The organism is Pseudomonas sp. NFACC24-1 (assembly GCF_900115235.1).
GTDB classification, from domain to species: domain Bacteria; phylum Pseudomonadota; class Gammaproteobacteria; order Pseudomonadales; family Pseudomonadaceae; genus Aquipseudomonas; species Aquipseudomonas fluorescens_AA.
This window is the reverse complement of record NZ_FOVS01000001.1, coordinates 183469-412405: the sequence shown is the minus strand read 5'-3', so window position 1 is coordinate 412405 and position 228937 is coordinate 183469. Positions and strand designations below refer to the sequence as shown.

Annotated in this window: 201 protein-coding genes, 1 other RNA gene and 1 pseudogene (1 of these 203 cut by a window edge); 95 read left to right on the top strand and 108 right to left on the bottom strand. The window is 61.5% G+C overall.

Features of this window, described 5'->3' with window-relative positions; genetic code table 11:
- The 4 genes from BM317_RS01900 to BM317_RS01885 all read right to left on the bottom strand — a co-directional run.
- Positions 1–1788, bottom strand: partial view of an acetyl/propionyl/methylcrotonyl-CoA carboxylase subunit alpha gene (locus BM317_RS01900; protein WP_092472900.1) — the 5' portion only. 183 nt of this gene lie to the left of the window's left edge; 1788 of the gene's 1971 nt are visible here — the first part of the coding sequence; it begins with the start codon at positions 1786–1788; its stop codon lies beyond the left edge, outside the window.
- 121 nt (positions 1789–1909) lie between these two features.
- Positions 1910–3067, bottom strand: a complete 1158-nt coding sequence (gene atuD, locus BM317_RS01895) for a citronellyl-CoA dehydrogenase (protein WP_092166799.1) — start codon at positions 3065–3067, stop codon at positions 1910–1912.
- Positions 3068–3093: 26 nt separating this feature from the next.
- Entirely contained in the window at positions 3094–4710 is a 1617-nt protein-coding gene (gene atuC / locus BM317_RS01890; protein WP_092472898.1) for a geranyl-CoA carboxylase subunit beta, read from the bottom strand.
- Positions 4711–4936: 226 nt separating this feature from the next.
- On the bottom strand, positions 4937–6727 hold the full coding sequence (locus BM317_RS01885; protein WP_092166787.1) for an acyclic terpene utilization AtuA family protein: 1791 nt from the start codon (positions 6725–6727) through the stop codon (positions 4937–4939).
- Between the two features lie 181 nt (positions 6728–6908).
- On the opposite strand from BM317_RS01885, the gene BM317_RS01880 reads away from it, so the two are divergent.
- The 3 genes from BM317_RS01880 to BM317_RS01870 all read left to right on the top strand — a co-directional run bounded on the left by BM317_RS01880 (position 6909) and on the right by BM317_RS01870 (position 9511).
- Positions 6909–7535: a TetR/AcrR family transcriptional regulator gene (locus BM317_RS01880; protein ID WP_092166786.1), complete on the top strand. Its 627-nt coding sequence runs from the start codon at positions 6909–6911 to the stop codon at positions 7533–7535.
- 115 nt (positions 7536–7650) lie between these two features.
- Complete coding sequence (locus BM317_RS01875; RefSeq protein WP_170842288.1) at positions 7651–8427, top strand: substrate-binding periplasmic protein; 777 nt, start codon at positions 7651–7653, stop codon at positions 8425–8427.
- A 70-nt stretch (positions 8428–8497) separates the two neighbouring features.
- Entirely contained in the window at positions 8498–9511 is a 1014-nt protein-coding gene (locus BM317_RS01870; RefSeq protein WP_060738506.1) for a GNAT family N-acetyltransferase, read from the top strand.
- Positions 9512–9620: 109 nt separating this feature from the next.
- Here the strand turns inward: BM317_RS01870 and BM317_RS01865 are convergent, their stop codons facing one another.
- A complete protein-coding gene (locus BM317_RS01865) occupies positions 9621–10169 on the bottom strand; it encodes an RNA polymerase factor sigma-70 (protein WP_024619408.1) in 549 nt (182 codons plus the stop codon).
- A 281-nt stretch (positions 10170–10450) separates the two neighbouring features.
- Between BM317_RS01865 and BM317_RS01860 the strand changes: the two genes are divergently transcribed.
- Positions 10451–23437 (top strand): non-ribosomal peptide synthetase, encoded by a 12987-nt coding sequence (locus BM317_RS01860; RefSeq protein ID WP_092472896.1) that lies wholly within the window; start codon positions 10451–10453, stop codon positions 23435–23437.
- 197 nt (positions 23438–23634) lie between these two features.
- Positions 23635–24447, top strand: a complete 813-nt coding sequence (locus BM317_RS01855) for an alpha/beta fold hydrolase (RefSeq protein ID WP_092166783.1) — start codon at positions 23635–23637, stop codon at positions 24445–24447.
- A 152-nt stretch (positions 24448–24599) separates the two neighbouring features.
- Here the strand turns inward: BM317_RS01855 and dsbG are convergent, their stop codons facing one another.
- From dsbG to dsbD, 3 genes are read right to left on the bottom strand one after another with little or no spacing between them, the layout of a single operon-like run.
- On the bottom strand, positions 24600–25367 hold the full coding sequence (gene dsbG / locus BM317_RS01850) for a thiol:disulfide interchange protein DsbG (RefSeq protein ID WP_092472894.1): 768 nt from the start codon (positions 25365–25367) through the stop codon (positions 24600–24602).
- Positions 25343–26212, bottom strand: a complete 870-nt coding sequence (locus BM317_RS01845; RefSeq protein ID WP_092472892.1) for a TlpA family protein disulfide reductase — start codon at positions 26210–26212, stop codon at positions 25343–25345. Before BM317_RS01845 ends, dsbG begins: the two co-directional genes overlap by 25 nt.
- On the bottom strand, positions 26212–27939 hold the full coding sequence (gene dsbD / locus BM317_RS01840) for a protein-disulfide reductase DsbD (RefSeq protein ID WP_092472890.1): 1728 nt from the start codon (positions 27937–27939) through the stop codon (positions 26212–26214). Before dsbD ends, BM317_RS01845 begins: the two co-directional genes overlap by 1 nt.
- 175 nt (positions 27940–28114) lie before the next feature.
- On the opposite strand from dsbD, the gene BM317_RS01835 reads away from it, so the two are divergent.
- The 5 genes from BM317_RS01835 to BM317_RS01815 all read left to right on the top strand — a co-directional run bounded on the left by BM317_RS01835 (position 28115) and on the right by BM317_RS01815 (position 32759).
- On the top strand, positions 28115–28795 hold the full coding sequence (locus tag BM317_RS01835) for a response regulator (RefSeq protein WP_092166779.1): 681 nt from the start codon (positions 28115–28117) through the stop codon (positions 28793–28795).
- Positions 28792–30123, top strand: a complete 1332-nt coding sequence (locus BM317_RS01830; protein WP_092472888.1) for an ATP-binding protein — start codon at positions 28792–28794, stop codon at positions 30121–30123. Before BM317_RS01835 ends, BM317_RS01830 begins: the two co-directional genes overlap by 4 nt.
- A gap of 292 nt (positions 30124–30415) precedes the next feature.
- Positions 30416–30937 carry a GNAT family N-acetyltransferase gene (locus tag BM317_RS01825; protein ID WP_092472886.1) on the top strand — a complete coding sequence of 174 codons (522 nt, stop codon included), beginning with the start codon at positions 30416–30418 and terminating at the stop codon, positions 30935–30937.
- 97 nt (positions 30938–31034) lie between these two features.
- Positions 31035–32447 (top strand): aspartate aminotransferase family protein, encoded by a 1413-nt coding sequence (locus BM317_RS01820; protein WP_092472884.1) that lies wholly within the window; start codon positions 31035–31037, stop codon positions 32445–32447.
- A gap of 84 nt (positions 32448–32531) precedes the next feature.
- Entirely contained in the window at positions 32532–32759 is a 228-nt protein-coding gene (locus BM317_RS01815) for an MbtH family protein (RefSeq protein WP_092166770.1), read from the top strand.
- A 191-nt stretch (positions 32760–32950) separates the two neighbouring features.
- Here the strand turns inward: BM317_RS01815 and BM317_RS01810 are convergent, their stop codons facing one another.
- A complete protein-coding gene (locus BM317_RS01810; RefSeq protein WP_092472883.1) occupies positions 32951–33847 on the bottom strand; it encodes a LysR family transcriptional regulator in 897 nt (298 codons plus the stop codon).
- 103 nt (positions 33848–33950) lie between these two features.
- Between BM317_RS01810 and BM317_RS01805 the strand changes: the two genes are divergently transcribed.
- Entirely contained in the window at positions 33951–34796 is an 846-nt protein-coding gene (locus BM317_RS01805; protein ID WP_092472881.1) for a type 1 glutamine amidotransferase domain-containing protein, read from the top strand.
- 130 nt (positions 34797–34926) lie between these two features.
- Here BM317_RS01805 and BM317_RS01800 read toward each other — a convergent pair whose 3' ends face one another.
- Entirely contained in the window at positions 34927–35745 is an 819-nt protein-coding gene (locus tag BM317_RS01800; RefSeq protein ID WP_072407939.1) for a posphoenolpyruvate synthetase regulatory kinase/phosphorylase PpsR, read from the bottom strand.
- 192 nt (positions 35746–35937) lie between these two features.
- Between BM317_RS01800 and ppsA the strand changes: the two genes are divergently transcribed.
- From ppsA to BM317_RS01755, 8 genes are all read left to right on the top strand, one after another.
- Positions 35938–38313 (top strand): phosphoenolpyruvate synthase, encoded by a 2376-nt coding sequence (gene ppsA, locus BM317_RS01790; RefSeq protein WP_092472879.1) that lies wholly within the window; start codon positions 35938–35940, stop codon positions 38311–38313.
- Positions 38314–38471: 158 nt separating this feature from the next.
- Positions 38472–39461, top strand: coding sequence for an alpha/beta fold hydrolase (locus BM317_RS01785; RefSeq protein ID WP_092472877.1), 990 nt, complete (start codon positions 38472–38474; stop codon positions 39459–39461).
- A gap of 126 nt (positions 39462–39587) precedes the next feature.
- Entirely contained in the window at positions 39588–40079 is a 492-nt protein-coding gene (rraA, locus tag BM317_RS01780) for a ribonuclease E activity regulator RraA (protein ID WP_092166765.1), read from the top strand.
- Between the two features lie 25 nt (positions 40080–40104).
- Positions 40105–41100: a zinc transporter ZntB gene (locus tag BM317_RS01775; protein WP_092166764.1), complete on the top strand. Its 996-nt coding sequence runs from the start codon at positions 40105–40107 to the stop codon at positions 41098–41100.
- Between the two features lie 64 nt (positions 41101–41164).
- A complete protein-coding gene (locus BM317_RS01770) occupies positions 41165–41410 on the top strand; it encodes a hypothetical protein (RefSeq protein ID WP_014337331.1) in 246 nt (81 codons plus the stop codon).
- 2 nt (positions 41411–41412) lie between these two features.
- Positions 41413–42237 carry a mechanosensitive ion channel family protein gene (locus BM317_RS01765; RefSeq protein WP_003199523.1) on the top strand — a complete coding sequence of 275 codons (825 nt, stop codon included), beginning with the start codon at positions 41413–41415 and terminating at the stop codon, positions 42235–42237.
- Positions 42238–42328: 91 nt separating this feature from the next.
- Positions 42329–42919, top strand: a complete 591-nt coding sequence (sigX, locus tag BM317_RS01760) for an RNA polymerase sigma factor SigX (RefSeq protein WP_003183614.1) — start codon at positions 42329–42331, stop codon at positions 42917–42919.
- A gap of 107 nt (positions 42920–43026) precedes the next feature.
- Positions 43027–44061 (top strand): OmpA family protein, encoded by a 1035-nt coding sequence (locus tag BM317_RS01755; protein WP_092166763.1) that lies wholly within the window; start codon positions 43027–43029, stop codon positions 44059–44061.
- A gap of 216 nt (positions 44062–44277) precedes the next feature.
- Here the strand turns inward: BM317_RS01755 and cobA are convergent, their stop codons facing one another.
- The 8 genes from cobA to BM317_RS01710 all read right to left on the bottom strand — a co-directional run bounded on the left by cobA (position 44278) and on the right by BM317_RS01710 (position 56099).
- Positions 44278–45033 carry a uroporphyrinogen-III C-methyltransferase gene (gene cobA / locus BM317_RS01750; RefSeq protein WP_092472875.1) on the bottom strand — a complete coding sequence of 252 codons (756 nt, stop codon included), beginning with the start codon at positions 45031–45033 and terminating at the stop codon, positions 44278–44280.
- A gap of 10 nt (positions 45034–45043) precedes the next feature.
- The gene (locus BM317_RS01745) at positions 45044–47761 is read right to left on the bottom strand and encodes a nitrate reductase (RefSeq protein ID WP_092472873.1); all 2718 of its coding nucleotides are present in this window, start codon (positions 47759–47761) and stop codon (positions 45044–45046) included.
- On the bottom strand, positions 47761–48078 hold the full coding sequence (gene nirD / locus BM317_RS01740; protein ID WP_018605256.1) for a nitrite reductase small subunit NirD: 318 nt from the start codon (positions 48076–48078) through the stop codon (positions 47761–47763). The genes BM317_RS01745 and nirD overlap by 1 nt, the downstream gene beginning before the upstream one ends.
- Positions 48075–50528 carry a nitrite reductase large subunit NirB gene (gene nirB / locus BM317_RS01735; protein WP_092472871.1) on the bottom strand — a complete coding sequence of 818 codons (2454 nt, stop codon included), beginning with the start codon at positions 50526–50528 and terminating at the stop codon, positions 48075–48077. Before nirB ends, nirD begins: the two co-directional genes overlap by 4 nt.
- A gap of 427 nt (positions 50529–50955) precedes the next feature.
- Positions 50956–52626, bottom strand: a complete 1671-nt coding sequence (locus tag BM317_RS01730) for a bifunctional protein-serine/threonine kinase/phosphatase (protein ID WP_092472869.1) — start codon at positions 52624–52626, stop codon at positions 50956–50958.
- Positions 52627–52635: 9 nt separating this feature from the next.
- Entirely contained in the window at positions 52636–53847 is a 1212-nt protein-coding gene (locus BM317_RS01725; protein ID WP_092166748.1) for a nitrate/nitrite transporter, read from the bottom strand.
- A gap of 450 nt (positions 53848–54297) precedes the next feature.
- Positions 54298–54873, bottom strand: coding sequence for an ANTAR domain-containing response regulator (locus BM317_RS01715; protein ID WP_060738484.1), 576 nt, complete (start codon positions 54871–54873; stop codon positions 54298–54300).
- Between the two features lie 14 nt (positions 54874–54887).
- Positions 54888–56099, bottom strand: coding sequence for a CmpA/NrtA family ABC transporter substrate-binding protein (locus BM317_RS01710; RefSeq protein ID WP_092166744.1), 1212 nt, complete (start codon positions 56097–56099; stop codon positions 54888–54890).
- Positions 56100–56344: 245 nt separating this feature from the next.
- On the opposite strand from BM317_RS01710, the gene BM317_RS01705 reads away from it, so the two are divergent.
- From BM317_RS01705 to BM317_RS01625, 17 genes are all read left to right on the top strand, one after another.
- Positions 56345–57082 (top strand): helix-turn-helix domain-containing protein, encoded by a 738-nt coding sequence (locus BM317_RS01705; protein WP_092472865.1) that lies wholly within the window; start codon positions 56345–56347, stop codon positions 57080–57082.
- Between the two features lie 4 nt (positions 57083–57086).
- Positions 57087–58742, top strand: coding sequence for a type III secretion system outer membrane ring subunit SctC (gene sctC / locus BM317_RS01700; RefSeq protein WP_092472863.1), 1656 nt, complete (start codon positions 57087–57089; stop codon positions 58740–58742).
- Entirely contained in the window at positions 58739–59845 is a 1107-nt protein-coding gene (gene sctW, locus BM317_RS01695; protein WP_092472861.1) for a type III secretion system gatekeeper subunit SctW, read from the top strand. Before sctC ends, sctW begins: the two co-directional genes overlap by 4 nt.
- A gap of 23 nt (positions 59846–59868) precedes the next feature.
- On the top strand, positions 59869–61920 hold the full coding sequence (locus BM317_RS01690; protein WP_092472859.1) for an EscV/YscV/HrcV family type III secretion system export apparatus protein: 2052 nt from the start codon (positions 59869–59871) through the stop codon (positions 61918–61920).
- A gap of 66 nt (positions 61921–61986) precedes the next feature.
- A complete protein-coding gene (sctN, locus tag BM317_RS01685) occupies positions 61987–63273 on the top strand; it encodes a type III secretion system ATPase SctN (protein ID WP_092472858.1) in 1287 nt (428 codons plus the stop codon).
- Positions 63257–63712, top strand: coding sequence for a type III secretion protein (locus BM317_RS01680; protein ID WP_092472856.1), 456 nt, complete (start codon positions 63257–63259; stop codon positions 63710–63712). The genes sctN and BM317_RS01680 overlap by 17 nt, the downstream gene beginning before the upstream one ends.
- Positions 63709–64578, top strand: coding sequence for a SpaN/EivJ family type III secretion system needle length determinant (locus BM317_RS01675; RefSeq protein WP_092472854.1), 870 nt, complete (start codon positions 63709–63711; stop codon positions 64576–64578). Before BM317_RS01680 ends, BM317_RS01675 begins: the two co-directional genes overlap by 4 nt.
- A complete protein-coding gene (locus BM317_RS01670) occupies positions 64575–65498 on the top strand; it encodes a FliM/FliN family flagellar motor switch protein (protein ID WP_092472852.1) in 924 nt (307 codons plus the stop codon). The genes BM317_RS01675 and BM317_RS01670 overlap by 4 nt, the downstream gene beginning before the upstream one ends.
- Positions 65491–66150 carry an EscR/YscR/HrcR family type III secretion system export apparatus protein gene (locus BM317_RS01665; protein ID WP_092166724.1) on the top strand — a complete coding sequence of 220 codons (660 nt, stop codon included), beginning with the start codon at positions 65491–65493 and terminating at the stop codon, positions 66148–66150. Before BM317_RS01670 ends, BM317_RS01665 begins: the two co-directional genes overlap by 8 nt.
- Positions 66151–66158: 8 nt before the next feature.
- Complete coding sequence (locus BM317_RS01660; RefSeq protein WP_092472850.1) at positions 66159–66413, top strand: EscS/YscS/HrcS family type III secretion system export apparatus protein; 255 nt, start codon at positions 66159–66161, stop codon at positions 66411–66413.
- A gap of 3 nt (positions 66414–66416) precedes the next feature.
- The gene (gene sctT / locus BM317_RS01655; RefSeq protein WP_092472848.1) at positions 66417–67220 is read left to right on the top strand and encodes a type III secretion system export apparatus subunit SctT; all 804 of its coding nucleotides are present in this window, start codon (positions 66417–66419) and stop codon (positions 67218–67220) included.
- Positions 67195–68229 (top strand): EscU/YscU/HrcU family type III secretion system export apparatus switch protein, encoded by a 1035-nt coding sequence (locus tag BM317_RS01650; protein ID WP_092472846.1) that lies wholly within the window; start codon positions 67195–67197, stop codon positions 68227–68229. Before sctT ends, BM317_RS01650 begins: the two co-directional genes overlap by 26 nt.
- Positions 68230–68502: 273 nt before the next feature.
- Positions 68503–68985 (top strand): type III secretion system translocator chaperone SicA, encoded by a 483-nt coding sequence (gene sicA / locus BM317_RS01645; RefSeq protein WP_092166718.1) that lies wholly within the window; start codon positions 68503–68505, stop codon positions 68983–68985.
- A 2-nt stretch (positions 68986–68987) separates the two neighbouring features.
- Positions 68988–70757 carry a type III secretion system translocon subunit SseC family protein gene (sctE, locus tag BM317_RS01640; RefSeq protein WP_092472844.1) on the top strand — a complete coding sequence of 590 codons (1770 nt, stop codon included), beginning with the start codon at positions 68988–68990 and terminating at the stop codon, positions 70755–70757.
- Positions 70758–70782: 25 nt separating this feature from the next.
- On the top strand, positions 70783–71883 hold the full coding sequence (locus BM317_RS01635; protein WP_139236000.1) for an IpaC/SipC family type III secretion system effector: 1101 nt from the start codon (positions 70783–70785) through the stop codon (positions 71881–71883).
- A 14-nt stretch (positions 71884–71897) separates the two neighbouring features.
- Complete coding sequence (locus BM317_RS01630) at positions 71898–73001, top strand: IpaD/SipD/SspD family type III secretion system needle tip protein (RefSeq protein WP_092472840.1); 1104 nt, start codon at positions 71898–71900, stop codon at positions 72999–73001.
- Positions 73002–73024: 23 nt separating this feature from the next.
- Complete coding sequence (locus BM317_RS01625) at positions 73025–73282, top strand: acyl carrier protein (protein WP_139235999.1); 258 nt, start codon at positions 73025–73027, stop codon at positions 73280–73282.
- 406 nt (positions 73283–73688) lie between these two features.
- Here the strand turns inward: BM317_RS01625 and BM317_RS01620 are convergent, their stop codons facing one another.
- On the bottom strand, positions 73689–75266 hold the full coding sequence (locus BM317_RS01620) for a hypothetical protein (RefSeq protein WP_092472836.1): 1578 nt from the start codon (positions 75264–75266) through the stop codon (positions 73689–73691).
- Between the two features lie 493 nt (positions 75267–75759).
- Between BM317_RS01620 and BM317_RS01615 the strand changes: the two genes are divergently transcribed.
- The 9 genes from BM317_RS01615 to BM317_RS01575 all read left to right on the top strand — a co-directional run bounded on the left by BM317_RS01615 (position 75760) and on the right by BM317_RS01575 (position 81865).
- Positions 75760–76941 carry a winged helix-turn-helix domain-containing protein gene (locus tag BM317_RS01615; protein ID WP_256574015.1) on the top strand — a complete coding sequence of 394 codons (1182 nt, stop codon included), beginning with the start codon at positions 75760–75762 and terminating at the stop codon, positions 76939–76941.
- Between the two features lie 56 nt (positions 76942–76997).
- A complete protein-coding gene (locus BM317_RS01610) occupies positions 76998–77432 on the top strand; it encodes a transglycosylase SLT domain-containing protein (protein WP_256574014.1) in 435 nt (144 codons plus the stop codon).
- 253 nt (positions 77433–77685) lie between these two features.
- Complete coding sequence (locus tag BM317_RS01605; protein ID WP_092472834.1) at positions 77686–78861, top strand: PrgH/EprH family type III secretion apparatus protein; 1176 nt, start codon at positions 77686–77688, stop codon at positions 78859–78861.
- 7 nt (positions 78862–78868) lie between these two features.
- Positions 78869–79129, top strand: a complete 261-nt coding sequence (gene sctF, locus BM317_RS01600; protein ID WP_092166693.1) for a type III secretion system needle filament subunit SctF — start codon at positions 78869–78871, stop codon at positions 79127–79129.
- A gap of 60 nt (positions 79130–79189) precedes the next feature.
- Positions 79190–79495, top strand: coding sequence for a type III secretion system inner rod subunit SctI (gene sctI, locus BM317_RS01595; RefSeq protein WP_092166692.1), 306 nt, complete (start codon positions 79190–79192; stop codon positions 79493–79495).
- Entirely contained in the window at positions 79492–80199 is a 708-nt protein-coding gene (locus BM317_RS01590; RefSeq protein ID WP_092472832.1) for an EscJ/YscJ/HrcJ family type III secretion inner membrane ring protein, read from the top strand. The genes sctI and BM317_RS01590 overlap by 4 nt, the downstream gene beginning before the upstream one ends.
- Entirely contained in the window at positions 80199–80765 is a 567-nt protein-coding gene (locus BM317_RS01585) for a secretion system protein (RefSeq protein ID WP_092472830.1), read from the top strand. Before BM317_RS01590 ends, BM317_RS01585 begins: the two co-directional genes overlap by 1 nt.
- Positions 80737–81438: an oxygen-regulated invasion protein OrgB gene (locus tag BM317_RS01580; RefSeq protein ID WP_092472828.1), complete on the top strand. Its 702-nt coding sequence runs from the start codon at positions 80737–80739 to the stop codon at positions 81436–81438. The genes BM317_RS01585 and BM317_RS01580 overlap by 29 nt, the downstream gene beginning before the upstream one ends.
- Complete coding sequence (locus BM317_RS01575; RefSeq protein WP_092472826.1) at positions 81428–81865, top strand: hypothetical protein; 438 nt, start codon at positions 81428–81430, stop codon at positions 81863–81865. Before BM317_RS01580 ends, BM317_RS01575 begins: the two co-directional genes overlap by 11 nt.
- A 193-nt stretch (positions 81866–82058) precedes the next feature.
- On the opposite strand, the gene BM317_RS01570 is transcribed toward BM317_RS01575, so the two are convergent.
- Positions 82059–83543: a hypothetical protein gene (locus BM317_RS01570; RefSeq protein WP_256574013.1), complete on the bottom strand. Its 1485-nt coding sequence runs from the start codon at positions 83541–83543 to the stop codon at positions 82059–82061.
- Positions 83544–83755: 212 nt separating this feature from the next.
- Here BM317_RS01570 and BM317_RS01565 point away from each other — a divergent pair, with 212 nt between their 5' ends.
- On the top strand, positions 83756–84775 hold the full coding sequence (locus BM317_RS01565; protein ID WP_060738457.1) for a quinone-dependent dihydroorotate dehydrogenase: 1020 nt from the start codon (positions 83756–83758) through the stop codon (positions 84773–84775).
- Between the two features lie 339 nt (positions 84776–85114).
- Here BM317_RS01565 and BM317_RS01560 read toward each other — a convergent pair whose 3' ends face one another.
- The gene (locus tag BM317_RS01560; RefSeq protein ID WP_003223300.1) at positions 85115–85330 is read right to left on the bottom strand and encodes a ribosome modulation factor; all 216 of its coding nucleotides are present in this window, start codon (positions 85328–85330) and stop codon (positions 85115–85117) included.
- A gap of 531 nt (positions 85331–85861) precedes the next feature.
- On the opposite strand from BM317_RS01560, the gene rlmKL reads away from it, so the two are divergent.
- Both rlmKL and BM317_RS01550 read left to right on the top strand, forming a co-directional pair.
- Positions 85862–88132, top strand: coding sequence for a bifunctional 23S rRNA (guanine(2069)-N(7))-methyltransferase RlmK/23S rRNA (guanine(2445)-N(2))-methyltransferase RlmL (gene rlmKL / locus BM317_RS01555; protein ID WP_092472824.1), 2271 nt, complete (start codon positions 85862–85864; stop codon positions 88130–88132).
- A gap of 142 nt (positions 88133–88274) precedes the next feature.
- The gene (locus BM317_RS01550) at positions 88275–90659 is read left to right on the top strand and encodes a sensor domain-containing diguanylate cyclase (protein WP_092472822.1); all 2385 of its coding nucleotides are present in this window, start codon (positions 88275–88277) and stop codon (positions 90657–90659) included.
- A 184-nt stretch (positions 90660–90843) separates the two neighbouring features.
- Here BM317_RS01550 and dacB read toward each other — a convergent pair whose 3' ends face one another.
- Complete coding sequence (gene dacB / locus BM317_RS01545; protein ID WP_060738454.1) at positions 90844–92310, bottom strand: D-alanyl-D-alanine carboxypeptidase/D-alanyl-D-alanine endopeptidase; 1467 nt, start codon at positions 92308–92310, stop codon at positions 90844–90846.
- Between the two features lie 232 nt (positions 92311–92542).
- Here dacB and BM317_RS01540 point away from each other — a divergent pair, with 232 nt between their 5' ends.
- Positions 92543–92887, top strand: a complete 345-nt coding sequence (locus BM317_RS01540) for a YggL family protein (protein ID WP_060738453.1) — start codon at positions 92543–92545, stop codon at positions 92885–92887.
- A 117-nt stretch (positions 92888–93004) separates the two neighbouring features.
- On the opposite strand, the gene BM317_RS01535 is transcribed toward BM317_RS01540, so the two are convergent.
- Entirely contained in the window at positions 93005–94195 is a 1191-nt protein-coding gene (locus BM317_RS01535) for a benzoate/H(+) symporter BenE family transporter (RefSeq protein WP_092472821.1), read from the bottom strand.
- A 261-nt stretch (positions 94196–94456) separates the two neighbouring features.
- Between BM317_RS01535 and BM317_RS01530 the strand changes: the two genes are divergently transcribed.
- Complete coding sequence (locus tag BM317_RS01530; protein ID WP_003183531.1) at positions 94457–95221, top strand: GntR family transcriptional regulator; 765 nt, start codon at positions 94457–94459, stop codon at positions 95219–95221.
- 140 nt (positions 95222–95361) lie between these two features.
- On the opposite strand, the gene guaD is transcribed toward BM317_RS01530, so the two are convergent.
- From guaD to xdhA, 4 genes are all read right to left on the bottom strand, one after another.
- Positions 95362–96666: a guanine deaminase gene (gene guaD, locus BM317_RS01525; protein WP_092166682.1), complete on the bottom strand. Its 1305-nt coding sequence runs from the start codon at positions 96664–96666 to the stop codon at positions 95362–95364.
- A gap of 19 nt (positions 96667–96685) precedes the next feature.
- Entirely contained in the window at positions 96686–97528 is an 843-nt protein-coding gene (gene xdhC / locus BM317_RS01520) for a xanthine dehydrogenase accessory protein XdhC (protein ID WP_092472819.1), read from the bottom strand.
- A 128-nt stretch (positions 97529–97656) separates the two neighbouring features.
- Positions 97657–100050 (bottom strand): xanthine dehydrogenase molybdopterin binding subunit, encoded by a 2394-nt coding sequence (gene xdhB, locus BM317_RS01515; RefSeq protein ID WP_092472818.1) that lies wholly within the window; start codon positions 100048–100050, stop codon positions 97657–97659.
- Entirely contained in the window at positions 100043–101497 is a 1455-nt protein-coding gene (xdhA, locus tag BM317_RS01510; protein WP_092472816.1) for a xanthine dehydrogenase small subunit, read from the bottom strand. Before xdhA ends, xdhB begins: the two co-directional genes overlap by 8 nt.
- A gap of 370 nt (positions 101498–101867) precedes the next feature.
- Between xdhA and BM317_RS01505 the strand changes: the two genes are divergently transcribed.
- From BM317_RS01505 to ffs, 6 genes are all read left to right on the top strand, one after another.
- Positions 101868–102527: a GntR family transcriptional regulator gene (locus BM317_RS01505; RefSeq protein WP_092166678.1), complete on the top strand. Its 660-nt coding sequence runs from the start codon at positions 101868–101870 to the stop codon at positions 102525–102527.
- A 1-nt stretch (position 102528) separates the two neighbouring features.
- Positions 102529–106017 carry a chromosome segregation protein SMC gene (smc, locus tag BM317_RS01500; RefSeq protein WP_092472814.1) on the top strand — a complete coding sequence of 1163 codons (3489 nt, stop codon included), beginning with the start codon at positions 102529–102531 and terminating at the stop codon, positions 106015–106017.
- Between the two features lie 258 nt (positions 106018–106275).
- Positions 106276–107121 (top strand): cell division protein ZipA, encoded by an 846-nt coding sequence (gene zipA / locus BM317_RS01495; RefSeq protein WP_092472812.1) that lies wholly within the window; start codon positions 106276–106278, stop codon positions 107119–107121.
- A 187-nt stretch (positions 107122–107308) separates the two neighbouring features.
- Positions 107309–109672 (top strand): NAD-dependent DNA ligase LigA, encoded by a 2364-nt coding sequence (ligA, locus tag BM317_RS01490; protein WP_092472810.1) that lies wholly within the window; start codon positions 107309–107311, stop codon positions 109670–109672.
- A gap of 100 nt (positions 109673–109772) precedes the next feature.
- Positions 109773–110933 carry a zinc-binding metallopeptidase family protein gene (locus tag BM317_RS01485; protein WP_092166669.1) on the top strand — a complete coding sequence of 387 codons (1161 nt, stop codon included), beginning with the start codon at positions 109773–109775 and terminating at the stop codon, positions 110931–110933.
- 247 nt (positions 110934–111180) lie between these two features.
- Positions 111181–111277, top strand: an RNA gene (gene ffs, locus BM317_RS01480) — signal recognition particle sRNA small type.
- A 181-nt stretch (positions 111278–111458) separates the two neighbouring features.
- On the opposite strand, the gene BM317_RS01475 is transcribed toward ffs, so the two are convergent.
- Positions 111459–111965 (bottom strand): DUF4823 domain-containing protein, encoded by a 507-nt coding sequence (locus tag BM317_RS01475; RefSeq protein ID WP_092472809.1) that lies wholly within the window; start codon positions 111963–111965, stop codon positions 111459–111461.
- 199 nt (positions 111966–112164) lie between these two features.
- The gene (locus BM317_RS01470; RefSeq protein ID WP_053120652.1) at positions 112165–112479 is read right to left on the bottom strand and encodes a helix-turn-helix domain-containing protein; all 315 of its coding nucleotides are present in this window, start codon (positions 112477–112479) and stop codon (positions 112165–112167) included.
- Positions 112480–112817: 338 nt separating this feature from the next.
- Between BM317_RS01470 and BM317_RS01465 the strand changes: the two genes are divergently transcribed.
- Positions 112818–114566 (top strand): putative bifunctional diguanylate cyclase/phosphodiesterase, encoded by a 1749-nt coding sequence (locus BM317_RS01465; RefSeq protein ID WP_092166667.1) that lies wholly within the window; start codon positions 112818–112820, stop codon positions 114564–114566.
- On the opposite strand, the gene BM317_RS01460 is transcribed toward BM317_RS01465, so the two are convergent.
- Positions 114512–115282 (bottom strand): substrate-binding periplasmic protein, encoded by a 771-nt coding sequence (locus tag BM317_RS01460; RefSeq protein ID WP_092166666.1) that lies wholly within the window; start codon positions 115280–115282, stop codon positions 114512–114514. The genes BM317_RS01465 and BM317_RS01460 overlap by 55 nt on opposite strands.
- Before the next feature lie 142 nt (positions 115283–115424).
- Between BM317_RS01460 and dnaX the strand changes: the two genes are divergently transcribed.
- The 4 genes from dnaX to recR all read left to right on the top strand — a co-directional run bounded on the left by dnaX (position 115425) and on the right by recR (position 119897).
- The gene (gene dnaX, locus BM317_RS01455) at positions 115425–117500 is read left to right on the top strand and encodes a DNA polymerase III subunit gamma/tau (protein WP_092166665.1); all 2076 of its coding nucleotides are present in this window, start codon (positions 115425–115427) and stop codon (positions 117498–117500) included.
- 64 nt (positions 117501–117564) lie between these two features.
- The gene (locus BM317_RS01450; RefSeq protein ID WP_003183512.1) at positions 117565–117903 is read left to right on the top strand and encodes a YbaB/EbfC family nucleoid-associated protein; all 339 of its coding nucleotides are present in this window, start codon (positions 117565–117567) and stop codon (positions 117901–117903) included.
- 290 nt (positions 117904–118193) lie between these two features.
- The gene (locus tag BM317_RS01445; RefSeq protein ID WP_092166657.1) at positions 118194–119228 is read left to right on the top strand and encodes an NADP-dependent oxidoreductase; all 1035 of its coding nucleotides are present in this window, start codon (positions 118194–118196) and stop codon (positions 119226–119228) included.
- A gap of 66 nt (positions 119229–119294) precedes the next feature.
- Positions 119295–119897 (top strand): recombination mediator RecR, encoded by a 603-nt coding sequence (recR, locus tag BM317_RS01440; RefSeq protein ID WP_060743061.1) that lies wholly within the window; start codon positions 119295–119297, stop codon positions 119895–119897.
- A 125-nt stretch (positions 119898–120022) separates the two neighbouring features.
- Here recR and BM317_RS01435 read toward each other — a convergent pair whose 3' ends face one another.
- The 18 genes from BM317_RS01435 to ccoN (BM317_RS01350) form a co-directional block, all read right to left on the bottom strand.
- The gene (locus BM317_RS01435; protein ID WP_003183509.1) at positions 120023–120571 is read right to left on the bottom strand and encodes an adenine phosphoribosyltransferase; all 549 of its coding nucleotides are present in this window, start codon (positions 120569–120571) and stop codon (positions 120023–120025) included.
- A gap of 76 nt (positions 120572–120647) precedes the next feature.
- The gene (gene fnr / locus BM317_RS01430; protein ID WP_092166655.1) at positions 120648–121382 is read right to left on the bottom strand and encodes a fumarate/nitrate reduction transcriptional regulator Fnr; all 735 of its coding nucleotides are present in this window, start codon (positions 121380–121382) and stop codon (positions 120648–120650) included.
- Between the two features lie 94 nt (positions 121383–121476).
- A complete protein-coding gene (gene hemN, locus BM317_RS01425; protein ID WP_092166653.1) occupies positions 121477–122859 on the bottom strand; it encodes an oxygen-independent coproporphyrinogen III oxidase in 1383 nt (460 codons plus the stop codon).
- Positions 122860–123080: 221 nt separating this feature from the next.
- Entirely contained in the window at positions 123081–123764 is a 684-nt protein-coding gene (locus BM317_RS01420) for a sulfite exporter TauE/SafE family protein (protein WP_092166651.1), read from the bottom strand.
- On the bottom strand, positions 123757–123975 hold the full coding sequence (gene ccoS / locus BM317_RS01415; RefSeq protein WP_092166649.1) for a cbb3-type cytochrome oxidase assembly protein CcoS: 219 nt from the start codon (positions 123973–123975) through the stop codon (positions 123757–123759). The genes BM317_RS01420 and ccoS overlap by 8 nt, the downstream gene beginning before the upstream one ends.
- A gap of 24 nt (positions 123976–123999) precedes the next feature.
- Positions 124000–126450, bottom strand: coding sequence for a heavy metal translocating P-type ATPase (locus tag BM317_RS01410; RefSeq protein WP_092166647.1), 2451 nt, complete (start codon positions 126448–126450; stop codon positions 124000–124002).
- A gap of 156 nt (positions 126451–126606) precedes the next feature.
- A complete protein-coding gene (locus tag BM317_RS01405; RefSeq protein ID WP_014339383.1) occupies positions 126607–127146 on the bottom strand; it encodes a FixH family protein in 540 nt (179 codons plus the stop codon).
- 11 nt (positions 127147–127157) lie between these two features.
- Entirely contained in the window at positions 127158–128573 is a 1416-nt protein-coding gene (gene ccoG, locus BM317_RS01400) for a cytochrome c oxidase accessory protein CcoG (protein ID WP_092166644.1), read from the bottom strand.
- Positions 128574–128778: 205 nt separating this feature from the next.
- A complete protein-coding gene (locus BM317_RS01395) occupies positions 128779–129201 on the bottom strand; it encodes a type II toxin-antitoxin system VapC family toxin (protein WP_092472807.1) in 423 nt (140 codons plus the stop codon).
- On the bottom strand, positions 129201–129455 hold the full coding sequence (locus tag BM317_RS01390) for a type II toxin-antitoxin system Phd/YefM family antitoxin (protein WP_060738429.1): 255 nt from the start codon (positions 129453–129455) through the stop codon (positions 129201–129203). Before BM317_RS01390 ends, BM317_RS01395 begins: the two co-directional genes overlap by 1 nt.
- A gap of 149 nt (positions 129456–129604) precedes the next feature.
- Positions 129605–130588 (bottom strand): cytochrome-c oxidase, cbb3-type subunit III, encoded by a 984-nt coding sequence (ccoP, locus tag BM317_RS01385; RefSeq protein ID WP_092472805.1) that lies wholly within the window; start codon positions 130586–130588, stop codon positions 129605–129607.
- A complete protein-coding gene (locus tag BM317_RS01380; RefSeq protein WP_092472803.1) occupies positions 130585–130770 on the bottom strand; it encodes a cbb3-type cytochrome oxidase subunit 3 in 186 nt (61 codons plus the stop codon). The genes ccoP (BM317_RS01385) and BM317_RS01380 overlap by 4 nt, the downstream gene beginning before the upstream one ends.
- A gap of 5 nt (positions 130771–130775) precedes the next feature.
- Positions 130776–131384: a cytochrome-c oxidase, cbb3-type subunit II gene (gene ccoO / locus BM317_RS01375; protein ID WP_053120680.1), complete on the bottom strand. Its 609-nt coding sequence runs from the start codon at positions 131382–131384 to the stop codon at positions 130776–130778.
- Positions 131384–132826: a cytochrome-c oxidase, cbb3-type subunit I gene (gene ccoN / locus BM317_RS01370; protein WP_030140905.1), complete on the bottom strand. Its 1443-nt coding sequence runs from the start codon at positions 132824–132826 to the stop codon at positions 131384–131386. The genes ccoO (BM317_RS01375) and ccoN (BM317_RS01370) overlap by 1 nt, the downstream gene beginning before the upstream one ends.
- 497 nt (positions 132827–133323) lie before the next feature.
- Positions 133324–134280, bottom strand: a complete 957-nt coding sequence (gene ccoP, locus BM317_RS01365) for a cytochrome-c oxidase, cbb3-type subunit III (RefSeq protein ID WP_092166638.1) — start codon at positions 134278–134280, stop codon at positions 133324–133326.
- Positions 134277–134477 (bottom strand): cbb3-type cytochrome oxidase subunit 3, encoded by a 201-nt coding sequence (locus tag BM317_RS01360; protein ID WP_060743060.1) that lies wholly within the window; start codon positions 134475–134477, stop codon positions 134277–134279. Before BM317_RS01360 ends, ccoP (BM317_RS01365) begins: the two co-directional genes overlap by 4 nt.
- 5 nt (positions 134478–134482) lie before the next feature.
- Complete coding sequence (gene ccoO / locus BM317_RS01355; RefSeq protein ID WP_053120686.1) at positions 134483–135091, bottom strand: cytochrome-c oxidase, cbb3-type subunit II; 609 nt, start codon at positions 135089–135091, stop codon at positions 134483–134485.
- 10 nt (positions 135092–135101) lie between these two features.
- A complete protein-coding gene (gene ccoN, locus BM317_RS01350; RefSeq protein WP_003199614.1) occupies positions 135102–136526 on the bottom strand; it encodes a cytochrome-c oxidase, cbb3-type subunit I in 1425 nt (474 codons plus the stop codon).
- Between the two features lie 96 nt (positions 136527–136622).
- Between ccoN (BM317_RS01350) and BM317_RS01345 the strand changes: the two genes are divergently transcribed.
- The gene (locus BM317_RS01345) at positions 136623–137309 is read left to right on the top strand and encodes an alpha/beta family hydrolase (RefSeq protein WP_092166636.1); all 687 of its coding nucleotides are present in this window, start codon (positions 136623–136625) and stop codon (positions 137307–137309) included.
- 168 nt (positions 137310–137477) lie between these two features.
- Here the strand turns inward: BM317_RS01345 and BM317_RS01340 are convergent, their stop codons facing one another.
- The 3 genes from BM317_RS01340 to acnA all read right to left on the bottom strand — a co-directional run bounded on the left by BM317_RS01340 (position 137478) and on the right by acnA (position 142944).
- Positions 137478–139043 (bottom strand): methyl-accepting chemotaxis protein, encoded by a 1566-nt coding sequence (locus BM317_RS01340; protein WP_092166633.1) that lies wholly within the window; start codon positions 139041–139043, stop codon positions 137478–137480.
- A 77-nt stretch (positions 139044–139120) separates the two neighbouring features.
- Entirely contained in the window at positions 139121–139909 is a 789-nt protein-coding gene (locus BM317_RS01335; protein ID WP_092166631.1) for a CPBP family intramembrane glutamic endopeptidase, read from the bottom strand.
- Between the two features lie 293 nt (positions 139910–140202).
- The gene (gene acnA, locus BM317_RS01330; RefSeq protein WP_092166628.1) at positions 140203–142944 is read right to left on the bottom strand and encodes an aconitate hydratase AcnA; all 2742 of its coding nucleotides are present in this window, start codon (positions 142942–142944) and stop codon (positions 140203–140205) included.
- Positions 142945–143117: 173 nt separating this feature from the next.
- Here acnA and rlmM point away from each other — a divergent pair, with 173 nt between their 5' ends.
- Both rlmM and tusA read left to right on the top strand, forming a co-directional pair.
- Positions 143118–144191, top strand: coding sequence for a 23S rRNA (cytidine(2498)-2'-O)-methyltransferase RlmM (gene rlmM / locus BM317_RS01325; protein WP_092166626.1), 1074 nt, complete (start codon positions 143118–143120; stop codon positions 144189–144191).
- 91 nt (positions 144192–144282) lie between these two features.
- Positions 144283–144534: a sulfurtransferase TusA gene (tusA, locus tag BM317_RS01320; protein WP_003183455.1), complete on the top strand. Its 252-nt coding sequence runs from the start codon at positions 144283–144285 to the stop codon at positions 144532–144534.
- Here the strand turns inward: tusA and BM317_RS01315 are convergent.
- Positions 144531–145934 carry an MATE family efflux transporter gene (locus BM317_RS01315; RefSeq protein WP_072407836.1) on the bottom strand — a complete coding sequence of 468 codons (1404 nt, stop codon included), beginning with the start codon at positions 145932–145934 and terminating at the stop codon, positions 144531–144533. The genes tusA and BM317_RS01315 overlap by 4 nt on opposite strands.
- Positions 145935–146221: 287 nt before the next feature.
- Here BM317_RS01315 and pdxB point away from each other — a divergent pair, with 287 nt between their 5' ends.
- A complete protein-coding gene (pdxB, locus tag BM317_RS01310; RefSeq protein ID WP_092166625.1) occupies positions 146222–147364 on the top strand; it encodes a 4-phosphoerythronate dehydrogenase PdxB in 1143 nt (380 codons plus the stop codon).
- 228 nt (positions 147365–147592) lie between these two features.
- Here the strand turns inward: pdxB and BM317_RS01305 are convergent, their stop codons facing one another.
- Positions 147593–147772, bottom strand: coding sequence for a PA1571 family protein (locus BM317_RS01305; RefSeq protein ID WP_003199629.1), 180 nt, complete (start codon positions 147770–147772; stop codon positions 147593–147595).
- A gap of 258 nt (positions 147773–148030) precedes the next feature.
- Here BM317_RS01305 and BM317_RS01300 point away from each other — a divergent pair, with 258 nt between their 5' ends.
- The gene (locus BM317_RS01300; protein WP_092166624.1) at positions 148031–149803 is read left to right on the top strand and encodes an ABC transporter transmembrane domain-containing protein; all 1773 of its coding nucleotides are present in this window, start codon (positions 148031–148033) and stop codon (positions 149801–149803) included.
- A 156-nt stretch (positions 149804–149959) separates the two neighbouring features.
- Here BM317_RS01300 and BM317_RS01295 read toward each other — a convergent pair whose 3' ends face one another.
- The gene (locus BM317_RS01295) at positions 149960–151888 is read right to left on the bottom strand and encodes a transglycosylase SLT domain-containing protein (protein WP_092472801.1); all 1929 of its coding nucleotides are present in this window, start codon (positions 151886–151888) and stop codon (positions 149960–149962) included.
- 214 nt (positions 151889–152102) lie between these two features.
- Here BM317_RS01295 and BM317_RS01290 point away from each other — a divergent pair, with 214 nt between their 5' ends.
- Entirely contained in the window at positions 152103–154019 is a 1917-nt protein-coding gene (locus BM317_RS01290) for an ATP-binding cassette domain-containing protein (protein ID WP_092472799.1), read from the top strand.
- A gap of 168 nt (positions 154020–154187) precedes the next feature.
- Here BM317_RS01290 and BM317_RS01285 read toward each other — a convergent pair whose 3' ends face one another.
- Complete coding sequence (locus tag BM317_RS01285; RefSeq protein WP_060738415.1) at positions 154188–154628, bottom strand: universal stress protein; 441 nt, start codon at positions 154626–154628, stop codon at positions 154188–154190.
- 101 nt (positions 154629–154729) lie between these two features.
- Here BM317_RS01285 and BM317_RS01280 point away from each other — a divergent pair, with 101 nt between their 5' ends.
- The 7 genes from BM317_RS01280 (at position 154730) to BM317_RS01250 (ending at position 163286) form a co-directional block, all read left to right on the top strand.
- On the top strand, positions 154730–155167 hold the full coding sequence (locus tag BM317_RS01280; RefSeq protein ID WP_092166621.1) for a hypothetical protein: 438 nt from the start codon (positions 154730–154732) through the stop codon (positions 155165–155167).
- Positions 155168–155757: 590 nt separating this feature from the next.
- Entirely contained in the window at positions 155758–157905 is a 2148-nt protein-coding gene (fadB, locus tag BM317_RS01275; protein WP_092166618.1) for a fatty acid oxidation complex subunit alpha FadB, read from the top strand.
- Between the two features lie 30 nt (positions 157906–157935).
- Positions 157936–159111: an acetyl-CoA C-acyltransferase FadA gene (gene fadA / locus BM317_RS01270; RefSeq protein WP_060738412.1), complete on the top strand. Its 1176-nt coding sequence runs from the start codon at positions 157936–157938 to the stop codon at positions 159109–159111.
- Positions 159112–159220: 109 nt separating this feature from the next.
- Positions 159221–159457, top strand: a complete 237-nt coding sequence (locus BM317_RS01265) for a DUF1653 domain-containing protein (protein WP_092166615.1) — start codon at positions 159221–159223, stop codon at positions 159455–159457.
- 115 nt (positions 159458–159572) lie between these two features.
- Positions 159573–162185, top strand: coding sequence for a type I DNA topoisomerase (topA, locus tag BM317_RS01260; protein ID WP_092472797.1), 2613 nt, complete (start codon positions 159573–159575; stop codon positions 162183–162185).
- A 236-nt stretch (positions 162186–162421) separates the two neighbouring features.
- Positions 162422–162946, top strand: coding sequence for a DUF6586 family protein (locus tag BM317_RS01255; RefSeq protein WP_092166610.1), 525 nt, complete (start codon positions 162422–162424; stop codon positions 162944–162946).
- Positions 162947–163052: 106 nt separating this feature from the next.
- Positions 163053–163286 (top strand): hypothetical protein, encoded by a 234-nt coding sequence (locus BM317_RS01250; RefSeq protein WP_003183419.1) that lies wholly within the window; start codon positions 163053–163055, stop codon positions 163284–163286.
- A 71-nt stretch (positions 163287–163357) separates the two neighbouring features.
- On the opposite strand, the gene sulA is transcribed toward BM317_RS01250, so the two are convergent.
- Both sulA and lexA read right to left on the bottom strand, forming a co-directional pair.
- On the bottom strand, positions 163358–163831 hold the full coding sequence (sulA, locus tag BM317_RS01245; protein WP_092166607.1) for an SOS-induced cell division inhibitor SulA: 474 nt from the start codon (positions 163829–163831) through the stop codon (positions 163358–163360).
- Between the two features lie 10 nt (positions 163832–163841).
- Positions 163842–164450, bottom strand: a complete 609-nt coding sequence (gene lexA / locus BM317_RS01240; protein ID WP_003199651.1) for a transcriptional repressor LexA — start codon at positions 164448–164450, stop codon at positions 163842–163844.
- Positions 164451–164691: 241 nt separating this feature from the next.
- On the opposite strand from lexA, the gene BM317_RS01235 reads away from it, so the two are divergent.
- Positions 164692–165399 carry a TetR/AcrR family transcriptional regulator gene (locus BM317_RS01235; protein ID WP_013692622.1) on the top strand — a complete coding sequence of 236 codons (708 nt, stop codon included), beginning with the start codon at positions 164692–164694 and terminating at the stop codon, positions 165397–165399.
- 183 nt (positions 165400–165582) lie between these two features.
- The gene (gene nagZ / locus BM317_RS01230; protein ID WP_170842287.1) at positions 165583–166581 is read left to right on the top strand and encodes a beta-N-acetylhexosaminidase; all 999 of its coding nucleotides are present in this window, start codon (positions 165583–165585) and stop codon (positions 166579–166581) included.
- A gap of 94 nt (positions 166582–166675) precedes the next feature.
- Here nagZ and BM317_RS01225 read toward each other — a convergent pair whose 3' ends face one another.
- From BM317_RS01225 to mfd, 3 genes are read right to left on the bottom strand one after another with little or no spacing between them, the layout of a single operon-like run.
- Positions 166676–169369, bottom strand: a complete 2694-nt coding sequence (locus tag BM317_RS01225) for a DEAD/DEAH box helicase (RefSeq protein ID WP_092472795.1) — start codon at positions 169367–169369, stop codon at positions 166676–166678.
- Between the two features lie 11 nt (positions 169370–169380).
- Entirely contained in the window at positions 169381–169947 is a 567-nt protein-coding gene (locus BM317_RS01220) for a CsiV family protein (RefSeq protein ID WP_092166600.1), read from the bottom strand.
- A 10-nt stretch (positions 169948–169957) separates the two neighbouring features.
- A complete protein-coding gene (gene mfd / locus BM317_RS01215; protein WP_092472793.1) occupies positions 169958–173407 on the bottom strand; it encodes a transcription-repair coupling factor in 3450 nt (1149 codons plus the stop codon).
- A 168-nt stretch (positions 173408–173575) separates the two neighbouring features.
- On the opposite strand from mfd, the gene BM317_RS01210 reads away from it, so the two are divergent.
- Positions 173576–175039, top strand: a complete 1464-nt coding sequence (locus BM317_RS01210) for a glyceraldehyde-3-phosphate dehydrogenase (RefSeq protein ID WP_060738403.1) — start codon at positions 173576–173578, stop codon at positions 175037–175039.
- 170 nt (positions 175040–175209) lie between these two features.
- Here BM317_RS01210 and BM317_RS01205 read toward each other — a convergent pair whose 3' ends face one another.
- Complete coding sequence (locus BM317_RS01205) at positions 175210–176508, bottom strand: MFS transporter (protein WP_092166595.1); 1299 nt, start codon at positions 176506–176508, stop codon at positions 175210–175212.
- 225 nt (positions 176509–176733) lie between these two features.
- Between BM317_RS01205 and BM317_RS01200 the strand changes: the two genes are divergently transcribed.
- Together BM317_RS01200 and sthA are read left to right on the top strand one after the other, a co-directional pair.
- The gene (locus BM317_RS01200) at positions 176734–177723 is read left to right on the top strand and encodes an FAD:protein FMN transferase (protein ID WP_092166592.1); all 990 of its coding nucleotides are present in this window, start codon (positions 176734–176736) and stop codon (positions 177721–177723) included.
- Positions 177724–177934: 211 nt separating this feature from the next.
- Entirely contained in the window at positions 177935–179329 is a 1395-nt protein-coding gene (gene sthA, locus BM317_RS01195) for a Si-specific NAD(P)(+) transhydrogenase (protein WP_003183399.1), read from the top strand.
- 42 nt (positions 179330–179371) lie between these two features.
- Here the strand turns inward: sthA and BM317_RS01190 are convergent, their stop codons facing one another.
- Positions 179372–180094, bottom strand: a complete 723-nt coding sequence (locus tag BM317_RS01190) for a glycerophosphodiester phosphodiesterase (RefSeq protein WP_092166589.1) — start codon at positions 180092–180094, stop codon at positions 179372–179374.
- Positions 180091–180687 carry a PilZ domain-containing protein gene (locus BM317_RS01185; protein ID WP_092166587.1) on the bottom strand — a complete coding sequence of 199 codons (597 nt, stop codon included), beginning with the start codon at positions 180685–180687 and terminating at the stop codon, positions 180091–180093. The genes BM317_RS01190 and BM317_RS01185 overlap by 4 nt, the downstream gene beginning before the upstream one ends.
- A 94-nt stretch (positions 180688–180781) precedes the next feature.
- On the opposite strand from BM317_RS01185, the gene BM317_RS01180 reads away from it, so the two are divergent.
- The 3 genes from BM317_RS01180 (at position 180782) to BM317_RS01170 (ending at position 184031) form a co-directional block, all read left to right on the top strand.
- A complete protein-coding gene (locus tag BM317_RS01180; RefSeq protein ID WP_092472791.1) occupies positions 180782–182032 on the top strand; it encodes a lipoprotein-releasing ABC transporter permease subunit in 1251 nt (416 codons plus the stop codon).
- 7 nt (positions 182033–182039) lie between these two features.
- Positions 182040–182723 (top strand): lipoprotein-releasing ABC transporter ATP-binding protein LolD, encoded by a 684-nt coding sequence (gene lolD, locus BM317_RS01175; RefSeq protein WP_162843734.1) that lies wholly within the window; start codon positions 182040–182042, stop codon positions 182721–182723.
- A gap of 63 nt (positions 182724–182786) precedes the next feature.
- On the top strand, positions 182787–184031 hold the full coding sequence (locus BM317_RS01170; RefSeq protein WP_092166575.1) for a lipoprotein-releasing ABC transporter permease subunit: 1245 nt from the start codon (positions 182787–182789) through the stop codon (positions 184029–184031).
- 168 nt (positions 184032–184199) lie between these two features.
- Here the strand turns inward: BM317_RS01170 and BM317_RS01165 are convergent, their stop codons facing one another.
- Positions 184200–185558 carry a heavy metal sensor histidine kinase gene (locus BM317_RS01165; protein ID WP_092472789.1) on the bottom strand — a complete coding sequence of 453 codons (1359 nt, stop codon included), beginning with the start codon at positions 185556–185558 and terminating at the stop codon, positions 184200–184202.
- Positions 185555–186235, bottom strand: coding sequence for a heavy metal response regulator transcription factor (locus BM317_RS01160; protein ID WP_092166573.1), 681 nt, complete (start codon positions 186233–186235; stop codon positions 185555–185557). The genes BM317_RS01165 and BM317_RS01160 overlap by 4 nt, the downstream gene beginning before the upstream one ends.
- Before the next feature lie 152 nt (positions 186236–186387).
- On the opposite strand from BM317_RS01160, the gene BM317_RS01155 reads away from it, so the two are divergent.
- Positions 186388–186909, top strand: a complete 522-nt coding sequence (locus BM317_RS01155) for a copper-resistant cuproprotein CopI (RefSeq protein ID WP_092472787.1) — start codon at positions 186388–186390, stop codon at positions 186907–186909.
- A 61-nt stretch (positions 186910–186970) separates the two neighbouring features.
- A complete protein-coding gene (queF, locus tag BM317_RS01150) occupies positions 186971–187801 on the top strand; it encodes an NADPH-dependent 7-cyano-7-deazaguanine reductase QueF (RefSeq protein WP_013692631.1) in 831 nt (276 codons plus the stop codon).
- Positions 187802–187985: 184 nt separating this feature from the next.
- Here queF and BM317_RS01145 read toward each other — a convergent pair whose 3' ends face one another.
- The gene (locus BM317_RS01145) at positions 187986–188249 is read right to left on the bottom strand and encodes a DUF4404 family protein (RefSeq protein WP_060738392.1); all 264 of its coding nucleotides are present in this window, start codon (positions 188247–188249) and stop codon (positions 187986–187988) included.
- A gap of 109 nt (positions 188250–188358) precedes the next feature.
- A complete protein-coding gene (locus BM317_RS01140; RefSeq protein ID WP_092472785.1) occupies positions 188359–188979 on the bottom strand; it encodes an HAD superfamily inactivated hydrolase PcrP in 621 nt (206 codons plus the stop codon).
- A gap of 201 nt (positions 188980–189180) precedes the next feature.
- Here BM317_RS01140 and BM317_RS01135 point away from each other — a divergent pair, with 201 nt between their 5' ends.
- The 3 genes from BM317_RS01135 (at position 189181) to rssC (ending at position 191880) form a co-directional block, all read left to right on the top strand.
- Positions 189181–189870, top strand: coding sequence for an MlaA family lipoprotein (locus BM317_RS01135; RefSeq protein ID WP_092166570.1), 690 nt, complete (start codon positions 189181–189183; stop codon positions 189868–189870).
- 346 nt (positions 189871–190216) lie between these two features.
- Positions 190217–191398 carry a two-component system response regulator RssB gene (gene rssB, locus BM317_RS01130; protein ID WP_060738389.1) on the top strand — a complete coding sequence of 394 codons (1182 nt, stop codon included), beginning with the start codon at positions 190217–190219 and terminating at the stop codon, positions 191396–191398.
- A complete protein-coding gene (rssC, locus tag BM317_RS01125; protein ID WP_025212773.1) occupies positions 191398–191880 on the top strand; it encodes an anti-sigma factor antagonist RssC in 483 nt (160 codons plus the stop codon). The genes rssB and rssC overlap by 1 nt, the downstream gene beginning before the upstream one ends.
- Before the next feature lie 193 nt (positions 191881–192073).
- Here the strand turns inward: rssC and tal are convergent, their stop codons facing one another.
- Both tal and dusA read right to left on the bottom strand, forming a co-directional pair.
- Entirely contained in the window at positions 192074–193000 is a 927-nt protein-coding gene (gene tal / locus BM317_RS01120; RefSeq protein ID WP_092166569.1) for a transaldolase, read from the bottom strand.
- 177 nt (positions 193001–193177) lie between these two features.
- Positions 193178–194197, bottom strand: coding sequence for a tRNA dihydrouridine(20/20a) synthase DusA (gene dusA, locus BM317_RS01115; RefSeq protein WP_092472783.1), 1020 nt, complete (start codon positions 194195–194197; stop codon positions 193178–193180).
- Positions 194198–194289: 92 nt separating this feature from the next.
- Between dusA and BM317_RS01110 the strand changes: the two genes are divergently transcribed.
- Positions 194290–195441, top strand: coding sequence for a site-specific integrase (locus BM317_RS01110; RefSeq protein WP_092472781.1), 1152 nt, complete (start codon positions 194290–194292; stop codon positions 195439–195441).
- On the opposite strand, the gene BM317_RS01105 is transcribed toward BM317_RS01110, so the two are convergent.
- From BM317_RS01105 to BM317_RS01045, 12 genes are all read right to left on the bottom strand, one after another.
- Positions 195416–195691 (bottom strand): pyocin activator PrtN family protein, encoded by a 276-nt coding sequence (locus BM317_RS01105; RefSeq protein ID WP_024778225.1) that lies wholly within the window; start codon positions 195689–195691, stop codon positions 195416–195418. The two genes, BM317_RS01110 and BM317_RS01105, sit on opposite strands and share 26 nt — an antisense overlap.
- A gap of 256 nt (positions 195692–195947) precedes the next feature.
- The gene (locus BM317_RS01095; RefSeq protein WP_092472778.1) at positions 195948–196493 is read right to left on the bottom strand and encodes a DUF2786 domain-containing protein; all 546 of its coding nucleotides are present in this window, start codon (positions 196491–196493) and stop codon (positions 195948–195950) included.
- Positions 196494–196555: 62 nt separating this feature from the next.
- Positions 196556–196768 carry a hypothetical protein gene (locus BM317_RS30950; RefSeq protein ID WP_088021787.1) on the bottom strand — a complete coding sequence of 71 codons (213 nt, stop codon included), beginning with the start codon at positions 196766–196768 and terminating at the stop codon, positions 196556–196558.
- A 2-nt stretch (positions 196769–196770) separates the two neighbouring features.
- A complete protein-coding gene (locus BM317_RS01085) occupies positions 196771–197034 on the bottom strand; it encodes a hypothetical protein (protein ID WP_092472776.1) in 264 nt (87 codons plus the stop codon).
- 57 nt (positions 197035–197091) lie between these two features.
- On the bottom strand, positions 197092–197286 hold the full coding sequence (locus tag BM317_RS01080) for a hypothetical protein (protein ID WP_256574011.1): 195 nt from the start codon (positions 197284–197286) through the stop codon (positions 197092–197094).
- Between the two features lie 8 nt (positions 197287–197294).
- Positions 197295–197633, bottom strand: a complete 339-nt coding sequence (locus BM317_RS01075; protein WP_092472772.1) for a DUF7673 family protein — start codon at positions 197631–197633, stop codon at positions 197295–197297.
- A 56-nt stretch (positions 197634–197689) separates the two neighbouring features.
- Entirely contained in the window at positions 197690–200542 is a 2853-nt protein-coding gene (locus BM317_RS01070) for a toprim domain-containing protein (protein WP_092472770.1), read from the bottom strand.
- 5 nt (positions 200543–200547) lie between these two features.
- The gene (locus BM317_RS01065) at positions 200548–200781 is read right to left on the bottom strand and encodes a hypothetical protein (RefSeq protein ID WP_003183349.1); all 234 of its coding nucleotides are present in this window, start codon (positions 200779–200781) and stop codon (positions 200548–200550) included.
- A gap of 75 nt (positions 200782–200856) precedes the next feature.
- On the bottom strand, positions 200857–201228 hold the full coding sequence (locus BM317_RS01060; RefSeq protein ID WP_092472767.1) for a hypothetical protein: 372 nt from the start codon (positions 201226–201228) through the stop codon (positions 200857–200859).
- Complete coding sequence (locus tag BM317_RS01055) at positions 201225–201515, bottom strand: Ogr/Delta-like zinc finger protein (protein WP_003183346.1); 291 nt, start codon at positions 201513–201515, stop codon at positions 201225–201227. Before BM317_RS01055 ends, BM317_RS01060 begins: the two co-directional genes overlap by 4 nt.
- Positions 201512–201985 carry a YmfL family putative regulatory protein gene (locus BM317_RS01050; RefSeq protein ID WP_033034377.1) on the bottom strand — a complete coding sequence of 158 codons (474 nt, stop codon included), beginning with the start codon at positions 201983–201985 and terminating at the stop codon, positions 201512–201514. The genes BM317_RS01055 and BM317_RS01050 overlap by 4 nt, the downstream gene beginning before the upstream one ends.
- 40 nt (positions 201986–202025) lie before the next feature.
- Positions 202026–202274, bottom strand: a complete 249-nt coding sequence (locus BM317_RS01045; RefSeq protein ID WP_024778235.1) for a helix-turn-helix domain-containing protein — start codon at positions 202272–202274, stop codon at positions 202026–202028.
- A 101-nt stretch (positions 202275–202375) separates the two neighbouring features.
- Between BM317_RS01045 and BM317_RS01040 the strand changes: the two genes are divergently transcribed.
- The 4 genes from BM317_RS01040 to BM317_RS01025 all read left to right on the top strand — a co-directional run bounded on the left by BM317_RS01040 (position 202376) and on the right by BM317_RS01025 (position 204845).
- The gene (locus BM317_RS01040; protein ID WP_256574010.1) at positions 202376–202783 is read left to right on the top strand and encodes a helix-turn-helix domain-containing protein; all 408 of its coding nucleotides are present in this window, start codon (positions 202376–202378) and stop codon (positions 202781–202783) included.
- Between the two features lie 123 nt (positions 202784–202906).
- Positions 202907–203347, top strand: coding sequence for a hypothetical protein (locus BM317_RS01035; RefSeq protein ID WP_092472763.1), 441 nt, complete (start codon positions 202907–202909; stop codon positions 203345–203347).
- Positions 203348–203379: 32 nt separating this feature from the next.
- Positions 203380–204309, top strand: coding sequence for a hypothetical protein (locus BM317_RS01030; RefSeq protein ID WP_092472761.1), 930 nt, complete (start codon positions 203380–203382; stop codon positions 204307–204309).
- Positions 204306–204845: a hypothetical protein gene (locus BM317_RS01025; protein ID WP_139235998.1), complete on the top strand. Its 540-nt coding sequence runs from the start codon at positions 204306–204308 to the stop codon at positions 204843–204845. The genes BM317_RS01030 and BM317_RS01025 overlap by 4 nt, the downstream gene beginning before the upstream one ends.
- A 17-nt stretch (positions 204846–204862) precedes the next feature.
- Here BM317_RS01025 and BM317_RS01020 read toward each other — a convergent pair whose 3' ends face one another.
- From BM317_RS01020 to BM317_RS00960, 13 genes are all read right to left on the bottom strand, one after another.
- Positions 204863–206116, bottom strand: a complete 1254-nt coding sequence (locus tag BM317_RS01020) for a phage late control D family protein (protein WP_092472757.1) — start codon at positions 206114–206116, stop codon at positions 204863–204865.
- On the bottom strand, positions 206113–206553 hold the full coding sequence (locus tag BM317_RS01015) for a phage tail protein (protein WP_092472755.1): 441 nt from the start codon (positions 206551–206553) through the stop codon (positions 206113–206115). Before BM317_RS01015 ends, BM317_RS01020 begins: the two co-directional genes overlap by 4 nt.
- Positions 206554–206558: 5 nt before the next feature.
- Entirely contained in the window at positions 206559–209504 is a 2946-nt protein-coding gene (locus BM317_RS01010; RefSeq protein WP_092472753.1) for a phage tail tape measure protein, read from the bottom strand.
- Positions 209494–209613: a GpE family phage tail protein gene (locus tag BM317_RS01005; protein ID WP_003183333.1), complete on the bottom strand. Its 120-nt coding sequence runs from the start codon at positions 209611–209613 to the stop codon at positions 209494–209496. Before BM317_RS01005 ends, BM317_RS01010 begins: the two co-directional genes overlap by 11 nt.
- Before the next feature lie 8 nt (positions 209614–209621).
- Positions 209622–209951: a phage tail assembly protein gene (locus BM317_RS01000; RefSeq protein ID WP_060738370.1), complete on the bottom strand. Its 330-nt coding sequence runs from the start codon at positions 209949–209951 to the stop codon at positions 209622–209624.
- Between the two features lie 50 nt (positions 209952–210001).
- A complete protein-coding gene (locus BM317_RS00995; RefSeq protein WP_060738369.1) occupies positions 210002–210517 on the bottom strand; it encodes a phage major tail tube protein in 516 nt (171 codons plus the stop codon).
- Between the two features lie 56 nt (positions 210518–210573).
- Positions 210574–211743, bottom strand: coding sequence for a phage tail sheath protein (locus BM317_RS00990; RefSeq protein WP_092472751.1), 1170 nt, complete (start codon positions 211741–211743; stop codon positions 210574–210576).
- Positions 211744–211859: 116 nt separating this feature from the next.
- Entirely contained in the window at positions 211860–212288 is a 429-nt protein-coding gene (locus BM317_RS00985) for a phage tail assembly chaperone (protein WP_060738367.1), read from the bottom strand.
- Positions 212289–212290: 2 nt separating this feature from the next.
- Positions 212291–213676: a phage tail protein gene (locus BM317_RS30945; protein ID WP_256574009.1), complete on the bottom strand. Its 1386-nt coding sequence runs from the start codon at positions 213674–213676 to the stop codon at positions 212291–212293.
- Positions 213673–214290: a phage tail protein I gene (locus BM317_RS00975; RefSeq protein WP_092472936.1), complete on the bottom strand. Its 618-nt coding sequence runs from the start codon at positions 214288–214290 to the stop codon at positions 213673–213675. The genes BM317_RS30945 and BM317_RS00975 overlap by 4 nt, the downstream gene beginning before the upstream one ends.
- Positions 214290–215201, bottom strand: a complete 912-nt coding sequence (locus BM317_RS00970; protein WP_060738365.1) for a baseplate J/gp47 family protein — start codon at positions 215199–215201, stop codon at positions 214290–214292. Before BM317_RS00970 ends, BM317_RS00975 begins: the two co-directional genes overlap by 1 nt.
- Complete coding sequence (locus BM317_RS00965) at positions 215198–215542, bottom strand: GPW/gp25 family protein (RefSeq protein WP_092166531.1); 345 nt, start codon at positions 215540–215542, stop codon at positions 215198–215200. The genes BM317_RS00970 and BM317_RS00965 overlap by 4 nt, the downstream gene beginning before the upstream one ends.
- Positions 215539–216111 (bottom strand): phage baseplate assembly protein V, encoded by a 573-nt coding sequence (locus BM317_RS00960; RefSeq protein WP_092472749.1) that lies wholly within the window; start codon positions 216109–216111, stop codon positions 215539–215541. Before BM317_RS00960 ends, BM317_RS00965 begins: the two co-directional genes overlap by 4 nt.
- 104 nt (positions 216112–216215) lie before the next feature.
- On the opposite strand from BM317_RS00960, the gene BM317_RS00955 reads away from it, so the two are divergent.
- Positions 216216–216773: an AbiV family abortive infection protein gene (locus BM317_RS00955; protein WP_092472747.1), complete on the top strand. Its 558-nt coding sequence runs from the start codon at positions 216216–216218 to the stop codon at positions 216771–216773.
- A gap of 29 nt (positions 216774–216802) precedes the next feature.
- Here the strand turns inward: BM317_RS00955 and BM317_RS00950 are convergent, their stop codons facing one another.
- The 12 genes and pseudogenes from BM317_RS00950 to BM317_RS00900 form a co-directional block, all read right to left on the bottom strand.
- A complete protein-coding gene (locus BM317_RS00950; RefSeq protein WP_092472745.1) occupies positions 216803–217258 on the bottom strand; it encodes a phage virion morphogenesis protein in 456 nt (151 codons plus the stop codon).
- Complete coding sequence (locus BM317_RS00945; RefSeq protein ID WP_092472743.1) at positions 217255–217731, bottom strand: phage tail protein; 477 nt, start codon at positions 217729–217731, stop codon at positions 217255–217257. The genes BM317_RS00950 and BM317_RS00945 overlap by 4 nt, the downstream gene beginning before the upstream one ends.
- Positions 217728–217916: pseudogene (gene lysC / locus BM317_RS30850) on the bottom strand (Rz1-like lysis system protein LysC); the annotation flags it as partial. The gene BM317_RS00945 and the pseudogene lysC, both read right to left, overlap by 4 nt.
- Positions 217828–218271: an Rz-like lysis system protein LysB gene (gene lysB, locus BM317_RS30940; RefSeq protein WP_092472741.1), complete on the bottom strand. Its 444-nt coding sequence runs from the start codon at positions 218269–218271 to the stop codon at positions 217828–217830. The pseudogene lysC and the gene lysB, both read right to left, overlap by 89 nt.
- On the bottom strand, positions 218268–218474 hold the full coding sequence (locus BM317_RS00935) for a hypothetical protein (protein ID WP_092472739.1): 207 nt from the start codon (positions 218472–218474) through the stop codon (positions 218268–218270). Before BM317_RS00935 ends, lysB begins: the two co-directional genes overlap by 4 nt.
- Complete coding sequence (locus BM317_RS00930) at positions 218471–219313, bottom strand: N-acetylmuramidase domain-containing protein (RefSeq protein WP_092472737.1); 843 nt, start codon at positions 219311–219313, stop codon at positions 218471–218473. Before BM317_RS00930 ends, BM317_RS00935 begins: the two co-directional genes overlap by 4 nt.
- Complete coding sequence (locus tag BM317_RS00925) at positions 219310–219633, bottom strand: phage holin, lambda family (RefSeq protein ID WP_003183304.1); 324 nt, start codon at positions 219631–219633, stop codon at positions 219310–219312. The genes BM317_RS00930 and BM317_RS00925 overlap by 4 nt, the downstream gene beginning before the upstream one ends.
- Before the next feature lie 45 nt (positions 219634–219678).
- A complete protein-coding gene (locus tag BM317_RS00920) occupies positions 219679–219891 on the bottom strand; it encodes a tail protein X (protein ID WP_092472735.1) in 213 nt (70 codons plus the stop codon).
- Entirely contained in the window at positions 219891–220352 is a 462-nt protein-coding gene (locus BM317_RS00915; RefSeq protein ID WP_060738359.1) for a head completion/stabilization protein, read from the bottom strand. The genes BM317_RS00920 and BM317_RS00915 overlap by 1 nt, the downstream gene beginning before the upstream one ends.
- Before the next feature lie 104 nt (positions 220353–220456).
- On the bottom strand, positions 220457–221155 hold the full coding sequence (locus BM317_RS00910) for a phage terminase small subunit (protein ID WP_092472733.1): 699 nt from the start codon (positions 221153–221155) through the stop codon (positions 220457–220459).
- Positions 221156–221165: 10 nt separating this feature from the next.
- Entirely contained in the window at positions 221166–222173 is a 1008-nt protein-coding gene (locus BM317_RS00905) for a phage major capsid protein, P2 family (RefSeq protein ID WP_092472731.1), read from the bottom strand.
- 44 nt (positions 222174–222217) lie between these two features.
- Positions 222218–223048 carry a GPO family capsid scaffolding protein gene (locus BM317_RS00900; RefSeq protein WP_092472729.1) on the bottom strand — a complete coding sequence of 277 codons (831 nt, stop codon included), beginning with the start codon at positions 223046–223048 and terminating at the stop codon, positions 222218–222220.
- A 167-nt stretch (positions 223049–223215) separates the two neighbouring features.
- Between BM317_RS00900 and BM317_RS00895 the strand changes: the two genes are divergently transcribed.
- The gene (locus BM317_RS00895; protein ID WP_092472934.1) at positions 223216–224976 is read left to right on the top strand and encodes a terminase ATPase subunit family protein; all 1761 of its coding nucleotides are present in this window, start codon (positions 223216–223218) and stop codon (positions 224974–224976) included.
- The gene (locus BM317_RS00890; RefSeq protein WP_092472727.1) at positions 224973–225998 is read left to right on the top strand and encodes a phage portal protein; all 1026 of its coding nucleotides are present in this window, start codon (positions 224973–224975) and stop codon (positions 225996–225998) included. The genes BM317_RS00895 and BM317_RS00890 overlap by 4 nt, the downstream gene beginning before the upstream one ends.
- 86 nt (positions 225999–226084) lie before the next feature.
- On the opposite strand, the gene BM317_RS00885 is transcribed toward BM317_RS00890, so the two are convergent.
- The gene (locus tag BM317_RS00885; RefSeq protein WP_092472725.1) at positions 226085–226873 is read right to left on the bottom strand and encodes a winged helix DNA-binding protein; all 789 of its coding nucleotides are present in this window, start codon (positions 226871–226873) and stop codon (positions 226085–226087) included.
- 44 nt (positions 226874–226917) lie between these two features.
- On the bottom strand, positions 226918–227835 hold the full coding sequence (locus BM317_RS00880) for a restriction endonuclease (RefSeq protein ID WP_092472723.1): 918 nt from the start codon (positions 227833–227835) through the stop codon (positions 226918–226920).
- Between the last annotated feature and the right edge of the window lie 1102 nt (positions 227836–228937).

Genomic DNA, 228937 nt, shown 5'->3' with positions numbered 1-228937 from the left:
GACAATGGCACCGTCCATGGGCGCCAGGAGCGTACTGGCACCGGCACTGGCCTTGCTGGCGACAGGGGCCAGGGTCCGGTCTTGCAAGTGCAGGCCGCCGGGGCGGGTGGACAGCCAGAGATCGTGGCCTTCGAGGCGCCAGGCGTGGCGCTGGCGAATCCCGTCGATGACCAGCGTTGCGCCCTGCGCATCAACGTCGAGCAGCCTCAGTTCGACCAGGCGCCCGTCACTGCGGATGTTCAGTGTCCCGTCGGTTTCGGTTTCAAGGCTCAGCACCCAGTCACGTTCCCCGACGCCGATCCGATAAGTCAGCGCCGTGCCGATGCTGCTGCGCCATCCGCCCAGGCCGGGTGCATGCCGTGCCTGCGATGCCTGATAAAACGCCGCGGTGGCGATGGCCAGTTGTTCGGCCGAGGGCTCAAGGGGCAGAAGCGCCGCATGATTGGCAAAATGCTGGCCGATGAAGCCGGTGTTGAAGTCACCGTCGATGAACCCTGGATGCGCCAGCAAGCTGGCGAGCAAGCGCTGGTTGCTCTGGACCCCAAGCAGCACGCATTCCTCCACCGCTCGCAACAGTTTGCGGCGTGCTTCGTCACGGGTGGCGCCGTGGACGATGAGTTTGCCCAGCATCGAATCGTAGAACGGCGTGATGGCCTGGCCCTGCAGCAGGCCATGGTCGACTCGCACACCGTCGCGGATGGGGGGCTCCCAGCCAACCAAGCGCCCGGTCTGGGGCAGGAAATCCGCCGCTGGATCCTCGGCGTACAACCGCACTTGCAGGGCATGGCCGCTGAGCGTCACCTGCTCCTGGCGCAGGGGCAGCGGCCTGCCGGCGGCGACGTCCAATTGCCAGGCCACCAGGTCCAGGCCGGTGATCAACTCGGTGACCGGGTGTTCGACCTGCAGGCGCGTGTTCATCTCCAGGAAGTAAAACCGACCGTCCGCCGCGAGCAGGAATTCCACGGTCCCGGCACCGACGTAATTCACTGCGCGCCCCGCCGTGAGTGCCGCCTCGCCCATGGCCCGGCGCAGGTCGGCGGTCATGACCGGGCAGGGCGCTTCCTCGATGATTTTCTGGTGACGCCGCTGGATCGAACAGTCCCGTTCGCCCAGGTGGATCAACTGGCCGTGGTGGTCGCCGAAGATCTGCACTTCCACATGCCGCGGATCGATCAAGGCTTGTTCGAGGATCAACTCGTCGCTGCCGAAGCCGTGCAGGGCTTCCGAGCGTGCGCTGCGCAACTGCTCCAGCAGCCCCTCGGCGCGCTGGACCAGGCGCATGCCGCGGCCGCCGCCACCGGCACTGGCCTTGATCATCAGCGGGTAGCCGATGTGCCCGGCTTCGCGTTGCAGCGTGTCGTCGTCCTGGGCGGCGCCCTGGTAACCGGCAATGCAGGGAACACCGGCTTGGATCATGGCGATTTTTGCGCGACGCTTGCTGCCCATCAGCTCGATGGCCTCGGGGCTGGGGCCGATGAAAACCAGGCCGGCCTGCGCGCAGGCGTGGGCGAACCCTGCATTTTCCGAAAGGAAGCCGTAGCCGGGGTGGATCGCATCGGCGCCGCTGCGCCGGGCCGCCTCGAGAATGGCCAAGGGGTCGAGATAGGACTGCTGCACCGGGGCCGGTCCGATCAGCACGGCTTCATCGGCCATGCGTACGTGCAGCGCATCGGCGTCGGCCTCGCTGAACACCGCCACCGTGCGATAACCCAGGGCCTGGGCGGTGCGCTGGATGCGACAGGCGATTTCGCCGCGGTTGGCGATGAGGATTTTGCTGAAGGCGGGCATGGGGGCATTCCTGGGGTGTGGTGTTTGTTCGGGCCTCATCGCGAGCGAGCTCGCTCCCACAGTGAGTGGTGAAAATGTGGGAGCGAGCTTGCTCGCGATAGCGGCCTGTCAGGCAAACCGCTCACTTGTTCTTCCCCGGCAAAATGCCCATGAGCTTGCAGATGATGCCCAGCATGATTTCGTCCGCGCCGGCACCGATGGACACCAGCCGTACGTCGCGATAGGCGCGGGCGACCGGGTTGTCCCACATGAAGCCCATGCCGCCCCAGTATTGCAGGCAACTGTCGGTGGTTTCCCGGGCCAGGCGTCCGGCCTTGAGCTTGGCCATCGAGGCCAGTCGCGTGACGTCCTGGCCGTGGATGTACTGCTCGGTGGCCTGGTAGACCAGCGCCCGCAGGCATTCGATTTCGCTGGCCAGTTCCGCCAGGCGGAAGTGGATCACCTGGTTGTCGATCAGGGCCGTGCCGAAGGTCTTGCGCTCCTTGCAGTACTCGATGGTGCTGTCGATGCAATGCTCCAGGCCCTTGAGCATGTTGGCTGCGCCGAACAGGCGTTCTTCCTGGAATTGCAGCATCTGCATCATGAACCCGGCACCTTCCTGGCCGATGCGATTGCGTTGTGGCACCCGCACGTCGTCGAAAAACACCTGGGCGGTTTCCGAGCTGCGCATGCCGAGTTTGTCCAGGTGCTGGCCGAGGCTGATGCCGGCGCTGCGCATCGGCACCATGATCAGCGATTTGTTGACGTGGGGCTTGTCGTCCGAGGTATTCGCCAACAGGCAGATGAAGTCAGCGCTCGGCGCATTGGTGATCCACATCTTGCTGCCATTGATGACGTAGTCGTCGCCGTCCTTGCGCGCCGTGGTCTTGAGGCCGGCGACATCGGAGCCGGCACCGACTTCCGAGACGCCGATGCAGCCCACTTGTTCGCCGCGAATGGCCGGGCGCAGGAACGCTTCACGCAACTCGTCGGAGCCGAAACGGGCCAGGGCCGGGGTGCACATGTCGGTCTGCACGCCGATGGACATCGGCACGCCGCCGCAATGAATAGTGCCGAATTCCTCGGCCGCGACGATCGAATAGCTGTAGTCCAGGCCCATGCCGCCGAAGGCCTGCGGCTTGGAAATACCCAGCAGGCCCAGCTCGCCGGCCTTGCGGAAAATCTCGTGGATGGGGAAACGCCCGGCCCGTTCCCATTCGTCGACGTAGGGATTGATGTCGTGGTCGACAAACTGGCGGACGGTGCGCCGCAGTGCTTCGTGTTCCTGGGTGAAGATCATTTTTATTGTTCTCCTGGAGGTTGCGCTCAGAAGCGGGCCACGCCGAAGCTGTTGGCTTGCAAGGGGCGCTGCTCGGCCTCATGACAGATGTCCAGCAGCACGCCCAGCAAAGTGCGAGTGTCGCGCGGGTCGATGAGCCCGTCGTCCCACAGGCTGGCGCTGCCGTAGAGGGCGGTGGATTGGCTGTCGAGTTGCTGCGCGGTGGTTTGCTCGAGCAGGTCCAGCATCTTCGGGTCGGGGCTCAGGCCGTTCTTGAGTTGCGTGGCCTCGGTGACCATCCGCAGGACCTTGCCGGCCTGGGCGCCGCCCATCACGGCGGTGTGGCTGTTGGGCCAGGCGAAGATGAAGCGCGGGTCAAGCCCGCGGCCGCACATGGCGTAGTTGCCGGCACCATAGGAGCCGCCCACCACGACGGTCAGCTTGGGCACCCGGGCATTGGCCACGGCCTGGATCATCTTGGCGCCATGCTTGATCACCCCTTGTCGCTCCGACTCGGTGCCGACCATGAACCCGGTGGTGTTGTGCAAGAACAGCAGCGGCGTGCGGCTCTGATCACACAACTGGATGAATTGCGCGGCCTTGGCCGCGCCCTGTGGCGTGATGGGGCCGTTGTTGCCGATCAGGCCGCAGGCATGGCCGCGGATGTGCAGGTGGCCGCAAATCGTCTGGGTGTCGAATTCGCTTTTGAAGGCCAGGAAATACGAGCCGTCGGCGATGCGGGCGATGATTTCCACCACGTCATAGGGCTTCTTCGGGTCGTCGGGCACCAGTCCCAATAATTCCTCGGTGGGGTAGAGCGGCTCCGTCCAGGTCCGTTCGGGCTGTGGCGGCAATTGTGCATTCCAGGGCAGCAAATCGAGGATTTCCCGGGCCAGGCGTATGCCATCGGCGTCGTTCTCCGCCAGGTATTCGGCAGTGCCGGCCACCTGCACGTGCATCAGCGCACCACCCAGTTCCTCTTCGCTGGCCACTTCGCCGGTCGCGGCCTTGAGCAACGGCGGCCCGGCCAGGAACAGCCGCGCCTTGTCGCGCACCACCACCACGTAATCCGACAAACCCGGCTGATAGGCGCCACCGGCCGTGGCCGAGCCATGCACGACGGTGATCTGCGGCAGGCCCATGGCCGACATGCGTGCCTGATTGGCGAAGCAGCGCGCGCCTTCGACGAAAATCTGCGCCGCGTAATTGAGATTGGCGCCGCCACTTTCGGCGAGGGTGATGACCGGCAGTTTGTTTTCCATGGCGATCTGTTGCAGGCGCAGGGTCTTGTGCAAACCGCTGGGGGAAATGGTGCCGCCCTTGATCGCGCTGTTGTTGGCCACCACCAGTGCCCGCACCCCGGACACATAGCCGATCCCGGCGATCAGGCCGCCGCCGGCCTGGCTACCGTCCTTGTCGTCATGGAGTTTGTAGCCGGCCAGGCTCGCCAGCTCGAGGAACGGCGCGCCGGGGTCCAGCAGCAGGTTCAGGCGCTGGCGTGGCAACAGTTGGCCGCGCTGGTCGAACTTGTCCTGGGCCTGGGCGGCTTTCGCCAGCACGGCCCGTTCGAGTTGGCGCAGTTGTTCGACACCGGCCAGCATCGCCGCGTGGTTGCGTGCGAAGTCAGCGCTGTGGGGATCCAGGTGCGATTCGATGACCGGCATGCAGACTCCTCGTGTTGGAACGGATTGGCGTAGAACCCTGTGGCGAGGGGATTTATCCCCGTTGGGCTGCGAAGCGGCCCCAAAATACGTGCGACCTGGTGTGTCAGGCAAAAATGAGTTGACTGCTTTGGGGCTGCTGCGCAGCCCAGCGGGGATAAATCCCCTCGCCACAGGTTCAATTCAACAGGTTGGTCATTTGTTCGACTGACTAGCATGGCGACCGCCCTTAGTTGACCTCATCGGCAATGTGTTGCGGCACCGGTATCTGAATCTCCAGCAACTGCTGGGCGAACGCCTTGCCCTGGGGATCGATGCGCAGGCTGGCGACACCGCCGCCACCGAGGGCGTTTTCCAACAGGAAATTCAAACTGTGGGTGCCCGGCAGGTACCAGCGTTCGACCCGGCCCAGCAGCGGGTCGAACACGTGGCTCATCCAGTCGACCATCACCTCCGGGGTCAGCGCCTCGGCGATCCAGGGCAGGTATTCGGGTTCCCGGGCGATCACACCAATGTTGCTGTGGTTGCCCTTGTCGCCGGAGCGCGCCACCGCCAGTTTGATCAGCGGCACGCTGGCGTCGGCCCGGCCCTGGGGTTTGGGCGGGGCCGGGGCGACCGGCAGATCGGTGGTGTGCAGCGGTTCGAAAGCGGGCAGGGAGCAAGGGTGGTGCTGGCCGTCGAGTTCGATGGCGAGCCGGCAGGTGGTTTTGTCGATCAGGAACGAGAACAGGCGAATCAACGGCGACACCGTCGGCCGGCCACCGACCAGGCCGGTCAGCCCCGGCGCCATGCCAGTGGCGGCCTGGGCGATTTCCCTGGAAAACAGCACCAGCGGCTGTTTATCCGGGTGCCGTACCGCCAGCTTGATCACCACCTCACGGCTGTCCCGGCGTCGGCCGTGCTGGCCATAGGTGGCTTCGCTGCCCAGCAGTTCGACGTTCACTTCGCTGTAGGGCGCCCAGCCACGCTGTTGCAACAGCTGCGAGGTCTTGGCGACGATCGACTGGCTGACCCGTTCAGCCTTGGCCACCGCATCGATGCCGGCGATCAGGCAGGTGGCGGTGCAGCGCCAGCCGTCCAGCCAGGTGGCGCAGACCTTGTACCGGTCGCCGGGCGGCAGGCCCCTGGCCCCGTAGACGCGCACGGCGTGCTTGCCCTGCTGGATCAACCTGACCTGGCTGAAATCGCAGATCACGTCGGGCAGCAGGTAGCCTTGCGGGTCGCCGATTTCGTAGAGCAACTGCTCGCCGACGGTCAGCGGCGTAACCAGCCCGCCGCTGCCTTCGGTCTTGGTGACAATGAACTGGCCATCGGCGCTGACTTCGACGATGGGAAAGCCGATGTGCTCGTAATCCGGCACTGCCTGCCAGTCGGTAAAATTACCGCCCGTGCACTGGGCGCCACACTCGATGAGATGGCCCGCGAGCGCGGCCTGGGCCAACCTGTCGTAGTCGTCCCAGGCCCAGCCGAACTCATGCACCAGGGCGGCGCTGACCACGGCACTGTCCACCACGCGGCCGGTGATCACCACATCGGCGCCCAGGCGCAGCGCCTCGACGATGCCGGGCGCGCCGAGGTAGGCGTTGATGGACACACACGCGGGAGGCAGGGGCTCGCCGCTGAACATCTCGCCGATGCCCTGGGCGGCGAGCCGTTCGTGTTGCGGTTGCAGGTCATCCCCCAGCAGCACGGCAATCTTCAACGCTACGCCGGCCTGGTCGCAGGCTGCTTGCAAAGCCCTTGCACAGGCCTGGGGATTGACCCCGCCGGCGTTGCTGATGACGCGGATCCCATCATCGTGCAAACGCTGAAGCAGCGGGGTGAGGACCTCGATGAAGTCCGTGGCATAGCCGCTCGAAGCGTCTTTCAGGCGCGCCCCGGCCATGATCGACATCGTGACTTCGGCCAGATAGTCGAACACCAGGTAATCCAGCGCACCGCCCTCGACCAGTTGCGCCGCCGCAGTGCAGGTATCGCCCCAAAAGGCGCTGGCGCAACCGATTCGGATCGTTTTGGGCATGGCGTTCCCTCCGGCAAAGGTGGCTCGAGACTACCAAGCAAGCGCTTGGTTTGTAAACGGCTGCCGGTTCTTCTGGCCGAGCGCTTGCTTGGTTGCTTCGCTCGGCTTAAATTGCCCGCGCCACCGATGGTTTGCTGTGCTGTGGCGGCGCGTTGGTTGATCGACTGTAGGAGAAGAATGGGTGGACGAGCAAAAAGCCCTGGGCGTGATGCGTGAGCTGGTCGACAACGGGCAACTGACCGACCCGGACAGTGCGCGCGGCAAACTGCTCCAGACCGCCGCCCATCTGTTTCGCAACAAGGGCTTCGAGCGCACCACGGTGCGCGACCTGGCCAGTGCCGTGGGCATTCAGTCGGGCAGCATCTTTCACCATTTCAAGAGCAAGGACGACATCCTGCGGGCAGTGATGGAAGAAACCATCCGCTACAACACCGCCTTGATGCGTGCGGCCCTGGCCGAGGCCGACAGCGTGCGCGAGCAGGTGCTGGCGCTGATTCGCTGCGAATTGCAGTCGATCATGGGCGGCACTGGCGAGGCCATGGCGGTGCTGGTCTATGAATGGCGTTCGCTCTCGCCGGACGGACAGCGGCATGTGCTGGCCCTGCGTGATACTTATGAAGACTTGTGGCTCAAGGTCCTGGGCCGGGCCAAGGAGGCCGGGTATATTCGCGGGGACGTGTCCATTACCCGGCGGTTCCTCACAGGGGCGTTATCCTGGACCACCACCTGGTTTCGCGCCGAAGGCAGCCTGAGCCTTGATGAGCTGGCCGAGCAGGCCCTGGTCCTGGTGCTTGAAGAAAAACAATAATCGAGCGGCGCTTTAAATGGCCGCATGGCTGGCTAAGCGGCTGAAACCGCCTAGCTTGATTGTAGTGATGGGGACTTTTGGGGAGTGGGTTATCTTGACGTTTTCGCCGATGGGGATGACCTCCCGTGTGCTGCTGGCCACTCTGGCCGTTTTCCTGGCGTTACCGATCGAGGCAGCGCAACTGGTGCGAATTGGTGCGGCACATTTTCCACCCTATACCGTTCGTCCCGAGAACGGTGCCGACACCGGCCTGTTGCCGCAGATGGTGGAGGCCTTGAACCAGTCGCAAAGCGACTATCAGTTCGTCCTGGTGCCCACGTCGATCCCGCGCCGGTTCAATGATTTCAAGCAGGGCCGGGTCGACATGGCGATTTTCGAGAACCCCGAATGGGGTTGGCAGGATGTGCCGCACACGTCCGTGGACATGGGCCTGGAAGATGCGGAAGTCTTCGTCGCCCAGCGCCAGCCGGAGCGCCAGCAAGGTTATTTCGCCGACCTCAGGGGCAAACGCCTGGCGCTGTTCAGCGGTTATCACTACGCCTTTGCCGAATTCAACGCCGACCCCAAGTTTCTCGCCGGTCAATACAACGCCACGCTGACGTATTCCCACGACAGCAATCTGCTGATGGTGCTGCGCGGGCGGGCGGACATCGCTCTGGTGACCCGTTCGTACCTCAACGACTACGTGTTGCGCAATCCCGAAGTCGGCCCGCAACTGCTGGTGTCTGACCGCATCGATCAGCTTTACCACCATTACGCGCTGATCCGGCCACAGGCGCCCATTTCCAGTGAAGCGTTTGCACAGTTGCTGCAAACCCTGCGGGATAACGGTCAGATGCTGAAGATTTTCCAGCCCTACCAGATCCAACTGGTCTCCACGCATGCCCATTGAAGGCGACCCTAAATTTCCCGCCCCGGCTCACGTCACACGTTGACTACCGACGAATACGCGAGCCGCTCCCATGTCCAACCTCAACCACCCGACGACGCTGCCCTTGCCCGGTGGCCGTCGTCTCGGCGCCGATGAAACCGAACGCCACCTGAGCCTGATGCTCGAAGGCGCGCCGCTGATCCGGCTGCGCCTTGTGCGCGGTCCCGAGTTGCATGTGCATTTGCAGGAAATCAACGACCGCCCGGTGGGACCGGCGCTGTGGGCGGCCTGCTATTGGCTGTTTGCCCGCGATCCCGAGTGTCAGCACCTGACCTGGCACCTTGACGAGCGTCCCGGCGAAGCCTTGCTCAGCGGATTATTGACGGTCACGGAGCGTGCCGGTGAATACCGTTGCGAGCGCACGATGTTCTGGCAATTGCCGCAGCCCTGGCTGGGGGAGTCGTTCAGCGGCAGTTACCCGCAACAGATGGTCATCACCGATGGCCGCCGCCATCCACGCCGGCCCATGAAACCGCGTGGCGAAGTGTATCGGCGTTTCGATGCGCGACTGGGGGCCTGGGTGTCCTTGCGCACCCTGGAAATCGAGCAGGACCTGGAGCGTTTCAACCGCTGGCAGAACAGCCCGCGAGTGGCGAGCTTCTGGCAGGAGGAGGGCAGCCTGGAACAGCATCGCGAGTACCTGGGCAAGCTGCAGGCCGATCCCCGGGTCTTGACCCTGATCGGTTGCTTCGATGACCAGCCGTTCGCTTACTTCGAAGCCTATTGGGCCAAGGAGGATCGGATCGCGCCGTTCTATGAAGCCGACCACTATGATCGCGGTATCCACATGCTGGTGGGCGAAGAGCAGCACCGCGGGCCGCACAAGGTGGCGAGCTGGTTGTCGGCGCTGGTGCATTACCTGTTCCTGGACGATCCGCGCACCCAGCGCGTGGTCGCCGAACCCCGGGCCGACAATGCGCGGATGATCGGGCACTTGCACAACCAGTGCTTCCATTGTGAAAAGGAATTCGATTTCCCCCACAAGCGCGCGGCGCTGATGATCCTGGGGCGTGAGCGGTTTTTTGATCGGTGTGGGTTGATGTAAGGCCTTATGGCCTCATCGCGAGCAAGCTCGCTCCCACAGTTTTGGGATCACTGAAGATCCACTGTGGGAGCGAGCTTGCTCGCGATAAGGCCGGCAAAACCACCACAAGTCAGCGCCGGGCGAAAGTATCCCCCCGAACCCCCGACACCTTGCGGCAATGCACCAGTGCGTCGCGGATCATGAAGTTCACCAGGGTCGGCGAGACCCCCAGTTCCTTGGCGATGTCCTTTTGTGGCACGCCGTGCAGGCGGTACATTTCGAAGGCATAGCGGGTGCGGCTGGGCAGTTCGGTCAGTGCGTCGGCGATGTGCTCCAGCGTGGAGAAGTTGATATGGGAGGTTTCTGGCGAAGCACCCTGGATCACCACGTTCAACCCTTCCTCCTCCGGCCCCGAGTATTTCTGTTCCAGCGCCTGCTTGCGGTAGTGGTCGATCGCCAGGTTGCGCACGATCTGGAACAGATAACTGAGCTGCGCCTTGAACGAGGAGGTGATCTGTGGTGCCGATTGCAGCCGGAAAAAGGCGTCCTGCACCACATCTTCCGCGCGGGACCGGCAACCGGTAATGCGCGCCGCGATCTTGACCAGGATCAGTCGGTTATCGACGAACGCCTGGAGTAACGGTGAGTCGCACCTGCTTGTGGATACTTGTTCCGTCATGGAATTCACCTTGCTGCAAAAAGTTAGCGGGACGTCCGGATGCCGGACCCGTCCTACACATCGAGCGCCAAATTAGGCTTAATGATAATGATTGTCAATTGAGAAGAAGAATTATTGATGTAATAAAGTCCAGCCTCGGCGCCGCGACCCATTGCCGCGGTGCCTGGCCGCCGGCTGCTTCGCTGCATGCCTCGGTGAGTCGGCTGCCCGACTAATTATTTGCCGCGGCTATCCGTTCCATGGGGGACAACTTGCAAGCCGAATTCAGGCAGGAAACCCCCATGACCGACGCGTTCGAACTCCCCAGCACCCTGGCTCATGCCCTCCAGCGCCGCGCCGCGTTGACGCCGGACCGGGTGGCCCTGCGCTTCCTTGCCGACACCCCTGGGCAGGGTGTGGTGTTGAGTTATCGCGACCTGGACCTGCGCGCCCGGACCATCGCCGGCGCCTTGCAGGCCGAAGCGGCGCTGGGTGATCGCGCCGTGCTGTTGTTCCCCAGTGGTCCGGATTACGTCGCGGCGTTTTTTGGCTGCCTCTACGCCGGGGTGATTGCGGTGCCGGCCTATCCGCCGGAGTCCGCCCGTCGCCACCATCAGGAGCGCCTGCTGTCGATCATCGCCGACGCCGAACCGCGCCTGCTGCTCACCAGCAGCGATCTGCGCGAACCGTTGCAAGCCATCGAGTCGGCGCCGCCGGTGTTGTGCGTCGATACCCTCGACCCGGCCCACGCCGGGCAATGGCGGATGCCGACGCTGCAGGACGATGACATTGCCTTCCTGCAATACACCTCCGGTTCCACCGCGCTGCCCAAGGGTGTGCAGGTCAGCCACGGCAACCTGGTGGCCAACGAACTGCTGATCCGCCATGGCTTCGGCATCGACCTGAACCCCGACGACGTCATCGTCAGCTGGCTGCCGCTGTACCACGACATGGGTCTGATCGGCGGTCTGTTGCAGCCGGTGTTCAGCGGCGTTCCCTGCGTATTGATGTCCCCGGCTTATTTCCTGGCCCGACCCCTGCGTTGGCTCGAAGCGATCAGCGAGTACGGCGGCACCATCAGCGGCGGTCCGGATTTCGCCTATCGGTTGTGCAGCGAACGGGTCAGTGATTCGGTCCTTGAACGTCTCGACCTGAGCGGCTGGCGCGTGGCCTATTCCGGCTCCGAGCCGATCCGCCTCGACACCCTGGAGCGTTTTGCCGAGAAGTTCGCCCCGTGCGGCTTCACGCCGGACAATTTCATGGCCTCCTATGGCCTGGCCGAAGCGACCTTGTTCGTCGCCGGCACGCCGCGCCGCCACGGCATTCCTTCGTTGCGAGTGGATGACGCGGCGTTGGCGCAAAACCGGGCCGAGCCGGGGCAGGGCAGCGCGGTGATGAGTTGCGGTGTCAGCCAGCCCGGGCACGCGGTGCTGATCGTCGAACCCACCACGTTGCAGCCGTTGGCCGACAATCAGGTCGGTGAAGTCTGGGCCGCCGGACCGAGCATCGCCCTGGGTTACTGGCGCAACCCTGAAGCCAGCGCCAAAACCTTTGTCCAGCACGACGGCCAGACCTGGCTGCGCACCGGCGACTTGGGTTTCCGGCGCGGCGGCGAACTGTTCATCACCGGTCGCCTCAAAGACCTGTTGATCGTGCGCGGGCACAATCTCTATCCCCAGGACATCGAGCAAACCATCGAGCGCGAAGTGGAGGTGGTGCGCAAGGGCCGGGTGGCGGCGTTCGCGGTCAACGACAACGGCGAGGAGGGCATCGGCATCGCCGCGGAAATCAGCCGCAGCGTGCAGAAAATCCTGCCACCGGAAGCCTTGATCAACGCCATTCGCCAGGCCGTGGCCGAGGCCTGCCAGCAAGCCCCGAGCGTGGTGGTGCTGCTCAATCCCGGCGCGCTGCCCAAGACCTCCAGCGGCAAATTGCAACGCTCGGCCTGCCGCATCCGGTTGGCCGACGGCAGTTTGGACAGTTACGCACAGTTCCCGTCAACGGCAGCAGACGTGGCTGATGAACCCGCCCCGTCCTCCGAGTTGCAAGCCCTCATCGGTCAGGTCTGGCGGGAGCAGTTGCAGGTCGAGCAAGTCCGGGCCGACGATCATTTCTTCCTGCTGGGCGGCAACTCCATCGCCGCCACTCAGGTGATCGCACGCCTGAGCGAAACCCTCGGGCTGGCGCTCAACCTGCGCCTGCTGTTCGAAGCGCCGACCCTGGCTGCGTTCGCGGCGGCGGTGGCGAACCAGCAGCAGGATGGCGGCCAGGCCCAGGGCGCGATCAGCCCATTGTCGCGCCATGCGCCACTGCCGCAATCCCTGGCGCAGAACCGTTTGTGGATCACCTGGCAGCTCGACCCGGCGAGCCGTGCCTACAACATTCCCGGCGCCTTGCACCTGCGCGGCGAGCTGGACGAAGACGCGCTGCGGGCCAGTTTCCAGCAACTGATCGAGCGTCACGAGTCCTTGCGCACGCGGTTCCTGGAGCGGAATGGGGTGGCCTTGCAACAGGTCGATCCGGCCGGTGAATTCAAGCTACAGGTGATCGATCTCAGTGACGAACCTGCCAACCGGCGCGAAGCCCGGGCGCGGCAGGTTCGAGAAGACGAAGCGGCCACGCTGTTCGATCTGGAGAAGGGGCCGCTGCTGCGGGTCACCCTGTTGCGCCTCGACGAGGACGACCATCAACTGCTGGTGACGCTGCACCACATCATCGCCGACGGCTGGTCGATGAATGTATTGATCGAAGAATTCTCCCGCATGTACGCCGCCGCGTCCCAAGGCCAGGTTGCTGAACTGGCGCCATTGCCTTTGCAATACGCCGACTACGGCAGTTGGCAACGCCAGTGGCTCGCCCAGGGCGAGGCCGAGCGCCAACTGAGCTACTGGAAGCAACAACTGGGCGCTGAACAATCGGCCCTGGTGCTGGGCACGGATCATCCACGCAGCGCTCAACGCCAGCGTAGCGCCGCGCGGCACAGCCTGCGTCTGGACAAGGACCTCGGCGAGGCCCTGCGCCACATGGCCCAGGCCCATGACGCGACGCCGTTCATGCTGTTGCTGGCAGCCTTCCAGGCGCTGTTGCAGCGTTACACCGGGCAATCCGACATCCGCGTCGGTGTGCCCAACGCCAATCGTCCGCGCCTGGACACCCAGGGGTTGATCGGCTTCTTCATCAACACCCAGGTGCTGCGCGGGCAGGTCGATTCCCGTCAACCGTTCGCCGCGTTGCTGGCCCAGGCCCGGGAAGCCACGCTCGGGGCCCAGGCCCACCAGGACCTGCCATTCGAGCAACTGCTCGAAGCGTTTCCCGAGGCGCGCGAGCAAGGTCTGTTCCAGGTGATGTTCAACCACCAGCAGCGTGACCTGAGTGCCTTGCGCCGTCTGCCGGGGCTGCTGGCCGAGGAGTTGCCGTGGCACAGCCGCGAAGCCAAGTTCGACCTGCAATTGCACAGCGAAGAAGATCGCAACGGTCGGTTGACCCTGTCGTTCGACTACGCCGACGAACTGTTCGAGGCGGCGACCATCGAGCGGTTGGCAGCGCATTACTGCAATCTGTTACGGGCGGTCTGTGCCGATCCGCAGCTAGCCATCGGCGATGTACCGTTATTGACCGCCGATGAACACAGCCAACAGCAGCAGTGGAGCGCGGCCCCGTGTGCGTCGGCCAGCCAATGGCTGCCGGAGCTGTTGAACGAGCAGGCCCGCCGCACGCCGCAACGGATCGCCCTGCGCTGGGACGGTGGTCAACTCGATTATGCCGAGCTGCACGCCCAGGCCAACCGCCTGGCCCATTACCTGCGGGACAAGGGCGTGGGCCCGGACGTGTGCGTGGCGATTGCCGCCGAGCGTTCGCCACAGTTGCTCATCGGTGTGCTGGCCATCATCAAGGCCGGCGGTGCCTATGTGCCGCTGGATGCGGACTACCCGGCCGAACGCCTGGCCTACATGCTCGACGACAGCGGCGTCGACCTGCTGCTGACCCAGACCGCGTTGCTGGAGCGTTTGCCAGCCTGCGACGGCGTCAGTGTCATCGCCATGGACGCCTTGCACCTGGAGCAATGGCCGAGCAACCCGCCGGGCCTGCACCTGCACGGCGATCACCTGGCCTACGTGATCTACACATCCGGCTCCACCGGCCAGCCCAAAGGCGTCGGCAACACCCACGCGGCCCTGGCCGAGCGCCTGCAATGGATGCAAGCGACCTATGGGCTGGATGCCACCGATGTGCTGATGCAAAAGGCCCCCATCAGTTTCGACGTGTCGGTCTGGGAGTGCTTCTGGCCGCTGATCACCGGCAGTCAACTGGTCCTGGCCGGGCCCGGCGAGCACCGTGACCCGCACCGCATCGCCCAGTTGGTGCAGCAGTTTGACGTCACCACGCTGCACTTTGTGCCGCCGTTGCTCAGCCTGTTTGTCGAAGAGCCGCTGAGCGCCCGCTGCACCAGCCTGCGCCGGCTGTTCTGCGGCGGCGAAGCCTTGCCGGCCGAGTTGCGCAACCGGGTGCTGGCGCAACTGCCGTCGGCGCAATTGCACAACCGCTACGGCCCGACCGAAACCGCGATCAACGTCACCCACTGGCATTGCACCGAAGCTGATGGCGAGCGCTCGCCCATCGGCCGTCCCCTGGGCAATGTGCTGTGCCGGGTGCTCGATAGCGACCTCAATCCCGTGCCGGTCGGTGTGCCGGGCGAGCTGTGCATTGGCGGTCTGGGCCTGGCCCGGGGTTACCTCGGGCGTCCCGGCCTGAGCGCTGAGCGTTTCGTCGCCGACCCGATGGGGCCGGCCGGTGCGCGGTTGTACCGCACCGGCGACCGGGCGCGTTGGGGCGCCGACGGCGTGATCGAATACCTCGGTCGCCTCGACCAGCAGGTCAAGCTGCGCGGCTTCCGGGTCGAACCGCAGGAAATCGAAGCGCGCCTGCTGGCCCAGGAGGGCGTCGCCCAAGTGGCGGTGCTGGTGCGCGACACCTCGGCCGGCCCGCAGTTGATCGGTTATTACACCGCGCCGGAGGTCGCCCACGGCCAGGACGAATTGAACACCCGGCTCAAGGCCGCCCTGGCCGCCGAACTGCCGGACTACATGGTGCCAGCCCAACTGCTGCGCCTGGACGCCATGCCCTTGAGCCCGAGCGGCAAGCTCGATCGCCGCGCCTTGCCTGAACCGCAATGGCAGGTGCGTGAGCATGTCGAGCCGGTCAGCGCCCTCCAACAGCAAATCGCCGGCATCTGGCGCGACGTGCTGGGACTGGCGCGCATCGGCCTGCGGGACGATTTTTTTGCCCTCGGCGGTCATTCGCTGCTGGCGACCCAGATCATTTCCCGCACTCGCCAGGCCTGTGACGTGGAACTGCCGTTACGGGCGCTGTTCGAGGCGAGCGAACTGGGGGCTTTCACCGAACAAGTGCGCTTGATCCAGGCCAGCGGCCAGACCAACCGCCAGCCGCCCATCGAGAAGGTCGACCGCAGCCAACCGGTGCCGCTGTCGTATTCCCAGCAGCGCATGTGGTTCCTCTGGCAGATGGAGCCGGACAGCCCGGCCTACAACGTCGGCGGCATGGCGCGGTTGCGCGGGGTGCTGGATGTCGGGCGCTTCGAGGCGGCCTTGCAGGCGTTGATCCTGCGCCACGAAACCCTGCGCACCACGTTCCCGAGCGTCGACGGCGTGGCCTGCCAACAGGTGCACAGCGAGACGGGCCTGCGCATGGATTGGAAGGACTTCTCGATGCTGGCCGCTGACATTCGTCAGCAGCGGGTGCAGCAACTGGCCGACAGCGAGGCCCACAAGCCCTTCGACCTGGAAACCGGGCCGTTGCTGCGGGCCTGCCTGGTCAAGACCGCCGAGCATGAGCATTACTTTGTGCTGACGCTGCACCACATCGTCACCGAAGGCTGGGCGATGGACATTTTCGCCCGTGAACTGAGCGCACTGTACGAAGCCTTTGTCGACGACCGTGAATCCCCGCTGGAGCCGTTGCCGGTGCAGTACCTGGACTACAGCGTCTGGCAGCGCCAGTGGCTGGAGTCCGGCGAACGCCAACGGCAGCTGGACTACTGGACCGCGCAACTGGGCCGCGAGCATCCGCTGCTGGAGCTGCCCGGCGACCGTCCGCGTCCGTCGGTGCAGAGCCATCGCGGTGAACTGTTCCGTTTCGATCTCAGTGATGAGCTGGCGGCGCGGGTCCGCGCCTTCAATGCGCAACAGGGCCTGACCTTGTTCATGACCATGACCGCCGCCCTGGCCGTGCTGCTCTACCGCTACAGCGGCCAGACCGACCTGCGCATCGGCGCGCCGGTGGCCAACCGCATCCGCCCGGAAAGCGAAGGGCTGATCGGGGCGTTCCTCAACACCCAAGTGCTGCGTTGCCAGCTCGACGGACAGATGTCGGTGGGCGAACTGTTCGAACAGGTGCGTCACACTGTGATCGAAGGGCAGTCCCATCAGGACTTGCCGTTCGATCATCTGGTGGAAGCTCTGCAACCGCCGCGCAGTGCGGCCTACAACCCGTTGTTCCAAGTGATGTGCAACGTGCAGCGCTGGGAGTTTCAGCAGAGCCGCACCCTGGCCGGCATGACCGTCGAATACCTGGTTAACGACGCCCGGGCCACCAAGTTCGACCTCAACCTGGAAGTCACCGACCTGGATCAGCGCCTGGGTTGCTGCCTGACCTACAGCACCGACCTGTTCGACGAACCGCGCATCGCGCGCATGGCCGGGCACTGGCGCAATCTGCTGCAAGCGCTGCTGGACGATCCGGCCCGACGTCTGAGCGAACTGCCGTTGCTGGACACCCGCGAGCAGCAACAACTGCTCGACAGCCTGGGCGTCGAGCCCGGTGAGCATCGCCTGGACCAATGCATTCACCCACTGTTCGCCGAACAGGCCCGGGCGCGTCCCGACGCGCCGGCCCTGACCTTCGCCGGGCAGACCCTGACGTATGCGCAACTGGACAGCCGAGCCAATCGCCTGGCCTGGCGCCTGCGCGAGGCAGGCGTCGGGCCGCAGGTGCGGGTGGGCCTGGCCCTGGAGCGCTCGCTGGAAATGGTCATTGGCCTGCTGGCGATTCTCAAGGCCGGCGGTGCCTACGTGCCGCTGGATCCGGAATACCCGCTGGATCGCCTGCACTACATGATCGAAGACAGTGGCATCAGCCTGCTGCTCAGCGACCGGGCGATGCTCCAGGCTCTCAGTGCATTGTCCGACGGCGTGGGCTGCTGGTGCCTGGAAGATGATTCGCCGGCCTTGGCGCAGTACCCGGATCACGCGCTGCCGCTGATCAACCTGCCGCAACACCAGGCCTACCTGATCTACACCTCCGGTTCCACCGGCAAGCCCAAGGGCGTGGTGGTGTCCCACGGTGAAATCGCCATGCATTGCCAAGCGGTGATCCAGCGCTTTGGCATGCGCCCGGACGACTGCGAGCTGCATTTCTATTCCATCAACTTCGACGCGGCCACCGAACGCCTGTTGGTGCCGTTGCTCAGTGGTGCCCACGTGGTGTTGCGGGCCCAGGGCCAGTGGGACGCCGAGGAAATCTGCGGGCTGATTCGCCAGCACCGCATCAACATCCTGGGGTTCACCCCCAGCTACGGCAGCCAGTTGGCGCAGTGGTTGGCCACCCAGGGCCAGACCTTGCCGGTGCGCATGTGCATCACCGGCGGCGAAGCCCTGACGGGCGAGCATTTGCAGCGCATTCGCGCGGCATTCAGCCCGAGCCTGTTTTTCAATGCCTATGGCCCGACTGAAACCGTGGTCATGCCCCTGGCGAGCCTGGCCCCCGAGCAATTGGAGGAGGGCGCGGCCAGTGTGCCGATTGGCAGCGTGATCGGTGCCCGGGTGGCCTACATCCTCGACGCCGACCTGGCGTTGGTGCCGCCGGGTGCCACGGGCGAGTTGTATGTGGGCGGCGCCGGTCTGGCCCAGGGGTATCACCAGCGTCCGGGGATGACCGCCGAGCGTTTTGTCGCCGACCCGTTCGCCACCGAGGGCGGACGCCTCTATCGCACCGGCGACCTGGTGCGCCAGCGCGCCGACGGGCTGGTGGAGTACCTGGGACGGATCGACCATCAGGTGAAGATCCGTGGTTTCCGCATCGAACTGGGGGAAATCGAAACCCGCCTGCTGGAACATGAGGCGGTGCGCGAGGCCGTGGTCCTGGCCCTCGACACGCCTGGCGGCAAGCAGCTGGCCGGCTACCTGGTGAGCGACATCGCCAGCCAGGACGACGAGCGACAAGCGGCCCTGCGCGACGCCTTGAAAAACCACCTCAAGGCCCAGTTGCCGGACTACATGGTGCCCACGCACCTGATCCTGCTGGCGAGCATGCCGCTGACCGCCAACGGCAAGCTCGACCGCCGCGCCTTGCCGCTGCCCGATCCTGAACTCAATCGCCAACATTACGTGGCGCCGAGCAATGCCCTGGAACAGACCTTGGCGGCGATCTGGTGCGACGTGCTGAACGTGGCGCAGGTGGGCCTCAACGATAATTTCTTCGAGCTGGGCGGTGATTCGATCCTGTCCATCCAGGTGGTCAGCCGTGCCCGGCAACAGGGCATTCATTTCACGCCCCGGGACTTGTTCCAGCACCAGACCGTACAGACCCTGGCCGCCGTTGCCACGCGCAGCCAGCAAGTGCATGCCGAGCAGGGCCTGTTGCAGGGCGAGTCCGAGTTGACGCCGATCCAGCACTGGTTTTTCGATCGCCCGATCCCCAACCGCCATCACTGGAACCAGGCGTTGCTGCTGGAGCCGACCACGACCCTGGACCCGCAACGGCTGGAGCTGGCGCTGCGTAGCGTCTTCCAGCACCACGATGCCTTGCGCCTGGGCTTCGACGAAAGCGCCGGACATTGGCGCGCCGAGCACCAGTCGCCGGCTGACGCTGTGCTGCTGCAGCAGGTCTGCGTGGACACTGCCCAGGCGTGCGAAGCGTTGTTTGCCGAGGCGCAGAGCCGTTTCAATCTAGCCACCGGGCCGTTGCTGCGTGCCGTACTGGCGCAGTTGCCGGATGGCCGGCAACGGTTGTTGATCGTCATTCATCACCTGGTGGTGGACGGTGTGTCGTGGCGGGTGCTGATGGACGATTTGCAAACCGTCTACCGCCAGCTCGTCGCCGGGCAGGCGGCGCAACTGCCGGCCAAGACCAGCCCGTTGCGCGACTGGGCCGCGCGTTTGCAGGCCTACGCCGGCAGCGAGTCCCTGCGCGAGGAACTGGGTTGGTGGCAAGCGCAACTGAGCGGTGCGCCAGTGCAACTGCCGTGCGCGAATCCTGACGGCGGGCTGCAGGAGCGTCACGGGCAAACCGTCAGCGTGCGCCTGGACGCCGAGCGTACCCGGCAACTGCTGCAACAGGCGCCAAGCGCCTACCGCACCCAGGTCAATGACCTGCTGCTCACGGCGTTGGCCCGGGTGCTGTGCCGTTGGAGCGGCCATGATTCGGCCTTGGTCCAGCTCGAAGGCCACGGCCGCGAAGCGCTGTTCGACGACCTCGACCTGACCCGCACCGTCGGCTGGTTCACCAGCGTCTATCCCGTGCGCCTGAGTCCAGCGCTTGAAGATTTCAGCGTATCGATCAAGGCCATCAAGGAGCAACTGCGCGCGGTGCCCCACAAGGGCCTCGGTTATGGCGTGCTGCGCTACCTGGCGGACGCGACGACTCGCGAGGCGATGGCCGGCCTGCCGCACGCGGCGATCACCTTCAACTACCTGGGTCAGCTCGACCAGACCCTGGGTCAGGAGGCGCTGTTCCAGCCGCTGGATGCGCCCCTGGGGGCCATCCACGATCCCGATGCGCCGCTACCCAATGCACTGAGCGTCGACAGCCAGGTCAGCGGTGGTGAGCTGGTGCTGCGCTGGACCTTCAGTGCCCAGCGCCATGAGCGCGAGGCCATCGCCGCCCTGGCCGAGGCTTACCTCGATGAGTTGCAACGCCTCATCGAACACTGCCTGACGGACGAGGCGGGCGGGCTGACGCCATCGGACTTCCCCCTGGCGAAGCTGACCCAGGGCCAGCTCGACAGCCTGCCCGTGCCGGCCACACAGATCGACGACGTCTACCCGTTGACGCCCATGCAGGAAGGCATGCTGTTACATACCCTGCTGGAGCCGGGCACCGGCCTGTACTACATGCAGGATCGCTACCGCATCAACAGCGAACTGGACCCGCAGCGTTTTGCCCAGGCCTGGCAGGCGGTCATCGCCCGTCACGAAGCCTTGCGCGCGTCGTTCTGCTGGAACGTCGGCGAAGACATGCTGCAAATCATCCACAAGCCCGGCCGCACGCCGGTGGATTACCTCGACTGGTCCGAGGTGCCTGAAGACGTCCAGGAAGCCCAGCTCCAGGCCCTGCTCAAGAATGAACGCGAGGCCGGTTTCGATCTATTGAACCAGGCGCCATTCCATCTGCGGCTGATTCGGGTCGGCGCGGCACGCTACTGGTTCATGATGAGCAACCACCACATCCTCATCGATGCCTGGTGCCGTTCGCTGCTGATGAACGACTTCTTCGAGATCTACACCGCCCTGGGCGAGCAGCGCGAGCCGCAGTTGGCTGTGCCGCCGCGCTATCGCGACTACATCGGTTGGCTGCAACACCAGAGCCTGGACGCAGCCCGGCAGTGGTGGAAGCACAACCTGCAAGGCTTCGAGCGGACCACGCCGATCCCTGGCGACCGGCCGTTCCTGCGCGAGCACGCCGGTGACAGCGGCGGCATGATCGTCGGCGACTGCTACACCCGTCTCGATGCCCGGGACGGCGCACGGCTGCGGGAACTGGCCCAGGCCCATCAACTGACGGTCAACACCTTCGCCCAGGCGGCGTGGGCCCTGGTCCTGCGCCGGGTCAGCGGCGACCGCGACGTGCTGTTCGGCGTCACCGTGGCCGGGCGCCCGGTGGAACTGCCGCAGATGCAACGCACCGTCGGGCTGTTCATCAACAGTATCGCTTTGCGCGTGCAGATGCCCGAGGACCATCAGCGCTGTAGCGTACGGCAATGGCTCAGCGATTTGCTGGACAGCAACATGCAACTGCGCGAGTACGAATACCTGCCGCTGGTGAGCATCCAGGAGGTCAGCGAACTGCCCAAGGGCCAACCGCTGTTCGACAGCCTGTTCGTGTTCGAGAACGCGCCGGTGGAAGTCTCGGTGCTGGACCGTGCCCAAAGCCTCAATGCCACCTCCGACTCGGGCCGCACCCACACCAACTTCCCGCTGACGGCGGTCTGCTACCCGGGGGATGACCTGGGGCTGCACCTTTCCTACGACCAGCGTTACTTCGATGAAGCCACCGTCCAGGGTTTGCTGAGTGAGTTCAAGCGGCTGCTGCTGGCGCTGATGGAAGGCTTGCACGGTGACATGAGCGAGTTGCCGCTGATCGGTGCCCAAGAGCAGGACTTCCTGATCGAAGGCTGCAACCAGAGCGAGCATGGCTATCCGCTGGAGCAGAGCTACGTCGAGCTGTTCGAGGCGCGGGTCGCGGTTCATCCGCAACGTCTTGCGGTCAGTTGCCTGGACACGGCCTACAGCTACGCCGAGTTGAATGCGCGCAGCAACCGCCTCGGCCACGCGCTGATCGCGGCCGGGGTCGGTCTGGATCAGCCGGTGGCGTTGCTGGCTGAACGGGATGCGCAACTGCTGGGCATGATCATCGGCAGCTTCAAGGCTGGTGCCGGCTACTTGCCGCTGGATCCCGGCCTTCCGAGCCAGCGCCTGAGCCGCATCATCGAATTGAGCCGCACGCCTTTGCTGGTCTGTACCCAGGCCTGCCAGGCCCAGGCCCAGGCGTTGCTGGACGAGTTCGCCTGTTCTGGACGGCCGAAGCTGCTGGTGTGGGAAACCGTCCAGGCCGGCGACTTTGCGCCGCAAAACCCTGGCGTCTACAGCGGGCCGGACAACCTCGCCTACGTGATCTACACCTCCGGCTCCACCGGCCTGCCCAAAGGCGTGATGGTGGAACAGCGGGGCATGCTCAACAACCAGCTGAGCAAAGTGCCGTACCTGACGCTGAGCGAGGCGGATGTCATCGCCCAGACGGCGTCCCAAAGCTTCGATATTTCGGTCTGGCAATTCCTGGCCGCGCCGTTGTTCGGCGCCCGGGTCGACATCGTGCCCAACGCCATCGCCCACGACCCTCAAGGGCTGCTGGAGCATGTGCAGCAGCAGGGCATCACCGTGCTGGAAAGTGTGCCGTCGCTGATCCAGGGCATGCTCGCCCAGGAGCGTATCGGTCTGGACGGCCTGCGCTGGATGCTGCCCACTGGCGAGGCGATGCCGCCGGAGCTGGCCCATCAATGGTTGCTGCGCTATCCGGACATTGGCCTGGTGAATGCCTACGGGCCGGCGGAATGCTCCGATGACGTGGCGTTCTTCCGGGTCGACCAGGCGTCGACCCGTGGCACTTACCTGCCGATTGGTACGCCCACCGACAACAACCGTTTGTACCTGCTCGACGGCGCGCTGGACCTGGTGCCGCTGGGGGCGGTGGGTGAGTTGTGCGTGGCGGGCACCGGGGTCGGACGCGGGTATGTCAGCGATCCGTTGCGCACCGCCCCGGTTTTTGTGCCGAACCCGTTCGGGGCACCGGGAGAGCGGCTGTACCGCACCGGCGACCTGGCGCGGCGGCGCAGCGACGGGGTGTTGGAATACGTCGGACGCATCGACCATCAGGTGAAGATTCGTGGCTACCGCATCGAACTGGGGGAAATCGAAGCGCGCTTGCATGAACAGCCGGAAGTGCGCGATGGGGCGGTGGGCGTGCAGGAGGGCGCCAATGGCAAGCATCTGGTGGGCTACCTCGTGGCCACCGACTCGGCACTCAAACCCGCCGAACGCCTGGAGCGCATCAAGCAGCGCCTGCGGGCCGAACTGCCGGAATACATGGTGCCGCTGCACTGGCTGTGGCTCGATCGCCTGCCCCTCAACGCCAATGGCAAGCTCGACCGCAAGGCCTTGCCGGCCTTGGAGATTGGCCAGCTGCAAAGGCAGGACTATCAGGCGCCCGGTAATGAACTGGAGCAGACCCTGGCAGACATCTGGGCCCAGGTGCTGAAAGTCGAGCGGGTGGGGGTACGGGACAACTTCTTCGAACTGGGCGGTCATTCCTTGCTGGCGACGCAAATCGCCTCGCGGGTGCAAAAGGCCCTGCAACGCAACGTGCCGCTGCGGGCGATGTTCGAGTGCAGCACGGTGCTGGAACTGGCCGACTACATCGAGGGGCTGGCGGCCAGTGAAATCACCGAGGAGAAGGTGGATCGGTTGAATGATTTGATGGCGGAATTGGAAGGGCTGTAGTTTTGCGGCGTCTATGAAGACCTCTTCGCGAGCAAGCTCGCTCCCACAGGGTTTTGTGAACGACGCAAATCCCATGTGGGAGCGAGCTTGCTCGCGATGGCGGCTGCACAAACAGCGCAAAACCCAAGGTTGACGCCTCGCGCTTCGCGGCTCAGTCTTCCCAAGTTTTTTTCCAGACTCAAACAAGGAGGTCACCCATGCCCTTTGCAACGATCGACGGACAACCGCTTCACTACCTGGACCAAGGCCAGGGCCCGGTAGTACTGCTGGGCGGCAGCTACCTGTGGGACCACAGCATGTGGGCGCCGCAGATCGAGGTGTTGTCCAGGCATTACCGGGTGATCGCTCCGGACCTTTGGGGCCATGGCCAGTCGGGGCAGATGCCGGAAGGTATGAGTTCGCTGAACGATCTGGCCCGCCAGATGATGGAGCTGCTGGATTATTTGAGCATCGACTGCTTCCACCTGGTGGGGCTTTCGGTGGGCGGGATGTGGGGGACGCGGCTGGCGCTGGCGGCACCCACGCGGATCCAGTCGCTGGTGCTGATGGACACTTACGTGGGCGTCGAGCCGGAACAGACCCGTCAGTACTACTTCTCACTGTTCGACAAGATCGAAGCCAGCGGCAGCGTCCCCGAGCCGTTGCTGGACATCATCGTGCCGATCTTCTTCCGGCCGGGTATCGACCCGCAATCGGCGCTCTACCAGCAGTTTCGCGCCACATTGGCCGCGCTGCCAAGCGATCGCCTGCGCGCCAGCATCGTGCCGCTGGGGCGGATCATTTTCGGTCGGGACGACATCCTGCCGCGCCTGCATGCGCTGGATGCCAAGGGCACAGTGGTGATGTGCGGCGACCAGGACAAACCGCGTCCGCCGTCCGAGTCGCTGGAAATGGCCGAACTGATCGGTTGCCCCCATGTGTCGATTCCGGAGGCGGGGCATATTTCCAATCTGGAGAATCCGGAATTCGTGACCGGGGCGTTGCTGGAGTTCCTGACGCGCAAGCACTGAAATTGTGGCGAGGGGATTTATCCCCGTTGGGCTGCGAAGCAGCCCTGAAACCTGACACCTCGGTGAGCCTGACAAACCAAGTCGACAGCATTGGGGCCGCTTCGCGCCCCAGCGGGGATAAATCCCCTCGCCACAGGTGTTTGTCCAGGGCTTTACTTCGGCCCGAGAATTTTCACCAGCTTGTCCGGCGACGGCGCGCCTTGCTGCTGTTGCAGGTCGCCTTTGTCATCCAGATAGAAAATCGCCGGGGTGGCGGACAATTCCAGTTCGTCCATCAACTGCTGGTTGGCGTCCAGTTTGGCCTGGATGGCGGGCGGTATGTCCTTGAGCGGTTTGAGCGGGCTGCCCTTGCCGGCCTTTTCATGCTCGGCCAGGGCTTTTTCCGGGTCCTTGGCGGCCAGCAAGGCGGCGGATTTACCTGGGCTGTCCTCGCGGATGATGCCCACCATGATGTGGCGCAACTGCACCTTGCCGGCCTTGACCCAAGGTCGGGCCTGTTCCCAGAACATGTTGCAGTACGGGCAGTTCGGGTCGCTGAACAGGTACACCGTGCGCGGTGCGTCCTTGTTGCCGTCGGCGATCCAGTTGCTCGCTTCCATCTTCGCCCAGATGGCCTTGGCCATCGGTGCATAGACCAGTTTTTGCAGCGGCTCGGCGCTAAGGTCCTTGCCCTCGGCGTCGTACAGGTTGCCCAGCAGGACGTGCTGCCCATCCGGGGTCAGGTACAGCGCCATGCCGCGGTTCTGGTATTGCGCCGCGTAACCGCGCAGCCCGTCCGGGGCCTCGAAAGTGCCGATGATTTTCGCGCCCTTGGCTTCGATCTTCTTGATGGCCGCAGGCAATTCTTCGGCCTGCAGCAGCGGAGCCTGCGACAGTGCGGCGGCGACGGCCAGGGTCAGCAGGTGGCGGAGGCGGGGCATGGCGGTTTCCTTGTGGCGGAGTGGGGCGTCGTGGACGAATCCGGCGTTTCGAAGTTTTCCAGGGCGCGGGCCAGGCTCGCCTCTGACAATTCACCCAGGTGGCTGCCCAGCAGGCGACCGTCAGCACTGTAGAACAGGGTGGTCGGCAGGGCCATGGAGCCCACGGCCTGGCCGAGGCGGCCGCTGCCATCGAACAAAACGTTGGTCAGGCTCAGGCCCTGGGTGGCCAGGTAGGTGCTGACGCTTTGCATGCTTTCGGCCTGGTTGACGAACAGGAAGGTCAGGTCCGGACGCTGTTGCTGGGCTTCTTCGAGCACCGGCATTTCACGTCGGCAGGGCGGGCACCAGGTGGCCCAGAGGTTGATCACCAAGGGCCCGCCCTGGTAGTCGGTGAGTTTCACGGTCTGACCGTCGGCGGTGCGCAGGCTGATGTCCGGCAGCCGGGTGCCCTGTTCATAAATCGTCAGCGACAGGCTCGCCACCAGCCAGAACAGCAAGCCGCTGCCGACGCCGAAGCCCAACGGACGGCGCAGGGCGGGGCGGCGCCGGGCCCACAACAAGGCGCCCATCAGCAGCGCCAGGATCCCCGGCCAGGCGAGGAAACCGCCGTCCCGCAGGTCGACGATCTGCCACGGGTCGTCCCGGTAATGTTGCCAGTAGGCGACGACGAAGCCGATCCGTGCGGCCAAAAGCCCCAGTAGAAACAGCACGAACAGCACCGACTCAGGGTTCTCGCCACCGCGCCTGGTCACCCGCCAGCCGACGAAGGTCGCCAGGGCCAGGGCGCTGATCAGCAACAGATGGTTAAGGGCGATGGCGAAGGTGCCCAGGGTGAACGTCAGCATCAGCGCGCGTCCCGGGTGAGGTTCCAGCGCTCCAGGAACGCCTTGGCGTCGACTTCCCCGGTGATCCGCTGGCCGCGGCGCTCTTCACCGTCGGTGCCGATCCACAGCAGGCTCGGCGGCCCCGGTACCTGGTAACGGCTCAGCAACGCGCGGCTGGCGGGGCTGTCGGCGGTGACGTCGAGGCGCAGCAGGCGCACGCCTTGCAGGGCGTCCAGCACCTCGGCGCGGCCGAATACCTGTTTTTCCATGATCTTGCAGGAGACGCACCAGTCGGCGTAATAGTCCAGCAGCACCCACTGGCCCTGGGCCTTGGCGGCGTCCAGTTCCCGTTGCAGGGCGGCGGGCTCGCTGACGGTGACGAATGTGTCGTGGGCTTTGACGGTCACGCTGCCCTCGCTGCCGGCGTAGACCTTCAGGGGTTGGAAGAGATCATCGCCACCGCCCGCTGCGCCAATCACCAGCAGGCTGCCCCACAGGCCGAACAGCACCGAAGCGCTGCCGCAGAGGTAGGCCATGCGGCCGAAGCCTTCGGTCTGGCGCCAGGCGCTGTAGGCGGCGATCAACAGCAGCACGCCCCACAGTCCGATCCACAGCGAGCTGTCGATGATCGGGCGAATCATCAGCAGCGCGGTGCCCAGGAACAGGAAGCCGAACACGCCCTTGAGCAGGTTCATCCAGGCCCCGGGCTTGGGCAGGAAGCGGTTGCCCACGGTCACCAGGAGCAGCAGTGGCAGGCCCATGCCGATGCCCATGGTGAACAGGATCAACCCGCCGTGCAGCGCATTGCCGCTCTGGGCGATATACAGCAGGGCGCCGGCCAGCGGGGCGGTCATGCACGGGCCTACCAACAGGCCGGACAGGGCGCCGAGCACGCCGGCGCCCACCAGGCTGCCACCGCGTCGCTGGCGTCCGGCGTTTTCCAGGCGGTCACGCAGCGCCGCCGGCAATTGCAATTCGAAGAAGCCGAACATCGGCAGCGCCAGCAACACGAATACGGCCGCGAAGCTGCCCAGCAGCCACGGTTGCTGCAGCAGCGCCTGGAGGTTGGCCCCCAGCAGCGCGGCGAGCACGCCCATGGCCGCATACACCAGGGCCATACTGATCACGTAGCTGCCGGCCAAGGCCAGGCCGCGTCTCGGCCCGGCGCCGCTGCCCACCACCAGCCCGGCCAGGATCGGCAGCATCGGCAGCGAACAAGGGGTGAACGCCAGCAGCAGGCCCAGGCCGAAGAACACCAACAGGCTCCAGCCCAAGGCTCGTTGCTGCAGGCCGCTGGCCAGGGTCTGGTCCGGCGCCTCGCCGGTAACCGCTGCCGGTGCGCTGCCGCCCAGGTCAATCACCTGGGTCTGGGGTGGATAGCACAGGCCGGCGTCGGCACAGCCCTGGAAACCCACCTTGATCTTGCCCGTGGCACCGGCGGGGATCTTCAGTTCCAACGCCTGGCGATAGACTTGCTGGTCGCCGAAAAACTCGTCGCTGTGGGCCTCGCCCTCCGGCAACTTGGGTTTCTGCGCCTCGGCCAGGCCATCGAACTTGAGCCGCTGCTTATACAGGTAGTACCCATCGGCGATCTGCCAGAACAGCTGCGTTTCACCGGAGTCCAGGCGTTCGGAGGTCAACACGAACGCCTTTTCCACCGGCAGGAAATCGGGTTTGGTTTCGAAGGGATTGGCGGCCTGGGCCAGGCCCGAGATCAGAAACAGCCACAGCAAAAACAATCGACGCATGGATAAAGCCTTAGAACGAAGCGAGTGGAAAACACAATGGCGACTGGCGATTAACCGTCGATTAACCCGGCGGCGACCGGCAGGCCGTAATGATCGCCCATGTTTGCCGTACTCGTCGCATAATGTCGGCTTAATCGGCCGGCGGCCTAATGTACCTTTTTCCACGGGGCTTACCATGCGCGTACTGGTCTGCGAAGACGATGAGTTGATTGCCAGCGGGATCGTTGCCGGCCTCACGGCGCAGGGCCTGACGGTCGAGCACGTGGCCACCGCATCGGCAGCGCGGGCGATGGTCGGCGTGGCGGAGTTCGATGTCATGGTGCTGGACCTGGGATTGCCCGATGAGGACGGTCTCAAGCTGCTGCGGCAACTGCGCCAGCAGGGGCTGGAGACGCCGGTTTTGATCCTCACCGCCCGTGACTCGGTGACCGACCGGGTCGATGGCTTGCAGGCCGGGGCTGACGACTATCTGCTCAAACCCTTCGATCTGCGCGAGCTTGCGGCGCGCCTGCACACGTTGCTGCGGCGCGTGGCGGGGCGCAGCGTCAACCTGATCGAGCACGGTCGCCTGACCTACGACCCCAGCAGCCGGGAAACCACCCTGGACGGCCAGCCGGTGGATCTGTCCCGGCGCGAACAATCGCTGTTGCAGGCGCTCTTGCACAGTCGCGGCCGGGTGCTGTCCACCGAGCAACTCAAGGACAGCGTCTACGGGTTCAACGACGAGCTGGAAAGCAATGCCCTCAACGTCCATATCCACCACCTGCGGCGCAAGCTGGGCAATGGCATTGTCGAGACCGTGCGCGGCCTGGGCTATCGCCTGGGGCCGGCCGACGGCGGGGAATCTTCCAAGTGATGAGCCTGCGACTGCGCCTGAGCCTGACTCTTGGCGCGGCCTTCGCCCTGATCTGGGCCCTGGCCGCGGCGTGGATGCTCAGCGACCTGCGCAACCAGATGATGTTCTCCCTCGACCAGCGTCTGGTGGCCTCGGCGCGCATGGTCGCCGGGCTGCTGGAACAGTTGCCAGCACTGCCCAGCAAGGGCGAGGGCACGCATTTCAGCGCTGAGCAATTGAGTATTCCCGGCGGCATGGCCTGTCAGGTCAGCTCCTTGCGCGGCGAGATTCTGGCCCGCAGCCACGGCACCCCGGAACAGGCCCTGGAAGCCGAGAAAATGGGCTTCCATGACCAGATGATCGACGGTGCGCCCTGGCGCAGCTTCACCCTGGCCCGGGGGGATCTGCGCATCACCACCGCCGACCGCCAGATTGAACGCGAAGCCTTGAACATGTCGATCCTGCTGGCGGCCTCGGTGCCGGTGGGCGTGGCGTTGCTCGGCTGCCTGTGCTTGCTTTGGCTGGGCATCGGCCAGGGCCTGGCGCCGCTCAATCGCATGCGTGATGCGCTGATGCGGCGCAATGCCGATTCCCTGGAGCCCTTGCAGATCCATCCGCTGCCCAGCGAGTTGCGACCGTTGCTGGAGACCCAGAACCAGCTGTTCCAGCGTATCGGCAAGACCATCGAGCGTGAGCGACGGTTGACCGGCGACGCTGCCCACGAGCTGCGCAGCCCGCTGACCGCCATCAAGACGCACCTGCAAGTGGCGCGCATGACCGAGGGCGCCGCCCGCGACCAATCCCTGGCCCGGGCCGAGGAGGGCGCCGACCGCATGCATCGCACACTCGAACAGTTGCTGCTGCTGGCTCGGGTCGAAGGCAGCCTGTCGTTCGACGATGGCGTTCACTGCAACGCCGAGCAGGTTGCGCGACTGGCGATCCAGGACGCGGCCAGCAGTGAGTCACGGCGAATCAAATTGCACTTGGCCCCAGGGCTGTCCGACGCGCCGGTGCAAATGCCGGCGGTGCTCTCCATCGCCGCCTTGCGCAACTTGCTGGACAACGCCCTGCGCCATACCCCGGACGACACCGACGTGGAATTGAGCCTGGAAATGATCGGCCAGCGCGTGCGTTTCCAGGTCCGCGACCATGGCCCCGGCATCGCCGCCGACGACATCCAGCACTTGACCCAACGCTTCTGGCGCAACGGCCAGAGCACCGGCTGCGGGCTGGGGCTGGCGATCGTCCAGGCCATCGTCCAGCGTTGCGGTTGCGGCCTGCATTTCGACAGCCGCCCGGATGGATTGCGGGTCGAATTGACCATGCCGGTGCAGGTAGTGGTCGGCTAAGTGGATGAACCTGTGGCGAGGGGATTTATCCCCGCTGGACTGCGCAGCAGTCCCAAAAGCTGCGAACCCGTTGTGTCAGGTTGATTGAGTTGTCTTATCGAGGGGGCTGCTGCGCAGCCCAGCGGGGATAAATCCCCTCGCCACACAGGTTCAGGCAAGTTCTAAGGACAGCGTTGTGCTCCCATACCAGGGATCTGTGTACATCTGCTGTAACGACCTGCCATTGGCGCCCCGGCCTTATCCGGGTCTATGTTTTTTTCAGCTCGACTCAAGGACTGAGGAAAACCGCGCCATGGACACCTTCATCGAAATTTGCACGGCCACGCCCAGCGATGCCGGCATCATCAGCCGGATCGCCGAACGCTCCATCCGGGTCGGGTGTGCCGCCGAACACCGCAACGACCCCACTGTCGTCGACGCCTGGGTACGCAACAACACCCTCGCGCATATCCGCCCCTGGCTGGTCGACCCTCGCTTGCGCCTGACCCTGGCTCGTTTGCAGGGGCGGCCGGCGGGTGTCGCCATGGCCTCGGCCAGTGGCCGGATCGCCTTCTGCTACGTACAGCCGGAGTCCTTCCGCCGCGGTGTCGGCCAGGCGCTGGTGCGGGACATCGAGGCCTGGCTGCGCGGGCGCGGGGTGGCCCGGGTGCGCCTCAACAGTACCCGTAGCAGCCAGGCGTTCTATCGACACCTGGGGTTCGAGCAAAGTGCTGACGCCTTCGCCATCGGCGAGGTCAAGGCCATAGCGATGCACAAGCCACTGATCGCGCCACAGGAGAAAGTGTTGCCCGCGAGTAAATCCCTCCGTGGCTGATGCGTTTCCACAACAGGAAACCTGCATGTGCGCCCCGACCGGATGCGCACCTGCCCGGTGTGTCGTTTTGGGTCACTACGTACTGCGGGGTCGAGAGATGTCAGTCGCCAACAGCCTTATCGAAGCACAGCCGGCCCGGGTCAGCCCCGTGCCGGCCGAGACGCTCTACCAGTTCAATGAGTCGCCGCTGCTGGCTCGCCAGAGTCGGCAGGAGTCCAATGCCCGCAGCTATCCACGGCGCATCCCCCTGGCGCTCAAGCGCGCCAAGGGGTTGTATGTCGAGGACGTCGAGGGCCGCACCTTCATCGATTGCCTGGCCGGCGCCGGCACGCTGGCGCTGGGGCATAACCACCCGGTGGTGATCGACGCGATCCAGCAGGTGCTGGCCGACGAGCTGCCGTTGCACACCCTGGACCTGACCACGCCGGTCAAGGACCGCTTCGTCCAGGACCTGTTCGGCCTGTTGCCGGTGGAGCTGGCCGCCGAGGCGAAGATCCAGTTCTGCGGCCCCACCGGTACCGACGCGGTGGAAGCCGCCCTCAAGCTGGTGCGTACCGCGACCGGACGCAGCACCGTGCTGTCGTTCCAGGGCGGTTATCACGGCATGAGCCAGGGGGCATTGAGCCTGATGGGCAGCCTGGGGCCGAAGAAACCCTTGGGCGCCTTGCTCAGCAGCGGCGTGCAGTTCATGCCATACCCCTACGATTATCGCTGCCCGTTCGGGCTGGGCGGTGTCGAGGGCGTGAAGGCCAACCTGCATTACCTGGAAAACCTGCTGAACGACCCGGAGGCCGGCGTGCAATTGCCGGCGGCGGTCATCGTCGAAGTGGTGCAGGGCGAGGGCGGAGTCATTCCCGCCGACCTGGACTGGCTGCGCGGCTTGCGGCGGATCACCGAGCAGGCAGGGGTGGCGTTGATCGTCGACGAAATCCAGAGCGGCTTCGGCCGTACCGGCAAAATGTTTGCCTTCGAGCATGCCGGAATCATCCCGGACGTGGTGGTGTTGTCCAAGGCCATTGGCGGCAGCCTGCCGCTGGCGGTGGTGGTTTACCGAGACTGGCTCGACACCTGGTTGCCGGGCGCTCACGCCGGGACCTTCCGTGGCAATCAGATGGCCATGGCCGCCGGCTCCGCGGTCATGCGCTACCTGCGTGAACACGACCTGCCGGCCCACGCCGCCGCCATGGGCGAACGCCTGAGCGAGCACCTGCGCATCCTGCAGCGGGACTACCCGCAACTGGGCGATATCCGCGGTCGCGGGCTGATGCTCGGTGTCGAGTTGGTGGACCCGGCGGGCAAGCCGGACGCCCTGGGCCATCCGCCGGTGCATGCCCAGCTGGCGCCACGGCTGCAACGCGAATGCCTCAGGCGCGGGCTGATCCTGGAGTTGGGCGGTCGCCAGGGCGGCGTGGTGCGGTTCCTGCCACCGTTGATCATCACCCGGGCCGAAATCGACCGGGTCGCCGAGATTTTCGGGCGAGCCCTGCATGCGGCGGTCACCGAGAGCTAATTTTCAGCCGGCCCCGTACGTTCCTTTCATATCCTGGCTGCGCATATGACGCAGCGAACCTCGAGCAAAGATGGAGAGACACCCATGACTTCAGTATTCGACCGCGAGGACATCGTCTTTCAGGTCGTGGTCAACCACGAAGAACAGTATTCGATCTGGCCAGACTACAAGGCCGTCCCCGAGGGCTGGCGTACCGTCGGTAAAAGCGGCTTCAAGAAGGAGTGCCTGGCCTACATCGAAGAAGTCTGGACCGACATGCGCCCGCTGAGCCTGCGCAAGAAAATGGACGAGCAGGCGGCTGCGGCCCACTGAGTGTAGAGCCTGTGGCAGCAAGAAAGCTTTCCACAGGAAGGCTGCGGGAGAATGCAAATCCTGCAGTCACATCAGAACCCCTGTGGGAGCGAGCTTGCTCGCGATAGCGGTGGATCGGCAACATTAATGCCGGCTGACACTCCGCAATCGCGAGCAAGCTCGCTCCCACAGAGGCCGGCCGGCGTTACCAACTATTGCTCGATCAAAAAATCAATCAACGCCCGCGCCGCCGCCGGCAATTGCCGATGGGGCGGGTAGATGATTGAAAAGGGTCGGCTGCGCCCGTCAAAGTCCTCCAGCAAAGCCACCAGTTCCCCACGCTCGATTCGCTCCCGGACAATGAATTCATAGGTCTGGCAGATCCCCATCCCGGCCTGTGCCAGGGACACGATGCCCAATACATCATCGGACACTTGCACATTGCCCACCGGCAGCCATTCCCGGTCTTCATGATTGTCGCGAAACAGCCAGGGTGCGATGCGTCCGCTGCTGGGCATTACGAAGGGCAGGCAGGCGTGGGCAGCCAGTTCATCGACGTGCCGGGGCATCCCGGCGCGTTCCAGGTAATGCGGCGCGGCCACCAGGCACAGGCGGGCGTCTTCGAGCTTGCGTCCGACCAGGCCGCTGTCCGGCAGCGGCCCAAGGCGGATCGCCAGGTCATACCCCTCGGCCACCAGATCGACATTGCGGTTGGTGATACTCAGCTCGACCCGAACTTGCGGGTAAGCCTCGGCGAAACGCGACAGCAGCGATGGCAGACGGTAATGGCCGTAGGTGGTCGGCACGCTCAAGCGCACACGACCGGTCAAGACACCGTCCTGGCCCTGGATTCGCCGCTCGGCGTCGTCAATCAGGGCAAAGGCCGAGCGCGACTGCTCCAGGTACAAGGTGCCGGCGTCGGTCAGGTTCAGCCGCCGGGTCGTGCGTCGCAACAGTTGCACGCCGAGCCGGGCTTCGAGGCGGGAGATGGCGCGGCTCAGGACCGAAGGCGTAGTGCCCAGCGCCACGGCACCGGCGCTGAGCGTGCCTTTTTCCACGACCGTGACGAAGGCTTCCACGTCGGCCAGGTAATCGAATCGACGGGCCATTGTTGCCTCCAGGGGCCAAGTGATGTTCCGGTGCGCCAGTTTATCGCCGGTGAACGCATCAATACAGTGAGCGCATCTTTTATCGAAACAGCCTGGAGTCATCATGAAAAAGCTCACGACCTTGGCAACGTCTGTTGTTCTGGCGGGTATTGGCGTCGCGGCCCATGCCGATAACGTGCTGGTGGTCCTGTCGGATTCCGATCATCTGGATCTGAACAACGGCAAGGTTTTCTCCACCGGGTTTTACTTCAACGAATTGCTGCAACCGGTGAAGCTGTTGCTGGATGCCGGTCACCACGTGACGTTCGCCACCCCGCAGGGCAAGGCGCCGACGCTGGACCGGTCCTCGGTGGACAAGATGTACTTCAATAATGATCCGGCGCAGCTGCAGCGCTACCAGACGTTGCTGGCGCAACTGAACATCACTTCGGCCACGGACTCACCGGTGATCAGCCTGGCCCGTGTCGAGCAGATCGGTCTGGAGAAGTACGATGCCCTGTACATTCCCGGCGGGCATGCGCCCATGCAGGATTTGCTCACGAGCGCACCGCTGGGGCGGGTGTTGACCCACTTTCATGACAAGGGCAAGACCACCGCGCTGGTTTGCCACGGGCCGATCGCGTTGCTGTCGACATTGCCTGATGCCCAAGGATTCGTTGGCCAGTTGGCTACCAAAGGCCAGGCCTCGGCGCCGTCGAATTGGATCTACGCCGGGTACAAAATGACAGTGATCAGCAATCAGGAAGAAGAACTGGCCAAGGGGCTGTTGGGTGATGGGAGCATGAAATTCTACCCACAGACCGCGTTGCAGCAGGCTGGTGGGCAGTACAGCAGCAACACCTCGCCGTGGACGTCCCATGTAGTGACGGATCGGGAGCTGATTACCGGCCAGAACCCGGCGTCGGCGCTGGCGGTGGGGCAGGCGTTGGTTGAGCGGTTGAAACCATAGGCCGGAAGACTTCCTATCCCTGTGGGAGCGAGCTTGCTCGCGATTGCGGCGGGTCAGCAAGATCAATGTTGGCTGACACTCCGTCATCGGAGCAAGCTCGCTCCCACAGGTTTTCCGGCACACCGTCTGGTTATTTGAACCGCCGCTCCACCCCTTTCTCCACCAGGATCTTCGCCGAAATCTCTTCCACGGAAAAATGCGTGGAGTTGATATGGGGAATGTTCTCCCGCCGGAACAGGTTTTCCACCTCGCGCACTTCGAACTCGCACTGGGCGTAGCTTGAGTAACGGCTGTTGGGCTTGCGCTCGTTGCGGATCGCCGTGAGGCGGTCCGGGTCGATGGTCAGGCCGAACAGCTTGTGCTGGTGGGCGCGCAGGGCGCTGGGCAGTTGCAGGCGCTCCATGTCGTCTTCGGTCAGCGGATAGTTGGCCGCGCGGATGCCGAATTGCATCGCCATGTACAGGCACGTCGGTGTCTTACCACAACGCGACACGCCCACTAGGATCAGGTCGGCCTTGTCGTAATAATGCGTGCGGGCGCCGTCATCGTTGTCCAGCGCGAAGTTCACCGCCTCGATCCGCTCCATGTAGTTGGAGTTGTGGCCAATGGAATGGGACTTGCCGACCGAGTAGGAGGAATGCTCGCTCAGTTCCTGTTCCAGGGGCGCCAGGAAGGTGGAAAAAATGTCGATCATGAAACCATTGGACGTTGCGAGAATCTCACGGATGTCCTGATTGACGATGGTATCGAAGATGATCGGGCGAAAACCGTCGGTTTCGGCGGCTTTATTGATTTGCTGTACCATGGCCCGCGCCTTGTCGACGCTGTCTATGTACGGACGTGTCATCTTGGCGAAGGTAATGTTTTCGAACTGTGCCAACAGGCTCTGGCCTAGCGTTTCGGCCGTGATGCCGGTGCCGTCGGAGATAAAGAAAGCAGATCGTTTCATTTGCGCCTTGGGCCTTAAGCTAGTGAGCTAGTGAGCTAGTGACGATTCTTGGATATGATAGGCGCGATTTGCCGGCCGCCAGTGGCCCGCATTCTCACTTATTTTCCAGGTCCAGGCCATATCGCTGGCAAGCGCTCCCCTGGAGCCGCCGGTGCCTTGAGCTTTTCCAACACAGTTAGTGGAGAGATCACCTTGGTAGAGTACGTAGTTTCCCTCGATAAGCTCGGCGTCCATGATGTGGAGCATGTGGGGGGCAAGAACGCATCCCTGGGCGAGATGATCAGCAACCTCGCCGGTGCCGGCGTATCGGTGCCAGGTGGCTTCGCCACGACCGCCCAGGCTTATCGTGATTTCCTGGAACTGAGCGGCCTGAACAAGCAGATCCACGATGCGCTCGATGCCCTGGACGTCGATGACGTCAACGCCTTGGCCAAGACCGGTGCCCAGATCCGTCAATGGATCATGGAAGCCGAGTTCCCCGAGAAACTGAACGCCGAGATCCGCACCGCTTTCGCCAAGCTGTCCGAAGGCAATCCCGATATCGCCGTCGCCGTGCGTTCCTCGGCCACCGCCGAAGACCTGCCGGATGCCTCCTTCGCGGGCCAGCAGGAAACCTTCCTGAACATCCGTGGTGTGGAAAACGTCATCCGTGCCGCCAAGGAAGTCTTCGCCTCCCTTTTCAACGACCGTGCCATTTCCTACCGCGTGCACCAGGGCTTCGACCACAAGCTGGTCGCCCTGTCCGCCGGTGTGCAGCGCATGGTCCGCTCCGAAACCGGCACCGCCGGCGTGATGTTTACCCTCGACACCGAGTCCGGCTTCCGTGACGTGGTGTTCATCACCGGCGCCTACGGCCTGGGTGAAACCGTCGTGCAGGGCGCGGTGAACCCGGATGAGTTCTACGTTCACAAGGGCACGCTGCAAGCCGGTCGTCCGGCCATCCTGCGCCGCAACCTGGGCAGCAAGGCCATCAAGATGATCTACGGCGACGAAGCCAAGGCCGGTCGCTCGGTGAAGACCGTCGATGTGGACAAGGCCGAGCGCGCGCGTTTCTGCCTGAGCGACGCCGAGGTCAGCGAGTTGGCCAAGCAGGCGATGATCATCGAGCAGCACTACAAGTGCCCGATGGACATCGAGTGGGCCAAGGACGGTGACGACGGCAAGCTGTATATCGTGCAGGCCCGTCCGGAAACCGTGAAAAGCCGCACCCAGGCCAACGTCATGGAGCGCTACCTGCTCAAGGAAACCGGCACCGTGCTGGTGGAAGGCCGGGCCATTGGCCAGCGCATCGGCGCGGGCAAGGTGCGGATCATCAAGGACGTCTCGGAGATGGACAAGGTCCAGGCCGGCGACGTACTGGTCTCCGACATGACTGACCCGGACTGGGAACCGGTGATGAAGCGCGCCAGCGCCATCGTCACCAACCGCGGCGGGCGTACCTGCCACGCGGCGATCATCGCCCGTGAACTGGGGATCCCGGCCGTGGTCGGTTGCGGCAACGCGACCCAACTGCTCAAGGACGGCCTGGGCGTGACCGTTTCCTGCGCCGAAGGCGACACCGGCTATATCTTCGAGGGCGAACTGGGCTTCGACATCAAGAAGAACTCCGTGGACGCCATGCCGGAGCTGCCGTTCAAGATCATGATGAACGTCGGCAACCCGGACCGTGCCTTCGACTTCGCACAGTTGCCGAACGCCGGTGTGGGCCTGGCCCGCCTGGAGTTCATCATCAACCGCATGATCGGCGTGCACCCCAAGGCCCTGCTGAACTACGACGGCCTGCCCCAGGACATCAAGGACAGCGTCGACAAGCGCATTGCCGGCTACAACGATCCGGTCGGTTTCTACGTCGAGAAGCTGGTGGAAGGCATCAGCACCCTGGCGGCGGCGTTCTGGCCGAAAAAGGTCATCGTGCGCCTGTCGGACTTCAAGTCCAACGAATACGCCAACCTGATCGGCGGCAAGCTCTACGAGCCGGAAGAAGAGAACCCGATGCTGGGCTTCCGTGGTGCGTCGCGCTACATCAGCGAATCGTTCCGCGACTGCTTTGAACTCGAGTGCCGCGCCCTCAAGCGCGTGCGCAACGAGATGGGCCTGACCAACGTCGAGATCATGGTGCCGTTCGTGCGGACCCTGGGCGAAGCGAGCCAGGTCGTCGACCTGCTGGCGGAAAACGGCCTGGCCCGTGGCGACAATGGCCTGCGCGTGATCATGATGTGCGAACTGCCGTCCAATGCCATCCTGGCTGAAGAGTTCCTCGAGTTCTTCGACGGTTTCTCCATCGGTTCCAACGACCTGACCCAGCTGACTTTGGGCCTGGACCGCGATTCCGGGATCATCGCCCACCTGTTCGACGAGCGGAACCCGGCGGTCAAGAAGCTGCTGGCCAATGCCATCGCCGCCTGCAACAAGGCTGGCAAGTACATCGGCATCTGCGGCCAGGGTCCTTCGGACCACCCGGACCTGGCCAAGTGGCTGATGGAACAGGGCATCGAAAGCGTTTCGTTGAACCCCGACTCGGTGCTGGAAACCTGGTTCTTCCTGGCTGAGGGGCAGGCTGCGGTCTGATCGAGTGAAGAGGCCTCACCGGTAATGTAAGCCGGGTAACCTTTGTGGGAGCGAGCTTGCTCGCGATAGCGGCGTGTCAGCCAAGATTTTTTTTGCTGATCCAACGCAATCGCGAGCAAGCTCGCTCCCACAGTCGTCTTTTTTTGTGCAAGAGCATTATGCAAAGCAGCAGCAATCTATTTCCTGTCGCCCTGATCAGCGCCGAGCGGCGCGGTGATCTGAGCGAAGATGTCTATCGCTTGAAACCCGGCAACAGCCCGGACTACAGCGTCGAACTGGCCGTGACCCGGCTGGGCATGGCCGATGCCGGCCAGACCCGCGGCGTCCCGGTGATCCTGTTGCACGGCAGTTTTTCCAACCGGCGCTTCTGGTATTCACCCAAGGGCCTGGGCCTGGGGGCGTACCTGGCACGCCAGGGGTTCGATGTCTGGATCCCCGAGATGCGCGGCCATGGGCTCTCCCAGCGCAACCAGGGCTATCGCCACAATCGAGTGGCCGACTACGCCCGCTACGACTTGCCGGCCATTGGCGCCTTCGTGCGTGAGCAGAGCGGGCAGGTTCCTCACTGGATCGGTCATTCCCTGGGGGGAATTACCCTGGCAGCAGCCTTGGGCGGCCACTACCTGGGCGAGCCTGCCGTGGCGTCGGCGGCATTTTTCGGCACCCAGGTCAGCCGCACCTACTGGCCGCTGAAAATTCCGCCGGTGGAATGGAGCGGTCGCTTCATTCTCAAGCGCTTTGCCCAATTGTCCGGCTCGAGGCTCAAGCGTGGCCCAGAGGACGAGCCCATCGGCCTGGCCCTGGAAAGCATGCGTTGGTACGGTTTGTTCGGGCGTTTCGGCGATGCCGAGAAGAACTGGTGGGCCGGGTTGGCCGATGTCCAGTTACCTGTACTGGCGGTGAGTGCCGCGGGTGATCACCAGGACCCGACCTGGGCTTGCCGCAAACTTTTCGATCAGATCGGCTCCGCGTGCAAGCAGTTTGTCTGCCTGGGCCGGGGACAGGGGTTCACTGACGATTTCGGCCATGTCGAGATGCTGGTCAGCAAGGCCGCTCACCTTGAGGTCTGGCCGTTGGTGGCGCGTTGGCTCGAGGATCAACAGGCCCCCTTGCTGGCAGAACAGCCCCAGTTGGCCGAGGCGGTTTGAGGCGAAGGCTCTGACAAGGGCATTTCGCTCTGTTCGGCTTGCGGCTAAGATATGACGCTTCAAGCAGTTCCAGTCACAAACGGTTGCTCATTCAGTCTGACGTTCCAACCTTTCAGGAGTTGTTCGATGAACCATTACCTTACGCCCGACCTGTGCGACGCCTACCCGGAACTGGTGCAGGTGTTGGAACCGATGTTCAGCAATTTCGGTGGCCGCGATTCCTTCGGCGGCGAAATCGTGACCATCAAGTGCTTCGAGGACAACTCGCGGGTCAAGGAGCAGGTTGAACTCAAGGGCAACGGCAAGGTGCTGGTGGTCGACGGCGGCGGTTCCCTGCGCCGGGCACTGCTGGGGGACATGCTGGCGGAAAAAGCCGCGAAAAATGGCTGGGAAGGGCTGGTGATCTACGGTTGCATCCGCGACGTCGACGTTATCGCCCAGACCGACCTCGGGGTCCAGGCCCTGGCCAGCCATCCGATGAAGACCGACAAGCGCGGCATCGGCGATCTCAATGTGGCGGTGACCTTTGCCGGCGTGACGTTCCGCCCGGGCGAGTATGTCTATGCCGACAACAACGGCGTGATCGTTTCGCCAAGCCCGCTGAAAATGCCTGAATGAAGCGCCACAGCCATAAGGGATGAGGATGTTCGAGGAAGAAAACGCGCAATGGGGGCTGGTGCATGCCCTGGTGCTGGACGGTAAAGGCGGCGCGCGTTCCATAGCCCGGACCGAACTCGACGATTTGCAGCTGCAGGCCCACGAAAGCCTGTGGCTGCACTGGGATCGCAGTCATCCGCAAACCCACACCTGGCTGCGCAAATCCAGCGGTCTGAGCGAATTCAACTGCGACCTGCTGCTCGAAGAGAACACCCGGCCGCGCTTGTTGCCGTTGCCCAACGCCGAACTGCTGCTGTTCCTGCGGGGGATCAACCTCAACCCGGGTGCCGAGCCGGAAGACATGGTGTCGGTCCGGATCTTCGCGTCCGCCCAGCGGGTGATCTCCCTGCGCCTGCGTCCGTTGCGCGCCACCGATGAACTGTTGGCGCAACTGGCCGAGGGCAAGGGGCCGAAAACGGCCTCTGAACTCATCCTTTATATGGCGCAATACCTCACCAACAAGGTGCAGGACCTGGTCACTTGCCTGTCCGAAATCGTCGATGGCGAGGAAGAAAAGCTTGATACTGACGAACGGTATACCCCCGAGCACGACGCCATTTTGCACATCCGTCGCAGGGCCGCCGGACTCAAGCGATTCCTGGCGCCGCAGCGGGACATTTTCGGCCAGATGACGCGGCTCAAGCTGCCCTGGTTTTTTGATGACGACGGCGACTATTGGAACGAATTGAACAACAGCCTGACCCGTTACCTCGAGGAGCTGGAATTGACTCGAGAGCGCGTAGGGCTTGTGCTGGAGGCCGAGGACCGGCGCCTTTCGGTACGCATGAACCGCACCATGTACCGCTTCGGCATCGTCACCGGGATTTTCCTGCCAATGAGTTTTCTCACCGGCCTTTTGGGTATCAACGTCGGCGGCATTCCGTTTTCCGAAAGCCCCTACGGTTTTATGTTCGCGTGCCTGCTGATGATCTGCGTGGCACTGGGGCAGTGGTGGTTGTTCCGCCGTTTGCGCTGGGTATGACAGGGGTTTCATGTGACCCGACGAAATTTGATCGCGTCTTCCACAGACATCACGAGAGGTGCGTATGCACGATCCGTTTGAACAGTCTTTGCGCGACATGCTCAAGGCTTCGCCGTCCAGCCGGGACGACGATGCATGCCTGGGACGTGTACTGAAAACCGCCAACCGCCAGGTCGGCGCGGGCGATCTGTTCAGCCTGCTGGGCCGCTGGTTGCCCGCGCTGATGATCGCCTTGAATAACGGATCGGCCCATGTCTCGCCGGTTTCCCGCCGTAAACCTGTTACTCGCACCGCTGATAAGGCTGATTGAATATGGAACTTGATCTCTGGACCCAGAGCCTCGTCACGGCAATGACTGCGTTGTGGACCAAGGTAGCCAACTTCATCCCGAACCTCTTCGGGGCGCTGGTGGTGCTGTTGCTGGGTTTTGTCGTGGCCAAGCTGCTGGACACGCTGCTGTCCAAGCTGCTCGCCAAGCTGGGCCTCGATCGCCTGATGGGCGGCACCGGCCTGACCAAATTGCTGTCCCGTGGCGGCATCCAGGTGCCGATCTCGACCCTGGTCGGCAAGATCGTCTATTGGTTCGTATTGCTGATTTTTTTGGTTTCCGCAGCAGAATCCCTTGGCCTTGAGCGAGTTTCAGCTACGCTCGATATGCTTGCATTGTATTTGCCGAAGGTTTTTGGTGCCGCGCTGGTGTTGCTGGTGGGTGTCCTGCTGGCACAACTGGCCAATGGGCTGGTACGCGGTGCGGCCGAAGGCGTCGGGCTGGACTATGCCGCTGGCGTGGGGCGTATCGCCCAGGGCCTGGTGATTATCATCAGTATTTCGGTGGCGATCAGTCAGTTGGAGGTCAAGACCGACCTGCTCAACCACGTGATCGTGATCGTATTGATTACCGTTGGTCTGGCGGTTGCGCTGGCAATGGGATTGGGAAGCCGGGAAATCGCCGGTCAGATTCTTGCGGGAATCTATGTGCGTGAATTGTATGAGGTTGGGCAACAAGTGCGTGTTGGCGAGGTCGAAGGCCAGATCGAGGAGATCGGCACGGTGAAAACCACATTGCTGACCGAGGAGGGCGAGTTGGTGTCGCTTTCCAATCGGATCCTGCTGGAACAGCATGTGAGTAGCCGCTAACCCGGCAAATCCTGCTAATGTATGCCGCCGCGAAATGCCTGCTAGCACAGGCTGCGGCGCACATTGACCTAGACTGTCGGCCCGACTTGTTTTGAACAAACCCCAATCGCTATCCACGCGCTACGACCCCCGTGATCTCTCCGATGAGGAGTTGGTCGCGCGCGCGCATACGGAGCTGTTCCACGTAACACGCGCCTATGAAGAGTTGATGCGTCGCTACCAGAGAACTTTATTTAACGTTTGTGCGCGTTATCTCGGGAACGATCGTGATGCTGACGATGTCTGTCAGGAGGTGATGTTGAAGGTGCTGTATGGCCTGAAGAACTTCGAGGGGAAATCGAAGTTCAAGACCTGGCTCTACAGCATCACGTACAACGAATGCATCACGCAGTATCGCAAGGAACGGCGAAAGCGTCGCTTGATGGACGCGTTGAGCCTGGATCCTCTCGAGGAAGCGTCGGAAGATAAGGCGCCCAAGCCCGAGGAAAAGGGTGGGCTCGATCGCTGGCTGGTCTATGTAAACCCGATCGACCGGGAGATTCTGGTGCTACGATTTGTCGCAGAGCTGGAATTCCAGGAGATCGCAGACATCATGCACATGGGTTTGAGCGCGACAAAAATGCGTTACAAGCGCGCTCTCGACAAATTGCGTGAGAAATTTGCGGGCATTGCTGAAACTTAGTTCGGCGCAAATATCTCTTACGCGTAGGCAAGTTCTGATAGACTTGCCGCCGAGTTGTCCCCCGGTTTGCGGGACTGCTTCACAATCACCAGATGGGGATTTAACGGATGAAACTGAAAAACACCTTGGGCTTTGCCATTGGTTCTTTGATTGCTGCCACTTCGTTCGGCGCTCTGGCACAAGGCCAAGGCGCAGTTGAAATCGAAGGCTTCGCCAAGAAAGAACAATTCGACAGCGCTCGTAACTTCAAGAACAACGGCAACCTGTTCGGCGGTTCGGTTGGTTACTTTCTGACCGACGACGTTGAACTGCGTCTGGCCTACGACGAAGTGCACAACGCACGTACCGACGACGGCACTAACGTCAAGGGCGCCAACACCGCTCTGGACGCCCTGTACCACTTCAACAACCCAGGCGACATGCTGCGTCCTTATGTTTCGGCCGGTTTCTCCGACCAGAGCATCGACCAGAATGGCAGCAACGGTCGTAACCGTTCTACCTTCGCCAACGTTGGTGGCGGCGCCAAGCTGTATTTCACCGAGAATTTCTACGCCCGTGCCGGCGTTGAAGCTCAGTACAACATCGACCAGGGCGACACCGAGTGGGCGCCAAGCGTCGGTATCGGTGTGAACTTCGGTGGCGGCTCCAAGCCTGCTGCTGCTCCAGTTCCAGCTCCGGCTGAAGTCTGCTCCGACAGCGACAACGACGGCGTGTGCGACAACGTCGACAAGTGCCCTGACACCCCAGCCAACGTAACCGTTGACGCTGATGGCTGCCCAGCAGTTGCCGAAGTCGTTCGTGTTGAGCTGGACGTCAAGTTCGACTTCGACAAGTCGGTCGTCAAGCCTAACAGCTACGGCGACATCAAGAACCTGGCTGACTTCATGAAGCAGTACCCATCCACCACCACCACTGTTGAAGGTCACACTGACTCCGTCGGTCCTGACGCTTACAACCAGAAACTGTCCGAGCGTCGTGCAAACGCCGTTAAGCAAGTTCTGACCAACCAGTACGGTGTTGAATCGTCCCGCGTTCAGTCTGTTGGCTACGGCGAAACCCGCCCAGTTGCCGACAACGCCACTGAAGCTGGTCGTGCAGTTAACCGTCGCGTAGAAGCGCAGGTTGAAGCTCAAGCTAAGTAATTAGCCCACAGCTTTGGAAAAGCCCGGCCTAGGCCGGGCTTTTCTTTGCCTGGGATTTATGAAAATGAGGGGGGCGTTGCCGCAAGACAGTTGGTTAAACACAAAACCTGTGGGAGCGAGCTTGCTCGCGATAGCGGTGTGTCAGCCAGTATTGATGCTGCTGACCCGACGCTATCGCGAGCAAGCTCGCTCCCACATTAGGTTGGGTGATGTTTGTTACAGCGCCGAAGCCTGAACCCACGCAGGCTGTGATGCGGTGAGTTCGGCAGCACCGGCCACCGCGCCAATCACCAGGATCGCCGGGCTCTTGAGCTGGAAGGCGCAGGCATCGGCTTCCATCGAGGCCAGGTCGCTGCGGCAATCACGCTGGTGGGGCAGGGAGGCGTTTTCGATCATGGCCACGGGCGTGTTCGCCGCCAGGCCACCGGCCAGCAACTGCTCGCGGATCTCGCTCAGCTTCGCCACGCCCATGTACACCACCAGCGTCGTGCCGCTTTGGGCCAGGGCTTGCCAGTTCAGGTGGCTGCCGTCCTGGGTGTGGGCCGTGACGAGGGTCACGCCCCGGGCAATCCCGCGCAGGGTCAGTGGAATATCGCACTGGGTCGCCCCCGCGAGGCCGGCGGTGATGCCGTTGACCAGCTCCACCTCGACGCCATGCTCGCGCAACCACTGCGCCTCTTCGCCGCCACGGCCGAAGATGCACGGGTCACCGCCCTTGAGGCGCACCACGCATTTGCCCTGGCGGGCATAACGCAGCATCAGCCGATGAATGAAGGCCTGGGGGGTGGAGCGGCAGCCGCCGCGCTTGCCCACGGCAATGATGCGCGCAGCGGGGCAGTGTTCCAGCACCGCGGCATTGACCAGGTCGTCAATCAACACCACGTCGGCCTCGCCCAAGGCGCGTACGGCTTTGAGGGTCAGCAATTCAGGGTCACCGGGACCTGCACCCACCAGCCAGACTTTTGCGTTCATAGTGTTTTCCTCACGAGATAGCCGCCAGCGGTTGCGCAGTGGCAACCAGCAGGCGTTTGATTTCCGGTACGCAGGAACCGCATTGCGTGCCACAGCCCAATTCCTGTTTAAGCCCCTGCAAGTCCAAGCCCCGTTCAATGCCTGCGCAGATCGCACGCTGGCTGACGTTCATGCAGTTGCACAGCGTTTTGCTGCCACCCGTTGCGGCGCCGACATTGCCCGGCGGCGCGCTCAAAGGCGCCAGCAGCCAGCGCCGCAGTTGTTCATCGGCACGGCCTTCGAGCCAGAGGTTCTGCAGCCAGTGCCGAGCCAGGGTTTCGCCGGCCAGGCGAATGGCGGTGATGCGGCCGCTTTCGATGCGCACTCGTTTGCCGATGGCGCGACGCGGGTCGTCATAGGCCAGCACGGGCCCGTCGATCAGGTCCAATTGCTCGTCGATGGCCTGGAGCAGTTGCTGCTCGGGCGCGACGGCGCTGGCAGCGCGAATCAGCAACGCGGGACGCTCACGGCCGGTCAGGCTCAGGCTGACGTAGGAAAACGCCTCACACAGGGGACGCAGCGCCTCCAGATGCTGTTGAACATCGCCTTCGATCAAGGCAAAAAGCTGCCAAGGCAGGTTCACCGGTTCCAGGCGCACGCCGCTGTGCTTGAGTTCCGGTTGTTTCGACAAGGGGTCGAAAGCCGGTTGAGTCAGGGTATTCACACCGCCCTTGAGGAATCGATCACCCCAGTGCATGGGCAGGAACGCTTGGCCGGGGCGCACACTGTCGTCGCTGTCCACCGCCACGATCACGCTGCCGCGACGGCTCTTGAGGTTGACCAGATCGCCCGTTTGCAGGCGATGCCGCTGCAGTTCATCGGGATGCAGGCTGAGTACGGCTTCGTTCACATGACCAAACAGCTGCGCGGCGGTACCGGTACGGCTCATGCCGTGCCACTGGTCACGCAAGCGGCCCGTGTTGAGGGTCAATGGGTAGCGGGCGTCACGCAGTTCCTGGGCGGCGCGATAGGGATCGGCTACGAAACGCGCTCGGCCACTGTCGGTCGGGAAAATCCCGTCCACGTACAGACGCGTCGTCCCGACCGTGGCGCCATCCGGGAAGGGCCATTGCTGAGGGCCGAGCCGGTCGATCAGGGCATGGCTGATGCCGGACAAGTCCAGGTCGCGGCCACGGGTCAGCTGCTTGTATTCATCGAACAGTTGGGCCGGGGTATCGAAGGCGAACAGGCTGGGTTGGCCTGGGCGCAGACGTTTTTCCAGGCGTTGTGCGAAATCCACTGTGATTGCCCAGTCCGGCCGTGCTTCACCCGGTGCGCCGATGGCCCGACGGACGTGGGAAATACGCCGTTCGGAGTTGGTCACCGAGCCTTCTTTCTCGCCCCAGCTGGCTGCCGGCAGCAGCAGGTCGGCAAAGGCGGCGGTCTCGGTGGTCCGGAAGGCTTCCTGCAATACCACGAACGGACAGGCTTGCAGGGCCTCGCGTACCGCTGTCTGGTCCGGCATCGACTGGGCCGGGTTGGTGCAGGCGATCCACAAGGCCTTGATCTTGCCGCTGCGCACCTGCTCGAACAGCTCGATGGCGCTCAAGCCAGTGGTGGCGGGCAATTGCTCGACGCCCCAGTAACGGGCGACGTCGGCGCGGTGCTCCGGGTTGGCCGCTTCGCGGTGGCCCGGCAACAGGTTCGACAGGCTGCCGGTTTCCCGTCCGCCCATGGCATTGGGTTGGCCGGTCAGCGAGAAGGGCCCAGCACCCGGCCGGCCGATTTGCCCGGTGGCCAGGTGCAGGTTGATCAGTGCGCTGTTCTTGGCGCTGCCAGCGGTGGACTGGTTCAGGCCCATGCACCACAACGACAGGAAGCTTGGCGAGGTGCCGACCCATTCGGCGCACTGGTGCAGTTGTTCGACGCTGATGCCGCACAACTGGGCGACCATCGCCGGGGTGTAGTCGCGTACCAGGTTCTTCAAGTCCGCCAAACCTTCGGTATGGGCCTTGATGAAGTCGCGGTCGACCCAGTCTTCCCACAGCAGCAGGTGCAAAATCCCATGGAACAAGGCGACATCGGTGCCCGGCAGGATCGCCAGGTGCAGGTCCGCCAGGTCGCAGGTGTCGGTGCGCCGGGGATCGATGACGATGATTTTCATCTGCGGCCGGCGGGATTTGGCCTCTTCGAGGCGGCGAAAGAGGATGGGATGGGCGTAGGCCATGTTACTGCCGACGATCATCACGCAGTCGCTCAGTTCCAGGTCTTCGTAGCTGCAGGGCGGGGCGTCGGCGCCGAGGCTGCGCTTGTAGCCCACCACGGCAGAGGACATGCACAGCCGGGAATTGCTGTCGATGTTGTTGGTGCCCACCAGCGCCCGGGCGAGTTTATTGAAGGCGTAGTAATCCTCGGTCAGCAATTGGCCGGAGATATAGAACGCCACGCTGTCGGGGCCGTGCTCGGCGATGGTCGCCGCGAAGACACTGGCGGCGTGATCCAGGGCGCTGTCCCAGTCGGTGCGTGCCCGGGCCAGGCCTTTGCCCAGGCGCAGTTCCGGGTACAGGGCGCGGGCGGCGAGGTCGCCGGTCAGGTGCAGGGTGGACCCCTTGCTGCACAGTTTGCCGAAGTTGGCCGGGTGGGCAGGATCGCCGCTGACGCCGAGGATGCGCTCGCCGTCATGCTCGATCAGCACGCCGCAACCGACCCCGCAGTAACAGCAGGTCGAGGCAGTGATCTGGCGGTTCATCAGCTTGCGTCCCGCAGGGCCAACTGCACCCGGCCGTTTTCCACCCGGGCCGAATGATGATGGGCGCAGCCCACGTCGGGGGCCTGGGCCTGGCCGCTTTCCAGGTCGATCTGCCAGTTGTGCAGCGGGCAGGCCACGCGTTTGCCATAGACCAAGCCTTGGGACAGCGGGCCGCCCTTGTGGGGGCAACGGTCATCCAGGGCGAACACTTCATCGTCGCTGGTGCGGAAAATCGCGATATCGCCTTTGGGGCCATTGATGATGCGCGAACCGAGGATATTGATCTCTTCCAGTGCGCAGATATCCAACCAGTTCATGCCGGCACCTCCAGGTTTTTCACAGGGATGACCTCGAACTCTTTCTTCAACTGAGGCTGTTCCAGGCGTTGCTTCCAAGGGTCCTGCTCCAGCGACAGGGAAAACTTCAGGCGTTCGTGGAGGGCCTTGCGCCGATCGGGGTCTTCCAGCACGGCTTTCTTGATGTGCTCCATGCCAACCCGCTGCATGTAGTGCACAGTACGTTCGAGGTAGAAGGCTTCCTCGCGGTACAGCTGCAGGAAGGCGCCGTTGTATTCACGCACTTCCTCAGCGGTCTTGAGCTTGACGAAAAACTCGGCGACCTCGGTCTTGATCCCGCCGTTGCCACCGATGTACATCTCCCAGCCGGAGTCGACGCCGATAATGCCGACGTCCTTGATCCCGGCTTCCGAGCAGTTGCGTGGGCAACCGGAGACGGCCAGCTTCACCTTGTGGGGCGACCACATGTTGAACAGGTCGTGTTCCAGCTCGATGCCCAGTTGGGTCGAGTTCTGCGTGCCGAAGCGGCAGAACTCACTGCCCACGCAGGTCTTCACGGTGCGGATGGATTTGCCGTAGGCGTGGCCGGACGGCATGTCGAGGTCTTTCCAGACGCCGGGCAGGTCCTGCTTCTTGATCCCCAGCAAATCGATGCGCTGCCCGCCAGTGACCTTGACCATGGGTACGTTGTACTTGTCGGCCACGTCGGCGATGCGCCGCAGCTCGGAGGGGTTGGTCACGCCGCCCCACATCCGCGGGACGACCGAGTAGGTACCGTCTTTCTGGATGTTGGCGTGGGCGCGTTCGTTGATCAGGCGCGACTGCGGGTCGTCCTGGGCTTCGCCGGGCCAGGTGGAGATCAGGTAGTAGTTCAGCGCCGGGCGGCAGGTGGCGCAGCCGTTCGGGGTGCGCCAGTTCAGGTAGCTCATGGCCCCGGCGATGGTCAGCAGGTGCTGGTCGCGGATCGCCTGGCGGATCTGGCCGTGGTTGAGGTCGCTGCAACCGCAGATGGCTTTTTCGCTTTTCGGTTTGACGTCCGCCGCGCCACCCACGGTGTTGATCAGGATCTGCTCCACCAGGCCGGCGCAGGAACCGCAGGAGCTGGCGGCCTTGGTGTGTTTTTTCACGTCATCGACGCTGAACAGCCCGTGTTCCTGGATCGCCTTGACGATGGCGCCCTTGCACACGCCGTTGCAGCCGCAGACTTCGGCGCTGTCGGCCATGCTCATCGCCTTGTCCTGGCCTTGGTGGCCGACGTCGCCCAAAGCGTTCTCGCCGAACATCAGGTGATCGCGGATTTCGCCGATGGCGTGGTTTTCACGGATCTGGCGGAAATACCAACCGCCGTCCGCGGTATCGCCGTACAGGCAGGCACCGACCAGCACGTCGTCCTTGATCACCAGTTTTTTGTAGACGCCACCGATGGGGTCGGAAAGGGTGATGGTCTCGGTGCCTTCGCCGCCCATGAAGTCGCCGGCGGAGAACAGGTCGATGCCGGTGACTTTCAACTTGGTCGACGTGACCGAGCCCTTGTAAGTGGCGAAGCCCAGTTGGGCGAGGTGGTTGGCGCAGACCTTGGCCTGTTCGAACAGCGGTGCGACCAAACCGTAGGCGGTGCCGCGGTGGTTGGCGCATTCACCGATGGCGTAGATGCGCGGGTCGTAGGTTTGCATCGTGTCGTTGACCAGGATCCCACGGTTGCACGGGATGCCGGATTTTTCCGCCAGCGCGGTGTTGGGGCGGATGCCGGCGGCCATCACCACCAGGTCGGCGGGGATGATGTCGCCATTCTTGAACTGGACCGAGCCGACCCGGCCATTGCCGGCGTCGTGCAAGGCCTGGGTCTGCTCGCTGAGGCGGAATTTCAGGCCCCGGTTTTCCAGGGCGGTCTGCAGCAGTTGGCCGCTGGTCTTGTCCAGTTGCCGTTCCAGCAGCCATTCGCCCAGGTGCACCACGGTCACGTCCATGCCCCGCAGCTTCAAACCGTTGGCGGCTTCCAGGCCGAGCAGGCCGCCGCCGATGACCACGGCGTGCTTGTGGGTCTTGGCGGTGTCGATCATTGCCTGGGTGTCGGCGATGTCGCGGTAGCCGATCACGCCGTCCAGGGTGTTGCCGGGAATCGGCAGGATGAACGGGGTGGAGCCGGTGGCGATGAGCAGGCGGTCGTATTCGGCTTCGCTGCCGTCTTCGGCGATGACCCGGCGCTTGACCCGGTCGATTTCCACCACTTTGCGGTTGAGCAGCAGCTTGATGTTGTTGTCCAGGTACCAGCTCAGGTCGTTGAGCACGATCTCTTCGAACGTCTGCTCACCGGCCAGCACCGGCGAGAGCAGGATGCGGTTGTAGTTGGTGTGGGGCTCGGCACCGAACACCGTGATGTCGTACAGCTCGTTGCTCAGCTTGAGCAGTTCCTCGAGGGTTCGAACCCCGGCCATGCCGTTGCCGATCATTACCAGTTTGAGTTTTTTCATCAGGGTTCTCCGCAAGCCAGGTCCGTTTCGTCACGGCGATCGGACTGGCTCGGCAATTTTTACGAAAACAAAAAAAGGCGTCCCGCTAGCAAGCTAGCGAGGACGCCTTTGTCCTGGTCCCGTTCTCTCGGGAAGCACCGCCTTCATCGTTGGAGGCGTTGCTTTATGTATGGTGAGAGAGGTTATGCAGTGGTTGTGCCAAGTGGCTGGAAGGCGCGGGTTTATTGAGGGGGCAGGTGGATGAATGGAGTTGAAGAGGGATTTATTGCACCGAATCAAAGCGGGTTGCCCGGTAATGGAGCGTCTTTCAGGAGCAGTTGTATGGACGATCAGGCCTCCATCGCGAGCAAGCTCGCTCCCACACTGGATCTGCGGTGGATGCAAAACCTGTGGGAGCGAGCTTGCTCGCGATAGGCGCGACCGGATCTCAGCTGTGAAACACCAAAAACAGCAGCACAACATTCACCACCAACGACACCAGCGCCAACGTCCGCCAGACCTTCAGCGGTTCGCGCTCCAGCAATGGCCTGGGCCTTACGCTCAAGCTACGGCGCTCGCCCTGTTCCAGCAGCAACAGCCATTCCTCGGCGGTTTCAAAGCGCTGGCCCGGGTCCGCCGCGACGGCGCGTTCCAGGCTTTGCCCAAGCCATTCGGGCAGGTCCGGCCGATAGCGGCTGGCACTGACCGGCACACCGAAACGCGGGCGCTGGAAGGCTTCGATCTCGCCGTAGGGATAATGCCCGGTCAGCAGGAAATACACGGTCACGCCGACGGCATACAAATCCTGTTGCGCCGTGGGCGCGGTGCCGCCGAAGGCTTCCGGGGCGATGTAGCTGGGGGTGCCGGGCAGCACGTTGGCCTGGTCTTCGGACAGGCCCGGGCAATACGCCAACCCAAAGTCCAGCAAGCGCAATTCCCCGTCGTCGCCCAGATGCAGGTTTTCCGGCTTGATGTCGCGGTGGTAGATCTGCCTTCGATGCAACAGGCCCACGGCCCGCACCAGCCGTTGCGCCAGGTCCAGCCATTGCGCCAGGGGCAGCGGCCCGCCCTGGTTGAACAGCGCGGCCAGGGTCGCACCCGGGTATTCCCGCATCACATAGTACAAATGCTGCCGCTGGGGTACGCCATGGACCTCGGGAAACTGCCGCCCGGCGACCCGCTTGAGAAACCATTCCTCCGAGAGCAAGGCCTGTCCGGCCCGGGTATCGTCCCGTAGCTGCACGGGCAGGGTTTTCAGTAGCCAGGGTTGGCCTTGGCCGTCATGTACCCGGTAGAGCAACGATTGCTGGCTGTGGCCAAGCAGGCTTTCGATCTGCCAGCCCTCGAAGACTTGGCCCGATTTCAGCGCAGGCGGCAGGGGCCATTGCTGCAACTGGATCAGGGCATCGCCGATGCTGGCTTCGCCCAGTGCATCGACCCGCACCAGTAAGGCGCTGGCGTTGTCCTGGCTACCGGCCAGGTGCGCGGCATTGACCAGCGTCTGCGCGGCCAGGTCCAGGTCCGGCTGGTCGCGCAGGATGCCGGCGATGGCCGTGTCCCCGAGGACCGCCCAAACGCCGTCGCTGAGCAATACGAAGGTTTCGTCGGTGCGCAGTTCACCGTCGAGAAAGTCGAGGATCAGGTGTTGATCCAGGCCCAGAGCGCGCTTGAGCACATGTTGCATGCCCCGCTGTTCCCAGACGTGATCCTCGCTGACCCGTTGCAGGTGGTCGGCGTGCCAGCGGTAGACCCGGCAATCGCCGACATGCGCGAGGGTGAAGCGCCGGCCTCGCAGGACCAGCGCACTGACGGTGGTGAGCAGCGGTTGCCCGCCACCGTTGGCCTGCAGCCAGCGATTCTGTGCCAGTAGCAACCGGTCCAGTGCCTGGGCCACGCCCCAGGTTTGCGGCGTGGAGTAGTAGTCCAGGGCCAGGGCCTGCAAGGTCGAACGGGCGGCGAGCCCGCCATCGGCGCATTGGCTCACGCCGTCGGCGATGGCGAACAGGTAACCCTTGCTGGCGGCCAGGGCCGGGGCGGGGGTGACCAGGCGCAGGGCGTCCTGGTTTTCCTCCCGCGGGCCGATGGCACTGGCTTCGGCGAAGCTCAATTGCAGGCTCATGGTTGCAGGTTATACCCGAGCAGCGGTGACGGCGGCCGAACCCCAAGTGGTTCTCCAGCGACGCTTGACGCCGTGCAGGCCGAACCAGGCCAGGACACCGAGGCTGGCGAACATCCACAGGGCCAGTTGATAGCTGCCGGTGCTCTGCTTGATCGCGCCCATGCCGGCCGCCAGGGCGAAGCCACCGATGCCGCCGGCCATGCCGATCAGCCCGGTCATCACGCCGATTTCGCGACGGAAGCGTTGGGGCACCAGTTGGAACACCGCGCCGTTGCCCGCCCCCAAACCGAGCATGGTGCAGACGAACAGGGCCAGGGCCGCATAGGAACTTGGCAGGTTGAAGCCCACCGCCGCGATGCAGACTGCCGCTACGGTGTACATGCCCAGCAAGGTGCGGATGCCGCCGAAACGGTCCGCCAGGGCACCGCCCAAGGGCCGCATCAGGCTGCCACCGAAGACGCAGGCGGCGGTGTAATAGCCAGCGGTGACCGGGCTCAGGCCATATTGGTCGTTGAAGTAGCCGGGCAGGGCGCTGGCCAGGCCGATGAAACCGCCAAAGGTCACGCTATAGAAGAACATGAACCACCAGCTGTCACGATCGCCCAGGGCCTTGAGGTAGTCGGCCATGGATTTGGCTTTCGGCCGCTCGGGGGCGTTCTTGGCCAGCCAGGCGAAGAGGACCAGGGTCAGCACCAGGGGGATCAGCGCGAAGCCGAACACGTTGGTCCAGCCGAAGGCCACCGCCATCACCGGAGCGATCAACGCCGCGAGCACGGTGCCCGAGTTACCGGCGCCAGCGATGCCCATGGCCTTGCCCTGATGTTGTGGCGGATACCACTGGGACGCCAATGGCAGGGCCACGGCGAACGACGCGCCAGCCACGCCCAGGAACAAGCCGAGCAGCAGGGCTTGTTCGTAGCTGTGGATACCCAGTTTCCAGGCGCAGAACAGCGCACCGATCACAATCACCTGGCCGACCATGCCGGCGGTCTTCGGCGAAATCCGATCGGCCAGCAGGCCCATGAACAGCCGCAGTACGGCACCGGCCAGGATCGGCGTCGCCACCATCAGGCCGCGTTGTTGGGTGGTCAGGTGCAGGTCGGCGGAGATCTGCACCGCCAGTGGGCCGAGCAGGTACCAGACCATGAAACTCAGGTCGAAATAAAGGAAGGCCGCGAACAGTGTCGGGGTGTGGCCGGATTTCCAGAAGCTTGAATTCATCGCGCACCTCAGCTGTAAAAGTCTCGAGAAATGAGTCAGTGCTTAGAGCAGTGCGCCGTCTGTGGTCGCACCACCGGCTCCGAAGAGCCAAAACAAAAAACGCCGCAACCCGGATCGCCAGAGAGGCAAGGAGGGTGTGCGACGTCTTTGTCGTAGGTGGGGCAACCGCCGTTGGTTACCTGTGGGATTGCTTAAGCGAGATCTGTGCCAACAGTAGGGATTGGCGTGAGGGCTATCGCGAGCAAGCTCGCTCCCACAGTAGATTTTCAGGGGCCCTGAAACCTGTGGGAGCGGGCTTGCTCGCGAAGACGGTGGGTCAGTTGACATTAATGCTGGATGGTAAACCGCTTTCGCGAGCAAGCCCGCTCCCACAATGGAACTTCAGTGGCTACAGAACCTTGTGGGAGCGAGCTTGCTCGCGATGGCGCCAAGCCAGGCGCTACAAGGCTTTCAGCCGAGCAGCTCGTTCATGGCAATGATCTGCTCCGCCACCTGGATCAGCTTCTGCTGGCGGCTCATGGCCTGGCGGCGCATCAAGGTGTAGGCCTGTTCTTCGTTGCAGTCCTTCATCTTCATCAGCATGCCCTTGGCCAGTTCGATGCGCTTGCGTTCGGCCAGTTGCTGGTCCCGGGCCAGGAGTTGGGCGCGCAGGGCCTGGTCGCTTTCGAAGCGGGCCATGGCCACGTCGAGGATCGGTTGCAGGCGCGCGGCGTGGATGCCTTCGACGATGTAGGCACTGACGCCCGACTTGATCGCCTGGCGCATCACATTGGGGTCGTGCTCGTCGGTAAACATGACGATCGGTCGTGGTTGGTCGCGACTGACCAGCACCACTTGCTCCATCACATCGCGTCCGGGTGACTCGGTATCGATCAGGATCACATCCGGACGCACCGTTTCGACGCGCGCCGGCAGGTCTATGGTCAGGCCGGATTCGTCGATCACTTCGAAGCCGGCTTCAATCAGGGCGGCCTTGAGGCGGCCGACTTTTTTCGCGGTGTCGTTGATCAGCAGGATACGCAGCATGGTCGTGGCTCCTGTCAGCGGCTGGCGAGAAGGGGAGCCGCATCGCTCAAGGCGTGCAGTTTGAAGCTGCGGGCGTACCCGGCCGGGTCCGAGCCGTCCCAGGTGATGCCGTCGATCAGTTGGCTGCTGCGCATGTCCTGGCCCGGGGACGCGATGCCCAGTGCGCCAGCGGCTTCACGGTACAGCTTGAGCTGCTGGACATCTTTGGCCACGGCCAGGTAATCCGGGTCTTCGCGCAGCAGGCCCCAGCGACGGAACTGGGTCATGAACCACATGCCGTCGGACAGGTATGGCAGGTTCACCTCGCCATTGCCGTGGAAGCGCATGGCGTGGGGATCCTGCCAACTGTTGCCCAAGCCATCGGCGTAGATCCCCAGCAAGCGGGGCTCGATGCAGTCCAGCGGGGCGTCGAGGTATTCGGGTGCACTCAACAGTTGCGCGGTGCTGCGACGGTTTTCGCTGTTTTGTTCGATGAAGCGGCTGGCTTCGAGGATCGCCATCACCAAGGCCCGGGCGGTATTGGGGTATTGCTCGACGAACGCCCGGGTGCAGCCCAGGACTTTTTCCGGATGGTCGGGCCAGATGGTCTGGGTGGTTGCCAGGGTAAAACCGAGGTTCTGTTTCACCGCGCTGGCGCACCAGGGTTCGCCGACACAAAAGCCGTCGATGCGCCCGGCTTGCAGGTGCGCAATCATTTGCGGCGGCGGCACCACCACGCTGTCGACGTCCGACAAGGGGTGGATGCCCTGGGCGGCGAGCCAGTAATAGAGCCACATGGCGTGGGTGCCGGTGGGGAAGGTCTGGGCGAAGGTCAGTTTCGGGCGAGTTTGGTGCACGTGCCGTTCCAGTGCCTCAGGACTGGTCACGCCCTGGGCCTGCAAGCCATGGGACAGGTTGATGCTCTGGCCGTTCTGGTTAAGCCCCATCAGCACCGCCATGTCGGTCGGTGCGACCCCGCCGATGCCCAGGTGCACGGCGTAGACCAGGCCATACAGGCTGTGGGCGGCATCGATTTCACCGCTGACCAGTTTGTCCCGCAGGTTGGCCCAGGATGCCTGGCGCTTGAGGTTCAGGGTCAGGCCGTAGGGTTGGGCGAAGCCCTGGGTGGCGGCGACCACCACCGGGGCGCAGTCGCTCAGGGCCATGAAACCGAGGTTGACCGCGCTCTTTTCCGGGGCATCGCTGCCATTGACCCAGGCCAGGGGGTTGGCTGGAACTTCATTCATCGCGCTTCACCTTTACACATAAAAAACGCGCCGTGTCCGAGCCAAATGCCAGAGCCGGGCCGAAGACGCCGCCGTTGTCCCTTCAATCAGTCTGGCACTCATTTGGCCATCGGCATGGGCGCCGATGAACAGTAATGGTGCAAGGCATATGCCAGCCCGGCCCTCATCACCTTTCCATCAAGATTCCCGGCGTCGGGTCTTTCATCCTGTCGTTCCTTCCAACGCCACGTCGCAAAGGAGACGGTATGCAGGACCCATCAATTCGCGCCACGGCCTTGCCTGATCTGGGGGAACGCGTGCTGCACCTGCGCGTGGCCCAGGCTCCGGTTCAGTTGAGCGCTGCGCGGTTGGGCCGCAGCCACTGCCTGCCCGTCGGTTGGGAGGGGGTGTTGGTACAGAGCGATTCCCTGCGCTTCAGTGGCGGCAAGCTGCAGATCACGCCGGTGTGCGAAGCGACGCTGGTCAAGCTGCAGGCGTTCCTGGATATGAGCGATGCCCTGGTGGATGTCGGGCAACGGCTGGACGCGCTGCCATGGGCCTTGTTGCCGGTGGCCGGCGAAACCGTCCGCTCGCCCCAACGGCTCGAACGCTGGTACATCGGGCAAGCGATGGACGGCACCGAGGCCTATCACGCTGTCGCTCGCCTGTTGCGTCATCACGAGAGCTACGGGCTCGTGCGGTTTTTGCTGGAGCAAGGCACCCGTAGTGAAAAACTGACCACCCTGGCGCAGCGTTATGGCGTCTCGGTCTCGCATTTTCGCCGGCTCTGCCACCAGGCCCTGGGCAGCGCGGCCAAGCCGGCCTTGCGCGGTTGGCGCACGGCCCAGGCGTTGCTGAACATGAGCCTTGGAGACGGCTCGCTGACCGATGTCGCGCTGGAGTTCGGCTTTGCCTCTTCGTCACATTTCTCCAAGGAGATTCGCGAGCTGGTGGGTTTTACCCCCAGCAGCCTGGCCGATATCACCTACCTGCCAGGCAAGTGAGTCGATGATCCCTCGTTCGTTATCCCGGGTCCTGTTATCCCTCTGCTTGAACGGTGCGTGCCTGTTCGCCCCCGTTGCCGCGGCCGCCAATGTCTATACCTTCGAGGCCCGGGAACAGAGCGCACGCACGTTTTTCAGCGAGTTGTCCGGGTCCTTGGGCAAGCCGGTCATCGTCAGCAAGGCCGCAGCGGCCAAGCGCATTGGCGGGACGTTCGATCTGCGCACGCCGCAACGGACGTTCGAGCGAGTCAGCGCGCAGATGGGGTTGATCTGGTACAGCGATGGCCAGGCGATCTACCTGTATGACGCCTCGGAAATCAAGAGCGCGATGATGTCGTTGCAGACCTTGACCGTCGCCAAGCTCCAGGCGTTCCTCGGGCGTTCGGGCTTGCACGATGGGCGTTATCCGTTGCGCCACGACGGGCTGCGGACGTTCCATGTGTCGGGTCCGCCGATGTATGTCGACCTGGTAGTGCAGGCGGCCGGGTTGATGGATAACCAGCGCTCGGAACTGTTGCTGGGCAAGCAGCAGATTGGCGTCATCCATGTGCGCAACACCTTCGTCAGCGACCGCCAATATGAGCTGCGCGACGACAAGGTGACCATCCCCGGGCTGGCCACCGTGATCGAAGCGTTGCTGCGCGGCGAGCAGCAACAGGTCGAGCCGTCGGTGGCGCAAACCCCCGGACCGCGGCCGCGGGGGACGATGCCGGTGTTTCCCCTCGAAGGCCTGGCGAACACCTCTTCGGACCAGGACCCGACGGCCCCACGCATCATTGCGCGCGAGGTGGCCGCCGGCAACATTCGGGTGGTGGCCTACCCGGATACCAACAGCCTGCTGGTCAAGGGGCTGCCGGAGCAGGTGCGCTTCATCGAGAACCTGGTCAACGCCCTCGACACGCCGAAACGCCACGTCGAGTTGTCGCTGTGGATCATCGACCTGCACAAGGATGAGCTCAACCAGTTGGGCATCAACTGGCAGGGCGCGGTGAAGTCAGGCGGGCAGTTCAGCGCCTCGCTCAACGCCGGCTCGGCCACCACCCTCGACGGCGCCTCGTTCGTGACCCAGGTCATGGCGCTGGAACGTACCCACCGGGCGAACGTGGTCTCGCGACCGGTGATCCTGACGCAGGAAAACGTGCCGGCGATCTTCGACAACAACCGCACGTTCTACGCCCCACTGGTGGGGGAGCGCAGCGTCGATCTGCAGCACATCACCTACGGCACCCTGGTCAACGTGCTGCCGCGTTTCGCCCAGGCCGACGAGATCGAGATGTCGCTCAATATCGAGGACGGCAACGAAGTCGAGAATCCCGGCCGGGGTGAGCAGCCCAGTGCGTTGCCGACGGTCGGGCGTACCCGCATCAGTACCGTGGCGCGGGTGCCCCAGGGCAAGAGCCTGTTGGTGGGCGGCTTCACCCGTGACGATCACGGCGAGCAGATCGGCCGCGTGCCGGTGCTGGGGTCGATTCCGTGGATCGGCCGTTTGTTCAGCTATCGCCAGGGCCGCTCGGCCAACACGGTGCGGGTGTTTCTGATCCAGCCCAAGGAGATCCGCGACGCCCTTGAATCCACCACGGTGGAGTTGGGCATGCCATTGCTGACCCCTGAGCAACACGAGCGTGTGCGGCGAATGTACTTCCGGATGTCCGAGCAATGATCCTGCCACCGGTTTCCATGGGCGGTCGGGCGGCCCAGGCCCGGTTGAATGCCGAGAAGGCCGCCGAGCATCCACAACCGCAAGTCGACGCCGAGGCGACGCTGGACGACAGCGCAACGGCGGCCGTGGCGCAGCGCATCGTGCAGATCAGCGACGAGTTGTCGGCGGCGCTGACGCAGTTCCGTGCCCGACGGTTGTTCGAACTCAAGTCCGAGACCCTGACCGATACCTTCGAGCGCGTGCTGGAGGACGACACCGTGCCCAAGGCCCGCCAGGTGCTGGGTCTGGCGCGGCTGGCGGACAAGCCCGTGGCCTGGTTGCTGCAGATGGCGCGCCGCCTGTTCCCCGATGACAGCGACCTGGCGCTGGTGCTGCGGGCGTTGTTGCGCCGCCGCAACCTGGAAACCCACACCCGCCAACGCCTCGAAACACTCTTGCAGACGGTGGTTGCCCAAGGTTCCCCCAAGCGCATGAACGCCGGGATCAACGCCGCGCTCAAGGCCAGGATGTTCGGCAAGAGCATGGCCGTCAGGGCCGGGCTGTTGCGCGAGACCTACCGGGATTTTCTCGAGTCCGACGAAGGCCCGCTCGGTTGCTACCAGGACTGGATCGCCTTGTATGGCCCGGCACAGCGCATGAATGTGCTGGCCTTCATCGAAGCCGCGTTGCTCACCGACATCAGCGCCCAGGACCCCAGTTGCTCGCGCCTCGAGTTCGGCCAACTGTTGACCCGGGTGACCGACCTGAAGCGCCTGCGTTCGGCCGATGGGCTGTTTATCGGCGCCGTGCTCGGCGATGCACTGATCTGTCGGCACAACCCCCATGAGGCCGAATGGCTGGTGTTCCTGCTCGGCGTGTTGACCTACCCCGACGACCTCGACCAGCTGTTGCTCGGGGCGTTGGGCGAGCCGGTGCTGCTCAGTGCCCACCGCGAGCGTTCGACGTTGCTGCAAACCCTGCGGCGGCTCAGCCTGCAATTGCCGCCGCCGCTGTTTGCCGATGAAGAGGCGCCACAACGCCTGGCCATTCAGTTCACCCGCCTGGCCGACATCGCCTATGCCCACGAATGCATCGAACAGCGCCAGTGCGGCGGTCAACCATGATCTTGTCGCGGAGCCAGGCCTGAATGCTCAATGTATTCCTGCGAAGTGTCGGCGCGCGTCCGGAGCTGCTGATCCTGACATTGATGGTGATGATCATCGCCATGCTGATCATCCCCCTGCCGACGGTGCTGGTGGATTTTCTCATCGGCCTGAACATCGTCATCTCGTTGTTGGTGTTCATGGGCTCGTTCTACATCGAGCGCATCCTCAGTTATTCGACGTTCCCGGCGCTGCTGCTGTTGACGACCTTGTTTCGCCTGGCCCTGTCGATCAGCACCAGCCGGCTGATTCTCAACCAGGCCGACGCCGGCGAGATCATCGCTTCCTTCGGTGACTTCGTGATCGGCGAAAGCCTGGTGGTGGGTTTCGTGATTTTTTCCATCGTCACCATTGTCCAGTTCATCGTGATTACCAAAGGCTCGGAGCGGGTGGCCGAAGTGGCGGCGCGCTTCTCCCTGGACGGCATGCCCGGCAAGCAAATGAGTATCGACGGCGACCTCAAGGCCGGCGCCATCGATGCGGCCCAGGCGCGGGAAAAACGCAGCGTGCTGGAGCGTGAAAGCCAGTTGTACGGTTCTTTCGACGGCGCGATGAAATTCATCAAGGGCGATGCCATCGCCGGCATCATCATTATCTTCGTCAACTTCATCGGCGGCATGGCCATCGGCGTCGGGCAACTGGGCATGGACCTGTCCACGGCCCTGTCGACCTACACCCTGTTGACCATCGGCGATGGCCTGGTCGCCCAGATCCCGGCGCTGCTGATCGCCATCGGCGCCGGCTTCATTGTCACCCGCGTCAATGGCGACGACAGCAACCTGGGGCGCAACATGCTCACCCAGATGCTGGGCAACCCATTCGTCCTGGGCGTCACCGCGTTGCTGGCGGTGGGCGTGGGTTTGCTGCCCGGTTTTCCACTGCTGACGTTTCTCTCGATCGCCGCGGTGCTGGGGCTGGTGGTGTTCGTGCGCCATCGCCGCGCCTCGCGCCCGGCTGGATCGGGGGAAAGCCGCAGCGAACCTGCCGAGGCCGGCGCGGGACCGGGAGAGTCGGGATTGATCGATGACGTCGACAACGTTGCGACCGAAACCATTGCCCTGATGCTGCTGGTGCCCCCGGCACGCCTGCAAGCGTTGGAGAAGGAGCGTTGGGCGGCGCGCTTTCGCAGCCAGTTTTTCGTCGATTACGGGCTGCGCATTCCCGAACCGCGGCTGCGGGCCAGCGAGGCGCTGCCGGTCCATCAAGTGGCGGTGCTGATCAATGAAGTGCGCGCCGAGCAGTTCGATATTCATTTCGAGCACTGGCGCCTGCTGGATTATTCCCCCGAGTTGGAACCGTTGGGCTTTGCCCTGGTGCGCGGCACCGACAGCAATCGCCTGGGCGGCGTCTGGGTTACGGCCGCCGACCGCGAGCGGGTGCAGCAGTTGGGTTATCACCTGCGGCCCGCCGACGAAGAATGTTATCGCTGCCTGGTCACGTTGCTGGCGCGCAACATCCAGGAGTTTTTCGGCGTGCAGGAAACCAAGCAGTTGCTCGACGAAATGGAAGCGCGGTACCCCGACCTGCTCAAGGAAGTCTATCGCCACGTCACGGTGCAGAAGATCGCCGAGGTGCTGCAACGCTTGATCGGTGAGCGCATCTCCGTGCGCAACATGAAGCTCATCCTCGAGTCCCTCGCCCATTGGGCCTCCCGGGAAAAAGATGTGCTGGCGCTGGTGGAGCACGTTCGCGGCGCGATGGCCCGCTACATCAGCAACAAGTTCGCCCAGGGCAACGACCTGCGGGTCTTGCTGTTGTCGGCGGAGTTCGAGGACGTGGTCCGCCGGGGTATCCGGCAAACCTCGGGCGGCAATTTCCTCAACCTGGAGCCGGCCGACTCGGAAGAGCTGATGGACCGTCTCAGTGTCGGCCTGGACAGCGTGCACATCGCCCACAAGGACATGGTGCTGCTGTGTTCGGTCGACGTGCGGCGCTACATCAAGAAACTGATCGAGGGACGTTTCCGGGAGCTGGACGTCATGTCGTTCGGCGAGGTTTCCGAGAATGTCTCGGTCAATGTCATCAAGACGCTTTGAGGAGATCTGCCCCATGTCGCACGCCTTTTTGCAGGCTGTTGAAACGCTGGATGAGCAGCCGTGACGATGCATGTCCACCTGGAAAGACGGGCGGCCCACCCCTTGCGTTTGAGCGGGCCATTGATCGAAGCGGCGCTGAGTGAGGTGGTGGTCGGCGAAATCTGTGAAGTGCGCCGGCATTGGCGTTCGCCCCAGGTCGCAGCCAGGGCGCAGGTCATCGGCTTCAAGCCCGGCGCGGTGCTGCTCAGTTTGCTGGGCGAGGCGAAAGGCTTGTCCCGGGAGTCGATGATCGTGCCCACCGGCTCGACTTTGCAGTTGACGTGCAGTGACGCCTTGCTCGGCAGCGTGGTTGATCCCCAGGGCGTTATCGTCGAGCGCCTGGCGCCGTCGACAGCGGTCGCCCAGCGCGATTGTGCGGTGGATGCCGACCCTCCGTCGTACCAGCAGCGGCGCCCGGTGGTGGAGCCGCTGCGCACCGGTATTCGTGTCATCGACGGCTTGCTGACCTGCGGCGTCGGCCAGCGTATCGGTATTTTCGCCGCCGCCGGTTCCGGCAAGACCACCTTGATCAACATGCTGATCGAACACACGGACGCGGAGGTTTTTGTCATTGGCCTGATTGGCGAACGTGGGCGTGAAGTCACCGAGTTCATCGAGCATCTGCGCCAGTCGCCCAAGCATGCCCGTTGCGTGGTGGTGTTCGCCACGTCGGATTTTTCCTCGGTGGATCGCTGCAACTCGGCGCTGCAGGCCACCACCATCGCCGAGTATTTTCGCGACCAGGGCCGGCGCGTGGTGCTGTTGCTGGATTCGTTGACCCGCTACGCCCGTGCGCGCCGCGACCTGGCCTTGGCCGCCGGTGAAGCACCGGCGCGGCGGGGTTATCCGGCCTCGGTGTTCGATGCCTTGCCGCGCCTGCTGGAACGTCCGGGCGTGACGGCGTCGGGCAGCATCACGGCCTGGTACACCGTGCTGCTGGAAAGTGACGACGAGCCGGATCCGATCGCCGAGGAGATTCGCTCCATTCTCGACGGCCACGTCTACCTGAGCCGGGCCTTGGCCGCCAAGGGGCATTACCCGGCCATCGATGTCTTGCGCAGCGTCAGTCGGGTGGCGACGCAGGTCACCACGCCAGAGGTCCGGCAATTGGCGGCCGCGACTCGCGACACCCTGGCGCGCCTTGAACAGCTGCAGGTGTTTCTCGACATGGGCGAGTACAGCCCGGGCGCGGACGCGGCCAATGACCACGCACTGCAACGTCGCGAAGCCCTCGACCAATGGTTGCGCCAGCCGACGGATCAATCCAGTGAGCCAGATGAAACCCTGCGGAGCCTGCATGAAATCATTGCTTGATCGACGACGCCTGCTGGCCTTCAGTCTGTTCCGTCGGCAACGCGGCGAGCAGGCCGTGTTGCGTGTCCAGCGTCAATTGCAGTCGCTGCGCCAGGAACAGTCCGCTTTCGAGGAACAAGAGGCGGCGCTGCAACGTTTGTTGAGCAGCCATCAAGCCAATGATTGTGTGCTGGATCACGGCCAGTTGTTGGCGCTGTTGCGCACCCAGGCGGTCATCCGGCGACGCATCGATCTGCTGCGTGTCGAGCGTGATCGCGTGGATCAGCAGTACCGGCAGGTCGAGCAACAGTTGCAGGCGCAGCGCGAGCAACTGCGTGGGCTGCAACGCAGACACGACAAGTATGCGCGGGGCGTTCAACAGCTGTTGCGTGGGCAGCGGCTTGAGGCGGTGCGCCGCGAAGAGCGAGAGCTGGAAGAGATGATCGGAGTGCGGCGATGAACGAGGTCTTTGCAGTGCCCACGGGGCCGGTCCAGGCCCTGGAACCCGTCGACGAAGCTCCGCTGGATGAGTTGCTGGACCAGCTCGTCCCGGTGCCAGAGGATGAACTGCCACAAGGTGTGCTGGACCTGATGACAGCGCTGATCCTGCCGCGGCGCCCCCTGATGGAAGCTGCCCTGACGCTGGCTGGGCAGGCGATGAAAGTGGGACAGGATATGCTGGCGGTTGAGCGCGATGAAGCCGGGCCGGTTGTCCGGGGTACGGAGGGGACCGAGCCCGCTGGCAGGCGATGGGTTGCTCGGGACACTCTGGCTTTTCCACAGGCAGGCGCGCCGTTCGGCAAGTTGACCCAACCAGGTTTGACGCAGCACCTGGAGCTTGTGGCCTCTGGCGTCGATAAAGCTGCGGTGTCGGCATCGATTGAGCCGCTGGTGGTGGAGCCGTTCACGGCACCCCGTCTCGACGAACAACCGTTGCCCCAGGTGCCGATGAGCGCTCAAGGCCCGCGCCAGACGCCGGCCGTTGCCCCACCGCCCCTCCCTTCACCGGCGCTGCCGCCGGCGCCGCCAATGCTTGAGGTCATGGTCGAGGCGCTGCCGGACACGGGCCGGGGCGTGCTGCAAGTACCGTTCAATAAAGGCGCTGCCAGCGGACAGATAACGATTACCCGGGTGCCCGAAGAACCCACTCGGAACCTGACGCTCAACCCCAGCAATACCCTGGTGTTCGAGCAACTCAAGGCGCCTTTCGAGCTGGCCCGGGAACCGGCCTGGCGGCTGGCCGACAGTGGCGGCGAGCAGTCGCGCCAGGGCTCGCATCAGGCGCCGGATGAGGAGCAGGACGAGCAGGCCGGGGAGCCGGCATGAGCGCGTTGCCGCTACGACGGGTCGAGCCGTTGGCCCATGCCCAGGCCCAGGCGCTTCAACGTTGGCGACGGGCCGGTCGTGGTACGGGGTTGAGCCAGGTGCCAGGGCATGACGGCTATTTGCGATTTTGCGCCCACGGCGACGGCGGCCACTGGCAAGGGTTGGTCGCGGCCCATGACTGGCTGTATCGCGCGCTTCCACAGTTGCAATCGTTACTGAAGGTGGAAACGTCGTTGATGAACATCGTCGAGCTGTTTCGGGCGTTGCCACGCCCCTTGCTGCTGGAGATGGAGGAGCTGCAGTACCGGGCGCTGTCCGACATCGAAGGCGTCGCCCCGGCGCAATTGCCCAGCCGCGAGCTGCCCTGGCTCGAAACCCCGCGGGGGCGCCTGTGGTTGCTGCAACTGCCGCCGACAGCCGTTGCCAGCGAGGGCTTGGGCGTCGATTCATGGCTGGACGATTTGCCGTTGCGCCTGGAGTTGATGCTCGGCATCAGCCACCTGAGCCGTGCCAGCCGGATGCGCCTGGAAGAGGGCGATGTCGTGCGCATCGTCCAGCATTCTCAGCGCTGTTGTCTGGCCGAGTACTGCCTTGGCACTTTCACATTTACCCAGGAGGGTCTACACATGCAACCGAGCGTGACCGATGCCAACGCGGATAACCCGCCAGAAACCGACGCGACGATCGACCTGGCAGCGCTCCCGGTGCGCCTGGAGTTCCTGCTCCCCTGTCATGAAACCGACCTGGCCACGTTGTCGCGCATCATCGACGGACAACTGATCCCGTTGACCGAGGACGCGTCGCGGCACATCGAGGTGCGGGCCAACGGCAAGCCGGTGGCCCGCGGGGAGCTGGTGCAGTTGGACGGTCAGTTGGGTGTCGAATTGCTCCAGGTCTATCGGGCCAGCGCCGATGAATGATGTCTCGCTGATCGCGCTGCTGGCGTTCGCGTCGCTGCTGCCGTTCCTGGTGGCGGCGGGTACTTGCTATCTCAAGTTCTCCATCGTGTTCGTCATCGTGCGCAACGCGTTGGGCTTGCAGCAGGTGCCATCGAACATGGCGCTCAATGCGATTGCCCTGATGCTGGCAATTTTCGTCATGACACCGGTCATGAAGCAGGGCCATGACTACTACAAGCGCGAGGCGGTGGCCTTTACCGATGTCGAGTCGGTGGTGAACTTCGCCGAGAACGGCCTGGGCAGTTACAAGGATTACCTGCGCAGGTACACCGACCCGGAGCTGGCGCAGTTTTTCGAGCGGGCCCAGGCGCTCCAGGATGAAACCGACACGGGCCTGCCTGCCGATGAAGAACTTGTGCCCTCGCTGTTTGCGCTGCTGCCGGCCTATGCCCTGAGTGAAATCAAGAGTGCCTTCAAGATTGGCTTCTACCTGTATTTACCCTTCGTGATCGTCGACCTGGTGATCTCCAGCATCCTGCTGGCGCTGGGCATGATGATGATGAGCCCGGTGATCATTTCCGTGCCGATCAAACTGGTGCTGTTCGTCGCGCTGGACGGTTGGGCGCTGCTGTCGACCGGGCTGGTCAAGCAATACCTGACCTTGCTGGCCTAGGTGCACCGATGAACGATCTGGTCTATGCCGGCAACAAAACCCTGTACCTGATCCTGCTGATGGTGGCCTGGCCGATCATCGTCGCCACCGTGGTCGGCCTGGTGGTCGGGTTGATCCAGACCGTGACCCAGTTGCAGGAGCAGACGCTGCCGTTTGGTTTCAAGCTGGTGGCGGTGGCTGCGTGCCTGTTTTTGCTCTCGGGCTGGTACGGCGAGACCCTGTTGGATTTCAGTCGTGAAGTTATCCGTCTGGCGTTGAGCTAGCCGATGTCGGTGGCGTTGTTTTTCGACCTGTATGGCTGGTTCGCCGCAGCGGTCCTGGGTGTGGCGCGCCTGGCACCGATTTTTTTCATGTTGCCGTTTCTCAACAGCGGCGTGCTCACCGGTGCCCCGCGTCAGGCGGTGATTGTGCTGGTGGCGCTGGGGTTCTGGCGTTATATCGGTGTGCCTACACCCGCCCTCGACAGCCTGGCGTTCCTCGGCCTGGTGCTGCGCGAGGCGAGCATCGGCGTGCTGTTGGGGGTGTTGTTGTGTTGGCCGTTCTGGCTGCTGCATGCCATGGGCAACCTGATCGACAACCAGCGCGGCGCCATGCTCAGCAGTACGGTGGATCCGGCGAACGGTGTCGACACCTCGGAGCTGGCGAATTTCCTGCAGTTGTTCGCGGCGGCGGTGTTCCTCGAAGGTGGCGGCATGCTGTTGATGCTCGAAACCGTCGCGCAGAGCTACCGCATTTGTGCGCCGGCCAACGACTGTGCGATGCATTTGCCGGCCATCCACGCACTACTGGATCTGCTGGTGAGCAAGACGCTGGTGATCAGTGCGCCGGTGGTGGCGACCTTGCTGGTCAGCGAGGCGCTGCTGGGTTTGCTCTCGCGCTATGCGCCGCAGATGAACGCTTTCTCCGTGTCGTTGACGGTCAAGAGCCTGGTGGCGTTGGTGGTGCTGATGCTGTACTTCGGCGTGCATCTGCCGGACGAAGTCTTGCGCATGGGCACGATGGCCGATGGGCTGGCGCAGTCTCTGGGCGGCGGGGAGGGCGGCCATGTCATCCAGCGCCTCGAAGACTGAAAAGCCCACCGCCAAGCGCTTGCGCGATGCCGCGCGCAAAGGGCAGACGTTCAAGGCCAAGGACCTGGTCATCACCTGCCTGACCCTCTGCGGCATCAGCTACATGGTTTTCAACAGCTCGTTGGTCGAGGTCATGGAGGTCTACCGGCGGATCGTCGCCAGCGATTTTGACGCTGACCTGCAAGCCTACTCGGTGATGCTGGTGCTGGTAGGGCTCAAGGCGTTGTTGCCGTTGCTGCTGGTGTGCGTGCTGACCAGTGCGCTGCCGGCGCTGTTGCAAAGCGGTTTTGCGTTGGCCAGCGAAGCGTTGAAACTGAATTTCGGTGCATTGAACCCGATCAATGGCTTCAAAAAACTGTTCAGCCTGCGCACGGTCAAGGACACGTTCAAGGCGCTGTTGTACCTGGGCTGCTTCGTCATGGCGCTGTGGATCGTCTGGGCCACGCAACGGCAATTGCTGTTCGCCCAGCTCTTCGCCCAGGCACCGGATCTGCTCGCGATCTGGGGGCATCTGTTGCTGGTGCTGGTGCTGGCGTTCCTGGCCTGCATCCTGTTGGTCGTGGTACTCGATGCCCTCAGCGAGTACTGGTTGTTCATGAAAGACCAGATGATGGACAAGGACTCGGTCAAGCGTGAGCACAAGGAGCAGGACGGCAACCCGCAGATCAAGGGACGCCGTCGCGACCTGCACATGGAGCTGCTATCGGAGCAGGTCAAATCCGACGTGCGCAGCTCGCGCATGATCATCGCCAACCCGACCCACATTGCCATCGGCGTGTATTTCCGCCCGGAAATCACTGTGCTGCCGTTCATCTCCGTGATGGAAACCAACCAACGTGCCCTGGCCGTCCGGGCGTACGCCAAGGAGGTCGGTGTGCCGGTGATCAACGACATCGCCCTGGCCCGACGGATCTTCCAGACCCACCAGCGCTACAGCTTCCTCCAGGTTCAGGAGATCGAGGAGGTGCTGCGCCTGTTGATCTGGCTGGAGCAGGTCGAACAGGCCTGAGGCCGACGCTTCTTCGAGACAATTCCTATCAACTATGCCGTACACCTGTGGCGAGGGGATTTATCCCCGCTCGAGTGCGCAGCGCTCGCCGCTTTTTTTGGGGCTGCTTCGCAGCCCAGCGGGGATAAATCCCCTCGCCACATGCCGCAGGACAGCCTTGCCAGTCCAGGGGCGAACCCCACGCGGATGAGCGCAATTTGGCAGCGTGACCTATCGGTGTTTTGGCCCAATGCACCGGTCAGCGACGCTGACGTTTTTTCAGGAGTGTGGCTGATGAGTCGCAACAACAAACAAGACGAGCAGGTGGCCCTGGACGTCGTCGACGCGGTGCTCGGTGGCGCGGCGTTGAAAGACGTGCAAGGCCTCAGTGACGAGCACATGGACAGTCTCTATGCCTTCGCCTTCCAGTTCTATGAACAGGGGCGGCTGGACGATGCCGAGAAGTTCTTTCACTTCCTGTGCATCTACGACTTCTACAACAGCCATTACTGGATGGGACTGGCGGCGGTGCACCAGCTCAAGCAAAACCACCAAAAGGCAATCGACCTGTATGCCATCGCGTTCGCCCAAGGCAAGGAGGACTACCGGCCAATGCTGTACGCCGGCCAGTGTCATCTGGCCCTGGGCAAGGTTGGCAAGGCCCGATTGTGTTTCGAGTACGTGCTCGAGCAGGCCGCGCAAGAAGATCTGCGCGAGCAGGCCAAGGTCTACCTCGACACCCTGGCCAACATGGAACTGCATGGTTCGGAGGACTGAACATGACTGACATTGCAAGCACCCGTAGCGCTCTATTCCCAGGGGGGATGAGCCGCACCGAAGCCTTTGAAAAATATGGCCCGGCTGCCAGCAAGGCCGCCAGGACCACGGATTATCAGGAAGCCGGTCGCAAAGCACTGGCGGACCTGATGTCAGTGAAGTACGAGGGGCACGATGGCCCGTTCGCCGCCGGAACTGGCCGCCCCGTGTTGCACGCGCCGCCGCCGCGAGCCGATGGCAACAAACAGGAAACCAATGGCGACCTGTTCACGCTGTTGATGGCGATGATCAGCGAGCTGATCGGTGAGGTCGACGTCAACAAACTGAAAAACCGTCTGGCGATGCTGCAGAGCATGGCCAGCGCCAGGCAGCAGGGCCAGGCCAACCTGTCGGCGGAGTACGCCGCTGCTGTCCAGGCGCTGGCCGATGCCGAGGGCCAGGTCGGGAACAGTCAGGAACAGCTCGACCAGCTGCGCGAACGCGTCCTGCATTTCCAGGGGCTGCTGGCCGACAGTGAGGCGCGACTGGCGCAGCTTGATCCCGAGTCGCCTGAGTACGCCCAGGAGCTGGCCCGCCGTGAGCAACTCCAGGGCGAGGTGGCGAGCCACACCCAGGCTTTCGACACGGCCGTGGATGCGCACTTGAAGCTGATCGAGGTCGCCAATGCCTTCGCCAGGACGTTGAGCGGGGTCGTCGCCAGAGTGGTGGTTTCCAGCGTCAGTGATCCGGCCAACAAGGAAACTGACGAGAAAGCCCTTAGCAGCAGTGCCCTGGCATTGCTCAATCGCTTGAAGATCATCGAGTTGCTCGGTGAGGCGGCGCAGAACAAGGAGGAGCTCAGCCAGGAGCTGTTCCAGGAGATGCAGTCCAGACTTCAGGAGCACATGAAGCGTGAATCGGATAAATACCTGGAACAGGTCCGCAAGGCCGAGGCCCTACAGAAAACCATGGGCTGCATCGGCAAGATCGTAGGCGCAGTATTGTCCGTCGTCGCCATCGTTGCCGGGGTCCTGACCGGCTGCGTGCCGCTGATCGTGGCAGGGGTGGTTGGCATTGCGATCATGTCTGCCGATGCGATAGTCGAGAAGGAAACCGGCAAGTCGTTCACGGCCGAAGCCATGAAACCGGTGACGATCGTCATGCAAGAAGCCATCAAGCGGTTCTCCGAGATCTACACCCAGCTGCTGATAGACGTGGGGGTCGACGAGGAAAAGGCCAAGGAAATCGGGCAGGTCGGCGGCATGATCCAGGGCGTTGTCTCGACGCTGGCGGCAGTCGCCCTGGTGGCCGTCGCCGGGGCGCAGGTGGCCGGGCCGGCGGCCAGCGCCGTCGCCTCGAAACTGGCCTCGGTGGCCTCCCAGGCCACTCCTGCCGCGATGCAAGCCATGAGGCAGGTGGCGACGTCGGTCGGCAAGACCCTGACGCAAATGCTCACGCAACTGCGCGGGTTCATCACCAACGGCGCCGATGCAGCCAAGCTGGCCGGTTACGCCGCGAAGCTGGAAATCGCCCAGGCCGTCACCGAATTCGGTCATGTCGCCGCGCAAGGCGTAATGCAAATCAAAAGCGGCCACCACCAGGCCCAGGCGGCCGTGCACCTGGCGGATGTGCGCGTGCGCATGGCGATCAGCGAGGAAATCAGCGCCTACCTCACTCAGGTGGTCGAGAACTACGGCCAGGCGATGCAGGAACGAACCCGCCAGATCGAACAGGTATTCGCCGATCTGCAACGCAGCCATTCCGCCAGCCTGCAAATGGCTCGGCGTATTTGAAACCCACTGGTAACAGGTATCTATGATGATCTCTATTCATGCTCCAACCCTCAGCGGTGTGCTTAAACAAGATTCAGTCGACGACGCGAGGCTGAGCGAGCGGACCGCCCAGCAACAGCTCTCCAGCGATCTTGAAGGCAGTTTCTTTTCGAACCCGGTGGTGCTCAACCGGATCGTCGCAACGCAGATACTGCGTAGCGACCCTTTCACGGCACCCTCGGCGGCTCAGCTCAAGGATGCAATCGATGCCTACCAGCCCACTCAATCGGATTGGGAGGACTTGGGCGTTGCTTTGACGCTGCTCAACGATGAAGTACGCAACGACCTGATATTCGACCCGGGTGCCTGGGAAAAACACGCCAACGTACTGGTGGCCGCGATCATTGCGCTGAACGTAGCCCGCGTGACCAACGCGCAACTGCGCGGCCATTTCACGGTCATGGCTTCCGAGGCGGCCAAGGCCCAGGGCGCGGCGATTATCGAGTCAGGCCAGGCAGCGTTGTACAGCGCCATCACTGGGGCAGTCGTCTCCGGGGCCGTTGCCGGGTTCGCCATGGTCAAGACCTTGCACGGTCATAGCCTCAAGCATGCGGATATCAATCTGCACAAACGCAACGCGATGGAGGCCGGCAACCTTGAGCGCGATCTCAAGCGTGATCGCTATCGTGACGACTGGGATCCGCAAACCCACTACAAGATCAACACGTTCGATGATTTCGGCCGCATCAAGACGGTCGATTTCCAACCCAAGGGCTCGTCACTGCCGACGGAGCAACAGGCTTGGTTCGACGCTGAAATCCTCAAGGCCCAGAAAGTCGGCCAGACCTCCGACTGGCTGAGCCAGATGGGCAGCAAAGGCATCGAAAAGAAGCTGGAAATAGGCCGCGCCCTCAGCGCCATGTCGATGAACCTGGGCCAAGTGCTGTCGAAGCTCGTTGGCTTGAGCGAGCACACCGCCCGTGAGAAGGACGTTCTGCAACAAAGCGCACAGAACAGCCAGAAAGCCCTGAGCGACGAAGTCAGCCAGAAGGACGCAGCCGAAGCGGCGTTGCTGCAAAAACTGATGGAGATCGTGATGCAGCTGTTCCAGTCCCGTGCCGCCATCATTCAAAGCCTGACGGCTTGAGAGGATCTGACCTGATGATCATTCACGGTTCCACATCCACCCACCCGCAACCCGTCGACCTGTGTACTGCGAGCCCTGCACCGACACCGCCTGAAATGCCGGCTGCCAATCCAGTCGTCGCAAACCCTGCGGCGTCTTTGGAGCGCTCGCTCAAGACCCTCGATCGTCATCTGGAGCGTGCGCTGATCTGCTCGCAGGAAATCACCCGGGCCGCCGACCGACTGGCGGCCGAAGGGCCGGAGAAAGGCGCCCTGGCGAACTTCGTCGAACAGACCCACGCCAAGCGTATTCGCGCCGAAATGTGGACCCTGCAATTGCGCCAATGCTGCGCCGTAATAGCCCACACCCTGGAAACGGCGCCGCTGAATGAAACACAGCGCCAGCAACTCGATGACCAACAAAGCGAAATATTGCGCAGCCTCAAGCAGTCCATCGAGCAGAGCGCACCGCCGGAAATCGCCGAGGCCTTGGATGCCACGATTAATTCCTCGAACGACTTCTTTGAAAAGCTCCTGGAACTGATCGACCTGATCAAGAACGGCTACCTGGCCGGCTACGAACACATCATCTCGGCCTACTCGGACTTCTTCTCCGACTTCAACACCGAAATCACCGCGATGATGAAGGATTGGGTCGAAGGGGTTAACGACGGTAAAGAGGTCGAGTTAAGTGCAGGCCCGTTGCGCGAGGCACTGGAAAAACTGATTGCAAAATATTCCCTGCCCAACCCTGCCGCCATGCTCTTTCCGGCACCCCCCGATACCGGAGCGAGCAAGGAAGAGGCGGAAAAATGGCTCAAGGCGCTGGGCCTGCCTGACAGTTGCCTTCAGCAGAATCCCAAGCCGAACGGTCCCTGGTGTGTGGTCATCGATCTCGGGCCTTTGAATGTGATGCACAACGGGCTGAAGGATTATGGCGACAAGGTAAAGCTCGATACGGCCGCATTCAACGCCTGGCAAACCGGCTTCAACGCCCAGGAGGAACTTCTGAAAAACAGATTGCAGTCCTTCACGCAGAAGTATTCGAACGCCAACGCTTATCACGATAACTTCAATAAGACTTTGTCGGCGCATTTGAATCAGTTTGGGGATATGTTGCGGGCGATGTTGAATTTTTAATGCTCCTGAATAAGCGGTGACCAATGAATTCGTCAGTGACTGAAAGATGTGTCGAAACAGAAGTGATAAGGCTGCTGTCCGGTTACTTTTCGACGGTGCCGAGGAGCCTCAGTGGTAATTCGCGGTTAGTCGAGGATCTGAATTTTGATTCGGTGGATCTAGTGGAAGTAGTCATGCTTGTTGAAGGAGTATTTAAGGTTGAATTGTCTGCGGATGAAATAGAGCGATGGAGGTTTGTGAGCGATATTGTTGGATTGGTAATGGCAAAAGAAAAAGACTAAATTTAATTTTGGTAGTTTGGTTGAGCTGTGGTGAAATAACTGTTTATGGTCTTGTGAGGGGGGTAAAGCTTTCCGTATGTTCTGGTCAATTCTATGAGTGTTTGACTGTGTTAGTAAGTGCGAATGCTGGTGCGCGCCTCTTTAGTTGACTTGTCTTGCGGATTAATAAAAATAAGTACATAGAAGAGCTGATAAGATTGCATATCTGTTTGCCATGTTGACACTCAAAAAACGAAAAGCGTAAGAGTTGTTTCTAAGTTATTGTTGCAGTTGTTTGTTGTGTCAAGCCACGTGAGGACGGCGACGCCTCACGTGGCTGTTTTGTCTTAGTAATAAGGCATTCAAGCCTATAGAGAGTATTTAGCTAGCAGTCTGTCTGCGGTTGATGCCAATCTGGAGCCCTAGGTCAGGCGCGAGCATTTGCAGATCTCGAAAGTTTTCTAGTCGTTCCCTGTTCTTGGTGGCGCCAATCTATTATCTGCTTTTCGGATGCGTGAAATTCGATATTGGACCCAGAAAATTCCAAGTCAGGATGCTGCTGTTGCAATGACTTTAAAACTTCCCCATGGCTTTGATGGAATAGCACGAGCTGCTCGGAGCCTTCCGGGCAGTAACGCTCCGTGGCGTCCGCCATTCGCTTGTATAGATCAGACTGATTAACCACAGCGAGATTGCTAGGAACATAAGGGCGATTAGCGGCGACCGCTTCAGCGATTGGGAATGTTTCCGAAAAAGTATGGTATCCGCCAAAGTTCATGAAAGCTGCTATACCTAATCCAGCAGGCAGTACCAGCTCTGCGTTGCCATAAATTCGCTGCGGGTTCAATGTGGAAAGTGCTAACAAAATATCACAAGTGCCACCTGAATGTGCACCGGCGGAGGGTAAACCTTTTAAATTGCTTTCCATTGCAAATGTGCCGAAAAGCTGCCAGCGATTGATACCTGTGCCGTGTAACATCGCATACTGGTCCAACATCTCTGCTATGCCTAGCTCGGCATAGGCCTCCGGAACATTTTCCATGTCTAGTTCTGACATCGTAAACGGTCTGGTGAGATCTGCTATGGGCGCATTTTCACGGGCGATTGCATTAATATTCTGATTACGATCACCTAGTGCTGCGCGCAAGGCCGCCTGTTCAGCGCTATCAGGGTCAACCGTATTCTGCACAACTTGACCAAAACCTAATCCAAATTTGGCAGCGTCTTCATAAACGCCATTGACACGTCGTAGTTCTCCGTCTAATTCGACCATTGGCATACGTTCGCTGCGGGCCCGACTAAGCGGACTGTCAAAGGTAGGTGTACGGGTTTTACTAGAAAACTCTTTAAATCTATCGAAGAAGTCGTCTGCCTGAACATCGAAAGCAGCCTCGCGCAGCAAGGCGACGCACGCTGCAATGTTGGCTTCCTTATGTTTCGCATATAGTTCAGGATGACCTTGATTTTCCACCGGATTCATTAATTGCCAAACTGTAGTACCAAAAGCACTTAGGGCTCGGATCTTGGTCAATAATTCAACGTGGCTTTGTTTGCCTGATCCGTCGAGTCTACCCTGTAATGGTGTGCTCAGAGTCTCCACAAGCCATGGGTGAAATGCTTGATCGGAAGTCATCTGCCGACCAATTTGATCTGATTGTGTTGATAAGGGCTGAATGGAATCATTTAATAAACTCCGTAGAGTTTGTTCCTTTCCTTGAAAATACACGAGGGTTTCTCCGGCGCGACTCTGTTCGCTTAAACCTCGCTGCAAAAGTATCGCTAGTTCCTTCGCATGTTCGTCGAACACATCACCTATTTTACCTGGCTGGCCCAGCAACGACATACTGGCACCAGCCTCAAAGAATTTACTGTTGCTAATGGCCTGCTTTTGCGCATCTGAAAGAGTTACTCCCTCTGGACTGCTCCTCGCGACACTTTCCGGTTTACCATTTGCATCCATGCCATAGATTGCATTCAGCGATGCGCCCGATCTGGAAATGAACATGTTGTATCCTCTTGAGAATGTTTTTACATACTGAAATAAACGCTTGGTTCGCGCATTCAAAAAAAGCTCATTGCTGTCTCGGTATTCACATCTTTCTCTTTGACATTATCAGTCTGATGTTATGCTTTTTTGAAGCATGAATAGCCGACGCTTAGTGGTGATGGGGTTCCAGCTGAAGCAGGTCCTGAGAAATGAAAATGTCGTCAAAGGGGGAAGCGGTGAAGCAAGATTATTAAATAAATCTGTTGGAGAATTTTCCTACATTTGTTGTTGTGTTTTCTTCAGTAAACTAGGTGATTGCCCTACGGAATCCCCCCACACATCTTCCTATAGTCACGCAGCTCGTCATCCCGAGCCTGTCTACCCGACAGGCTCGATCGCGCTTCAGTAACTTTCTATAGAGAAGTTTCAAAGTATGGACAGTGCAACTGATCAACCGCTGGTCGAGTCATTCATTTTTGACCACTGGCTATTGCAAAGCGATGGAACGCTGATGCGAGATGGACAAGGAGTTCATGTTCCCCCCAAAGAGCTGCACGTACTGCGCCTGTTGTTGAAGTCGGCGGGTACGGTCGTCAGCAAGGATTATCTGCTGGACCATGTCTGGCCTCGGATGGATGCCGCAGAGGAGTCGCTGACGCGCTGTATCTACGCCTTGCGCAAGTTGCTCAAGGACAACAAGGACTACATTGCGACCGTCTACGGCCAGGGCTATCGGTTCACCGGGCCGGTGGTCGAGCTCGACGGGGCGAGCCAGGGGCAGGCGGTGGGGCCTTCGCTGGCGGTGTTGCCCTTTCGCCACTTGGACGAGACGGCGGCGCTGGATCTGCAGGATGTGCTCATCCGTCAGTTGAGCACAGCGTTCGGCGAGGCCTTGCATGTGATGCCCTCTGGGGTGATGGCGGCCTGTGGGGCTTCGCACGATGTGCGTTCGCTGGCCGGGCGGTTGTCGGCGGATTATTGCTTGAGCGGGCGGTTCATCGGTGTCGGCGGGCAGCGCCATTGGTCGGTCGAGTTGATCCGTGGCAGCGATCAGGCCCTGCTGCATGGGCAGACGCTGGATGCCAGCGACACCGGGGAGGCGCTTGGCGTCTTGACCTGTATGGTCGCCCAGCGCGTACCCGGCTTGCGTCCGGTGGGGGAGCGCTGTGGGTCTTATGCGGCGGCGGTGGCGTATCTCAATGGCTTGTGCAGCGTGCAGCAGCACACCGCGCAAAGCCTGCGCGATGCCGCTGTGCTGTTCAGGCAATGCCTGAAACTCGATGCTGGCTACGCGCCGCCCTGGTGCGGCCTGGCGGATGTGTGGTTAGGGCAGTTGCTGATGGGTCAAGGGGATCAGGGGCACGTCATCGAAGAGGCTCACTCGGCGGTTTCCAATGCCTTGGCGCTGGACCCGGGCAGCATCCCGGCATTGACGCGCCTGGCATTGCTCACCAGTTTGCGCGGCTGCGAGCAGGCGGCCGAGGTGCTGTTCCGTCGCTGCCTGTGGTCGGCCGATCAGGTTGACGTGCTGTATTTTCAGGCCTGGCATCACTGGTTCTGGCGACGCAACGAGCAGGCGGCGCAGTTGATCGACCAGTGTCTGCGGCATGACCCCGGTTGTGTCCGGGCGCAGATCCTGCGAGTGCGCATTCATGAACAGCTGACGTGGATCAGCGAGCGGCGCCTGGCATGAAGCGGCGCGGGAACAAATGGCTATGCTTGCCGATGTGCCTTGGCTTGGGGCTGGGCATGACCCAGGCGCACGCCTGGTGCTGGAGCGAGGCAGGGCGGTTGCACGCCATCGAACCCGAGTTGCTGCAAGCGATTGCGGCAGTCGAGTCGGGCATGCTGCCGGATGCCGTCCACCACAACAGCAATGGCACCCGCGATATCGGCCTGATGCAGATCAACAGTATCCACCTGCCTCGATTGAAGGCCCAGGGCATTACCGAGCAGCGCCTGTTGCAGGAGCCTTGCCTGTCGGTGGAAGTCGGTGCGCAGGTACTGGCCGGATTCATCGCACGCTACGGCTATAACTGGACGGCGGTCGGCGCCTACAACGCCGGCAACTCACCCCATCGCCAGGTCGCGCGATTGCGCTATGCGCGCAAGGTCTGGCGGCGCTATCGAGTGCTGACCCAGGGCCAGCCAGAGCGATCATTGGTCGATGTGTCGGATCGATGAGCTGAACCGCAGCCCTCTCAAAATCACTTAACAGGTGGCCCTATTGTGTCGCCAGGTGCTGGGGCCGTTTCGCGCCCCGGCGGGAGCAAGCTCCCCCGCCACAATGTGCATGCCGCAGGGGCGTGATACTTCGTGAAACGATCGGTACGGGAATCTGATCCCCTGCAAGGCGCAACCGGCAGATTTCGATCAGGAAGCCTGTTTTCGGGGTGCCTACCATGGCGGCTCATTCCATTGCCCTGGAGCTTGGACGGTGACAGTCCCGACGGCCACCACGCTACAGCCTTGCGTTCTGCGGATACTCAATGGTCCGTTGCAAGGCTGTGAATTCCCGCTTGGCGAAGGCCCGACCCTGTTCGTGGTCGGGCCTGTGGATTGGCTCGGGAATGGCGCGCCTGGGGCCAGCGTTCCCGAGGAAGCCATTTTCGTTCCTCTGGAGGCGGGCGGCTGCAATTTCGAGGTGCTGGCCGACCAGGCCACGGCAGACGGCTTGCCGGTGCGGTTGCTCGGCGATTCAGTCGCGGTACGCCACTGCGGGTTTCAGACCCGGGTGCAGATCGGTGCCTTGCACATCGCCTTGCGCCCCGAGGATCAAGCTTGGCGTGCCGAGTGTCTCGACCCATCCCCCTTGTCGCCAACCGTTGCCACTGCGTTCATCGATGGCCGTGGTCACTGGTTGCGCTGGGCTGGCTGCGGGCTGGCGTTGGCGGCGTTGGTCGTAGTGGTCGGTTTCTGGACCATGCCGGGGACCGCGCCTGAAACCGATGTCCGTGCGTTGATTGGCGGCGCCAGTGCGCAGGTCCAGGTGCTGCCGGGGCGTGATCGTTCGGTCTACGTGTTCGTGGCTTCCGAGCGTGATGCCGGTTGGAGCCGACAGGTGCTGGCGCGCCACGGCACCCTGGACGGCAGGGTGTTGGTGAAGGATCAGGAACGCCGCCGACTGGAGCAGGTGTTGATCGACCACGATCCGCAATTGGCCTGGCATTTCCTCGACCTCAGGGATCCAGCGTTGCCGCGTCTGCTACTCAGCGGGCAGCGCAACCTGCTGACGCCCGACCGGCAGGCAAGCCTGATTGATACGTTGCGCGCGGCGGCGCCTTATGCCCGTGACGTCCTGCTGCAAGAACAGGATGACCAACTGCTGGTCGGTCTTGCACAGGCCGGTTTGCAGCGTCTTGCACTGGCTTTCAATCGGGTCGAGCACGAGGACGGCGTCACGTTCGCCGTCGTGGGCAACCTGCAGGATTCCGAACTGGCCGCCGCTCGCCAGTATGTCGACAGTTTTTACCGGCAATGGGGTGATCGCTACGTGCATTTCACTGTCGCGCTCAAGGACGACTCGCTCAAGGGCAATTCGTTTCAAACCGGCCCCCAGGGCTACGTCAAGACGGGGTCCTCGTCCTGGCATTTTCTAAATCAGACAGAGTAGGTGACGCATGGCTGGTATCGGACTCCCCATCACATTTCCCGATGATTTTCTCGGCGAGCAGGCGCAGGCATTTGAAGTCGGCGCGCAGAAGCTCAAGGAGGCCCTGGACATTGCACTGGATAAGCTCAAAACCGATGCTTCGGACCCGGGGCTACTGGCGGCTTATCAGACGGCGTTTTCGTCGTACACGGTTTTCCGCAACGCCCAGACCAACACGATCAAGGGTTTCAAGGATATCGACATGGCGATCATCCAGGCGGCTCGTTGACGCGGGTTCCTTTTGACCGGCCATCGCCCGAGGCGATGGCCCTTTTCATGAGTGCATCGTATGTCTACCAATTTTTCTCCTGCCCTTGTCCACGGTGCGAGCCTCGTTGAACTGGACGGTCCCCAGGAAGGCCCAGTCGTTTCCCTTGAAGCGCGGTTGATCGGGGCGTTTGCCGCTTCGGCCGTGGACAGCGGGCGCGAGGTTGCGGCCATCAACCAGTTGCTGCAGCGTCCGGACATCGGCAACCCCGAGGTATTGGCGCAACTGCAGGAGCTGACGGGGCAATACAACGTGGATATCAATTTGCTCAACGTGCTGGTGCGCAAGGCGGTCGGTACGGCAGAAACCCTGTTGCGTGCGTCATGAGGCCGGTTGTCTTGCTGCTGTTGTCGTGTCTGCTGCTGTCGGGCTGTCGCCAGCCGACTCTGCTGGAAGGGCTGGACCAGCACCAGGCCAATGAAGTGCTGTCGGTCCTGCAACGCAACAACATCACGGCGGTGAAAATCGACACCGGCAAAGCCGGCTACGCGGTGAAGATTGACCCGTTGGATTTTTCCGCCGCCGTCGACCTGCTCAATCTCTATTCGCTACCGTCCCGGCCCCGCCTGCAGGTGGCCGAGATGTTCCCCAGCGACGCCCTGGTGGCCTCGCCCCGTGCGGAAAAAGCCCGGTTGTACTCGGCGTTGGAGCAGCGTATCGAACAGTCGCTGGCGATGCTCGAAGGTGTGGTTTCAGCCCGGGTTCATGTCAGTTACGACCTGGATGCGGGCGAAGGCGGGCGCAAGCCACCGCCTGTTCATCTCGCGGCGATGGTGGTGCATGAGCGGGATGTCGAACCGCAGTTGCTCATCACCGACATCAAGCGCTTTCTCAAGAACAGTTTTGCCGCCGTGGAATACGAGAACGTTTCGGTGGTGCTATCCAGGCGCTCCCAGACCCAGCATGTGGCACCAACCGCGGTCGTCCCCCGGGGGCCATCGAGTTGGCCGTGGCTGCTGGCTGCGGCAAGTGGATTGTTGTTGGCTGGCGGCGCCTGGGCTTATCGACAGGCCATGGGCAGGGCGGCGTGATGTCGGAGATTGACCGCTTGCAAGGGATTCTCGCCGAGCCCCTGGGGTATCTGCACCCTCAGCGCCTGGTGCTGCCGGCGGGATTCGACGGGCCCCAGGCGCGCAGCGTGCTCAACCGGATCGTGCTCGAGGGCCTGCAGTTGCAAGGGCCGTGGCCGCCGATAACGTTGAGTGGCGTGGCGAAACAATGGGTTCGTCATTGGTGGCAATTGCCCTACATCGCCTTGCTGCTGGGTGCCTATCGCCTGCGGTTCGGTCTGGCCCGGGGCGCGGCGTTGGCGTGCCTGCCCATGTCGGTCCGACGATTCGCCAGCTACAACCTGGGCCTTCGAGGCGACCTCGCACTCCAGTGCCCCGCCGTTTCAATGGAGCAGGTCGAAGCGGCCGGTCTCAATGCCCTGTGGAGCTGGCACGAACAGGTCCCCGTCCCGTTGCTCGAACGCCTGGCCTTGCAATTCTCCGTGCCCGTCGTGCAATTGCAGCGGCACTGGCCGCTCATGCAACCCGATCCAACCCTTTTCTTTTTGGCGGTGCAGCATGCTCGACTCCATCCGCTCCCTGACTGACCTGCCTGTGGGCGAAGACGTGCGCCTGGCTCGCGAAGACATCGTCGCCGCCCGTCGTCGCCATGCCTTGCAACTCGAAGCCCGGCGTCGGGCGCGTGAGTGCATCGAGCAGGCCCAGCGCGATGCGCAAGCGATGCATGCCGAGGCATTCCAACGGGGCTATGCCGAAGGCATTCTGCGCGCCACCGGGCATCTGGCCGAAGGCTTGCGGAACGGGCAATCGCTGGGTCTGCAATTGCGCAACGCGCTGGCCCAGGCCGCTCGGGACCTGCTCGCCCAAGCCCTGGAGCAACCCCAGTGGCTGGATGAAATGCTCCAGCGTTGGCTTACCGCGCAACCGGGCGAGACTGGCGCGGTACTGCATCTGCTATTGCCGCAGCATTGCCGGGAACGCGGCTATGAATGGCGCGAACGCCTGCGCCCGTTGTGGACCGGCGACCTGCTCGTGCACTACCACCCGCACAACCGCTACGTGCTGCGGCTTGGCGATCAACTGCTGGAGTTCGACGTCGAAGCCACCCGGCAACGCCTGGAGCCCCGCTTGATGGCGCGCATTGCGCAGTTGCCGGAGACGGTTCGCGTCCTGGACCAAAGGGCGACCCAGGCGCTTGAAGCGTTGTGCTCAAGCTTCACCGGGCAGGCAGCCGAGGCGATGCACGACCATGAAGATTGAATCGTCGATTGCTCCAATCGCCTTTGAGCGCGGCGCGGATGCTGCGGTGCAGAGCCTGGAGTCGCGCCTGTTGGCGGCCCATCAGGGGACGAGCCAAGGCAAACGTCCGGACCCTGAGTTCGAGCATCTGTATCAGGTGCTGCTGGCGATGGAAGGGCAGGGTGAGAAGGCCATCCATGAATTCCTCCGTGCACTGCGGGGAGCGGACGGAGAAACGGCGGCCTATCCCACCGCCCAGGCGCTGATGGCGGTCACGCTGCAGGTGCTGGTTCGGTTGAAGGAACAGGGGTTGGAAAAGTCGCAGCTTTACCGGGAGGTCAGCGGTGCCAATGGCCTGGCGTTTGCGGTGGACCTGTTTGTTAAAGGGTTTATGCGGGATGTGTTTGAGCCTATGGGGGATGAGGCTTGGGAGATGAGTGAGTGGTAGGTGGGATGCACTTGAGGAATATCGCCCGTGGCGAGGGAGCTTGCTCCCGCTGGGCTGCGTAGCAGCCCCAAAATAGGGCCGCTACGCGCTGGTGCGCCAGCCCGGCCCAGCGGGAGCAAGCTCCCTTGCCACGGTTGGCATCGGCTTGATTGACCAGCGTCAATTGAGATGCAAGCCTTTGGCAGCAGGCAACTTATCCAGCTTTAGGATCAGTGCGTGCGTTGACGTAGGCCGTGCCGGGGCGTACGGCGAACACAACGGCGGCGACACAGACATTGGCGATATGGTTAACCGTTTCTTTGGAAATCGGCAGCTTCGAAAGGTGACGGGACGTTCCGATGACCACAGCCATGATCATTTGGCCCACGGAGGTTCTTATCGCATCGGTGGACAGGAGTTGATTCGCTGCCTGCTCGGCGGTGGGAATTCGGAAGGAGGTGGGAGCGACCCGAAAACCATTTTCCGAGGGTTCTGCTTGTAACGCGTGCACCGCTTCGCCCATGAATACTTGGCCGAAGACGTCAGCCAGGCCGTTGAGGACGGCCCGCCATAGGTCATGTCCCAGCATTGGGGCCAGGGAGTCGACCATTTGGTTGACACGGTCTTCGACTGAAAGATCTGCAGATAGGGTACTGGCCTGTTGTTCCACCCAGGCCGAAAGTTGCGAGGCCAGGCCCTGTTCTTCAGGTGGTGATGACTGGTTACCCTGGGCCATGACATACCCGGGGCCGGAGTTTGGCGCGAGGTAGTTCATGCCGGTGAAGGACAGGAACTGGAGAATGCCATTGATCAGGCCAGCGGCTGCCGTACCGCCAGGGCTGGCTTTTGCATTGTCACCGGTAGGGCAGAATAGGGCCACCAGATCCTGGGCAACCGTGTAGAACGCCATTGGCGAGCCAAAGGAAGCCAAGGCAGAGAGCGCGGCGGGCGCGGTGGCGGCGACGGCGAAGGTCATGACCCATAATGCGAGCGTAAGGAGACGCGCCAGGCGCGTGTCCTGATTTGCGGTGCCGTTGTACTCGTCCCTGATCGCACCGAGGACATTTAGCAGTGGTCCGAACATCTGGACGACTGTGCCGATCACGCTGCGTGCCAGTGGGGAGGTGCCGTTGGATTGGAGCAGTTTTTCCAGGGCGAACCCGACCAGTTGTCTGATCACCGTGAGAGTGCCGGTGACTAGGCCGGAGCGCAGGCCGGAAATGGTCAGGTTGCTGGCCCAGCGTCCAAGATTGCCTTCGAATTCGTTGCGGCTCAGCTTGCCCAGCTGTTCGCCGAGGTATTCGAGAACCAGCTGGCCTCGGTGTAGGAACGAGTCGGGAGAGTCTTTGAGGTCTGGCAGGCCGGGAATGGTCACAGCGATTGTTGACGTATCGGCGCCGTCAGTCTCACCCTCCACCAATAGTAGGAATTCCCTGGCAAATCTCTCAATTTGAGTATCCTCGTTACGCTGCCGCTCATTAATGATTTCATGGAGTGCTTTGTCGACGCTCATCAGGGCGAACTTCAAGTCTGGCGCTGAAAGCTCGGTTCGCTGCTCGGCCGGAATATCTTCATTGAGCATTTCAATGATGATGTGGGACGAGCCATCAGTAGTGATGGAGGTGTCCGTTTCATCGCTGCGGATGGATTCATTTGAAAGGGGCCGAGGTATTGCTGATCCAAGGGACAAAACAGTCATTGAGTGATCCTCCGTAGAAAGGGCTAGCGGGTTGCTGCCGTGCAACTACGTGATCTTTTGAATGTTTTCTGCGGCCTCGACTATCAAATAACGCTCCTGGCTACGCGGCGCATCAAAGCTCAGGCGCAGGGTCGATGCCAGGTCCCTCGCCGCTGGCCCTCCTGCCCGGTATAATCCCCGCCACTTTTTATTGCCCAGAGTCAAACCCACCCATGTACACCCTGGCCCGTCAGCTGCTGTTCAAACTTTCCCCGGAAACCTCCCACGATCTGTCCCTGGACCTGATCGGCGCGGGCGGACGTTTGGGCCTCAACGGTTTGCTGTGCAAGGCGCCGGCGAAGTTGCCGGTGACGGTCATGGGCCTGGCGTTTCCCAACCCGGTCGGGTTGGCGGCGGGCCTGGACAAGAATGGCGCGGCCATCGACGGCTTCGCCCAGTTGGGTTTCGGTTTCGTCGAAATCGGCACCGTTACCCCACGACCACAGCCGGGCAACCCCAAGCCACGGATCTTCCGCCTGCCGCAAGCCGAGGCGATCATCAACCGCATGGGTTTCAATAACCTGGGTGTGGACAACCTGTTAGCCCGCGTCGCTGCGGCCAAATACCAGGGCGTGCTGGGGATCAATATCGGCAAGAACTTCGACACGCCAGTGGAGCGCGCCGTCGACGATTACCTGATCTGCCTGGACAAGGTCTACGCCCACGCCAGCTATGTCACCGTCAACGTCAGCTCGCCGAACACCCCTGGGCTGCGCAGCCTGCAATTCGGCGATTCCCTCAAGCAATTGCTGGCCGACCTGGCCCGGCGTCGCGCGGAACTGGCGTTGACCCATGGCCGGCATGTGCCACTGGCGATCAAGATCGCCCCGGACATGACCGACGAGGAGACCACCCAGGTGGCCCAGGCCCTGATCGAGACGGGCATGGACGCGGTGATCGCCACCAACACGACCCTGGGGCGCGAAGGTGTCGAAGGGCTGGAACACGGTGACGAGGCGGGTGGTTTGTCTGGTGCGCCGGTGCGTGACAAGAGCACCCACACCGTGAAGGTGCTGGCCGCTGAATTGGCGGGGCGCTTGCCGATCATCGCGGCGGGCGGGATTACCGAAGGCAAGCATGCCGCCGAGAAGATCACCGCTGGGGCGAGCCTGGTGCAGATCTATTCGGGGTTCATCTATAAAGGGCCGGCGCTGATCCGTGAGTCGGTGGATGCGATTGCGGCGTTGGGTTGATCAGCCGCGCCTGTAAGGGAGTGCAGGTACCCCTGTGGCGAGGGGATTTATCCCCGCTGGCTGCGTAGCAGCCCCTAGGAACTGCCTCGGTATATCAGGTTATTGGGTGAGCATTTTTGGGGCTGCTTCGCAGCCCGGCGGGGATAAATCCCCTCGCCACAAGAATGTTTGCAGCTTGAGTCCTGCACTAATCACCCCCCGATTTTCACGAAACCCCAAGCATTAAAAAGGGCTCCTCGAAGGAGCCCCCTGGGCCGTAGCCCGCCGTCCGGATGGGACGTGCGTGGTTAAATCGATATGGGTGTCAAATTGTCGAGTTCTTGAGTATTAAGCCCTGTGTCAGCCGACGGCGTGAAGTTCGTTGAGTCTGTGGATACCCGCAGTGCCGGTCATACCGTCCCAGTTGTCGCCGCGTCCTTCTCGCCAGCCATTGATCCAGGCTTGACGTACCGACGGTAGAGTAAAGGGGCAAAGCTCACGGGATTTACCACCAACGCCATATTGGTAACCACGTAAAAATGCTCTTTCCAACGGATCACGCTTAAGTCTTCTCATAGGGTGTTGCCCTCACTTGTTGACTGTTACTTAGCGTCGACCTCTATCGAGGCCGGGGCAGAATCATTCTGCCGTTGGTGGCTCGTTGCCGGCGTGACGAGCCGAGGTGTTGACGCCGTTGCGACGTCAACCTGTGTTGAGTTCTAACCAAAGCGTCACAGGGATGGAATGATCGTTTTGTCATAAGCACGTAACAATAAAGATGTTAGGGCGATAAGTAACTTCATGTTCGTAGACCGCTTTTGAGCAAGACCCCTGTATGATCGGCCCTGCGCCAAAGGGGACTGGCTTTGCTTGAATGAGAATGTCCCCCTGTTGCACTCGGGTACTATTCGACGAAAGGGTCGAGTTTTCACAATTTGTTGCACAGAATTTTTTACCTGCCTTCGCATCAAAGCTCTTTTAACCTGAGCGGCGAGGGCGGCACGGCACACTTTCGTGCCACGCGGGTGCTCTTGAGAAAAGCACCTGACTGAACCCGGCCCGGCAATGCGTTGCCCGGCCCACTTAGCCAAAGGCTCTGGAAATCCCATGTCCGATCGTTTCGAACTCTTCCTCACCTGCCCCAAGGGCCTCGAAGGCCTGTTGATCGAGGAAGCCGTCGGGCTTGGCCTTGAAGAGGCGCGCGAGCACACCTCGGCCGTGCGCGGCATGGCCGACATGGAAACGGCCTATCGCCTGTGCCTGTGGTCGCGCCTGGCCAACCGCGTGTTGCTGGTGCTCAAGCGCTTCCCGATGAAGGACGCCGAAGACCTGTACCACGGTGTGCTGGATGTCGACTGGCAAGACCATATGCTGGCCGATGGCACCCTGGCGGTGGAGTTCAGCGGCCATGGCTCGGGCATCGACAACACTCACTTCGGCGCCTTGAAGGTCAAGGACGCCATCGTCGACAAGCTGCGCACCCCGACGGGCGAGCGGCCGTCCATCGACAAGCTCAACCCGGACCTGCGCATCCACCTGCGCCTGGACCGCGGCGAAGCGATCCTTTCCCTCGACCTTTCCGGCCACAGCCTGCACCAGCGCGGTTATCGCCTGCAGCAAGGCGCCGCGCCGCTGAAGGAAAACCTCGCCGCCGCGATCCTGATCCGCGCCGGTTGGCCGCGCATTGCCGCTGAAGGCGGCGCGTTGGCCGACCCGATGTGCGGTGTCGGCACGTTCCTGGTGGAAGCAGGCATGATCGCCGTCGATATGGCGCCGAATCTGCGTCGCCAGCAGTGGGGCTTCACCGCCTGGCTCGGCCATGTGCCGGCGTTGTGGAAAAAGCTCCATGAAGAGGCCACCGCTCGTGCTGAGACCGGGTTGGCCAAGCCACCGTTGTGGATCCGTGGCTACGAAGCCGACCCACGGCTGATCCAGCCGGGCCGCAACAACGTCGAGCGTGCGGGCCTGAGCGAGTGGATCAAGATCTATCAGGGCGAAGTCGCCACCTTCGAACCGCGTCCGGACCAGAACCAGAAAGGCCTGGTGATCTGCAACCCGCCGTACGGTGAGCGTCTGGGCGACGAAGCCAGCCTGCTTTACCTCTACCAGAACCTTGGCGAGCGTCTGCGCCAGGCCTGCCTGAACTGGGAGGCGGCGGTGTTCACCGGCGCCCCGGACCTGGGTAAGCGCATGGGCATTCGCAGCCACAAGCAGTATTCGTTCTGGAACGGCGCCTTGCCGTGCAAGCTGCTGCTGATCAAGGTCCTGCCGGATCAGTTCGTCACCGGCGAGCGTCGCACCCCGGAGCAACGCCAGGCCGAGCGCGAACAGGCCGCCTACGATCAGGCCCCTGAAGTCCCGCAAGAGCGCCAGTACAACAAGAACGGCAACCCGATCAAGCCGGCCCCGGCACCGGCCCCTGTGGTCGAGCAGGCGCGGTTGAGCGAAGGCGGGCAGATGTTCGCCAATCGCCTGCAAAAGAACCTCAAGTTGCTGAGTAAATGGGCCAAGCGTGAAGGTGTGGACTGCTACCGGGTCTACGATGCCGACATGCCGGAATATTCCATGGCCATCGACCTGTACCATGACTGGGTTCACGTCCAGGAGTACGTCGCGCCGAAGTCCATCGACCCGGAAAAGGCCTCGGCCCGCTTGTTCGACGCCCTGGCGGCCATTCCCCAGGCACTGAACGTCGACAAGAGCCGTGTGGTGATCAAGCGCCGCGAGCGTCAGAGCGGCACCAAGCAGTACGAACGCCAGAGCGCCCAGGGCAAGTTCACCGAGGTCAACGAAGGCGGCGTGAAGCTGCTGGTCAACCTCACCGACTACCTGGACACCGGGCTGTTTCTGGATCATCGGCCGATGCGCCTGCGGATCCAGAAAGAAGCGGCCGGCAAGCGCTTCCTCAACCTGTTCTGCTACACCGCCACCGCCAGCGTCCACGCTGCCAAGGGTGGTGCTCGGAGCACCACCAGTGTCGACCTGTCGAAAACCTATCTGGACTGGGCGCGGCGCAACCTGTCGCTCAATGGTTTTTCCGACAAGAACCGCCTGGAACAGGGTGACGTGATGGCCTGGCTGGAAGCCAGTCGTGACGAGTACGACCTGATCTTCATCGACCCGCCGACCTTCTCCAACTCCAAGCGCATGGAAGGCGTGTTCGATGTGCAGCGCGACCACGTCCAGTTGCTGGACCTGGCCATGGCGCGCCTGGCGCCTGGCGGTGTGCTGTATTTCTCCAACAACTTCCGCAAGTTCCAGCTCGAGGACAACCTCGGCGAGCGCTACGCGGTGGAAGAGATCACCGCCAAGACCATTGATCCGGATTTTGCCCGCAACGGCAAGATCCACCGTGCCTGGAAGATCATGGCACGTTGATCGAAGTCTGATTGGATCCATGAAGCCTTGTACTTCAAGGCTTCCAGCCGCATTTGAGACTGGCTAAAGTGATGGCTAATAGCTATAACTTAGGCTGTGTCCAGGGCTGTGCCTATGCCTGGCTCCATTCTGAGTTGCGTTTATGGCTTTGCATCAGGTGCGCCCCAGGATCCTGGGCTTTATCAGCGAAGATGTGTCGGCCTGGCTGGTGGCTTTTCTGGTGCTGCTGGCCGGCACCTTCTTGACCGGCTTGCTGAGCTGGGCGATGACAAACCTGTTCAATCAGCAGTTGCGCCAGCGCTTCGAGTTGCAAGCCGAGGAGCGCTTCAGCCGCATCGAAGAACGCTTCCAGGACGAGGAAGAACGTCTCGATGGCTTGCGGCGGTTCTTTGTCAATTCGGCAGGGGTTTCCAACGCGGAATTTCACGGCTACGTCGAACCGCTGTTGCGGCGCACCCTGGCCTTCGCCTGGGCGCCACGGATATCTGGGCACCTGCGACAATCCTTCGAACAAGAGACGCGAGGCCGGGGGGACGACACCTTTGCCATCCGCGAGGTCGACGATGGCGGCGGCCTGCGGCGTGCCGCCGAGCGGGACGAGTATGTGCCGGTGTTGTACCTCCAGAGCCAGCCGCTCTCAATGTCCCCCCTGGGGTTCGATCTGCTTTCCCATCCATTGCGTCGGGCCGCGCTTGAGCGGGCGGGTTTGCTTGGTACGGTGGTGGTCTCGCAGCCGTTGGACCTGATGGGGGTCGGACCGGACTTCGCCCGGGGCGTGTTGCTGGTGGCGCCGGTCACCCGAGCGGCGGCCAAGGAACCGTTCGGTTACGTGGTGGCGGGTATCAACATGCGTCAGCTGGTGGGCGATGGCTTGCCGACCGCTGGTCATGACAACCTTTCGATGCGTGTTCTGGACCAGTCCACGGACGACCGGGGGGAAGTGCTGTTCGATTCCCTCGACGCGCCGGGTGACAGTGGTTTGTCGCAGACCCGCCTGTTACGCCTGGCTGATCGCGACTACCGCGTGGAGTTGCGGCCCAGCCGGGTGTTCCTGTCGACCAATCGCTCTTCGGTCACGGGCACGGTGGTACTCGGCGGCTTGCTCAGCCTGTTGCTCAGCGCCTTGCTCTATGTGCTGGTCAGCCAGCGGCAGCGGGCCTTGAAGCTGGTGGAGCAACGCACCCGTGAACTGCGCGCCCGGGAGCAGGAGCTACGCGGCACTCATGGCCAATTGCGCGGCGTGCTGGATGCCGCGACCCAGGTCGCGATCATCGCCACTGACCTGCGCGGAGTCATCACCACTTTCAATGTCGGCGCCGAACAGATGCTCGGTTACCCGAGTTGCGAGGTGTTGCAAAGCATGACCCTGGAGAGCCTGCATGTGCCGCGGGAACTCCAGGCCCGGGCCGCCCAGCTCGGCGCGCGTTTCGGCAAACCGATTCCCACCTGCCATGCGATGCTGCTCGAGGGCGGTGAAGAGGGGGGGCAACAGGCGCGGGAGTGGACCCTGGTACGCCGCGATGGCAGCCACCTGACCGTGAACATGCTCGCCACACCCATGCTCGATGAGCAGGGGCTGTGGGTCGGGCACCTGGCAATCTGCATCGACGTCACCGAACGCAAGCGCGTCCACGAAGCGCTGGCGGCCCGTGACTTGTTGTTGAAAAAGCTCAGCGCCCATGTGCCCGGGGGGATCTATCAGTTCAGGATGGACTTCAATGGTCGCTTCAGCGTGATCTATGCCAGCGACGGCATCCGCGACATCTATGAGTTGGAGCCCGATGTATTGGTGCAGAACGCCGAGGCGATTTTCTCGCGTATCCACCCCTTGGACAGTGCGCGCGTCCGCGCTTCGATCCGTGCTTCGGCCCACACCTTGAGCCCGTGGCGTGAAGAGTACCGGGTGCAATTGCCTTTGCGCGGCCTGCGTTGGGTGCGCGGCGAGGCTACGCCCGAGGAGCTGCCTGGCGGCGGGGTGTTGTGGCACGGCTACATCTCGGATATTTCCGACCTCAAGCGCGTGGAAGAAGAACTGCGGGCGTTGTCCGTGACCGACGCCCTGACCGGCATTCGCAATCGCCGCTATTTCCAGGAGCGCCTGACCTCGGAGATGGCGCGGGTCGAGCGCGGTTCCGGTGGGCTGGCGGTCATCATGCTCGACATCGACCACTTCAAGCGCATCAATGACCAACATGGCCATGCGGTGGGCGATCGGGTATTGCAGGCAGTCTGCCAGCGCATCGCCCAACGGATGCGTCGCACCGATGTGTTCTGCCGGTTGGGTGGGGAAGAGTTCGTGGTGCTGTGCCCGGACACTGACAGCGACAGCGCCTATTCCCTGGCCCTGGAGCTATGGGAAGGCTTGCGGGCTGCGCCCATCGAGGATGTGGGGGTGATCACTGCCAGTTTCGGCATCGCCACTTGGCGCGCCGGGGAGGGCGCCGATGCGTTGCTGCTCAGGGCCGACTCGGGTGTGTACGCGGCCAAGCAGGCCGGGCGGGATCGGGTCGAGACGCAGCTGGGTTAGCCGTTTTGGCGGGGTGTATCGGGCAAAATGTGGGAGCTGGCTTGCTCTCACACTTGACCTTCAGTGGACACAAATCCCCTGTGGGAGCGAGCTTGCTCGCGATAGCGCCAGGTCAGTCACATCCCTATCAACTGGCCGACCGAATCGCGAGCAAGCTCGCTCCCACATTGGGCTGTGCGCTGGGTCAGAGCACCGAAGCCGTCTGCGGCAGTTTCGGCTGGCGGTACAGGTCCAGCAGCACCTGGTCCAGCACCGACGAAGCGCCCCATGGCTTCGGATCGTTGAGGATCGCCACCACCGCCCAAGTGTTGCCATTGATGTCGCGGCTGTAGCCGGCGATGGCGCGGACGGTGTTCAGGGTCCCGGTCTTGACGTGGGCCTCGCCCGCCATGGCAGTGGTCTTCAGGCGTTTGCGCATGGTGCCGTCGGTGCCGGCAATCGGCATCGAGCTGATGAACTCCGCCGAATACGGGCTGCGCCAGGCGGCTTGCAGCATTGCCGCCATTTCCCGGGCGCTGACCCGTTCGGCGCGGGACAGGCCGGAGCCGTTCTCCATCACCAGGTGCGGCGCGGTGATGCCTTTCTTGGCCAGCCACTGGCGCACCACCCGTTGCGCCGCCTTGGCGTCATCACCATCGGCTTCGTTACGGAACTGCGCGCCGAGGCTCAGGAACAACTGCTGGGCCATGGTGTTGTTACTGTATTTGTTGATGTCGCGGATGATCTCCGCCAGGTCCGGGGAGAACGCCCGGGCCAGCACCTTGGCGTTGCTCGGGGTCGCGGCCAGGCGGTCCTTGCCCTGGATGCTGCCGCCCAGTTCCTTCCAGATCGCCCGCACGGCACCAGCGGTGTAGGTGGCATGGTCCAGCAGCGACAGATAGGTCTGGGAGCTGCAACCGTCACCGAGCTGGCCGCCAACGGTCACCGTCACGCTGCCGTCCGCCTGTGGCACCGGGTTGTAGCGCACGCCGCCGGCGCATTGCTTGGAATTGACCGCCTTGACCTGGTTTTCGATGCGAATGCTGGCAATCGGCGGTTCCACCGACACCAGCACCCGGCCGCCGTCATTGCGCGCGACGAAGCGCAGGGCCTTGAGGTTGACCAGCAGGGAGTCGGGCTTGACCAGGAACGGCTTGTTTTCGTCGTTGCCGTCGTCGTTGAACTCGGGCAGTTGCGGCTGGATGAAGAAGCTGCGGTCCAGGACCAGGTCGCCGGTGATCTGCTGCACGCCGTTGGCGCGCAGGTCGCGCATCAGCAGCCAGAGTTTTTCCATGTTCAGCTTGGGATCGCCGCCGCCCTTGAGGTACAGGTTGCCGTTGAGAATCCCGCCGCTGAGGGTGCCGTCGGTGTAGAACTCGGTTTTCCACTGGTGATTGGGGCCGAGCATTTCCAAGGCCGCGTAGGTGGTCACCAGTTTCATGGTGGAAGCGGGGTTGACCGAAACGTCGGCGTTGTACAGGGTCGGAGTGCCGGGGCCATTGAGCGGCACCATCACCAGGGACAGGGCGTCATCCTGCAGTTTGCTGGCCTTGAGGGCCTTTTGCACATTGGGCGACAGGGCAGTGTTGATCGTGGCGGCGTGGGCGGTGACAGGGAGGGCCAGGGGAAGAAGAAGGCTGGCCAGAAGCAGTGGACGCAAAGATTTGATCATTTGAAATAGAACCCTGCGGGCGAGGGGGGAAAAAACGAGGACATGAAAATGAACGTCCTCAACGGTCATGAAAGTGTCGGCATTATGCCCCAAGCCGCAACGGCTTGGGCCGTGCCTGAGCCCTTCGGCTGCTATTTTTTACCGACGGTAGGCCGATACGCCCGATCAGTCGGGCAATCGACGCATCAAACTGGTAAAGTGCCGGCCGTTATTACTTATGAGGATTGTTCCAATGGCGACTAACCGTTCCCAGCGTCTGCGCAAAAAACTGTGCGTGGATGAATTTCAAGAGCTGGGTTTCGAACTGAACCTGGATTTCAAAGAAGATCTGGCCGATGAGGCTATTGACGCTTTCCTCGACGCTTTCCTGAAAGAAGCCATGGAAGCCAACGGCCTGGGCTACGTCGGCGGCGACGACTACGGTCTGGTTTGCCTGCAGAAGCGTGGCTCGGTCACCGAAGCGCAGCGCGCTGCCGTTGAAGCCTGGCTCAAGGCCCGTCCTGAGCTGACCAGCGTGGAAGTCAGCCCGCTGATGGACGTCTGGTACCCGGAAAAGCCGATCAATCCGGTCGCTTGATGGTCTGAATCGGCAGCCCGTTCTTCGGGTTGCCGATCAAAAAGATCGCAGCCTTCGGCAGCTCCTACAGGATGTACGCATTCCAATGTAGGAGCTGCCGAAGGCTGCGATCTTTTTTTAGGCGCTACGCCAGTTCAGAATCACCAGGGTCAACACCCCCGCCACAATCCCCCAGAACGCCGAACCGATGGAGAACAGCGTCAGCCCCGACGCCGTGACCATGAAGGTGATCAGCGCTGCTTCCCGTTCCTTCACTTCGCTCATGGCGACGCTCAAGCCATTGATGATCGAGCCGAACAGCGCCAAGGCCGCGATGGACAGCACCAGTTCCTTGGGCAGCGCCGCGAACAATGCGGCCAGCGTCGCGCCGAACACCCCGGCAATCCCGTAGAAAACCCCGCACCAGACCGCCGCCGTGTAGCGCTTGCTGCGATCTTCGTGGGCGTGGGGGCCGGTGCAGATGGCTGCGCTGATGGCGGCCAGGTTGATGCCATGGGAGCCGAACGGCGCCAGCAGCAGCGAGGCAATGCCGGTGCTGGTGATCAGTGGCGAGGCCGGCACGTTGTAGCCGTCGGCCCGCAGCACGGCGATGCCGGGCATGTTCTGCGAGGTCATCGCCACCACGAACAACGGAATGCCAATGCTGATGGTGGCCGCCAGGGAGAAGTGCGGCGTGGTCCACACCGGCGTTGCGATTTCCAGGGCAAAGCCGCTGAAGTCCAGCAGCCCCAGCAGGCCCGACAGTGCCGTGCCGATCACCAATGCCGCCAATACCGCGTAGCGAGGCGACAGGCGCTTGACGATCAAGTAGGTGAAAAACATCCCCAGCACCAGGCCGGTGCGATGCTGGGTGGCGACGAAGATCTCGCTGCCGATCTTGAACAGGATGCCCGCCAGCAACGCCGCCGCCAGCGAGGCCGGAATGCGCTTGACCAGGCGCTCGAAACTGCCGGTCAGGCCGCAGATCGTTACCAGGACTGCGCAGGTAATATAGGCGCCGATGGCCTCGCCATAACTCACGCCGCCCAGGCTGGTGATCAACAGCGCCGCGCCAGGGGTCGACCAGGCGATGGTGATCGGCGTGCGATAACGCAGCGACAGTCCGATGGAGCACACGGCCATGCCAATGGAAATCGCCCAGATCCACGAGGAAATCTGCCCGCTGGTCAGCCCCGCTGCCTGTCCGGCCTGGAACATCAGCACTAGGGAACTGGTGTAGCCGGTCATCATCGCGATGAACCCGGCGACGATGGCCGAAGGTGAGGTATCGGCTAATGGACGAAGTGGCTTGGTCGTGACTTCGGTCATGGTGGGTGATGTTCCTTGTTATAGGTTATGCGTGTGGGAGCAAGCCTTGCTCCCACAGGTGTCACAGAATGGTGGGTTTAAGCCTAAACTCAACCCAACTGCCGATTGCAATACAGCCATGCCCGCAAACAGCCGTACAGTCGTGTTGCCATCAGAGGTTGTGTACAATCGAGCTGTTTTTTACGTGATACTTGCCAGCGACCCGCTGTGCCGTATTACAGTCACGGTCAATTCGCCGCAGTTCTCCCGACTCGAGTGCCCATGAACGAACAGTTGCAGCCCCTCAAGAAACAACCGCGAGCTGGTAAAGCCGGCCGCAGCGGAACCCAGGACGATATTGTCTATGCGCATATCTTCGAGGCCATCCTCGAACAACGCCTGGCGCCCGGTACCAAGTTGAGCGAAGAGGCGCTGGGGGAGATTTTCGGGGTCAGCCGCACGATCATCCGCCGGGCATTGTCACGCCTGGCCCACGAAGGCGTGGTGTTGCTGCGGCCCAATCGCGGTGCCGTCGTGGCGAGCCCGAGTGTCGAGGAGGCCCGCCAGGTGTTCATGGCCCGGCGCCTGGTGGAGCGGGCGATCACCGAACTGGCGGTGCAGCATGCTACGGCCGAACAACTGGCTGAGCTGCGGCAGATGGTCAGCGATGAGCGCGACAGTTTTTCCCGTGGCGACCGCGGCGCCGGCATCCGTTTGTCTGGCGAGTTCCACCTCAAGCTGGCCGAAGCGGCGAAGAACGCCCCGCTGATCAGTTTCCAGCGCAGCCTCGTGTCCCAGACGTCGCTGATCATCGCCCAGTACGAAAGCGGCAACCGCTCCCACTGTTCCTACGACGAACACACTCAGTTGATCGACGCCATCGAGGCGCGCGATGCGACGTTGGCGGTGGACCTGATGATGCATCACATGGACCACATCGACAGCAAACTCAACCTCGACGAAGAAAGCGCGTCGGATGACTTGCATGCGGTGTTCTCGCATTTGTTGCAGAGCAAGAAACCGGGGCGGTCGACCGCTAAGCTTTGATGGGTTGAATCAGCCTGATCGTTCCCACGCTCTGCGTGGGAACGCAGCCCGGGACGCTCCGCGTCCCAAAAGCCGAACGCAGAGCGTCCGTTGAGGCATTCCCACGCAGAGCGTGGGAACGATCAACAGCCAATAAAAATCTACCGCTGATGCACCAACCTGCCGGCCGCATAAGTCTGCGCCACTGTCCGGTCATCCCCCAGCGTCATCAACACGAACAACCGCTCGGCAATGTCCTTGGCCTGCTTCAGGCGATAGCTCAGCAGCGGCGTGGCGTTGTAGTCCAAAACCAGGAAATCCGCGTCCGTCCCCGGCTGCAACGTGCCGATCTTGTCCTCCAGGCGCAGGGCCCGGGCGCCGCCGAGGGTGGCCAGGTACAGCGACTTGAACGGGCTCAGCCGCGCGCCCTGCAACTGCATCACCTTGTAGGCTTCGTTCAGGGTGTGCAGCAGCGAAAAACTGGTGCCGCCACCGACGTCTGTGCCCAACCCTACGTTCACCTTGTGCTTCTCGGCCATCGGCAGGTTGAACAGGCCGCTGCCGAGGAAAAAGTTCGAGGTCGGGCAGAAGGCGATGGCCGAGCCGGTCTCGGCCAGGCGCGCGCATTCGTCGTCGCACAGGTGCACGCCGTGGGCGAACACCGAGCGCTCGCCGAGCAGCTGGTAGTGATCGTATACGTCCAGGTAACCCTTGCGCTCCGGGAACAGTTCCTTGACCCATTGCACTTCCTGCAGGTTCTCACTGATGTGGGTCTGCATGTACAAGTCGGGGTATTCCCCCAGCAATTGACCGGCCAGGGCCAGTTGTTCCGGGGTGCTGGTGGGCGCAAAGCGTGGGGTCACGGCGTAGTGCAGGCGACCCTTGCCGTGCCAGCGCTCGATCAGCGCCTTGCTCTGGGTGTAACTGGATTCGGCGGTGTCGGTCAGGTAGTCCGGGGCGTTGCGGTCCATCATCACCTTGCCGGCGATCATCCGCAGGTCGAGCTTCTGGGCTACTTCGAAAAACGCGTTCACCGACTGCGGATGCACGCTGCCGAACACCAGCGCGGTGGTGGTGCCGTTGCGCAGCAATTCCTTGACGAAAATATCCGCCACCGCGTCGGCGTGGGCCTTGTCGGCGAACTGGCTTTCGCAGGGGAAGGTGTAGGTGTTGAGCCAGTCCAACAGTTGCTCGCCATAGGCGCCGACCATGCCGGTTTGCGGCAGGTGGATGTGGGTGTCGATCAAACCTGGGGTGATCAGCGCGTCCGGGTAATGGGCGATTTCGATATCCGCCGCCAGGGTCGGCAGCAGGTCATGGGCGTGGCCGATGGCGCTGATCTGGCCGTTCTCCACTACCAGCAAACCGTCTTCGAAATATTCGTAGGACGCTTCGATACCTACTTCGGCCGGATCGGCGAGGCTGTGGAGCAGGGCGGCGCGGTAGGCTTTGCGTGTCAGGGGCATGGGAATTCTCAAGGAGTGTTCAACGGTTCGCCTGGCTGCGGCGCGAGGCCGGCAGCAGCTTGGCAATCGGTTCGGCGCGCACGGTGTGCTGGCCGAAATCGGCGTTATAGGTGGCGATGATTTCGCCGGCGATGGAGATGGCGATTTCCACAGGCAACTTGCCTTTGACTTCGCCGATGCCCATCGGGCAACGCATGCGTTGCAAGGTGGTGCTGTTGAAACCACGATCGCGCAGGCGATGTTCGAACTTGACCCGTTTGGTCTTCGAGCCGATCAGGCCGAAGTAGGCGAAGTCGTTGCGCTTGAGGATCGCGGCGCTCAGTTCCAGGTCGAGCTGATGGTTGTGGGTCATGACGATGCAGTAGCTGCCGGCGGGCAATTCGTCGACTTCATCCAGGGGCTCTTCGGTGACGATCTTGCGTACGCCGTGGGGCAAGTGTTCGGGGAATTCCGCCTCCCGCGAATCGATCCAGCGTACCTTGCAGGGCAGGCTCGCCAGTAGTGGCACCAGGGCGCGGCCGACATGGCCGGCGCCGAATACGGCGATCTGCGCCTGGACCTGGCCCATGGGTTCGAACAGCAACACGGTAACGCCGCCACAACACTGGCCCAGGCTCGCACCGAGGCTGAAGCGCTCCAGATGGGTATTCTGTTGGCCGCTGGCGAGCATGTTCCGGGCGATCTCCATGGCTTTGTATTCCAGGTGCCCGCCACCGATGGTGTCGAAGATCTGGCTGGCGCTGATGACCATTTTCGAACCGGCGTTACGCGGCGTGGAGCCGAGTTCCTCGATGATCGTCACCAGAACGCAGGGTTCGCCGCGGGTTTGCAGGTCGGCGAGGGCGCTGATCCAGTTGTACATAATTCACCTCGACTGATCGTTCCCACGCTCTGCGTGGGAATGCATCTTTGGACGCTCTGCGTCCGCTCTTCAAACTTCGACGCAGAGCGTCGGGGGCTGCATTCCCACGCAGAGCGTGGGAACGATCATCAAACGGCTTCGGACTCAGCTTCCTCAGCTTTCACGGCCTTCAACCCCCGCATCTGCTCACACCCCCACAACACCCGCTCCGGTGTCGCCGGTGCATCGATTTTCGGTTGATGCCGGTAATCCCCCAGGCTCGCCACGGCGTCCTTGATGGCGCACCACGCGGCGATGCCGAGCATGAACGGTGGTTCGCCCACGGCCTTGGAATGGAACACCGTGTCTTCAGGATTCTTGCGGTTTTCCACCAGCTTGACCCGCAGGTCCAGGGGCATGTCGGCCACGGCGGGAATCTTGTAGCTGGCCGGGCCATTGGTCATCAGCTTGCCCTTGTCGTTCCACACCAGTTCTTCCATGGTCAGCCAGCCCATGCCCTGGATGAAACCACCCTCGACCTGGCCGATGTCGATGGCCGGGTTCAGCGAGGCGCCGACGTCGTGGAGGATGTCGGTGCGCAACATCTTGTACTCGCCGGTGAGGGTATCGACGATCACTTCGGCACAGGCCGCGCCATAGGCGTAGTAGTAGAACGGCCGGCCACGGGCCTGGCTGCGGTCGTAGTAGATTTTCGGGGTCTTGTAGAAGCCGGTGCTCGACAGCGAGACCTGGGCGAAATACGCCTGCTGCACCAGCGCCTCGAAGCTCAGGATGTGATCGCGCACCCGCACATGGCCGTTGTGGAATGCCACGTCTTCTTCGCTGACCTTGTACTGCCGCGCGGCGAACTCCACCAGGCGTCGCTTGATGGTTTCGGCGGCATTCTGCGCGGCCTTGCCGTTCAGGTCGGCGCCGCTGGAGGCCGCGGTGGGCGAGGTGTTCGGCACTTTGTCGGTGTTGGTCGCGGTGATCTGCACGCGGTCCATTTCCACCTGGAACACCTCGGCCACCACCTGGGCGACCTTGGTGTTCAGGCCCTGGCCCATTTCGGTGCCGCCATGGTTGAGGTGGATGCTGCCGTCGGTATAGACGTGGATCAAGGCGCCGGCCTGGTTGAGGAAACTGGCGGTGAACGAAATGCCGAATTTCACCGGGGTCAGCGCCAGGCCTTTTTTCAGGATCGGGCTGTTGGCGTTGTAGCGGCGGATCGCCTCGCGGCGCTCGGCGTACTGGCTGCTTTCTTCAAGCTCGGCGGTCATTTCCTCGAGCATGTTGTGCTCGACGGTCTGGTAGTAGTGGGTGACGTTGCGTTCGGTCTTGCCATAGTAGTTGGCCTTGCGCACCGCCAGCGGATCCAGACCCAGGTGCCGGGCGATGGCATCCATCACCTCTTCGATGGCGACCATGCCTTGGGGCCCGCCGAAACCACGGTAGGCGGTGTTCGACGCGGTGTTGGTCTTGCAGCGGTGGCCGTTGATGGTGGCATCGCCCAGGTAGTAGGCGTTGTCGGCATGGAACATCGCCCGGTCGACGATGGAGGCCGACAGGTCCGGCGAGCAACCGCAGTTGCCGGCCAGTTCCAGGGCGATGCCGTGCAAGCGCCCGCTGCTGTCGAAGCCCACGTCGTATTCGATGTAGAAGGGGTGGCGCTTGCCGGTCATCAGCATGTCTTCGACCCGGGGCAGGCGCATCTTGGTCGGCTGCCCGGTGAGGTGCGCGACGACCGCGCACAGGCACGCCGGGCTGGCGGCCTGGGTTTCCTTGCCGCCAAAGCCGCCGCCCATGCGGCGCATGTCCACCACGACTTTGTTCATCGGCACGCCCAGCACTTCGGCCACCAGCTTCTGCACTTCGGTGGGGTTCTGGGTCGAGCAGTAGACGATCATGCCGCCGTCCTCGGTGGGCATCACCGAGGAAATCTGGGTTTCCAGGTAAAAGTGTTCCTGGCCGCCGATGTGCAGCGACCCCTGGAGGCGATGTTCGGCGCTCGCCAGAGCCGTGGCCGAATCGCCACGCTGGTGGGTGTGGCTGTCGAGTACGAAATGCCGCTTGCGCAGGGCTTCGACCACATCCAGCACCGGTTTCAGGTCTTCGTATTCGACGATGGCCGCCATCGCCGCCTTGCGGGCGGTTTCCAGGTCTTTGGCGGCGACGGCGAGCACCGGTTGGCCGACGAACTGCACGTCATCGATGGCCAGCAGCGGGTCGCCGGGCAGCAGCGGGCCGATGTCCTTCAGCCCCGGAATGTCGGCATGGGTAATGGCGATGCGCACGCCTTCGAAGGCGTAGCAGGGCGCGGTATCGATGCGGATGATCCGGGCGTGGGCGCGGTCCGACAGCCGGGCGTAGACGTGCAACTGGTTCGGGAATTCCAGGCGGTCATCAATGTACTGCGCTTCGCCGGACACATGCTTGGCGGCGCTGTCATGCTTGACGCTGCGGCCTACGCCAGTGGTCAGGTCGCGGGCGAACAGCTCGGCCAGTTCGGCTTGGGTCTTCTCTACGGTGTGGTGGTTAGACATAAGCGGTCACCCGAGTCTCGATGTGCGGCGTTTGCAGTTCGATGAAGTATTTGCGCAACAGGTTGCGGGCGCTGAGCAGGCGGTATTCCTTGCTGGCGCGGAAATCCGACAGCGGCGTGAAGTCCTCGGCCAGGGCCGCGCAGGCGCGTTCGACGGTGCTGTCGGTCCACGGCGCACCAATCAATGCGGCTTCACAATGCTTGGCGCGCTTGGGTGTGGCGGCCATGCCGCCGAAGGCGACGCGGGCGTCGCGGACCACGCCGTTGTCGATGCGCAGGTTGAACGCCGCGCACACCGCGGAAATATCATCGTCCAGGCGCTTGGACACCTTATAGGCGCGGAACGCCTGTTCGGCACTGGCCCGGGGCACGATGATCTTTTCGATGAATTCGCTTTCCTGGCGCGCAGTGACCCGGTAGTCGATGAAATAGTCCTCCAGGGCCAGGGTGCGACGGGTCTGGCCCTTGCACAGCACGATTTGCGCGCCCAGGGCGATCAGCAGGGGCGGCGAGTCGCCAATCGGCGAGGCGTTGCCGATGTTGCCACCGAGAGTGCCCTGGTTGCGGATCTGCAGCGAGGCGAAGCGTTGCAGCAGTTCGCCAAAGTCCGGGTATTCGGCTTTCAGGGCTTCGTAGCAATCGGAGAGGGCGGTGGCGGCGCCGATCTCCAGGCGATCGTCGAAACGCTCGATACGTTTGAGTTCGGCGACGTTGCCCACGTAGATCATCACCGGCAGGGTGCGGTGAAATTGCGTGACTTCCAGGGCCAGGTCCGTGCCGCCGGCCAGCAGGCGCGCCTGGGGATAGGCGTCGTAGAGATCGGCCAGGTCGGCCACGGTCAGCGGCACCAGGCAGCGTTTGTCGCCGCTGTTGAGCTCGCCTGTCTCGGTCGGTGCGATGGCTTTGAGGCGAGCGATGGTCTCGGCCTCACGGGCGTCGAACTGGTCCGGTTGCTGGCCGCAGCAGGCCTGCTCGGCGGCGGCCAGGATCGGCCGATAGCCGGTGCAGCGGCACAGGTTGCCGGCCAGGGCTTCGTGGGCTTTGTGGGCGTCGGGCTGCTCGCTGTTTTTTTGCAGGGCGAACAGCGACATGACGAAGCCTGGCGTGCAGAAACCGCACTGCGAACCGTGGCAATCGACCATCGCCTGCTGGACGCTGTGCAGTTGGCCCTGGTGCTTGAGGTCTTCGACGCTGATCAGTTGCTTGCCGTGCAGGGACGAGACGAAGGTCAGGCACGAATTGAGGCTGCGATAGCGAATACGTTCGCGGCCATTCGCGTCCGTTTCCAATTCGCCCACCACCACAGTGCATGCACCACAGTCGCCGCTGGCGCAGCCTTCTTTGGTGCCCGGTTTGCCAACATGTTCGCGCAAATAGTTGAGCACGGTCAGGTTCGGGTCCAGGGCGTGCTCGCTACGGAGTTCCTGGTTGAGTAAAAACTGGATCACGGAAGGCCTCGCAGACTCATTATTGTTGTATCGACATGGGCCTGAATTTATCAGGTCTGACTTTTCGGTCAATGATTTTCTGACTTAAAGGTCAGGAAAATTTGTTTAGTCGATCAACTGCCGTGTTTGGTCAGTATGGACCCATTGTGGGAGCGAGCTTGCTCGCGATAGCGCCGGGTCTGTCGATGCGTTCATCGGCTGGTGCGCCGCCATCGCGAGCAAGCTCGCTCCCACAGGTCTGGTTCAGGATGAAGAGCTCAAACTTTTTTGCTTATATCGTGCCAAAAACCCGCTGCAGGCCCTGCGCCATGACGTATCGAGTGCGCTACACTGCGCCGCTTGTGCAGATCGAAGAGTTTGAAGGACAACCATGACGTTCAAGGCCCCGGACAGCCTCGCCGAGCAAATCGCCCACCATCTCGCCGAACGCATCATTCGCGGCGAAATGAAGCCGGGAGAGCGCATCCAGGAACAGAAGGTCACGCTGGCGCTCAATGTCAGCCGCGGCTCGGTCCGCGAGGCCTTGCTGATCCTGGAACGACGCCACTTGATCGCGATCCTGCCGCGCCGTGGCGCCCACGTCACCGAACTCACCGAGCACAAGGTGCGCAGCCTCTGCGCGCTGATGAGCGAGCTGTACATCCTGCTGGGCAACGCCGTGGCCCATGGCTGGAAAGAACAGGCCGACATGGCGCCGTTCGTGGCCATCCAGCAGCGTCTCAAGGACGCGTTTGCACGCCAGGACATCCGCACTTTCGTCGATGAAAGCTTCAGCGTGATGCGCGCCGCGTATCCGTTCGCCAACAACCCTTACTTGCAGGAAACCGTCGAGAACCTGCAACCGGCCATGAGCCGTGCCTATTTTCTCGCCCTGGAACAACGCAAGGCTGAGATGGGCGAGTTCCTCGAACTGTTCCAGCGCCTGCTCGCCGCTGTGCTGGCCCGCGATCTGCCGCAGATCCGCATTGTGCTCACGGCCTACGCCCAGCGCAGTTGCGATCTGGTGGTTTCTGCCCTGACGGCGGCCTGACGTGCGGCTCAAGTGCATCAAGTTGGCGGGGTTCAAATCCTTCGTCGACCCGACCACGGTGAACTTCCCCAGTAACATGGCGGCGGTGGTCGGACCCAACGGTTGCGGCAAGTCGAACATCATCGACGCCGTGCGCTGGGTGATGGGCGAGAGCTCGGCCAAGAACCTGCGCGGCGAGTCGATGACCGACGTCATCTTCAACGGCTCCACCAGTCGCAAACCGGTTAGCCAGGCGAGCATCGAGCTGGTGTTCGACAACTCCGACGGCACCCTGGTTGGCGAATATGCGGCTTATGCGGAAATTTCCATTCGTCGCAAAGTGACCCGCGACAGCCAGAACAGCTATTTCCTCAACGGCACCAAGTGCCGGCGTCGCGACATCACCGATATTTTCCTCGGTACCGGCCTGGGCCCGCGCAGCTACTCGATCATCGAACAGGGCATGATCTCCAAGCTGATCGAAGCCAAGCCCGAGGACTTGCGCAATTTCATCGAAGAGGCTGCGGGGATCTCCAAATACAAGGAGCGGCGGCGCGAGACCGAAAACCGCATTCGTCGCACCCATGAAAACCTGGCGCGCCTGACCGACCTGCGCGAAGAGCTCGAACGCCAGCTCGAACGTCTGCACCGCCAGGCCGAGGCCGCCAAGAAGTACCAGGAATACAAGGGCGAGGAGCGCCAGCTCAAGGCCCAGCTTTCGGCCCTGCGCTGGCAGGCGTTGAACGAGCAGGTCGGCCAGCGTGAAGCGATCATCGGCAACCAGGAAGTCAGCTTCGAAGCCCTGGTGGCCGAGCAGCGTAATGCGGACGCCGCCATCGAGCGCTTGCGCGACGGTCATCATGACCTGTCCGAGCGCTTCAATCTGGTGCAAGGACGCTTCTATTCCGTGGGGGGCGACATCGCCCGGGTCGAGCAGAGCATCCAGCATGGGCAGCAACGGCTGCGGCAGTTGCAGGATGATTTGAAGGAAGCCGAGCGGGCGCGCCTGGAAACCGAATCGCACCTGGGCCACGACCGCACGCTGCTGTTGACCCTTGGCGAAGAGCTGAACAGGCTCACGCCGGAGCAGGAAATCACCAGTGCCGCCGCCGAAGAGGCCGCCGCGGCCCTGGAAGAAGCCGAACTGACCATGCATGGCTGGCAGGAGCAGTGGGACAGTTTCAACCTGGCCTCGGCCGAGCCGCGGCGCCAGGCTGAAGTCCAGCAGTCGCGCATCCAGCAGTTGGAAACCAGTATGGAGCGCCTGGCCGAACGCCAGCGCCGCCTGTCCGAAGAGCGCGCCTTGCTCGCGGCGGACCCGGAAGATGCAGCGATCCTGGAACTGAGCGAACAACTGGCGACCAGCGAAGCCACCCTCGAAGACTTGCAGGCCAGCGAAGACGCCCAGGTCGAACGCCTTGAGCAACTGCGCCAGGCCTTGCAATTGGCCTTGCAGAACCAGCAGCAGGGCCAGGGTGAGTTGCAGCGGCTCAATGGGCGCCTGGCTTCGCTGGAGGCCTTGCAGCAAGCGGCGCTGGACCCGGGCACCGGCACCGCCGAGTGGCTGCGCGACCAGCATCTTGCCGAACGCCCGCGGTTGGCCGAGGGCCTGAAGGTCGATGCCGGTTGGGAGCTGGCGGTGGAAACCGTACTGGGGGCCGACCTGCAAGCGGTGCTGGTGGACGACTTCGGCGGCTTCGACCTGTCGGGCTTTACCCAGGGCGATCTGCGCCTGCTCAGCCCGGCCGGCGACGGGGTGCGAATTCCCGGCAGCTTGCTGGACAAGGTCGAGGCCCAGGTGGACCTGTCGCCCTGGCTGGGACAGGTCAAACCGGTGGACAGCCTTGATCAGGCCTTGGCCCTGCGCGGGCAATTGGCGGCCGGCGAAAGCCTGATCAGTCGTGACGGGTATTGGGTTGGCCGGCATTTCCTGCGGGTGCGCCGGGCCAGCGAAGCCGAGAGCGGCATGCTCGCCCGTGGCCAGGAAATCCAGCGCCTGGGCGCCGAACGCGAAGAGCGCGAAGCCAGTGTCGAAGCCCTGGAAAGCGAATTGCAAAACCTGCGGGCGCAACAGCGTCAACAGGAAAACGGCCGCGAACACCTGCGGCGGCTGTTGCAGGATGAAGCGCGCCAGCAAGGCGAGCTCAAGGCGCAGTTGTCGGCCGGCAAGGCCAAGGTCGAGCAACTGGCGCTGCGTCGCACCCGCCTGGAAGAAGAAATCGCCGAACTGGGCGAGCAGCGGGCGCTGGAGCACGAACAGATCGGCGAGGCGCGCTTGCAACTGCAAGAAGCCCTCGATGCCATGGCAGTGGACACCGAGCAGCGTGAGCTGCTGCTGGCCCAGCGTGACAGCTTGCGTGAGCGCCTGGATCGGGTGCGCCAGGAAGCACGTCAGCACAAGGACCACGCCCATCAGTTGGCGGTGCGCCTGGGCTCGCTCAAGGCGCAATACGATTCCACGCGCCAGGCCTTGGAACGGTTGGAAATGCAGTCCGAACGCCTGACCGAAAAACGCGAGCAGTTGAGCCTCAATCTGGAGGAGGGCGAGGCACCTTTGGAAGAGCTGCGCCTCAAGCTCGAAGAGTTGCTCGACAAGCGCATGAGCGTCGACGAGGAGCTCAAGACGGCACAGATCGCCCTGGAGGACGCCGACCGCGAACTGCGTGATGCCGAGAAGCGCCGCAGCCAGGCCGAACAGCAATCCCAACTGATCCGCGGCCAGATGGAACAGCAGCGCATGGAGTGGCAAGCCCTGACGGTGCGGCGCAAGGCCTTGCAGGACCAATTGCTGGAAGACGGCTACGACCTCGACGGCGTGCTCGCCACCCTGGTGGCCGGGGCGAACGAGAAGGACGCCGAGGAAGAACTGGAGCGTATTGCCCAGCGTATCCAGCGCCTGGGGGCAATCAACCTGGCGGCCATCGACGAGTACCAGCAGCAGTCCGAGCGCAAGCGCTACCTGGACGCCCAGAACGATGACCTGGTGGAAGCCCTGGAGACCCTGGAAAACGTCATCCGCAAGATCGACAAGGAAACCCGCAACCGCTTCAAGGATACCTTTGATCAGATCAACGGCGGTTTGCAGGCCCTTTTTCCAAAAGTTTTCGGTGGCGGCAGCGCCTATTTGGAACTGACGGGCGAAGATTTACTCGATACAGGGGTGACAATCATGGCGCGTCCTCCTGGCAAGAAGAACAGCACCATCCATTTGCTCTCCGGTGGCGAAAAAGCGCTGACCGCGCTGGCCCTGGTCTTTGCCATTTTCAAATTGAACCCGGCGCCGTTCTGCATGCTCGACGAGGTCGACGCGCCACTGGACGACGCCAACGTAGGCCGTTACGCACGGCTGGTGAAGGAAATGTCTGAAACGGTGCAGTTCATCTACATCACCCACAACAAGATCGCTATGGAAATGGCCGATCAGTTGATGGGGGTGACCATGCATGAGCCGGGCTGTTCGCGACTGGTGGCGGTGGATGTGGAGGAGGCCATGGCCATGGTGGATGCCTGAACAACCGGTTGTAGGGCTTCTACTCCGAACGCTGTAGGTATTTTTTACCCAGGGGGTTGATGTTCAATTCACAGATTGGGCACAAGCCTATGCGACAGACGGTGTAAAGTTATCTTTGGTCGTGCTAGTTTAATGTCAATTTTTCGTATGCGTGGGCAAAACGCCATTCAGAACATAGAGTTGGCGCCACGTTTTAAAGCGGTTTGCAAATAGCTAAGCCCCTTATTTTTCAGCATTTTTATAGAGGCACGGGATTACATGGAAATCGGTCTGCGCGAGTGGCTGATCGTCATCGGCATCATTGTCATTGCCGGTATTCTTTTCGACGGCTGGCGTCGCATGCGCGGCGGCAAGGGGAAACTGAAGTTTCGCCTGGATCGCAGCCTGTCGAACCTGCCCGATGAGGATGACAGCGCTGAACTGCTGGGCCCGCCGCGGGTGCTGGACACCCACAAGGAGCCGCAACTGGACGAGCACGATTTGCCCTCCATGAGCGCGCCTGCCCGCGAGCCACGGGAGTCGGGCTCCAAGCGCGGCAAGCGCAACAGCGAGCCGTCCCAGGGTGATTTGAACCTGAACCTCGACCTGGATGGTGGGCCGAGCTTCAGCAGTCGCGACGGCGACTTTCCGGATGAGACCAAGACTCCGAGCGCCGACAAGGATCAGGCCCAGGCTGAAGAAGTGCTGGTGATCAGCGTGATCTGCCGCGACCCGGCCGGCTTCAAGGGCCCGGCGTTGCTGCAGAACATCCTCGAAAGCGGCCTGCGTTTCGGCGAGATGGACATTTTCCACCGCCACGAAAGCATGGCCGGTAACGGCGAGGTGCTGTTCTCCATGGCCAACGCGGTCAAGCCCGGTGTGTTCGACCTCGACGACATCGATCATTTCAGCACGCCGGCGGTGAGTTTCTTCCTCGGCCTGCCGGGCCCGCGTCATCCCAAGCAGGCCTTCGACGTGATGGTGGCCGCGGCTCGCAAGCTGTCCCAGGAACTCAATGGTGAACTGAAGGATGACCAGCGCAGTGTGTTGACCGCCCAGACCATCGAGCACTACCGCCAGCGCATCGTCGAATTCGAGCGCCGGGCGCTGACCCAGAAGCGCTGAGGCCAAGGATCGCTGGCCTGTAGGAGCTGCCGAAGGCTGCGATCTTTTGATCTTTCGCTTGAGATTCAAGTGTCAGGGGAAAGATCGCAGCCTCGTTGCACTCGTCAGCTCCTACAGCTCCTACACGCGATCAAAGTATTGAGAATGAGCAGCCCAGGCTGCTCTTTTGCTTTATGAGAGAACACCCATGAACGCCGTCGAAACCCGCATCCAACAGCTGCGCACAGAGTTGGACCAGCACAACTACCGCTATCACGTCCTCGATGAGCCGAGCATCCCCGATGCCGAGTACGACCGCCTGTTCCACGAGCTCAAGGCCCTGGAAGAGCAACATCCGGAACTGGTCACCAGCGACTCCCCGACCCAGCGGGTCGGCAGCGTGGCGCTGTCGGCGTTCAGCCAGGTGCGTCACGAGATCCCGATGCTCAGCCTGGGCAACGCCTTCGACGAAACCACCATGCGTGAATTCGATCGGCGGGTGACGGAAGGTCTCGACCTGCCCATGGGCGACTTGCTGGGCGGTGGCGCGGCGGTGGAATACAGCTGCGAGCCGAAGCTCGATGGGCTGGCGGTCAGCCTGTTGTACGAGGACGGCATGCTGGTGCGCGGCGCCACGCGCGGTGACGGCACCACGGGCGAGGACATCAGTGTCAATGTGCGCACCGTGCGCAACATTCCCCTCAAGTTGCACGGCACTGGCTGGCCACCGCTGCTGGAAGTGCGCGGAGAGGTGTACATGTCCAAGGCCGGCTTCGAGCGTCTCAACGCTACGCAGCTGGAGGTGGGCGGCAAGACGTTTGCCAACCCGCGCAACGCGGCGGCCGGCAGCCTGCGTCAGCTCGACTCCAGGATCACAGCCAATCGGCCCCTGGAGTTCTGTTGCTACGGCATCGGGCAGGTGGCGTCGGACATCGCCGACACCCACATTGGTAACCTCAAGCAGCTCAAGGCCTGGGGCCTGCCCATCAGCCGTGAGTTGAAGCTGGCCCACGGCATCGATGAATGCCTGGATTACTACCGTGACATCGGCGAGCGGCGCAACGCGTTGCCCTACGAGATCGACGGCGTGGTGTTCAAGGTCAACAGCATCGCCTCCCAGCGCGAGCTCGGTTTCCGCGCCCGGGAACCGCGTTGGGCCATCGCCCACAAGTTTCCCGCTACTGAAGAGCTCACCGAGTTGCTGGACGTCGAGTTCCAGGTCGGCCGCACGGGCGCGGTGACTCCGGTGGCCCGCCTCAAGCCGGTGAAAGTCGCCGGCGTGACCGTGGCCAACGCCACCCTGCATAACATGGACGAAGTGGCGCGCCTGGGGGTGATGATCGGTGACACCGTGATCATCCGCCGCGCCGGGGATGTGATCCCGCAGGTGGTGCAGGTCGTCACCGAGCGCCGTCCGGAAAACGCCCGCCCGGTGGAGGTGCCCCAGCAATGTCCCGTCTGTGGCTCCCACGTTGAGCGCACGCAATTGATCAAGCGCAGCAAGGGCCGTGAAACCATCAGTGAAGGTGCGGTGTACCGCTGCGTCGGTCGCCTGGCCTGTGGCGCGCAGCTCAAGCAGGCGATCATTCACTTCGTCTCGCGTCGGGCCATGGACATCGAGGGTCTGGGCGAGAAGAGCGTCGAGCAACTGGTGGATGAGGGGCTGGTGGGATCGCCTGCCGATCTGTATGCCTTGACCTTCGAGCAGGTGGTCGACCTGGAAGGCTTCGCCGAACTGTCGAGCAAGAACCTGTTGGCCGCCATCGTCGACAGCAAAAAGCCGAGCCTGGCGCGTTTCATCTATGCCCTTGGCATCCCGGACGTGGGCGAGGAGACCGCCAAGGTCCTGGCTCGCTCCCTCGGTTCGCTGGAGCGCGTGCAGGCGGCCTTGCCTCAGGTGCTCACGTACTTGCCGGACGTCGGCCTGGAAGTCGCCCACGAGATCCACAGCTTCTTTGAAGACCCGCACAACCGCCAGGTGATCAAGGATCTGCTGCGCCATGGCCTCGAGATCCAGGACCAGGGCGAGTTGGGTGCCGAGTTTTCCGCCAGCACCACCCTGGGTGGCTTTCTCGACAAGTTGCACATTCCTTCGGTAGGGCCGGGTGGGGCGCAGAAACTGGCGGACAAGTTCGGCTCGCTCGAAGGGGTGATGAACGCCGATTGGCTGGACATGCGCCAGGCGCTGCCGGAAAAGCAGGCCAACGCCGTACGGGAGTTCTTCGCCATCGCCGCCAACCGTCAGCAGGCCGAAGCGGCGCAACAGCAGTTGCGCGACTTCGGTATGCACTGGCAAAGCGAGAAAAAAGTCGTCGAAGGCTTGCCCGAAGCAGGGCACACCTGGGTGCTGACCGGTTCGCTGGAGTTGATGAGTCGTGACGTTGCCAAGGACAAGCTGGAGAGTCTGGGGGCCAAGGTCGCCGGTTCCGTGTCGGCGAAAACCCATTGCGTGGTGGCCGGGCCGGGGGCGGGTTCGAAATTGACCAAGGCCAATGAGCTGGGGCTCAAGGTGCTCGACGAAGCGGCGTTCGTGGCTTTTTTGAGTCAGCATGGCATCACGGTTCAATCGTGAAGGTTCCTCGCCACGGTTTATTCGGTGTTGTGACGCAGTGCGGGGGAACGATCCGACACGGAGCATGATCTAGTCTTGCAGGCTCCAGGGAGAGATCGCCATGTACCGCTTCTTCGAACAACTGAGTTCACGCATCGCCGCGCCGTTCCTGGGCGATCGGTCACGAAACAGCAAGGTCTGGCCGTGTCGTTGCGGCCAGTCGTTGTTCTTTCGCAACAGCCAATGCCTGGCCTGCCTGGCGGCCCTGGGGTATCAGCCCGAGCAGAGTCGCCTGTCGTCCTTGCAGCCCGCTGAGCAGCCCGACACCTGGACGCTGGATGCCGATCCGCAAGCCGGGCTGTTCCGCCGTTGCGCCAACCTCGACACCCCGGCGGCCTGCAATTGGCTACTGCCGGACAATGGGCGCGATACCCTGTGCATCGCCTGCAGCCTGAACCGCACTATCCCCGACCTGTCGATTCCGGAAAACCCTGAGCGCTGGTGCAAGGTCGAGATCGCCAAGCGTCGGCTGGTGGCGCAACTGATCACTCTCGGCTTGCCGGTCATCCCGAAAACCGTCGACGAAAACATCGGCCTGGCGTTCGATTTCATCGGCGTCGACCCCGATGGCACGCCTCCGACCACGGGGCATGCCAGCGGATTGATCACCCTCGATATCAAAGAAGCGGACGATGCCCATCGTGAGTACGTGCGCCAGCAGATGCGTGAGCCGTATCGCACCTTGCTCGGGCATTTTCGTCATGAGGTGGGGCATTACTACTGGGATCGGCTGATTGCCAACAGCCACTGGCTCGAGGCGTTTCGCGAGTTGTTTGGCGACGAGCGCGCCAGCTACGCCGATGCTCTGGAGCGTCACTACCAACAAGGCGCGCCGCAGGATTGGCAAACCCGCTACGTCAGCGCCTACGCCACCATGCACCCTTGGGAAGATTGGGCGGAAACCTGGGCCCATTACCTGCACATGATGGACGCGGTGGACACGGCCCTGGGCTTCGGCATGAGTGCCCGGGAGATGGATTTCGACTACCAGCCGTTCCTGCCCGAGACCTTGTACGACGCCGAACACGCAGGCGGCGCGGCTTTCCTCTCGTTCGTCAACGCCTGGATCGAATTGGCCGGCATGCTCAACGAGTTGTCCCGCAGCATGGGCCAGCCGGATTTCTACCCGTTCGTCGTACCGGCGGCGGTGATCACCAAACTGCATTTCATCCATCTGGTGATCCAGGAAGAGGGCGGTCGGGCGGATGAGGTATTGTTGTAGTTTTCTGTGGAGGCAGCTTGCAACCCTGTTGAAGCGCAGATCCCCTGTGGGAGCGAGCTTGCTCGCGATAGCGACAGGTCAGCTTGCAATCATGCCGGATGTGTCGACTTCATCGCAGACACGCTTTGTTCCATAGCAAGTACTTGAACATCTTCAGTTTTTTAATCCGCCGCGAACGGTTGTAACTTCTTGCCAGATAGGTACAATGGCGCGGCTCGCCGTCAGGCGGGCGTCGTTATGGTGACCCCATCGGTCCCCCCGCAACGATTACCCGTGAACCTGGTCAGATCCGGAAGGAAGCAGCCACAGCGGGAACATTGTGTGCCGGGGTGTGGCTGGTGGGGTTGCCTCCATAACGCCCAAGCCTTCATTCGCAAGGTTTGCCAAATTCAAAATTTCTGGTTGTTTTGCTGATCGATACCGATCGGTCCTTTCCGCTGCCCAGGCTTTGGCCGGACAGGGCTATCGGGCGTCAACGTCAACAAGCCGGCCGGTCCTGTGCACCGACAGGACCGGGCCCTGCGGTCAGTACTGAGCCTTCACATACTCGGCAATCGGTTCTTGCAAAAGATCCTGTGGATGATCCCCGCCGAAAGTCGCCCATTTGCTTTTACCGGACAAGATCGCAGATCCCAGCGGCTGTGCGCCAGTCGGGCCGTAAATAGCGAGTTTCACTTCAATCTTGTCGGGGAGGCCCGACCATTCCGTGGCGCGTTCTTCCCAATGCAGGATTTCCGGGATGACGTAATAGCCCGAGGGGCTGTTCTGTCTCAGGCAGCTCAATTCACGGCACGCGCCCACTACCGTCACACGGTTGGTGTAATAGGAGAAAGCCGTCTTGACAGCGGCGGCTGTCATATCGCCGGAGGCAGGGTAGGGTGTTGTTTCGTAGCGGCCGTCGACCGGTATGGCGATGGTGACGGGCATTTGTCGATCAAGTTTTCCCGGGTTGGGGAGTACGTCTTGTTGCGCGTATTTGGCGGTGCAGCCGGTGGCGAGTATCGAGACCAGAATGATCGAAAGTTTATGCACGGAATCCCCTGGGATTTTGTTGTGTCGACGAGTCGGTGAGCGTCATCGGGACGCAGGAATCAGCGCGTCGATAGTCCGGGTTCGTGGCAAGCGCTGTCAACGTGACATTATGTCGTGCGTCATCCTCGGAATAAGACAGGCGAGCAAAGAGAAGCCTGGCCTGTCTCGCCTCGACAGGCCAGGCTGCTCTTTCACTGTGTCAAGGCTTGGACAAGGCCTGGTCCACGGCTGCGATCAGCTTTCCCAGGTCCTTCGGGGTGGCTTTGTGTATGACACCGAACAGGTACGCCCGCTGTTCGTCCTCATCGGCCATGTCGGCAAAAAAGGCTTTCAGTTGCACATCCAGCACATTGGCAAGCAGGAACAAGGCTTCGACGCTGGGGGTGTAGGTGCCGGTTTCGAAGCGGCTGATGGTTTTAGGGTCAAAACCGGTTTTTTCGCCAAGTTCAGCCTGAGTAAGCCCCGCTACTTTGCGGTAGCGTCTGATGGCCGGACCCAAACTCGAAATTTGCATCGCTTAATTCCCATTTAGAATCAAGAACTTAACGATAGATTTTCGCATTAGGCAACCGCTTGATCCATCACCTTGCTTTGCAAAGTGTGATGTGTTTCGTAGAATCGGCCTTTGGCACGGGTATTTGGTGACCTGCTTTTCGAAGCCGAGGTGCGCGCGGGGGCCGGGCCTTGTGTTCTTGCCACGATACAAGGCAAGGGCTGAAGCGCTCCCTTGGCATCGCCAGGACCCGCGCTCCAGCTTCTCTCAGAGTGTTTGAGCCTAGTTGATTTTCGCCTGTCTTGAAGGCGGTGCAACCGCGCGCGACAAATGAGCCTGACTCATGGATGACTGCTTCGATGGATAAGAAGTACCGCAGGGCCGTTGACGCCGCCGCGATTTTTTCCGAGACCGATCTGAGCGGGCGCATCACCTACGTCAACGATCAATTCTGCAGTCTTTTCGGTTACCGGCGCGATGAGCTGCTGGGCGCGAACCATCGCCTGCTCAATTCCGGCCAGCACCCTGGCGAGTTCTTCAGCGCCATGTGGCGCACCATTGCCCTGGGCCAGGTCTGGAAAGGGGAAATCTGCAACCGGGCCAAGGACGGTACGCTGCACTGGGTCGACACCACCCTGGTGCCGGTGATCGACGACCAGACAGGCCAGATCGAGCGTTACCTGGCGATTCGCTTCGATGTCAGCGAAAAGCGTCGCCTGCTGCATTCATTGCAATGGCGGGTCGGTCACGATGTGCTGACCGGTCTGCCCAATCGTACTTATCTGTCGGATCTGCTGGACCAGGCCCTGGAGTTTTCCCGAGCGGAAAACTTGCCCCTGGCGGTGTGCATGCTCGACCTTGATGGCTTCAAGGCGGTCAATGACGGCTATGGTCACGCCAGCGGTGATCGATTGTTGGTGGAGGTCGCCAGGCGCCTGCGCAGCATTGTGCGTGGCGAGGACGTGGTGGCGCGGCTGGGCGGGGACGAGTTTGTGCTGGTGCTGCGCCATGTGCGTGGGATGGAAGAGCTGCATGCCGCGTTGAACCGGGTGTTGATCGCCGTCTCGATGCCGTATGCCATTGTCGGCAAGGACATCAAGGTTTTCGCCAGTATTGGCGTCACGTTGTTCCCGTGGGACAACGAAGACGCCGAGACCTTGTTGCGTCACGCCGACCAGGCGATGTACGTGGCTAAACAAAGCGGTCGCAATCGTTTCCACTTGTTCGATGTGTCCCGGGACAAGGAGGTGCGGGCCACTTACCAGACAGTCGAGCGGGTCCGCCAGGCACTGGCCGATAACGAACTGCGGCTGCATTTCCAGCCCAAGGTCAATATGCGTCATGGCACCGTGGTCGGCCTGGAGGCGTTGCTGCGCTGGAAGCATCCGCAACGTGGCCTGGTGCCGCCTCGGGAATTCTTGCCCTTGGTGGAGGAGACAGACCTGATCGTCGAGATCGGCGAGTGGGTCATGGAACAGGTCTTGACCCAGTTGCAACGGTGGCAGCAAGCGGGGCAGGGCTGGCCGGTGAGCATCAATATCTCGGCGCGGCATTTCCAGCGGGCGGATTTTGTCGAGCGGTTGCGACAGGTGTTGGAGCGGCATTCGGCGGTGCCGCCACGGCTGTTGGATCTGCAGATTGTCGAGTCCGTCGCCGTGGAGAACCTGGCCCACGTCAGCGCCTGCCTCCAGGCATGCCAGGCGCTGGGCGTGGGGTTTTCCCTGGGCGGTTTCGGCACTGGCTACTGTTCGCTCAATGACCTCAAGCACCTGCGCACGCAAACCATCAAGATCGACAAGACCTTCGTGCGCGACATTCTCGATGACCGTGACGACCTGGCGCTGACCGAAGCGGTGATCGGTCTGGCTCGGGCGTTTGGCCGCGAGGTGGTCGCCGAAGGGCTGGATAGCCTGGAGCATGGCCAACTGCTGCTGAGCCTGGGCTGCGAGGTGGCACAAGGTTATTTCATCGCCCGGCCCATGCCGCCCGCACAGATACCCGGCTGGGTGCAGGGGTTCGTCCCGCCGTCGCAATGGCAGCAGCGGCCAGGCGATCAGGGCGAGGACGCCTCGCTTTCTGCCCGCGATGCTTCACTGCGACCGGTGTAGAGCTGGATGATCGCGTCGATTTCTCCGGACGTCTTCATGTTCAGCAATGTCCTCAGGATGCGTTGTGCGGGAATGTGCGGATCATTGCGCACATAACAGCTCAATAGTTGCTCCTGCAGGACACCCACCTCATGGACTTGGCGATCAGCGGTATGACGTTGATTGAACCAGTCCAGCGCCCATTGGTTACTGATCCCATAGCGATAACGCCCGGCCAGCAGTTTCGCCAGCACTTGTTCCTGGCTGCGGGCATCGTCGCGGCGCAGTTGGCCGGCGTCGAACAAGGGTTGTAAGGTCGGGTAGTTATAGCCGAGCACCGTGCCGATGGGTTGGGGGGGCAGCGTAGTCGGCGTTACCGTCGCTGATGCGCTTGTCGTGGCGACAAGCAGGTCACGTTGGAAAAACAACGGGATGCTCCACAGATAATCACTGTTGTCTTTCACCCAGTCAGGGCTGACATAGCAACGTATGTCGATCTCGCCGTGTTTCATGGCGCCGTCGAGCCGGGCGCGGGAGAGGACGTGGAATTGCGCGGGCCTTCCTACCTGGGTCGCCAGGCTGGTCATGATGTCGGGAATGATGCCCTGGGTCGGGCGGCCTCGTTCGATCTGCACCATGGGCATCGCCCAGCCGTCGGTAATGGCGAAACGCAAGGGGCCTTCCTCGGCAAGACAACCGGTACTCAACAACAGCAAAGCCCCCATGGCTGAGCGCATAAACTCTCCTGGCTGTGTAAAACCGTGTCGACAACGAGCCCCCTGGCCTAGCTTAGTCACATTAGACGAGCACACCGGATGCAATTTCGCCCCTGCTCCGCTAGCATTAGCCGCTTATGTTCCTTCGTTGCGACGGTTTTCGATGAGTTATCAGGTTCTTGCACGTAAATGGCGTCCGCGCTCGTTCCGCGAAATGGTCGGCCAGACCCATGTGCTCAAGGCTCTGATCAATGCCTTGGACAGCCAGCGGCTGCACCACGCCTACCTGTTCACCGGTACTCGGGGCGTGGGCAAGACCACCATCGCGCGGATCATTGCCAAGTGCCTGAACTGTGAAACCGGTATCACTTCGACACCTTGTGGCGAGTGTTCGGTCTGCCGGGAAATCGATGAGGGCCGCTTCGTCGACCTGATCGAGATCGACGCCGCCAGCCGCACCAAGGTCGAAGACACCCGCGAACTGCTCGACAACGTGCAGTACGCCCCGAGCCGTGGGCGCTTCAAGGTCTACCTGATCGACGAAGTGCACATGCTCTCCAGCCATTCCTTCAATGCGCTGCTCAAGACCCTCGAAGAACCGCCGCCCTACGTCAAGTTCATCCTGGCGACCACCGACCCGCAGAAACTTCCTGCAACGATTCTGTCGCGGTGCCTGCAGTTCTCCCTGAAGAACATGACGCCGGAGCGGGTGGTCGAGCACCTGACCCACGTATTGGGCGTCGAGAACGTGCCATTCGAAGACGATGCGTTGTGGCTGCTGGGCCGTGCCGCCGATGGTTCGATGCGCGACGCCATGAGCCTGACCGACCAGGCCATCGCTTTCGGTGAAGGCAAGGTCATGGCCGCCGATGTCCGAGCCATGCTCGGCACCCTCGATCACGGCCAGGTCTATGACGTCTTGCATGCGCTGATCGAGGGCGATGCCAAGGCGCTGCTCGAGGCGGTGCGTCACCTGGCCGAGCAGGGGCCGGACTGGAATGGCGTACTTTCGGAAATCCTCAACGTGCTGCACCGTGTCGCCATTGCCCAGGCCCTGCCCGAAGGCGTCGACAACGGCCATGGCGACCGTGATCGCGTACTGGCCCTGGCCCAGGCACTGCCGGCCGAGGACGTGCAGTTCTATTACCAGATGGGCCTGATCGGCCGCCGTGACCTGCCCCTGGCACCGGATCCGCGAGGCGGCTTCGAAATGGTCCTGCTGCGAATGCTGGCGTTCCGGCCAGCCGACACGGTGGATGCCCCGAGGCAAACGCTAAAGCCAGTGGGGATCAGCCAGGCCACAGCTGATTCCGCCAAGCCAGTGGCTGCCGCGCCCGTCGTTGCGCCGGCAGTGGCTTCGGCTCCGGCAGCGGTGGCACCTGTAGCCCAGCCGGTGCCGGCGCCTGTTGTCGCGACGCCCGAGCCGGAACCCGAGCCGGTCGTCGAGGCGGTACCCGAGCCCGTCGCCGAAGAAGTCGTCGACCTGCCTTGGAACGACCCGGTCGAGCCGCCAGTGGTCCAGCAGCCGGTCGTCGAGCCCGTCTTGGAAACCGTCGCCGAGCAGCCCGAGTTGCCGCCGATGCCCCTGCCGACGCCCGATAGCGTGGTGCCCGATGCGCCGGAATGGGTCGCAGCGCCCGTGCCCGAGCCGACGGTGGCCGACGTCGATATCGCCACGCCGGGCATCGACCTGGACGACGAGCCGCCGCTGGATGAGGATTACATCGAGCCGGACATGGACTCGGCGTACAGCTACCTGGACGACCTGGCCAGTGAGCACGCCGCTGAGCCGGCCCCTGAGCCCGAACCCGAACCGGCGGCGATGCCGGCCACCGGGCTGGCCCTGCAATGGCTGGAACTGTTTCCTAAACTGCCGATCAGCGGCATGACCGGCAGCATCGCCGCCAACTGCACGCTGATGGCCGTGGAGGGCGACCACTGGCTGCTGCACCTGGACCCGGCCCACAGCGCACTGTTCAACGCGACCCAGCAACGTCGCCTCAACGATGCACTGAACCAGTATCACGAGCGTACCCTGACGCTGACCATCGAGCTGATCAAGCCCGAGCAGGAGACTCCGGCCCAGGCCGCGTCTCGCCGCCGTGCCGACCGCCAGCGCGAAGCCGAGGAGTCGATCCACGGTGATCCATTCATCCAGCAGATGATGCAACAGTTCGGCGCCGTGGTCCGTCACGATACTATCGAACCTGTCGAGGCCCCGGTCACCCAGGGCTCATAACTGAAGGCGCCGGGCCGAACGGGCCGGGCGTGTTGTTTATCCAAGTACTTTCGAGGTGATTCCCATGATGAAAGGTGGCATGGCCGGCCTGATGAAGCAGGCGCAGCAGATGCAGGAAAAAATGGCCAAGATGCAGGAAGAACTGGCCAACGCCGAAGTCACCGGCAAATCCGGTGGCGACATGGTGACCGTGGTCATGACCGGTCGTCACGACATCAAGCGTGTCAGCATCGACCCAAGCGTGGTCGAAGGCCTGAGCGAAGATGACAAGGAAATGCTCGAAGCCCTGTTCGCTGCCGCCGTCAACGACGCGGTGCGCAAGATCGAAGCCAACAGCCAGGACAAGATGTCCGGCATGACCGCTGGCATGCAACTGCCACCGGGCATGAAACTGCCGTTCTGATTCGCCATCCCGGTCGGGATGGGCTACACACAATGCCAGGCATCGCGCCTGGCATTTTTATTTCTGGCCCAGATACAGCGTTGGACCGCAGTGGCCGCTATCGCGAGCAAGCTCGCTCCCACACTGGATTGAAGTGCTCCTCAATTGTGAGGTTCGTCGCAGGTCCTATGTGGGAGCGAGCTTGCTCGCGATGCGGCCACTGCGGTCCAACCGAACAAACATCGAACGCTGCCCCCTCGGCAAGGGTCTGCTCCCTATACGTGCCACTCAACGATCAAGGAGACGCTTCCATGTCACAAGCATCGACCACCAGCCAGCGCATCGTCCTGGCCTCTCGCCCCCATGGCGCCCCGACCCCGGAGAATTTCCGCCTGGAGCAGGTGACCCTGCCGGACCTGGCACAGGGGCAGATCCTGCTCAAGACGCTGTTCCTGTCCCTGGACCCCTACATGCGTGGGCGCATGAGCGATGCACCTTCCTACGCCGCGCCGGTGGAAATCGATGAGGTGATGACCGGCGGCGCTGTCAGCCGTGTGGAGCGTTCGATGCACCCGAAATTCCAAGAGGGAGATCTGGTGGTGGGCGCCACGGGTTGGCAGAGCCACAGCATCAGCGATGGGCGCAATGTGATGCCCATCCCCTCCGGCCTGCCTAGCCCGTCGATGGCCTTGGGTGTACTGGGCATGCCAGGCATGACCGCTTACATGGGGCTGATGGACATTGGCCAGCCCAAGGCCGGGGAAACCCTGGTGGTTGCCGCCGCCTCGGGTGCCGTGGGCTCGGTGGTCGGCCAGGTGGCGAAAATCAAGGGCCTGCGTGTCGTCGGGGTCGCGGGCGGCAGCGAGAAATGCAAGTACGTGGTCGATGAGCTGGGCTTTGATGCCTGTGTCGATCACAAGAGCGCCAATTTTGCCGAGGAACTGGCGAGGGCCTGTGACACGGGCATCGATATCTATTACGAAAACGTTGGTGGCAAGGTCTTCGATGCCGTCGTGCCGTTGCTCAACGCCAAGGCGAGGATCCCGCTCTGTGGCTTGATCGCCTCCTACAATGATCATCAGGCTCCGAGCGGCCCGGATCGCTTGCCCCAACTGCAGCGCACCTTGCTGACCAAGCGCGTGCGGATCCAGGGGTTCATTGTGTTCGACGACTACGGTGACCGTCAGCCGGAGTTCATCAGTGCCATGGCCCCTTGGGTGCGCGACGGCAAGGTCAAGTTCCGTGAGGACGTGGTCGATGGCTTGGAAAATGCGCCACAGGCGTTTATCGGCCTGTTGGAAGGGCGCAACTTCGGCAAGTTGGTGGTTCGGGTCGCGCAGGATTGAGTATTTGACGCTAACCGGAGGCGCGGGTATAAACCGCGTCTCGTTGTTATGTCGGACATTTCCTCCATGAGCTTCAGCCCTTTGATTCGCCAACTGATCGATGCCCTGCGAACGTTGCCGGGTGTGGGTCAGAAAACTGCCCAGCGCATGGCGTTGCAATTGCTCGAGCGTGATCGCAGCGGCGGTTCGCGCCTGGCCCAGGCCCTGAGCCAAGCCATGGAAGGCGTAGGGCATTGCCGTTTATGCCGCACCCTCACCGAAGACGACCTCTGCCCGCAATGTGCCGACCCGCGCCGGGACGACACCTTGCTCTGCGTGGTGGAGGGACCGATGGATGTGTATGCGGTGGAGCAGACCGGTTTTCGTGGCCGTTATTTCGTGCTCAAGGGCCATTTGTCCCCGCTCGACGGCTTGGGTCCGGAAGCCATCGGCATTCCACAGTTGATCGCGCGGATCGAAGAGGCGGGCACGTTCACGGAAGTCATCCTCGCCACCAACCCGACGGTCGAAGGCGAAGCCACCGCCCATTACATCGCCCAGCTGCTGAACAACAAAGGCCTGGTCGCCTCCCGCATCGCCCACGGCGTGCCACTGGGAGGGGAGCTTGAGTTGGTGGATGGTGGAACGCTGGCGCATTCGTTTGCGGGCCGTAAGCCGATCGCGTTGTAACCGCTACCCAATTCCTTGTGGGAGCGGGCTTGCTCGCGAAAGCGGGGTGTCAGCCAACATAAGGGCTAACTGATACTCCGCCTTCGCGAGCAAGCCCGCTCCCACATTAGGTTTCGTAGTGAGCGTTATTTTTCGCTGAGGGAGAACTGCGTCAGGCAGAACGTGGGGATCCCCATGTCTTCCAGGCGCTGGGAGCCGAGCAGCTCCGGCAAGTCAATGATCGCTGCGGCCTCGTGGACCTTGGCGCCCATGCGGCGGATCAGGTTGGCGGCGGCGATCAGCGTGCCACCGGTGGCGATCAGGTCATCGAACATCACCACCGAATCCCCCTCGCACAGGCTGTCGGCATGCACTTCAAGGAAGGCTTCGCCGTATTCGGTCTGGTATCCCTCGGCCAGTACGTCGGCCGGCAGTTTGCCTTGCTTGCGGAACAAGACCAGCGGTTTGTTCAACTGATAGGCCAGGATCGAACCGATCAGGAAACCGCGGGCATCCATCGCGCCAATGTGAGTGAACTCGGCCTCGACATAGCGGTGGGCGAAACTGTCCATGACCAGGCGCAGGGCGGTCGGGGATTGGAACAGTGGGGTAATGTCGCGAAAGATCACGCCGGGCTTGGGGAAATCGATCACGGGACGAATCAGGGATTTGATGTCGAAGGAGTCAAAGACCATCGTGGAGGTGTCCTGGCAGGGCTGCAAACGCGGCAGTATAGCGCGGCGGGGCAAATCCCTCAGCCGCGCTCGTCCATCAGCCGTCGATCGAGCCGCCGGCCAGGGCGCAGAGCTGGATCGGGTCGAGGATGTGAATTTCCTTGCCTTCGGCGGCAATCAATTCGTTCTGCTGGAAACGGGTGAACACCCGGGACACGGTTTCCACCGCCAGGCCCAGGTAATTGCCGATTTCGTTGCGCGACATGCTCAGGCGGAACTGGTTGGCCGAGAACCCGCGGGCGCGGAAGCGTGCCGAGAGGTTGACCAGGAAGGTGGCGATGCGCTCGTCGGCGGTTTTTTTCGAGAGCAGCAGCATCATCTGCTGATCGTCACGGATTTCCCGGCTCATGACCCGCATCAACTGGCGACGCAGTTGCGGCAACTGTAGGGCCAGCTCGTCCAGGCGGTCGAAGGGGATTTCGCACACCGAAGTGGTTTCCAGCGCCTGGGCCGAGACCGGATGGGTCTCGGTGTCCATGCCGGACAGGCCCACCAGTTCGCTGGGCAGATGGAAACCGGTGAGCTGCTCTTCGCCGCCATCGCTCAGGTTAAAGGTTTTCAAGGCGCCCGAGCGCACCGCGTAGACGGAATCGAAGGTGTCGCCCTGGCGAAACAGGAATTCACCTTTTTTCAACGGACGGCCCCGTTTGACGATTTCGTCCAGCGCATCCATGTCCTCCAGATTCAATGAAAGTGGCAGGCACAGCGGTGCCAGGCTGCAATCCTTGCAGTGGGCCTGGTTGTGGGCGCGCAGTTTGACTGGCTCGGACATTTCTTCAATCCTTGTGGGAAAACACACATAGGCCGTAAGGGTACCCCAGCGTGGGCACTCCGGCCAGTGCGGTTTCGTCGTCAAATTGTCGCGCTCAGATTACCCGGGAGAAGCGCTGCCGATTGTGCTGCTCCAGATAGGCATCGAAGACCATGCACACGGATCGCACCAGCAGGCGCCCGGCGGGCAGGACTTTGATGTGCGTGTTGTCGAGTTCGATCAGGCCGTCCTTGGCCATGGCCTGCAATTGCGGCCATAGCGGCGCAAAATATCCTCCAAAATCGATATTGAAGGTTTGCTCGATCTCGGCGAAGGCCAGGTTGAAATGACAAATCAATTGCTGGATCACCGCACGCCGCAACCGGTCGTCGGCGTTGCATACCCAGCCGCGACTGGTCGCCAGTTGCCCGTCGGCGAGGGTGTTCTGGTAATGGTTCAGGTCGCTGCTGTTCTGGCAGTACAGGTCGCCGATCTGGCTGATGGCCGACACGCCGAGGCCGATCAGGTCGCAATGGCCATGGGTGGTGTAGCCCTGGAAGTTGCGCTGCAGCGTGGCCTCTTCCTGGGCGATGGCCAACTCGTCGTCGGGCAGGGCGAAGTGGTCCATGCCGACGTAGCGATAGCCGGCGGCGGTCAGTTGTTCGATGGTGCCCTGCAGCATCGCCAGTTTCTGCTCCGGGTTCGGCAAATCCTGGCTGTTGATGCGCCGCTGGGGCATGAAGCGTTCCGGCAGGTGGGCGTAGTTGAACACCGAGAGCCGGTCCGGTTGCAGGTGGATGACTTCCTCGACGGTGCGGGCGAAGTTGTCCGGGGTCTGCTTGGGCAGGCCGTAGATCAGGTCAATATTGATCGAACGGAATTGCAAGGTTCGGGCAGCCTCGACCACAGCGCGGGTTTCTTCCAGGCTTTGCGGGCGATTGACGGCGCGCTGCACTGCCGGGTCAAGGTCTTGCAGGCCGATGCTGACTCGGTTGAACCCCAGTTCACGCAATAGCCCCATGGTCGACCAGTCGGCCTCCCGGGGATCGATCTCGATGCCGTAGTCGCCGGAGTCGTCGTCCAGCAGGTTGAGGTGCTTGCGCAGCGTGGCCATCAGTTGGCGCAGTTCGTCGTGGCTGAGGAACGTCGGGGTGCCGCCGCCAAAATGCAACTGTTCCACACGCTGGGCGGGGTCCAGGTGGCAGCCTATCAGCTGGATTTCCTGTTCCAGGCGTTGCAGATAGGCGTGGGCACGGCCACGGTCCTTGGTGATGACCTTGTTGCAGGCGCAGTAGTAGCAGATGTTCGCGCAGAACGGCACGTGCACATACACCGACAATGGGCGCTGGGCCTTGCGGCTGTCCCGCAGGGCATGGAGCAGGTCGAAGGTGCCCACCTGGCCCCCGAACTGCGCCGCAGTCGGGTACGAGGTGTAGCGTGGTCCCGCCAGGTCGTAGTGGCGGATCAGGTCTGGGTCCCAACGGATGGCGTCGAGCATGCGGGTGTTCCCCGGGTAGGCTGGCATGGGGCGAGTCTAGGGGGGGATGCGCGGGGTGGTCTTGATTTGTGTCAACGAGCTCGCTGCGCAGAAAGGGTGTGCAAGGCTTTTGAAGACGATACATGACCTGTGGGAGCCGAGCTTGCTCGCGATAACGGCGGCACATCCAGCACGGATGTCAGCTGAACCACCGCCATCGCGAGCAAGTTCGGCTCCCACATTCAGTGGCCCATGAGCCAATGCTGGTGCGGCCCAGGCAGTGTCCAGATCCCGAAAACAATCACCAACAGCCCACCGGCCATGCGCACGCTGCGTTTGCGCAGCAGGGCGGTGATGCGCTCGGCGGCCAGGCCGGTGGCGAGCAGCACCGGCCAGGTGCCCAGGCCGAAGGCGAGCATCAGCAGGGCGCTGTCCAGGGCATTGCCCTGGCTGGCGGACCATAGCAGGGTGCTGTAGACCAATCCGCACGGCAGCCAGCCCCATAGGGCACCGAGCAGTAAGGCCCGGGGCAGGCTCGACACCGGCAGCAAGCGGTTGGCGACGGGTTGGATGTGCCGCCACAAGCCACGCCCCACGCTTTCGATACGGGTCAGGCCGCTCCACCAGCCCGCCAGATACAGACCCATGGCAATCAGCAGCAAACCGGCCAGTACCCGCATGATCATCGCTGCTGGACTGTTGGACACGGCCCAGCCGGCCAGGCCGATCAGCAACCCGGCGGCGGCATAGCTCAGGATTCGCCCCAGGTTGTACGCCAGCAGCAACCGAAAGCGGCGGCTGCGCTGTTCCTTGGGAATCGCCAGGGTCAGGGCGCCCATCAGGCCGCCGCACATGCCCAGGCAATGGCCGCCGCCCAGCAGACCGAGGATGACCGCCGAGACCAGCAGTGGCGCCAGGTCAAGCATGGGGCGGAGCCTTGTCGTCCGGCTCGTGGGCCTGGCCGCTGGCTTCGTCCACCGCCGCCTTGTGGTTCGGATCCTGGTCGTCGAACAGAATACTGTGGGCCGGACCGTCGAGGTCGTCGTACTGTCCGCTGTCCACGGCCCAGAAGAAAATGTACACGGCGATGGCCACGATCAGCAGCGCGGCCGGGATCATTACGTAAAGAGCTGGCATGTCAGGACTCCATGCCCGCGCGGCTCAGGCCGGCAGCGGGCGGGTATCGGGCGTGGCGTCGATCACCTGCGCCTTGGGCTGACGCGTCAGCCTCAGGGCATTCAACACCACGGTCAACGAACTGATGGACATGCCGACCGCGGCCCATACCGGTGTAATCCAGCCGAGGGCGGCGAACGGCAACATGAGGCCATTGTACAGCCCTGCCCACACCAGGTTCTCAATGATCACTCGGCGGGTGCGCCGGGCCAGATTGAAGGCGTGGATCAGGGCGTCGAGGCGGTTGGACAGCAGCACCGCGTCGGCGCTGGTCTTGGCCAGGTCGGTGGCCGAGCCCATGGCGACACTGATGTCCGCTGCCGCCAGCACGGGCACGTCGTTCACGCCATCGCCGAGCATCAGCACCTTGCGGCCCTGTTGGTGCAATTGCTGCAACACCGCCAGCTTGTCGTCCGGGCGCAGGCCGCCCCGGGCCTCATCGATGCCCAGCTCGGCGGCGACGCTGGCAACCATCGGCGAACTGTCGCCCGACAGCAGCAGCGTTCGCCAGCCCCGCGCCTTGCAGGCCGCCAACAGGGCCGGGGCGTCGGCACGCAAGCGGTCATCGAGGACGAACCAGGCCAGCGGCCCGATCTCATCGCCCAGCAACAGCCATTGCCCGGCTTCGTCCGGCATCTGCGGTATGGCCGCGCCACTCAGTTCGCAGACAAAACCGGGCTGGCCGATGCGCAGGCGTTGTTCGGCCACGAGCCCTTCCAGCCCCAGCCCCGGGGTGCTGTGCACCTGCTCGGCGGCCATTGGCGCGCGGCCAAAGGCGCGGGCGATGGGGTGTTCCGAGCGGTTTTCCAGGGCCGCGGCCAAGCCCAGGCAGTGATCGCTGTCGAGGGCCGCCAGTGGCCGAATGGCGCGCAACGCCAGGCGGCCTTCGGTGAGGGTGCCGGTCTTGTCGAAAATCACCGTGTCGATCTGGTTCAGGCCTTCCAGTACATGGCCGCGCGTCAGCAGCAGGCCAAGTTTATGCAAGGTGCCGGTAGCGGCGGTGAGGGCGGTCGGCGTGGCGAGGGACAATGCGCAGGGGCAAGTGGCGACCAGCATCGCCAGGACGATCCAGAAGGCCCGTGAGGCATCCAGTTGCCACCACAACAGGCCGATGGCCGCCGCCGCGACCAGGGAGAACAGCAGGAACCATTGGGCGGCGCGATCGGCGATCTCCGCCAATCGTGGTTTCTCGGCCTGGGCCCGTTCCAGCAGGCGAACGATGGCCGACAATCGGGTGTCTTGCCCGAGGGCCAGCACCTCGACCGTCAAGGCCCCTTCGACGTTCAGCGTGCCCGCGGTGACCGCATCCCCCACCTGCCGAGGTTGTGGCAGGTATTCACCGGTCAGCAACGACTCGTCGATGCTGGACTGTCCATCCAGGATCCTGCCATCGGCCGGCAGCACCGCGCCTGGATGCACCAATACCCGGTCGCCGGTGCGCAACTCGCTGAGCAGGATGCGTTCACTCTGGCCGTTATCCTCCAGGCGCAGGCACGAGGCCGGCAACAGATTGACCAGTTGAGCGGTGGCGGCAGCGGTACGCTCCCGGGCCCGGCGCTCCAGGTAACGGCCGGCCAGCAGGAAAAGGGCGAACATGCCCACGGCATCGAAGTACAACTCGCCAACGCCAGTGATCGACGTCCAGATCCCGGCAATGTAGGCGCTGCCGATGGCCAGGGACACCGAAACGTCCATGGTCAGGTGGCGGGTGCGCAGGTCGCGCATGGCACCTTTGAAGAACGGCGCGCAGCTGTAGAACACGATGGGCGTGGTGAGAAACAAGGCGACCCAGCGCAGGATGGTGTGCATCTCCGGGCTCAGGTCGATGTTGAATTCCGGCCAGGTGGCCATCGTCGCCATCATCGCCTGGAACCACAACAGACCGGCCACGCCCAATTGGCGCAAGGCCAGGCGGTTTTGTGCGGCGAGTTGCTCGCACGCCTGGTCGGCCTGGTACGGGTGGGCGACGTAGCCGATCTGGCGCAATTCGGCGAGCAGCGTGCTCAGCGGCAACTGGGCGTCGGCCCAGCGCACATGCAGGCGATGATTGGACAGGTTCAACCGCGCCTCGGCCACGGCTGGCAGGCTGCGTAGCTGTTTTTCGATCAACCAGCCACAGGCGGCGCAACTGATGCCTTCCATCAACAGGGTGGTTTCGGCCAGCTCGCCCTCATGGCGCACGAACGATTGCTGCACGTCAGGGCGATCGTACAGCGCCAGTTCATCGGTCAACTGGACGGGCAGGGTCTCGGGATTGGCCGACGCCTCACTGCGATGCAGGTAATAGCTCTCCAGGCCTCCGGCAACAATGGCCTCGGCCACCGCCTGGCAACCCGGGCAGCACAGCTCGCGGGTTTCACCGAGGACAACGGCGGTGAAGCGACTGCCAGGGGGGACGGGCAGGGCGCAGTGGTAGCAGGGCTGTGGAGTGGTCATTGCGTTTTCACAGAACGTTGTCCAATGATCGTTCCCATGCTCGGCGTGGGAACGCATCCTGTGACGCTCCGCGTCACGCTTGCGAGGGGACGCGGAGCGTCCCGGGCTGCGTTCCCACGCGGAGCATGGGAACAATCAGAACCACAGGAAAGCGGCTTATTTCTTCAGGTCTTCAGCACCTTGCAGCGGTTCATCGCCGAGCAGGATGTCCTGGTCGTGGTTGATCTGTTCCTCTTCGAACAGGCGCCAGGTCTTGTCGTTCTCCACCCCCAGCAATTCGACAAAGCGCCGGCCTTCGATCTTGTCCGTCAACTGGCCGACGTAGCGCCCCGGTTCGCTGTCGTTGCGGGTCAGGACGATCTTGCGGTCCTTCTCCGGCTGGGTTGGCGAGATCAGGCTCAGTTCCAGGGTCTGGGGGCGGCTGTTGCCGTTCAGGCGCAGGTTCACTTCGCCGGTCACGTCATCCAGTTGCACGTTGGCATGCAGTTGCAGGGTCTGGGCCAGCAGTTCGCGCTCCAGCGAGCGGTTGATTCCCTTGCCGGCTTCGTAATAGTTGTCGTTGACCAGGTTGTCCGGGTTTTTCACCGCAATGGTCACCATCGTCAGGCTCAGGGTTACCGAGCAGGTCAGGATGGCGATGATGATCCACGGCCAGAGGTGCTTGTACCAAGGGCTGGTGGCGGTTGCTGCAGGCATGTTCAGTTCTCTCAACGAGTTTGTGGGCCGATGAACCGGCTCTTGGCTTCGACATGTACGCTTTCGTCATCGGCGTCCTTGAGGATGAAGGTCACCTCGTTGGTGCTCGATGGCAGTTGCTCCGGTGCGCTGGACAGTTCAACCGGCTGGCTGTAGATCTCGCCGGCCGCGACCTTGATTTCCCGACGGCCTTGCAGCTTGAGGTCGGGCAGGCCTGCGGCTTCCAGGACGTACGTATGGTCGCGTTGGTCCTTGTTCATGATCTTCAGGCTGTAGACGTTCTCGATCCGGCCCTCGGCGTTTTCGCGATACAGCACGCGGTCCTTGCTGACATCGAAACCCACCAGTGAGCGCATGAAGAACGCCGTCACCAACAGGCTGATCATGGCCAGCAGCACCAGGGCATAGCCGATCAGGCGCGGGCGCAGTTTATGGGTTTTCTGCCCCGAGAGGTTGTGTTCGGTGGTGTAGCTGATCAGGCCGCGGGGATAGTCCATCTTGTCCATGATGTTGTCGCAGGCATCGATGCAGGCCGCGCAGCCAATGCACTCGATCTGCAAGCCGTCGCGGATGTCGATGCCGGTCGGGCAGACCTGGACGCACATGGTGCAGTCGATGCAGTCCCCAAGGCCCAGGGCCTTGTAGTCCACACCTTTCTTGCGCGGGCCACGGCTTTCGCCACGACGCGGGTCGTAGGACACGATCAAGGTGTCCTTGTCGAACATCACGCTTTGAAAGCGTGCGTAAGGGCACATGTAGATGCACACCTGCTCACGCAGCCAGCCGGCGTTGCCATAGGTGGCGAGGGTGAAGAAGCCGATCCAGAAATACGACCAGCCATCGGCCTGGCCGGTAAAGAACTCGAATACCAGTTCGCGGATCGGCGTGAAGTAACCGACAAAGGTCACGCCGGTGACGAAGCCGATCAGCAGCCACAGGCTGTGCTTGGCGAACTTGCGCAGGAATTTGTTGGCGCCCATGGGGGCCTTGTCGAGCTTGATGCGCTGGTTGCGATCGCCTTCGGTGACTTTTTCGCACCACATGAAGATCCAGGTCCACACGCTTTGTGGGCAGGTGTAGCCGCACCACACCCGTCCGGCATAGACCGTGATGAAGAACAGGCCAAATGCCGCAATGATCAGCATCCCCGACAGCAGGATGAAATCCTGGGGCCAGAACGTCGCACCGAAAATGAAGAACTTGCGTTCCGGCAGGTTCCACCAGACGGCCTGATGGCCGCCCCAGTTCAACCAGACCGTACCGAAATACAGCAGGAACAAGAACGCTCCGCCCAGCATCCGCAGGTTGCGGAACAGGCCGGTGAAGGCGCGGGTGTAGATTTTTTCCCGAGAGGCGTACAGGTCGACGCTTTTGTTCGCGTCCTTGGCAGGCGGGGTAACGTCATGTACCGGAATCTGGTTGCTCATCAATTGCATCCCACGGCAGTGGAAAAGTGCCGGGGCCAGTGCGTGCCGACCTCGGTCAGAAAGGGTGTTGCAGTGGCGCAATGATACGCCTGTCGCTCTGGCTCAAGGGTGCGACCTTTGGTCGCGTTGGGCGCCTGCATAGAATGGTGTAGCGGATGTAACAAGTCATGACCCAGATCAATTGACTATTGTAGGAGCTGCCGTCTCAAGCGGGTGGATTGGATGACCAGGGGTTGAGCACCACCACGCCGCTGTTCTGGAAATCATTCACGTTGCGGGTGACTACGGTCAGTCCGTGAACCAGCGCAGTGGCGGCAATCAGTGCATCGCATTCATTGCTGCGATCCGGAACGTGCAGGCGAGCGCAGCGCAGCGCGACGGCGCGGTCGACCGCCAGGATTCTTCCGGCGAATGCGGGCATGACATGGTTGTCCAGCCATGCGCGCAGGCGACTGCCTTGCTCCGGGTCCTTGCGTTCGAAGCGCAACACGCCGGTTTCCAATTCCAATACGGTAATCGCCGAGAGGTAAAGGCTGGGGGCGGGCACGCCACGCGCCCAGGCCTGTACGTTCTTATCGGCTTGAGGCTTGCGCAGTTCCGAGATGACGTTAGTGTCGAGCAGGTACATCAGGACAGGTCCACCGGTCGAGGAGAGATGACGGCACGTTCGGTATCGAAATCAATATCCGGCGTGTCGGGCATGACGAGCAACTCGACAATGCTGGTGCCGATGCCGGTCAGTTTCTGGTACTCCTCAATGCTTAGCAGCACATGGGCCGGCTTGCCACGGTCGGTAATGATGACCGGCCCCTGGCGGGTGGCTTTTTTGGCACCACTTGTGTCGTGGTTGAATTCGCGGCTGGAAATAGTGGTGATGGACATGGCGGCGTCCTCGATAGAACTGAATGTAGGCACGTTACTACCACGGCTGTTTGCGGGCAAGATAAAACCATTTCGTCCTGTCGCACCGGCAAACAAAAAGGCCCCGTCAATGTTGGTTGACGGGGCCTTTGGTGCATCAGGCGTTGGCTTTACTGGGCGTCAGCCGCAGGTGCCTTTTCGCCGTGAGACAGGCTGTAGACATAGGCGGCCAGCAGGTGGACCTTGTCGTTGCCTTGCAGGTCGGCCTGGGCCGGCATTTGGCCCTGGCGACCGTAGCGGATGGTCTGCTGCAGTTGGGCGAAGCTCGAACCGTAGATGAAACCGGCCGGATGCGTCAGGTCAGGTGCGCCCATGGCGGGCGTGCCCTTGCCGGCAGGACCGTGGCAGGCCACGCAGTTGGCCGCGAACAGTTTCTGGCCGTTGGCCGGGTCGGCCTTGGCGCCTTCCGGCAGCTTGCGACCGTGCAGGCTGGTCACCAGGTAGGAAGCCACGTCGGCCACGCCTTGTTCGCCGACCACGGCAGCCCAGCCCGGCATCACGGCGTGACGTCCGCCCATGATGGTCGTCTTGATGGTTTCCGGCTCGCCGCCCCAGCGCCAGTCGGCGTCGGTCAGGTTGGGGAAGCCATAGGCACCCTTGGCGTCGGAACCGTGGCAGACCGAGCAGTTGGAGGCGAACAGGCGGCCACCCATCTTCAGGGCTTGCGGGTTCTTGGCGACTTCTTCGATCGGCATGGAAGCGAACTTGGCGAAGATCGGACCGAACTTGGCGTCCGAGCGAGCCATTTCCTTTTCCCACTCGTGAACGCCTGTCCAGCCGGTCTGGCCGTTGGCGAAGGCGGTCTGCTTTTCGTTGTCCAGGTAGTTATAGCCTGGCAGCAGGCCTTTCCAGTTGCCCAGGCCAGGGTAGAGCACCAGGTAACCGAGGGCGAACACGATGGTGCCCACGAACAACATGAACCACCATTTCGGCAGCGGGTTGTCGTACTCCTCGATCCCGTCGAAGGAGTGGCCAACCGTCTCTTCGGTGGCTTCGCTGCGCTGGCCCTTGCGGGTCGACAGCAGCAGCCAGGTCAGGGCGAAGATCGTACCCAGACTGAGGACTGTGACGTACAGACTCCAGAACGTAGTCATTCTTTGTTACTCCTAGAAACTTGCTCGACGTGCTTGATGGCCTCGGGATCATCCGCGAACGGCAGCAAGGTCGCGTCGTCAAACTCCGACTTGCGCTTGGGGCTGAACACCCACAAGGCCAGGCCGATAAAGGCCACCATCACGACGACGGTGCCCAGGCCACGAATCATCCCGATATCCATCCAGATCACCGTTTGCTTTTGATGATGGTGCCCAGGCCTTGCAGATAGGCCACCAGCGCGTCCATTTCAGTCTTGCCCTTGACGGCATCCTTGGCACCGGCGATGTCTTCGTCGGTGTAAGGCACGCCCAAGGCCCGCAGGACTTCCATTTTCTTGGCGGTGTCTTTGCCGTCGAGCTTGTTTTCTACGAGGAACGGGTAGGCCGGCATTTTCGACTCAGGCACAACGTTGCGCGGGTTGTACAAGTGCGCACGCTGCCAGTCGTCGGAGTAACGGCCGCCAACGCGGGCCAGATCCGGGCCGGTCCGCTTGGAACCCCACAGGAACGGGTGGTCCCAGACGCTTTCACCGGCAACCGAATAGTGGCCGTAGCGTTCGGTCTCGGCACGGAACGGACGGATCATCTGCGAGTGGCAGCCCACACAGCCGTTGGCGATGTAGATGTCGCGGCCTTCCAGTTCAAGGGCAGTACGCGGCTTCATGCCTTCGACCGGCTTGTTGGTCACGTCCTGGAAGAACAGCGGAACGATCTGGGTCAGACCGCCGATGCTCACGGCGATGACCATGAAGAAGGCCAGCAGGCCGATATTCTTCTCTACTGCTTCGTGCTTCATCAGTGAGCTCCAACTACGGCGATCTTGGCGGCGGCTTCAGCTTCAGCCGGGTCAGAGGCACGAACGGTGCGGTACACGTTGTAGGCCATCAACAGCATGCCGCTGGCGAAGAACGCGCCGCCCAGGGCACGTACGATGAAACCAGGATGGCTGGCTTGCAGCGCTTCGACGAACGAGTAGGTCAGGGTGCCGTCGTCGTTGATCGCACGCCACATCAGGCCTTGGGTGATGCCGTTGACCCACATCGAGGCGATGTAGAGCACGGTGCCGATGGTCGCGAGCCAGAAGTGCGCGTTGATCAGGCCGGTGCTGTGCATCTGCGCACGACCGAACAGTTTCGGGATCATGTGGTAGATGGCGCCGATGGAAATCATTGCCACCCAGCCGAGTGCGCCGGCGTGTACGTGGCCGATGGTCCAGTCGGTGTAGTGGCTCAGGGAGTTGACGGTCTTGATGGCCATCATCGGGCCTTCGAAGGTCGACATGCCGTAGAACGCCAGCGACACCACCAGAAAGCGCAGGATCGGGTCGGTGCGCAGCTTATGCCAGGCACCCGAGAGGGTCATCATGCCGTTGATCATGCCGCCCCAGCTTGGCGCCAGCAGGATGATCGACATCGCCATGCCCAGGGACTGCGCCCAATCCGGCAGTGCGGTGTAGTGCAGGTGGTGCGGACCGGCCCAGATGTACAGGGTGATCAACGCCCAGAAGTGGACGATGGACAGGCGATAGGAATAGATCGGACGCTCGGCCTGTTTCGGCACGAAGTAGTACATCATCCCCAAAAAGCCGGTGGTCAGGAAGAAGCCCACGGCGTTGTGGCCGTACCACCACTGGATCATCGCGTCGGTCGCGCCCGAATAGGCCGAGTACGACTTGAAGAAGCTGACCGGCAGGGAGGCGTGGTTGACGATGTGCAGCATGGCGGTCACGACGATGAAGGCACCGTAGAACCAGTTACCGACGTAGATGTGCTTGGTCTTGCGCTTGACGATGGTGCCAAAGAACACCAAACCGTAGGTCACCCAGACGATGGCCAGCAGGATAGCCAGGGGCCATTCCAGTTCCGCGTATTCCTTGGTGGTGGTGAAACCCATTGGCAAGGTCACGATCGCACCGACGATGACCGCTTGCCAGCCCCAGAAGGTGAAGGCGGCGAGGCTGTCGGAGATCAGTCGCGTTTGGCAGGTTCGCTGCACGACGTAGTAAGAAGTGGCAAACAATGCACAACCACCGAAGGCGAAGATCACCAGGTTGGTGTGCAGCGGGCGCAGGCGTCCAAATGTCGTCCATGGCAGATCGAAGTTCAACTCCGGCCAGACCAGTTGCGAGGCGATGAAGACACCGAGCCCCATGCCAAGGATCCCCCAGACCACCGTCATGATGGCGAACTGGCGGACTACCTTATAGTTATAAGCAGTCGGACTGATTGCTGTGCTCATTCTAAGGTTCCACGGTTTGGGTGTTTTATTAGGATAAAAATCGGTCGCAAGTATGGAGAAAGCGGGGGGTCATTGCAACGCGCCATGACCTGGGTCAATGCTTTCCAAAGCAGATTCTGCGGCCTTTCCATGTGCTGAGTAGGGACAAAATTGGCCCTCGGCAAAATGTCGCAACGAAGGAAAGAGGCGAGGGGGTCAGGTCGGTTGTAACGGGGTGTGTTCGAACACGGTGTTCGGGTGATGCCAGGCAATTATCGCAACAGCCGGTATTCACCTGCCTTTGCGGCCTTTTTATCGAACGATTGTCGAACGCATCGGGTCGGGTCGACCTGAAACCGGCAGTCGCCAGCGCACGCAGAGGCAAGCTTAGACCTGATTCCGGGGAACCGAAAGGAAGACGATGGGAGGGGTGCGACAAAAAGAAGCAGCTGCGAGCTGCGAGCTTCAAGCTGCAAGCGAGTGCGCGTCGCTTGCAGCTTTTGCTTTTGCTTTTGCTTTTACTTGAGGCTTGCAGCTTGCGGCTTGCCGCTCAACTGCTCATCAGTCTTTGAAAGACTGTAAACGTAAGCCGCGAGCAGTTGCACCTTGTCATTGCCCAGCAACTCATTCTGCGCTGGCATGTGGCCCTGGCGACCATGGCGAATGGTCTGCTGCAACTGGGCCAGGCTGGTGCCATAGATGAAGCCGGCCGGTTGCGTCAGGTTCGGCGCGCCCATGGCTTCGGTCCCCTGGCCGTTGGCGCCGTGGCAGGCCACGCAGGTGGTGTTGAAGGCCTGCTGGCCGGCTTGCAGATCGGCACCGCTGTCTGCCGGCAACGGCAGGCCGGCCAGGTCGTGGCGTACATAGGCGGCCACGTTCTTGACCCCCGCGTCCCCCAGCACTTCGCCCCAGGCCGGCATCGCCGCCATGCGGCCGCCCATGATGGTCGCCTTGATGGTGTCGGCAGCACCGCCCCAACGCCAGTTGCTGTCGGCCAGGTTCGGGAAGCCAAAGGCACCCTTGGCGTCCGAGCCATGGCAGACCGAGCAGTTGGAGGCGAACAGGCGACCGCCCATTTTCAGTGCCTGCGGGTCCTTGGCCACTTCTTCCACGGGCATGGCGGCGAATTTGGCGAAGATCGGTCCGAATTTGGCATCGGCCTTGGCCATTTCCTTTTCCCATTCATGGGCGCCGGTCCAGCCGTTCTCGTAGCCGGGCAGGATGCCTTTCCAGTTGCCCAGGCCCGGATACAGGACCAGATAGCCGACGGAAAACACCAGGGTGCCGGCGAACAACAGGAACCACCACTGTGGCAGCGGGTTGTCGTACTCCTCGATGCCGTCGAAGCTGTGGCCCATGGTCTGGTCGACGCTGCCCTTGGTCTCGCCCTTGCGGGTGCCGATCAGCAGCCAGGTCAGGCCGATCAGGCTGCCGATGGTCAGTACGCAGATCCACGTACTCCAGAAGGTGGTCATGGCCGGGTACTCCTTGTCGCAGGGTCTTGGGGGGTGATGTCGGCGGGCGGTTCGTCGGCGAACGGCAGCAGGCGCGCCTGGGCGAATTCCGGGCCGCGCTTGCTGCTGAATACCCACAGGGTCAGGCCGATGAAGGCGATGAACACCACGACGGTGCCCAGGCCACGGATCATTCCAGTGCTCATTTCAAAGAACATCAGGCTCACCTCTTGCTCTTGATGGCAGTGCCGAGCACTTGCAGGTAGGCCACCAGCGCGTCCATTTCGGTCTTGCCCTTGAGCGAGGCCACGCTGCCGGCGATGTCGTCGTCGGTGTACGGCACGCCGAGGGTGCGCATGGCGCGCAGCTTGCCTTCGGTGTGGCTGCTGTCCACCGCCTGGGCCACCAGCCATGGGTAGGCCGGCATTTTTGACTCGGGCACGACGTTGCGCGGGTTGTACAGGTGGGCGCGGTGCCAGTCATCGGAGTAGCGCGCGCCGACCCGTGCCAGGTCCGGCCCGGTACGCTTGGAGCCCCACAGGAACGGGTGGTCCCAGACGCTTTCGCCAGCGACGGAGTAGTGGCCGTAGCGCTCGGTCTCGGCGCGGAACGGGCGGATCATCTGCGAGTGGCAGCCCACGCAGCCTTCGCGGATATAGATGTCGCGGCCTTCCAGTTGCAGGGCGGTGTAGGGCTTCATGCCGTCCACCGGCTTGTTGGTCACGTCCTGGAAGAACAGCGGCACGATCTGGGTCAGGCCGCCAATGCTCACGGCCAGGACCATCAGCAGCATCAGCAGGCCGACGTTTTTTTCGATTGTTTCGTGTTTCATGGTGGACTCCTCAGGCCATCTGCGCGGCAGCGGCGGCTTCGGCAGGCTGGTAGGCCCGCACGGTGCGCCAGGTGTTGTAGGCCATCAGCAGCATGCCGAGAAGGAAGATCGACCCGCCCGCCAGCCGCACGACGAAGCCTGGGTGGCTGGCCACCAGGGTTTCGACGAAGGAGTAGGTGAGCGTGCCGTCCTCGTTCACCGCGCGCCACATCAGGCCCTGGGCGATGCCGTTGACCCACATCGAGGCGATGTACAACACGGTGCCGATGGTCGCGAGCCAGAAGTGCGCGTTGATCAGGCCGATGCTGTGCATCTGTGGCCGACCAAAGACTTTCGGGATCATGTGGTACAGCGCGCCGATGGAAATCATCGCTACCCAGCCGAGTGCACCGGCGTGTACGTGGCCGATGGTCCAGTCGGTGTAGTGGGAGAGGGCGTTGACCGTCTTGATCGCCATCATCGGACCTTCGAAGGTCGACATGCCGTAGAACGCCAGGGACACCACCAAGAAGCGCAGGATCGGGTCGCTGCGCAACTTATGCCAGGCACCCGACAGGGTCATCATGCCGTTGATCATGCCGCCCCAGCTGGGTGCCAGCAGGATCAGCGACATCACCATGCCCAGGGACTGCGCCCAGTCCGGCAGCGCGGTGTAGTGCAGGTGGTGCGGGCCGGCCCAGATATACAGGGTGATCAACGCCCAGAAGTGGACGATGGACAAGCGATAGGAATAAACCGGGCGCTCGGCCTGCTTGGGCACGAAGTAGTACATCATCCCCAGGAAGCCTGCGGTGAGGAAAAAGCCCACGGCGTTGTGGCCGTACCACCACTGCACCATCGCATCCGTGGCCCCGGCGTACACCGAGTAGGATTTGGTGAAGCTCACCGGCAGTTCCAGGTTGTTGACGATGTGCAGGATCGCCACGGTCAGGATGAATCCGCCGAAGAACCAGTTGCCGACGTAGATGTGCTTGGTATTGCGCTTGGCCACGGTGCCGAAGAACACGATGGCGTAGGCGACCCAGACGATGGTGATCAGGATGTCGATCGGCCATTCCAGCTCGGCGTATTCCTTGGAGCTGGTGTAGCCCAGGGGCAGGCTGATGGCCGCCAGCAGGATCACCAATTGCCAGCCCCAGAAGCAGAACGCGGCGATTTTCGGCGCGAACAGCTGTGTCTGGCAGGTGCGTTGCACCGAATAGAACGAACTGGCAAATAATGCGCAGCCGCCAAAGGCGAAGATCACCGCGTTGGTATGCAACGGGCGCAGGCGGCCGAAGCTGGTCCAGGGCAAATCGAAGTTGAGCTGTGGCCAGACCAATTGGGCGGCGAGAAAAACCCCGAGCCCCATGCCGACGATGCCCCACACCACCGTCATAATGGCGAATTGGCGGACCACCTTGTAGTTGTAGGCGGTACTGATAGAAGTGTTCATGGTTCCCCATCCACGGTTCAGCCGAAGTGAGCGCCTGCGCAAGGCAGTGCGGCGTTCTTCGCCTGGAGTTATAGGCAGACTAAAAGCGAGGCAAGCATGGACAAACAGCACAAGGCCAGTATTGACGGGGATCAATGGGCGCGGTGCGTGGCCGAACACGGTTGGCTATGGACCGCCGCGCAACCGGGTATCGTTGCCGAGCCCCCGACCCTCATCCTTGCCCATGGTGCCGGTGCACCGATGGACAGCGGCTTCATGGAAGAAATGGCCGCACGCCTTGCCGTACGGGGCGTCAACGTGTTGCGCTTCGAGTTTCCCTACATGGCCCAGCGGCGCCAGGATGGGGGCAGGCGTCCTCCCAACCCGGCACCCAAGCTGCTGGAATGCTGGCGTGAGGTGTACGCCACGGTGCGGCCTTTTGTCGCTGGGCGGCTGGCCATTGGCGGCAAGTCCATGGGCGGGCGCATGGCGAGCCTGCTGGTCGATGAGTTGGGTGCCGATGCGCTGGTGTGCCTGGGTTATCCCTTCTATGCGGTGGGCAAGCCGGAGAAGCCGCGGGTCGAGCACTTGGCAGGGTTAAAGACCCGGACCTTGATCGTCCAGGGCGAGCGTGATGCCTTGGGTAACCGGGAGGCGGTGCAGGGATATGAATTGTCCCCGAGCATCGAGGTGATGTGGCTGGTGGCGGGGGATCATGACCTCAAGCCGCTGAAGGCGTCGGGGTTCAGTCATGAGCAGCATCTGGAGGCGGCGGCGGGCAAGGTGGCGGCGTTTCTTCAATAAGCGCTTTTTTTATTGTCAGGGCCTCATCGCGAGCAAGCTCGCTCCCACACTGGATGTGTGGCGCTCACGAACCCCTTGTGGGAGCGAGCTTGCTCGCGATGGCGGCTGCCCAGGCAACAAGAAACCCGGAAGCGTTCGCTGTCCGGGTTTTTGGATTGCCAACTGAAATCAGCGGTTGAACCGCTCCACCAACGAATACTGCGAATTCGCCGTGCGGGTCAGCTCTTCGCTCAGCAGCGCCGAGCTGTGGGCCTGGCCGGAGGTCTGGTCGGCCAGTTCCGAGATGTTGCTGATGTTGCGGCTGATCTCCTCGGCCACTGAGCTTTGCTCCTCGGTGGCGGCGGCGATCTGGGTGGTCATGTCGGTGATGTTGGCCACCGCTTCGCTGATGCCCACCAATGCCTGGTCCGCTTCCATCACCCGCGCCACGCCTTCTTCGGCCTGGCGGTGGCCGGCCTCCATGGTTTGCACGGCATTGTTGGCGGTTTGCTGGAGCTTGGCGATCAGGCCATGGATCTGCCCGGTGGATTCGCTGGTGCGTTGCGCCAGTTGGCGTACTTCGTCGGCCACCACGGCAAAGCCGCGCCCCATCTCACCTGCACGGGCCGCTTCAATGGCGGCGTTGAGGGCCAGCAGGTTGGTCTGGTCGGCGATGCCTTTGATCACGTCGACCACGCCACCGATCTCGTCGCTGTCCTTGGCCAGCTGAGTCACGGTGTTACCGGTCTCACCGACCACCACCGACAGCCGCTCGATGGCTTCGCGGGTTTCCCCGGCGATGTCGCGGCCACGGCTGGTCAGGCGATTGGCTTCCTGGGTGGCATCGGCGGTGCGCTGCACGTGACTGGCGACTTCCTGGGTCGTTGCCGCCATCTGGTTGACGGCCGTGGCGACCTGTTCGGTTTCCACCCGCTGGCGCTCAAGGCCGCTGGAGCTGTCATGGGCCAACGTGTTGGACTGGCGAGCCTGGTCGTTAAGATGCTCGGCGGTGTCCTGCAGGCGCGTCAGGCAGGTTTTCAGGCGCGCTTGCTGACTGAGAATCGACATTTCCAGGCGTGCCTGGACGCCGCGGCTGTCGGTGTACATCCGGGCGATCAGCGGGTCGGAGGTGGTTTGCTCGGCCAGGCGCAGCAGGCGCTTGATCCCGCGTTGTTGCCATTGCAGGCCGATCAGCCCCAGTGGCACCGAAAGCACGGCGGCCAGGGCAAAACCCCAGTGGGAGTTCAAGAAGGCGCCCACGACGAAGCTCAACTGGCTGACCAGGATGAACGGCAGCCAGTCCTGCAGCATCGGCAGCCATTTGTCGCTGCCAGGCACCGCGGACTTGCCCTGGTTGATGCGCTGGTAAAGTGCTTCGGCCCGGCCGATCTGCTCGGCGGTGGGCTTGACCCGTACCGACTCGTAGCCGACCACCTGGTTACCTTCGAAGATGGGCGTGACGTAGGCGTTGACCCAGTAGTGGTCGCCGTTCTTGCTGCGGTTCTTGACGATGCCCATCCATGGCAAGCCTTGTTTCAGCGTGCCCCACATATGGGTGAACACGGCTGACGGAACATCGGGGTGACGGACGAGGTTGTGCGGCGAACGGATCAGTTCTTCCTTGGAAAACCCACTGATTTCAACGAACGCGTCGTTGCAGTAGGTGATGACACCCTTGGCGTCGGTGGTCGAAATCAATCGTTGCTGGGCCGGGAAGGTCCTTTCGCGTTGTGTGACGGGTTGGTTGTTACGCATGGTGTGTAGATCCGCAAGGCTTTGAAAGGTTGTCGGCGCCGTCAGGTTTTAGTTGAAGTTATTTTTGCCTGTCGCTATCACGCCAGCATCGGGTAGGTAAAGAGGGCGAAATGAAGCAGGTTGAGCAGAAAATGCGTGGCAATCGCCGCGCCCAGACCGCCAAAACGATACGCCAGGCCGTAACCGAGCCCCGCCAGCCCCGACAGCAGCACCCATTGCCAACCCGCGCCCGCATGCACTAGGCCGAACAGCAACGAAGCCAGGAGCAATGCCAGGTTGTCGCCCTGACGCAGGTGTTTGAAGCGTCGGCTCAAGCCACCCTGAATGTAGCCACGAAACAGCGCTTCCTCCACCAGCGTGACCAATAAAAGATTATTAAGTACCCACATCCAGGCATGGTCCGGCCATTTCGGCGCCCAGTGGATCATCCCCAGCAGCATCGCACCGCCAAGGGCCAGGACCGCGCTCAGGGCCAAACCCATGGCCGTGGCGTAGGACGACAACCTCAACGAGCGCCGGCCGACGATCCAGGGGCAGGCCAGCAACAGCCAGAAGCCGATGAGCGGCTTGTCCTGGTTCAGGTACATGGCAAACGGTGCGGCGTCATCGGTCAAACGTTGCGCCGGGATCACCCGCCCGTTGAAGAAGCCAGGCATCCAGTGCAGTGCCAGTGCCAGGGCCATGACCAGGAACAGGGTATGCCCGAGAAACCGGCCAACCGGCGTTTGTCGCTGGCGAACCGCATACCCGGCGAACAGCAGCAGCCCGATCGAGATGAGTGCAGTCCAGGCCAGATGGCCATAGACCAGCGCCAGACCATAGCCTGTGGAAAGAAGGGCCAGGTGAAGCCAGGGCAAAGCGGGCATACAACATCCTTTTAACGGGGACGCTCTGGGCGAGGGCGGCTGTCGGGGCTTCGACGCCACCGTGTCGCGCAAAGAGCACATTTGTGTCCGTGCAGATTCATGCGCAGGAGGGGCAGGCAGTTGGCTGACGCGGTTGCGTGAGTGCCGGCAGGATTATAGGCGGGCTCATACAAAACAGCGCCTGTTAAATAACTGTGGGGGCGAGCTGGCTCGCGATAGGGGCAAGTCAGCCAACACTGATGCTGGCTGATCCATCGCTATCGCGAGCAAACTCGCTCCCACAGGGGCGTGTTTTAACCTGCAATCAATTGTCGCAAGACGTAGTGAAGAATCCCGCCGGCCTTGAAGTATTCCACTTCATTCAAGGTATCGATCCGACACAACACTTCGATTCGCTCTTGGCTGCCATCCTCCCGGGTGATGACCAGGGGCAGGTTCATCCGTGGCGTCAGTTCGACGTCATTGAGCCCCAGGATGTCCAGGGTTTCCTTGCCCGTGAGGTTCAGGCGCTTGCGGTTCTGGTCGAGCTTGAACTGTAGCGGCAGCACGCCCATGCCCACCAGGTTGGAGCGATGGATGCGCTCGAAGCTTTCGGCGATCACCGCCTTGACCCCCAGCAGGTTGGTGCCCTTGGCCGCCCAGTCCCGGCTCGAGCCCGTGCCATATTCCTGGCCGGCGATCACCACCAGGGGCGTGCCCGTGGATTGGTAGAGCATGGCGGCATCGTAGATCGGCATTCGTTCGCCACTGGGGATGTAGATCGTGTTGCCGCCTTCTTCACCGTCGAGCATTTCGTTGCGGATGCGGATATTGGCGAAGGTGCCGCGCATCATGACTTGATGGTTGCCGCGCCTTGAACCGTAGGAGTTGAAGTCCCGTGGCTCCACGCCTTGTTCGCGCAGGTAGCGACCGGCCGGGCTGTCAGCCTTGATGTTACCGGCCGGGGAGATGTGGTCGGTGGTCACCGAGTCTCCCAGCAGGGCCAGGATCCGGGCGCCCTCGACGTTCCTGACGGCCGGTGGCGGCCCGCCGATGTCGTCGAAGAAGGGTGGGTGCTGGATGTAGGTCGAGTCATCCTGCCAGACGTAAGTCGCCGCTTGCGGCACTTCGATGGCCTGCCATTGCTCGTCACCGGCAAACACGGCGGCGTATTCCTTGTGGAACATGCTGGTGTTGACCTGGGCCACGGCGGCGGCCACTTCCTGGCTGCTGGGCCAGATGTCCCGCAGGTACACCGGCTTGCCGTCCCGGTCGTTGCCCAGCGGCTCGCTGCTGATGTCGATGCGCACTGTGCCGGCCAGGGCATAGGCGACCACCAGCGGCGGCGAGGCCAACCAGTTGGTCTTCACCAGCGGATGCACCCGGCCTTCGAAGTTGCGGTTGCCCGACAATACCGAGGCCACGGTCAGGTCGGCTTTCTGGATGGCTTTCTCGATGGGGTCCGGCAACGGCCCGGAGTTGCCGATACAGGTCGTGCAACCATAGCCCACCAAGTCGAAACCGAGTTTATCCAAGTACTCGGTCAGGCCGGCCGCGTTGTAGTAATCGGTGACCACCTTGGAGCCCGGCGCCAGGGAACTCTTGACCCAAGGCTTGCGGACCAGGCCTTTTTCCACGGCTTTTTTCGCCAGCAGCCCGGCGGCCATCATGACGCTGGGGTTGGAGGTGTTGGTGCACGAGGTGATGGCGGCAATCACCACCGCGCCGTTTTTCAGGCGATGGGTGTGGCCTTCGAATTCGTACTCGGCTTCGCCCACCTGGTCGGCATTGCCCACCGCGACGCCACCGCCGCCTTCACTTTCCAGGCGGCCTTCTTCTTTACTGGTGGGTTTGACCTGCAACCCCAGGAAGTCGCTGAAAGCCTGGCCGACATTCGGCAGCGAAACCCGGTCCTGAGGGCGTTTGGGCCCGGCGAGACTGGCCTCGACGCTGCCCATGTCCAGCTCCAGGGTGTCGGTGAACACCGGCTCTTGGCCGGGCAGGCGCCACAGGCCCTGGGCCTTGCAATAAGCCTCTACCAGCTTCACGGTCTCTGTCGGGCGCCCGGACAGGCGCAGGTAGTCCAGGGTCACCTCGTCCACCGGGAAGAAACCGCAGGTGGCGCCGTATTCCGGGGCCATGTTGGCGATGGTGGCGCGGTCGGCCAGGGGCAGGTCGGCCAGGCCGTCGCCATAGAACTCGACGAATTTGCCCACCACACCTTTCTTGCGCAGCATCTGCGTGACGGTCAGCACCAGGTCGGTGGCGGTAATGCCTTCGCGTAGCTTGCCGATGAGTTTGAAACCGATGACCTCGGGAATCAGCATCGACACCGGTTGGCCGAGCATGGCCGCTTCCGCCTCGATCCCGCCGACGCCCCAGCCCAGTACGCCGAGGCCGTTGATCATGGTGGTGTGGGAGTCGGTGCCCACCAGGGTATCGGGGAAGGCGTAGGTGCGGCCGTCTTCTTCTTTGGTCCACACGGTGCGGCCCAGGTATTCCAGATTGACCTGGTGGCAGATGCCGGTGCCCGGCGGTACTACGCTGAAATTGTCAAAGGCGCTCTGGCCCCAGCGCAGGAAGGCGTAGCGTTCGCCGTTGCGCTGCATTTCGATGTCGACGTTCTGCTCGAACGCCTGGCTGCTGGCGAACTTGTCTACCATCACCGAGTGGTCGATCACCAGGTCCACCGGTGACAGCGGGTTGATCCGCTGGGGATCGCCGCCGGCCTTTTCCATGGCGGCTCGCATGGCGGCCAGATCGACCACGGCGGGGACACCGGTGAAATCCTGCATCAGTACCCGTGCCGGGCGGTATTGAATCTCGCGGTCGGAGCGGCGCTCCTTGAGCCACCCGGCCAGGGCCTTGAGGTCGGCACCGGTGACGGTTTTTTCATCTTCCCAGCGCAACAGGTTTTCCAGCAGCACCTTCAAGGACATGGGCAGCTTGTCCAGGTCACCCAGGCTTCGGGCGGCATCCGGCAGGCTGAAGTAATGGTAGGTCCTGGCGTCGACTTGCAGTGTTTTAAGGGTTTTCAGGCTATCGAGGGACGGCATTGAAATCACTCCTTTGAGTCCGCACGGCTACGGACGGAGGGGGACGGACAGAGCCTTTAACCTAGCCCTGTTTTGAGCGTATGACTAATCACTGGACTCTATAGCAAGGTTCGCGGTTCCGAACTCCGCTATCATGCGGCGGTTTTCGTGACAGGCTTTGCTACGGAGTTTCAATGAACACGCTTTTTATGCACTGCCGGCCAGGCTTCGAAGGCGAGGTCTGTTCCGAGATCGCCGAGCACGCGGCCCGGCTCAACGTGGCCGGCTACGCCAAGGCCAAACCGGCCAGTGCCTGCGCCGAATTTGTCTGTACCGAAGAGGACGGCGCCGAGCGGCTGATGCGCGGGCAGCGTTTTGCCGAGCTGATTTTTCCACGCCAGTGGGCGCGGGGCACGTTCATTGAATTGCCGGAAACCGACCGTATCAGCGTCATCCTGGCTCACATGTCGGCGTTCCCGACCTGCGGCAGCCTGTGGCTGGAGGTGGTCGACACCAATGACGGCAAGGAACTGTCGAACTTCTGCAAGAAATTCGAAGGCCCGTTGCGCAAAGCACTGAGCGGGGCCGGCAAGCTGGTGGACGACCCCCGCAAGCCGCGTCTGCTGCTGACATTCAAAAGTGGCCGTGAAGTGTTCCTGGGCCTGGCGGACGCGGACAATTCGGCGATGTGGCCGATGGGCATCCCGCGCCTGAAGTTCCCCCGGGAAGCGCCGAGCCGCTCCACACTCAAGCTTGAAGAGGCCTGGCACCATTTCATCCCCCGGGACCAGTGGGATGAGCGCCTGCACAGTGACATGACCGGCGTGGACCTCGGCGCCGCGCCAGGCGGCTGGACCTGGCAACTGGTCAACCGTGGGATGCTGGTCACGGCCATCGACAACGGCCCCATGGCCGAAAGCCTGATGGACACCGGCCTGGTGCAGCACCTGATGGCGGACGGCTTCACGTTCAAGCCCAAGCAGCCGGTGGACTGGATGGTCTGCGACATCGTCGAAAAGCCTGCGCGCAACGCGGCGATGCTGGAAGAGTGGATTGGCGAGGGCCATTGCCGCGAGGCCGTGGTCAACCTCAAGCTGCCGATGAAGCAGCGTTATGCCGAGGTGAAGCGCCTGCTCGAGCGTATCGCTGATGGCTTCAAGGCCCGGGGCATCAAGGTCGAGATCGGTTGCAAGCAGCTGTACCACGACCGTGAGGAAGTGACCTGCCATTTGCGGCGGTTGGACACGAAGAAGCCGAAATCCCGCTAGCCCTCGGGATTGATGGAGACCCCTGTGGGATGCCAGGGGTGACCGAACGCCGACATTGCGCGACAATGCCGGCCAGTTTCAGGAGTAGAACATGAGTGAAATGAACGACACGCCGGTCGACGGCACGCTGGATGCCACCGGCCTCAATTGCCCGGAACCGGTGATGATGTTGCACCAGCACATCCGCGACCTGGCCCCCGGTGGCCTGCTGAAAGTCATCGCCACCGACCCCTCGACCCGCCGCGACATCCCCAAGTTTTGTGTGTTCCTGGACCACGAGCTGGTGGCCCAGCAGGAGGAGGCCGGCACCTACCTCTACTGGATCCGCAAGAAACTCGCTTAACCCGTCGAGCGGCTGAGGCGGATCTGCTTGCGCGCGCTACGTGCCAGACGGATCGACAACATCAGTGCCGCGCAGCTCAAGCCCACGATCAGGCCTTGCCACAAGCCGCTCGGGCCGCTGGCCGCGCCGAGCCAGTCGGTCAGGCCCAGGGCGTAACCCACCGGCAGGCCGATGCCCCAATAGGCGAACAGGGTCAGGATCATCGTCACCCGGGTGTCCTGGTAGCCGCGCAATGCGCCTGCCGCCGTGACCTGGATCGCATCGGAAAACTGAAACAGCGCCGCATAGACGATCAGCATCGATGCCACCTCGATGACCACCGGATCGGCGGTATAGATCGCCGCGATAGGCCCGCGCAGCGCGAACATCAGGCTCGCCGACAGGCAAGCGTAGGCCAGTGCGGTGCCCATGCCCACCCCGGCAGCGAAGCGCGCTTCGCGAGGCTGCTGCCGCCCCAGGGCTTGGCCGACGCGCACCGTGACGGCCATGCCCAGGGAGTAGGGGATCATGAACACCAGGGAGCTGAAGTTCAGCGCGATCTGGTGCCCGGCCACCACGGTGGCGCCGAGGCTGCCGATCAGCAGGGCGATCACCGCGAAAATACTCGACTCGGCGAACACCGCAATGCCGATCGGCAAGCCGATGCCCAGCAAGCGCTTGATGACCGCCCATTGCGGCCAGTCGAAACGGCTGAACAACCGACTCGACTGATAGGCCGGTGCCCACCGCGCCCAACCGGCCATGCCCAGGGCCATGACCCACATCACGATGGCCGTGGCCCAGCCGCAACCGACGCCGCCCATGGCGGGCACGCCCAGGTGCCCATAGATGAAGATGTAATTGAGCGGAATGTTCAGCGCCAGCCCGCACAGCCCCAGCACCATCGCCGGTCGCGTGCGACCCAGGCCGTCGCTGAAGCAGCGCAGTACGTGATACAGCGCCACGGCCGGCAGGCCCGTGCCGATGCCCCGCAGGTATTCCATGCACGGACCGATCAATTCGGGATCGACTTTCATGATGTGCAGGATCGGCTCGGCGCTGAACAGCGCCAGTGTCGCGATCAACCCCACCACCAGGGCCAGCCATAGCGCCTGGCGTACCAGCGGCCCGATCTCGTCGAACGTGCCGGCACCGAAGCGCTGGGCAACTTTCGGGGTGGTCGCCAGCAGGGTGCCAGTCATCAACAGGAACACCGGCACCCAGATCGAGTTGCCCAGGGCCACGGCCGCCAGGTCCCGTGGGCCGACCCGACCGGCCATCACCGCATCGACAAAGCCCATGGCCGTGGTCGCCAGTTGCGCCACCATAATCGGCAAGGCCAGGGCCAGCAAGGTCTTGAATTCCAGGCGCACCCGGGCCGGGCGGGAAAGGGGAGTGGAGGTGTCGATGACAGGATTCACAGGGCAAGCATCCGAAAGGGGTAAGCGCAAGGCGGAGAATTCTACGCTTTGACGTGGTGGTCAGGAAAAAACCTGTGTTGTGGATTTGTAATCGTTCACTCAGCTCGTGAATGCTGTTGTGGCGAGGGGATTTATCCCCGTTCGACTGCGCAGCAGTCGCAATAGTCATAGGGGGGGCTGGCGCACCCAACGGGGATAAATCCCCTCGCCACAACATCATTCGCTCCTGGTAATGCGTAGACCCACTGGAACGCCTACACTGCCTACCCCGCCAAAGGAGCTCTGCCATGCTGATCGTCGCCGACGAAAACATCCCCCTGCTTGATGCGTTTTTCCAAGGGTTCGGCGAAATCCGCCGGGTACCGGGCCGGGGGATCGACCGAACGATGGTCGAGCACGCCGATGTATTGCTGGTGCGGTCGGTCAGCCAGGTCAATCGGGCCCTGCTGGAAGGCAGCAAGGTCCGCTTCGTCGGCACCTGCACCATCGGTACCGACCACTTGGACCTGGATTATCTTGCCGAGGCGGGGATCCGCTGGGCCAGCGCACCCGGCTGCAATGCCCGTGGCGTGGTGGACTACGTGCTGGGCAGCCTGATGACCCTGGCGGAAATCGAAGGTGCGGCGCTGGAGCAGCGGACCTTCGGCGTGGTCGGCGCGGGCCAGGTGGGCGGACGGTTGATCGAGGTGCTCAAGGGGTTGGGCTGGGTCGTGAAGGTCTGCGATCCACCGCGTCAGGCCGTCGAGGGCGGCGACTATGTGAGCCTGGAGCAGATCATCGAGCAGTGCGATGTGATCAGCCTGCACACCCCGTTGACCCGCGACGGCGAGCAACCGACCTGGCACCTGTTCGACGAAGCGCGCCTGAACCGGCTCAAGCCCGGGACCTGGCTGATCAATGCGGCTCGAGGGCCGGTGATCGATAACGCCGCGTTGCGCGCGGTGTTGCTGGAGCGCGAAGACCTGCAAGCGGTGCTGGATGTCTGGGAGCAGGAGCCCACCGTGGATGTGGACCTGGCCGATTTGTGCGTGATCGCCACCCCGCACATTGCCGGTTACAGCCTCGATGGTCGCCAGCGTGGCACGGCCCAGATCTACCAGGCCTTGTGCGCGTTCCTGGAACGACCGGTTGAAGTCAGCCTCAGTGACCTGTTGCCTCGGCCGTGGCTGGGTGGCATCACCCTGGATGCCGAAACCGACCCGGCCTGGGCTTTGGCGGCGCTGTGCCGGAGTGTGTACGACCCCCGTCGCGACGACGCGGATTTTCGCCGCAGCCTGGTGGGCACCGTCGACGAGCAACGCCGCGCCTTCGATGCCTTGCGCAAGCATTATCCGCCACGGCGGGAAATCGACAGTTTGAAGGTGCGTATCGACGGGCAGTCGGCGGCCTTGCAACAGATTGTCACGGCGTTGGGCGCCACCCTCGTCTAGACGCCGTCTTTTTGTGGCGAGGGGATTTATCCCCGCTGGGGCGCGAAGCGGCCCCGAAATCTGAAGATTGCGGTGTGTCAGTTTGAACCAATGGGGCTGCTGCGCAGCCCAGCGGGGATAAATCCCCTCGCCACAAGTGAGTGCCAAGCCAGAGATCAATGGCAGCCTTGTTCTTTCAGGCATAAAAAACCCGACATCAATGTCGGGTCCAATTGAAGACGGGCTGTATCACTTTTGTTCGGCAGGCTTGACCAGTCGTTTTTCCAGCTCGCTGCAGGCTTTCTGGATCATGTCTTCGGTGATCGGTACTTCGCGCCCTTGGGCATCGATGAACGAGCAGCCCAGAGACTGGTCCGGTTGCGTGCGGATTACTTGAATCTTGTCGTCGCTGCTGTGTTGCAAGGACATGGCCTGTCTCCTCATCAGGTTGTATGCCTACTTTAGTGTCGCCAGGTGACCGAGCCATGACACTCCTTGTAGGTTCATGGCGACACCTCCACTCAATCAGAAACACAGTTGCGTTTCCAGCCAGACTTTAGACCGATAACATCTAGCCGCTAGTCATAGTGGTCATATTTAACCTGACTCATTGCGATTCAACTTGGTTCCGCTGCGTTTCGGCGTCGCGAGCTGGCCTTTTTCCTGCTGCATTATCGGACGCCTTTGATGCTTTCTTCCCGACATCGCCGTGCCATACGCCTGGCCAGCGGCTTCATCGCCCCTTATCGCAAACAGGTCGCCGGCGCTTTGCTGGCGTTGATTGTCACTGCCGGCATTACCTTGTCCATGGGGCAAGGCATCCGCTTGCTGGTGGACCAGGGCTTCATGACCCGCTCGCCGCACCTGCTCAATCAATCCATCGGCCTGTTCATGGTGCTGGTGGTGGGGTTGGCGATCGGTACGTTTTCGCGTTTTTACCTGGTGTCCTGGATTGGTGAGCGGGTGGTGGCGGATATCAGGCGGAAGGTCTTCAACCATCTGGTGTACTTGCACCCGGGTTTCTACGAAAACAACCGCAGTTCGGAAATCCAGTCACGGCTGACCACTGATACGACCTTGCTGCAATCGGTGATCGGTTCGTCGCTGTCGTTGTTTTTGCGTAATGTCTTGATGGTGGTGGGTGGTATCGTGCTGCTGTTCATCACCAATCCCAAGCTGACCAGTATCGTGGTGATCGCCCTGCCGCTGGTATTGGTGCCGATCCTGCTCTTCGGGCGTCGCGTGCGCAGCTTGTCGCGCCAGAGCCAGGACCGCGTTGCCGACGTCGGCAGCTATGTTTCCGAAACCCTTGGCCAGATCAAGACCGTGCAGGCCTACAACCATCAGGTCCAGGACGAACACCGTTTTTCCGTGACGGTGGAGCAGGCCTTCGACACCGCTCGCAAGCGCATTGTCCAGCGGGCCTGGTTGATCACCCTGGTGATCGTGCTGGTGCTGGGGGCGGTGGGGGTGATGCTCTGGGTCGGAGGCATGGATGTGATCGCCGGGCGGATTTCCGGTGGCGAGCTGGCGGCGTTCGTGTTCTACAGCCTGATCGTCGGCAGTGCCTTCGGGACCCTGAGCGAAGTGATTGGCGAGTTGCAGCGGGCGGCCGGTGCGGCAGAGCGCATTGCCGAGCTGCTGCGTTCGGAAAACATCATCCAGCCGCCGGCTTCGGGGCTCGTGACCTTGCCAGCGCGGGTTCGCGGTGATTTGCGTCTCGAAGGCGTGCGCTTTTCCTACCCGTCCCGGCCGGACAGTTATGCAGTCGACGGACTCGACCTGAGCATCAAGGCCGGTGAGACCCTGGCCCTGGTCGGGCCTTCCGGCGCGGGCAAGTCGACGGTCTACGATTTGCTGCTGCGCTTCTATGATCCCGTGCAAGGGCAGATCCTGATCGACGATGTGCCGTTGACTCGACTCGATCCGCTGGACCTGCGCCGGCATTTCGCCCTGGTTTCACAAAGCCCGGCGCTGTTTTTCGGCACGGTTGAAGAGAATATCCGCTATGGCAACCCGGAGGCGACGTCGGAGCAGGTGCGCGAGGCCGCGCAGATCGCCCACGCCCACGACTTCATCGAAAAAATGCCCGACGGCTACCAGACGCACCTGGGCGACGGCGGCCTCGGGTTATCCGGCGGCCAGCGCCAACGCCTAGCCATCGCCCGAGCGTTGCTCGTGGATGCCCCGATCCTGCTGTTGGATGAAGCCACCAGCGCCCTCGATGCGCAAAGCGAGCACCTGATCCAGCAAGCCTTGCCCAGCCTGATGAAAAACCGCACGACGCTGGTGATCGCCCATCGGCTGGCCACGGTGAAAAACGCCGATCGGATCGCGGTGATGGACCAGGGCAAGGTGGTTGCCGTGGGCACTCACCAGGAGCTTGTCGCCAGCAATGCGCTGTATGCGCGATTGGCGGCGTTGCAGTTCAATGTGGGGGCGGAGGCGGCAACCGACTGATACCGCGTCCACAGGGGATGTTGTGTTTGATGCAGGCCCTGTGGGAGCGAGCTTGCTCGCGATAGCGGTGAGTCAGCTTGCATTCATGTTGCAGGTGCCGGCGCCATCGCGAGCAAGCTCGCTCCCACAAAGAAGAGGGCTTTGTGGGGGTGTTAATCACTGATCATCGAAATACCGCTCATGCCAGTCCACCAGCGGTTGCGGCGAATTGAGTTTCTGGCCGTAGATCACCGAGTATGACAACACGTTCTGCACGTATTGGCGGGTTTCGTCGAACGGGATGCTCTCGACCCAGACGTCGAAGCTCAAGTGGTCGGCGCCACGCAGCCATTGGCGCACGCGGCCGGGGCCGGCGTTGTAGGCCGCCGAGGCCAGGACGCGGTTGCCGTTGAACTGGCTATGAACCTGGCTCAGGTAGGCCGCACCCAACTGGATGTTCTTGTCCGGGTTCAGCACTTGCTGTGGCGAGGCCAGGGGAATGCTGAACTTGCGCGCGGTTTCCTTGGCGGTGCCAGGCATCAGTTGCATCAGGCCGGCGGCGCCGACGCTGGAGCGGGCATCATCCATGAACGCACTTTCCTGGCGGGTAATGGCGAACGCCCAACTTGGATGCAAGCCGCGGATCTTGGCTTCGCGCACCAGGGTCTCGCGGTGGGCCATCGGGAAACGGATGTCCAGGTCGTCCCAGTACTTGGCCTGGCTGATGGTGCGGATGGCCGGGAAATACCATTTCAGGTCGTAAGCCAGTTTTGCCTGGGCGACCATTTCGTCCCGGTTGAAATGACGGCTGACGTGATACCACTCGCGGCGTCCGTCGACGATATCCCCACGGGCATGAAACTCCAGCGCCCGGCGCACGCCAGGGGTATTGCGCACCTTGTTGGTCAGCGCCTGGCTCATCACCAGTGGCTTGTTGACGAGCGAGTAGGGGGACTGGGATCGGTCGGCGGCCAGGAAGCCATAGAAGTCCCGCTCACGGGCCAGGTGCTTGTAGAGCGTCAGGGCTTCCGGGTTCTGCGGCTGCGCCAGTTCCAGCGTGCGGGCTTGCCAGTACCGCCAGCGGTTGGTGCTGGACAGCGACTCGGGCAGGCGGCGGGTCAACTGATAGGCATCGTCCCAGCGAGCGAGGCGCAACAGCAGGCGCAAGCGCCATTCCGAAACGGTGTCATCGCGCAACTCAGGGTCGTATTTCGTCATCACGTCCAGGGCGCGGCTGTCGAAGCGCTTGGCCAGGGTCAGACCGATCTCGCGGGCGATCGCGACTTTTTCATCCGGGGAAAAATGCATGGTGCTGGCGTAGCCATCCAGCAGCGCCATGGCTTTTTCCGGGTCCTGGCGAGCCAGGCGACGCAGGCCGAGGCTGACGATATCGGACATCGGTTCATCGGCTGGAACGAAGCGCGAGGGCTGGTTGAGCAACTCGGGCTTTTGCGCCACGTCCACTAGCAATTTGCCACGGGGAGCGAGGGTGGTCAGGCCGCTGACCAGGCTGTTGGCCAGCGGGTAGTTGCGCGCCTGAGCTGCCAGCTTGGCGCGCTCCCAGCGTTTCTGCTCGGTCAACTGGCCCTGGGATGCCCACAGGCCGAACAACGCATCGCACGCCTGGGGCTGGGATTTGCCGGTAAGCCATAGCTTTTCGGTGTTGGCGTAGCCCTCGGCCTTCAGGCCATGGCTGAGTTGGTATTGAGCGTTGAGGCAATCCAGCTCGGTGAAATTGAGCTTGGGGTCGTAATACTTGACGAAGGTCTCCCAGTCGCCGCGCTCGGTCAGCCAACGCAGCCAGCGCAGCTTCATCCAGTTGGCCTGGGGCAGGTCACCGTGCTCGGCGAGGAATTTCTCGATTTCGGCGTTGCTGGCGCTCTTGAGGCGAGCGGTCAATTCGTCGTAGGCCAGGTACGGCTCCAGCGGGTAATCGCGCAGGGCCTGGCTGTAGCGGAAGTAGGGGCCGGAATCGCCCTTGGCCAATGCACGCTTGGCTTCGTCGTAGTATTGGCGCTGAGTGGAAATATCCACCGCCTGAGCGGATTGAACGGCAGTGGCACATACAAAAAGACACGATAAGACACTGAAAAGGCGACTGCGCATGAGACGTCCGGGCAGAAAAAAACATGACAAGCCCAAGGGTTAACCCAGGGTAACTGTCTGTAGCTTAGCCTTTTGCCAGCAGCCGGCGAAAGCTTTGCGGGGCTGTCGGTGCAAGTTCGCAACATTTGTTATGCAGAGTGCTTCAGTGGCGAAATTGGCGGACCCTTGAGGCCTCATCTCAGGTAGAATGCGCGCCCGGTTTTTGGAGAAGCTCATGACCCTGCTCAAATTCAGCGATGTGTCCCTTGCTTTCGGCGCTATGCCGTTGTTGGACAAGGTGTCCTGGCAGATCGCCCGTGGTGAGCGGGTGTGCATCATCGGCCGAAACGGCACTGGCAAGTCCAGCATGATGAAGCTGGTCAAGGGCGATCAAAAGCCCGACGACGGCTCGGTCTGGCGTGCGCCAGGCCTGAAAATCGGCGAATTGCCCCAGGAACTGCCGGTGGCCGACGAGCGGACCGTGTTCGATGTGGTCGCCGAAGGCCTGGACGGTGTCGGCGCGCTGTTGGCCGAGTATCACCACCTGAGCCAGAACATCGTCACCGATGCCGACCTGGACAAGTTGATGCACGTGCAGCACGACCTTGAGGCCCGAGACGGCTGGCGCCTGCAGCAGTTGGTCGACAGCACCCTGAGCCGCCTGCAATTGCCGGCCGACAAGACCCTCGCCGAGTTGTCCGGCGGTTGGCGTCGCCGCGTCCTGCTGGCCCAGGCCCTGGTCTCCGAGCCGGACCTGCTGCTGCTCGACGAACCGACCAACCACCTGGACATCGGCGCCATCGCCTGGCTTGAAGAAGCCCTGAAAGACTTCCAGGGGGCGGTGCTGTTCATCACCCACGACCGTTCCTTCCTGCAGAACCTGGCGACGCGCATCCTTGAATTGGACCGCGGCGGCCTGATCGACTGGAACGGCGACTACGCCAGCTTCCTGGTGCACAAGGAAGCGGCGCTGGCGGCGGAAGAAACCGCTAACGCACTGTTCGATAAGAAGCTGGCCCAGGAAGAAGTCTGGATTCGCCAGGGCATCAAGGCGCGTCGCACCCGCAACGAAGGCCGTGTGCGTGCGCTCAAGGCGTTGCGCGTGGAGCGCAGCGAGCGTCGCGAGCGCACCGGTAAGGCCAACATTCAGTTGGATACCGCTGACAAGTCCGGCAAGCAGGTGATGGTCCTGGAGAACGTGAGTTTCGCGCACCCTGGCGGCCCGTTCCTGATCAAGGACTTTTCCATGGTGCTGCAGCGTGGCGATCGCATCGGCCTGCTGGGCGCCAACGGCACTGGCAAGACCACTTTGCTCAAGCTGATGCTCGGTGGCCTGGTGCCCACCAGCGGCAAGGTGGAAGAGGGCACGAAGATCGACGTCGCCTACTTTGACCAGTTGCGTCATCAACTGGATCTGGAAAAGACCGTGATCGACAACGTCGCCGAAGGCCGCGATTTCATCGATATCGATGGCCAGAGCCGCCATGTGCTGAGCTACCTCGGCGATTTCCTGTTCAGCCCCCAGCGTGCCCGTACGCCGGTCAAGGCGTTGTCGGGTGGTGAGCGCGCCCGTCTGTTGCTGGCCAAGTTGTTCAGCAAGCCGGCGAACCTGCTGGTGCTCGACGAGCCCACCAACGACCTGGACGTGGAAACCCTCGAATTGCTGGAAGAGGTGCTGCTGACCTTCAACGGCACCGTTCTGATGGTCAGTCACGACCGGGCATTCCTCGACAACGTGGTCACCAGCACCCTGGTGTTCGAAGGCGGAGGCCTGGTTCGCGAATACGTCGGTGGCTATCAGGACTGGCTGCGCCAGGGTGGCTCGCCGCGTCTGCTGGGGGTCACCGAGAGCAAGTCCGGCAAGGCCGACCTGAACTCGGCCGTGGTCAAGGCCGAACCTGCGCCGGTTGCCGCAGCAGCCCCGGCCCCGGCAAAGAAAAAGCTCAGCTACAAGCTGCAGCGTGAACTGGAAGCCTTGCCGGGTGATATCGACGCGAAGGAGCAGCAGATCGCAGCGGTAGAAGCCGAAATGGCCGAGGCCGGGTTCTACCAGCGACCTGCTGCCGAAACCGCTAAGGTGATTGCGCACCTGGAGCAACTGCAAGCCGAGCTGGATGCATTGGTCGAGCGCTGGGCCGAGCTGGACGCGTGATCCACCGTCGAGAAAAATCCCGGCGTTCAGCAATGAGCGCCGGGATTGTTTACTTGAAACGCCATCCCCTTGTGGGAGCGAGCTTGCTCGCGATAGCGGTGTGACAGTCAGCATCAATGCTGCTGATCTACCGCGATCGCGAGCAAGCTCGCTCCCACAGGTTTAGGTTTATGTGCGCTTGACCAGATGCACCGCCAGCACATCGCAAGGCGCGCCATGCAGCACATCGTTGGCGGTCGAGCCCAGCAGCAGCGCCAAACCGTGGCGACCATGGCTGCCGACGACAATCAGGTCGCAACCCTGTTCCTTGGCCAGGTGATGGATCTCCTGGCGCGGCTGGCCGTACGTCAGGTGGCTGAATTCCTTCTTCAGGGCCGGGTATTTCACGATCAGTCGGTCAAGGCGTTCCTTGGCCTGGTCAAATTGCTGCTGCTGCAACTGGGAAAGGTCCATCGGCACGTCGCCGCCGAAGGCCATGGCCATCGGTTCGACGATATGCACCAGTGACAGCTGGGTGTCTCGGCCTTCGCAGAGGGCGAGGGCGCGCTTGACGACCGGATCGCATTCTTCAGTGAGGTCAACGGCGACCAGAACGTGGTTGTAGTACATGGAAGGCACTCCAGAGAATTGCGATACGGTAAGTATGGCTGGTTTCAAGCGCATTGACGCCACCTGGGTCAATGGGCTCATCAGAATCGGGGAGTACGAATATGACGGTCTGGATAGTGCTGTCAATCCTGTTGGTGGTGTTAAGTCCGCTGGCATGGTTGCGTCCGTCCCGTGTACAGAGCGGTCGCATGGCCTTGCGCATGGAGGCGCGGCGCCTGGGACTGGCCATGCAACTGGCGCCACAAGAGTGGCCGCACTGGCTTGGCCAGCAGCCGCCAAACCCCTGTGCCCAGTACTGTCGGCCCCGACGCGGCAGCCAGCCGGCCTGCTGGAGCTACTGGCAAACTGCGCCGGGCGTCTGGGTCAATCAGTGGCGGGAAGTCTGCCTGGATGAGTCCCTGCTCAATCATTTCGAAAAATTGCCGGCCAACGTCTACAAAGTCGAAGCCGACCGGCAAATGATCGCCTTGTATTGGGGCGAGAAAGGCGACGCCACTGTTTTGCAGGATATTGCCGAAGTCCTAAAGGCGCTGGCCTGATCCGCAGTAGGAGCTGTCGAGCCCAGCGAGGCTGCGATCTTTCCAGGCTCATTGAATCTTGAGAAAGATCAAAAGATCGCAGCCTTCGGCAGCTCCTACATTCGGGCATAAAAAAGCCCGACAGTCTCATCGGGCGGGTTGGCCAGGCAGGCCGGTAATCCATCTCGTGTCAGGGGTGCGTTCGCAGCGCCCTTCATTCCGCAAAATTCAATCGTACCCGGACAGCGTAGTCGGCTGGATCCGATCTGTCTGGAATTAGGGCGACTTTTCTAATTATTGATTCTATGAATGGCTTCTCATGCGGCGCCGTGTTGCGGATCCGTAGGGTACGGAAATGACCGTAAAGTCGCGTTCACGCCTGTGTTTAGGGCGATTGACAATTGTCGGAAATTCCGTGAAGGTGACGTACCCAAATCAAACGGGCGTATGAATTGAGCGTTTGTATTTTCAGACAGCTCCTACAGACCCCGACTATCGCGTTGACGGGTGTGCCTGGCGGATTGGCGTAGCATCGACGGTAACGTCAGTGTCGAACCAGTGGTCAGCGTCCAACGTGTACTGTTCAGCTTCCATATCGTGGAGATCAGTTGATGATTTACGAAGGTAAAGCCATCACGGTTAAGGCTCTTGAAAGTGGCATCGTCGAACTGAAATTCGACCTCAAGGGTGAGTCCGTCAACAAGTTCAACCGTCTAACCCTGAATGAATTGCGTCAGGCCGTAGACACTATCAAGGCAGATGCTTCGATCAAGGGTGTGATCGTCAGCAGCGGCAAGGACGTGTTCATCGTTGGTGCCGACATCACCGAATTCGTCGACAACTTCAAGCTGCCCGATGCCGAACTGATCGCTGGCAACCTCGAAGCCAACCGTATTTTCAGCGACTTCGAAGACCTCAACGTACCGACCGTCGCGGCCATCAACGGCATCGCCCTGGGTGGCGGCCTGGAAATGTGCCTGGCGGCGGATTACCGCGTCATGGCCACCACGGCCAAGATCGGCCTGCCGGAAGTCAAGCTGGGCATCTACCCGGGCTTTGGCGGCACCGTGCGCCTGCCGCGCCTGATCGGTGCCGACAACGCTATCGAGTGGATTGCCGCCGGCAAGGAAAACCGTGCCGAAGACGCGCTGAAAGTCGGTGCCGTGGATGCCGTGGTCGAACCTGGCAAGCTCCAGGAAGCGGCCCTTGAAACCATCAAGCGTGCCATCAGCGGCGAGTTCGACTACAAGGCCAAGCGCCAGCCGAAGCTGGAAAAGCTCAAGCTCAACGCCATCGAACAAATGATGGCCTTCGAAACCGCCAAGGGTTTCGTGGCCGGTCAGGCAGGCCCGAACTACCCGGCGCCGGTCGAAGCGATCAAGACCATCCAGAAAGCCGCGAACTTCGGTCGCGACAAAGCCCTGGAAGTCGAGGCCGCCGGCTTCGTCAAGCTGGCCAAGACCTCGGCTGCACAAAGCCTTATCGGCCTGTTCCTCAACGACCAGGAACTGAAGAAAAAGGCCAAGGCCTACGACGAAATCGCCCGTGACGTGAAGCAGGCCGCCGTGCTCGGCGCCGGTATCATGGGGGGCGGCATCGCCTACCAGTCGGCGTCCAAAGGCACGCCGATCCTGATGAAGGATATCAACGAACACGGGATCGAGCAGGGCCTGGCCGAAGCCGCCAAGCTGCTGGTGGGTCGTGTCGACAAAGGCCGCATGACCGCCGCGAAGATGGCCGAAGTGCTCAACGGCATTCGTCCGACCCTGTCCTATGGCGATTTCGGCCATGTCGACCTGGTGGTCGAAGCGGTTGTCGAGAACCCGAAGGTCAAGCAGGCGGTACTGGCTGAAGTCGAAGACAAAGTCAAAGAGGACACCATCCTCGCCTCGAACACCTCGACCATCTCCATTTCGCTGCTGGCCAAGGCCCTCAAGCGTCCGGAGAACTTCGTCGGCATGCACTTCTTCAACCCGGTGCACATGATGCCGCTGGTGGAAGTGATCCGTGGAGAGAAGTCCAGCGAACTGGCGGTGGCCACCACCGTGGCCTACGCCAAGAAAATGGGCAAGAACCCGATCGTCGTCAATGACTGCCCGGGCTTTTTGGTCAACCGCGTGCTGTTTCCGTACTTCGGTGGTTTCGCCAAGCTGGTCAGCGCCGGTGTGGACTTCGTGCGCATCGACAAGATCATGGAAAAATTCGGCTGGCCGATGGGCCCGGCGTACCTGATGGACGTGGTCGGCATCGACACCGGCCACCACGGTCGCGACGTCATGGCTGAAGGCTTCCCGGACCGCATGAAGGACGACCGTCGTTCGGCCGTCGACGTGCTCTACGAAGCCAAGCGTCTGGGCCAGAAGAATGGCAAGGGCTTCTACGCCTACGAGACCGACAAGCGCGGCAAGCAGAAGAAAGTCGCCGACTCGTCGGTGCTGGAAGTGCTCAAGCCGATCGTCTACGAGCAGCGCGAAGTCACCGACGAGGACATCATCAACTGGATGATGATCCCGCTGTGCCTCGAAACCGTGCGTTGCCTGGAAGACGGCATTGTCGAAACCGCCGCCGAAGCCGACATGGGGCTGGTCTACGGTATCGGTTTCCCTCCATTCCGTGGCGGTGCGCTGCGTTACATCGATTCGATCGGTGTGGCCGAGTTCGTTGCCCTGGCTGACCAGTACGCTGATCTGGGCGCGCTGTACCACCCGACCGCGAAGCTGCGTGAAATGGCCAAGAGCGGCCAGCGTTTCTTCGGTTAAGCGCCCAACGACTAGAGCGAGAGAACATTTATGAGCTTGAATCCTAGAGACGTCGTGATTGTCGACTTCGGTCGTACGCCGATGGGCCGCTCCAAGGGCGGCATGCACCGCAACACCCGCGCCGAAGACATGTCGGCGCACCTGATCAGCAAGCTGCTGGAGCGCAACGTCAAGGTCGACCCGAACGAAGTCGAAGACGTGATCTGGGGCTGTGTGAACCAGACCTTGGAGCAGGGCTGGAACATCGCCCGCATGGCCTCGCTGATGACCCAGATCCCTCACACCGCGGCGGGCCAGACCGTCAGCCGCCTGTGCGGTTCGTCCATGAGCGCACTGCACACCGCCGCCCAGGCGATCATGACCGGCAACGGTGATGTGTTCGTCGTCGGTGGTGTCGAACACATGGGCCACGTGAGCATGATGCACGGCGTCGATCCGAACCCGCACATGTCGCTGTACGCGGCAAAAGCGTCGGGCATGATGGGCCTGACTGCGGAAATGCTCGGCAAAATGCACGGCATCAGCCGCGAACAGCAGGATGCCTTCGGCGTGCGCTCCCACCAGCTCGCCCACAAGGCGACCGTGGAAGGCAAGTTCAAGGATGAGATCATCCCGATGCAGGGCTACGACGAGAATGGCTTCCTGAAGCTGTTCGACTACGACGAGACCATTCGTCCGGAAACCACCCTGGAAAGCCTGGCCGCCCTGAAGCCGGCTTTTAATCCGAAGGGCGGCACCGTGACAGCCGGTACTTCGTCGCAAATCACCGACGGCGCTTCGTGCATGATCGTGATGTCGGCCCAGCGTGCCCAGGACCTGGGTATCCAGCCGATGGCAGTGATCCGGTCGATGGCCGTGGCGGGTGTGGACCCGGCAATCATGGGCTATGGTCCAGTGCCGGCCACGCAGAAAGCCTTGAAGCGCGCAGGCCTGGGCATTGCCGATATCGACTTCTTCGAGCTCAACGAAGCTTTCGCCGCACAGGCCCTGCCCGTGCTGAAAGATTTGAAAGTGCTCGACAAGATGAACGAGAAGGTTAACCTGCACGGCGGCGCGATCGCCCTGGGTCACCCGTTCGGTTGCTCCGGTGCGCGTATATCCGGCACGCTGCTCAACGTCATGAAGCAGAATGGCGGCACCTTCGGTGTGTCCACCATGTGCATTGGCCTCGGCCAGGGCATCGCCACCGTCTTCGAACGCGTCTAAGCGTTGCGTCGATGGAAGCCGGGGCCAAGTGCCCCGGTTTTTGTTTTTTCCGGGTTTAGTAGAAAAAATTTTGTTTTTATTTTGAAAAGATTTGAGTGAGGGCCAAGACATGCCGATACAACCTGGGCTCTACCAGCATTACAAAGGTCCGCAGTACCGCGTATTCAGCATCGCGCGGCATTCCGAGACCGAAGAGGAAGTGGTGTTCTATCAAGCCCTGTATGGCGATTACGGCTTTTGGGTACGCCCCTTGAGCATGTTCCAGGAGTCCGTCGAGGTTGACGGCGAGCAGGTGCCACGCTTTGCTTTGGTGCAGGCCGAGGAGAGCATTTTTACCACGCCTTGAGGCCGGCATGCGGGCAACCCTGCGCTTGACCTCACCTTGCAGCCACTATATATAGCGGTGCCGCGTCAGGCGCCAACCGCCTTTCACTTTTTAGAATTCAGGAATTTTCTGATCCATGGGCAAATCGCTGGTCATTGTGGAATCCCCGGCTAAGGCCAAGACCATCAACAAGTATCTGGGCAACCAATACGTGGTGAAGTCGAGTATCGGCCATATCCGAGACCTGCCCACCAGCGGTTCGGCTAGCGCCAGCAAGGAGCCTGCCGCCAAGCGCGGCAAGGCTGCTGCCGGTGAAGCGCCGGCGCTGTCGCCCAAGGACAAGGCGCGCAAGCAGCTGGTTTCGCGCATGGGGGTCGATCCGGAACACGGCTGGAAAGCCAAGTACGAGATCCTCCCGGGCAAGGAAAAGGTCATCGAAGAGCTGCGCCGGCTCGCCAAGGATGCCGACACCATCTATCTCGCGACGGACTTGGACCGCGAAGGGGAAGCCATTGCCTGGCACCTGCGCGAAGCCATCGGTGGGGATGACAGCCGCTACAAGCGCGTGGTGTTCAACGAAATTACCAAGAAGGCCATCCAGGAAGCCTTCTCCCAACCGGGCGAGTTGGATATCGATCGGGTCAACGCCCAGCAGGCGCGTCGCTTCCTCGACCGCGTGGTGGGCTACATGGTCTCGCCGCTGCTGTGGGCCAAGATCGCCCGCGGCCTGTCGGCCGGGCGAGTGCAGTCGGTCGCCGTGAAGCTGGTGGTGGAGCGCGAACGCGAGATCCGGGCGTTCATCCCTGAAGAGTACTGGGAAGTTCACGCCGACCTCGGCACCGCCAAGGGCGCGACCGTGCGTTTCGACGTGGCCCGCGAGAAGGGCGAGGCCTTCAAGCCGCTCAACGAAGCCCAGGCCATGGCGGCACTGGAGAAGCTCAAGGCTTCCAGCTACAGCATCGTCAAGCGCGAAGACAAACCGACCAGCAGCAAGCCGTCGGCGCCGTTCATCACCTCCACGCTGCAACAGGCCGCAAGCAACCGCCTGGGCTTTGGCGTGAAAAAAACCATGATGATGGCCCAGCGTCTGTACGAAGCCGGCTACATCACCTATATGCGTACCGACTCGACCAACCTGTCGGCCGATGCCGTGGCGATGGCGCGCACTTATATAGAAAGCGAGTTCGGCAAGAAGTACCTGCCGGACACACCGAACGTCTACAGCAGCAAGGAAGGTGCGCAGGAGGCTCACGAAGCGATTCGTCCGTCCGATGCCAACACCGAGCCAAGCAAGCTGTCGGGCATGGAGCGCGATGCCGAGCGTCTCTACGAGCTGATCTGGCGCCAGTTCCTGGCTTGCCAGATGCTGCCGGCGCAATACCTGTCGACCACGGTCAGCGTCGGTGCCGGTGACTTCGAGTTGCGTGCCAAGGGCCGCATCCTGAAGTTCGACGGCTACACCCGCGTCATGCCGCAAATCACCAAGCCTGGGGATGACGACGTCCTGCCCGACATGGCCCAGGGCGACGTGATGAAGCTGATCAAGCTCGATCCGACCCAGCATTTCACCAAGCCGCCGGCCCGTTACTCCGAAGCCAGCCTGGTCAAGGAAATGGAAAAGCGCGGCATCGGTCGTCCTTCGACCTACGCCGCCATCATTTCCACCATCCAGGACCGCGGTTATGTAGCGCTGCACAACCGTCGTTTCTATTCGGAAAAGATGGGTGACATCGTCACCGAGCGTTTGTCCGAGAGCTTCTCGAACCTGATGGACTACGGCTTCACCGCCGGCATGGAAGAGAACCTCGACGATGTGGCCCAGGGCGAGCGGGACTGGAAAAACGTTCTCGACGAGTTCTACGGCGACTTCAAGAAAAAACTTGAAGTGGCGGAGAGTCCGGACAACGGCATGCGGGCCAACCAGCCGGTCATGACCGACATCCCGTGCCTGACCTGCGGCCGTCCGATGCAAATCCGTACCGCTTCGACCGGTGTCTTCCTCGGTTGCTCGGGCTACAGCCTGCCGCCCAAGGAGCGCTGCAAGGCGACGGTCAACCTGGTGCCGGGCGACGAAATCGCCGCGGACGACGAGGGCGAATCGGAATCCCTGGTGCTGCGTGGCAAGCATCGCTGCCCGATCTGCAGCACGGCGATGGATGCCTACCTGCTGGATGAGAAGCGCAAGCTGCACATCTGCGGCAACAATCCGGACTGTGCCGGCTACGAGATTGAAGAGGGCACTTATCGCATCAAGGGCTACGAAGGCCCGAGCCTGGAATGCGACAAGTGTGGCAGCGAGATGCAGCTCAAGACCGGCCGTTTCGGCAAGTTCTTCGGCTGCACCAACCCGACCTGCAAGAACACCCGCAAACTGCTCAAGAGCGGTGACGCGGCGCCGCCGAAGATGGATCCGGTGAAAATGCCGGAGCTCAAGTGCGAGAAGGTCAACGACACCTATATCTTGCGTGACGGCGCTTCCGGCCTGTTCCTGGCAGCCAGCCAGTTCCCGAAAAACCGTGAGACCCGTGCGCCATTGGTGATGGAGATCGTGCCGCACAAGGACGAAATCGATCCGAAGTACCATTTCCTCTGTGAGGCACCGCAGAAGGATCCGGACGGGCGCCCTGCGGTCATTCGCTACAGCCGCAAGACCAAGGAGCAGTACGTGCAGACCGAAGTCGACGGCAAGCCGACCGGCTGGAAGGCGTACTACGATGGCGGTAAATGGACCGTTGAAGACAAGCGCTGATCGCCAGGGCTTGTCTGGAGGGCGGGGTTGAGGCTCTTGTGGCGAGGGAGCTTGCTCCCGCTGGTGGCGTAGCCGCCCTCTACAATCGCTAAATCCGCATGGATCTAACAGAAAGGCCGCATGACAACCCACAGGTTTTCATGCGGCCTTTTTGTTTTTGGCTTGCAGTGGCCTCGGTTGATCCACGACACTGTCGCACTTGCGTGAAGCTTTCATTTCGTTGGGGAGATGCCGCCATGGCCCACGAACTCTATACCCGCACCAATCAGAAAATCTATTTCGCCGGCCTGTCGCTCGAAGCACTCACCAGGGCCGAGGACGGGCGTGCGATGAACTCCCCGGCACTGCTCCAGGCAGGACGTGAGTCCGCGCTGTTTCATCTGTACGGTGCGTTGTTGGGGTTGTGCCATGAAATCGCCGGTTTCTATCGCCTGCCACAAGCGAATGCCCCGCGGGCCGAGCTGCTGTTGACCCGCGAAGCGCTGGAAACCATCGCGATTCCGGAGCTGGCCGAAATGGTCGAGCTGGCGCATAACCCGGAAACCTGGCTTGCGAAGCTATTGGCGGCCCATGCGGCGCTATTCGAGCCGCCCCGGGCCCCGCGCAAGCCCAAGGGGGACGTGACCCAACCGTTGATCGTGGCGGTCAATCTGGATGAGCAAGACCCAGAGCAGGCGTTGAGCCGGGAGGAACTGGAGAGCTGGCGCCAGAACCTCAAGAGCCTGGCGATACGCTTTCGTGAAGGGTTGAACGAGTGCTGAGTTTCCACTCGGCCCGTTACGTTCGTTGATAACGCTTGGTCAAGATCCCGAGCGGAGCCTGGCCGATGACTATATAATCCTCGCCTTTGGTGGAGAACAGACTTTTATGCCTACGTCCTTTCTAGAAATTGTCGAACTTCCTGATGGCCGCATCGAGCTGCGCAGGGCCGAGGACGAAGGTTCTCTGGTGACCTTGAACTTCTCCGAAGATGCCAAGGTATTCCTCCAGGGCCAACACGTCGAAGTCGCCAAGGCGATGCTGAGCGTGGGCGTCCAGATGGCAGGTCGCCTGGTTGAAGGCGAATTCAACAAGGAAGAGGGGCCGCGGGTTCTTCACTGATCCCGTCTGTCGGCTTTTTTGAATCGTGTGGCTGGTCGGCTTCTCTACTTTGGAGAAGCCCCGCGTTTGTCTTAGCCCAATCGAATATTCAAGCTTTGTGCGTCCCCGGTGCGGGCGGCGCTGATCAACTGTTGCCGTGCGGCGGTGGTCAATGGGTTGAGCCAGCTGACCACGGTGTGGCTACGGCCCAGGCGCAAGGCCTCGCAAGTCAACTGTTGGGCGCTTTGGGTGCCTCGTGGTTGCAGCAACAGGATGCGCTCACGGTTCAGGCCGGCGTCCCGCAGCCAGGCTTGGGTAACGCTGGCCGGTGGAGCGATCAGCGTCAACCAGCGAGCATCCTGGTCCTGGCTGAGTTCTCGCAGAATCGGCGCCAGCAGGTTCAGGCAGTTTCCGGCCGCACCACGTAACGACAGTTCGCTGAAGGCCTCGGGTTCGACGCCCCAGGGCGATTCGATGACCTCTTTCAGGACTGGAACCAGCGGTTGGGCCATGAATGCCTCGAACAGCGGAAGTTGTGTGTGTTGTGGTGCGTGAGGGAACTGCATAAAGCCTCCTTTAGCGGCGAATGACGCCGACACTCAAGCCTTCGATGACCAGGTCCTGATCTTTCAGGTTCACTTCGATGGGGGCGAACTCCGGGTTCTCGGCAATGAGCCAGACCTTGCTGCCGTCGCGCTTGAAGCGTTTGACGGTCACCTCATCGCCGATTCGCGCCACCACGATCTGGCCATTGCGGGCTTCGCGGGTGGTGTGGACGGCCAGGAGGTCACCGTCGAAGATGCCGATGTCCTTCATGCTCATGCCGTGTACACGAAGCAGGTAGTCGGCCCGGGGATGAAAGAACGAAGGGTTGATGTTGCAGGATTCCTCGACGTGCTGCTGGGCAAGGATCGGCGCGCCCGCCGCGACCCGGCCGATGATCGGCAGGGTGGTTTCGTCGGCCTTGGCTTCGAAGCCGGGGATACGAATGCCACGGGATGCGCCCGGGGTCATTTCGATCGCGCCCTTGCGCGCCAGAGCCTTGAGGTGCTCTTCAGCCGCGTTGGGCGACTTGAAACCCAGTTCCTGGGCGATTTCCGCACGGGTCGGCGGGTAGCCGTTGTCTTCGAGGCAGCGTTTGATGAAGGCCAGAATCTCTGCTTGGCGTGGCGTCAGCTTTAGCATATTGATCGCTCTGTCTTTTTATACAGTGACTGGGATTATATACAGTGAACGCCGCTTGGCAATCCTCCTTTTTCCACCGGCCGCTGGACGGTCGGTCGGGTTGTTGGATGGGGCAGGGCTACCGCCTGTGAAAAGGTGTGGTTAAATACGTGACCGGGCGTTCGCAAAACGCCCCGGCAGGCTTGACAACCTCTAGGCTGAAACGTATGTTTCAAACAAGTGTTTGTCAGGCGGAGTAACCATGGCCCAGTCGGAAACCGTTGAACGCATTCTCGATGCTGCCGAGCAGTTGTTCGCGGAAAAAGGTTTCGCCGAAACCTCATTGCGTCTGATCACCAGCAAGGCCGGCGTCAACCTGGCGGCGGTGAATTATCACTTCGGCTCGAAAAAGGCCTTGATCCAAGCAGTCTTCTCGCGCTTCCTCGGGCCTTTCTGCCTCAGCCTCGATCGTGAACTGGAGCGGCGCCAGGCCAAGCCTGACGTCAAGCCTACCCTGGAAGAGCTGCTGGAAATCCTGGTCGAGCAAGCCCTTGTCGTGCAACCGCGCAGCGGTAACGACCTGTCCATTTTCATGCGCCTGCTGGGCCTGGCCTTCAGCCAGAGCCAGGGCCACCTGCGGCGTTACCTGGAAGACATGTACGGCAAGGTGTTTCGTCGCTACATGCTGTTGGTCAACGAGGCTGCACCGCGCATCCCGCCCATCGAATTGTTCTGGCGAGTGCACTTCATGCTCGGCGCCGCCGCGTTCAGCATGTCCGGGATCAAGGCGCTGCGGGCCATCGCTGAAACCGATTTTGGCGTGAACACGTCGATCGAGCAGGTGATGCGCCTGATGGTGCCGTTCCTGGCGGCTGGCATGCGTGCCGAAAGCGGCGTCACCGATGAGGCCATGGCGGCCGCGCAACTGCGTCCACGCAGCAAGTCGACGCCGGCGCTGGCCAAGGCTTGAGTGCGCGGGTGGGCGCGACTGCCCACATCCGCTAAGCTAGCCGCCCATGCCGACTCTCGTTTCGAACCCGTTCCATTCTTTAGTGCCTGACCACGACTTGCCGGGCCTTGCGCCTGGCAGTTTGCTCATGCCTGCGTCACCTCGCGGGTTCATCGTTATTAAGGAAATGCTATGACTGCTGGCCTGCAAGGCTCGTTGATGGTGGACGTCGCCGGTACCTGGCTGACGGCCGAAGATCGCCACCTGTTACGCCAGCCAGAGGTGGGCGGCCTGATCATTTTTGCCCGCAATATCGAGCATCCGCGGCAAGTGCGCGAGCTGAGCGCGTCGATCCGCGCCATTCGTCCCGACCTTCTATTGGCCGTGGACCAGGAAGGTGGCCGCGTTCAACGGCTGCGCCAGGGGTTTGTGCGGTTGCCGGCGATGCGGGCGATAGCCGACAACCCAAACGCCGAATACCTGGCCGAGCAGTGCGGCTGGATCATGGCCACCGAAGTGTTGGCGGTCGGTCTCGACTTGAGTTTTGCCCCGGTGCTGGATCTCGACTACCAGCGCAGCGCCGTCGTCGGCAGTCGTTCCTTCGAAGGCGACCCCGAGCGCGCGGCGTTGCTGGCCGGTGCCTTCATCCGTGGCATGAGCGCCGCCGGCATGGCCGCCACCGGCAAGCACTTCCCGGGGCATGGTTGGGCCGAGGCCGATTCCCATGTGGCGATTCCGACCGATGAGCGCAGCCTCGAACAGATTCGGGCCAACGACCTGGTACCGTTTGCCAGGTTGAGCAAGCAACTGGCCGCCGTGATGCCGGCCCATGTCATCTATCCGCAGGTTGACGCCAATCCAGCCGGGTTTTCCCGCCGCTGGTTGCAGGACATCCTGCGCGGCGATTTGCAGTTCGATGGCGTGATTTTCAGCGACGATTTGTCGATGGCCGGTGCCCATGTGGTCGGTGATGCCGCCAGTCGTATCGAGGCGGCGTTGACGGCGGGTTGCGACATGGGGCTGGTGTGCAATGATCGCGCCGCCGCGGAGTTGGCCTTGAGCGCTGCCCAACGCCTGAAGGTCAAGCCTTCGGCGCGGATCGCCCGTATGCGCGGCCAGGCCTATGCTTCCACGGAATACCGCCAGGACCCTCGTTGGCTGGCGGCGCTCGGCGCGCTGAGGGCTGCCCAGCTGATTGATTAGCGCTGAGCAATGTGGGAAGGCATACAGTCAACATCTACGCCCGCTGAACCACCGCTATCGCGAGCAAGCTAGGCTCCCACAAGAATTGAGGGGGTCAGCGCTTTTCCAGCTTGTCCGGCAGAGGGGCGAACAGCGCCTCGATATCGTCGCTCTGCAATTTCCAATCTCCGGCCACGCGTCCGTCCAGCACGCCGGCCGCGAGGTCGGACTTTTCCTTTTGCAGCAGCTGGATCTTCTCTTCCACCGTACCTCGGGCAATCAGCTTGTAGACGAACACCGGCTTTTCCTGGCCGATGCGGTAGGCACGGTCGGTCGCCTGGTTTTCGGTGGCCGGGTTCCACCATGGGTCGTAGTGAATCACCGTGTCGGCCTCGGTCAGGTTCAGGCCTACGCCACCGGCCTTCAGGCTGATCAGAAAGATCTGACGCTTGCCACTCTGGAACTCCTTGACGGGCGTACGACGGTCCCGGGTCTGGCCCGTCAGGATGGCGTAATCGACACCGCGTTTCTTCAACTCATCTTCAATCAGCGCCAACATGGACGTGAACTGGGAAAACAGCAGCACCCGACGGCCTTCTTCAAACAGCTCGTCGAGCATTTCCATCAGACTGTCGAGCTTGCCCGAGGTGCTGCCTCGGGCGGGCAGGGTGGCGTCGTTGATCAGGCGCAGGTCGCAACACACCTGGCGCAGCTTGAGCAGTGCCTCGAGAATGATGATCTGGCTGCGGGCCACGCCTTTGCGCGTGATCTCGTCGCGGACCTTCTTGTCCATCGCCAGGCGCATGGTTTCGTAGACGTCCCGCTGGGCATCGCTGAGTTCGACCCAATGGATGATCTCGGTCTTGGGCGGCAGCTCGGTCGCCACTTGTTCCTTGGTCCGCCGCAGCAGGAAGGGTTTTATCCGACCGTTGAGGTGCTGCAGTCGTACATCGCTGCCGCGCTTTTCGATCGGTACGCGGTAATCGCGGTTGAAACTCTTGACATCCCCGAGCCAGCCCGGCAGCAGGAAGTGAAACAACGACCACAGTTCGCCTAGGTGGTTTTCCAGGGGCGTACCGGACAGGCACAGCCGCTGGCGGGCGTTCAGCTCGCGGGCGGCCTGGGCGGCTTTGCTGGTGGGGTTCTTGATGTACTGGGCTTCATCGAGGATCAGCACGTGCAATGGCTGCGCGGCCAGGCGTTCGACATCCTTGGGTAGCAGGGCATAGGTGGTGAGGACCAGGTCGTAATCGGCCAGTCGTTCGAAATGCTTTTTGCGCCCGGCGCCATACAGGGCCAGTACCTTGAGTTGCGGTGTGAAGTGAGCGGCCTCGTCGAGCCAGTTGGGAATCAGGCTGGTGGGCATCACCACCATGCACGGGCGATCGAGACGCCCAGCGTTTTTTTCACTGAGAATATGCGCCAGGGTCTGTAGGGTTTTACCCAGGCCCATGTCGTCCGCGAGGATGCCGCCGACTTCCAGCTGTCGCAGTGATTGCATCCAGCTCAAGCCTTCGAGTTGATAAGGCCGTAGCGTCGCATTCAGGCCTTCAGGCGCGCTGGCGGTGTAATCCTTGATATCCCGCAGGCGTTGGGCCAGGCCGCGAATGTGTTCGCCACCTTCCCAGGTCAGGGGCATGTCTTGCAGCGGGTTCAGGCGCAAGGCGTCCGCGCTGTTGAGGCGCAGTTTGGTGGTGCCGGGTTCTTGCAGGTAGAACTCGCCCAGGGTCGCCAGCACCGGTTTCAGCCGGCCATAGGGCAGGGCCACCTGCTGCGGGCCGAACTCAGAGTTCGGGCGGTTGGGCAGGTTGACCAGAATCAGTTCATCGTCCCGGCGCCTGGCCAGGCGTTCCGGGTTGAACAACTCGATGTGCGAGCGCATCAGGTTCAACAGGATTGGCAGCAGGCTCAGGCGCTCGCCGTTGACGATGATCCCCAGTTCCAGGTCGAACCAATCCCGTTCCGGTGTTTCCTCGACCGTGGCGTACCACTCGTCCACGGCCGTCAGGTCGAAGCCGAAGTCCTCGTCGATCTGCAATTCCCAGCCCTGGGTGCGCAGTTTCGGCAGGTCGTTGAGGGTGAACGTCAGCCAGGCGCTGTCGTTGACCATTTCGTACAGTTCGCCAGCGCTTTCCGGCAGGGCCTTGCTTTGTCGGGTCGCAACCTTGAAGCCGAGGATTCGCAGCTGTTCGCGGTAGGACTGTTCCACATCGGTGTGGCGTTTTATCCGCAGCGTCTGGGTTTCCTGGCGAATCAGCACATCGGTGTTGCGCTGGCCGCTGACGTACTCGTCCAGATAACTGAAGGACAAGGCGGCGCGGTGCTGGATGTAGCGTTGCATCTTGCCGTTGCGTGGCTCGAAGGCGCTGAACTCGATACTGGCCAGCCACAGGCGCGGCACCGGTTGTACGTTGTCCACCAGCACTTGCGGTGGGGCCTTGGGGGGGCGGTTGTCCAGCACGGCCTGGAGTTTTTCCAGCAGTTGCGCGTCTTTTTCGGCGGCCGGGTAGGCCAGGGTTTCCTGGACTTGCAGCAGCACCGCCGCGCAATGCTTGCAGTTGATGCGCACCGGGCAGGAGCACGCGGCTTCGAGCAGAATCAACGCGCCCTTGGCTGACTCTTTAAGGCGAATGGTCTGACGGTAGACGTTACCGCCAGAGCCTTCGCAACTGGCGGTGATGGTGCTGTCGCCGGCCTCGACGATCCTGACGCGGTTTTCCAGCGCGTAACGGCGTCCGCGCTCCAGGCTCTGTTCCTTGAATCGATTGACCCAGGAAGGTGCCAGGGGTTTGCTCAGGGGCGAGGGCATAGGCGCGCCAATCAGTCCGGAATGACTTCAGGTGCCTGCCGTGGCGCGGGCGCGGTCAGCGAGGTGATCTTGATCAGCAGGCCGAGGTGACCGTTATCGAGGAAATTCAGTTGGCCATTCTTGGTATGGCTCTGCTGTTTGAGGCGCTCGCTGGCGGTGACCAGGCCATTGGCGTCGATCTGGTTGATCCAGAAATCGGCATCCACGTCGGTGAAACGGCCCAGTTTCAGTTCCAGGGTGCCCTCGATGGGGAATTGGCCGAACTGTTCGGCACCGTCGCTGATGGCGACTTTGCGGCCCTGTTCACCGAGCGTCTGCTGCCAGGCCTTGTGCATCAGTACCGTGTATTGGCCGCTGGCGGTGAGTTTCTCGACGATGTTGCCCAGGGCCGGCGTGCGCTGGCTTTCCGCACCCAGGCGTTGCGCGCCGGCGTCCCAGTCTTCCGGTGCGGCGCGGCTGACAATCGCCGGCTCGGCGTTCTGGCGGACCAGAATCATTTCAACCTGATACAGGTCATCGGCAAACGCCAGGGGAGCGACCAGGGTCAACAACAAGGTCAGTGAGCGAAACAGGCGCATGGGGCGTCCTTCAAGCAGTGGTCGGAGTGAGGCGCTCGAACAGCGCCTCTACGGTATTGAAACGCTCTTCCGCGCGTTCCATGGGCACCATGAATTTGAACATCGTGGCCCCTTCGAATTTGTAGCGTTTGGGCTGGCCTTGGATCAACTTGATCAGCACCAGCGGGTCGACCGGAGTCTGGGCTTCGAACTCGATCCGGCCGCCGTTGGGGCCGCCATCGACTTTCTTGATGCCCAGTTGCTCGGCCTTGAGCTTGAGCAGCGTGGTGCGCACCAAGTTCTTGGTCGGTTCCGGCAGCAGGCCGAAGCGGTCGATCATCTCCACCTGCAGGTCCTTGAGGCCTTCCTCGTCGCTGGCCGAGGCAATGCGTTTGTAGAGAATCAGTCGCGCGTGGACGTCCGGCAGGTAGTCTTCCGGGATCAACGCCGGCACGCGCAGATTGATTTCCGGTCCGCCGCCCAGGGGTTGATCGAGGTTCGGCTGTTCGCCCTTGCGGATCGACTTGACCGCGCGTTCGAGCATTTCCATGTACAGGGTGAAGCCGACGGCCTGGATCTGGCCGCTCTGGCCGTCGCCGAGCAATTCGCCGGCGCCACGGATTTCCAGGTCGTTGGTGGCCAGCACGAAGCCGGCGCCGAGGTCCTGGGTGTTGGCGATGGCTTCCAGGCGCTTTTCCGCATCCGGGGTGATTTGCTGGCGCGGTGGCGTCAACAGGTAGGCATAGGCCTGGTGGTGGCTACGACCGACCCGGCCGCGCAACTGGTGCAGTTGGGCCAGGCCGAATTTGTCGGCGCGCTCGATGATGATGGTGTTGGCGCTCGGTACGTCGATGCCGGTCTCGATGATGGTCGAGGCGATCAGCACGTTGAAGCGTTTGTGGTAGAAGTCGCTCATCACCTGTTCGAGTTCACGTTCGCGCATCTGCCCGTGGCCGATGCCGATGCGCGCTTCCGGCACCAGTTCGGCCAGGTCGGCGGCGCATTTCTCGATGGTCTTCACGTCGTTGTGCAGGTAATAGACCTGGCCACCACGCAGCAGCTCGCGCAGCAAGGCTTCCTTGACCGTGCTTTTGTTCTGCTCCATGACAAAGGTGCGCACCGACAGGCGCCGGGCCGGCGGCGTGGCGATGATCGACAGGTCGCGCATGCCCGACACCGCCATGTTCAGCGTGCGGGGGATCGGCGTGGCGGTCAGGGTCAGGATGTCGACTTCGCTGCGCAGGGCCTTGAGCTGTTCTTTCTGGCGCACGCCAAAACGGTGTTCTTCGTCGATGATCACCAGCCCCAGGTTCTTGATCTTCACGTCGTCCTGCAGCAGCTTGTGCGTGCCGATGACGATGTCGATCTTGCCCTCGGCCAGTTCGGCCACGGCGGCGTTCACTTCCTTGGTGGATTTGAAGCGGCTCATCACTTCCACGGTCACCGGCCAGTCGGCGAAGCGGTCGCGGAAACTGTTGTAGTGCTGCTGGGCGAGCAGGGTGGTGGGGACCAGGATCGCCACCTGCTTGCCACCGTGCACGGCAATGAACGCGGCGCGCATCGCCACTTCGGTCTTGCCGAAGCCCACGTCGCCGCACACCAGTCGGTCCATGGGCTTGGGCGCGAGCATGTCGGCGCGCACGGCTTCGATGGTGGTCTGCTGGTCGACGGTTTCTTCGAACGGGAAACCGGCGCTGAAGGTTTCGTAGTCGGCTTTCGGATCGGCGAAGGCGTAGCCCTCGCGGGCGGCGCGACGGGCGTAAATGTCCAGCAGTTCGGCGGCCACGTCGCGCACCTGTTCGGCCGCCTTGCGCTTGGCTTTCTGCCACGTTTCCGAGCCCAGGCGATGCAGTGGGGCGAGGGCGTCGTCGCTGCCGGTGTAGCGGGCGATCAGGTGCAGGTTCGCCACCGGCACGTAGAGCTTGGCGCCCTCGGCGTATTCCAGGGTCAGGAACTCGGCTGCCTGGTTGTCGATTTCCAGTGTCGCCAGGCCCAGGTAGCGGCCCACGCCGTGGTCGATGTGCACCACCGGCGCGCCTTCGCGCAGCTCGGTGAGGTTCTTGATGACGGCGTCGTTGGCGGCGTCGGCGCGTTTCTCGCGACGGCGGCGCTGCATGACGCGCTGGCCGAACAAAGGACTTTCCGCCACCAGTGCCAGGGCCGGGTCATCCAGGACCAGGCCGTCGTTCAACGGCGCGATGGTGATCGCCAGGCGATCCTTGCCGGCGATGAAGTCCGGCCAACTGTCCACTGTCTTCGGCCGCAGCTTCAGGCGTTCGAGCAGTTCCAACAGCACTTCGCGACGCCCCGCGGATTCGGCGGTGAACAGGACGCGACCGGGGAATGCGTCGAGGAAGCTCGCCAGTGCCGCCAATGGCTGCGTGGCCTTGGCTTCGATGGCCAGGTCCGGCAACGCCTTGGCCGGGAAGCGTTCACGGCCGACGCCGGTTTCCACGTCCTGCTGGCTTGCCACCACCCGCGGCCAGCTCTTGAGGCGGGCAAAGCAGTCTTCCACCGGCAGGAACAGTTCGGCCGGCGGTAATAAAGGCCGGGAAGGGTCGACGCGACGCTCTTCGTAGCGGTTGCGCACGTCGTTCCAGAAGTTTTCCGCTGCCTGCTCGATGCCCGGCAGGGAAAACACCTGGGTGTCCTGGGGCAGGTAATCGAACAGGGTGGAGGTTTCTTCGAAAAACAGCGGCAGGTAATACTCGATACCGGCGGGGGTGATCCCGCTGCTCAGGTCCTGGAAGATCGGGCAGCGGCGGAAATCCACATCGAAGCGCTCGCGAAAGCGCGCCTTGAAACGGGTCACGGCGTCTTTCTGCAGCGGGAACTCCTTGGCCGGCAACAGGCGGATCGACTGCACTTTGTCGATGGAGCGCTGGTTTTCCGGGTCGAAGGTGCGCAGGGTCTCGATTTCGTCATCGAACAGGTCGATGCGATAGGGCAGTTTGCTGCCCATCGGGAACAGGTCGATCAAGGCGCCACGCACCGCGAACTCGCCGTGCTCGTACACCGTGTCGACGCAACGATAGCCACTGGCCTCGAGGCGAGTGCGCATTTGCTCGACGTCGAGCTTCTGGCCGATGTCCAGCACCAGGCTGCTGCCGAGCAGGAATTGGGTCGGGGCCAGGCGATGTAGGGCCGTGGTGATCGGCACTACCAAAACGCCATGACTGAGCTCCGGCAGCCGATAAAGGCTGGCGATTCGCTGGGAAATGATGTCCTGGTGCGGTGAAAACAGATCGTAGGGCAGGGTTTCCCAGTCCGGGAAATGCAAGACCGGCAAATCCGGAGCGAAAAAACTCAGCTCCTGTTCCAACCGTTCGGCGCTTTGGCTGTCGGCGGTCAGTAGCAGGGTAAAACGCTTTGCAGCGCTGGCAGCCTCGGCGATGGCCAGGCTCAGGGCGGCACCGGGCAGATTGCCCCAGTGCTGTTTACCTGCCGCGGCAGGGAGAAGCGGAAGACGCAGAACGGGCACGGAAGATTGAGCTCCAGCATTGCGACAAAGTCGACAATTGTAGCGGGGGAAGGGGGCTGCTGTCAGTCGCAGACTACCCAGGCCGGCAGGAAAACCACGGCGCGACGGGCGCGCATTGCTCCGCCGAGGACTCGGCGGCATAATGTAGCCCCTTTTTTCAGCCCCTACATGTGGAAGGTTACCGTGACTCAGAAGCCCGACCAGTGTCTTGGTGAATGGATTGATCGTGAAGCGCTCGCCGAAGCGATGATCCCTCTCATCGGTCAGCTCTACCGCAATAACAACGTGGTGAGCTCGATCTATGGCCGCAGCCTGATCAACCAGTCTGTCATCGCGATCCTCAAAGCCCACCGCTTTGCTCGCCACCGTTCTTCCGACGACAGCGAACTCTCCGTCCACGAAACATTCCCACTGCTCAAGGCCATGAGCGAGCTCAAGCTCGGCGCGGCGTCGGTGGACCTGGGCAAGTTGGCGTTCAAGTTCCGCAACGAAGGCAATGGCCGTAGCGCCGAGCAGTTCGTTCGTGAAGAGATGGCTGATGTGGTTGGCCAGCAGAACGTTTCGGCTCGCAAAGGCACTGACGTGGTCCTGTACGGCTTCGGTCGTATCGGCCGTCTGCTGGCGCGCATCCTGATTGAAAAGACCGGTGGTGGCGACGGCCTGCGCCTGCGGGCCATCGTGGTGCGCAAGGGCGCCGAGAACGACCTGACCAAGCGTGCCAGCCTGCTGCGCCGTGACTCGGTCCATGGTTCGTTCAACGGCACTATCACCATCGACGAAGAAAACAACACCATCACCGCCAACGGCAACCTGATCCAGGTGATCTACGCGAAGAACCCGACCGAGGTTGACTACACCCAGTACGGTATCAAGGATGCGCTGCTGGTGGACAACACCGGTGTATGGCGTGACGCCGAAGGCCTGGGCCAGCACCTGGCTTGCCCGGGTGTCGACCGCGTTGTCCTGACCGCGCCAGGCAAGGGCAAGCTGAAGAACATCGTTCACGGCATCAACCACGGCGACATCACCGCTGACGACAAGATCGTTTCCGCCGCCTCTTGCACTACCAACGCCATCGTGCCGGTGCTCAAGGCCGTGAACGACAAGTTCGGCATCGTCAACGGTCACGTCGAAACGGTTCACTCGTACACCAACGACCAGAACCTGATCGACAACTTCCACAAGGGCGATCGCCGTGGCCGCAGTGCCGCGCTGAACATGGTCATCACCGAGACCGGTGCCGCCACCGCCGCCGCCAAGGCCCTGCCTGAACTGGCCGGCAAGCTGACCGGCAATGCGATCCGCGTGCCGACGCCGAACGTGTCGATGGCGATTCTCAACCTGAACCTTGAGAAAGCCGCCACCCGTGAAGAGATGAACGAGTACCTGCGCTACATGGCGCTGCACTCCGATCTGCACAAGCAGATCGACTTCGTCAATTCCCAGGAAGTGGTCTCCACCGACTTCGTGGGCTCGCGCCACGCCGGTGTCGTGGATGCCGAGGCCACCATCAGCCAAGACAACCGCGTTGTCCTGTACGTCTGGTACGACAATGAGTTCGGTTACAGCTGCCAGGTGGTTCGCGTGATGGAAGACATGGCCGGGGTAAACCCGCCAGCGTTCCCGCGCTAAGCCTTAGCCGCTTGTGAAAACGCCCCGACTTGTCGGGGCGTTTTTGTATCTGGAGGTTTTGTGTTGAGTGTCCCGGCCTCTTCGCGAGCAAGCCCGCTCCCACAGTTGACCGAGTTGTTGCCGATGTATGCGTTCCAATGTGGGAGCGGGCTTGCTCGCGAAGGAATCTATCAGGCGCCGCTCGCCATCGAAGCTTGCGCGGTCCGCAATTCATGCCGATTGCCCTTGAACAACACCAGGGTCGCAATCAAGCCCAGCACCGCCGCCCCACTGAGCCATATCCCCGGTGCAGCCTTGTTGTCGAGCACATGGATCAGGTAGGTACAGGCTGCCGGAGTAAATCCGCCGAACGTTGCCGTCGCCAGGCTGTAGGCCAGGGAGAAACCGGTGGTGCGCACTTCAACCGGCATGATTTCCGTCAAGGCCACCACCATCGCACCGTTGTAGGATCCGTACAGGAACGACAACCACAGCTCGACGATCAGCAAATGGCTGAAGCTGGGGTTGGCTACCAGCCAGGACAGCGCCGGATAGGCAGTCAGGATCGCCAGGATCGTCGCACCGAGCAGCAGGGGTTTGCGTCCGATCTTGTCGGAAAACGCCCCCATCACAGGCAGCCAGAAGAAATTCGACAAGCCGATGCACACGGTGACCAGCAGCGCATCCAGGTCCGACAGGTTCAACTCGGCCTTGCCAAAGGTCGGTGTGTAGGCGGTGATCAGGTAGAACGACACGGTGGTCATCACCACCAGCGCCATGCCGGCCAAGACAATTCCAAAGTTCTGACCGATGGAGCGGACAATTTCCGACAGGGTGGGGCGGTGTTTTCTTGCTTGGAATTCAGGTGTTTCTTCCAGCGAACGACGAATCATGAAGATGGCCGGGACAATCATGCACCCCACCAGGAACGGTACGCGCCAGCCCCAATCGCCCATCTCCTGGGGGCTCAGCCAGTGATTGAGGCCAACCCCCAGCAGGCCGGCAAACACCACGGCCGCCTGTTGGCTGGCGGATTGCCAACTGACAAAGAACCCCTTGCGCCCCGGCGTGGAGATTTCCGCCAGGTAGACCGACACACCGCCCAGCTCCACGCCCGCGGAGAAGCCTTGCAGCAATCGGCCCAGCAGCACCAGCAAGGGGGCCGTCACGCCGAGGACGGCGTAGCCTGGCACGCAGGCGATCAGTATGGTGCCCATGGCCATCATCGCCAGGGTGATGATCAAGCCTTTGCGGCGGCCGTGGCGGTCGATGTAGGCACCAAGGAAAATCGCCCCCAGGGGACGCATCAGGAACCCGGCACCGAACGTGGCCAGGGACAGCATCAGCGAGGCGAATGCACTGTCGGCGGGGAAGAACGTCTTGGCGATGGCCGTGGCGTAGAAGCCGTAGACCATGAAGTCGAACATCTCCAGGAAGTTGCCGCTGACAACGCGAAAAATCGCCTTGCCGTTGCTTGTGGTGGAAGGCATGGGTAGGTACTCACTATGACAAATCTTGTATGAAAGCGCTGCACCCTGTGGGAGCGAGCTTGCTCGCGATAGCGGTGGATCAACCAGCATCGATGTGGCTGACGCACCGCCATCGCGAGCAAGCTCGCTCCCACAGGTTCGCGCATGCACGCGCTGAAGCTCATAATGGCCGGCGCGGTTTTGAGGGGAGATGAAGATTTGTTAACTGGACGGTGGGGAAAGCTTGTGGTGCTGGCCGGCGTGTTGTCCGGTTGTGGCGGCGGCGACACCCTGGAACGTTTCGATGGCCCGACCATGGGCAGCCATTATTCCATTCAGTACGTCAGGCATTCGGCCGGGCCCGCGCTGAAAACGGTGCAGGTCGAGGTGGAAAACATCCTTGCCGAAGTGGATCGGCAATTCTCGACCTATCGCAGTGACTCGGACATTGAGCGTTTCAATGCATTACCGGCCAATAGCTGCCAGGTCATGCCGGGGCCGGTCCTCGAATTGATTCGGGTCGGTGAACAGTTATCCATTCAAAGCGACGGCTCGTTCGATTTGACAGTGGAGCCGCTGCTGAACCTGTGGGGCTTCGGTCCCCAATCCCGAGAAGAGAAAGTGCCGACCACGCAAGCCTTGGCCCAGGTGCGACAGCGCGTCGGGCATGGTCATTTGCGCATCGACGGCGACCGGTTGTGCAAGGACGCTGCGGTGGAAGTCGACTTCAACAGCATCGCCGCCGGTTATGCCGTCGACCGGATCGCCGCCAGGCTCCAGGCCCTGGGCATCGACAGTTACCTGGCCGAAGCCACCGGGGAGCTCAAGGCGGTTGGGCGCAAACCCGATGGTTCGGCCTGGCGCATCGCCCTGGAAGAGCCCCGGGATGACCGGCAAGTGGCGGAGCGTGTCATCGAGGTCAACGGCTACGGCGTTTCCACCTCGGGTGACTACCGTCATTATTTCGAACAGGGCGGTCAGCGTTATTCCCACACCTTTGATGCACGTACTGGTGCGCCGGTCCTACATAACCTGGCGTCAGTCACGGTGATTCATCCTTCGGCGCTGATGGCCGATGGACTATCGACGCTGTTGCTGATTCTCGGCCCTGAACGGGGTTGGGACTATGCCCAGAAACAGGGCGTCGGGGTATTTTTCGTATTGCGGGACAATGACCGTTTCGTCGTTCGCACCAATGAAGCATTTGAACGGATGACGGGCGGAAAACCTCAATGATGACAGCGCCCTGAAAGGTCACCTGTGGCGAAATAGCGCAGGCAAAACTAGCCTACGACGCGACCAAGGGGTAATGTGCGCGGCGTTGACGCTTCTATAGACTGTGGCCGGGCTCGTGAACCGGCCCAAAATTGTTCCTTCATGCCGCAGGCCGGCATGATTTAGCCGTCGATGCCTAGTGAGGCGTCGCGGCCTGTTCTGAGGAGTACGCATGGCTGTCTACAACTACGACGTGGTGGTACTGGGTTCCGGCCCGGCGGGGGAAGGCGCGGCAATGAACGCGGCCAAGGCAGGGCGCAAGGTGGCGATGGTCGACAGCCGTCGGCAGGTCGGCGGCAACTGCACCCACTTGGGTACCATCCCGTCCAAGGCCTTGCGTCACTCGGTCCGGCAGATCATGCAGTTCAACACCAACCCGATGTTCCGGGCCATCGGCGAGCCGCGCTGGTTCTCCTTCCCGGACGTGCTCAAGAGCGCCGAGAAGGTGATCTCCAAGCAAGTGGCCTCGCGCACCGGCTACTACGCCCGCAACCGTGTGGACGTATTCTTCGGCACGGGCAGCTTTGCCGACGAGCAGACTGTGGAAGTGGTCTGCGGCAATGGCGTGGTCGAGAAGCTGGTGGCCAAGCACATCATCATCGCCACCGGTTCGCGCCCCTATCGCCCGGCCGACATCGATTTCAACCATGCGCGGATCTACGATAGCGACACCATCCTGAGCCTGGGTCACACCCCGCGTAAGCTCATCGTCTACGGTGCCGGCGTGATCGGTTGCGAATACGCCTCGATCTTCAGCGGCCTGGGTGTGCTGGTGGAACTGGTGGATAACCGCGGCCAGTTGTTGAGCTTCCTGGACTCGGAAATCTCCCAGGCCCTGAGCTATCACTTCAGCAACAACAACATCACCGTGCGCCACAATGAAGACTACGACCGGGTCGAAGGCGTCGACAATGGCGTGATCCTGCACCTCAAGTCCGGCAAGAAGATCAAGGCCGACGCCTTGCTCTGGTGCAACGGCCGTACCGGCAACACCGACACCCTGGGCCTGGAAAACATCGGCGTGAAGGTCAACAGCCGCGGCCAGATCGAAGTCGACGAGAACTACCGCACCTGCGTGCCGAACATCTATGGTGCCGGTGACGTGATCGGCTGGCCGAGCCTGGCCAGTGCCGCCCACGACCAGGGCCGCTCGGCCGCCGGCAGCATTGTCGACAACGGCAGCTGGCGCTTCGTCAACGACGTGCCGACCGGCATCTACACCATTCCGGAAATCAGCTCGATCGGCAAGAACGAGCAGGAACTGACCCAGGCCAAGGTGCCGTACGAAGTGGGCAAGGCGTTCTTCAAGAGCATGGCGCGCGCGCAGATCGCCGGCGAGCCGCAAGGCATGCTGAAGATCCTGTTCCATCGCGAGACCCTGGAAGTGCTGGGTGTGCACTGCTTCGGCTACCAGGCGTCGGAGATCGTGCACATCGGCCAGGCGATCATGAACCAGCCGGGCGAGCTGAACACGCTGAAGTACTTCGTCAACACCACGTTCAACTACCCGACCATGGCCGAAGCCTATCGGGTAGCGGCCTATGACGGGCTCAACCGGCTTTTTTGAGCGGCTCCGGCCGGTGGCCTGAGCCGGCCGGGGAGACCGATTTCAGCCCTTCCCGAGGGTGGCAGTGGCCAAACCGGGAAAGTCTGTAATCAGGCTGTCAGCGCCAAAGTCGGCGAGCCTGCGCATCAGCGCGGGCTCGTTGACGGTCCACACCGACACATGCAGCCCCTGGCGCTGCGCCTTGATCAGGCGTTCCGGCGTGCATAGGGTCCAGTTCAGCGCCAGAATCTCGCAGCCGTAGCTCTGGGCGACCTTCAACGGGTCGAGCCAGGCGTATTCGGCCACCAGTCCGCGGGAGATATCCGGGGTCAGGTCCAGGGCCGCCTTGAGCACTTCCCGGGAACTGGACGTGATGGTGATCTTGTCCAGCAGCCCGAAACGCTGGGCCATTTCGCGGATGCCCAGCACCGTGGCCGCAGCGCGGGTGCGCGAAGCACTCTTGACCTCCAGTTGCCAGTGCTCGAAATCACACTTCTCGAACAGCTCCTCCAGGCGTGGGATCGGGCACGGCTTGATCCAGCCCGGGCCACCCTTGCGCGCATCGTAGGTCGCCAGCTCGGCGGCGGAATGTTCCACCACCTTTCCGCGGCGGTCCGTGGTGCGCTTGAGGGTCGGGTCGTGGATGACCATCAACTCGCCGTCCATCGAAAGATGCAGGTCCAGTTCGCAACGGCGTACGCCGTGCTTGAGGCACTCCTGAAAACCGGTCAGGGTGTTTTCCGGCGCTTCGCCCTTGGCGCCGCGGTGGCCATAAATGAGGGTCACGGTTCTTCCTTATTGATACCTGATTCGGTCAGTTCCCGGGCCAGGCGCCGTTCTTGCGCCTGTTTCTGCAGGATGTAGCGGGCCAGCAACTGGCGCTGGGCGTCGGTGGGGCGTTCGAACTCGGTGCCCACGTCGTAGCCGTCGCTCTTGGGGTCACAGTGGGTGACCCGCGCTCGCAGCAGCAAGCCGAGGGCCTGGGGCATCAGCACCAGCTTGATCGACAAGTGGGCGCCGACGGCGATTGGGGTGGGGTATTGGAAGTCGACGCCACCTTCGGAAATGATCACCGGCTGCGGTTCGCCGATTTCGCCGAGCACCGTCAGGGCAATGACCTGGCTGAGCAGGTCGATGCGTTTGTTCATCGCCTTGAGGTACGCCGCGACGCTGCGTTCGCGCTCGCTGATCTGGCGCAGCAGGTGCTGTGACTCGAATTCGCTCAGGTGCAGTTCACTGAGCAGATTGAACAGTGGAGAAGCATCCTGCAACACTTCCTGGCCAGCAGCTTCAGGAATGGAGAGGGGCCGAATTTCCAGTGCGATCGTGTCCTCGATACGGTAGTATTCGCGGCGATCTTCTTCATCTAATGTCGACATGGCGAACCCATGGTAGCGGCGGTGGTCTGAGTGTAAAGCTGGTTTGTGACCCCCGCCACAAGGACGTTCCTTTTCCCTCCGAACAAGCCCCGACATGTTCAGACCTCTCTTCGTATTTATCGGCACGCGTTATACCCGTGCAAAGCGTCGCAATCATTTCGTATCGTTCATTTCCCTGACGTCCATCATCGGACTGGCCCTTGGCGTGGTCGTGATGATCGTCGTGCTCTCGGTGATGAATGGTTTCGACCATGAGATGCGCACCCGCGTGCTGGGCATGGTGCCCCACGCGACCCTGGAAACCGGCGAAGCCATCAGCGATTGGCCGAGCCTGGCCGCCAAGGTCAAGCAGAACCCGCAGGTGCTGGCCGCGGCGCCATTCATCCAGATGCAGGGGTTGCTGACCAACGACGGCAAGGTGTCCAAGGTGTTGCTCAATGGCATCGACCCCGGGCTCGAGCGGCAGGTGTCGATCATCGATAACTTCATGCAGCAGGGCAAACTCGACGACCTGGCGCCCGGCAGCTTCGGTATCGTCATCGGCGACAAGGCCGCGGCCAAGCTCGGCGTGGCCATCGGCGACAAGCTGACCTTCGTCGCCCCGGAGGTCACCGTGACCCCGGGCGGCATGTTCCCGCGCATGAAACGCTTTACCGTGGTCGGCATCTTCCATGTCGGCGCCGGCGAGCTGGACGGTTACCTGGGGGTCACCAACCTCCAGGACCTGGCCCGTCTGCATCGCTGGAAACCGGATCAGGTCCAGGGCCTGCGGTTGAAGTTCGATGACTTGTTCCAGGCCCCGCGTGTGGCCTGGACCATCGCCCAGCAGCTTGGCGAAGACCGCTACTACGCCCGGGACTGGACTCGCACCCACGGCAACCTGTACCAGGCGATCCGTATGGAAAAAGCCATGATCGGCCTGTTGCTGTTGTTGATTGTCGCCGTGGCGGCGTTCAACATCATTTCCACGCTGGTGATGGTGGTGAACGACAAGAAGGGCGACATCGCGATTTTGCGCACCCTCGGTGCCACGCCAGGGCAGATCATGCGGATCTTCATGGTCCAGGGCACGGTCATCGGCGTGATTGGTACGTTCGTGGGAGCCCTGGTGGGAATGTTCGCGGCACTGAATGTCAGCGCCGCGATCGCCGCCCTCGAAGGCCTGATCGGGCACAAGTTTCTCAACGCCGACGTGTACTTCATCGACTACCTGCCATCGCAGTTGCAGTCCGATGACGTGTTGATGGTCTGCGGCGCCGCGTTGGTCCTGAGTTTCCTCGCCACCCTGTATCCTGCCTGGCGTGCCGCGCGCACCCAGCCTGCGGAGGCGTTACGTTATGAGTGAGTCGGGCATGAGTGAAAAAGCAATCTTGAGCTGCCGCAACCTGGGCAAATCCTACGAGGAAGGCCCGGAGTCGGTGGTGGTGTTGTCGGGCCTGCAACTGGAGCTGCACCCGGGCGAGCGCGTGGCGATTGTCGGCACCTCCGGGTCCGGCAAAAGTACCTTGCTCAACCTGCTGGGCGGCCTGGATACGCCAACCGCCGGCAGCGTCTGGCTGGCCGGCGAAGAACTGTCGGCGCTGAACGAGAAGGCCCGTGGCCTGCTGCGCAACCGTTCCCTGGGTTTCGTCTACCAGTTCCACCATTTGCTGCCCGAGTTCACCGCGCTGGAAAACGTCTGCATGCCGCTGTTGATCGGCCGCACGGCGATTCCCGAGGCCCGTCAGCGCGCCACGGCGTTGCTGGAGCGGGTTGGGCTGGGGCATCGCCTGGAACACAAGCCGGCCGAACTGTCCGGTGGCGAGCGCCAGCGTGTGGCGATTGCCCGGGCCCTGGTCAACAAGCCTGGTCTGGTGATGCTCGATGAGCCGACCGGCAACCTCGACTCCCACACCGCCCAAGGCATCCAGGACTTGATGCTGGAGCTCAGCACCTCGATGCGCACGGCGTTCCTGGTGGTGACCCACGACATGAACCTGGCTCGGCAGATGGACCGCGTCCTGCACTTGCAGGAAGGTTGCCTGACGCCCATCTGACCGACCGAAACCCGACACTTGGAAACAGTGTCGGGTCTTTTATTTTCATACGGTGCCCCGCGAATGTTCAGACCGTTATCGATCTTTATCGGCACGCGCTATACCCGCGCCAAGCGCCGCAATCGCTTTGTTTCGTTCATCTCCATGACCTCGATGATCGGCCTCGCCCTGGGTGTGCTGGCGATGATCGTGGTGCTGTCGGTGATGAACGGCTTCCAGCGCGAAATGAGCTCGCGCATCCTCGGCATGGTGCCCCACGCCACGATCGTCGGTGTGAACCCGATCGACGACTGGCAGCCGGTGGCCGCCGCGGCGCTGAAGAATCCTGAAGTGATCGCCGCCGTGCCGTTTACCGAGATGGAAGGCATGCTCAGTCATAAAGGTTCGATGCAGCCGATCCAGATCAGCGGCATCGATCCGGCCCAGGAAGGCAAGGTGTCCATTGTTGCCCAGCATATCGTCCAGGGGCGTCTCGATGCCTTGAAGCCGGGCGAATACGGTGTGGTCATCGGCGAGATCACGGCCCGGCGTTTCCGTTTGAATGTCGGTGACAAACTGACGTTGATCGTGCCGGAAGTCAGCACCGCGCCGGGGGGCATCACGCCGCGGATGCAGCGCTTGAACGTCGTGGGTGTGTTCAAGGTCGGCGCCGAACTGGACGGCTCCATGGCCCTGATCCACCTGGCCGACGCCGCGCAGATGCAGCATTGGCAGCCGAACCAGGTGCAGAGCGTGCGCCTGGCAGTGAAAGACTTGTACGCAGCGCCGAAGGTCTCCGGTGACATCGCCACCGGCCTTGGCGCGGACTACAAGGCTGACGACTGGACTCATACCCAGGGCAGCCTGTTCAGCGCCATGAAAATGGAAAAAACCATGATTGGCTTGCTGTTGCTGATGATCGTCGCGGTGGCGGCGTTCAACATCATCGCCACGCTGATCATGGTGGTGAACGACAAGGGCGCGGACATCGCGATCCTGAGGACCATCGGCGCCACGCCGCGGCAGATCATGGCGATCTTCATGGTCCAGGGCACGGTGATTGGTGTCGTCGGCACGCTCATCGGTGGCGTGCTGGGGGTGATCGCGGCGTTGAACGTCAGTGCGCTGGTGGGCTGGCTGGAACGGGTCAGCGGCCAGCACATCTTCAGTTCCGATGTGTATTTCGTCAGCAACCTGCCGTCGGAGCTGCAGCGTGGCGACGTCGTGCTGATCTGCTCCGCCGGGTTCATCCTGAGCTTCCTTGCCACCGTGTACCCGGCGTGGCGTGCGGCGAAGATCGAACCGGCGCAGGCGTTGCGGTATTCCTGATCACTCAGGGATGGCCGCGAGACCCTTGTGGCGAGGGGATTTATCCCCGCTGGGCTGCGAAGCAGCCCTAAGCCCTGATAGCTCGGTACATCAGGCCGATTGAATTGACTGACTTGGGGCCACTTCGTGGCCCAGCGGGGATAAATCCCCTCACCACAGGGTTTTGTGTCAGGGCTGGCCTGCCTTCGGCAATTCGATCAGGAACCGCGTCCAGCCATCGGCCGATTCACAACGGATCTGCCCACCATGGGCGCGGATGATCGAGCGGGTGATGGCCAGTCCAAGCCCCGCGTGTTCGCTGCTGCCTTCCTGGCGGGCCGGGTCGGCGCGGTAGAAGCGGTCGAACAGGCGCGGCAGCAAGTCCGCTGGAACCCCCTCGCCACTGTTCTCCACGCTGACCCTCACGCCTTGAGTCCCATCGACCATTCGCACCCGCACTTCGCCGTCGACGGGGGTGAAGCGCAGGGCGTTGTCCAGCAGGTTGGAGAGCGCCCGGCGCAACATGTTGCGGTCACCTTCGATGCGGCCGTCGCCCTCGCGTCCCAAACGGACCTTGGCGTCTTCGGCCAGGGGGGCGAAAAATTCCAGCAGCACGTCCACTTCCTCGCCCAACTGCAGCGGTTCGCGATTGAGCACCAGCAGGCCATGGTCGGCCTTGGCCAAGTACAGCATGTCGTTGACCAACTGCGCCATCCATTGCAGTTCTTCGAGATTGCTGTGCAACGCCTCGCGGTAATCCTCCAGGGGGCGTTCGCGGGTGAGGGTGACCTGGGTGTGGGTCAGCAGGTTCGACAGCGGCGTGCGCAACTCATGGGCGATGTCGGCAGAGAACGCCGAGAGCCGCTGAAACGCATCGTCGAGGCGTCCGAGCATGGCGTTGATACTGTGGGCCAATTCCGCCAGTTCGGCGGGCATTTGCTCTTCGGGCAGTCGGGCGTTGAGGGAACGGGCCGAGACGTTGCCGGCGATGGCGCCCATGCGTCGCAATGGCCGCAGGGCCCGCCGGGCGGCCCAGGCACCGAGCAGGGCGGTGGCCAGGGCCGAAAGGCCGACGGTCAGCCAGATCAGCCTTTGCATGCGTTGCAAGAAGTGCTGGTGGTGGGTGATGTCCAGCAACAGGGTCAGTTGCGGTGAATCGGCTCGGTCGGGATACAGCGGTGCATTCAACACCCGGTAATCGTTGTCGGCATCGCTGAGGGTCGACAGGCCGGGCCGCTCCGGCAACTGAGCCGGAATCCGGATCGAACTGTCGTACCAACGCACGCCATCGCTGCCTTTGATGCGCAGCGCCAGGTCGGCCTGACGGCTCAGCTCATCTTCCAGTCGGCGCTGGGTCTGCTCGGCGTTAAGGTCTTGCAGGGCGCGGCGCAGGCCGATCAGCTTGCCTTCGAGCAGTTGCTGGTCCAGCTCGATGAAGTGTGCCTCGCTGCCACGGCTGAACAGCACGCCGGCAAACAACGACACCACGGCGGTGCAGGCGGCGAACAGCAGCGCCAGGCGGCTGCTCAGCGACCACCGGCCCCTCACAGGCTGCGCTCTTCAAGCACATACCCCATGCCCCGCACGGTGTGGATGAGCTTATTGGGGAACTCATCGTCGATCTTGATGCGCAGGCGCCGGATGGCGACTTCGATGACGTTGGTGTCGCTGTCGAAGTTCATGTCCCAGACCTGGGACGCGATCAGCGATTTGGGCAGCACTTCACCCTGGCGGCGCAGGAGCATTTCCAACAAAGCGAACTCCTTGGCGGTGAGGTCGATGCGTCGACCGCTGCGTTCGACGCGACGGCGGATCAGGTCCAGGCGCAAGTCGGCCAGTTGCAGGCTGGTTTCCTGTTGCGTCGAACTGCCTCGGCGCAACAGGCTGCGCACCCGCGCCAGCAACTCGGAAAAAGCAAAGGGCTTGACCAGGTAATCATCGGCCCCCAGTTCCAGGCCGTGGACCCGATCCTGTACCGCGTCCCGCGCGGTGAGGAACAGCACCGGGGTATCCAGGCCAGCCCCGCGGACGGCTTGCAGGATCTGCCAGCCATCGCGGCCGGGCAACATCACGTCGAGGATCAGCAAGGCGTACTCACCGCTCAAGGCCAGTTGCTGGCCGGTGATGCCGTCGGCCACCAGGTCGGTGTTGAATCCGGCTTCGCCCAGGCCTTGGCGCAGGTATTGGCCGGTTTTGGTTTGGTCTTCGACGATCAGCAGTTTCATGGGCGGCTCAAGACAGGGTTGGGACGAGGGCGTTATACCGTGGCAGGCGGGCTGGTGGCGCAACCTGACAAAGTTGTAATCGAGCTGTCAGCCGATTGGCAGGGCTGCAGCGATAGAGTTTCCCACACGCTGAATCCGATTGGAGTATGGACATGTTGATGGGAAACCGCTTGATTCTGGCTGCTTGTGCACTGGGCCTCAGTGCGCCGCTGTGGGCATCGCCCGGTCATTTCGATTTTGGCCAGCCCGCGCCGGCGGCCAAGGCCAGTCGCAGCATTGACGTGGTGATGGGCGACATGACGTTCGATCCCGGCGCCCTTGATATCAAGGCCGGCGAGACGGTTCGGTTCGTGCTGATCAATAAAGGCCAGTTGCTCCACGAGTTCAACCTGGGCAGCGCGGCCATGCACGCCGACCATCAACAGGAAATGCTCAAGATGCAGCAGAGCGGCCAGTTGATGCCAACCGCGATGAAGCCGGGGATGGATCATGCCGCCATGGGCCACGACCAGGCGAGCATGCGCCACGATGACCCCAACAGCGTGTTGGTGGAGCCGGGCCAGACCGCCGAGCTGACCTGGACCTTCAACAAGGCCACGCGCCTGGAGTTTGCCTGCAATATTCCCGGCCACTACCAGGCTGGGATGAAGGGCGACCTGACAGTCAGTCAGTAAGCACTCAAAGGCTGCGGCAAAGGCTGATAGAATCCGCTGATTCTTCAGTCAGGTTTCCGTCATGCATCCCGCAGCCGAACATTCGCCGCTGGGCAAATCCAGCGAATACATCGCCACGTACACGCCGTCACTGCTGTTCCCGATCCCGCGCACCGCGAAATGGGCGGAACTGGGCCTGACGGCCGAGACCCTGCCGTACAAGGGCGTGGATTTCTGGAACTGTTTCGAGCTGTCGTGGCTGTTGCCGTCCGGCAAGCCGGTGGTGGCCATTGGTGAGTTCGCGATCCCGGCGGATTCGCCAAATATCATCGAATCCAAATCCTTCAAGTTGTACCTCAACTCCTTGAACCAGACCCCGTTCGCCGACACCGCGAGCCTGGAAGCCACCCTGCGCCAGGACCTGTCGGCCGCGGCCGGCAAGGCGGTGGGTGTGCGCATCCGCAGCCTCAAGGACGTGGAGCGTGAAGGCATCGTGGCGCTGCCCGGTACCTGCATCGACGATCTGGACATCAGCGTCGACTCCTACGCGCACCCGCGCCCGGAGCTGCTGCGCTGCGATGCTTCACGCATCGTCGAGCAAAGCCTGCACAGCCATCTGCTCAAATCCAACTGCCCGGTGACCAGCCAGCCAGACTGGGGCAGCGTGGCGGTGGAATATCGCGGCGCTGCCCTGGACCCGGCCAGCCTGCTGGCCTATATCGTCAGCTTCCGCCAGCATTCCGATTTCCATGAGCAATGCGTGGAACGAATCTTTCTCGACCTGCAGCGCTTGCTCAAACCGGAGAAATTGACGGTGTATGCGCGGTATGTACGGCGTGGTGGGCTGGATATCAATCCGTATCGCAGTACTGAAGACGTTCAACTGCCGAACCACCGCCTGGTCCGTCAGTAAACTTATCTTGTGGAGGTGAGCTCTTGTGGGAGCGAGCTTGCTCGCGATGAGGGCAGCACATCCAAGATTGAGGTTGGCTGATACACCGCTATCGCGAGCAAGCTCGCTCCCACAGAGGATGCATTGCAGGCACATGAAACTAAAAAGCCCTGCTATATAGCAGGGCTTTTTGCATGCGAAGGGTTCAGATCCCCATGTTGCCCAAGGCTTGCACGATGTTGCGCAAGGTCCCGGCCAGCGTGGGGTGCTCCAGCTCGAAGCGTTCGACAGCCAGGTTCACATTGTCAGCGAGGTTGGTGTCCTGTGTTTGGGTTTCCAGTTCAAGCTCAAATTCGATCTGTTCCATCAGCGCCTGCAGGTCGGCGCGTTCGGCTTCGGACAGGGGTGGATTCTGGTCCAATTGCTCGCGCAGTGTGTTGAGCTGGTCTTGCAATTCGCGGGCAGGCATTGGCGTACTCCCTTTATTGATAGGCACAGCCATGGACCGCGACGCTGCGTCAAAAGTCCATGGCCTGCCTTAAGAGTAATCCACACTCGCGCGCCCTGCATGATCCCGGTCAGGGCTTCTCGCCTTTAATGCGGCGCAGGCAGATATCGGCCAGGCACGTGTCGAGTTCGCCCAAATGATCGATCACTGAATGTACCCCGAGGCCGAACAATTGCACGGTGGCCTTGGCACGTTTGGTTTCCCGCGCCTGTTGGCTCAATGCCTGCCACTCGGCGGGCGCCAGGCCACACAAAGAACCGCAGGATGCCAGTCCGATCGTCCATAAGCCTGCGTTGAGCCCTGACTGCAACAACCGTGGTTCGCCGCTGACCAACACGCAGCCGTCCAACTGCTGGACGTTCAGCGCCATCAGCGCTTGCCAGCAGGCATGTGGCGCTGGCCATGGATAATTTGTTGCAGGAAGTTGCGGCGCTTTGATGGACGTGGGCAATGAAGCCGCCAGGCTATGGCTGATGGCGGGAGGCAATTCGTCCAGCCAGGCGCAGGGGATATTCAGATGTTGCAAGCGTTGCAGGCTTTCCAAGGCACCGGGTGTCGGCTGGGCGTGATCCGCTGGCGCTGCCCCTGGCTGACGAATGCGCGCTCCGAAATCCACCAGGCATCCGCTGAGGCCAAACAGTACGGCGGTCAGGCTGGGGGCGGGGAGGGGCAGGGCTTCGGCGCGGGGCATGGGAACGTCCTTGAAATAACCAGCAGCCTAATGGGCTCCGATGACAGTCCGGTGACAGTGAGGTGAAGGGTACCAGTCGCGGAAAAGTCCTACGGCCCGGGTGTTTTTCGGTGCTGCCTATCCACGCGTTCCGTCTTATACTAGCCAGCTTACCGCCTGGGCTCGGCGCCCTTGCCTGAATAATCCAAGGAGTTTTTCCCTATGCGCTGGAGCCATCGTCTAGCTCAGCTGTGTCTTTCCGCTTGTGTCCTGCTGGTTCCGTTCGCCACTCAGGCCGCGACGGAAGACGATCCTTGGGAAAGTATCAACCGTCCAATATTCACCTTCAACGACACCGTCGATACCTATGCGCTCAAGCCACTGGCCCAGGGTTATCAATACGTGACGCCGCAGTTCCTCGAAGACGGCATCCACAACATGTTCCGTAACATCGGCGACGTCGGCAACCTGGCCAACAACGTGCTGCAGGCCAAGCCGGCCGCCGCCGGGGTCGACACCGCCCGGTTGATCTTCAACACCACCTTCGGCCTGCTGGGCTTCTTTGACGTGGGCACCCAGATGGGCTTGCAGCGCAGCGATGAAGATTTCGGCCAGACCCTTGGCTACTGGGGCCTGGGCAGTGGTCCGTATGTGATGCTGCCGCTGCTGGGGCCAAGCACCCTGCGTGACGCGCCGGCCAAGCTGGTCGATGACTACACCGCTCCTTATCGTTATATCGATAACGTCTCGGTGCGTAACTCCATTCACGGCCTGAACATCGTCGATACCCGCGCCAGCCTGTTGTCGGCCGAGAAGATGGTGAGTGGCGACAAATACGTCTTCATCCGCAATGCCTACCTGCAGAACCGCGAATTCAAAGTCAAGGACGGTCAGGTCGAAGACGATTTTTGATTTCGATTTGTAAAAGCACAGAAGGCGGCCCAAAAGGCCGCCTTCTGTGCTTTGGCATCGTGTTTGAGCGGGTTTGATCCTTCCATTGAGTTACGCTTCGCTCGGTTCTTATAACTCTCTGTGCTTTGACAAATAAAGACGGCAAGCGGCTATCTGCATGAGCTTGAAACGCCCCGCGGATGGGAGTACCGTCTGCGCCTTAGAAGGGCACCTCTGATGTAAGGGCGTGTAGGGCAAAGGCCTGAAGCCGGTACGACAGAGAGGCTAGAAAGCGAATCCAGTAGTGCGTGCCAGGCCAGACCGCCCAGCCCGCTACGCCAACCTAATTCTGGCGCCGTTTGCCCACATGCCAAAAACCAGTGCCACGCTGCTGATAATCGATGATGACGAAGTGGTGCGAGCCAGTCTCGCAGCCTACTTGGAAGACAGTGGTTTCAGCGTCCTGCAGGCCAGCAATGGCCAACAGGGTCTTCAGGTATTCGAGCAAGACAAGCCCGACCTGGTCATCTGCGACCTGCGCATGCCGCAGATGGGCGGACTCGAACTCATTCGCCAGGTGACCGAGCTTTCCTCGCAGACCCCGGTGATCGTGGTGTCGGGCGCGGGCGTGATGAACGACGCGGTCGAGGCGTTGCGCCTGGGCGCGGCGGATTATCTGATCAAGCCCCTTGAAGACCTCGCGGTGCTCGAGCACTCGGTGCGCCGGGCCTTGGACCGTTCGCGCCTGTTGGTGGAAAACCAGCGCTACCGCGAGAAGCTGGAAACCGCCAATCGCGAGCTGGAAGCCAGCCTGAACCTGTTGCAGGAAGACCAGAACGCCGGGCGCCAGGTGCAGATGAACATGCTGCCGGTCAGCCCCTGGACTGTCGACGATTTCCGTTTTGCCCACCAGATCATCCCGTCGTTGTACCTGTCGGGCGATTTCGTGGACTATTTCCGCGTCGATGAGCGGCGAGTGGCGTTCTACCTGGCGGATGTTTCCGGCCATGGTGCGTCCTCGGCCTTCGTGACGGTGCTGTTGAAGTTCATGACCACGCGGCTGCTGTTCGAATCCAAGCGCAACGGCACGCTGCCAGAGTTCAAGCCGTCTGAAGTCCTTGGGCATATCAACCGAGGCCTGATCAGTTGTAAGCTGGGCAAACACGTCACAATGGTCGGTGGAGTCATCGACGAGGAGACGGGTTTGTTGACCTATAGCATCGGCGGTCACCTGCCGTTGCCTGTGTTGTATACGCCAGACAGTGTTCGTTACCTGGAAGGGCGTGGTTTGCCGGTGGGCCTGTTCAACGAGGCCACCTACGAAGACCACGTACTGGAATTGCCACCGACATTCAGCCTGACGCTGATGTCTGATGGCATTTTGGACCTTTTGACAGAACCTACACTCAAAGAGAAAGAAGCGGCCTTGCCTGAACGGGTGAGCGCAGCGGGCGGCAGCCTGGAAGGCTTGCGTCAAGTGTTTGGATTAGCCACGCTCGGGGAGATGCCGGATGATATCGCCCTGTTAGTGTTGAGCAGGAACCTTTGATGAGTACCGGTAGAATCCAGTTCGCCGAGCAGGACGGCACCTTCGTCCTGAAGTTTGTCGGTGAAGTGCGCCTGACCCTGTGTTCGGCGCTGGATGCGACTATTGAGCGGATCTTCACCGCGCTGAACTTCAGCGCCATCGTGATCGACCTGACCGAAACCCGCAGCATTGACAGCACCACATTGGGCCTGTTGGCCAAACTGTCGATCCTGTCGCGGCAAAAGGTCGGCCTGCTGCCGACCGTCGTCACCACCCACAACGACATCACCCGTCTGCTGCAATCGATGGGCTTCGACCAGGTGTTCAACATCGTGGGCGACCCTGTGCCGTGTCCGGAATGCCTGGACGACCTGCCTGACCAGGATCAGTCCGAAGAGGAAGTGCGGATCAAGGTGCTTGAAGCCCACAAGATCCTCATGGGGCTCAACGATTCCAATCGTGAAGCGTTCCATGACCTGGTGAATGCGCTGGAGCGGCCTTGAGCCTTGGGTTTTGTGTAGGCTGCACCGGCTTTATCGCGAGCAAGCTCGCTCCCACAGGTTTTATGACGTTCTGACATCCCTTGTGGGAGCGAGCTTGCTCGCGATGGCCGCCACATCGCTTAAGCCAAGCAAGCCGCATAAAAAAGGGCGAACCCAACCAGGTTCGCCCTTTTTGCATGCCGGCTGAATCAGCTCAAAGCTTGGCTTGCAGCAACGCCTCCAGCTTCTCCTGGTCCCGGGCAAACTGACGAATACCTTCGGCCAGTTTCTCGGTCGCCATGGCGTCCTCGTTGGACAACCAGCGGAACTGCGCTTCGTCGAGGATCAAGCGTGCCTCCCCGGCTTGCCCTGGCGCCAGCTTGCGCTCCAGCTTGCCTTCGTCGGCGGCGAGTTTTTCCAGCAGGTCCGGGCTCACGGTCAAGCGGTCGCACCCGGCCAGTTGCTCGATCTGGTTGAGGTTGCGGAAGCTCGCGCCCATGACCACGGTCTTGTAGTCGTTGGCCTTGTAGTAGTTGTAGATGCGCGTCACCGACTGCACGCCCGGATCATCCGCGCCGGTGTAGTCGTTGCCATTGGCTTTCTTGTACCAGTCGTAGATACGGCCCACGAACGGCGAAATCAGGAACACCCCGGCATCGGCACAGGCTGCGGCCTGGGCGAAGGAGAACAGCAGGGTCAGGTTGCACTGGATGCCTTCACGCTCCAGCTGCTCGGCGGCGCGAATACCTTCCCAGGTGGAAGCGATCTTGATCAGCACGCGCTCGCGGCCAATGCCGGCCTTTTCGTACAGGTCGACCAGACGATGCGCACGCTTCAACATGGCCTCGGTGTCGAACGACAGGCGCGCGTCCACTTCAGTGGAAATACGCCCCGGGATCACTTTCAGGATTTCTTGCCCGACCGCTACGGCAAAGCGGTCGCTGGCCAAGCCCACATCGCCCTTGCAGTCCGCCACGCAGGCGTTCAGTTGCTCGGCATAGCCCTGAATGGCCGACGCCTTGAGCAGCAGGGAAGGGTTGGTGGTGGCGTCCACGGGTTTGACGCGGGCGATGGCCTCGAAGTCGCCGGTATCGGCCACGACGGTGGTGAATTGTTTGAGTTGTTCCAGCTTGGAAGTCATGAGCGTGCTCTGTCCTATGGGTCCGTTGACATTACCCGAGGGCCGGCAGCCACTCAAGGGCGTGAAGAGGTATCGACGGCCCCAGCGGCAACAACCTGAAAACGGCTGTTTGAAAGGCCGGGGCGGTATCGCTAGATACGATGCCAAAACAGCGCGCAGGTTCAAAGCAAGTGACGGTTAACGCCCTTCCAGCAGTTGCCCTGCCTGATCCAGCAACGCCAACGGATCCTTGGTTTTGTGGATGTCCACCGACAACAACTGCCGAAACCGCCGCGCCCCCGGAAACCCGGTGCCCAGCCCCAACACATGACGGGTGATGTGATGCATCGCCCCGCCAGCGGCCAGGTGATCGGCGATGTAGGGCCGCAACTGCGCCAGCGCCTCGGCCCGGGTGATAACCGGCGCCGTGCTGCCGAACAGCTGCTGATCCACTTCGGCCAGCAGATACGGGTTGTGATAGGCCTCGCGCCCCAGCATCACGCCGTCGAAGGTCTGTAGATGCTCGTGGCACGCCTCCAGCGTCTTGATCCCACCGTTGAGCACAATCTCCAACTCCGGAAAATCCGCCTTCAACCGCGCGGCCACGTCATAACGCAGCGGCGGTATGTCGCGATTCTCCTTCGGCGACAACCCCTCCAGAATCGCAATCCGCGCATGCACGGTAAAACTCGTGCAACCGGCCTCGCGTATCGTCCCGACGAACTCACATAACTGTTCGTAACTGTCCCGCCCATTGATCCCGATGCGATGCTTGACCGTCACCGGAATCGACACCGCATCACGCATCGCCTTCACACAATCGGCCACCAACCCCGGATGCCCCATCAGGCACGCGCCGATCATATTGTTCTGCACCCGGTCGCTGGGGCAGCCGACGTTGAGGTTTACCTCGTCGTAACCGTGCTCCTGGGCCATGCGGGCGCAGGCGGCCAGGTCGGCAGGGACGCTGCCGCCCAGTTGCAGGGCCAGGGGATGTTCGGATGAGTGATGGCGCAGGAAGCGTTCGTGGTCACCGTTGAGCAGCGCGCCGGTGGTGACCATTTCGGTGTAGAGCAGGGCGTGTTTGGAGAGGATGCGTAGGAAGAAGCGACAGTGGGCGTCGGTCCAGTCCATCATAGGGGCCACACTGAAGCGCCGAGACGGCTCAGGCCGCGTACTTTCTAGCTTTGAGCCTGTTTTTGCAGTGTTTGTATTCAACGTGTTTCGTACCGATTTTCGGGGGTTTTGGGGCGTTTTTACCAATCGGTTGGTACAATGTACCAACCGAATCAGAACGTGTACCAATTCTCATGGCAACGATCAGATCACGCAAAAAGGCCGACGGCACCATCAGCTACACAGCTCAGATCCGCATCAACCGCGACAAGGTGACAGTCTACCAAGAGAGCCAGACCTTCGCCCGAAAACAGGCGGCACAGGCCTGGGCACGCAAGCGCGAATTCGAACTGGATGAGCCTGGTGCGATTGAGCGGGCGAGTCGTATAGGCGTCACGCTCAAAGACATGATTGACCAGTACCTGATCGAGGTTGAGAAAGCCCGGCCGCTGGGCAAAACCAAACGCGCAACCCTTACGGCCATCGGCGAAACGTACATGGGCAAGCTGGCCGATACCCAGATCAATACCCAATGCCTGGTCGATTACGCGCTATGGCGGATGAGCCCCGAAGGTGGGGGCGTCCAGGCGCAGACCGCTGGCAACGACCTGGCGCACCTCGGCGCCGTGCTTTCCATCGGCAAGGACGCTTGGGGTTATCAGCTTGACCCTATGGCGATGGGTGGCGCACGGCGCGTACTGCGCAAGCTCGGCTACAACCTGAAGAGCCGCGAGCGTGACCGTCGCCCCACGCTGGATGAGCTGGGGAAGCTCATGAAGCATTATCAGGACATGCAAGCCCGGCGCCGAAGCATCATCAACATGATGAAAGTGGTGGGCTTCGCCCTGTTCTCGACGCGCCGTCTCGACGAAATCACTCGGATTCGCTGGGATGACCTCGACGAGCCCGGCCAGCGTGTGCTGGTACGCGACATGAAGAACCCGGGCCAGAAGATCGGTAACGACGTGTGGTGCTACCTGCCCGACGAGGCCTGGAAAATCCTCCAGACTATGCCCCGCGCCGGCGAAGATATCTTCCCCTACAGCCCTGAATCAATCTCCACATCCTGGGCGAAGGCCTGCAAATTGCTGGAAATCAAGGATCTGCACTTCCATGACCTTCGGCACGAAGGGGTAAGCCGTCTGTTCGAAATGGACTGGGATATCCCCCGGGTGGCGAGCGTTTCTGGGCACAGGGACTGGAACTCGCTGAGGCGCTACACCCACCTACGGGGAAAAGGTGACCGCTATGTTGGGTGGGAATGGTACGAAGAGATATTGAGGGCGCCCGTCCAACTGGGCGCCGCATCAATGAAGTGGCTTAAAAGGCGTGTTTTAACCCGTTGAGCTGGCTGTTCTCTTTAACTGCGGCTGCGCGCTGTAGATCGAGATACGCAGCCAGGTCGGTGATATGAATCCCCTTAGCCGACTTCTGGCTACGTTCCAGACGGGTGATGGGGATCTTGATCTGCCCGCTCATCACCTTGCGCTGAAACATGTCAGGCGTCAGGTGCGTGAAGTAGTCCCGGCAGACCTGCTCCAGCGAGATAATCGCCTGGCCGTCGTACTGGGCCATCAGGATAAAGGCTGTGTTCATGATGTCCCTCACATCCGAAACGATTGGTGAATGAGCGTCGGCCGGGCGGTACGTCCTGCAGGTTGCGCCTCGTTCGCCTGAATCTCGCAAATGAACCTGTGCCTATTCCGATTTGTTGCGCTCAGCGCGTTGGTGAGCCGTGGCAACGCGCCGATACATTGCTCATAGGCATCCGGCCCATGCCAGCTCTGGGCAGGCAAAACCTGGCAGTCAGTACGAGTTGCGTCGCTGCATAAGTACAAAAGCAAGAGGACCGTCATACGTTCCCCTTCCGCCCAAGGCGGGGGCGGACAGGTGTTGGTTTTATCGCTGAAGCCATAGCGACGACCCGCATATCGCTCTCGCTCAGCTCCATCTCCTTACTGCCTGATGGGGTTGCGGGAAATAATCGGTTGGCCTGTACAAATGCGGAGAAGGCCTCGTCGAAGTGCGCGGCCAGCGCATTCCTCAACGTGTCGAAGTGAAGCTCGAACTCAATTGCCTCAGCCGGTGTAACTTCCACACCGACCTTCTTTGGTCGGCTCTTGCTGGTATACAGGCTGGGAGTGCATGTATCGCAGACCTTGGACATGATCTGCGCCGCAAGCTTTCGGTCGTACCGATTCACAATCGGAAACCAGCGGATTTCTCGGCACTCCTCGTTTAAATCATCGAGGGTTAAGCCGTGACGCGCTAACAAGTTATCCAGCATGCGTTGCGCATTATCCTTCTCGCCGCCTTCGCCACGCTCTGCGAGGGCCATCAGCTTGCGTAGCTTGGCCTGGACCTTCGCATCGCCTCCACGGGGCATGTGTGCTTGCATGGTGCTTCTCCTGGTAAGCGGTGGGGGAGTTGCCGCTCCCCGCGTTCCGCCATTTTTGATTGTCAGCGTGCGTAGCGACGCGTTTGGTTTTGTCTTATTGCTTCCCGCTCTGCCATGAAAGCTGCCCACTCCAGCGTTTTTCGCTTCTGGCGAATCCGACTACAGGCCTGGTGCGTGCGGGTGGAGCGCGCTTTACCACAGATATCGCAGCGGCTGGGCAGGTCGAGGCGTTGGCTTGCCATGGCTGGCCGTGTCCTCGCTGGGCTGACAGACATAATTACTGCCCTCCCATGAGCATGCGCGTCAGGGCGTTGGGCTGGCCGTCCAGTGTCAATTTGCTCAGCGGCTGGGTGGTGGTGCGTCCATTGGCGCTACGCAATGTGGCTACGTTGCCGTTGATCTCTTCAATCACAGCTTTGCGGGCACTGAAGCGATAGCTGCGACCGCCGCCACTGATTGCCACATAGCTGACTGTGTCGCCGATACCCAGCGGGGTTGTGGTAGCCTCTGCGGCGCTACCTTGGGTTTGATTCACTTGCATGGTGCTTCTCCTTTGGTGGTAGGTGTCGGGGAGTTGCCGCTCCTCGACACCGTCTTTTCAGGCCGTTCTGGCCTGGTCTTGCTTGATGATCGCTATGACTTCGTCCCGGTCCTTCGCATAAGCGAAAGGCAGATCGGCGCCTGGGCGAGTGATGGGATACCGCGCTTCAGGCAACCGGCACTCGGCCACCGTGTAGCCGCTGTCAGTGATCCAGCAGTTCTGCTGCACTTGTCCGTCTCTGTTGCGTTTCACTGCCCACTTCATGCCCAGGCCCTACGCAGGTCCTGCCAGATCGCATCGCCGTCTGGGAAGTAGGTGTGAACCTCTTGCTCGGGGCTGTTATCCAGCCGTAGAACGGCAATGCAGTCATCGAATAGGCCCGCGTCGAGACTGCGCAGCTCGGTCAGGTCAAACGGATGTGCCGAGCCGTTGTACAAACCGAGCAGAAAACGCCCGATTACCCCGCTTTGCCCGGTGTCGCGTTGCGCGACCGGCAGCAAGCGAACCAGCGCCTCGACGCCGGCTTTGCGGATGGCCGGACGCTCGGCCTGGTACTGGAACAACTCGTCAAAGGCATCTTTGAGCGTTTTGTTGTGCATGGTGCTTCTCCTTGAGTGGCAGGCGTTGCCGCGCCTGGTGTGTTGCTGTCGATTGGTCAGGCCTGGAAGTGCCAGCACTTCACGATGGGCTGCTTGGTGATGACCGCGTTGCTGTGCTTGGCCTGGTGAGCCCGCACCGCGCTATCCGTCGCCTTGTTGATGTCGATCAGCTTTCGAGAGCGGGAGTCCTTCAGCCGCTCGCGCAGCTCGCTGACATCGGCAATTTTCTGGCGATGCTCTGCGGCGCACTTCACGAAGTCGTTGAGGTTGATGGCGATGATGTTGTCTTTCTTGCTGTGGTTGACCACGGGCCCATCGGCGTCGAGGCCTTCCAGGTATTCGTATACCTCCCAAAATTCGGCCACGACCGGATGATCGGAACTGATGGAGGCCTGGCGCTCTATCGCCATCCGAATGATCTGGGTGCGGGTGTTGCTGATCTGCGCATCGGTGAGCGAAACCACCATCCGCAGGCAGTCGAGCAACGCGAGCAGTTGGGCGTGGTTCTTGTTGATACGCTCGACACGGATGTAACCGCGTATCTTGTTGCCGCAATGGGCACAGTCGCTTTGCTCGTCTTTGAAAGGGGTGTCGCAAGCGAAGCAGTGCGAGTGCAGGCAGCGCAGTTTCGCTTCGTAGCCGGGCAGGCGCTGTGCAAACAGATCCATGACCTCGACTTCTTTGCGCACGGCCTGCAATACGAAGTTGCTCAGCGTCGCGCCTTCCAAGGCGTTGAGTAAGTCCGCAGCAGCGCGGCTCTCCGGGGTCACGTTCGGTCGCACGAAGTGCAGTTTGACGATCCGGGTCATGATCGCTTCGGAGGCCACTACCGGTGCGTTCTGGCTGATGGCGATCGTTCCCCGAAAGGGTGGCTCATATGTCTCATTGCCGGCGGTTTTAACCCCTTTGGTCGCCAAGGTGCCGCCGCCGTAATAGTCCTTCAGTTCGTCCCATTCGAAAGTTTTGGCGTGCGCCTTGTCTTCGCCGCTTCGGTCGGATTCCAGCAACACGATAGGCATGCCAGACACCTGGCCCATCAAGCGGCTGCGCCCGGCCTTGGTGGATTTGGAAGGGTCAAAGCCTTCATACCCATCACGTCCGAGTAGTTTCCATAACAACGTCAGCAAGGTCGTCTTGCCGGCGCCGGCTTCACCGGTAGCCTCAAGAAACGGGAACGACTGGTAGCGATGACGGATTTGTTCGGCGAACAGCGAGCCGAACCAAAACGTCAGGGCGACGATTCCCTGGGTACCAAAGCATTGCCAGAGCAGATCCAGCCAGCGCGGGTCGTAGTTTTTGGCATCCTTGGTCAACTGGATCTTCACGCCTTTCTGCAAGCTTTTGAGTTTCAGCTTGCCCATTTCGAAGAACTCTTCCTCGTTGATGCTGATCAGTTGCCCCTCACGAACGGCCACGTCGTTGAACACATAGCAGCCGTACTCCCGGCTGTAGCCGACATAGTCGATGGTCTGAACGGTTTTGATACCGAACAACTGGTCCTTCATGATTTTGTCCAACTGCTGTCCACTGCCGGTGAACACCGCCCCGGCCCCCATGCCAAGAAGTCGTTTCTTGAACTCACTGGCAGCAGCGACTTGGCCGCCGGTGAAGGTGTTTTTCACTGAACCGCCGTCGTGCGGGAAGTCGACGCGGAAGAAATACCAGGACTCGTCGGTTATCTCGTTGCGCTGGAAATACAGTGCCTTGGGATAGCAATTCGCGATCTCGACCACGCAGCCAGACATGCGCAGCGCCTTTTCGCGGATGGCCTTGTCGTTGAGCAGTTGGTCTTCCTGTTTGTCGCTGTCATCGAGCGCCTGTTTGGCGCTGTTGAATTTGGAAATGTCCAGCTTCCACCAGTACAAGCGCGAGTCGAAACAGAAGTGGAACTCCTCCCGCTCGCGCCACTGGTACATGAGCAGGGCCTTGTCGCTGGCGCTTTCGGCAATCAGCAGCGCGCCCTGGTGCCTGGCTTCTTTGAGGTCTTTTTCAATTCGCTGCGCTCGTACCTCGTCATCGTCTAAAAATGCCCAGCGCTGATGCAGGTCGTTCCAATCGACCTTGCGGTTATCGGGCTGCGGGATCTGCGCGGCCTCGCAAACAAAGCCCAGCTCCCGGGCTTGCTTGACCCATGATCTGGTGTATTTCTGCGCGCCAGGTTCGTTGTCCAATGCCCAAACCAACTTGGGCGGCTTTCCTTCACAGTCCGCGATCAATGTCTTGAGCGATTCTTCAGGGAATGCATTCGATGACAGCGCGGCGACCGCAGAAATGCCGTTATGGATGAGCGCTATGGCGTCGAAAATGCCCTCGACGATCCACAGTTCATCAACCTGGAGAACATCGACACAAGGTGGACACCACCAGTAGCCCTTGTAGCTTTGCTTGGGTTGGAAGCGAGCCTTCTTCTTGCCGAATCGTGAGGGCTGGTCTATCAAGCGCTCCCAGTACCCGCCATGCTCAAGTGGGAATCGCACTGTGGCCGAGCCAATGTTCAGGTCGCGGTCAAAGTAACTTTCCTGGGTGTACCAGCCCTCAATCAGCTCAAGCCGAAAGCCGCGAGCAAAGGTGAGGTATGCCTTTGCGGTAGCGGTTGGCTCATCGTTGGTGGCTGGTGCTCGCTTGCTCCAGTCGTCGAACAGGTCGGGGTAAAGCTCTTTGACTGGAGCCTGGTACCGACACTTTTCCTCGCGACCGCAGCGAATAAACCAGGGTTCATCATGGCGAGAAAACAAGCGTTTCTGGTTGCACTGAGGGCAGGTGCCCTTGCGCATGTAATGCGTGCCAGCCATGTGTTGCAGGCCATAATCGGACTCAAGGCGCTGAAGTACATCAGCGCGCAGCTTATTTTCCATGGGCTTGCGTACAAAAGCCTTGGAGCCATGGGGGATGTCGAGTCGCTTATTCATCGGGCTTACTTCACTTCGCCGAGACTGTGTTTAAGGGCGCCAATCAGGCGTTTTTGCGCGGCCATTACCGGGAAGGCCGCGAGCAACGAGCCATGCCGTAAACCCTCGGGGATCATGCGAAAGCGGTCGTCGTACCAATGCTCGTTAAACTGCTGGGCGTACTGATTCCGTAGCGCCTGGAGCAGCGCTTCGGCCTCTTCGCGGGGCAGTTTTGCGGTGATGGCGACGTCGATTTCCATGGTCCACCTCGGATTTCGGGCAAAGCTCACCCAAACCCACGGGAAGCGGGGTAGGGCGGATTGTTTAAAAGGGGGTTACTGAGGTTGTTGCTTCAGCGCGGCCTCGCGCTGGGCTAGCATCGTCTGTGGTAGCAGCCTTGCCGGGACCGGGTAGCGAAGGTCCGCCCGGGTGTCGATCAAATGCACGACGGTGCTGCCAGGGCTGGAGCCCCAGTCCACGCCGATCCACTTGCGTTGGTTGATGATCTGCAATTCAGTCCAGGCGTTGTGCACCAGTTGCTGCGCCATGAAAACTGGTACTTCCAATGCGGTGGTCATGTGCCGGACGCAGTTTTCATACAGCAGGTCCGAATCCACCAGGTGCTGCGCTTCGTGCCGTTCCAGGTAGGCAAATGCGGCACGTTGCATGCTGCTGCGGTAATCGTGGTCAAGCTGTTCATGGTTCATTGCGCACACTCCATTTCCATTTGGTCGAGCAGGTCGGGTTGATCGTTAGCGGACTTCATCGCGGCACGGCGCAGGGCAATGTCGGCGATGGGCAGCTTGACGGAGGGGTTCGCCATACCGCTGGGGCTCATTTCATGCGTCATTTCGAACTCGGCCCGCACCGACCAGCCGCAGGCCTCGTTGGTGCATTGCAGGTAGGCCACGCGCAGGAAAATGTGTGTGCCTTCACTTGTGCGGATGCGCATGCGGCCGAGGCAGTGAGGACAGACGAGTTTGTAGGTGCTCAATGCTTGCGCTCCTTGCTGTGCAGCTGGATGGTGGCCAGCACTTCGGAATGGCGCGCAGCCATGTAGCGATTGTGAGCGCCGAGAATTGCCGCAGCCTCGCCTGGCTCAACTACTCCGTCCTCCAGCGCCTTCGCGATGATCTGATCGACGTAACCACGTTTCGCTGCGGCATGTACCGACCGGCTGTATAGGTCGATGTTGTCCAGCGTCTCGGGTTTAGCTAGCGGCACGAACATGCCGCCGTACATGGCGGCGATGTATTCAGGCAGGTGAGTAGTGCCGGCGTCCTGCTCAAGCAAATAAATCTGTTCATCGCTGAGAGGGCGGCTGCCGGCGTTCTCGTACACATGGTTATCGAACTTCTTCAGCTCATAACCGAGCCGAGCAGCGGCGCACTCGCGCCCGCCGGGGTAAGCGCAAATGACTGCGCTCATGACTTGGCGCTTGGTCGCTAGTATCGGGCGTTTCATCTTCTGGTTTCTCCGTGGTGCCATCGCCCCTACAGTCATTTCATACAGCCGTGCATTCTGTTTGCTCGTTTGAGTCCGCCAGGATTCCGGGCAGCACTTCTTTGCCTATCACCTTGGAGAGGTCGCGCAGAATGCGGAACGACAGACGACCCCGAGGCAGCGTGTCGTGACCGGCCCAACGCTGGACTACCTGAGTCACCGTGCGCGGTTCATAGCCGTGACTGATTGCGAACTGGCGGAAATTGCTGCCATTCTCGATCAGCCGCGCCTGGATCTGGCGCTTTTCCATGGCTTGGCTCATGGTTGATGTGTTCCTAGTTGGTTAAGATGTACCTGTTTGTTCGCAGTATACGCACCCAAACGGGTGCGTCAACCGGATCATATGAAAAAATGAGTATATCTGAGCGTCTTCGCAGCGTTCTTGATGCCAAAGGCCTGTCCATAAAGCATGCTGCCGAGGTTTCTGGCATCCCCTACAGAACGCTCCAGAACTATCTTCTGGACGAGAGAGAGCCCAATGCAAAGGCGATGTCAGCCTTTCGTACTCATTTGGGTATAAGTGTGGACTGGTTGTTGACCGGTGAAGGTCCCATGTTCCATGGCTCGGTGGGCGAGGTTGCCCAGGCTCAGCCTGCAAACAAGCAGGAGGAGGCCATCCTTGAACTGTTTCGCTCGCTTGGGGAGGCGGGCAAGCGGGAGATACAAAGCGCTGCTGAAGAGAAGAAACGCTTAATGGATGTCGAGCAGCGCCTCAAGGATTTGACTGAGGCCCTTGCCGATTCTAAAAGGCCAGCATAATCTGTACCCATTAAGAACGGATCAGTCAGAAAGGACGCCGACGATCCACTTGCCGACGCCCAGATCTCGGACGCGCGAGTACGCCGCCAGGCGAATATCCAAGCCACCATAAGGACGTGATCCATGCGCAAAACAACAATCGCAGTTACCTCTTTGCTTACTTTCAACCTCCCAGCAGCTTTTGCCGATATCCGCGAGATCGACGAGGTAGCCATCGTGAAAGCTATTGGCGCGCCTGTAATCAAGAAAGTGGCAGAAGAGGATTCGCCTGGTTGTAACACGACACGATATACGTTCGGAGACAAGGTCTTTGATATGAAGCTTGAGTTTAAATGCAATCGAATAAATGTTGCATGGACAAGCTCGAAAGAACTCAAGAACAAAGCCAGAAGCGAGCAAGCATCGGATCTAGCAAAGCGTGCCGTTCAAGCTCTGTCGCGAGAGAGCGGCGCCGAGGTGGAAAGGGTTAATGCTGGGCAGGTATTGAAAGAAAGAACTTATACAAATGGATTGGTTGGTAGCGGGTCGTGCGCCATGAATTCCTGTTTGCTTACCTTTAAATAAATAAAATCAACTCTAAATAATGTGGTCGGCAAATGCATTCAATAGCCCCTTATTCACTCCGTTGTTTTAATCCTTATAGCGACCCTAAGAAAGGTGAAGATCGCTATGCTGTACTGGATAAAATTGGTCAGTTTGACATGTATCAGCTTTTTAAAGCTTTTATAGAGGCTCAGGGTGATAAGTTCAAAATTGTTGAGGCTACGCAGCAAGTTTATCGTTTTCATGGGATGAAATTTTATGATGAAAAAAGAGAGATGGTCGGTTGGTTTGAAGCTGGGTATTACGGAGTTAAGAATAATATCATTGATATTGAAACAGGAAATGTAGACTTTGAGAAGCTTCAGACTAATGCCGAGATTATCAGGCATTATGTGAGGTTTTATATCCCTAATGGTTTTGATGAGGGGGTTGCTTTACTACATAACTACAAGGGTGGCGGAATAAAAACGTTATTGCATGATCTCTTAAGGGAGCACTTTAATAAGGTTACTAAGCGAACTTTTCAGATGAATCCTTTGGCTTACAAGAAGGCGTTTAAAGTTTGGGAGGAGGCTGTAACTAAAGAGATCAAGCTTACAAAGTTTATGGGGATGCCCGACATTACGGATCAGCTCACTCGCCTTGGTCATAAAGAACAGCAATTGATAGTAAAACCGCCAAATCGTGGCAAGCTGGGGAAACTTAAAGACTTCTTCAAGCCAGGAACTGAAGAGTATGAAGTGGTTGAGTTTTTAAGGCCTCATTGTGCACAGATAAAAGCCGTCGCCGAACTGGATGGTAAAAAAAGAACTTTTACAATTGGGCGTCCCGCAGAGGAACAAATATGTGAGATCATTGTGGATGAGGATGAAGTGGTTATGGTTGCTGGAAATCCAGAGCCAGTATCTTTACACAAATGGTGTACATCACTTCTTCAGGAATTTGTCGGATATATATATCCCGGGCTAAAGGTAAAGATATGAGCAGCAAGATAAATGTCGCGAATATTGTGTTAGGGCATATTGCAACACTTGCTGATCCTTCGGGGAAACGCTCCCTTATGGATTACGTGACATTTTTTGCTGTGCCAAGCGTGGTCGCTGCGGTAGCATGCTTTGTAGGCTACAATTTAAATAAAGATGTTTCCTCAATGCTTGTTAACTTTGGTGCGATTTTTACAGCGCTGCTTCTTTCCGTGTTGGTGCTGGTTTACGATCAGGAAAGTAAATTGAGTTTGCTCAAAGATACTGATCCTCTTTATGAGGCCAAAAAAACACTTTTGCGCCAGCTTTATTATAATATCTGCTTCTCTATAATTAGTTCGATTGTTTTGGTTGCTTTGTGTTTCGCTCACTCGGTGTTAGATGGGGTGGTAAGTAAGGTTGAGTTTGGTGGGTATGGGGTTGGCTTGAATTACGCTAAGTACATTTTGACTCCGTTGGTTATTTTTGTAGTTGTTAATTTGATGCTTACTATTGTTATGATCGTGAAAAGGATGCATGCGATGCTTACTATTTAAGTAAGCGAGTTATCTATTCATATGCGCTGAAACTCTCGGTCCACCGCCCGTTTGGCCGTTTTCTCACTCGCATACAACCACCGCAACCGCTTTGGCTTGCTCTGATCCCCCGCCGTCACAGTCTTCTCCTTCCCGGTCTTCTTGTCGCGGTAGTACGCGATGATCCCTGTGTAATCCCCTTTGTTTTCTTCCGCTAACCCCTCAACCGTATCCTCGGGCAGCTTGCTCTCCAGCTCCAGGCTCACGGTGTATCCATTGTCCGGGCTGAGGGTGTGCTGCACGTTGCCGCCGTACCAAATGATCTCGTCAATCTCCGGCTTCACCCCCTGGAGCGTGTAGGTCAGTTCGGGAATGAGGTCAGGCCGACCCCGGGCGAGGGTGTAGCTGAGCGTCGCGCTGCCGCGTTGAAGACGGTTGAATTCGGCCCGGGCGGCTCGCAGGGCGGACTGACGGTCGCTGAAGGTGTGGCGCAGATCCTTGAGGTTTTCACCGCCGCCGGCAATGGCTTCCTGTTTTTTCGCGCTGTTCACGTCGTAGAAATAGGCGCGCACACCGTCGTAACTGTCGCGGTCTGCTTGCAGATAGCGGTGTTGGTCGCCGTCGGCGCGGGTGAGGGTGATATGTGGCAGCTCGGCGCCGGTGGCCGTCTTGCCGCCGCCCGCCGGCAGGCACAGCAGGCAGCCGGCCTTGACGGTGACCACTGCGTCGAACTCTTCCCCTACGCGGCTGATCAGGTTGGCATCGGACTCGTTGGCCTGGTCCAACTGCAGGATAGGCAAACCGTCCAGGGCGCCGGCAATGGTGGCGGTGAGGCCGTTGCCCAGGGCGATGTCGCCCAGAACGTCGCCGAGGGTGGTGTTGCTCCAGCTGCGTTCGCGCTTGGTCTTCAGACCCTTGCGCAGGTCAGCAGAGCGGGCGCGAATGCTCAGCACGTCCGGCGCACCGCTATGCTCGGTTTCATCGACGGTGTAGGTGCCCTTGTCCACCAGGCCCGTGTCGCTCCAACCCAGCCACAACCGAATGACCGCGCCCTTGGGCGGGATCGCCAGCAGGCCGTCGTGGTCGCTGAGGGTGATGCTGAGTTGGTCGGCCTCGATCCCACGATTGTCGGTCAGTTCCAGGCTCATCAGCCGTGGGCTGATCAACTGGGCGATATCATTGCCATCGACCGTGATACGAAACGCAGGCACCGGATAAGCGGCATCGCGGCGGTAGCGTTCGGCCAGGTCTTCGATGTAGCCGGTGACCTTGGAAAGAGCAGCGTCGATCACAGCAACGCCCTCAAGATGTTGATGCCTGCGTTGGTGCCAGCGCCGAGCAGGTCAATACGGTCGTCGTCGATCCGTTTGAGGCTGATTGTGAATTCTATGCGCCGTGGGGTGCCGTCGCGGAAGAAGATGGTTTTGGTTTCGCTCAGGCTCTCGATAATCCACAGGCCGTAGATCCGACCGCTCCCCTCGACCATCGGCCAGGCTTTGCCGGTGTTTGCCATCAGGCGCACGGCATCGAGGCTCAAGGCACTGCCGGCCAGCTCCGGCAGGATGATGCCGGGGAGGGTGATGGTGTCGTCGCCACGCCCGACAAACTGCCGAGCCGGAGCGGCGCCGACTCGGCTATTGCTCGCATGGCGCCATTCGGTTTGGCGTTGCAGCTCTTGGTAAGCGGCGGTGGACAGGCTGAACACGAACATGCCCAAGGCAAGCATCATGGGGATTACTCCAGATCTGACAGTTTGCTGCGCTGGCGTGCGGCTTTCTCGCTAGCGATACGCGCCAGCTCGGCCCGCACGGCGCGGCTGATCGCCTGGGCGTCCATGCCTGGCGTGGTGTGGATGTTGATTTCGTAGGTGTCGTGGCTGTCATGAACCGGCGCCGGTGCAGGGCTGATGGGCGCACGATCATCGATCGACAACGAAGAGGCACCGGCAGCCCCGACCGGAAATTGCGGCAACGGCATGGCGGCCAGAGGCATGGCGGTTGCGCCGAGGGCCAGTGTGCCGGCTGCCGTGAGTTGTTTGCTCAGGCTGGTCATGGCGCTCAGCGGCCCGTTCTGGCTGCCCTCAAGCCCCTGAGCAAGGCCTGCCATGGTGAAGCCGCCCAGCTCCGCGAACACACGCGAGGGGCTGTGGATGTCGAGCTTTTCCTTGAACCAACCAATCACCGCATCGCCTGCCCCGGTAATGGCCTCCTTGGCTACGGTCAGGCTGTTGGTGATGCCATTTGCTAGGCCTTGAATCATCTGCGTACCCAGTTCAGCGAACTGTGCGGGTAGACCCAACAAAAGGCTGAGCATGTTGCCGATGACTGCGCCAAAACGCTCGCCCATTGACTGAGCCGCGCCGCCGACATCTTCGACGGGAGTGAGTAGCTGGCCGAACCAGTTGATCAGACTGCTGACACCTGCCGAGATCAAGCTGAACAACGGGCGAGCGATGCTACCCAGAAGCTCCAAGGCTGCCCCGACACCTGGCAACGTCATGACGACTTGGCCCAGGTTTAGCAGCGATTGGCCGAGGCCTGCAAAGCTATCGAGCACGGGTTGAAGGGCACCGACGAGCCCCTGCCAGAAACCGAGGAAAAAGCCCTTGATGGGGTTCCAGTACTTGTAGACCAACACACCAGCACCAACCAGGGCGGCGATAGCCGCCAGCAGCCAGCCGATGGGCGTCGCCATGATGGCGGTACCGACGGCACTGATCGCTCCACCGAGCATCGGCAGCACGCTGGCGGCAGCCAGGCGGGCGCTGCTGACGAAAGCGGGTAACGCACTGAGCAATCCACCCGCCGAGCGAGTGGCTACCAGGGACCGCCAGACTTTCCCAAGCCTGCCAATGTTGGCTCCGGCGCCTGCTGCTGCGGTGCGCGTGCCTATCAGTTGGGCTTTCACGATGCCCAAGCGAATGCCAAACATGCCCATGCCGTAACGCACCATAGCGAAAGGGCCGAGCAGACTCGCCATCGTCAAGGCCAGGCCCCCAAACACGAAGGCCAGACCGGCAACGGCCGCTACTACCTTCACCAGGCCGCCCGCCAGTCTTGGGTTTTCACGAGCCCAGGCGCCAACGCTGTTAGCGACTTCTCCCAAGGTGGTGATGATCTGTTTCAGCTCGGGCGCAACGGCGGCGCCGAACTCAGCCAGGGCGTTGGTGAAGCTGCCTTCTGCGGCCTCCATTACGTTGGTGAGCGTGGCGAGCTGTTCGTTGACTCGCTTGCGCAAGTCGGCCTGGTTTTGAAGCTTTTGTTGCACTTCCCGATAACCCGCGATTCCCTTGTTCATCATGGTGTTCAAGGTGGTCATGGTTTCGGAGTCGTCGCCGAACAGCAGTTTGATCGTGGACGTGCGGTCTTCGTCGTTCAGTGATTTGAGTTTTTCGACCTGGGCGAACAGGTTCTCCAGGCCGGCGAAGTTGCCTTTGTCGTCGGTGAACTTGAAGCGGATGTTTTTGCCTTCCAGCTCCATGATTTTGTTGACGTCCTTGATCCCGTCCTTGTCCAGGCCGGCCTGGAAGATCTTCCGGTAGGCGTTACCGGCGGCACCGCCTTCCATGCCAGCTTGGTCCATCATGATCAGCAGCGGGGCCAGCTCGGCAGCGGCGTCGATTCCCGATTTTTTGATGGTGTCCATGACCGGCGCGATCTTGCTGAAACCCTGGAGCATGTTGGTCGGGTCTACGCCGGAGTAGAACCCGCGCTGGATGATGTCCATCAGCGCCATCATGTCTTTTTCGGATGTTCGAGTCGCGTCCTGCATCTTCGCGGCGAATTCAGCCGCGGCGGTTACGGGCATCTGCAATTGAACGCCCAGGTACGCGGCCGCTTCACCGGTGCCGCCGAGGATGCTCTGCGCGCTCAGGCCCTGGCGCCGCAGCATGGTCATCATTTCCTGGAAGTCGGCCGTGGTACCAGGCAGGCGGTCGCCAAGCTTGGTCGCCAGGTCGGTGATTTTCTGGAAGTCTTCAGACACCTTGCCGGTGCCGTCCATCATTGAAACCTTGAGTTGCGTGGCCGAGTCTTCGTTTGGCGCAAAGGCACCGATGGCCTTAGCCACCGGCCGACTTGCTGCATACCCCACACCCAGGCCGGCGGCGCCGTTCATAGCCATGTTGCCGGCGAGGTTCTGTGTTTTCTCCAGCTTGGCGCGCTCGATGGCAAGGCGCTTTTGCTGAGCATTCAACGCGACCAGGCGTTTGCCCTGTTCGCTGATGCTGGCGTTGGTGGCGCCAATTTGCTCGCGCAGCTGGCGTTCGTGGCTGCTGAGGTTCTTGGTGCTGATGCCGGCGCCTTGCAGTTTGCTGCGCAGGGCCTGGAGCTGTTCGCCCTGTTGTTGATGTTGTTCCTTGAGCTTCTGCGCTTCGCGAACGGCTGCACGGAATTCCTTGGTCATCGCCTTGGTTGGCGCACCGGTGGCAGCGAACTGTTGGGACAGCGCTCGTACTTTTTCGCGGGCGGCGACGAGGGCTTGCTCGGTTTGCTCGGCGGCAGCGCGCTGGGTGCGCCAGGCGCTGACGTCCTTCTGTTGAGCGTTGAGTTCCTTGAGGCGGTCGCGGGCTTCCTTGAGGGCGCGGGCGGCCCCGATACTGCCGTTGTTGATGGCCTTCAGAGGGCCGCTCGCCTTATCGATGGCATTGAGCAGCACCTGAAGTTTTAAGTCATTCGCCATCGGTGGAACTCCGCACCCGGGCGCGCTCGCGCCACTCCATCAGCTCTTGAAGGCCCAGCTGGTCCATGTCAGCCGGTGCCCAGTGAAAAACCACGGCCAGGTCGGCCATGGCGTCTTCTACGCAACGAGGGACGCGTCCGTCTTCACCGACTTCTGCAACAAAAAACCGGAGATCTTGCTGCCACAGGCGAGGAGGTCGGCCGGGTCCATAGTGGCGGCTTCGGGGGCGGTGATGCCTGGGCTGCTGATGCGCGGCAGGATCTTGATGAGGGTGGCTACGTCCATGTTCAGCAGCTCGACCAACTGCACGCCGCGCAGCTCGCCGGATTGCGGTTTGCGCAGGGTGATGCTGTCGATGACGGTCTTGCCACGGGTGATCGGGGTGTCCAGGGTGACGGTGTTGTCGTCAACCGGGGGCAGCGCTTCGAGGGTGTCTTCTGGTTTCATAACTTGCTCCAGTTTGCAGGGTTAACCGCCCTGGATCAGGGCGAGATTGGTCAGATGCCGAGGGCTCGGCGCTGCTCGGCCATCATGTCTACGCCATCGACGACTTCGATGAAATTGAGCAGGTCGATTTCGATGATCTCTTCGTTATCGACGATCAGTTTGTAATAGGTGCAGGTGGTGGTGATGCTGTGCTCGGTGTCTTCACCCGGCTGCGCATCGCCCATTTCGATGGTTTCGTGCCGGCCGCGCATTACGACTTCTACGGCGCTGATCTCGGCGGTGTCGTCCTGCTGGAACGATCCGGTGAAGCGTAACGCGACGCCCGAGGCGTTGACGGCGCCGAACTGTTTGAGTGCGATCAGATCCAGGCCGCCGGTCTTCCATTCGAATTGGATGCCATCATCCGAGAAGCCCAGATCGGCCTTGACCGGGCCGTTCATGCCGCCGCCGCGATAGCCTTCCATCTTGCGGCCGAGCGGGGGCAGAGTGACGGTTTTGACCACGCCCAAGTAGCTGTTGGCGTCGTTGAACAGGTTGAGGTTTTTGAGTTTGCGAGGCATAGCCATGGTGCGTGTCTCCGTTGCTCAGGCACGGGTCAGCTCCCCTTGCGGGGAGGCCCGGGTTAGCTGTTGATCTTGCTGGCGAAGTCGATCAGGTAGCGGTCGGTGATGCGTTGCCGCAACGTGAGATCTTCCAGCGGTGGTACCGGCGTGTAGTCGTAGTCCAGGAACAGCTTGCCGGCCTTGAGCGTGTCCTTGTCGTTGGCGTCCTCTGGGTACCAGCACCTGCCGCCGATCAGGTAGCCCGCCGCGATCAGCTCGCGGAATTTGGCGTTGATCCCTTCGATGATGTCGCGCACCAGGGAGGCATGCATGGGTTTATCCACGGCCCACATATGCGCTTCGGCCATGGTGTCGGCGAGGATCTGCGCAGTGCGCGTGTAGTTCTCAAAGGCAAACAAAGGGTCTTCGCTGGTCGTGCGGCTTCCCCAGAAGCGAAAGCCGCCCTCATTGATGAGCGTGGTGACTTCGTTGCTGTTGAGGTAGTTGGCGTCCGTGGCCGGGTTTTGCAGATCCCAGAACACGTCGGCGCTGATGCCGGTCACGCCATTGACGGCGACGTTGGAGAGCGTCTTGTGCCAGCCTACTTCCTGGTCGATCTTGGCGCGCAGGCCCAATGCACGGGCCACGGCCGAGGCGGTGACGGTCGCGTTGGTGACGGTGCTCCAGTTCTGGAACTCCGGCCAGATGACCATGGCCTCCCGAGCGCCGAAGTTGTCACGGTAGGCGACCACTTCTTCCTTGGTTTTGCAGCCCCAGGCGCTGATGTAGGCGAATGCGCGCAACTGCTGGGCGATGGTGACCAGGGCGGTGGCGACCGGCAGACTGTCGAGGCCTGGCACTCCGAGGATGCGCGGCACCATGCCAAGGCGGGCCTTGGCAGCGAGCAGGGCTTTCATGCCGGTGTATTTGCCCTCGGCCGTGGTGGTGCCGATCAGGGCACTGGTGGTTTCTGTCTCGGTGGCGCCTTCCTTCACTCGCACGACGATGGTGTAGGGCTTAGTCTGGTCGGCGATGGCCTGAAGACTCTTCGCCAGGGTACCCGTGGTGCCGGCCTTGCCGATGGCGGTTTGAACGTTGCTCAGCAATACCGGTGTGTCGAATGGGAAAACGGTGGCATCGGCGTCGTCGGCCGTGCAGACCATGCCGATAACAGCGGTGGGGATGGTGCGAATGGGGCGGGTGCCGTCGTTGAGTTCGATGACCCGCACGCCGTGAAGATAATCGGACATGGGTTTGCCTGCGCAGTGATTGGGATGACAGTGCACAGGCTGCCGCGCGCGCGCCGGTTGGGCGAGCGCGGGGGCTTGTAGGGGAGGGGGTTACAGGACGAGATGACTTAAACAGTTCATTGAACCTGCCCAGCGATCCATGACGGCGCCATGGGCCGAAACTCGACGGCAGGGAAAGCCGCTGTTTGCGGCCAGTCGCGCAGGGCCTGTACGTAATCGAGCAGTTCCCCTGATTGTTCAGCCGTGAGGGTCGTTGGCCGGGCTGAATCGACTTCGTCACGGTGACGCTCCCGCAACCAGCGTACGCTTTCGATTTGGGCGTCCCGCCAAAGGCGTTCGGCTGCCGTCCGCTCCTCGATGGTTGCTGGTGGAGGATCGATTAGCGTCGGTAGGCCATCGGGGTCGTGAGCGCGAATCTTGCCGAAAGCAGGATTGGCAATGACCTGGTCATAACGGTCATCGGGGATGTCCACGGCATCGGCGGGTATTTCGGTATGCAGACCAACGATGTAGCAGTTCCCCGTTGTTTTGCTGTACTTGCGCATGACTAGCTCCCCAAACAAATGAACGTGTATCCAATGACCCCCGGGGGAGTCGATATCGCCCCTCCGCTGACAGTACGTGCCAATAAATCGATTCCGTTGGGGGTCGCACTTTGTGCACTCATCATCGTCCCCGTCTGTGAGGTGGAGACAGAGTAGGCGGTCAATGTGTTCGGAAACGCCAGCGCCAGGTTCACATGTACGATGCCTGCTCCCGCAGGGATCGCTCCATTTGCCCACTGAATGATCAAGCCGCCGAGCCATGTCGGGAAGACGATGTAGCCGTTGCTGGTCAGACTGATGGAAAAGCCCCATCGCAGTTTTTTGGGAGAAACAATGGTCCCGTCGTCGGTGCCCAAATTGACTTGCGATTGGCTTGCGATCTTTGCCCAACCGAAAGCCGACTCCGTTGACTGGGTCACTACGTTGGCAATGGCTTGGAATACCCGCAGCGGGGTCATGATCTTTGTATTGTCAGTTCCAGCCTCGGCCTCAGCCTGATTGGCTTGTGCGGCACGAAGCTTCTTCGGCGTTATGAAGCAGGTGTCGTCTGTGCCTGTAGTGACTTGGACTTGGGTGGCGACCTTTGCCCAGCCGAACACCGTCTCGGTGGCCTGTCCTACTACTTTGGCGATGGCCTGGAACACGCGTAGCGGTGTCATAACTTTTGTATTGTCAGTGCCTGCCTCGGCTTCCACCTGCGTGGCTTGAGCAGCCCTGAGTTTTTTGGGCGTGACGATTGCTGTGTCATCTATCCCTGTGGTGACTTGAGCTTGGGTAGCAATTTTTGCCCAGCCGAATGCACTCTCCGTTGCCTGTTTTATTACCTTGCCAATGGCTTGAAATACCCGCAACGGGGTCATGATTTTGCTGTTTTCCGTTCCTGTCTCGGCCTCGACTTGGTTGGCTCGTACAGTCAAGCCGTCCACATAAGCACGAGTAGCCAGCACAACGGACGGGTCAATCTTCAACTCGACGTTGGCGGTGTTGCTGATGATGAGGTTCATGCGCACCACCTGGGTACGTCCAGATCCTTGAGTCAGCAACGGCTTGAAGCTTGGCGCACAGTTCGCCACGGCGACCAGGTCACCGTCGGCGTCATACAAACCAACCTCACGAATCCACCACCCACCTACGTTCTCAGGAATAACCTGCTCGGCAATGATGATGTTCGGGTTGGCTGAGTCAACCTTCAACTGATTCAGCGGGGCGCGTCGACGCTCATTGATTAAGTGCGTCTGTTGCTCGTTGGGGATTGGGTCGGTGTCGTTGGCGTCCCCGACGCCCATCTGCGCGAATGTCCAGGGAATGCCCAAGGCGTCCGCGTTGGCCTGCTTGGCCTTGCCGATGGCGGTGAGGATGGCGAAAAACTGGCTGTTTTGGTCTGTCATGGGTAGATGTCCATGGTGTCGATCTGGTGTTCACGGCCGCCCTGATGGATGTAGCCCGTGACCTCGATGTCTCGCTGTGTAGGTGGGTAGATATCAATCTCGTCGCCTTCGGTGACGCAGGCGCCGATATGAACTGATCCGGTTGTTTCCAGGCTGATGGCGAGCCCGGTGAGGTGGCGTGTCAGGGGCTTGGCATCGTCGATCAGCCAGGTCAGTTCCTGGTACATCTCTTCGGTGATACCGGTGTCCAGCACGCCGACCTTGAGCTTGAACGTGGCGCGAGGGCCGACCGGTACGGTCTGCCACCATTCGATGATTTCAATCAGGTAGCCGAGCGGTTCAACGACGCGGCGCAGTGAGCCGATGGTGCCCTTGCGCGAATGGATGTAGTACGCGCTGCGGATGGCGGCGCGCTTGGCCGCTTCGGTCCATTTGCTGTCCCAGCGATCCACGGAAAAGGCCCAGGCCAGGTAAGGCAAAAGAGGCAGCGGGCACCGGTCGGGGCTGTACAGAGTGCGCAGCGGAATCGGCACGCGCTGGATCTGAGCCAGTGCCTGCGCCGCTTGGCGCTCCAACGGCGTCGAATTGCTTGGAAGAAGGGGCGCGTCAGCCATCATTCAACCCCCAACGCCAAATCGACGGCCGTGCAGTACGGCGCCTGGTACTTCGTGGCAACGATGTCGGCCCAGTTCTCCAGCACGACCTTGCGCACACCCTCGACGTGTAGCGAGGCGTGGATGATTGATTCTGAAACCTCCAGGCCCAGGCGACGCCGCTGGTGCACGAAGGCCAGCAACTGCGCATTGGCCGCCGCGAGAATCAACTCGCTCTCAGGGCCGGACGTCGAAAGAAACAGCTTGGCCTTGACCTGGTAGTTGATGACCTGCGCACTTTGCACGGTGAGCCGATCCGCGACCGGGCGGCGGTCGTCGTCGCTGAGGTAGGCATTGACCTTTGCCAGCAGCGCGGGCGAGGCGGTACCGTCACCCAGGATCGATTGCACTGTCACCACCGCCTCGGCTGGGGCGGGACTCTCGGCAGTGGCATCGGCCACTTGGCCGTCAGCAGACCGCGCATGGAAGATGTAGCTATTGCGCGGGCCGGCGGTGCTCAGTCCTTCCCACGCCATTTGAGCCCGCTCCCGCAGGCTGTCGTCGCTTTCCATCAGCAACGGTACCGGCGGCACGGCCGTGGGCTTGGCGGCCTGGATGACCAGGCGCTTGACGTTGAAGTTGCCGGCCAGGTTCTCCAGGTCACTGCCCTTTGCCAGAGCCAGCATGTTGGCGACGGATGCCTCATTGACGCGCTGGCGCCACACCGTCTCGCGGTAGGCGTTCTCCTGGAGCAGTTTGGTCAGGGGCTCAGATTCCAGCTCAAGCCGTGCGGCGATCTCGGCTTGTTCCTCGACCGGCCAGAGGCTGATGGCGTAGGCCTTGCGCTCGGCGAGGATCTGCTCGTAATCGATTTGCTCTACGACTTCGGGCGCAGGGAGCTGGCCCAGGTCAATCGCGACGAATGAGTTCATGCGCTACCCCCAAGGTTCAGCGGCACGCTCAGGCTCAGCGGCTCGTTGCTATCGACGATGCTGCCCTCGATGTCCAGTGATGCTTGACCTTGCAGGGTGGCGCCCTGGAACTGCACGCGGCTCAGGGTTATACGGGGCTCCCAGCGCATCAGCGCCATGACGGTGGCGGCGTACACCTGCAAGCGGGTGATGTCGTTGAAAGGCTGGTCCACCAGTTCGGGCAACAGGCTGCCGTATTCGCGGCGCATCACCCGGGTACCGAGGCGCGTGCTGAGGACATCGCTCATGGATTGGGCAATGCTCTCCACGGTGGTGATGGCAGCGCCGGTGTGTCGGTTCATTCCGGTTTTCCCGTCTTGCCGCTGCCAGGCATGACGCCGCCGTGCAGGTGTTTCACCAAGCTGATGCCGGCGGCCACCACATCTACCGACACGGTGACCTTACCGGTGACGTTCTGGTTGCCGTTCTGGGTGTAGTCGCCCTGGTGCGTGATGTTGCCGACGATGTTGATGCCGCCGGTGCTGATGAGGTTGGTGGTGCCGCCATCGGTGAGCGTGGCGTTGAGGTGGTGAGCGACGCTGTCGTACTCGATCACCGTGCCGTCGCGGTAGGTGACGCGGTGCAGGCCTTCGCGGTCGCCGTTGGCGGGGATCTGGTCGCTGAACAGGCCGGTCAAGGCGACGCCGTTGCCGAGCTGGCCCGAGGGGCTGAATAACAGAACTTGTTCGTTGACGGTCGGCGGGTTCCACTCCCGGTCGGCGCCGGCCCGCAGAGTGACCCACGGCAGCCAGGCGGTGGTCAGGGTTCCGGTTTTGACCTGCACACGCGGGGGCTGCATCTGGACGGCAGCGATAGTGCCGAAGCGGATGAGGTTTTCGATCAGGCGGGCGAGGGTGGCTAAGTCGTTCATGGCGCCGATGGTGGCGCCACGCGCGTGAGCATGCAGCCGTAAGGGTTTGTACGACACGCCATTACAAGAACGCTGGTGCTAAGCTCGGAGGAGCTTTTCCAATTATGCGGGTGCTGAAAATGAAACAGATGACAATTGATCAGCTTCACCAGTTGAGGCTGGATGTATTTGAAAATGCAGAATCATTACATAAAGAAGCAAGGCTTCTGCTTGAGCATGGTTTTTTTGCAAGAGCTTATTTGCTTGCTTATTTTTGCTGCGAGGAATTAGGAAAGTTGCCCATGATTGTCGGTGCCGTCGGTGGGCTTCAAAGTGGCGATACTGTAGATTGGAAGAAGGTAATGAAACGGTTTCGCGATCATAAGGCAAAAGTTGATTCAGATGATGTTCACCATTATATGTTTGGCATTGATCTGGATTTGGAAAACGACTCTGATCTCAAGTGGTTGGCCGAAGCGCGGGAGTTGTCGCACGGCCGCGTTGTTCTCAAAAATAAATCCACTTACGTGGATGTGCAAAATGGTCGAGCCGTATTGCCTCTTAAAGAAATAAATTTTGAACATGCATCGAAAATGTTAGAAAGGGCTTTTGAATCTTTATGTGCGCATTGGCGCTCTGAGTCTTTAGTCAACCCAATAGTAAGAGAGGTGGTAAATAAATGAATAGTTTGAACTGGTCTATAGGTGAATTTTTAGGTTAGATGGTTAAGTAGTTCATCGCGAATCAAATCAATATCTGCCTCTGTAAACCCTAGCAGTTCACGTTTATCGTATCTTACATCCAGGGCACCTTGTTCAGGACGATCTTTAAGGCCGTATTGATGCACTCGGGCAATACGTGCGATTCGTCCCGTAAACCCAACGCTTATTGCATTCCCATCACCTTGAATCTTTAAAAAGCTCGCTGTGCGAAGCTTCTGAAACATCTGCACCTTCCGCTTTACCCGTCCTTGCTTCCCCCGCAAGTTACGCTGTTTTCGCGGTACGTACTTGCTCCCGTCCGGGTTGCGCTGGGCGATGATCCGCTGCTGCTGACTGCGCCGCAGGATCTGGCCGATGCTGCGAGCCAGTTTGTTGCGCGATGCCGGTTCCAGTTGTCCCAGCAGGCCGGCCGCCCAATCCTCCAGCGTTTCCAATCGGTTGGTCATTTCGGCACAACCCATTCACTGTCGGTGCCTTGGGCGCCAGGTATCCACGCCGGGTCGAGGAACGCGGCTACCTGCCGAGGTTCACCAGGATGGTGGACGGTGGTATTGCCGTCGGCGTCTTTCCCCACAACCACACGCTCGGTTAGCGGCAGTGTCAGGCTCAGGTCCACCTTGCTGTTGTCCAGGATGTCGGCCTCGAACTGGATGCCCTCGGCGGACTTGTTCAGGTTCTCCAGCAGTTCGGACTGGTTCACGCTCAGCCAGCCCAGCAATGGCAACATGACGCTGTCGGGGTGACCTGCGTAGTCGGTGAGGATGACCTGTAAATCAAAGCTGTATTCGAACGACAGCGAGGCAGCCGCGGTGCAGCGGATTTTGCCGTTGTCGATGAAGATCAGCAGCCGGTCAGGGTTGTGCTTAAGTTCTGCCACGGTCGCCAGCAGGTGGGCACGCAGGCTTTCGGGTTTGTTCATGGGGCCGCCTGTTGATGGTTGAACACCATGTCTACCTGGCCGGCGCATTCAGCCCATGCGGCTTCGACGCGGTCCTGGTCGGTGAGCTGATCGCCGTTATTGAGCGGGCTTGTCGCCGGCAGGGTGCAGGGCACCACGGCCGGACAGCCACTGACGATAAGCGTCGGCGCCGGTGAGGGCGGGGCGCTCGCGCAGCCGACGAGCAAGCTCAGGCAAAGGCTGGTCAGCCCAGTTGCGAAGGTCTTCGTTTTCACGTTTCAGCGCCTCGATGGTTTGCTCGCGCTTTGCCAGGCCCTGGCGCAGCTGATCCTGTTGGATCCGCAGGGTGGCCTGGGCAATACGCTCAGCGTTCAGGGTAGTTTGCAGCGTGCTGAGGTTTGCGCGCAGCCTGTCAGCTTCGTCGCGTGCGATTTTGGTGTCCTTCGCTGCCAGCTCGGTGTCCTTCTCGGCTACGGTGATGCGTTGTTCCTGGCCCCAGATGAGCAGTGCCAGGGCGCCCAGCAGGGCGATGCCATACAGCGCCTGGCGCAGGGTACTCATGCGCGGTACCAGCCCAGTTTGTTCATTTCGCCGACGTCCATCAGCTCCACCGGGCCTCGCACGATGACTACCCGGCAACCGGGTGTCATGTAGGCCAGGGCTTCGCACAGCAGCTCCATATCGGCTTGCTCGGTATTGTCCGGCACCACCAACAGGTTGCCGTCTTGGACGTCCAGTTTGCGCACCGCCTCCAGATCGATCATGCCGCCACCGCCTGGCCGCAGCCGCACTCAGCGTGCCGCTCATAGGCGCGCTGGAGCTTGATGTCGTACAAGTTCCGCTGGTAATCCGGGCCGTTGTAGAGCTTGGCGAATTCGGCCCATTTTCGGCCTTTCAAGGCCTTGTGCAGCACCGGGTCGGTCTGGATGAAACACACGAAGGCGGCGAACTGTTGAGACTCGCCTGCACTCATGTCCTCGACCAGCGCTTGCACGCTGGCATAGCCCAGGCGGTGCCAGTGAAAGCCCATGATCTGGAACGCGCCCCAGGAAGCGGACTCCAGCGCGGCGGTGTCGTCGATCAGGCGCGCATGGCCCAGGCGTTGATGCTCAGCAGTGCCGCCGGCATAGCCCCCGGACTTCGGATTGACGATGGCCGGATTGGCGGCGGCCAGCTGGTCGGCGTGGCGCTTGAGTTCGTCGGGGTTGTCGCCTTGGTGGCGCGGCATGGCGAGTTGGCGGTACATGATGTGCCGCTCGAACAGAATCACCGGCTTGCCATTCGCCAGGAAGCCCTTGCCCTTGGATTCAACCTCGTTTACGGCATAGACGCTTGCCAGCGGTACGTCGAGGATCTGCGCGGCCCTTACCAGGTCTTCGTTTTTCAACAGGAGCTGACAGTCACCGCCGGCCAGGCTGGCCTGGGTCTTTTCGCCGGCAACGCCATCGGCGACCAAGCCAACTTTCAACTGATACGCCCGAACAGCTGCCTCGGTTGAATCGCCATAGTCGCCGTCAACCACCAGGCGGGCGTCATGGTCGTTCAGGGTCTTTTGCAGGATGCGCACCGCTTGCGAGCGGTCGCCGTGGCGAAGCGTCGTCATAGCTGTTCTACCTTGCGAGTGAAAAATTTCTTGGCGGCGGCGCGAGTCCCCTCGACCCCAAGCAAACCGATTACCCCACCGAAGAACGGTGCGGTTGAGGCGGGGATACCGAGCAGAGCCAGGCCATGACTGGCGGCCAGTGCCAGGGCACCGCAAAGGGGGGCCTCGACTGCCATCCGCCGCAAGGTGCCGCCGCCATACATGATCCGTAAGGCGGCGATGGTCAGAGCCAGGATCCCCGCATAAAGGGCAGGCCAGTTTTGTTCGAGCCAGGCGGCGAGCCAGGCCCAGGTGTCGGGACGTTCAGGCATGCGCTTCATTCCGTAATCCAGGATGGGTAGGTTCGTGGGCTCGCTGCAGGTTGATCAGTCCCATAAGTTCACCATCTGCCGCTGTGGGGCGGCCGTCTGGGCTTCTGGCATTTGCACAGCCAGGCCTTGGGGCAGGATCGGCCCGTAATCGGCCAGGCCGGGGTTGGCTTCGAGTACCGCTTCGGTTACGCCGGCGGTACGGCCGTAGTGACGCCAGCACAGGGCGTCAACGGTGTCGTTTTGAAAAGTGCGCACGGTGACGGGCATCAGATTAGCTCCACAGTGGTTCGGTTGATGCCCAGGAAGTCACGCACTGCCCAGCGCAGGTCGCGGCGGTAATCGTCGATGTTTGGCGTGAGGTCTTCGGCGTTCTGGTTGCCGCTGTTGGTGGTGTCGTAGGAACGGTAGCGCTCGCACACTTCGGCACCGGTGGCGGCTTCGATGGCGCGGCGGTAGAGGTGCTCCAGTACCGACACGTCGTTGATCTTGTCACCAGGAACATCTGCCAGTTCGGCATGGCCTGCGGCTTCCTGCCTGGCCCGCCATTCGCTCAGCTCGCGGTTGACGCTGATGGCGGCGGCCACAGCGGCGGTTTCCAGGCGCGGCGCGGTGACGCTCGCGTCGATCCTCAGCGTGGCGCGCAATTGATCCAGATCGATGGAGGGCCAGAAGGCGTCGGTGTTGATATGGCCGCTGGCGACGGTGCCGCCGGCTACGAATCCGCTCATGGAACAGCACTCAAAAATAGGTCGCCGGTGGTCGGGGCTTCACGTTCAGGAGGAGCGGCCTGGCCGATCCGCCCCGAGCCGGCGGGGTGCGTGGGGACGCTCGGTTAGCCGGCAGGGCCGGCGAGTTTGTTGAGCAGGCGTTCAGCCCGCTCCAGATCCTTTTTGCCACCGCAGGCATCGTGCAGGGCGATGGCCTTTTTCAGCAGATCCACACCGGCCTGGAGCTTGCCGGGTTGGCCTGGTGCCTCTTCGGTGATGCCATCCAGCGTGGCGCGGCCCATGGCGAGAAACAGCTTGGCGCGGGCCTGATCGGGCATGTCTTCGGCATCGGTGAGTTCGGCGGTGCGGTGCAGGATCGCCAGGTCGAACGGTTCGCCAACCTTCTGGGCCTTGAAGGCTGCCGTCGCGACTTCCTCGGCGACCAGGCAGCCCAAGGTGCGTGCGAAGCGGTCGGGCATGACCATCTTGTGTTCCAGCACGTAGGTCGCGATGTCGAGCCCACCGGTGAAGTCGCCGGCATCGAAGCGCCAGACCATGACGGTGGTCAGGACCTCGTCCTGGGCGCCCTGGCCGCCTTCCAGCACACCTTGCACATAGGATTCATAGCTCGGCAGCAACTGGCGCTTGAGTTCGGCCTTGCCCTGGTTGGACTGGACCTGTTTCAGGCGCAGGCGATCTTGCAACAGCTGGTTGAGCTGGTGCTCGTAGGCCGTGGCGCCGGCCATGGTTTGGGTGGGCTCGGTCGCTGCCGCTTCGATGGCGGCAGTGACACGTTCAAAGTGACGACGGCAGGGGTTGGTCATGGTGCCCGCCTCAGTTCAGGGTGATGTTTTCGGCCATGGCCGCGCAGCCCAGGTCTTCGATGACGTAGCTTTCATTCACCGATTCGTAGTTCTCGATGCGGTCGCGCTTGGCGTTGTCCACGACGGTGCGGCGGCGGGTGCCTTCCTGCCAGTACAGCGACAGGTTATCCAGACGGGTGACCAGCAAGCCGTTGGCCGGGAAGTGCGGCACACGCACCGCCGGTAGGTTGCCGAGGCGCTTTTGACTGGTGACGATGTCGGCCGCCAGCATTTCGGTTGGCGCCTGGGTCTTGTTGATGATCGGGAAGTACTTGTCGGCCAGCAGTTGGCGACCGCAGATGACCACCAGTTCGGTGTCCTCTTGATACCAAGGCTCGATGAACTCGTTGACCATGCTGACGACCAGGGCGTCGATGTTTTCAAAGTCCTTGCCGGCGCCGATTTCGATTTTGCCGCTGCCGTCCACCACTTCATCCAGAACCCGGGCAGGGTTTTCCAGACGCATCTTTTGAAGCCAGCCGATGTTGACGTCCTGCAACAGCGGGTTGGTTGCTGGGTTGGATGTCGCGGCGCGGCTGATACCGTTCCAGCCAATCATGATCCGGTTGAGGGCCTGAGCTTTGATGATGGCGTCGCGGATGCGTGCCTGGAAGTCCTTAAACTTGGCCCACTGGTCCAGCTTCTGATAGCGCAGGCCGGTATCGAAGTTGGTTTGGGTGCAGTTGTACCCACGGTCGTCCAGGCCGCTCGGGTCGTGGGGCTCGCGGTCTTTGACGGTGGTGTCGGTGGTGCTGGCAATGGTGCCGTCGATGCCGATGCCAATCTTTTCACCCGACTGTTCCTGTACGCCATAGACATTGATGGCGCTGAGGAAGGTGCTGGACTCCTGAATGCGGGTTTCCAACGTCTGGGCGACGCTTGGGTCTGCGGTGAATTTGGTGGTGACGTCAGTCACCCCGTGCAGTTGCGCCAGTTGTTGCAGGTAGGCGTTGAACAGTACTCGGGTGTCGTTACGCATGTTGATCGTCCTTCATGATTCGGGGGCTGTGGTTGGGCTGACTGTCAGCAGTCGGTCACGACCAGGTCATTGCCGCCGGTTACAGGCGGACGCGTTTTCTGGTTGTGGTCCTGGGTGGTGGAGAGCTTGGTTTTCAGCTCTGTGAGTTCCGTGCTGACCTGGTCGAGCCGGGTTTTCAGCCCCGCCGAGAATTGCTTTTCTGCGGCCAGTTGGTCGGGCAGATCCTTGACGTGTTCGGCGATGGCTTCGACGGCTTCGCCGATCTGGGCAAACTCGGTGTCGTCCTTGGCCTGCTTGCCGGTCAGCAGCGCTTGCACCTTGTTGAACAGCTGGGCGCCGATGCTGGGCTTCTCTTCGATTTCTTCGAACTTCAACTCGGTTTCCACCGCCTCGGTAAACATCGACGTTGCCGAGTAGTGGCGATCCTTGAAGGGGCTGGCGTCAGGTTTCTGCGCAGAGAACGCCAGGACGTCCGTGCCCAGGCTGGCGGGCGAGTCAGTGACCGCCAGGCCGACGATGTAGGCCTCGCCGGTGTCGGCAAAGCTGTCGTCGATTTCGATGGAGGTGTAGATCTTCTGTTTCGCCTTGTTCATGGCGATCAGCTCTGGGGTCGGCTCAACCTGGGCGAACAGGGCCAGTTTCTTCTGGCCGTTGATGTCCACCTCTTCGGTTTTCACAGCCAGCACGTCGCCGTAGGCCTTGAACGGGCTGTCGGGCAACAGGCTGCGGAAATGCTCCAGCCAGATACGGGCGCCGTAGGTGGACGGGTTGAAGTTCTTGGCGGCCTGTTCCAGCCAGCTGCGTTTGATGGTGCGCTTGTCCGAAGTAGCGCCCTCGACGGCGACGCGGAACCAGTTGCTGCGAAACTTCTTCATGCCGGGAATCCTCAGTGCGTGGGGCGCCTGCTGGGTTGAGCAGTGCGTTGCAATGAGGGGCATGGTCGTCACGGGCGCGAGCGGCGGCAACGAGACGGGACTGTAGGCGGGGAGGGTACAAGGGGCGGTGCTATTGAGTCGTCGCCGTGGGCGGCAGCATCTCGGCCATGACGACGACCACCCTGCTGCCTATCGATCCACGACGCCAATCCAAGTTCCTGTACTGGATGGGTTGGCGCATCTGCGAGATCGCCGAGGCTACGGGCGAAAAAGAAAAAACGCTACACAGCTGGAAGGCCCGCGATGAGTGGGACCGGGCCGACAACGTCGAGCGCATCGGCGGAGCCCTGGAAGCGCGCTTGGTGCAGTTGATCCTCAAGGACAACAAGACTGGCGGCGATTTCAAGGAGATCGACCTGCTGCACCGCCAGCTTGAACGCCAGGCCCGCATTCAACGCTTCCAGGGCGGCGGTACCGAAACCGACCTTAACCCGAACCTCGCCAAGCGTAACGAAGGACCAAAGAAAAAGTCCCCGAAAAATGACATCAGCGAAGACCAGATCGAGCTGCTGCGCGAGGCCTTCATCGACGGCTGTTTCGACTACCAGAAAGATTGGTGCCGGGCCGGCAATCAGCGCACCCGCGTTATCCTCAAGAGCCGCCAGATTGGTGCCACATACTACTTCGCCCGCGAGGCGTTCATCGACGCCCTGGACACCGGCCGCAACCAGATTTTTCTATCTGCTTCAAAGAACCAGGCCTACCTGTTCCGTGGCTACATCCAGGCCTTCGCCCGGGAAGTCATCGGCGTCGAGCTGACCGGTGACCCGATTGTATTGCCCAACGGCGCCGAGCTGTTTTTCCTTGGGACCAACGCCCGCACCGCCCAGGGCTATCACGGCAATTTCTACTTCGACGAGTTCTTCTGGACGTTCAAGTTCGAGGAGCTGAACAAGGTCGCCTCGGGCATGGCGATGCACAAGAAGTGGCGCAAAACCTACTTCTCCACGCCGTCGAGTATGGCCCACGAGGCGTACACCTTCTGGACGGGCGAGCGCTTCAACAAGGGCAAGCCCGCCGCGCAGCACACTAAGGTTGATGTGACCCACGGCGCGCTCCAACAGGGGCGGTTCTGTGAGGACCGGCTGTGGCGCCAGATCGTCACCATCCTCGACGCGGAGCGGGGCGGCTGCGACCTGTTCGACATCGAAGAGCTGCGCCGGGAGTACAGCCCCGAGGCGTTCGCCAACCTGCTGATGTGCGAGTTCGTCGATGACGGCGCGAGCATCTTCCCGCTGTCGGTGTTGCAGTCCTGCATGGTCGATAGCTGGGTGGAGTGGGCCGAGGACTACAAACCGTTCGCCATGCGCCCGTTCGGCGACCGCCAGGTGTGGGTCGGCTATGACCCGGCCGAGACGGGCGATTGTTCCGGCCTGGTGGTGGTCGCGCCGCCACTGGTGCCGGGCGGCAAATTCCGCGTGCTCGAGCGCCACCAGTTTCGCGGCATGGACTTCGCCGCCCAGGCCGCCGCTATCAAGGGCGTGTGCGACCGCTACTGGGTGACTTACATCGGTATCGACGTCACCGGCCTGGGCAGCGGCGTGGCCCAGCTGGTGCGCCAGTTCTTCCCGGCGGTGACCACCTTTAGCTACTCGCCCGAGGTGAAAACTCGCTTGGTGCTGAAGGCCTACGACGTGATCCACAAGGGGCGGCTGGAGTTCGACGCCGGCTGGACCGACATGGCTCAGTCGCTCATGGCTATTCGCAAAACCATCACCGCAGGCGGTCGCCAGTTCACCTACACCGCCGGCCGCAACGACAACACCGGCCATGCCGACCTGGCCTGGGCGCTCTTCCACGCATTGCAGAACGAACCGCTCGAAGGGCAGACCGCTGCCAATACTGGGCGAATGGAGATTTTCACATGACCGAACAACTCGCCAGCCAAGCGCTACTGCCGGCCACCCTCGACGCCGCCAGTGCGGGTACCCAGGTATTCAGCTTCGGTGACCCGACGCCGGTGCTGGGTGGTCGGGAGGTGTTCGACTACCTGGAGTGCTGGTTCAACGGGCGGTGGTATGAGCCACCGTTGTCGCTTAATGGCCTGGCCCGGTCGGTGGGGGCGAGCGTGCATCTGCATTCGGGGTTGATGTTCAAGCGCAACCTGTTGAGCAAGACCTTTATCCCGCATCCGATGTTGTCCCGGGCGGCTTTTGAACAGTTTGCCCTGGACTTTCTGTGCCTGGGCAACGGGTATCTGGAGAAACGCCGTTCGGTGCTGGGCGACACCCGGCAACTGGTGCCGTCGCTTGCGAAGTACATGCGGGTTGGGCCGGAGGGGCAGTTCTACCAGGTGCAGGGCTGGAAGAACGAGCACGCGTTTGAGTCAGGGAGCATTTTTCATCTGCGAGAAGCGGATTTGCATCAGGAGATCTATGGGTTGCCGGAGTGGATCAGTGCTTTGCAATCGGCGTTGCTGAATGAGTCAGCGACGTTGTTCCGGCGTAAGTATTACGAGAACGGCAGTCACGCCGGTTTCATCCTGTACATGACCGACGCGGCGCAGACCGAGGCGGATATCGACGCTTTGCGTAAAGCGCTGAAGGAGTCCAAGGGGCCGGGGAATTTTCGGAATCTGTTTGTCTATTCACCTACAGGCAAGAAGGACGGGATTCAGCTAATCCCCGTCAGCGAGGTAGCGGCCAAAGACGAATTCAACTCGATCAAGAATCAGACCCGTGATGACGTCCTGGCGAGTCTGCGCATTCCACCGCAGTTGATGGGGATTGTGCCGCAGAACGCGGGTGGGTTCGGGTCTATCAGGGAGGCTGCGCAGATCTATGTAGCCAATGAACTCGAGCCCATTCAGACGCGGATGACCCAGCTAAATGAGTGGGTGGGGGAGGAGGTAGTGAAGTTCAAATCCTACGAATTCGGCGGAGCAATGTAAGAGCCACGTTCAGAAAAAACGAGGTGGACAAATGGTCCTACTCGTCATGGTTACATTGAAACTTTAATAGTTACATAAGGGCAGGACTATAGGAAGTCCCGTCCTGCTGGAGTTGGAGAGTAATATTTTGCGCCTTGAGAGATGTCTAATACATGAGTGATTAGCTTCTTTTTTTCTAGATGTTCAATGATTTTTTCCATTGTAAGTGGCGGCATTGATGTCTGGGTGGCCAACGTTCTTACGTCAGCTTTCTGTTGTGATTCATACATTTCAGCAATTCGGCGAAGTACTAGTGCTTGATTTGTAGTTAGTTTGGTGTTGAGCAGTATGTCATCAAGTTCTTTGCGTTGCTCAATTGCTAGGCGTCTTCCTTCTGCCGACAATTTGAATAAGGGGTGTCCCGGCTTGGTGTAATTTTTCCTCAAAGCTAACTTTCTGCTTCTAAGAGACTCTAAATATCCAAGGGCTGCCTGATCGTCGTTCAACCCTAACTTGTTGTTTAGAGTAGACGGGGGGAGCCACTCGCCTAGAGGGAGTTTGTAGAGTTGCTCAAATGTTTGAGCCTCTTTTAGAGACATTGTTGCGAGTCTCACAATGTCCTTGGACTCGGTTTCTGTTCCGGCAAAAGTTAAAGTTAAGGTTCTTATTTTTTTCTGAAGTCTATGGGTGCTTAGCAGGTGCCAAATGAAAAAAACTGCAATAAATGAAAGCGCCAATAGCAATTGCCATCTGGTAAAAGTTTTAGGTTCATAAAACCATGTGTTGTCAGGCCCGAAAATGGCACCCCAAACACCAATGAACCATTCTTTTGAAACAAAGAGCAGGAGAACTGGAACCAATAATTTGTCTAGCATCCAAAAAAGTGTTTTCTTCATCGCTATGACTCCTTGCTCGATAATTTCAACGAGTGTATGAATGGCTACGCCTGCGCAGGGGGGGCAATCAGCCGCCCATCGCTATCGAATCTGTAGTTTTGCAGTTGATCGTCGGTTATGAATCTAACGATGTCTCCAGATTCGTCTTTAAGAATAAATCTGCACTTTCTATCATCAGTTATTTCTACGGTCGAAAAATACTCGCTGAAAGGGACTTCGTACTCTAACCCTTTTAGCTCTGCGAATATTCCGTTGACTATTATATAGTGGTGCTTTAGTAAGTATGTGCCGTGCGCGCATTTTGTATCGGAATGTGTTTCTGCATATCCAGTGCTGGTGAGCTCGAAAAGAGTTAAAGATTGATCGCCATTTGAGTTGTAGAACTTTTCTAAAGTTAATCCGTAGTCTTTAGAAATTGCTGTGTTTTTTATTGCTGCAAGTCCCTCCGTGGTGAAGTGAGGCTTCCAGATACCTAGTTGCGCCTGTGGTTTTACTACATGGATTTTTACTACTATTGTTTTGATTGTTCCCTCTTCATCTTTTTCCGTGCTTGGCCGCAATTCGAATATTTCGATGGGTTTCTGACCTGAGAAATTTGAGGCGGCTTGAGCGTATTTTTTTGCTGGGGAGGTATATCCAGTTGCAGAGAAGAATTTTCCTTTTGTTACTTCAGGTAGGTCAGGGAGAGCACCTGCTAATTTTTGTAAGTCGGCTCTACCTACTTTGCTATTCTGTATGGTGTAATCTTTGGCTTCCCCCATCACGATGCCGTCAGGGGAGCTAGAGTGCACGTCGATCTGATAAAGAGTTTTAGAAAATTCACCGCGTATTTTATTGTCGTGAAGAATATTACCTTCGGACATTAGGTGTTCAGCTATGCATGAGAACATTTCGTAGGCCGTTCCTGCTTTATTCGGAAGGTGGCCAAATATTTCGTTAAAGATTTTATCGATAGGGGACATCTACTTTCCTTGTTGGCTGCGGCTTGTCTTGGTTGACAATAATAGATCGGCTCCTTGATTTTGACACTACATATCAATTCACGCGTTCGTGTGCTAACCGTCGGCTACGACTAACGGTAATTAAAGCGACCGTCCAACGAGGCGGCTTTTTTCTGTCTGCAAAAATTTCAGCTCCAGTGCATCCATCGTGGGCTGTGGCGTGCTTCTGTCGCGGCGCGCGCCGTCGTCCCCCCACCTCGCCTCCGGTCTAAATAGGTCTTTTTTTCCGCACTTCTGCACCCCCCATTGAAATCAAGCCCGCTGGGCGCTATCGGAGCTTATCCAGGCTATCGAATACCTGCGGATCCCCGCGAAGGTGGGTGTCTTTTCGCAATGCTCATACGCATGCACCGGCGTACGGATTTCGGAGGCCCCGCGGGAAAAGGGTTAGGTTTTTTTTGAGAGGGGTGTTTTGAGCTGGAGGGCCCGTATTTGTTGGGCTTGAGGCCTAACTTTGATGGGTTAGGTTGGGTTAGGTTAAAGGTTAGGAATCTATAACTATCTGTTTTTAAAAGAATTTATAAACTGAATATTTAACATCAATAAAGGTTAGAAAATTACCAAAATCTAACCAGAAGCTAACCTTGGCAGTCCTTCGCAAAGCCTTACCAGACAAGGCTTTCAGGGCCGCGAGAAAAAAACTAACCCTCCTAACCTCTTTCCCGTGGGTCAACATAAAAGCGCCGAAACGCCTCGGGCGGGGCATTTACTGACACGCTGCATACAGAAATGCGCCGTCCGCCTCATGTCGCCATTCACACGCACGCACTCTCGTGCACACAGCGTCAGTCGGATGCGTTTGGGGGTGGTGGGATTGGAGCGACAAGCATTACAGCGCGGCCATATGCACGGCGCAGCTTACCAAGAGAGGAATGTTTGGGGGCGTGGGTGGTACGAAAATGGTACGGGCGTTCTCGGTGAGTGCTGAAGGGCGCGTATTACGTGGCCTCCAGAATTAGAAGTTCCAATCCATCATAGGGGCCACACTGAAGCGCCGAGACGGCTCAGGCCGCGTACTTTCTAGCTTTGAGCCTGTTTTTGCAGTGTTTGTATTCAACGTGTT

Bases quoted from the DNA above. Each gene is read 5' to 3' on its own strand.
- atuD (WP_092166799.1), bottom strand. From the start codon at position 3,067: ATGATCTTCACCCAGGAACACGAAGCACTGCGGCGCACCGTCCGCCAG.
- atuC (WP_092472898.1), bottom strand. From the start codon at position 4,710: ATGCCGGTCATCGAATCGCACCTGGATCCCCACAGCGCTGACTTCGCA.
- BM317_RS01885 (WP_092166787.1), bottom strand. From the start codon at position 6,727: ATGCCCAAAACGATCCGAATCGGTTGCGCCAGCGCCTTTTGGGGCGAT.
- BM317_RS01875 (WP_170842288.1), top strand. From the start codon at position 7,651: ATGACCTCCCGTGTGCTGCTGGCCACTCTGGCCGTTTTCCTGGCGTTA.
- BM317_RS01870 (WP_060738506.1), top strand. From the start codon at position 8,498: ATGTCCAACCTCAACCACCCGACGACGCTGCCCTTGCCCGGTGGCCGT.
- BM317_RS01865 (WP_024619408.1), bottom strand. From the start codon at position 10,169: ATGACGGAACAAGTATCCACAAGCAGGTGCGACTCACCGTTACTCCAG.
- BM317_RS01860 (WP_092472896.1), top strand. From the start codon at position 10,451: ATGACCGACGCGTTCGAACTCCCCAGCACCCTGGCTCATGCCCTCCAG.
- BM317_RS01855 (WP_092166783.1), top strand. From the start codon at position 23,635: ATGCCCTTTGCAACGATCGACGGACAACCGCTTCACTACCTGGACCAA.
- dsbG (WP_092472894.1), bottom strand. From the start codon at position 25,367: ATGCCCCGCCTCCGCCACCTGCTGACCCTGGCCGTCGCCGCCGCACTG.
- BM317_RS01845 (WP_092472892.1), bottom strand. From the start codon at position 26,212: ATGCTGACGTTCACCCTGGGCACCTTCGCCATCGCCCTTAACCATCTG.
- dsbD (WP_092472890.1), bottom strand. From the start codon at position 27,939: ATGCGTCGATTGTTTTTGCTGTGGCTGTTTCTGATCTCGGGCCTGGCC.
- BM317_RS01835 (WP_092166779.1), top strand. From the start codon at position 28,115: ATGCGCGTACTGGTCTGCGAAGACGATGAGTTGATTGCCAGCGGGATC.
- BM317_RS01825 (WP_092472886.1), top strand. From the start codon at position 30,416: ATGGACACCTTCATCGAAATTTGCACGGCCACGCCCAGCGATGCCGGC.
- BM317_RS01820 (WP_092472884.1), top strand. From the start codon at position 31,035: ATGTCAGTCGCCAACAGCCTTATCGAAGCACAGCCGGCCCGGGTCAGC.
- BM317_RS01815 (WP_092166770.1), top strand. From the start codon at position 32,532: ATGACTTCAGTATTCGACCGCGAGGACATCGTCTTTCAGGTCGTGGTC.
- BM317_RS01810 (WP_092472883.1), bottom strand. From the start codon at position 33,847: ATGGCCCGTCGATTCGATTACCTGGCCGACGTGGAAGCCTTCGTCACG.
- BM317_RS01805 (WP_092472881.1), top strand. From the start codon at position 33,951: ATGAAAAAGCTCACGACCTTGGCAACGTCTGTTGTTCTGGCGGGTATT.
- BM317_RS01800 (WP_072407939.1), bottom strand. From the start codon at position 35,745: ATGAAACGATCTGCTTTCTTTATCTCCGACGGCACCGGCATCACGGCC.
- BM317_RS01785 (WP_092472877.1), top strand. From the start codon at position 38,472: ATGCAAAGCAGCAGCAATCTATTTCCTGTCGCCCTGATCAGCGCCGAG.
- rraA (WP_092166765.1), top strand. From the start codon at position 39,588: ATGAACCATTACCTTACGCCCGACCTGTGCGACGCCTACCCGGAACTG.
- BM317_RS01775 (WP_092166764.1), top strand. From the start codon at position 40,105: ATGTTCGAGGAAGAAAACGCGCAATGGGGGCTGGTGCATGCCCTGGTG.
- BM317_RS01770 (WP_014337331.1), top strand. From the start codon at position 41,165: ATGCACGATCCGTTTGAACAGTCTTTGCGCGACATGCTCAAGGCTTCG.
- BM317_RS01765 (WP_003199523.1), top strand. From the start codon at position 41,413: ATGGAACTTGATCTCTGGACCCAGAGCCTCGTCACGGCAATGACTGCG.
- BM317_RS01755 (WP_092166763.1), top strand. From the start codon at position 43,027: ATGAAACTGAAAAACACCTTGGGCTTTGCCATTGGTTCTTTGATTGCT.
- cobA (WP_092472875.1), bottom strand. From the start codon at position 45,033: ATGAACGCAAAAGTCTGGCTGGTGGGTGCAGGTCCCGGTGACCCTGAA.
- BM317_RS01745 (WP_092472873.1), bottom strand. From the start codon at position 47,761: ATGAACCGCCAGATCACTGCCTCGACCTGCTGTTACTGCGGGGTCGGT.
- nirD (WP_018605256.1), bottom strand. From the start codon at position 48,078: ATGAACTGGTTGGATATCTGCGCACTGGAAGAGATCAATATCCTCGGT.
- nirB (WP_092472871.1), bottom strand. From the start codon at position 50,528: ATGAAAAAACTCAAACTGGTAATGATCGGCAACGGCATGGCCGGGGTT.
- BM317_RS01730 (WP_092472869.1), bottom strand. From the start codon at position 52,626: ATGAGCCTGCAATTGAGCTTCGCCGAAGCCAGTGCCATCGGCCCGCGG.
- BM317_RS01725 (WP_092166748.1), bottom strand. From the start codon at position 53,847: ATGAATTCAAGCTTCTGGAAATCCGGCCACACCCCGACACTGTTCGCG.
- BM317_RS01715 (WP_060738484.1), bottom strand. From the start codon at position 54,873: ATGCTGCGTATCCTGCTGATCAACGACACCGCGAAAAAAGTCGGCCGC.
- BM317_RS01710 (WP_092166744.1), bottom strand. From the start codon at position 56,099: ATGAATGAAGTTCCAGCCAACCCCCTGGCCTGGGTCAATGGCAGCGAT.
- BM317_RS01705 (WP_092472865.1), top strand. From the start codon at position 56,345: ATGCAGGACCCATCAATTCGCGCCACGGCCTTGCCTGATCTGGGGGAA.
- sctC (WP_092472863.1), top strand. From the start codon at position 57,087: ATGATCCCTCGTTCGTTATCCCGGGTCCTGTTATCCCTCTGCTTGAAC.
- sctW (WP_092472861.1), top strand. From the start codon at position 58,739: ATGATCCTGCCACCGGTTTCCATGGGCGGTCGGGCGGCCCAGGCCCGG.
- BM317_RS01690 (WP_092472859.1), top strand. From the start codon at position 59,869: ATGCTCAATGTATTCCTGCGAAGTGTCGGCGCGCGTCCGGAGCTGCTG.
- sctN (WP_092472858.1), top strand. From the start codon at position 61,987: ATGCATGTCCACCTGGAAAGACGGGCGGCCCACCCCTTGCGTTTGAGC.
- BM317_RS01680 (WP_092472856.1), top strand. From the start codon at position 63,257: ATGAAATCATTGCTTGATCGACGACGCCTGCTGGCCTTCAGTCTGTTC.
- BM317_RS01675 (WP_092472854.1), top strand. From the start codon at position 63,709: ATGAACGAGGTCTTTGCAGTGCCCACGGGGCCGGTCCAGGCCCTGGAA.
- BM317_RS01670 (WP_092472852.1), top strand. From the start codon at position 64,575: ATGAGCGCGTTGCCGCTACGACGGGTCGAGCCGTTGGCCCATGCCCAG.
- BM317_RS01665 (WP_092166724.1), top strand. From the start codon at position 65,491: ATGAATGATGTCTCGCTGATCGCGCTGCTGGCGTTCGCGTCGCTGCTG.
- BM317_RS01660 (WP_092472850.1), top strand. From the start codon at position 66,159: ATGAACGATCTGGTCTATGCCGGCAACAAAACCCTGTACCTGATCCTG.
- sctT (WP_092472848.1), top strand. From the start codon at position 66,417: ATGTCGGTGGCGTTGTTTTTCGACCTGTATGGCTGGTTCGCCGCAGCG.
- BM317_RS01650 (WP_092472846.1), top strand. From the start codon at position 67,195: ATGTCATCCAGCGCCTCGAAGACTGAAAAGCCCACCGCCAAGCGCTTG.
- sicA (WP_092166718.1), top strand. From the start codon at position 68,503: ATGAGTCGCAACAACAAACAAGACGAGCAGGTGGCCCTGGACGTCGTC.
- sctE (WP_092472844.1), top strand. From the start codon at position 68,988: ATGACTGACATTGCAAGCACCCGTAGCGCTCTATTCCCAGGGGGGATG.
- BM317_RS01635 (WP_139236000.1), top strand. From the start codon at position 70,783: ATGATCTCTATTCATGCTCCAACCCTCAGCGGTGTGCTTAAACAAGAT.
- BM317_RS01630 (WP_092472840.1), top strand. From the start codon at position 71,898: ATGATCATTCACGGTTCCACATCCACCCACCCGCAACCCGTCGACCTG.
- BM317_RS01625 (WP_139235999.1), top strand. From the start codon at position 73,025: ATGAATTCGTCAGTGACTGAAAGATGTGTCGAAACAGAAGTGATAAGG.
- BM317_RS01620 (WP_092472836.1), bottom strand. From the start codon at position 75,266: ATGTTCATTTCCAGATCGGGCGCATCGCTGAATGCAATCTATGGCATG.
- BM317_RS01615 (WP_256574015.1), top strand. From the start codon at position 75,760: ATGCGAGATGGACAAGGAGTTCATGTTCCCCCCAAAGAGCTGCACGTA.
- BM317_RS01610 (WP_256574014.1), top strand. From the start codon at position 76,998: ATGACCCAGGCGCACGCCTGGTGCTGGAGCGAGGCAGGGCGGTTGCAC.
- sctF (WP_092166693.1), top strand. From the start codon at position 78,869: ATGGCTGGTATCGGACTCCCCATCACATTTCCCGATGATTTTCTCGGC.
- sctI (WP_092166692.1), top strand. From the start codon at position 79,190: ATGTCTACCAATTTTTCTCCTGCCCTTGTCCACGGTGCGAGCCTCGTT.
- BM317_RS01590 (WP_092472832.1), top strand. From the start codon at position 79,492: ATGAGGCCGGTTGTCTTGCTGCTGTTGTCGTGTCTGCTGCTGTCGGGC.
- BM317_RS01585 (WP_092472830.1), top strand. From the start codon at position 80,199: ATGTCGGAGATTGACCGCTTGCAAGGGATTCTCGCCGAGCCCCTGGGG.
- BM317_RS01580 (WP_092472828.1), top strand. From the start codon at position 80,737: ATGCTCGACTCCATCCGCTCCCTGACTGACCTGCCTGTGGGCGAAGAC.
- BM317_RS01575 (WP_092472826.1), top strand. From the start codon at position 81,428: ATGAAGATTGAATCGTCGATTGCTCCAATCGCCTTTGAGCGCGGCGCG.
- BM317_RS01570 (WP_256574013.1), bottom strand. From the start codon at position 83,543: ATGACTGTTTTGTCCCTTGGATCAGCAATACCTCGGCCCCTTTCAAAT.
- BM317_RS01565 (WP_060738457.1), top strand. From the start codon at position 83,756: ATGTACACCCTGGCCCGTCAGCTGCTGTTCAAACTTTCCCCGGAAACC.
- BM317_RS01560 (WP_003223300.1), bottom strand. From the start codon at position 85,330: ATGAGAAGACTTAAGCGTGATCCGTTGGAAAGAGCATTTTTACGTGGT.
- rlmKL (WP_092472824.1), top strand. From the start codon at position 85,862: ATGTCCGATCGTTTCGAACTCTTCCTCACCTGCCCCAAGGGCCTCGAA.
- BM317_RS01550 (WP_092472822.1), top strand. From the start codon at position 88,275: ATGGCTTTGCATCAGGTGCGCCCCAGGATCCTGGGCTTTATCAGCGAA.
- dacB (WP_060738454.1), bottom strand. From the start codon at position 92,310: ATGATCAAATCTTTGCGTCCACTGCTTCTGGCCAGCCTTCTTCTTCCC.
- BM317_RS01540 (WP_060738453.1), top strand. From the start codon at position 92,543: ATGGCGACTAACCGTTCCCAGCGTCTGCGCAAAAAACTGTGCGTGGAT.
- BM317_RS01535 (WP_092472821.1), bottom strand. From the start codon at position 94,195: ATGACCGAAGTCACGACCAAGCCACTTCGTCCATTAGCCGATACCTCA.
- BM317_RS01530 (WP_003183531.1), top strand. From the start codon at position 94,457: ATGAACGAACAGTTGCAGCCCCTCAAGAAACAACCGCGAGCTGGTAAA.
- guaD (WP_092166682.1), bottom strand. From the start codon at position 96,666: ATGCCCCTGACACGCAAAGCCTACCGCGCCGCCCTGCTCCACAGCCTC.
- xdhC (WP_092472819.1), bottom strand. From the start codon at position 97,528: ATGTACAACTGGATCAGCGCCCTCGCCGACCTGCAAACCCGCGGCGAA.
- xdhB (WP_092472818.1), bottom strand. From the start codon at position 100,050: ATGTCTAACCACCACACCGTAGAGAAGACCCAAGCCGAACTGGCCGAG.
- BM317_RS01505 (WP_092166678.1), top strand. From the start codon at position 101,868: ATGACGTTCAAGGCCCCGGACAGCCTCGCCGAGCAAATCGCCCACCAT.
- zipA (WP_092472812.1), top strand. From the start codon at position 106,276: ATGGAAATCGGTCTGCGCGAGTGGCTGATCGTCATCGGCATCATTGTC.
- ligA (WP_092472810.1), top strand. From the start codon at position 107,309: ATGAACGCCGTCGAAACCCGCATCCAACAGCTGCGCACAGAGTTGGAC.
- BM317_RS01485 (WP_092166669.1), top strand. From the start codon at position 109,773: ATGTACCGCTTCTTCGAACAACTGAGTTCACGCATCGCCGCGCCGTTC.
- BM317_RS01470 (WP_053120652.1), bottom strand. From the start codon at position 112,479: ATGCAAATTTCGAGTTTGGGTCCGGCCATCAGACGCTACCGCAAAGTA.
- BM317_RS01465 (WP_092166667.1), top strand. From the start codon at position 112,818: ATGGATAAGAAGTACCGCAGGGCCGTTGACGCCGCCGCGATTTTTTCC.
- BM317_RS01460 (WP_092166666.1), bottom strand. From the start codon at position 115,282: ATGCGCTCAGCCATGGGGGCTTTGCTGTTGTTGAGTACCGGTTGTCTT.
- dnaX (WP_092166665.1), top strand. From the start codon at position 115,425: ATGAGTTATCAGGTTCTTGCACGTAAATGGCGTCCGCGCTCGTTCCGC.
- BM317_RS01450 (WP_003183512.1), top strand. From the start codon at position 117,565: ATGATGAAAGGTGGCATGGCCGGCCTGATGAAGCAGGCGCAGCAGATG.
- BM317_RS01445 (WP_092166657.1), top strand. From the start codon at position 118,194: ATGTCACAAGCATCGACCACCAGCCAGCGCATCGTCCTGGCCTCTCGC.
- recR (WP_060743061.1), top strand. From the start codon at position 119,295: ATGAGCTTCAGCCCTTTGATTCGCCAACTGATCGATGCCCTGCGAACG.
- BM317_RS01435 (WP_003183509.1), bottom strand. From the start codon at position 120,571: ATGGTCTTTGACTCCTTCGACATCAAATCCCTGATTCGTCCCGTGATC.
- fnr (WP_092166655.1), bottom strand. From the start codon at position 121,382: ATGTCCGAGCCAGTCAAACTGCGCGCCCACAACCAGGCCCACTGCAAG.
- hemN (WP_092166653.1), bottom strand. From the start codon at position 122,859: ATGCTCGACGCCATCCGTTGGGACCCAGACCTGATCCGCCACTACGAC.
- BM317_RS01420 (WP_092166651.1), bottom strand. From the start codon at position 123,764: ATGCTTGACCTGGCGCCACTGCTGGTCTCGGCGGTCATCCTCGGTCTG.
- ccoS (WP_092166649.1), bottom strand. From the start codon at position 123,975: ATGCCAGCTCTTTACGTAATGATCCCGGCCGCGCTGCTGATCGTGGCC.
- BM317_RS01410 (WP_092166647.1), bottom strand. From the start codon at position 126,450: ATGACCACTCCACAGCCCTGCTACCACTGCGCCCTGCCCGTCCCCCCT.
- BM317_RS01405 (WP_014339383.1), bottom strand. From the start codon at position 127,146: ATGCCTGCAGCAACCGCCACCAGCCCTTGGTACAAGCACCTCTGGCCG.
- ccoG (WP_092166644.1), bottom strand. From the start codon at position 128,573: ATGAGCAACCAGATTCCGGTACATGACGTTACCCCGCCTGCCAAGGAC.
- BM317_RS01395 (WP_092472807.1), bottom strand. From the start codon at position 129,201: ATGTACCTGCTCGACACTAACGTCATCTCGGAACTGCGCAAGCCTCAA.
- BM317_RS01390 (WP_060738429.1), bottom strand. From the start codon at position 129,455: ATGTCCATCACCACTATTTCCAGCCGCGAATTCAACCACGACACAAGT.
- ccoP (WP_092472805.1), bottom strand. From the start codon at position 130,588: ATGACTACGTTCTGGAGTCTGTACGTCACAGTCCTCAGTCTGGGTACG.
- BM317_RS01380 (WP_092472803.1), bottom strand. From the start codon at position 130,770: ATGGATATCGGGATGATTCGTGGCCTGGGCACCGTCGTCGTGATGGTG.
- ccoO (WP_053120680.1), bottom strand. From the start codon at position 131,384: ATGAAGCACGAAGCAGTAGAGAAGAATATCGGCCTGCTGGCCTTCTTC.
- ccoN (WP_030140905.1), bottom strand. From the start codon at position 132,826: ATGAGCACAGCAATCAGTCCGACTGCTTATAACTATAAGGTAGTCCGC.
- ccoP (WP_092166638.1), bottom strand. From the start codon at position 134,280: ATGACCACCTTCTGGAGTACGTGGATCTGCGTACTGACCATCGGCAGC.
- BM317_RS01360 (WP_060743060.1), bottom strand. From the start codon at position 134,477: ATGTTCTTTGAAATGAGCACTGGAATGATCCGTGGCCTGGGCACCGTC.
- ccoO (WP_053120686.1), bottom strand. From the start codon at position 135,091: ATGAAACACGAAACAATCGAAAAAAACGTCGGCCTGCTGATGCTGCTG.
- ccoN (WP_003199614.1), bottom strand. From the start codon at position 136,526: ATGAACACTTCTATCAGTACCGCCTACAACTACAAGGTGGTCCGCCAA.
- BM317_RS01345 (WP_092166636.1), top strand. From the start codon at position 136,623: ATGGACAAACAGCACAAGGCCAGTATTGACGGGGATCAATGGGCGCGG.
- BM317_RS01340 (WP_092166633.1), bottom strand. From the start codon at position 139,043: ATGCGTAACAACCAACCCGTCACACAACGCGAAAGGACCTTCCCGGCC.
- BM317_RS01335 (WP_092166631.1), bottom strand. From the start codon at position 139,909: ATGCCCGCTTTGCCCTGGCTTCACCTGGCCCTTCTTTCCACAGGCTAT.
- acnA (WP_092166628.1), bottom strand. From the start codon at position 142,944: ATGCCGTCCCTCGATAGCCTGAAAACCCTTAAAACACTGCAAGTCGAC.
- rlmM (WP_092166626.1), top strand. From the start codon at position 143,118: ATGAACACGCTTTTTATGCACTGCCGGCCAGGCTTCGAAGGCGAGGTC.
- tusA (WP_003183455.1), top strand. From the start codon at position 144,283: ATGAGTGAAATGAACGACACGCCGGTCGACGGCACGCTGGATGCCACC.
- pdxB (WP_092166625.1), top strand. From the start codon at position 146,222: ATGCTGATCGTCGCCGACGAAAACATCCCCCTGCTTGATGCGTTTTTC.
- BM317_RS01305 (WP_003199629.1), bottom strand. From the start codon at position 147,772: ATGTCCTTGCAACACAGCAGCGACGACAAGATTCAAGTAATCCGCACG.
- BM317_RS01300 (WP_092166624.1), top strand. From the start codon at position 148,031: ATGCTTTCTTCCCGACATCGCCGTGCCATACGCCTGGCCAGCGGCTTC.
- BM317_RS01295 (WP_092472801.1), bottom strand. From the start codon at position 151,888: ATGCGCAGTCGCCTTTTCAGTGTCTTATCGTGTCTTTTTGTATGTGCC.
- BM317_RS01290 (WP_092472799.1), top strand. From the start codon at position 152,103: ATGACCCTGCTCAAATTCAGCGATGTGTCCCTTGCTTTCGGCGCTATG.
- BM317_RS01285 (WP_060738415.1), bottom strand. From the start codon at position 154,628: ATGTACTACAACCACGTTCTGGTCGCCGTTGACCTCACTGAAGAATGC.
- BM317_RS01280 (WP_092166621.1), top strand. From the start codon at position 154,730: ATGACGGTCTGGATAGTGCTGTCAATCCTGTTGGTGGTGTTAAGTCCG.
- fadB (WP_092166618.1), top strand. From the start codon at position 155,758: ATGATTTACGAAGGTAAAGCCATCACGGTTAAGGCTCTTGAAAGTGGC.
- fadA (WP_060738412.1), top strand. From the start codon at position 157,936: ATGAGCTTGAATCCTAGAGACGTCGTGATTGTCGACTTCGGTCGTACG.
- BM317_RS01265 (WP_092166615.1), top strand. From the start codon at position 159,221: ATGCCGATACAACCTGGGCTCTACCAGCATTACAAAGGTCCGCAGTAC.
- topA (WP_092472797.1), top strand. From the start codon at position 159,573: ATGGGCAAATCGCTGGTCATTGTGGAATCCCCGGCTAAGGCCAAGACC.
- BM317_RS01255 (WP_092166610.1), top strand. From the start codon at position 162,422: ATGGCCCACGAACTCTATACCCGCACCAATCAGAAAATCTATTTCGCC.
- BM317_RS01250 (WP_003183419.1), top strand. From the start codon at position 163,053: ATGCCTACGTCCTTTCTAGAAATTGTCGAACTTCCTGATGGCCGCATC.
- sulA (WP_092166607.1), bottom strand. From the start codon at position 163,831: ATGCAGTTCCCTCACGCACCACAACACACACAACTTCCGCTGTTCGAG.
- lexA (WP_003199651.1), bottom strand. From the start codon at position 164,450: ATGCTAAAGCTGACGCCACGCCAAGCAGAGATTCTGGCCTTCATCAAA.
- BM317_RS01235 (WP_013692622.1), top strand. From the start codon at position 164,692: ATGGCCCAGTCGGAAACCGTTGAACGCATTCTCGATGCTGCCGAGCAG.
- BM317_RS01225 (WP_092472795.1), bottom strand. From the start codon at position 169,369: ATGCCCTCGCCCCTGAGCAAACCCCTGGCACCTTCCTGGGTCAATCGA.
- BM317_RS01220 (WP_092166600.1), bottom strand. From the start codon at position 169,947: ATGCGCCTGTTTCGCTCACTGACCTTGTTGTTGACCCTGGTCGCTCCC.
- BM317_RS01210 (WP_060738403.1), top strand. From the start codon at position 173,576: ATGTGGAAGGTTACCGTGACTCAGAAGCCCGACCAGTGTCTTGGTGAA.
- BM317_RS01205 (WP_092166595.1), bottom strand. From the start codon at position 176,508: ATGCCTTCCACCACAAGCAACGGCAAGGCGATTTTTCGCGTTGTCAGC.
- sthA (WP_003183399.1), top strand. From the start codon at position 177,935: ATGGCTGTCTACAACTACGACGTGGTGGTACTGGGTTCCGGCCCGGCG.
- BM317_RS01185 (WP_092166587.1), bottom strand. From the start codon at position 180,687: ATGTCGACATTAGATGAAGAAGATCGCCGCGAATACTACCGTATCGAG.
- BM317_RS01180 (WP_092472791.1), top strand. From the start codon at position 180,782: ATGTTCAGACCTCTCTTCGTATTTATCGGCACGCGTTATACCCGTGCA.
- lolD (WP_162843734.1), top strand. From the start codon at position 182,040: ATGAGTGAAAAAGCAATCTTGAGCTGCCGCAACCTGGGCAAATCCTAC.
- BM317_RS01170 (WP_092166575.1), top strand. From the start codon at position 182,787: ATGTTCAGACCGTTATCGATCTTTATCGGCACGCGCTATACCCGCGCC.
- BM317_RS01160 (WP_092166573.1), bottom strand. From the start codon at position 186,235: ATGAAACTGCTGATCGTCGAAGACCAAACCAAAACCGGCCAATACCTG.
- BM317_RS01155 (WP_092472787.1), top strand. From the start codon at position 186,388: ATGTTGATGGGAAACCGCTTGATTCTGGCTGCTTGTGCACTGGGCCTC.
- queF (WP_013692631.1), top strand. From the start codon at position 186,971: ATGCATCCCGCAGCCGAACATTCGCCGCTGGGCAAATCCAGCGAATAC.
- BM317_RS01145 (WP_060738392.1), bottom strand. From the start codon at position 188,249: ATGCCTGCCCGCGAATTGCAAGACCAGCTCAACACACTGCGCGAGCAA.
- BM317_RS01140 (WP_092472785.1), bottom strand. From the start codon at position 188,979: ATGCCCCGCGCCGAAGCCCTGCCCCTCCCCGCCCCCAGCCTGACCGCC.
- BM317_RS01135 (WP_092166570.1), top strand. From the start codon at position 189,181: ATGCGCTGGAGCCATCGTCTAGCTCAGCTGTGTCTTTCCGCTTGTGTC.
- rssB (WP_060738389.1), top strand. From the start codon at position 190,217: ATGCCAAAAACCAGTGCCACGCTGCTGATAATCGATGATGACGAAGTG.
- rssC (WP_025212773.1), top strand. From the start codon at position 191,398: ATGAGTACCGGTAGAATCCAGTTCGCCGAGCAGGACGGCACCTTCGTC.
- tal (WP_092166569.1), bottom strand. From the start codon at position 193,000: ATGACTTCCAAGCTGGAACAACTCAAACAATTCACCACCGTCGTGGCC.
- BM317_RS01110 (WP_092472781.1), top strand. From the start codon at position 194,290: ATGGCAACGATCAGATCACGCAAAAAGGCCGACGGCACCATCAGCTAC.
- BM317_RS01105 (WP_024778225.1), bottom strand. From the start codon at position 195,691: ATGAACACAGCCTTTATCCTGATGGCCCAGTACGACGGCCAGGCGATT.
- BM317_RS01095 (WP_092472778.1), bottom strand. From the start codon at position 196,493: ATGCAAGCACACATGCCCCGTGGAGGCGATGCGAAGGTCCAGGCCAAG.
- BM317_RS30950 (WP_088021787.1), bottom strand. From the start codon at position 196,768: ATGTCTGTCAGCCCAGCGAGGACACGGCCAGCCATGGCAAGCCAACGC.
- BM317_RS01085 (WP_092472776.1), bottom strand. From the start codon at position 197,034: ATGCAAGTGAATCAAACCCAAGGTAGCGCCGCAGAGGCTACCACAACC.
- BM317_RS01075 (WP_092472772.1), bottom strand. From the start codon at position 197,633: ATGCACAACAAAACGCTCAAAGATGCCTTTGACGAGTTGTTCCAGTAC.
- BM317_RS01070 (WP_092472770.1), bottom strand. From the start codon at position 200,542: ATGAATAAGCGACTCGACATCCCCCATGGCTCCAAGGCTTTTGTACGC.
- BM317_RS01065 (WP_003183349.1), bottom strand. From the start codon at position 200,781: ATGGAAATCGACGTCGCCATCACCGCAAAACTGCCCCGCGAAGAGGCC.
- BM317_RS01060 (WP_092472767.1), bottom strand. From the start codon at position 201,228: ATGAACCATGAACAGCTTGACCACGATTACCGCAGCAGCATGCAACGT.
- BM317_RS01050 (WP_033034377.1), bottom strand. From the start codon at position 201,985: ATGAAACGCCCGATACTAGCGACCAAGCGCCAAGTCATGAGCGCAGTC.
- BM317_RS01045 (WP_024778235.1), bottom strand. From the start codon at position 202,274: ATGGAAAAGCGCCAGATCCAGGCGCGGCTGATCGAGAATGGCAGCAAT.
- BM317_RS01040 (WP_256574010.1), top strand. From the start codon at position 202,376: ATGAGTATATCTGAGCGTCTTCGCAGCGTTCTTGATGCCAAAGGCCTG.
- BM317_RS01035 (WP_092472763.1), top strand. From the start codon at position 202,907: ATGCGCAAAACAACAATCGCAGTTACCTCTTTGCTTACTTTCAACCTC.
- BM317_RS01030 (WP_092472761.1), top strand. From the start codon at position 203,380: ATGCATTCAATAGCCCCTTATTCACTCCGTTGTTTTAATCCTTATAGC.
- BM317_RS01025 (WP_139235998.1), top strand. From the start codon at position 204,306: ATGAGCAGCAAGATAAATGTCGCGAATATTGTGTTAGGGCATATTGCA.
- BM317_RS01015 (WP_092472755.1), bottom strand. From the start codon at position 206,553: ATGATGCTTGCCTTGGGCATGTTCGTGTTCAGCCTGTCCACCGCCGCT.
- BM317_RS01010 (WP_092472753.1), bottom strand. From the start codon at position 209,504: ATGGCGAATGACTTAAAACTTCAGGTGCTGCTCAATGCCATCGATAAG.
- BM317_RS01005 (WP_003183333.1), bottom strand. From the start codon at position 209,613: ATGGCCGACCTGGCCGTGGTTTTTCACTGGGCACCGGCTGACATGGAC.
- BM317_RS01000 (WP_060738370.1), bottom strand. From the start codon at position 209,951: ATGAAACCAGAAGACACCCTCGAAGCGCTGCCCCCGGTTGACGACAAC.
- BM317_RS00995 (WP_060738369.1), bottom strand. From the start codon at position 210,517: ATGGCTATGCCTCGCAAACTCAAAAACCTCAACCTGTTCAACGACGCC.
- BM317_RS00990 (WP_092472751.1), bottom strand. From the start codon at position 211,743: ATGTCCGATTATCTTCACGGCGTGCGGGTCATCGAACTCAACGACGGC.
- BM317_RS00985 (WP_060738367.1), bottom strand. From the start codon at position 212,288: ATGCGCAAGTACAGCAAAACAACGGGGAACTGCTACATCGTTGGTCTG.
- BM317_RS30945 (WP_256574009.1), bottom strand. From the start codon at position 213,676: ATGACAGACCAAAACAGCCAGTTTTTCGCCATCCTCACCGCCATCGGC.
- BM317_RS00975 (WP_092472936.1), bottom strand. From the start codon at position 214,290: ATGGCTGACGCGCCCCTTCTTCCAAGCAATTCGACGCCGTTGGAGCGC.
- BM317_RS00970 (WP_060738365.1), bottom strand. From the start codon at position 215,201: ATGAACTCATTCGTCGCGATTGACCTGGGCCAGCTCCCTGCGCCCGAA.
- BM317_RS00965 (WP_092166531.1), bottom strand. From the start codon at position 215,542: ATGAACCGACACACCGGCGCTGCCATCACCACCGTGGAGAGCATTGCC.
- BM317_RS00960 (WP_092472749.1), bottom strand. From the start codon at position 216,111: ATGAACGACTTAGCCACCCTCGCCCGCCTGATCGAAAACCTCATCCGC.
- BM317_RS00955 (WP_092472747.1), top strand. From the start codon at position 216,216: ATGCGGGTGCTGAAAATGAAACAGATGACAATTGATCAGCTTCACCAG.
- BM317_RS00950 (WP_092472745.1), bottom strand. From the start codon at position 217,258: ATGACCAACCGATTGGAAACGCTGGAGGATTGGGCGGCCGGCCTGCTG.
- BM317_RS00945 (WP_092472743.1), bottom strand. From the start codon at position 217,731: ATGAACAAACCCGAAAGCCTGCGTGCCCACCTGCTGGCGACCGTGGCA.
- lysB (WP_092472741.1), bottom strand. From the start codon at position 218,271: ATGAGTACCCTGCGCCAGGCGCTGTATGGCATCGCCCTGCTGGGCGCC.
- BM317_RS00935 (WP_092472739.1), bottom strand. From the start codon at position 218,474: ATGATCGATCTGGAGGCGGTGCGCAAACTGGACGTCCAAGACGGCAAC.
- BM317_RS00930 (WP_092472737.1), bottom strand. From the start codon at position 219,313: ATGACGACGCTTCGCCACGGCGACCGCTCGCAAGCGGTGCGCATCCTG.
- BM317_RS00925 (WP_003183304.1), bottom strand. From the start codon at position 219,633: ATGAAGCGCATGCCTGAACGTCCCGACACCTGGGCCTGGCTCGCCGCC.
- BM317_RS00920 (WP_092472735.1), bottom strand. From the start codon at position 219,891: ATGCCCGTCACCGTGCGCACTTTTCAAAACGACACCGTTGACGCCCTG.
- BM317_RS00915 (WP_060738359.1), bottom strand. From the start codon at position 220,352: ATGAGCGGATTCGTAGCCGGCGGCACCGTCGCCAGCGGCCATATCAAC.
- BM317_RS00910 (WP_092472733.1), bottom strand. From the start codon at position 221,155: ATGACCAACCCCTGCCGTCGTCACTTTGAACGTGTCACTGCCGCCATC.
- BM317_RS00905 (WP_092472731.1), bottom strand. From the start codon at position 222,173: ATGCGTAACGACACCCGAGTACTGTTCAACGCCTACCTGCAACAACTG.
- BM317_RS00900 (WP_092472729.1), bottom strand. From the start codon at position 223,048: ATGAAGAAGTTTCGCAGCAACTGGTTCCGCGTCGCCGTCGAGGGCGCT.
- BM317_RS00895 (WP_092472934.1), top strand. From the start codon at position 223,216: ATGACGACGACCACCCTGCTGCCTATCGATCCACGACGCCAATCCAAG.
- BM317_RS00890 (WP_092472727.1), top strand. From the start codon at position 224,973: ATGACCGAACAACTCGCCAGCCAAGCGCTACTGCCGGCCACCCTCGAC.
- BM317_RS00885 (WP_092472725.1), bottom strand. From the start codon at position 226,873: ATGAAGAAAACACTTTTTTGGATGCTAGACAAATTATTGGTTCCAGTT.
- BM317_RS00880 (WP_092472723.1), bottom strand. From the start codon at position 227,835: ATGTCCCCTATCGATAAAATCTTTAACGAAATATTTGGCCACCTTCCG.